This is a genomic window from Stenotrophomonas sp. Ker107b (genome assembly GCF_053847245.1).
In genome coordinates this window covers 1,535,675-1,763,662 of the sequence record NZ_JBSPHX010000001.1, presented here as the reverse complement: position 1 = coordinate 1,763,662, position 227,988 = coordinate 1,535,675, and the positions used below count along the sequence as shown (strand labels likewise).

197 protein-coding genes, 10 tRNA genes, 1 pseudogene and 1 riboswitch (1 of these 209 running past the window's edge) are annotated in these 227,988 nt (G+C 65.7%); of the genes and pseudogenes, 116 read left to right on the top strand and 92 right to left on the bottom strand.

Features of this window, described 5'->3' with window-relative positions; all coding sequences use genetic code 11:
• Positions 1 to 292, bottom strand: the beginning of a protein-coding gene (locus ACWV8V_RS08020; RefSeq protein ID WP_455899416.1) for an efflux RND transporter periplasmic adaptor subunit. Its footprint begins 986 nt before the window's first position; only the first 292 of its 1,278 coding nucleotides appear in the window; the start codon lies at positions 290 to 292; the stop codon falls past the left edge of the window.
• On the bottom strand, positions 292 to 951 hold the full coding sequence (locus ACWV8V_RS08015) for a TetR/AcrR family transcriptional regulator (protein ID WP_259261593.1): 660 nt from the start codon (positions 949 to 951) through the stop codon (positions 292 to 294). Before ACWV8V_RS08015 ends, ACWV8V_RS08020 begins: the two co-directional genes overlap by 1 nt.
• 344 nt (positions 952 to 1,295) lie before the next feature.
• On the opposite strand from ACWV8V_RS08015, the pseudogene ACWV8V_RS08010 reads away from it, so the two are divergent.
• From ACWV8V_RS08010 to ACWV8V_RS08000, 3 genes and pseudogenes are all read left to right on the top strand, one after another.
• Positions 1,296 to 6,191 (top strand): annotated as a pseudogene (locus tag ACWV8V_RS08010) (NAD-glutamate dehydrogenase); the annotation flags it as partial.
• A 277-nt stretch (positions 6,192 to 6,468) separates the two neighbouring features.
• A complete protein-coding gene (locus ACWV8V_RS08005) occupies positions 6,469 to 7,239 on the top strand; it encodes an NAD kinase (RefSeq protein WP_259261595.1) in 771 nt (256 codons plus the stop codon).
• Positions 7,240 to 7,318: 79 nt separating this feature from the next.
• Positions 7,319 to 8,266: a 5'-nucleotidase gene (locus tag ACWV8V_RS08000; RefSeq protein ID WP_088434636.1), complete on the top strand. Its 948-nt coding sequence runs from the start codon at positions 7,319 to 7,321 to the stop codon at positions 8,264 to 8,266.
• 38 nt (positions 8,267 to 8,304) lie between these two features.
• Here ACWV8V_RS08000 and ACWV8V_RS07995 read toward each other — a convergent pair whose 3' ends face one another.
• From ACWV8V_RS07995 to kynU, 5 genes are all read right to left on the bottom strand, one after another.
• Complete coding sequence (locus tag ACWV8V_RS07995; protein ID WP_455899415.1) at positions 8,305 to 8,886, bottom strand: DUF2939 domain-containing protein; 582 nt, start codon at positions 8,884 to 8,886, stop codon at positions 8,305 to 8,307.
• A 61-nt stretch (positions 8,887 to 8,947) separates the two neighbouring features.
• Positions 8,948 to 9,634, bottom strand: a complete 687-nt coding sequence (locus ACWV8V_RS07990; RefSeq protein ID WP_259261598.1) for a DUF2461 domain-containing protein — start codon at positions 9,632 to 9,634, stop codon at positions 8,948 to 8,950.
• The gene (gene sbcB / locus ACWV8V_RS07985; protein WP_346468013.1) at positions 9,631 to 11,070 is read right to left on the bottom strand and encodes an exodeoxyribonuclease I; all 1,440 of its coding nucleotides are present in this window, start codon (positions 11,068 to 11,070) and stop codon (positions 9,631 to 9,633) included. Before sbcB ends, ACWV8V_RS07990 begins: the two co-directional genes overlap by 4 nt.
• Positions 11,070 to 12,437, bottom strand: a complete 1,368-nt coding sequence (locus tag ACWV8V_RS07980) for an FAD-dependent oxidoreductase (protein ID WP_455899414.1) — start codon at positions 12,435 to 12,437, stop codon at positions 11,070 to 11,072. Before ACWV8V_RS07980 ends, sbcB begins: the two co-directional genes overlap by 1 nt.
• A gap of 34 nt (positions 12,438 to 12,471) precedes the next feature.
• On the bottom strand, positions 12,472 to 13,749 hold the full coding sequence (kynU, locus tag ACWV8V_RS07975) for a kynureninase (RefSeq protein ID WP_455899413.1): 1,278 nt from the start codon (positions 13,747 to 13,749) through the stop codon (positions 12,472 to 12,474).
• A 599-nt stretch (positions 13,750 to 14,348) separates the two neighbouring features.
• Between kynU and ACWV8V_RS07970 the strand changes: the two genes are divergently transcribed.
• Positions 14,349 to 14,570, top strand: a complete 222-nt coding sequence (locus ACWV8V_RS07970; RefSeq protein ID WP_455899412.1) for a hypothetical protein — start codon at positions 14,349 to 14,351, stop codon at positions 14,568 to 14,570.
• Between the two features lie 232 nt (positions 14,571 to 14,802).
• On the opposite strand, the gene ACWV8V_RS07965 is transcribed toward ACWV8V_RS07970, so the two are convergent.
• The 6 genes from ACWV8V_RS07965 to asnS form a co-directional block, all read right to left on the bottom strand.
• Positions 14,803 to 15,330, bottom strand: coding sequence for a 3-hydroxyanthranilate 3,4-dioxygenase (locus ACWV8V_RS07965; RefSeq protein WP_455899411.1), 528 nt, complete (start codon positions 15,328 to 15,330; stop codon positions 14,803 to 14,805).
• A gap of 24 nt (positions 15,331 to 15,354) precedes the next feature.
• On the bottom strand, positions 15,355 to 16,017 hold the full coding sequence (can, locus tag ACWV8V_RS07960; protein ID WP_123729657.1) for a carbonate dehydratase: 663 nt from the start codon (positions 16,015 to 16,017) through the stop codon (positions 15,355 to 15,357).
• A 74-nt stretch (positions 16,018 to 16,091) separates the two neighbouring features.
• Positions 16,092 to 16,730, bottom strand: a complete 639-nt coding sequence (locus tag ACWV8V_RS07955; protein ID WP_455899410.1) for an FMN-binding negative transcriptional regulator — start codon at positions 16,728 to 16,730, stop codon at positions 16,092 to 16,094.
• Positions 16,731 to 16,736: 6 nt separating this feature from the next.
• Positions 16,737 to 17,051 (bottom strand): hypothetical protein, encoded by a 315-nt coding sequence (locus tag ACWV8V_RS07950; RefSeq protein WP_046273331.1) that lies wholly within the window; start codon positions 17,049 to 17,051, stop codon positions 16,737 to 16,739.
• Complete coding sequence (locus tag ACWV8V_RS07945) at positions 17,048 to 17,353, bottom strand: hypothetical protein (RefSeq protein ID WP_259261606.1); 306 nt, start codon at positions 17,351 to 17,353, stop codon at positions 17,048 to 17,050. The genes ACWV8V_RS07950 and ACWV8V_RS07945 overlap by 4 nt, the downstream gene beginning before the upstream one ends.
• Before the next feature lie 23 nt (positions 17,354 to 17,376).
• Positions 17,377 to 18,771, bottom strand: a complete 1,395-nt coding sequence (gene asnS, locus ACWV8V_RS07940; RefSeq protein WP_455899409.1) for an asparagine--tRNA ligase — start codon at positions 18,769 to 18,771, stop codon at positions 17,377 to 17,379.
• 185 nt (positions 18,772 to 18,956) lie between these two features.
• On the opposite strand from asnS, the gene ACWV8V_RS07935 reads away from it, so the two are divergent.
• The 6 genes from ACWV8V_RS07935 to zipA all read left to right on the top strand — a co-directional run bounded on the left by ACWV8V_RS07935 (position 18,957) and on the right by zipA (position 25,921).
• On the top strand, positions 18,957 to 19,295 hold the full coding sequence (locus ACWV8V_RS07935) for a HesB/IscA family protein (protein WP_455899408.1): 339 nt from the start codon (positions 18,957 to 18,959) through the stop codon (positions 19,293 to 19,295).
• Between the two features lie 167 nt (positions 19,296 to 19,462).
• Complete coding sequence (gene rpsF / locus ACWV8V_RS07930) at positions 19,463 to 19,903, top strand: 30S ribosomal protein S6 (RefSeq protein ID WP_088434172.1); 441 nt, start codon at positions 19,463 to 19,465, stop codon at positions 19,901 to 19,903.
• 11 nt (positions 19,904 to 19,914) lie between these two features.
• Positions 19,915 to 20,145: a 30S ribosomal protein S18 gene (rpsR, locus tag ACWV8V_RS07925; RefSeq protein WP_002804494.1), complete on the top strand. Its 231-nt coding sequence runs from the start codon at positions 19,915 to 19,917 to the stop codon at positions 20,143 to 20,145.
• Positions 20,146 to 20,301: 156 nt separating this feature from the next.
• Positions 20,302 to 20,754, top strand: a complete 453-nt coding sequence (gene rplI / locus ACWV8V_RS07920; RefSeq protein WP_121037848.1) for a 50S ribosomal protein L9 — start codon at positions 20,302 to 20,304, stop codon at positions 20,752 to 20,754.
• A gap of 878 nt (positions 20,755 to 21,632) precedes the next feature.
• On the top strand, positions 21,633 to 25,136 hold the full coding sequence (gene smc / locus ACWV8V_RS07915) for a chromosome segregation protein SMC (RefSeq protein WP_455899407.1): 3,504 nt from the start codon (positions 21,633 to 21,635) through the stop codon (positions 25,134 to 25,136).
• Positions 25,137 to 25,183: 47 nt separating this feature from the next.
• The gene (gene zipA, locus ACWV8V_RS07910) at positions 25,184 to 25,921 is read left to right on the top strand and encodes a cell division protein ZipA (protein WP_265308310.1); all 738 of its coding nucleotides are present in this window, start codon (positions 25,184 to 25,186) and stop codon (positions 25,919 to 25,921) included.
• Positions 25,922 to 25,954: 33 nt separating this feature from the next.
• On the opposite strand, the gene ACWV8V_RS07905 is transcribed toward zipA, so the two are convergent.
• Complete coding sequence (locus ACWV8V_RS07905) at positions 25,955 to 27,076, bottom strand: pyridoxal phosphate-dependent aminotransferase (RefSeq protein WP_455899406.1); 1,122 nt, start codon at positions 27,074 to 27,076, stop codon at positions 25,955 to 25,957.
• Between the two features lie 127 nt (positions 27,077 to 27,203).
• Here ACWV8V_RS07905 and ligA point away from each other — a divergent pair, with 127 nt between their 5' ends.
• The 7 genes from ligA (at position 27,204) to ACWV8V_RS07870 (ending at position 38,587) form a co-directional block, all read left to right on the top strand.
• On the top strand, positions 27,204 to 29,666 hold the full coding sequence (gene ligA / locus ACWV8V_RS07900; RefSeq protein ID WP_455899405.1) for an NAD-dependent DNA ligase LigA: 2,463 nt from the start codon (positions 27,204 to 27,206) through the stop codon (positions 29,664 to 29,666).
• 14 nt (positions 29,667 to 29,680) lie between these two features.
• Positions 29,681 to 30,166, top strand: coding sequence for a GNAT family N-acetyltransferase (locus tag ACWV8V_RS07895; RefSeq protein WP_259261612.1), 486 nt, complete (start codon positions 29,681 to 29,683; stop codon positions 30,164 to 30,166).
• Entirely contained in the window at positions 30,163 to 31,107 is a 945-nt protein-coding gene (epmA, locus tag ACWV8V_RS07890) for an EF-P lysine aminoacylase EpmA (RefSeq protein ID WP_455899404.1), read from the top strand. The genes ACWV8V_RS07895 and epmA overlap by 4 nt, the downstream gene beginning before the upstream one ends.
• A 110-nt stretch (positions 31,108 to 31,217) precedes the next feature.
• A complete protein-coding gene (locus ACWV8V_RS07885; RefSeq protein ID WP_455899403.1) occupies positions 31,218 to 31,940 on the top strand; it encodes a DUF3011 domain-containing protein in 723 nt (240 codons plus the stop codon).
• Positions 31,941 to 31,983: 43 nt separating this feature from the next.
• Positions 31,984 to 33,045, top strand: coding sequence for an S-methyl-5-thioribose-1-phosphate isomerase (gene mtnA, locus ACWV8V_RS07880; RefSeq protein ID WP_259261615.1), 1,062 nt, complete (start codon positions 31,984 to 31,986; stop codon positions 33,043 to 33,045).
• A gap of 203 nt (positions 33,046 to 33,248) precedes the next feature.
• Entirely contained in the window at positions 33,249 to 35,948 is a 2,700-nt protein-coding gene (gyrA, locus tag ACWV8V_RS07875) for a DNA gyrase subunit A (protein ID WP_259261616.1), read from the top strand.
• Between the two features lie 146 nt (positions 35,949 to 36,094).
• A complete protein-coding gene (locus ACWV8V_RS07870; RefSeq protein WP_455899402.1) occupies positions 36,095 to 38,587 on the top strand; it encodes a membrane-bound PQQ-dependent dehydrogenase, glucose/quinate/shikimate family in 2,493 nt (830 codons plus the stop codon).
• A 15-nt stretch (positions 38,588 to 38,602) separates the two neighbouring features.
• Here the strand turns inward: ACWV8V_RS07870 and ACWV8V_RS07865 are convergent, their stop codons facing one another.
• Positions 38,603 to 38,995 (bottom strand): DUF3037 domain-containing protein, encoded by a 393-nt coding sequence (locus ACWV8V_RS07865; protein ID WP_259261618.1) that lies wholly within the window; start codon positions 38,993 to 38,995, stop codon positions 38,603 to 38,605.
• Entirely contained in the window at positions 38,973 to 39,749 is a 777-nt protein-coding gene (locus tag ACWV8V_RS07860) for a HipA family kinase (protein ID WP_259261619.1), read from the bottom strand. Before ACWV8V_RS07860 ends, ACWV8V_RS07865 begins: the two co-directional genes overlap by 23 nt.
• Before the next feature lie 210 nt (positions 39,750 to 39,959).
• Between ACWV8V_RS07860 and ACWV8V_RS07855 the strand changes: the two genes are divergently transcribed.
• From ACWV8V_RS07855 to ACWV8V_RS07835, 5 genes are all read left to right on the top strand, one after another.
• Complete coding sequence (locus ACWV8V_RS07855; RefSeq protein ID WP_455899401.1) at positions 39,960 to 42,431, top strand: prolyl oligopeptidase family serine peptidase; 2,472 nt, start codon at positions 39,960 to 39,962, stop codon at positions 42,429 to 42,431.
• 135 nt (positions 42,432 to 42,566) lie between these two features.
• Positions 42,567 to 43,013, top strand: a complete 447-nt coding sequence (locus ACWV8V_RS07850) for a hypothetical protein (protein WP_455899400.1) — start codon at positions 42,567 to 42,569, stop codon at positions 43,011 to 43,013.
• On the top strand, positions 42,932 to 45,406 hold the full coding sequence (locus ACWV8V_RS07845; protein WP_455899399.1) for a patatin-like phospholipase family protein: 2,475 nt from the start codon (positions 42,932 to 42,934) through the stop codon (positions 45,404 to 45,406). Before ACWV8V_RS07850 ends, ACWV8V_RS07845 begins: the two co-directional genes overlap by 82 nt.
• A 69-nt stretch (positions 45,407 to 45,475) precedes the next feature.
• On the top strand, positions 45,476 to 45,814 hold the full coding sequence (locus tag ACWV8V_RS07840) for a hypothetical protein (RefSeq protein WP_455899398.1): 339 nt from the start codon (positions 45,476 to 45,478) through the stop codon (positions 45,812 to 45,814).
• Positions 45,815 to 45,844: 30 nt separating this feature from the next.
• Positions 45,845 to 46,501: an HAD family hydrolase gene (locus tag ACWV8V_RS07835; protein ID WP_455899397.1), complete on the top strand. Its 657-nt coding sequence runs from the start codon at positions 45,845 to 45,847 to the stop codon at positions 46,499 to 46,501.
• Between the two features lie 31 nt (positions 46,502 to 46,532).
• Here ACWV8V_RS07835 and ACWV8V_RS07830 read toward each other — a convergent pair whose 3' ends face one another.
• Entirely contained in the window at positions 46,533 to 47,072 is a 540-nt protein-coding gene (locus ACWV8V_RS07830; protein WP_369350078.1) for an acyl-CoA thioesterase, read from the bottom strand.
• Positions 47,073 to 47,154: 82 nt separating this feature from the next.
• Here ACWV8V_RS07830 and ACWV8V_RS07825 point away from each other — a divergent pair, with 82 nt between their 5' ends.
• The 3 genes from ACWV8V_RS07825 to ACWV8V_RS07815 are packed head-to-tail and all read left to right on the top strand — an operon-like array spanning position 47,155 to position 48,936.
• On the top strand, positions 47,155 to 47,730 hold the full coding sequence (locus ACWV8V_RS07825) for a TetR/AcrR family transcriptional regulator (RefSeq protein ID WP_259261624.1): 576 nt from the start codon (positions 47,155 to 47,157) through the stop codon (positions 47,728 to 47,730).
• Positions 47,731 to 47,764: 34 nt separating this feature from the next.
• Complete coding sequence (locus tag ACWV8V_RS07820) at positions 47,765 to 48,550, top strand: SGNH/GDSL hydrolase family protein (RefSeq protein ID WP_455899396.1); 786 nt, start codon at positions 47,765 to 47,767, stop codon at positions 48,548 to 48,550.
• Between the two features lie 2 nt (positions 48,551 to 48,552).
• Complete coding sequence (locus ACWV8V_RS07815) at positions 48,553 to 48,936, top strand: hypothetical protein (protein WP_282262115.1); 384 nt, start codon at positions 48,553 to 48,555, stop codon at positions 48,934 to 48,936.
• Between the two features lie 22 nt (positions 48,937 to 48,958).
• Here the strand turns inward: ACWV8V_RS07815 and ACWV8V_RS07810 are convergent, their stop codons facing one another.
• The 6 genes from ACWV8V_RS07810 to hutI form a co-directional block, all read right to left on the bottom strand.
• Positions 48,959 to 51,091 carry a TonB-dependent receptor family protein gene (locus ACWV8V_RS07810; protein ID WP_455899395.1) on the bottom strand — a complete coding sequence of 711 codons (2,133 nt, stop codon included), beginning with the start codon at positions 51,089 to 51,091 and terminating at the stop codon, positions 48,959 to 48,961.
• A gap of 123 nt (positions 51,092 to 51,214) precedes the next feature.
• Positions 51,215 to 52,648 carry a serine hydrolase domain-containing protein gene (locus tag ACWV8V_RS07805; protein WP_455899394.1) on the bottom strand — a complete coding sequence of 478 codons (1,434 nt, stop codon included), beginning with the start codon at positions 52,646 to 52,648 and terminating at the stop codon, positions 51,215 to 51,217.
• Between the two features lie 116 nt (positions 52,649 to 52,764).
• Positions 52,765 to 54,432, bottom strand: coding sequence for a urocanate hydratase (gene hutU / locus ACWV8V_RS07800; protein ID WP_259261628.1), 1,668 nt, complete (start codon positions 54,430 to 54,432; stop codon positions 52,765 to 52,767).
• Positions 54,429 to 55,262, bottom strand: a complete 834-nt coding sequence (hutG, locus tag ACWV8V_RS07795; RefSeq protein WP_455899393.1) for an N-formylglutamate deformylase — start codon at positions 55,260 to 55,262, stop codon at positions 54,429 to 54,431. The genes hutU and hutG overlap by 4 nt, the downstream gene beginning before the upstream one ends.
• Positions 55,259 to 56,800 carry a histidine ammonia-lyase gene (gene hutH / locus ACWV8V_RS07790; RefSeq protein WP_282258395.1) on the bottom strand — a complete coding sequence of 514 codons (1,542 nt, stop codon included), beginning with the start codon at positions 56,798 to 56,800 and terminating at the stop codon, positions 55,259 to 55,261. Before hutH ends, hutG begins: the two co-directional genes overlap by 4 nt.
• Before the next feature lie 23 nt (positions 56,801 to 56,823).
• A complete protein-coding gene (gene hutI / locus ACWV8V_RS07785) occupies positions 56,824 to 58,023 on the bottom strand; it encodes an imidazolonepropionase (RefSeq protein ID WP_455899392.1) in 1,200 nt (399 codons plus the stop codon).
• Positions 58,024 to 58,086: 63 nt separating this feature from the next.
• On the opposite strand from hutI, the gene ACWV8V_RS07780 reads away from it, so the two are divergent.
• On the top strand, positions 58,087 to 59,463 hold the full coding sequence (locus ACWV8V_RS07780) for a formimidoylglutamate deiminase (RefSeq protein WP_455899391.1): 1,377 nt from the start codon (positions 58,087 to 58,089) through the stop codon (positions 59,461 to 59,463).
• A gap of 27 nt (positions 59,464 to 59,490) precedes the next feature.
• Positions 59,491 to 60,219 carry a histidine utilization repressor gene (gene hutC, locus ACWV8V_RS07775; RefSeq protein WP_455899390.1) on the top strand — a complete coding sequence of 243 codons (729 nt, stop codon included), beginning with the start codon at positions 59,491 to 59,493 and terminating at the stop codon, positions 60,217 to 60,219.
• Positions 60,220 to 60,222: 3 nt separating this feature from the next.
• On the opposite strand, the gene ACWV8V_RS07770 is transcribed toward hutC, so the two are convergent.
• The 3 genes from ACWV8V_RS07770 to ACWV8V_RS07760 form a co-directional block, all read right to left on the bottom strand.
• Complete coding sequence (locus ACWV8V_RS07770) at positions 60,223 to 61,257, bottom strand: restriction endonuclease (protein WP_455899389.1); 1,035 nt, start codon at positions 61,255 to 61,257, stop codon at positions 60,223 to 60,225.
• 267 nt (positions 61,258 to 61,524) lie between these two features.
• Positions 61,525 to 62,019 (bottom strand): phasin family protein, encoded by a 495-nt coding sequence (locus ACWV8V_RS07765; protein WP_123729623.1) that lies wholly within the window; start codon positions 62,017 to 62,019, stop codon positions 61,525 to 61,527.
• Between the two features lie 98 nt (positions 62,020 to 62,117).
• Positions 62,118 to 62,393, bottom strand: a complete 276-nt coding sequence (locus tag ACWV8V_RS07760) for a polyhydroxyalkanoic acid system family protein (RefSeq protein ID WP_259261635.1) — start codon at positions 62,391 to 62,393, stop codon at positions 62,118 to 62,120.
• Positions 62,394 to 62,514: 121 nt separating this feature from the next.
• Between ACWV8V_RS07760 and ACWV8V_RS07755 the strand changes: the two genes are divergently transcribed.
• From ACWV8V_RS07755 to ACWV8V_RS07735, 5 genes are all read left to right on the top strand, one after another.
• A complete protein-coding gene (locus ACWV8V_RS07755) occupies positions 62,515 to 63,315 on the top strand; it encodes an FHA domain-containing protein (protein ID WP_455899388.1) in 801 nt (266 codons plus the stop codon).
• Between the two features lie 136 nt (positions 63,316 to 63,451).
• Positions 63,452 to 64,537 (top strand): 3-phosphoserine/phosphohydroxythreonine transaminase, encoded by a 1,086-nt coding sequence (serC, locus tag ACWV8V_RS07750; protein WP_455899387.1) that lies wholly within the window; start codon positions 63,452 to 63,454, stop codon positions 64,535 to 64,537.
• Between the two features lie 51 nt (positions 64,538 to 64,588).
• Complete coding sequence (gene pheA / locus ACWV8V_RS07745; protein ID WP_455899386.1) at positions 64,589 to 65,785, top strand: prephenate dehydratase; 1,197 nt, start codon at positions 64,589 to 64,591, stop codon at positions 65,783 to 65,785.
• Positions 65,786 to 65,902: 117 nt separating this feature from the next.
• Positions 65,903 to 67,216 (top strand): 3-phosphoshikimate 1-carboxyvinyltransferase, encoded by a 1,314-nt coding sequence (aroA, locus tag ACWV8V_RS07740; protein ID WP_455899385.1) that lies wholly within the window; start codon positions 65,903 to 65,905, stop codon positions 67,214 to 67,216.
• Positions 67,217 to 67,360: 144 nt separating this feature from the next.
• A complete protein-coding gene (locus ACWV8V_RS07735) occupies positions 67,361 to 68,563 on the top strand; it encodes an ISL3 family transposase (protein ID WP_455899623.1) in 1,203 nt (400 codons plus the stop codon).
• Between the two features lie 74 nt (positions 68,564 to 68,637).
• Here ACWV8V_RS07735 and ACWV8V_RS07730 read toward each other — a convergent pair whose 3' ends face one another.
• Positions 68,638 to 69,216 carry an energy transducer TonB gene (locus ACWV8V_RS07730; protein WP_259261640.1) on the bottom strand — a complete coding sequence of 193 codons (579 nt, stop codon included), beginning with the start codon at positions 69,214 to 69,216 and terminating at the stop codon, positions 68,638 to 68,640.
• 148 nt (positions 69,217 to 69,364) lie between these two features.
• Entirely contained in the window at positions 69,365 to 70,000 is a 636-nt protein-coding gene (locus tag ACWV8V_RS07725) for an energy transducer TonB (protein WP_259261641.1), read from the bottom strand.
• Between the two features lie 112 nt (positions 70,001 to 70,112).
• Here ACWV8V_RS07725 and serS point away from each other — a divergent pair, with 112 nt between their 5' ends.
• Positions 70,113 to 71,393, top strand: a complete 1,281-nt coding sequence (serS, locus tag ACWV8V_RS07720) for a serine--tRNA ligase (RefSeq protein ID WP_455899384.1) — start codon at positions 70,113 to 70,115, stop codon at positions 71,391 to 71,393.
• 55 nt (positions 71,394 to 71,448) lie between these two features.
• Here the strand turns inward: serS and ACWV8V_RS07715 are convergent, their stop codons facing one another.
• On the bottom strand, positions 71,449 to 71,808 hold the full coding sequence (locus ACWV8V_RS07715) for an SH3 domain-containing protein (protein WP_455899383.1): 360 nt from the start codon (positions 71,806 to 71,808) through the stop codon (positions 71,449 to 71,451).
• Between the two features lie 322 nt (positions 71,809 to 72,130).
• On the opposite strand from ACWV8V_RS07715, the gene ACWV8V_RS07710 reads away from it, so the two are divergent.
• A complete protein-coding gene (locus ACWV8V_RS07710) occupies positions 72,131 to 72,793 on the top strand; it encodes an OB-fold putative lipoprotein (RefSeq protein ID WP_259261644.1) in 663 nt (220 codons plus the stop codon).
• Between the two features lie 93 nt (positions 72,794 to 72,886).
• Here ACWV8V_RS07710 and ACWV8V_RS07705 read toward each other — a convergent pair whose 3' ends face one another.
• On the bottom strand, positions 72,887 to 73,468 hold the full coding sequence (locus ACWV8V_RS07705; RefSeq protein WP_259261645.1) for an FMN-dependent NADH-azoreductase: 582 nt from the start codon (positions 73,466 to 73,468) through the stop codon (positions 72,887 to 72,889).
• Between the two features lie 126 nt (positions 73,469 to 73,594).
• On the opposite strand from ACWV8V_RS07705, the gene ACWV8V_RS07700 reads away from it, so the two are divergent.
• A complete protein-coding gene (locus tag ACWV8V_RS07700) occupies positions 73,595 to 74,587 on the top strand; it encodes a LysR substrate-binding domain-containing protein (RefSeq protein WP_019184298.1) in 993 nt (330 codons plus the stop codon).
• Between the two features lie 72 nt (positions 74,588 to 74,659).
• Positions 74,660 to 74,749 (top strand) — tRNA-Ser (locus ACWV8V_RS07695).
• A gap of 541 nt (positions 74,750 to 75,290) precedes the next feature.
• Here the strand turns inward: ACWV8V_RS07695 and ACWV8V_RS07690 are convergent.
• The 6 genes from ACWV8V_RS07690 to ACWV8V_RS07665 form a co-directional block, all read right to left on the bottom strand.
• Positions 75,291 to 76,404, bottom strand: a protein-coding gene (locus tag ACWV8V_RS07690) for an IS3 family transposase (RefSeq protein ID WP_455899382.1) whose coding sequence is annotated in 2 segments (ribosomal slippage) — positions 75,291 to 76,152 and positions 76,151 to 76,404 — 1,116 coding nt in all. Because the reading frame shifts where the segments join, the coding sequence is not laid out codon by codon here.
• Between the two features lie 111 nt (positions 76,405 to 76,515).
• Entirely contained in the window at positions 76,516 to 77,427 is a 912-nt protein-coding gene (locus ACWV8V_RS07685; RefSeq protein WP_455899381.1) for a DUF6216 family protein, read from the bottom strand.
• A gap of 205 nt (positions 77,428 to 77,632) precedes the next feature.
• A complete protein-coding gene (locus tag ACWV8V_RS07680; protein ID WP_455899380.1) occupies positions 77,633 to 78,370 on the bottom strand; it encodes a hypothetical protein in 738 nt (245 codons plus the stop codon).
• A gap of 103 nt (positions 78,371 to 78,473) precedes the next feature.
• A complete protein-coding gene (locus tag ACWV8V_RS07675) occupies positions 78,474 to 78,740 on the bottom strand; it encodes a hypothetical protein (RefSeq protein ID WP_455899379.1) in 267 nt (88 codons plus the stop codon).
• 609 nt (positions 78,741 to 79,349) lie between these two features.
• A complete protein-coding gene (locus ACWV8V_RS07670; RefSeq protein ID WP_455899378.1) occupies positions 79,350 to 79,829 on the bottom strand; it encodes a hypothetical protein in 480 nt (159 codons plus the stop codon).
• A 639-nt stretch (positions 79,830 to 80,468) separates the two neighbouring features.
• On the bottom strand, positions 80,469 to 81,557 hold the full coding sequence (locus ACWV8V_RS07665) for a hypothetical protein (RefSeq protein ID WP_455899377.1): 1,089 nt from the start codon (positions 81,555 to 81,557) through the stop codon (positions 80,469 to 80,471).
• Positions 81,558 to 82,431: 874 nt separating this feature from the next.
• On the opposite strand from ACWV8V_RS07665, the gene ACWV8V_RS07660 reads away from it, so the two are divergent.
• From ACWV8V_RS07660 to ACWV8V_RS07650, 3 genes are all read left to right on the top strand, one after another.
• Positions 82,432 to 83,211 (top strand): DUF6988 family protein, encoded by a 780-nt coding sequence (locus ACWV8V_RS07660; RefSeq protein ID WP_455899376.1) that lies wholly within the window; start codon positions 82,432 to 82,434, stop codon positions 83,209 to 83,211.
• Between the two features lie 271 nt (positions 83,212 to 83,482).
• The gene (locus ACWV8V_RS07655; protein ID WP_455899375.1) at positions 83,483 to 84,400 is read left to right on the top strand and encodes a hypothetical protein; all 918 of its coding nucleotides are present in this window, start codon (positions 83,483 to 83,485) and stop codon (positions 84,398 to 84,400) included.
• Positions 84,397 to 85,158: an AbiU2 domain-containing protein gene (locus ACWV8V_RS07650; RefSeq protein WP_455899374.1), complete on the top strand. Its 762-nt coding sequence runs from the start codon at positions 84,397 to 84,399 to the stop codon at positions 85,156 to 85,158. The genes ACWV8V_RS07655 and ACWV8V_RS07650 overlap by 4 nt, the downstream gene beginning before the upstream one ends.
• Positions 85,159 to 85,485: 327 nt before the next feature.
• Here the strand turns inward: ACWV8V_RS07650 and ACWV8V_RS07645 are convergent, their stop codons facing one another.
• Positions 85,486 to 86,451 carry an AraC family transcriptional regulator gene (locus ACWV8V_RS07645; protein WP_455899373.1) on the bottom strand — a complete coding sequence of 322 codons (966 nt, stop codon included), beginning with the start codon at positions 86,449 to 86,451 and terminating at the stop codon, positions 85,486 to 85,488.
• A 104-nt stretch (positions 86,452 to 86,555) separates the two neighbouring features.
• Here ACWV8V_RS07645 and ACWV8V_RS07640 point away from each other — a divergent pair, with 104 nt between their 5' ends.
• Together ACWV8V_RS07640 and ACWV8V_RS07635 are read left to right on the top strand one after the other, a co-directional pair.
• Positions 86,556 to 87,800 (top strand): MFS transporter, encoded by a 1,245-nt coding sequence (locus ACWV8V_RS07640; protein WP_455899372.1) that lies wholly within the window; start codon positions 86,556 to 86,558, stop codon positions 87,798 to 87,800.
• Positions 87,801 to 87,888: 88 nt separating this feature from the next.
• On the top strand, positions 87,889 to 88,572 hold the full coding sequence (locus ACWV8V_RS07635; RefSeq protein WP_259260065.1) for a thermonuclease family protein: 684 nt from the start codon (positions 87,889 to 87,891) through the stop codon (positions 88,570 to 88,572).
• A gap of 5 nt (positions 88,573 to 88,577) precedes the next feature.
• On the opposite strand, the gene ACWV8V_RS07630 is transcribed toward ACWV8V_RS07635, so the two are convergent.
• On the bottom strand, positions 88,578 to 88,934 hold the full coding sequence (locus ACWV8V_RS07630; RefSeq protein WP_259259666.1) for a hypothetical protein: 357 nt from the start codon (positions 88,932 to 88,934) through the stop codon (positions 88,578 to 88,580).
• Positions 88,935 to 89,346: 412 nt separating this feature from the next.
• Here ACWV8V_RS07630 and ACWV8V_RS07625 point away from each other — a divergent pair, with 412 nt between their 5' ends.
• Complete coding sequence (locus ACWV8V_RS07625) at positions 89,347 to 89,727, top strand: hypothetical protein (RefSeq protein WP_259259668.1); 381 nt, start codon at positions 89,347 to 89,349, stop codon at positions 89,725 to 89,727.
• A 116-nt stretch (positions 89,728 to 89,843) separates the two neighbouring features.
• On the opposite strand, the gene ACWV8V_RS07620 is transcribed toward ACWV8V_RS07625, so the two are convergent.
• Entirely contained in the window at positions 89,844 to 90,560 is a 717-nt protein-coding gene (locus ACWV8V_RS07620) for a helix-turn-helix domain-containing protein (RefSeq protein WP_455899622.1), read from the bottom strand.
• 142 nt (positions 90,561 to 90,702) lie between these two features.
• On the opposite strand from ACWV8V_RS07620, the gene ACWV8V_RS07615 reads away from it, so the two are divergent.
• From ACWV8V_RS07615 to ACWV8V_RS07545, 15 genes are all read left to right on the top strand, one after another.
• On the top strand, positions 90,703 to 91,659 hold the full coding sequence (locus ACWV8V_RS07615; protein WP_259259669.1) for a proline racemase family protein: 957 nt from the start codon (positions 90,703 to 90,705) through the stop codon (positions 91,657 to 91,659).
• On the top strand, positions 91,656 to 92,768 hold the full coding sequence (locus tag ACWV8V_RS07610) for an NAD(P)/FAD-dependent oxidoreductase (RefSeq protein WP_259259671.1): 1,113 nt from the start codon (positions 91,656 to 91,658) through the stop codon (positions 92,766 to 92,768). The genes ACWV8V_RS07615 and ACWV8V_RS07610 overlap by 4 nt, the downstream gene beginning before the upstream one ends.
• Positions 92,765 to 93,010 (top strand): (2Fe-2S)-binding protein, encoded by a 246-nt coding sequence (locus tag ACWV8V_RS07605; RefSeq protein WP_259259673.1) that lies wholly within the window; start codon positions 92,765 to 92,767, stop codon positions 93,008 to 93,010. The genes ACWV8V_RS07610 and ACWV8V_RS07605 overlap by 4 nt, the downstream gene beginning before the upstream one ends.
• A complete protein-coding gene (locus tag ACWV8V_RS07600) occupies positions 93,003 to 94,313 on the top strand; it encodes an FAD-dependent oxidoreductase (RefSeq protein ID WP_455899371.1) in 1,311 nt (436 codons plus the stop codon). Before ACWV8V_RS07605 ends, ACWV8V_RS07600 begins: the two co-directional genes overlap by 8 nt.
• A complete protein-coding gene (locus tag ACWV8V_RS07595) occupies positions 94,310 to 95,212 on the top strand; it encodes a dihydrodipicolinate synthase family protein (protein WP_259259676.1) in 903 nt (300 codons plus the stop codon). The genes ACWV8V_RS07600 and ACWV8V_RS07595 overlap by 4 nt, the downstream gene beginning before the upstream one ends.
• 1 nt (position 95,213) lies before the next feature.
• Complete coding sequence (locus ACWV8V_RS07590) at positions 95,214 to 96,806, top strand: aldehyde dehydrogenase family protein (protein ID WP_455899370.1); 1,593 nt, start codon at positions 95,214 to 95,216, stop codon at positions 96,804 to 96,806.
• Positions 96,803 to 98,005 carry a M24 family metallopeptidase gene (locus ACWV8V_RS07585; RefSeq protein ID WP_455899369.1) on the top strand — a complete coding sequence of 401 codons (1,203 nt, stop codon included), beginning with the start codon at positions 96,803 to 96,805 and terminating at the stop codon, positions 98,003 to 98,005. Before ACWV8V_RS07590 ends, ACWV8V_RS07585 begins: the two co-directional genes overlap by 4 nt.
• 36 nt (positions 98,006 to 98,041) lie before the next feature.
• Positions 98,042 to 99,886, top strand: coding sequence for a DUF885 domain-containing protein (locus ACWV8V_RS07580; protein ID WP_455899368.1), 1,845 nt, complete (start codon positions 98,042 to 98,044; stop codon positions 99,884 to 99,886).
• Positions 99,883 to 101,688 (top strand): DUF885 domain-containing protein, encoded by a 1,806-nt coding sequence (locus ACWV8V_RS07575; protein ID WP_455899367.1) that lies wholly within the window; start codon positions 99,883 to 99,885, stop codon positions 101,686 to 101,688. The genes ACWV8V_RS07580 and ACWV8V_RS07575 overlap by 4 nt, the downstream gene beginning before the upstream one ends.
• A gap of 82 nt (positions 101,689 to 101,770) precedes the next feature.
• Positions 101,771 to 103,342: an APC family permease gene (locus ACWV8V_RS07570; RefSeq protein WP_259259681.1), complete on the top strand. Its 1,572-nt coding sequence runs from the start codon at positions 101,771 to 101,773 to the stop codon at positions 103,340 to 103,342.
• Positions 103,332 to 105,647, top strand: a complete 2,316-nt coding sequence (locus ACWV8V_RS07565; protein WP_455899366.1) for a DPP IV N-terminal domain-containing protein — start codon at positions 103,332 to 103,334, stop codon at positions 105,645 to 105,647. Before ACWV8V_RS07570 ends, ACWV8V_RS07565 begins: the two co-directional genes overlap by 11 nt.
• A complete protein-coding gene (locus tag ACWV8V_RS07560) occupies positions 105,644 to 107,254 on the top strand; it encodes a DUF5597 domain-containing protein (RefSeq protein ID WP_455899365.1) in 1,611 nt (536 codons plus the stop codon). The genes ACWV8V_RS07565 and ACWV8V_RS07560 overlap by 4 nt, the downstream gene beginning before the upstream one ends.
• A gap of 138 nt (positions 107,255 to 107,392) precedes the next feature.
• Positions 107,393 to 109,750: a Tat pathway signal protein gene (locus ACWV8V_RS07555; protein WP_455899364.1), complete on the top strand. Its 2,358-nt coding sequence runs from the start codon at positions 107,393 to 107,395 to the stop codon at positions 109,748 to 109,750.
• 11 nt (positions 109,751 to 109,761) lie between these two features.
• On the top strand, positions 109,762 to 112,131 hold the full coding sequence (locus ACWV8V_RS07550; RefSeq protein WP_455899363.1) for a beta-L-arabinofuranosidase domain-containing protein: 2,370 nt from the start codon (positions 109,762 to 109,764) through the stop codon (positions 112,129 to 112,131).
• 245 nt (positions 112,132 to 112,376) lie between these two features.
• The gene (locus ACWV8V_RS07545; RefSeq protein WP_455899362.1) at positions 112,377 to 115,283 is read left to right on the top strand and encodes a TonB-dependent receptor domain-containing protein; all 2,907 of its coding nucleotides are present in this window, start codon (positions 112,377 to 112,379) and stop codon (positions 115,281 to 115,283) included.
• 68 nt (positions 115,284 to 115,351) lie between these two features.
• Here the strand turns inward: ACWV8V_RS07545 and ACWV8V_RS07540 are convergent, their stop codons facing one another.
• The 3 genes from ACWV8V_RS07540 to ACWV8V_RS07530 all read right to left on the bottom strand — a co-directional run bounded on the left by ACWV8V_RS07540 (position 115,352) and on the right by ACWV8V_RS07530 (position 117,056).
• The gene (locus tag ACWV8V_RS07540; RefSeq protein ID WP_019184192.1) at positions 115,352 to 115,522 is read right to left on the bottom strand and encodes a CsbD family protein; all 171 of its coding nucleotides are present in this window, start codon (positions 115,520 to 115,522) and stop codon (positions 115,352 to 115,354) included.
• A 238-nt stretch (positions 115,523 to 115,760) separates the two neighbouring features.
• Complete coding sequence (locus ACWV8V_RS07535) at positions 115,761 to 116,021, bottom strand: hypothetical protein (RefSeq protein WP_259259688.1); 261 nt, start codon at positions 116,019 to 116,021, stop codon at positions 115,761 to 115,763.
• Positions 116,022 to 116,096: 75 nt separating this feature from the next.
• Complete coding sequence (locus ACWV8V_RS07530; protein WP_455899361.1) at positions 116,097 to 117,056, bottom strand: cation diffusion facilitator family transporter; 960 nt, start codon at positions 117,054 to 117,056, stop codon at positions 116,097 to 116,099.
• A gap of 300 nt (positions 117,057 to 117,356) precedes the next feature.
• Between ACWV8V_RS07530 and ACWV8V_RS07525 the strand changes: the two genes are divergently transcribed.
• Positions 117,357 to 120,236 carry a PAS domain S-box protein gene (locus ACWV8V_RS07525; protein WP_455899360.1) on the top strand — a complete coding sequence of 960 codons (2,880 nt, stop codon included), beginning with the start codon at positions 117,357 to 117,359 and terminating at the stop codon, positions 120,234 to 120,236.
• Positions 120,237 to 120,251: 15 nt separating this feature from the next.
• Here ACWV8V_RS07525 and ACWV8V_RS07520 read toward each other — a convergent pair whose 3' ends face one another.
• The 10 genes from ACWV8V_RS07520 to ACWV8V_RS07475 form a co-directional block, all read right to left on the bottom strand.
• The gene (locus tag ACWV8V_RS07520; protein ID WP_184997138.1) at positions 120,252 to 120,632 is read right to left on the bottom strand and encodes a response regulator; all 381 of its coding nucleotides are present in this window, start codon (positions 120,630 to 120,632) and stop codon (positions 120,252 to 120,254) included.
• 98 nt (positions 120,633 to 120,730) lie between these two features.
• The gene (locus ACWV8V_RS07515; protein ID WP_455899359.1) at positions 120,731 to 123,121 is read right to left on the bottom strand and encodes a PAS domain-containing protein; all 2,391 of its coding nucleotides are present in this window, start codon (positions 123,119 to 123,121) and stop codon (positions 120,731 to 120,733) included.
• Between the two features lie 31 nt (positions 123,122 to 123,152).
• Entirely contained in the window at positions 123,153 to 123,626 is a 474-nt protein-coding gene (locus tag ACWV8V_RS07510; protein WP_259259693.1) for a response regulator, read from the bottom strand.
• Positions 123,623 to 125,860: an ATP-binding protein gene (locus ACWV8V_RS07505; protein WP_455899358.1), complete on the bottom strand. Its 2,238-nt coding sequence runs from the start codon at positions 125,858 to 125,860 to the stop codon at positions 123,623 to 123,625. Before ACWV8V_RS07505 ends, ACWV8V_RS07510 begins: the two co-directional genes overlap by 4 nt.
• A gap of 247 nt (positions 125,861 to 126,107) precedes the next feature.
• Complete coding sequence (locus tag ACWV8V_RS07500; protein WP_455899357.1) at positions 126,108 to 128,672, bottom strand: TonB-dependent receptor plug domain-containing protein; 2,565 nt, start codon at positions 128,670 to 128,672, stop codon at positions 126,108 to 126,110.
• Between the two features lie 144 nt (positions 128,673 to 128,816).
• Positions 128,817 to 129,353, bottom strand: coding sequence for a TlpA family protein disulfide reductase (locus ACWV8V_RS07495; RefSeq protein ID WP_455899356.1), 537 nt, complete (start codon positions 129,351 to 129,353; stop codon positions 128,817 to 128,819).
• A complete protein-coding gene (locus ACWV8V_RS07490; protein ID WP_455899355.1) occupies positions 129,350 to 130,351 on the bottom strand; it encodes a cytochrome-c peroxidase in 1,002 nt (333 codons plus the stop codon). The genes ACWV8V_RS07495 and ACWV8V_RS07490 overlap by 4 nt, the downstream gene beginning before the upstream one ends.
• Before the next feature lie 13 nt (positions 130,352 to 130,364).
• A complete protein-coding gene (locus ACWV8V_RS07485) occupies positions 130,365 to 130,814 on the bottom strand; it encodes a protein-disulfide reductase DsbD domain-containing protein (protein WP_455899354.1) in 450 nt (149 codons plus the stop codon).
• Complete coding sequence (locus tag ACWV8V_RS07480) at positions 130,811 to 131,392, bottom strand: YceI family protein (protein WP_455899353.1); 582 nt, start codon at positions 131,390 to 131,392, stop codon at positions 130,811 to 130,813. The genes ACWV8V_RS07485 and ACWV8V_RS07480 overlap by 4 nt, the downstream gene beginning before the upstream one ends.
• Before the next feature lie 111 nt (positions 131,393 to 131,503).
• Positions 131,504 to 132,844, bottom strand: coding sequence for a peroxiredoxin family protein (locus ACWV8V_RS07475; protein ID WP_259259702.1), 1,341 nt, complete (start codon positions 132,842 to 132,844; stop codon positions 131,504 to 131,506).
• Between the two features lie 405 nt (positions 132,845 to 133,249).
• Between ACWV8V_RS07475 and ACWV8V_RS07470 the strand changes: the two genes are divergently transcribed.
• The 8 genes from ACWV8V_RS07470 to ACWV8V_RS07435 all read left to right on the top strand — a co-directional run bounded on the left by ACWV8V_RS07470 (position 133,250) and on the right by ACWV8V_RS07435 (position 140,935).
• Positions 133,250 to 134,302: a hypothetical protein gene (locus tag ACWV8V_RS07470; RefSeq protein WP_259259703.1), complete on the top strand. Its 1,053-nt coding sequence runs from the start codon at positions 133,250 to 133,252 to the stop codon at positions 134,300 to 134,302.
• 352 nt (positions 134,303 to 134,654) lie between these two features.
• Complete coding sequence (locus ACWV8V_RS07465) at positions 134,655 to 135,515, top strand: STAS domain-containing protein (RefSeq protein WP_259259704.1); 861 nt, start codon at positions 134,655 to 134,657, stop codon at positions 135,513 to 135,515.
• Position 135,516: 1 nt separating this feature from the next.
• Complete coding sequence (locus ACWV8V_RS07460; protein ID WP_019184175.1) at positions 135,517 to 135,888, top strand: STAS domain-containing protein; 372 nt, start codon at positions 135,517 to 135,519, stop codon at positions 135,886 to 135,888.
• A complete protein-coding gene (locus ACWV8V_RS07455; RefSeq protein ID WP_121037420.1) occupies positions 135,885 to 136,286 on the top strand; it encodes an anti-sigma regulatory factor in 402 nt (133 codons plus the stop codon). Before ACWV8V_RS07460 ends, ACWV8V_RS07455 begins: the two co-directional genes overlap by 4 nt.
• Complete coding sequence (locus ACWV8V_RS07450) at positions 136,277 to 137,293, top strand: ATP-binding protein (protein WP_259259705.1); 1,017 nt, start codon at positions 136,277 to 136,279, stop codon at positions 137,291 to 137,293. The genes ACWV8V_RS07455 and ACWV8V_RS07450 overlap by 10 nt, the downstream gene beginning before the upstream one ends.
• Positions 137,290 to 138,150 (top strand): sensor histidine kinase, encoded by an 861-nt coding sequence (locus tag ACWV8V_RS07445; protein ID WP_259259706.1) that lies wholly within the window; start codon positions 137,290 to 137,292, stop codon positions 138,148 to 138,150. The genes ACWV8V_RS07450 and ACWV8V_RS07445 overlap by 4 nt, the downstream gene beginning before the upstream one ends.
• Positions 138,137 to 140,080, top strand: a complete 1,944-nt coding sequence (locus ACWV8V_RS07440) for a response regulator (RefSeq protein ID WP_455899352.1) — start codon at positions 138,137 to 138,139, stop codon at positions 140,078 to 140,080. The genes ACWV8V_RS07445 and ACWV8V_RS07440 overlap by 14 nt, the downstream gene beginning before the upstream one ends.
• A 57-nt stretch (positions 140,081 to 140,137) precedes the next feature.
• Positions 140,138 to 140,935 carry a CHAD domain-containing protein gene (locus ACWV8V_RS07435; RefSeq protein WP_455899351.1) on the top strand — a complete coding sequence of 266 codons (798 nt, stop codon included), beginning with the start codon at positions 140,138 to 140,140 and terminating at the stop codon, positions 140,933 to 140,935.
• A gap of 14 nt (positions 140,936 to 140,949) precedes the next feature.
• On the opposite strand, the gene ACWV8V_RS07430 is transcribed toward ACWV8V_RS07435, so the two are convergent.
• The 3 genes from ACWV8V_RS07430 to ACWV8V_RS07420 form a co-directional block, all read right to left on the bottom strand.
• Positions 140,950 to 143,673 carry a UvrD-helicase domain-containing protein gene (locus tag ACWV8V_RS07430; protein ID WP_455899350.1) on the bottom strand — a complete coding sequence of 908 codons (2,724 nt, stop codon included), beginning with the start codon at positions 143,671 to 143,673 and terminating at the stop codon, positions 140,950 to 140,952.
• 96 nt (positions 143,674 to 143,769) lie between these two features.
• Positions 143,770 to 144,984 (bottom strand): MFS transporter, encoded by a 1,215-nt coding sequence (locus tag ACWV8V_RS07425; RefSeq protein WP_259259710.1) that lies wholly within the window; start codon positions 144,982 to 144,984, stop codon positions 143,770 to 143,772.
• A 161-nt stretch (positions 144,985 to 145,145) separates the two neighbouring features.
• Positions 145,146 to 145,364: a hypothetical protein gene (locus tag ACWV8V_RS07420; protein WP_259259711.1), complete on the bottom strand. Its 219-nt coding sequence runs from the start codon at positions 145,362 to 145,364 to the stop codon at positions 145,146 to 145,148.
• Positions 145,365 to 145,542: 178 nt separating this feature from the next.
• Here ACWV8V_RS07420 and ACWV8V_RS07415 point away from each other — a divergent pair, with 178 nt between their 5' ends.
• Complete coding sequence (locus ACWV8V_RS07415; protein ID WP_455899349.1) at positions 145,543 to 146,538, top strand: GAF domain-containing protein; 996 nt, start codon at positions 145,543 to 145,545, stop codon at positions 146,536 to 146,538.
• Between the two features lie 39 nt (positions 146,539 to 146,577).
• On the opposite strand, the gene ACWV8V_RS07410 is transcribed toward ACWV8V_RS07415, so the two are convergent.
• The 4 genes from ACWV8V_RS07410 to ACWV8V_RS07395 form a co-directional block, all read right to left on the bottom strand.
• Entirely contained in the window at positions 146,578 to 146,817 is a 240-nt protein-coding gene (locus tag ACWV8V_RS07410; protein WP_259259713.1) for a DUF1653 domain-containing protein, read from the bottom strand.
• Between the two features lie 64 nt (positions 146,818 to 146,881).
• Positions 146,882 to 148,666: a putative bifunctional diguanylate cyclase/phosphodiesterase gene (locus ACWV8V_RS07405; protein ID WP_455899348.1), complete on the bottom strand. Its 1,785-nt coding sequence runs from the start codon at positions 148,664 to 148,666 to the stop codon at positions 146,882 to 146,884.
• A 110-nt stretch (positions 148,667 to 148,776) separates the two neighbouring features.
• Positions 148,777 to 149,142, bottom strand: coding sequence for a response regulator (locus ACWV8V_RS07400; RefSeq protein ID WP_123729566.1), 366 nt, complete (start codon positions 149,140 to 149,142; stop codon positions 148,777 to 148,779).
• Complete coding sequence (locus tag ACWV8V_RS07395) at positions 149,135 to 150,292, bottom strand: two-component system sensor histidine kinase NtrB (RefSeq protein ID WP_259259715.1); 1,158 nt, start codon at positions 150,290 to 150,292, stop codon at positions 149,135 to 149,137. Before ACWV8V_RS07395 ends, ACWV8V_RS07400 begins: the two co-directional genes overlap by 8 nt.
• Positions 150,293 to 150,446: 154 nt before the next feature.
• Here ACWV8V_RS07395 and ACWV8V_RS07390 point away from each other — a divergent pair, with 154 nt between their 5' ends.
• The 8 genes from ACWV8V_RS07390 (at position 150,447) to ACWV8V_RS07355 (ending at position 158,765) form a co-directional block, all read left to right on the top strand.
• On the top strand, positions 150,447 to 153,557 hold the full coding sequence (locus ACWV8V_RS07390) for a response regulator (RefSeq protein ID WP_455899347.1): 3,111 nt from the start codon (positions 150,447 to 150,449) through the stop codon (positions 153,555 to 153,557).
• Positions 153,530 to 154,378 carry a CheR family methyltransferase gene (locus ACWV8V_RS07385; protein ID WP_259259717.1) on the top strand — a complete coding sequence of 283 codons (849 nt, stop codon included), beginning with the start codon at positions 153,530 to 153,532 and terminating at the stop codon, positions 154,376 to 154,378. Before ACWV8V_RS07390 ends, ACWV8V_RS07385 begins: the two co-directional genes overlap by 28 nt.
• A complete protein-coding gene (locus ACWV8V_RS07380; protein WP_259259719.1) occupies positions 154,378 to 154,962 on the top strand; it encodes a chemotaxis protein CheB in 585 nt (194 codons plus the stop codon). Before ACWV8V_RS07385 ends, ACWV8V_RS07380 begins: the two co-directional genes overlap by 1 nt.
• Positions 154,959 to 156,077, top strand: a complete 1,119-nt coding sequence (locus ACWV8V_RS07375) for a hybrid sensor histidine kinase/response regulator (RefSeq protein ID WP_346466878.1) — start codon at positions 154,959 to 154,961, stop codon at positions 156,075 to 156,077. The genes ACWV8V_RS07380 and ACWV8V_RS07375 overlap by 4 nt, the downstream gene beginning before the upstream one ends.
• Positions 156,078 to 156,144: 67 nt before the next feature.
• Positions 156,145 to 156,603, top strand: coding sequence for a manganese-binding transcriptional regulator MntR (gene mntR / locus ACWV8V_RS07370; RefSeq protein WP_259259722.1), 459 nt, complete (start codon positions 156,145 to 156,147; stop codon positions 156,601 to 156,603).
• Positions 156,596 to 157,120 (top strand): tRNA adenosine(34) deaminase TadA, encoded by a 525-nt coding sequence (gene tadA, locus ACWV8V_RS07365; RefSeq protein ID WP_259259724.1) that lies wholly within the window; start codon positions 156,596 to 156,598, stop codon positions 157,118 to 157,120. The genes mntR and tadA overlap by 8 nt, the downstream gene beginning before the upstream one ends.
• 100 nt (positions 157,121 to 157,220) lie before the next feature.
• The gene (gene orn / locus ACWV8V_RS07360) at positions 157,221 to 157,790 is read left to right on the top strand and encodes an oligoribonuclease (RefSeq protein ID WP_259259725.1); all 570 of its coding nucleotides are present in this window, start codon (positions 157,221 to 157,223) and stop codon (positions 157,788 to 157,790) included.
• Positions 157,791 to 157,895: 105 nt separating this feature from the next.
• Positions 157,896 to 158,765 carry an EcsC family protein gene (locus tag ACWV8V_RS07355; RefSeq protein WP_123729765.1) on the top strand — a complete coding sequence of 290 codons (870 nt, stop codon included), beginning with the start codon at positions 157,896 to 157,898 and terminating at the stop codon, positions 158,763 to 158,765.
• 97 nt (positions 158,766 to 158,862) lie between these two features.
• On the opposite strand, the gene ppsA is transcribed toward ACWV8V_RS07355, so the two are convergent.
• Positions 158,863 to 161,241, bottom strand: a complete 2,379-nt coding sequence (ppsA, locus tag ACWV8V_RS07350) for a phosphoenolpyruvate synthase (RefSeq protein ID WP_455899346.1) — start codon at positions 161,239 to 161,241, stop codon at positions 158,863 to 158,865.
• Between the two features lie 143 nt (positions 161,242 to 161,384).
• Here ppsA and ppsR point away from each other — a divergent pair, with 143 nt between their 5' ends.
• From ppsR to ACWV8V_RS07335, 3 genes are all read left to right on the top strand, one after another.
• On the top strand, positions 161,385 to 162,206 hold the full coding sequence (gene ppsR, locus ACWV8V_RS07345; protein ID WP_019184148.1) for a posphoenolpyruvate synthetase regulatory kinase/phosphorylase PpsR: 822 nt from the start codon (positions 161,385 to 161,387) through the stop codon (positions 162,204 to 162,206).
• Between the two features lie 144 nt (positions 162,207 to 162,350).
• The gene (locus ACWV8V_RS07340) at positions 162,351 to 162,860 is read left to right on the top strand and encodes a DUF1249 domain-containing protein (RefSeq protein ID WP_455899345.1); all 510 of its coding nucleotides are present in this window, start codon (positions 162,351 to 162,353) and stop codon (positions 162,858 to 162,860) included.
• Positions 162,861 to 162,917: 57 nt separating this feature from the next.
• Complete coding sequence (locus tag ACWV8V_RS07335; RefSeq protein ID WP_088435401.1) at positions 162,918 to 163,406, top strand: NUDIX hydrolase; 489 nt, start codon at positions 162,918 to 162,920, stop codon at positions 163,404 to 163,406.
• 19 nt (positions 163,407 to 163,425) lie between these two features.
• Here ACWV8V_RS07335 and ACWV8V_RS07330 read toward each other — a convergent pair whose 3' ends face one another.
• A complete protein-coding gene (locus ACWV8V_RS07330) occupies positions 163,426 to 164,076 on the bottom strand; it encodes a class I SAM-dependent methyltransferase (protein WP_346466879.1) in 651 nt (216 codons plus the stop codon).
• Between the two features lie 377 nt (positions 164,077 to 164,453).
• Between ACWV8V_RS07330 and ACWV8V_RS07325 the strand changes: the two genes are divergently transcribed.
• The 10 genes from ACWV8V_RS07325 (at position 164,454) to ACWV8V_RS07280 (ending at position 175,757) form a co-directional block, all read left to right on the top strand.
• The gene (locus ACWV8V_RS07325; protein WP_070474651.1) at positions 164,454 to 165,068 is read left to right on the top strand and encodes a CDP-alcohol phosphatidyltransferase family protein; all 615 of its coding nucleotides are present in this window, start codon (positions 164,454 to 164,456) and stop codon (positions 165,066 to 165,068) included.
• A gap of 52 nt (positions 165,069 to 165,120) precedes the next feature.
• Positions 165,121 to 166,173 carry a class III poly(R)-hydroxyalkanoic acid synthase subunit PhaE gene (gene phaE / locus ACWV8V_RS07320; RefSeq protein ID WP_455899344.1) on the top strand — a complete coding sequence of 351 codons (1,053 nt, stop codon included), beginning with the start codon at positions 165,121 to 165,123 and terminating at the stop codon, positions 166,171 to 166,173.
• Positions 166,170 to 167,240, top strand: coding sequence for a class III poly(R)-hydroxyalkanoic acid synthase subunit PhaC (gene phaC, locus ACWV8V_RS07315; protein ID WP_121037331.1), 1,071 nt, complete (start codon positions 166,170 to 166,172; stop codon positions 167,238 to 167,240). The genes phaE and phaC overlap by 4 nt, the downstream gene beginning before the upstream one ends.
• On the top strand, positions 167,237 to 167,608 hold the full coding sequence (locus ACWV8V_RS07310) for a YfeK family protein (protein WP_121037328.1): 372 nt from the start codon (positions 167,237 to 167,239) through the stop codon (positions 167,606 to 167,608). The genes phaC and ACWV8V_RS07310 overlap by 4 nt, the downstream gene beginning before the upstream one ends.
• Before the next feature lie 47 nt (positions 167,609 to 167,655).
• Positions 167,656 to 167,859 (top strand): PspC domain-containing protein, encoded by a 204-nt coding sequence (locus ACWV8V_RS07305; RefSeq protein WP_455899343.1) that lies wholly within the window; start codon positions 167,656 to 167,658, stop codon positions 167,857 to 167,859.
• Positions 167,856 to 168,314 carry a hypothetical protein gene (locus ACWV8V_RS07300; RefSeq protein WP_259259733.1) on the top strand — a complete coding sequence of 153 codons (459 nt, stop codon included), beginning with the start codon at positions 167,856 to 167,858 and terminating at the stop codon, positions 168,312 to 168,314. The genes ACWV8V_RS07305 and ACWV8V_RS07300 overlap by 4 nt, the downstream gene beginning before the upstream one ends.
• A 159-nt stretch (positions 168,315 to 168,473) precedes the next feature.
• Positions 168,474 to 168,689: a hypothetical protein gene (locus ACWV8V_RS07295; RefSeq protein WP_259259734.1), complete on the top strand. Its 216-nt coding sequence runs from the start codon at positions 168,474 to 168,476 to the stop codon at positions 168,687 to 168,689.
• 207 nt (positions 168,690 to 168,896) lie between these two features.
• Entirely contained in the window at positions 168,897 to 171,272 is a 2,376-nt protein-coding gene (locus ACWV8V_RS07290) for a Tex family protein (RefSeq protein ID WP_455899342.1), read from the top strand.
• 150 nt (positions 171,273 to 171,422) lie between these two features.
• On the top strand, positions 171,423 to 173,639 hold the full coding sequence (locus ACWV8V_RS07285; protein WP_259259736.1) for a PAS domain S-box protein: 2,217 nt from the start codon (positions 171,423 to 171,425) through the stop codon (positions 173,637 to 173,639).
• 267 nt (positions 173,640 to 173,906) lie between these two features.
• Positions 173,907 to 175,757, top strand: coding sequence for a methyl-accepting chemotaxis protein (locus ACWV8V_RS07280; protein WP_455899341.1), 1,851 nt, complete (start codon positions 173,907 to 173,909; stop codon positions 175,755 to 175,757).
• A 118-nt stretch (positions 175,758 to 175,875) separates the two neighbouring features.
• On the opposite strand, the gene ACWV8V_RS07275 is transcribed toward ACWV8V_RS07280, so the two are convergent.
• From ACWV8V_RS07275 to ACWV8V_RS07265, 3 genes are all read right to left on the bottom strand, one after another.
• Positions 175,876 to 176,595: an RES family NAD+ phosphorylase gene (locus ACWV8V_RS07275; protein ID WP_259259738.1), complete on the bottom strand. Its 720-nt coding sequence runs from the start codon at positions 176,593 to 176,595 to the stop codon at positions 175,876 to 175,878.
• 258 nt (positions 176,596 to 176,853) lie between these two features.
• Complete coding sequence (locus tag ACWV8V_RS07270; protein WP_259259739.1) at positions 176,854 to 177,237, bottom strand: hypothetical protein; 384 nt, start codon at positions 177,235 to 177,237, stop codon at positions 176,854 to 176,856.
• Positions 177,238 to 177,575: 338 nt separating this feature from the next.
• Positions 177,576 to 177,662, bottom strand: a tRNA-Leu gene (locus tag ACWV8V_RS07265).
• 124 nt (positions 177,663 to 177,786) lie between these two features.
• Between ACWV8V_RS07265 and ACWV8V_RS07260 the strand changes: the two genes are divergently transcribed.
• Positions 177,787 to 178,167: a response regulator gene (locus ACWV8V_RS07260; protein ID WP_123729545.1), complete on the top strand. Its 381-nt coding sequence runs from the start codon at positions 177,787 to 177,789 to the stop codon at positions 178,165 to 178,167.
• Between the two features lie 7 nt (positions 178,168 to 178,174).
• Here the strand turns inward: ACWV8V_RS07260 and ACWV8V_RS07255 are convergent, their stop codons facing one another.
• Positions 178,175 to 179,131: an SOS response-associated peptidase family protein gene (locus tag ACWV8V_RS07255; protein WP_455899340.1), complete on the bottom strand. Its 957-nt coding sequence runs from the start codon at positions 179,129 to 179,131 to the stop codon at positions 178,175 to 178,177.
• 105 nt (positions 179,132 to 179,236) lie between these two features.
• Between ACWV8V_RS07255 and ACWV8V_RS07250 the strand changes: the two genes are divergently transcribed.
• Positions 179,237 to 179,653, top strand: coding sequence for a GNAT family N-acetyltransferase (locus ACWV8V_RS07250; protein WP_455899339.1), 417 nt, complete (start codon positions 179,237 to 179,239; stop codon positions 179,651 to 179,653).
• Between the two features lie 50 nt (positions 179,654 to 179,703).
• Here the strand turns inward: ACWV8V_RS07250 and ACWV8V_RS07245 are convergent.
• The 10 genes from ACWV8V_RS07245 to ACWV8V_RS07200 all read right to left on the bottom strand — a co-directional run bounded on the left by ACWV8V_RS07245 (position 179,704) and on the right by ACWV8V_RS07200 (position 183,725).
• Positions 179,704 to 179,779 (bottom strand) — tRNA-Glu (locus tag ACWV8V_RS07245).
• Between the two features lie 50 nt (positions 179,780 to 179,829).
• A tRNA-Ala gene (locus ACWV8V_RS07240) sits at positions 179,830 to 179,905 on the bottom strand.
• A gap of 105 nt (positions 179,906 to 180,010) precedes the next feature.
• Positions 180,011 to 180,086: transfer RNA gene (locus ACWV8V_RS07235), tRNA-Glu, on the bottom strand.
• Between the two features lie 49 nt (positions 180,087 to 180,135).
• A tRNA-Ala gene (locus tag ACWV8V_RS07230) sits at positions 180,136 to 180,211 on the bottom strand.
• A gap of 134 nt (positions 180,212 to 180,345) precedes the next feature.
• Positions 180,346 to 180,421, bottom strand: a tRNA-Glu gene (locus ACWV8V_RS07225).
• 51 nt (positions 180,422 to 180,472) lie between these two features.
• Positions 180,473 to 180,548 (bottom strand) — tRNA-Ala (locus ACWV8V_RS07220).
• A gap of 144 nt (positions 180,549 to 180,692) precedes the next feature.
• A tRNA-Glu gene (locus ACWV8V_RS07215) sits at positions 180,693 to 180,768 on the bottom strand.
• 53 nt (positions 180,769 to 180,821) lie between these two features.
• Positions 180,822 to 180,897 (bottom strand) — tRNA-Ala (locus ACWV8V_RS07210).
• 81 nt (positions 180,898 to 180,978) lie between these two features.
• Positions 180,979 to 183,330 (bottom strand): heavy metal translocating P-type ATPase, encoded by a 2,352-nt coding sequence (locus tag ACWV8V_RS07205; RefSeq protein WP_455899338.1) that lies wholly within the window; start codon positions 183,328 to 183,330, stop codon positions 180,979 to 180,981.
• Entirely contained in the window at positions 183,327 to 183,725 is a 399-nt protein-coding gene (locus tag ACWV8V_RS07200) for a heavy metal-responsive transcriptional regulator (protein WP_259259743.1), read from the bottom strand. Before ACWV8V_RS07200 ends, ACWV8V_RS07205 begins: the two co-directional genes overlap by 4 nt.
• Before the next feature lie 212 nt (positions 183,726 to 183,937).
• Between ACWV8V_RS07200 and ACWV8V_RS07195 the strand changes: the two genes are divergently transcribed.
• The 10 genes from ACWV8V_RS07195 to map all read left to right on the top strand — a co-directional run bounded on the left by ACWV8V_RS07195 (position 183,938) and on the right by map (position 194,829).
• The gene (locus tag ACWV8V_RS07195; RefSeq protein ID WP_455899337.1) at positions 183,938 to 185,002 is read left to right on the top strand and encodes a helix-turn-helix domain-containing protein; all 1,065 of its coding nucleotides are present in this window, start codon (positions 183,938 to 183,940) and stop codon (positions 185,000 to 185,002) included.
• A gap of 114 nt (positions 185,003 to 185,116) precedes the next feature.
• Positions 185,117 to 185,917, top strand: a complete 801-nt coding sequence (locus ACWV8V_RS07190) for a redoxin family protein (RefSeq protein WP_455899336.1) — start codon at positions 185,117 to 185,119, stop codon at positions 185,915 to 185,917.
• A 39-nt stretch (positions 185,918 to 185,956) separates the two neighbouring features.
• Positions 185,957 to 186,766, top strand: a complete 810-nt coding sequence (gene dsbG / locus ACWV8V_RS07185; RefSeq protein WP_455899335.1) for a thiol:disulfide interchange protein DsbG — start codon at positions 185,957 to 185,959, stop codon at positions 186,764 to 186,766.
• A gap of 378 nt (positions 186,767 to 187,144) precedes the next feature.
• Positions 187,145 to 188,587, top strand: a complete 1,443-nt coding sequence (locus tag ACWV8V_RS07180) for a DcaP family trimeric outer membrane transporter (RefSeq protein WP_455899334.1) — start codon at positions 187,145 to 187,147, stop codon at positions 188,585 to 188,587.
• 51 nt (positions 188,588 to 188,638) lie between these two features.
• Positions 188,639 to 189,988 carry an arginine/agmatine antiporter gene (adiC, locus tag ACWV8V_RS07175; protein WP_259259749.1) on the top strand — a complete coding sequence of 450 codons (1,350 nt, stop codon included), beginning with the start codon at positions 188,639 to 188,641 and terminating at the stop codon, positions 189,986 to 189,988.
• Between the two features lie 21 nt (positions 189,989 to 190,009).
• The gene (locus ACWV8V_RS07170; protein ID WP_259259750.1) at positions 190,010 to 192,298 is read left to right on the top strand and encodes an Orn/Lys/Arg family decarboxylase; all 2,289 of its coding nucleotides are present in this window, start codon (positions 190,010 to 190,012) and stop codon (positions 192,296 to 192,298) included.
• A 28-nt stretch (positions 192,299 to 192,326) separates the two neighbouring features.
• Positions 192,327 to 193,229 carry a cation diffusion facilitator family transporter gene (locus ACWV8V_RS07165; RefSeq protein WP_259259751.1) on the top strand — a complete coding sequence of 301 codons (903 nt, stop codon included), beginning with the start codon at positions 192,327 to 192,329 and terminating at the stop codon, positions 193,227 to 193,229.
• A 117-nt stretch (positions 193,230 to 193,346) separates the two neighbouring features.
• Positions 193,347 to 193,778 carry a RidA family protein gene (locus ACWV8V_RS07160; RefSeq protein ID WP_455899333.1) on the top strand — a complete coding sequence of 144 codons (432 nt, stop codon included), beginning with the start codon at positions 193,347 to 193,349 and terminating at the stop codon, positions 193,776 to 193,778.
• Positions 193,779 to 193,852: 74 nt separating this feature from the next.
• Positions 193,853 to 194,065 (top strand): ParD-like family protein, encoded by a 213-nt coding sequence (locus tag ACWV8V_RS07155; protein ID WP_088433419.1) that lies wholly within the window; start codon positions 193,853 to 193,855, stop codon positions 194,063 to 194,065.
• The gene (gene map, locus ACWV8V_RS07150) at positions 194,062 to 194,829 is read left to right on the top strand and encodes a type I methionyl aminopeptidase (protein ID WP_346466894.1); all 768 of its coding nucleotides are present in this window, start codon (positions 194,062 to 194,064) and stop codon (positions 194,827 to 194,829) included. The genes ACWV8V_RS07155 and map overlap by 4 nt, the downstream gene beginning before the upstream one ends.
• Before the next feature lie 52 nt (positions 194,830 to 194,881).
• Here the strand turns inward: map and ACWV8V_RS07145 are convergent, their stop codons facing one another.
• Together ACWV8V_RS07145 and ACWV8V_RS07140 are read right to left on the bottom strand one after the other, a co-directional pair.
• A complete protein-coding gene (locus ACWV8V_RS07145) occupies positions 194,882 to 195,112 on the bottom strand; it encodes a helix-turn-helix domain-containing protein (RefSeq protein WP_455899332.1) in 231 nt (76 codons plus the stop codon).
• On the bottom strand, positions 195,112 to 195,570 hold the full coding sequence (locus ACWV8V_RS07140; RefSeq protein ID WP_455899621.1) for a DUF2975 domain-containing protein: 459 nt from the start codon (positions 195,568 to 195,570) through the stop codon (positions 195,112 to 195,114). Before ACWV8V_RS07140 ends, ACWV8V_RS07145 begins: the two co-directional genes overlap by 1 nt.
• 275 nt (positions 195,571 to 195,845) lie before the next feature.
• Between ACWV8V_RS07140 and ACWV8V_RS07135 the strand changes: the two genes are divergently transcribed.
• From ACWV8V_RS07135 to pnuC, 4 genes are all read left to right on the top strand, one after another.
• Positions 195,846 to 198,044 carry a hypothetical protein gene (locus ACWV8V_RS07135; protein ID WP_455899331.1) on the top strand — a complete coding sequence of 733 codons (2,199 nt, stop codon included), beginning with the start codon at positions 195,846 to 195,848 and terminating at the stop codon, positions 198,042 to 198,044.
• A 100-nt stretch (positions 198,045 to 198,144) separates the two neighbouring features.
• Complete coding sequence (locus ACWV8V_RS07130; RefSeq protein WP_455899330.1) at positions 198,145 to 199,281, top strand: phosphotransferase enzyme family protein; 1,137 nt, start codon at positions 198,145 to 198,147, stop codon at positions 199,279 to 199,281.
• A 39-nt stretch (positions 199,282 to 199,320) separates the two neighbouring features.
• Positions 199,321 to 199,416, top strand: a riboswitch (TPP riboswitch).
• A gap of 67 nt (positions 199,417 to 199,483) precedes the next feature.
• Positions 199,484 to 201,649 (top strand): TonB-dependent siderophore receptor, encoded by a 2,166-nt coding sequence (locus tag ACWV8V_RS07125; RefSeq protein WP_455899329.1) that lies wholly within the window; start codon positions 199,484 to 199,486, stop codon positions 201,647 to 201,649.
• Complete coding sequence (gene pnuC / locus ACWV8V_RS07120) at positions 201,646 to 202,242, top strand: nicotinamide riboside transporter PnuC (RefSeq protein ID WP_455899328.1); 597 nt, start codon at positions 201,646 to 201,648, stop codon at positions 202,240 to 202,242. The genes ACWV8V_RS07125 and pnuC overlap by 4 nt, the downstream gene beginning before the upstream one ends.
• Positions 202,243 to 202,290: 48 nt before the next feature.
• Here pnuC and ACWV8V_RS07115 read toward each other — a convergent pair whose 3' ends face one another.
• The 5 genes from ACWV8V_RS07115 to ACWV8V_RS07095 all read right to left on the bottom strand — a co-directional run bounded on the left by ACWV8V_RS07115 (position 202,291) and on the right by ACWV8V_RS07095 (position 207,469).
• On the bottom strand, positions 202,291 to 204,342 hold the full coding sequence (locus tag ACWV8V_RS07115; protein WP_455899327.1) for a TonB-dependent receptor domain-containing protein: 2,052 nt from the start codon (positions 204,340 to 204,342) through the stop codon (positions 202,291 to 202,293).
• Positions 204,343 to 204,484: 142 nt separating this feature from the next.
• On the bottom strand, positions 204,485 to 204,718 hold the full coding sequence (locus ACWV8V_RS07110; RefSeq protein ID WP_259259760.1) for a hypothetical protein: 234 nt from the start codon (positions 204,716 to 204,718) through the stop codon (positions 204,485 to 204,487).
• Positions 204,715 to 205,644: a hypothetical protein gene (locus ACWV8V_RS07105; protein WP_455899326.1), complete on the bottom strand. Its 930-nt coding sequence runs from the start codon at positions 205,642 to 205,644 to the stop codon at positions 204,715 to 204,717. The genes ACWV8V_RS07110 and ACWV8V_RS07105 overlap by 4 nt, the downstream gene beginning before the upstream one ends.
• A gap of 91 nt (positions 205,645 to 205,735) precedes the next feature.
• Complete coding sequence (locus tag ACWV8V_RS07100; protein WP_455899325.1) at positions 205,736 to 206,152, bottom strand: hypothetical protein; 417 nt, start codon at positions 206,150 to 206,152, stop codon at positions 205,736 to 205,738.
• A gap of 75 nt (positions 206,153 to 206,227) precedes the next feature.
• Positions 206,228 to 207,469: an FG-GAP repeat domain-containing protein gene (locus tag ACWV8V_RS07095; protein ID WP_455899324.1), complete on the bottom strand. Its 1,242-nt coding sequence runs from the start codon at positions 207,467 to 207,469 to the stop codon at positions 206,228 to 206,230.
• Positions 207,470 to 207,688: 219 nt separating this feature from the next.
• Here ACWV8V_RS07095 and ACWV8V_RS07090 point away from each other — a divergent pair, with 219 nt between their 5' ends.
• The gene (locus ACWV8V_RS07090) at positions 207,689 to 208,066 is read left to right on the top strand and encodes a hypothetical protein (RefSeq protein WP_152151297.1); all 378 of its coding nucleotides are present in this window, start codon (positions 207,689 to 207,691) and stop codon (positions 208,064 to 208,066) included.
• A gap of 109 nt (positions 208,067 to 208,175) precedes the next feature.
• On the opposite strand, the gene ACWV8V_RS07085 is transcribed toward ACWV8V_RS07090, so the two are convergent.
• On the bottom strand, positions 208,176 to 208,916 hold the full coding sequence (locus ACWV8V_RS07085) for a hypothetical protein (protein ID WP_455899323.1): 741 nt from the start codon (positions 208,914 to 208,916) through the stop codon (positions 208,176 to 208,178).
• Between the two features lie 1,138 nt (positions 208,917 to 210,054).
• Here ACWV8V_RS07085 and ACWV8V_RS07080 point away from each other — a divergent pair.
• From ACWV8V_RS07080 to ACWV8V_RS07070, 3 genes are all read left to right on the top strand, one after another.
• On the top strand, positions 210,055 to 210,339 hold the full coding sequence (locus tag ACWV8V_RS07080; RefSeq protein WP_455899322.1) for a hypothetical protein: 285 nt from the start codon (positions 210,055 to 210,057) through the stop codon (positions 210,337 to 210,339).
• Positions 210,332 to 210,523, top strand: coding sequence for a hypothetical protein (locus tag ACWV8V_RS07075; protein WP_455899321.1), 192 nt, complete (start codon positions 210,332 to 210,334; stop codon positions 210,521 to 210,523). Before ACWV8V_RS07080 ends, ACWV8V_RS07075 begins: the two co-directional genes overlap by 8 nt.
• A gap of 616 nt (positions 210,524 to 211,139) precedes the next feature.
• Positions 211,140 to 212,912: a hypothetical protein gene (locus ACWV8V_RS07070; protein ID WP_455899320.1), complete on the top strand. Its 1,773-nt coding sequence runs from the start codon at positions 211,140 to 211,142 to the stop codon at positions 212,910 to 212,912.
• Between the two features lie 92 nt (positions 212,913 to 213,004).
• Here the strand turns inward: ACWV8V_RS07070 and ACWV8V_RS07065 are convergent, their stop codons facing one another.
• Positions 213,005 to 213,151: a hypothetical protein gene (locus ACWV8V_RS07065; RefSeq protein WP_455899319.1), complete on the bottom strand. Its 147-nt coding sequence runs from the start codon at positions 213,149 to 213,151 to the stop codon at positions 213,005 to 213,007.
• A 156-nt stretch (positions 213,152 to 213,307) separates the two neighbouring features.
• Between ACWV8V_RS07065 and ACWV8V_RS07060 the strand changes: the two genes are divergently transcribed.
• On the top strand, positions 213,308 to 214,630 hold the full coding sequence (locus tag ACWV8V_RS07060) for a hypothetical protein (RefSeq protein WP_455899318.1): 1,323 nt from the start codon (positions 213,308 to 213,310) through the stop codon (positions 214,628 to 214,630).
• A 29-nt stretch (positions 214,631 to 214,659) separates the two neighbouring features.
• Here ACWV8V_RS07060 and ACWV8V_RS07055 read toward each other — a convergent pair whose 3' ends face one another.
• Together ACWV8V_RS07055 and ACWV8V_RS07050 are read right to left on the bottom strand one after the other, a co-directional pair.
• Positions 214,660 to 215,049 (bottom strand): hypothetical protein, encoded by a 390-nt coding sequence (locus ACWV8V_RS07055; RefSeq protein ID WP_455899317.1) that lies wholly within the window; start codon positions 215,047 to 215,049, stop codon positions 214,660 to 214,662.
• An 89-nt stretch (positions 215,050 to 215,138) separates the two neighbouring features.
• Positions 215,139 to 215,537 (bottom strand): hypothetical protein, encoded by a 399-nt coding sequence (locus ACWV8V_RS07050; protein ID WP_259259788.1) that lies wholly within the window; start codon positions 215,535 to 215,537, stop codon positions 215,139 to 215,141.
• A 55-nt stretch (positions 215,538 to 215,592) separates the two neighbouring features.
• On the opposite strand from ACWV8V_RS07050, the gene ACWV8V_RS07045 reads away from it, so the two are divergent.
• Positions 215,593 to 216,012 carry a winged helix-turn-helix transcriptional regulator gene (locus ACWV8V_RS07045; RefSeq protein ID WP_310443567.1) on the top strand — a complete coding sequence of 140 codons (420 nt, stop codon included), beginning with the start codon at positions 215,593 to 215,595 and terminating at the stop codon, positions 216,010 to 216,012.
• A gap of 16 nt (positions 216,013 to 216,028) precedes the next feature.
• Here ACWV8V_RS07045 and ACWV8V_RS07040 read toward each other — a convergent pair whose 3' ends face one another.
• The 4 genes from ACWV8V_RS07040 to ACWV8V_RS07025 all read right to left on the bottom strand — a co-directional run bounded on the left by ACWV8V_RS07040 (position 216,029) and on the right by ACWV8V_RS07025 (position 219,929).
• The gene (locus ACWV8V_RS07040; RefSeq protein WP_455899316.1) at positions 216,029 to 217,030 is read right to left on the bottom strand and encodes an NADP-dependent oxidoreductase; all 1,002 of its coding nucleotides are present in this window, start codon (positions 217,028 to 217,030) and stop codon (positions 216,029 to 216,031) included.
• 63 nt (positions 217,031 to 217,093) lie between these two features.
• Positions 217,094 to 217,957, bottom strand: coding sequence for an alpha/beta fold hydrolase (locus ACWV8V_RS07035; RefSeq protein ID WP_455899315.1), 864 nt, complete (start codon positions 217,955 to 217,957; stop codon positions 217,094 to 217,096).
• 26 nt (positions 217,958 to 217,983) lie between these two features.
• Positions 217,984 to 218,772, bottom strand: a complete 789-nt coding sequence (locus tag ACWV8V_RS07030; protein WP_455899314.1) for an SDR family NAD(P)-dependent oxidoreductase — start codon at positions 218,770 to 218,772, stop codon at positions 217,984 to 217,986.
• 59 nt (positions 218,773 to 218,831) lie between these two features.
• Positions 218,832 to 219,929 carry an alkene reductase gene (locus ACWV8V_RS07025; RefSeq protein ID WP_455899313.1) on the bottom strand — a complete coding sequence of 366 codons (1,098 nt, stop codon included), beginning with the start codon at positions 219,927 to 219,929 and terminating at the stop codon, positions 218,832 to 218,834.
• Positions 219,930 to 220,107: 178 nt separating this feature from the next.
• On the opposite strand from ACWV8V_RS07025, the gene ACWV8V_RS07020 reads away from it, so the two are divergent.
• Positions 220,108 to 220,680: a TetR/AcrR family transcriptional regulator gene (locus ACWV8V_RS07020; RefSeq protein ID WP_259259793.1), complete on the top strand. Its 573-nt coding sequence runs from the start codon at positions 220,108 to 220,110 to the stop codon at positions 220,678 to 220,680.
• Positions 220,681 to 220,694: 14 nt separating this feature from the next.
• Here the strand turns inward: ACWV8V_RS07020 and ACWV8V_RS07015 are convergent, their stop codons facing one another.
• The gene (locus ACWV8V_RS07015; protein WP_455899312.1) at positions 220,695 to 221,291 is read right to left on the bottom strand and encodes a hypothetical protein; all 597 of its coding nucleotides are present in this window, start codon (positions 221,289 to 221,291) and stop codon (positions 220,695 to 220,697) included.
• Between the two features lie 202 nt (positions 221,292 to 221,493).
• On the opposite strand from ACWV8V_RS07015, the gene ACWV8V_RS07010 reads away from it, so the two are divergent.
• The 3 genes from ACWV8V_RS07010 to ACWV8V_RS07000 all read left to right on the top strand — a co-directional run bounded on the left by ACWV8V_RS07010 (position 221,494) and on the right by ACWV8V_RS07000 (position 224,974).
• On the top strand, positions 221,494 to 223,737 hold the full coding sequence (locus tag ACWV8V_RS07010) for a methyl-accepting chemotaxis protein (protein ID WP_455899311.1): 2,244 nt from the start codon (positions 221,494 to 221,496) through the stop codon (positions 223,735 to 223,737).
• A gap of 130 nt (positions 223,738 to 223,867) precedes the next feature.
• Complete coding sequence (locus ACWV8V_RS07005; protein ID WP_259259796.1) at positions 223,868 to 224,137, top strand: hypothetical protein; 270 nt, start codon at positions 223,868 to 223,870, stop codon at positions 224,135 to 224,137.
• A gap of 156 nt (positions 224,138 to 224,293) precedes the next feature.
• The gene (locus tag ACWV8V_RS07000; protein ID WP_259259797.1) at positions 224,294 to 224,974 is read left to right on the top strand and encodes a hypothetical protein; all 681 of its coding nucleotides are present in this window, start codon (positions 224,294 to 224,296) and stop codon (positions 224,972 to 224,974) included.
• A gap of 199 nt (positions 224,975 to 225,173) precedes the next feature.
• On the opposite strand, the gene ACWV8V_RS06995 is transcribed toward ACWV8V_RS07000, so the two are convergent.
• Entirely contained in the window at positions 225,174 to 226,049 is an 876-nt protein-coding gene (locus tag ACWV8V_RS06995; RefSeq protein ID WP_259259798.1) for a LysR family transcriptional regulator, read from the bottom strand.
• 103 nt (positions 226,050 to 226,152) lie between these two features.
• Between ACWV8V_RS06995 and ACWV8V_RS06990 the strand changes: the two genes are divergently transcribed.
• Together ACWV8V_RS06990 and ACWV8V_RS06985 are read left to right on the top strand one after the other, a co-directional pair.
• Positions 226,153 to 227,088 carry an NADP-dependent oxidoreductase gene (locus ACWV8V_RS06990; RefSeq protein WP_259259799.1) on the top strand — a complete coding sequence of 312 codons (936 nt, stop codon included), beginning with the start codon at positions 226,153 to 226,155 and terminating at the stop codon, positions 227,086 to 227,088.
• Positions 227,089 to 227,118: 30 nt separating this feature from the next.
• The gene (locus ACWV8V_RS06985; RefSeq protein WP_259259800.1) at positions 227,119 to 227,988 is read left to right on the top strand and encodes an NmrA/HSCARG family protein; all 870 of its coding nucleotides are present in this window, start codon (positions 227,119 to 227,121) and stop codon (positions 227,986 to 227,988) included.

Genomic DNA, 227,988 nt, shown 5'->3' with positions numbered 1-227,988 from the left:
CTGCACGTAGCGGTGCCGGGTCGATCAGGAACAGCACCTGGCCTTCCTTCACATCCGAGCCTTCCTGATAGACGCGCTTGAGCAGCACGCCCGGGACGCGGGCGCGCACATCGGCGCTGCGGAACGGCGACAGACGGCCGACCAGCTCACGCTGCAGCGGCAGGGTCTGCGGCTTGGCCTCGATCACGCCCACCTCCGGCGGCGGCGGGGCCTGCTGCTCTTCCTTTTTGCAGGCGGTCAACGCAAGGGCGACTGCGCACGTCAGGGCAAGGGTGCGGAGTGGGGCGATCATCAGGAGAAGCTCCGGTGTTGGTTTGAATACGAAGCCGTGGCCGCATCGGGCGCAGCGAATGCGCGCAGGAAGCTGTCGACGGAGAATTCTGCCCAGCGGCGGCGCACGGCGGCGTCATCGCGGTGGGGGATGTGGAAACGCTGTTTCTCGAAATCCAAGCCGGCGATCATGCTCAATAGCAGTTCAGCCATGAAGTGCGGGTCGTCATGCCTCAGCTGGCCTTCGGCGGATCGGGTTGCCAGCCATTCAGAAACATGAAGTGCCAACGCGCCTGCACCGTCCTGGTAGAGCGTGCGGGCTTCCTGCGGGAACTGACTGGACTCGGCGGCGATCAGGCGGCGGGCCTGGACCACATGCGGCTGGTTGAAGTGATCCAGATAGTCGTTGGCGAACCGCAGCAGACTGCCGCGCAGGTCGTCACCGTCGAGTGAGCGCAGCCCGGCGGTGGCGCGGCAGACGTGCCGCTGCATCACCCGCTTCAGCAGTTCCTGTTTATTGCCATAGCGGCTGTAGAGGGTCTGCTTGGAACATCCAGCGTGCTGTGCCACCGCGTCCATGCTCAGTTGCATGCCCTGGCTGGCCAGCAGCTCGCGCACGGCATCGAACACGCGGTGATCGCGCGCGTCCAGGGTGCTGGCGGCGGGGGATGGGGGAGTCACGGGGTGGACTATACCGTCCAGTTCAGAATTGTAGAAGCCTTGTCTTTCGGCGGTTTTTGATACCCAACGTCAAGTTGCAATCGAAGCGGCCGATGCTGCGCTGTGCAGAACTCCCGCGCGATCCTCCGTACCGCGTCGGACTGAAGCGTCCGATGTAAACGGGACCCAACCCGAAAGACCTTATTCCGTCCTGCAGCAAGGTATTTCTGTGCGGTAGGCCTACAATTTCATTTTCCCAACTGAGCATCACGCACCGCTCCGTCATGAAACCGCAAAAACCAGCAGCCAAGACCGTGAAAAACAAATCCAAACCAGCCGATACGCAGACTGTTTCGCCAGTGGGCTTCTCGCTGGAGCCGGTGTACACGGCCTTGCGCAAGCGCTACCCGTCGGCCGGGCAGGCCGAGGCAGTGGCTTTTGCCGCCGACTTCTACAAGCGCATGGAGGCGGACGAGTTCCCGCACCACAGCGCCGAGGAGTGGGCCGCACTGGCAGCGGACACGCTGGAATTCGCGCGTGTACGCAAGTCCGGCAAGGCCAACGTCCGCGTGTTCAACCCGACGCTGAAGAGCAACGGGTGGGAGTCGCCGCATACGGTGTTGCAGATCGTCAACGACGATATGCCGTTCCTGGTCGACACGGTGACGATGTCGCTGGCCGAGCATGGCGTGGGCGTGCATGTACTGGGTCACCCGGTGATCCGCTTCGCCCGTGACAAGGCCGGCAAGCTGACCGGTGTCAGCGACGGCACCGCCGAATCGGTGATGCTGCTGGAGATCGACCGCCAGCCGGCCGACGCCATGGCCGACGTCGAGAAGGCGATCATCAAGGCGCTGGACGAGGTGCGTGCCATCGTCCGCGATTGGGACGCGATGCGTGCCAAGGCGCAGAGCCTGGCCGACGACCTGGGCAGCCGCGAGCTGCCGGTGGATGCCGCTTCGCGCGCCGAAGCGCAGGAATTCCTGCGCTGGGCCGCCGACAACCACTTCACCTTCTTCGGCTACCGCGAGTACCGCGTGGAGAAGCAGGGCAAGGAAGACGTGCTGGCGCCGCTCAACGACACCGGCCTGGGCCTGATGCGCGGGCAGGACAAGTCCGCTGCACGTCCGGTCAAGACGCTCGCCGCGCAGGGCCTCAATGCCACCACCGGCTTGAAGGACGCGCTGATCCTGACCAAGACCAATGCCCGTTCGCGCGTGCATCGCTCCGGCTACATGGACTACATCGGCGTGCTTGAATTCGACGCCAAGGGCAAGATCATCGGTGAGCAGCGCTTCCTGGGCCTGTTCACCTCCAGCGCGTACAACCGCCGTCCGTGGGAAATCCCGCTGGTGCGCCAGCGCCACGAATACGTGATGAGCAAGTCCGGCCTGGCACCGAGCAGCCACAGCGGCAAGGCCCTGCGCCACATTCTGGAAACCCTGCCGCGCGAAGAGCTGTTCCAGTCCAGCGAGGAAGAACTGTTCCGCACCGCCATGGGCGTGCTGGGCCTGCAGGAGCGCGTGCGCAGCCGCCTGTTCCTGCGCCGCGACAAGTACAGCCGTTTCATCTCCGCGCTGGTGTACCTGCCGCGCGAGCGCTTCAACACCGATGTGCGCCTGCGCATCGAAGCCATGCTCAAGGACGCCCTGCAGGGCGAGTACGTGGACAGCTCGGTGGTGCTCGGTGAGTCGCCGCTGGCCCAGGTGCACCTGATCGTGCGCCCGAAGGCTGGCCAGACCCTGGAAGTGGATACCAGCGCACTGGAGCAGAAGCTTGCCCAGGTGCTGCGCAACTGGCAGGACGATCTGCGCGAAGCGCTGGTGGCCCGCCACGGTGAAACCGAAGGCCTGCGCATCGCCGCACGTATCGGCAAGGCACTGCCGGCCGGCTACATCGAAGACTCCAGCACCGAAATTGCCGCCAACGACGTCAGCCAGCTCGATGCGCTGACCGGCCCGGACGATCTGCGTCTGAGCCTGCAGGCCGTGCATCGCGACGAAGGTGATGGCCTGCGGTTGAAGCTGTATCGCCAGCTGGATGACATCCCGCTGTCCGATGCGCTGCCGATGATGGAAAACATGGGCCTGCGCGTGATCTCCGAGCGCCCGTACCGTCTGACGGTCGACAACGCGCCGGTGTACGTGCAGGACTTCGAAGTGGAATCGGTGGCGGGTGCGATCGACGCGCCGAGCGTCGATGCCGCCTTCGGTGAGACCTTTGCCCGCGTGTGGCACGGCGATGCCGAGAACGATGGCTTCAACCGCCTCGTGCTCGCGGCCGGTCTGCACTGGCGCCAGGTCGCGATGCTGCGTGGCTACTGCAAGTACCTGCTGCAGACCGGCGTGCCGTTCTCGCAGGCCTATGTGGAAGGCACCTTCACCCGTTACCCGCTGCTGGCCCGCCTGCTGGTGGAGCTGTTCGAAGCCCGCTTCGATCCGGCCACCGGCCACGAGAGCAAGGACGCGATCGCCGAGGGCCAGGCCCAGCTGCGCGCGCACCTGACCGTGCTCGCCGGCGGTGACGAAGCCACCCTCAAAGTGCTCAAGACCGTGGTCGATGCACGCAAGGGCGACCGCACCGTGCAGATGGATGCCGCGCGCGATGCGCTGCTCAAGCTGATGGACCGCGTCTCCAGCCTTGATGAAGACCGCATCCTGCGCAGCTTCATGGGCGTGATCGATGCGACCCTGCGCACCAGTTACTACCAGACCGATGCCGAGGGCCGTCCGGGCCACGTCATCAGCTTCAAGTTCGATTCGGCGCTGGTGCCGGACCTGCCCAAGCCGCGCCCGTACCGCGAAATCTTCGTGTACGGCCCGCGTGTGGAAGGTACCCACCTGCGCTTCGGGGCCGTGGCCCGTGGTGGCCTGCGCTGGTCGGACCGTCGCGAAGATTTCCGTACCGAGGTGCTGGGCCTGGTCAAGGCGCAGATGGTCAAGAACACCGTGATCGTGCCGGTCGGCGCGAAGGGCGGCTTCTTCGCCAAGATGCCGCCGGTCAACGGCGACCGTGATGCGGTGTTCGCCAACGGCGTGGCCTGCTACAAGCTGTTCATCCAGGGCCTGCTGGACATCACCGACAACATCGTCAACAACAAGATCGTGCCGCCGGTGGACGTGGTCCGCCACGACATGGACGACCCGTACCTGGTGGTGGCGGCCGACAAGGGCACCGCCACGTTCTCCGACATCGCCAACGGCTTGGCCGTGGCGCACGGCTTCTGGATGGGCGATGCGTTCGCCTCCGGTGGCTCGGTCGGTTACGACCACAAGGGAATGGGCATCACCGCACGCGGTGCGTGGGAGTCGGTCAAGCGCCACTTCCGTGCGCTGGGCCGTGACAGCCAGAGCCAGGATTTCACCGCAGTCGGCGTGGGCGACATGTCCGGCGACGTGTTCGGCAACGGCATGCTGTTGTCGCGCCACATCCGTCTGGTTGCGGCATTCGATCACCGCCACATCTTCCTGGACCCGAACCCGGATGCGGCCACGACCTTCGTCGAGCGCGAGCGTCTGTTCACCGTGCCGCGCTCCAGCTGGGCCGATTACGATGCCAAGCTGATCAGCAAGGGCGGCGGCATATTCCCGCGTACGCTGAAGTCGATCGAGATCACCCCGCAGGTGCGTGAGGCACTGGGCCTGGACGACGGCGTCAAGTCGATGACCCCGAACGACCTGATGAGCGCGATCCTGAAATCGCCGGTCGATCTGTTGTGGAACGGCGGCATCGGTACCTACGTCAAGGCGGCCAGCGAGCAGCACAGCGATGTCGGCGACCGCGCCAACAACGCGCTACGCGTCAATGGCGGCGAGCTGCGCTGCAAGGTGGTGGGCGAGGGTGGCAACCTGGGCATGACCCAGCTGGGCCGCATCGAAGCCGCCCAGGCCGGCGTACTGCTCAACACCGACTTCATCGACAACTCGGCCGGTGTGGACACCTCCGATCACGAAGTCAACATCAAGATCCTGCTCAACGATGTGGTGCGTGCCAAGAAGTTGACCGTCGAACAGCGCAACAAGCTGCTGGCCTCGATGACCGACGAAGTGGCCGCGCTGGTGCTGATGGACAACTACCGTCAGAACCAGGCGCTGAGCCTGATGGAACGCATGGCGGTCAAGCGCCTGGGCTCCAAGCAGCACTTCATCCGCACGCTGGAACAGCAGGGCCTGCTGGATCGCCAGATCGAGTACCTGCCCTCGGATGCGGAACTGTCCGCACGCAAGGCGCGTGGCCAGGGCCTGACCCGTCCGGAACTGTCGGTGCTGTTGTCCTACTCCAAGCTGGTGGCCTTCCAGCAGCTGCTCGAGTCGGACATTCCGGAAGATCCGTACCTGTCCAAGGAGCTGCAGCGCTACTTCCCGACGCCGCTGCAGAAGAAGTACGCCGATGCGATGGAGCGTCACCGCCTGAAGCGTGAAATCATCGCCACGGCCGTGACCAACCAGACCATCAACCGCATGGGTGCCACCTTCCTGATGCGCATGCAGGAAGACACCGGCCGCACCGTGGCCGAGGTCGCCAAGGCGTACACGATCAGCCGTGAAACGCTGGACGCGCGCGCGCTGTGGGCACAGATCGACGCCCTCGACGGCACGCTGCCGGAGTCGGTGCAGATCGATGCGCTGGAAGTGATCTGGAAGCTGCAGCGTTCGTTCGTGCGCTGGCTGCTCTCGCGCCCGGGCGCCATGCCGGGCATCACCGAAGCGGTCAACCGCTACCAGGCCGCGTTCAACGACATCCGCGATGCCTCCGGCGTGCTGCCGGATTCGCAGCGCCCGGCCTACGAGGCCAGCGTGCAGGAATGGAAGGACAAGGGCCTGCCGCCGGCGTTGTCGCAGCAGCTCTCGGAACTGCAGTTCCTGGAGCCGGCGTTCGATATCATCGAACTGGCCCGCACCCGCAAGCTCAAGCCGGTGGACGTCTCCAAGGTCCACTTCCGCCTGGGCGACGCCCTGCAGCTGCCGTGGCTGTTCGAGCAGATCGACGCGCTGGAGGTCAACGGCCGCTGGCACGCCGTGGCCCGTGGCGTGCTGCGCGACGAGCTGGCCGCCCACCATCGCAACCTGGCTGCCCAGGTCCTGTCGATGAAGGGCAGCAGCGCCGAAGCCAAGGTCGCCGCCTGGATGGGTCGTGACGACAGCAGCCTGCGCTTTACCTTGGCGATGCTGGCCGAGCTGGCCGAGCAGAAGACCCTGGACTACCCGACCGTCTCGGTCGCGGTGCAGCGTCTGGGTCAGTTGGCCTCGCATGGTGCGTGAGCGCATGGTGCGTCGGCGCATTGGCGCTGACGCCCCACGGTTTGCTTTGCAAACCGTGGGGCCCATGCAAACGATGCTTCCAGACCCCCGCGCCTTCGGCGCGCCCCCCTGACTCAGGGGGGCTCTGCTCCAGAGGGATAAGTGCGGGCTGATAACGGAATTGCATGAGAAACACACGGCTCCGCTTCGGCGGGGCCGTTTTCGTTTCCGGGCGTGCCGGCCCGCAGCCGGCACGAACGGTTATGCTCTTGCCGGCGTACCCCACCCGGATTCACCGATGAGCGACACCCCCCGTATCGCCTTTCTGGCCAGCTCCACCGAAGCGGCACAGCTCGCGCTGGCGCAGATGCGGGCCCGCTATGGTGACTACACGCCCGAGCAGGCCGAGGTGCTGTGCCCGCTGGGCGGAGATGGCTTCCTGCTGCAGACGCTGCATCGCTATGGTGCGCTGGACAAGCCGGTGTTCGGCATGAAGCTGGGGACGGTTGGTTTTCTGATGAACCAGTTCCGTGATGACGATCTGCCCGCGCGCCTGGCGGCCGCCGAGCCGGCCAACCTGCGGCCGCTGGAGATGCTGGCCCTGACCGAGTCCGGCACCACCACCGGGTCGCTGGCCTACAACGACGTCTCGCTGCTGCGCCAGACCCGCCAGGCCGCGCATATCGGCATCGACCTCAACGGCCAGGAGCGCGTGGCCGAGCTGATCGGCGATGGCGTGCTGGTCGCCACCCCGGCCGGCAGCACGGCGTACAACTATTCCGCGCATGGCCCGATCCTGCCGCTGGGCTCGCATACCATCGCGCTGACCCCATTGGCCCCGTATCGCCCGCGCCGCTGGCGGGGCGCGATCCTCAAGGCCGCCACGGAAGTGCGTTTCCGCGTGCTCGATCCGTACAAGCGCCCGGTCAGCGTCACCGCCGATTCGCACGAAACCCGCGATGTGGTGGAAGTGACCATCCGCGAATCGCGCGAACGCCGGGTCACCATGCTGTTCGACCCGGAACACAACCTGGAAGACCGCATCCTGAGCGAGCAGTTCATGTTCTGACGCTGCACGGCCGTGGTGGCCATGCACTGTGGGAGAATGGCTGGCCGGCCGCTGCGGCCGCATTGGATTGCTGATTGCCATGGGCGACAACACCCCCCGTTTGCTGACCGTTGCCGTGACGTCGCGGGCCCTGTTCGATCTGGAAGAGGGCCACGCGCTGTTCGAGGCTGAAGGCGTCGATGCTTACGCCGAGTACCAGCGCAAGCACGAAGATGATGTGCTGCGTCCCGGCGTGGCCTTCCCGGTGGTGCGCAAGCTGCTCGCGCTCAACCAGGGCCAGTCGCCGGAACAGCCGCGGGTGGAAGTGATCCTGCTGTCGCGCAACTCGGCCGATACCGGCCTGCGCATCTTCAATTCGATCCAGCACTACGACCTGGGCATCATCCGCGCGACCTTCACCGCGGGCGAGCCGACCTGGCCCTATGTGAAGCCGTTCGGCACCGATCTGTTCCTGTCGGCCAACCCGGAATCGGTGCGTCGTGCGCTGCTGCACGGGATCGCGGCGGCGACCATCCTGCCCAAGCCGCCGGGCGAGACGATTGCCGCAGCCGAGCAGGTCGACCTGGGCCGTCCGCTGGGTCAGCTCCGCATCGCCTTCGATGGTGATGCGGTGATCTTTGGCGATGAGAGCGAGCGCATCTCGCGCGAGCAGGGCGTGGAAGCGTTCGGCCGCCATGAGCGTGAGAACGCCCGCGAGCCACTCAGCGGCGGCCCGTTCCGCAATTTCCTGTCGGCCCTGCATACGCTGCAGGCGGTGTTCCCGTCAGGCGAAGATGCGCCGATCCGCACCGCTCTGGTGACGGCACGCTCAGCGCCCGCGCACGAGCGCGTGATCCGCACGCTGCGCGAGTGGGGGGTGCGCCTGGACGAGGCGCTGTTCCTTGGCGGCCGCCACAAGGGCCCGTTCCTGGAAGCCTTCGGCGCGGACATCTTCTTCGACGATTCCCAGCACAACATCGACAGCGCGCTGCAACACCAGAGCGTGGCCGCCGGGCATGTGCCGCATGGGGTCGCCAACGACGGTTGATGCAGCGCTGCGCCCATGTAACCACCAAGGGTGCGTTCCTACGGGATCGGCAGGACCGACGGCGCGGTGGTGTCAGGATTCAACGGTAGACGGATGTCGACCAGCCGCCAGCGCAGGCCCGAGCGCTGCAGGATGAACACCACCGGTGCGCCCTGCGGCGTGTAGGTGGTGGCGGTGAACCGCGACAGCGACTCGAAATGGTGGGTGGCGCCCTTCAGGGGGCGCGCCGGCCGTGGCGCCGCATAGGCGTCATTGCTGGGGCTGTCCAGATCGTTGCTGGCGCGCTTCCACAGGGTGTGGCCCTCCAGCAGCGCACCGATGCCGGTCGGGGTGACCAGCGCGTCCACGGCGGTCGCGCTGAGCCGGTCACCGGCCGAGAGCAGCAACGCGCCAAACAGGCTGGACTGCATGTCCGGACCCGCGCGGCGGACCACGTAATCGCTCAGCTGGGCGCGCAGATTGGCGCGCAGCATCGGGAAATCCACGTAACGATCAAGGTTGGCGGTATCGCGCTGCTCGATCGCGCGGCTGAGGCCATGCACGGTCAGGTAGGGACCGCTGAACACGATGCCGGCCAGCACCAGCAGCACGCTGACCAGCAACCAGAGCAGCTTCTTCATCGGGTGTGCCTTGTCGTCATGGTGCGCAGCTTGACGCAGCGGGCGTCAGTGCACGTGAAGTTCAGAACTCCAGGTCCAGCGCCGCGCACAGGTAATCCACGAAGGGAGCAAGCGTGACCAGGTCGGCCGCGATGGTCTGGCGCAGGCGCGGGCCGGTCATCGTGGCGTCGTCCAGCGAGCGCCAGAAGACCCAGTTGCGGTGCTTGAGATCGTCGATGAACTCGAACTCCGGCTCGAACCCGCGCGGGGCGCGGACCAGCTTCTCGCTTTCCTCGAAATCGAATTTCTTGCGCAGCAGCGGCGAATGCGCGGCGGCCTTCCAGCTGCCAGGGTTGTCGACGATGAAGTGCCGCACCTTGCGCTGCGTGGCCGGTTCGGGATGCCACAGCCCCGCACCGACGAAGCTCTCGCCCGGCTGCAGGTGGATATAGAACGACGGGGCCGGCACCTGCTTGCGGCGCTCATGGAACAGGCGCGCGCCCTGCCAGCTCTTGTAGGGCGACTTGTCGTTGGAGAAGCGCGCATCGCGGTAGATGCGGAACAGCGAGCCACCCACGGTGCGCGGATCGGCGCGGAAGTGCTCGCTGACTGCGGCCAGGTCCGGCTGCAGATCGGTGATCAGGCGCAGGAACGGCTGGCGGACATGCGCTTCGTACTTCGGCTTGTGCTCGTTGAACCAGGTCTTGTCGTTGTTGCGGGCCAGGCCTCGCAGGAACGTGAAGGTAGCCGGGCTGAAATAGGTGCTCATAGGCTGCTCTGCAGGTGGGTGCCCCAGTCGCGCAGCTGCTGCAGCAGGGCGAGCTTGCCGGCATCGTTGGCATGCTCTGCGGCCAGTGCATCCAGCTGCGCGGTGAACTGCGGCAGGGTCTGTTCGCCCAGCGATGCATCGCCGAGCAGGCGCTGGCGACGATAGTCGTTCCAGCGTGAGCGCTCGGTGGTGTCCAGGGTGTCCGGGTAGTTGCGGGCGCGGTACCGGAACAGCAGCTCGGGCATGCGCGGATCGCGCAGGCGCTCGGCGAAGCTGGCCAGTTCGGCCGGTCGGCTGGTGCGGATACGCGACATCAGGGATTTGTCGCCGTCGGCGAGGAAACCGTCGTACAACGAGGCGTCCACATCGCTCGGCGGCAGCGTACGCTCGCCCGAATACACCTGGCGGACCTTCTCGGCCAGGGCCGGGCCGATCTGGCGCAGGCGCTCGGCCTTGGCCTCGATCGCGGCCGGGTCGATACCCAGGCGCGCATGGTCGGCCGGACGCAGGTGGTTCCAGGCGACCAGCGCCGGGACCTTGTTGAGGTGCACTTCCTTGAGCGGCACGCGCTGCTCGCCCTCGGCCATGTCGGCCGCGCGGGTGTACAGGCGTGCGGCGATGGTTTCCGGTGGCAGATCGAGCAGCGGCTCGATATCGCCCTCCAGATCGAGCGCGATGATGCGGTTGTTGATGAAGGGATGGCGCGCCACTGGCAGCACCGGTGCGGCGCACATGCGCTGGGCCGGGTAGCGCATCGAGATGTGCAGCACCGGCTGCATCGCCTCCACATCCAGCAGGCCGCCCACGAAGCGCTTGTCGCGCAGCTTCAGCGCGTAGTCCCACAGCCGTGGCTGCGCCTGCTTGAACAGCTTCGCCAGACCGATTGTCGCGTACACGTCGGACAGCGCTTCATGCGCATCGCCCTGACGGACGTTATTGGCCGTGGCCAGATGCTCGAGCTTGAACGAAGTGGCGCCGTCTTCGCGCTGCGGCCAGACAATCCCGTCCGGGCGCAGCGCATGCAGCAGCCGCATCATGTCCAGTAGATCCCAGCGCGAATTGCCGTTGCGCCACTCGCGTTCGTAGGGATCGTAGAAGTTGCGAAACAGCCCGTGGCGGACGAATTCATCGTCGAAGCGCAGCGTGTTGTAACCCAGCGAGCAGGTGCCCGGCTGCGCCATCAGGTCGTTGATCCGCGCGAACGCCTCGGCCTCGGTGACGCCGGCGCTCAGCGCGTGCTGCGGGGTGATGCCGGTGATCAGGGTGGCGATCGGCGAGGGCAGCAGATCATCGGCCGGTTTGACGTAGAAGCTGACCGGTTCTTCGATGATGTTGAGATCGGCATCGGTGCGGATACCGGCGAACTGCGCGATGCGCGTGCGGCGCGGGTCCTGACCGAAGGTTTCCAGGTCATAGAACAGGAAGCTGTCGGCCATCAGTGCGCACCCTCCAGGACGGGCAGTTGTTCGTGGACCCGCCGCTCCAGTGCGGCCCAGTTGATATGCGCCAGGCTGTCGTGCCCGGCAGTAGCTTCCTCCAGCATGCGCCGCTGCAGCTCGGTGCGCGCCAGCGCAACGGCGTATGGGGTACGCAGGAAGGTGACCATCGTGTAATGCGGGACGAAGCGGGTCGGCCAGCGCGCCTGCAGCGCCTGTTCCAGTTCGCGCTGCAGCAGGAACTGCGGATCGGCCACGCGGTCGCGCATCTCCAGGTAGTTCTCCAGCGCCATCTGCTGGATCGCCTCGGCATTCGGCTTGCGGTCCGCTTCGAATGCAGCGAAGGCCTCGCCCAGCGACTCCTGCTCCAGCAGATGCGCGGCCAGGGCGATGCAATCCTCGAAGGCGCAGTTCATGCCTTGGCCGTGGAACGGCACCATCGCGTGCGCGGCATCGCCGATCAGCACCGCGCGGCCCTTCATGTGCCAGTGCTTGAGATGCAGCGTGCCGAGCAGGCCCGGCGGATGCTGCTCCCAGTCGCGGCGCAGGTTCGGGATAAGCGCCAGCGCATCGGGGAAGTCGCGCGCGAACAGCGCCTCGGCCTCGGCCCCGCTGTTGGTGGTGGCAAAGCTCGGATCGCCCTCGTTGGGCAGGAACAGCGTGACCGTGAACGTGCCTTCGTCGTTCGGCAACGCGATGCACATGTAGTGCCCGCGCGGCCAGATATGCAGTGCGTTGGCCTCGATCCGGAACCCACCATCATCGGTCGGCGGGATCTCCAGCTCCTTGTAGGAGTGATCCAGGAAGTCGATGCGCTCGTCCAGCGGCTGCTTGCGGTTCATCGCCGCGCGCAGCGCCGAACCGGCACCGTCGGCCCCGATCAGGGTATCGAAGCGGATATCGTGCGGCTGGTCGTCGCGGTCATCGATGAAGCGTGCGTAGCCGGCATCGAAGTCCACCGTATGCAGGCGCCGGTGGAAGTGCACGGTGGCACCGGCATCCTCGGCCAGCTGCAGCAACGTGGTGTTGAGATCCTTGCGATGGATCGACCAGATCACCTCGCTGTCGTCCCGCCCGTAGCGCTGCAGCTGCGGCTCGCCCTCGCGCGGGTGAATCATGCGCCCACGCATCATCACCGCCTTGGCCATGACCGCGTTTTCGACCCCTGCCTGGCGCAGCGCATGCCGGCCACGTTCGGCGAGCGCCAGATTGATCGAACGACCGGACTCGTAATCGCTCACGCGCGGATCGCCGCGGCGCTCATACAAGGTGATCTGCCAGCCCTGGCGGGACAGCAGGATGGCCAGCAATGAACCGGCCAGGCCAGCGCCGATGATGCTCAGCGAGCGGGAGGGGGTAGCGATCAAGGCGATGTCCGTGGGGGCGGGGAGGGCGGTCGGGTCAGAGACCGGCCCAGGCTTCCACTTCCTCGACGAAGTGGTGCAGGTCGAGGTAGCGGTTGTACAGCGGTGTCGGCGAGATGCGGATCACGTCGGGCTCGCGCCAGTCGCCGAGCACGCCCACGGTCTGCAGGTACTCGAACAGGCTGCGGCCGCGCTCGCGGCCACCGGCCACACGCAGCGAGAGCTGGCAGCCTCGGCGCTCCGGCTCCGAAGGCGTCAGCACCTCCAGCACACCGGACAGGCGCGCACGCACGAGCGCATCCAGCATGCCGGTCAGGCGCAGCGATTTGGTCCGCAGCGCATCGATGCCACCGGCCTTGTCGACGACATCGAGGGCAGCGCGCAGCGGGGCCAGACCCAGCACCGGCGGATTGCTGAGCTGCCAGCCTTCGGCACCGACCGCCGGCACGAACTGCGGCGCCATCTTGAAGCGGGTGGCTTCTTCATGGCCCCACCAGCCAGCGAAGCGCGGCAGCGTGGCATCTCGGTGATGGCGTTCGTGCACGAAGCAGCCGGCCACGGCGCCCGGGCCGGCGTTGAGGTACTTGTAATGGCACCACACGGCGAAATCCGGCGCGATGTCGTGCAGCTGCAGCGGCACATTACCCACCGAATGGGCCAGATCGAAACCGACGCGGGCGCCCTGCAGGCGCGCCATGCGGGTGATGGCGTCCAGATCGAACACCTGGCCACTGCGGTACTGCGCGCCGGGCCACAGCACCAGCGCCAGGCGCGGCCCGTGTTCGGTGATGGCGCGTTCGATGGCCTGCAGCGAGATCGTGCCGTTGGGCTCATCGGGCTGCACCTCGATCAGATCGGTATCGGGGTTGAAGCCATGGAAGCGGATCTGCGAGTCCACTGCATGCCGATCCGTCGGGAAGGCGCCGGCCTCCATGAGGATGACGGGGCGTTCGGCGGTGGGCCGGTAGAAGCTGACCATCATCAGGTGCAGGTTGACGCTGAGGGTGTTCATCGCCACGACTTCGCTGGGCAGGGCGCCGACCACGCGGGCGAGCTGTTCGCTGACCAGACGGTGGTAATGCAGCCACTGGGTGTCACCGGTGAAGTGGCCTTCGACGGCCAGCGAGGCCCATTTGTCCATGACTTCCTGGACGGCGGCACGTGCGCCGCGCGGCTGCAGACCCAGCGAGTTGCCGACGAAGTAGGTCTGGTCGCGGTGGTTGTGCTGGGGGAAGACGAATTCGTTGCGCAGGGCGCGCAGCGGGTCGGCGGCGTCCAGGGCAACGGCATGGGTGCGGCTGAGGAGTTCGGACATGGTGCAACCGGCGGTGTCAGTGAGCCGACAGTTTATCCGGGTGTTGGGGGTGTGGGCTGAATCTGGCTTGCGGTGCTGATTTGGCGTGGGCTGGCAGCTGGCGCTCTAGCTGGAGGCCGGAGCCAACGCCAACGCCAGCGCCAACGCCAACGCCAGCGCCAACGCCAACGCCAACGCCAAAGCCAATGCGTACGGAGTGACGTTCCAGTGTACGGGCCGGTGTGGGTGGGTCTGCTGGACCCGCCGCAAGTACGTCCGTGTAGGCTCGTAGTGCGGCATCCATGCCGCACACGGTCCTGCAGACCCACCCACACCGACCCGCTGACAATTGGTCGGTGCGTACGGGAAAAGGCGGGCGCCTGCGCCTTGGACTGTTCACTGGTGCAGTTTGAGCGCGGAGGCCGGGTGAGCCAACAGCGGTGGACGATGCATCCACTTGCCGACGCTTGGCACTGTCCGCCGTGATCGGACACAACGGTATTACTCGCTCACCCAATTTGCCGGTCTTCGCTCAACTTTCGGAGCTGGTCCAGACTTAATCGCAGTCGCAGTCGCAGTCGCAGTCGCAGTCGCAGTGGCAGTCGCAGTCGCAGTCGTTCATGCCTGCGCCGAGGTTGGCGGCGCTGGGACCAGCGCAGCTTGGTTCTGCTTGTGAGGCTGCGGCGCAGTATCAGCAGAAGCAGTCACGGCAGCAGAAGCAGCAGAAGCAGCAGAAGCAGCAGATGCAGCAGAAGCAGAAGCAGCAGAAGCAGAAGCAGAAGCAGAAGCAGAAGCAGAAGCAGAAGCAGAAGCAGAAGCAGAAGCAGCAGAGGTCGCGCTAGCTCCAGCGTTGCTCTTTTCCATGCGCACCGCGAAGTGTGGATGGGTCGGTGGGGGTGGGTTTCCGGGACCGTGTGCGGCATGGATGCCGCACTACGAGCCTACATGGACGTACTTGCGGCGGGTCCAGGAAACCCGCCCCCGCCGGCCCACTCCCAGTCCACTCAACGGCTGACTTTCAAGCTTCCAAGCTTCCAAGCTTCCAAGCTTCCAAGCTTCCAAGCTTCCAAGCCATCACCCCTCAACAGCGACCTTCGCAGGCAACGGATCCACGTGTCCGCACGCATCGCACGTGCGCAACTCCAGCGAAGAGTGATAGCAATCGAACACCTTCGGCAGATCCGTCTCGATGTTCTCCAGCGCGAAAAACTCCTCGTACAACTTGTGATTGCACCGCTCGCAGAACCACATCAACCCGTCGCGCTCATGCGCCAGCCGCTTGCGCTCCACCACCAGGCCCACACCGCCCGGCGGGCGGCGCGGCGAATGCGGCACACCGCCCGGCAACAGAAAGATCTCGCCCGCGCGGATCGGAATATCGCGCACCGCGCCATCCTCCTGCACCTTCAGCGTCATCTCCCCTTCAAGCTGATAGAACCACTCCGGGCCCTCGTCGTAATGGAAATCCGTGCGGCTGTTCGGGCCGCCGACCACCATCACGATGAAATCGCCGTTCTCGATCATCTTGTTGCCGACCGGCGGCTTCAGCAGATGCCGGTTTTCCTCGATCCAGCCGAGCAGATTGATGGGAGAGGCAAGCATGGGCGATGTCCGTAAAAGGAAGAATCAGTCGCGCCGACCGTGGCGCGGCACGTAGGACAGGGCCTTTTCGTAGGCAGCCTGCAGCTCTTCCGGTGCGCCCACATCGATGCCCATCTCGCGCACCCGGCCGTCCTTCAGGCTGTATACCCAGCCGTGCACCATCAGTTTCTGGCCGCGTGCCCACGCGTCCTGCACGATCGTCGAGCGGCAGGCGTTGACCACCTGCTCGATCACGTTCAGCTCGCACAGGCGCGCATGCTTCAGCGCCGGGTCCTCGATCGCCTCCATGATCGCCGAGTGCTTCTGCGCCACATCGCCGACATGGCGCAGCCAGTTGTCGGCCAGGCCCACGCGCGTGTTGTTCAAGCTGGCGTGCACACCGCCGCAGCCGTAATGGCCCACGATCAGGATGTGCTTGACCTTCAGCTGATCCACGGCGTACTGGATCACGCTCAGGCAGTTCAGATCGGTATGCACCACGACGTTGGCCACGTTGCGGTGCACGAAGACTTCGCCCGGTGCCATGCCGATGATCTGGTTGGCCGGCACGCGCGAATCGGAACAGCCGATCCACAGGTATTCCGGGTGCTGCTGCTTGGCCAGCTGGTGGAAGAACTCCGGGTCTTCTTTCTCGATCCGGTCCGCCCATTCGCGGTTGTTCTGCAGCAGCTTGTGGATGTCTTTCATCGTGCGGGGTCCCTGACGTCGGGTGGGGGCAAGGCGCGGCCAGGGTGGCCGCGTCGTCGCAGGAGCGGGGAAGGTCAGTCGGCGGCAGTGCCGCCCTCGCGGCGCCAACGCATCCACTGCGCCAGCTCGCGTGATGCCGGGGCGTCCAGTGCCGACAGCGCGTCGATCACGCTGGACTGGTTGGCCTCGGGGTGGTTCTGGCTGAGCTTGAGTTTGATCTGCACCTGCGCCGGGCGGAAGCGGAAACCGACGATGCCGGCGAGCATGCGATGTTGGCGCGGCTCGATCGGCAGCAGGTCCCAGTCACCACCGACCTGTGCTTCATAGTGCGCGCTCAGGCCGTCCAGCATCGCGATCAGCGCATCATCGTCGGTCACCGGCTCCAGCACGCCGCGCAGTTCCGCGGCGGCGTAGTTCCAGGTCGGCACACGCGCCTGCGCGTCCTTGTCCGGATACCAGCCTGGCGATACATACGCATGCGGGCCGTGCACCAGCATCAACGCGGGGCCTGCATGGCCCGCCTGCGGGTTGGGCTTGGCCCAGTGGCCTTCGATCAGGATGCCGTCGGCATCGCGCCGGTACAGCACCGGCATCCGCGTGGCCTGCGGCAGGCCGTCCGCGCCGGTCGTGGCGAGGGTGACGAACGCATCGCGCGCCAGCAGCCGGTCCAGCCAGATCAGGTCGGTCTCGACGAAGGCGGACGGGATGAACATCGTCGGTTACGCGCGGGCGCCCAGGCTCTGGATCATGCGGCCGTGCAGTGCGTCATCGCTGTCGGCCTGTGGCGGCTGCACTTCATGCAGCGAGAAGCCGCGCACCAGGGCGTCTTCTTCATCCAGACCGTCGTAGGCGACGAACTCGGCGTCGAACAGCTGCGAGCGTGCGGTGTCTTCGCTGTCATAGCTCAGCGTGTTGCCGTCGCTGTCCAGCACCTCGGCGGTGCCGGCCGGGCGCACGCGCAGGCGGGCCCAGATCAGCGTGTTGCCGAGGCTGGCCAGGAACCACTCGTCGTGGTGGGAAGTGTCGTCGTTCATGTGATTACCATCGAAAGCAGCCAGAGCAGGGCAGCCATGCCCAGTCCAGCAAGCAGCGTAAGCAGGGAAAGCCAGGCCGGCGCGGCCAGGCCGGTCAGCGAGCGGTCGGGGCTCTGGCGATAGTCGCGGCCGAGCAGCCAGCGCAGCGCATCCGGGCGCAGGAACGCGCCCGTGCCGAAACGATCCGCCAGCGCCGGGTGGCGGTCGCGGATGTGGACCAGGGTCAGCGGCCAGAAGATCACGAAGGCACTGAACCCGGCGATCGCCACGCCGACGAAACACAGCGCGAAGAACAGGGTCATGGTTCAGTGCCTCCGTAGGTCGATCAGAATTCGGCGCTGCCCGGTGCGCGCGGGTAGGGGATCGCATCGCGGATGTTGCTCAGCCCGCAGACGTAGACCACCAAGCGCTCGAAGCCCAGGCCGAAGCCGGCGTGCGGCACCGAACCGTAGCGGCGGAAATCGCGGTACCAGCCGTAGTGCGCCGGATCCAAGCCGAACTGCGCCATGCGCGCATCCAGCACATCCAGGCGCTCTTCACGCTGGCTGCCGCCGATGATCTCGCCGATGCCCGGGGCCAGCACGTCCATCGCCGCAACGGTCTTGCCGTCGTCGTTCAGGCGCATGTAGAACGCCTTGATGTGCTCGGGGTAGTTGGTCACCACCACCGGGCGGCCGATGTGTTCTTCGGTCAGCCAGCGCTCGTGCTCGGTCTGCAGGTCCAGGCCCCATTCGACCGGGAAGTCGAACTTCTTGCCCGAGTTCTGCAGCAGCTTCACCGCTTCGGTGTAGTCGATCTGCTCGAACGGGGCGTTGATGAAGCCTTCCAGCTTTGTGATCGCGTTCTTGTCCACGCGCTCGGCCAGGAAGGCCAGGTCATCGCCACGCTCATCGAGCACCGCGCGGAACAGGTACTTCAGGAACTGCTCGGCCAGGCGCGCGTCTTCGGCCAGATCGGCGAAGGCGATTTCCGGCTCGATCATCCAGAACTCGGCCAGATGGCGGGTGGTGTTGGAGTTCTCGGCACGGAAGGTCGGGCCGAAGGTGTAGACCTTGCTCAGCGCCAGGCAGTAGGCCTCGACGTTCAGCTGGCCGGACACGGTCAGGAAGGTCTCCTTGCCGAAGAAATCGCGGCTGAAATCCACCTCGCCCTTTTCATTGCGCGGCAGGTTGGCCATGTCCAGGGTCGAGACCCGGAACATCTGGCCGGCACCTTCGGCATCGGACGTGGTCACGATCGGGGTGCTGATCCAGTTGAAGCCGTTCTGATGGAAGAACCGGTGCACGGCCTGGGCCAGGCAGTTGCGGATGCGGGTGACCGCACCGAACAGGTTCGTGCGCGGGCGCAGGTGCGCCACTTCCCGCAGGAACTCCGGGCTCATCGGCTTGGGCTGGATCGGGTAGGTCAGCGGGTCTTCGACCAGGCCCACGATCTCGATGTCGCTGGCCTGGATCTCGAAGGACTGGCCCTTGCCCTGGGATTTGACCAGGGTGCCGCGGGCGATCACCGAGCAGCCCGGGGTCAGGCTCTTGATGTCGTCGAAGTTGGCCAAGGAGTCATTGGCCACCACCTGGATGGGGGCGAAGCAGGAGCCATCGGTGACATTGACGAAGGCAAGCGCCGCAGAGCCGCGCACCGTGCGGACCCATCCGCGTACTGTTGCCTCGCCGCCTTCCGGGATCTTCCCGGCAAGCGCATGTTCAACGCTGACCACCGTCATGACTTGAATCCTCTATTGATCGACTCGATCTCTGAACACGGAGTTTAACGGGTGCGGTGTTCGGCTTGCGAGGCATTTCTCGCGTCCCCCGGGGGCTGCGCGCCGCGTGAACCGCAGCTGCGGCCGCCGAGGCCGGGCCGCGCCATACCCTCTATAATGATCACGATCCGCTGGAGTTGCCTGTCATGGCCGTAAGCCTTACCCCTGTTGCCTTTGCCCGTGTGCAGAAGTTCGTCGCGCAGACCCCCGGTGCGCTGGGCCTGCGTTTCGGCGTGACCCGCACCGGCTGTTCCGGCTGGGGGCACATCACCGATCTGGCCCGCGATGAGCGCGAAGGCGACACCGTGTTCGAGCAGGACGGGGTCCGCATCTATGTGGATGCCACCAGTCTGGACCTGGTCGACGGCACCGAAATCGACTTCGGCAAGCACGGGCTGAGTGAAACCTTCACGTTCAGGAACCCGAACGCGACCGCCGAATGCGGCTGCGGCGAGAGCTTCACGACCGAGGCCGACAAGGCCTGATCGCCTGCGCGCCGGGCCTGCTCAGCCCGCCCGGCTTGCCTGGAACCCCTTCTGCTGCCACAATGCGCGGCTTCCTGCCTGATTCCGGGCAGGACCCTTGCCCCACCGCGTTCACCTGCGGGGGGCTGTCCGGCCCTCAAAGGGCCACATCCGAAAGGTAAAAACACATGAGTCGTCATTACGAAGTCGTGTTCCTGGTCCATCCGGACCAGAGCGAACAGGTCCCGGCCATGATCGAGCGCTACAAGGCGCTGGTCGAGAACGGCAACGGCACCATCCACCGTCTGGAAGATTGGGGCCGTCGTCAGCTGGCTTACCCGATCCAGAACTTGGTGAAGGCCCACTACGTCATGCTCAACATCGAGTGCGACCAGGCCGTGCTGAGCGAGCTGGTGGAAAGCTTCCGCTTCAACGACGCCGTGCTGCGCAACCTCGTCATCAAGCGTGACGAAGCTGACACCGAGCAGTCGCTGATCATGAAGAGCAAGGACGAGAAGGGTGACAAGCCCGAGCGTGGCGAGCGTCGTCGTCGTGATGACGAAGAAGGTGAAACCACCCCCGCCGCCGCTGACACCGATGCCGGCGATGACGCCGCTTCGGCCGCTTAAGGAGCACTGACATGTCCAAGTTCTTCCGTCGTCGCAAGTTCTGCAAGTTCACGGCCGAAGGTGTCAAGGAGATCGATTACAAGGATCTCAACACCCTGCGCCAGTACCTCACCGAGAACGGCAAGATCGTGCCGAGCCGCGTGACCGGTACCAAGTCGAAGTACCAGCGCCAGCTGGCAACGGCCGTCAAGCGCGCCCGTTTCCTGGCCCTGATTCCGTACACCGACAACCACGACGTCTGATGAAGGCGGGCGGCCTTCCGGTCGCCGCTTTCGCGGATCCGGCCGCCCGCGCTGTAAAGCGTCGGGCGGTTTTAAGGATTCGCCGTTCGGATATTCGGACAGCCATCCGCTGCGGGGCCTGAGCCTCGCTAACGAATACATATTTGGAGCTACACCATGAAGCTGATTCTTCTTCAGAAGGTCACCAACCTCGGCGGTCTGGGCGATCTGGTCGACGTGAAGCCGGGCTACGGCCGCAACTTCCTCGTCCCGACCGGCAAGGCCGTTCCGGCCACCGCGACCAACGTGGCTGAGTTCGAAGCCAAGCGCGCTGATTACGAAGCTAAGGCCCAGTCGATCCACGCTGACGCCGAAGCCCGCAAGGCGAAGCTGGAAGGCAAGAGCGTCACGATCGCTGCGAACGCGTCGACCGAAGGCAAGCTGTACGGTTCGGTTGGCCCGCGCGATATCGCCGAAGCCTTCACCGCTGTCGGCCTGCCGCTGGAAAAGAGCGAAGTGATCCTGGGCGAAGGCGCCTTCCGCAACGTGGGCGAGTACGAGGTGACTGTTCACCTGCACGCCGACGTGGAAACCACCGTCAAGGTGGTTGTGGAAGCCGAAAAGGCCTGATCCCTGCCGAAAGGCGGGAGTCACTGAAACGGGCGCCCGCGAGGGTGCCCGTTTTTGTTTGTGGCAACGGCAACGGCTGGGCGCCTTGATGACATCGGTGGGAGTGCGCCGGGTAGCCTGGGCCGGGACCCGCCGTAAACCCGTCCTTGGGGGCTCGAAATGCGCCATCCATGGCGCATTACGGTCCCGGCCCAGGCTACCCGGCACCCTCCAGCCAAGGGTCCGGTCGGGGCGGTTGGAAGAGCTGGCTTCCGCTGGCTGTGGCGGGCGGTACCCAAGTTGGCATGGTCCGGGTCCAGGCCCAGGTAGATCCACGCCATGCGCGGATGCTCTTGCTTTTCGTACCGCGTCAGCGGCGTATGGCGTGGCTTTACCCCGTGTCGACGCGCCGACGATGGCGAACAGGTCGTGTCATGTCAGATCGGGCCAAGGCAAGCCAAGTCAAGGCAAGCCACGGCCGCCATGCTTCGGCTCTTATCCCGCACACCAGCCATGTGTCTACGGGATGGCGTGGGTGGGGTGGCGGGACCGTAATGCGCCATGGATGGCGCATTTCGAGCCCCCATGGACGGGTTCACGGCGGGTCCCGCGACCCCGCCCACGCCTTCCCGCCACGCACCAACTCGAAATGCCGCTTCTGCATTGGCATTGGCATTGGCATTGGCTTTGGCTTTGGCTTTGGCTCCAGCTCCAGCTACGGCGACACCCAACACCAGCCCCCGCAGCCCGCTGAACACCCGCCCCGTTATACTCAGGCTATCGCGTCGCCCCCGGGGCCATTGAAACCCTGCAACATCAATGGCTTGAAGGGTAAATCCGCTCCGTAATCCACCATGGTGGGGGTCGCTTCAGACCTTCGCCCGGAAAACCATCACGCCATGCGTCTGTCCACGATCAAGCTGTCCGGATTCAAATCCTTCGTCGATCCGACCACGCTGCACCTGCCGACCAACATGACCGGCGTGGTGGGGCCCAATGGCTGTGGCAAATCCAACATCATCGACGCCGTGCGCTGGGTCATGGGCGAAAGCTCCGCCAGCCGCCTGCGCGGCGACTCGCTCACCGACGTCATCTTCTCCGGCTCCTCCGCCCGCAAGCCCGTCTCGCAGGCCACCGTCGAACTGATCTTCGACAATACCGACCACACCATCACCGGCGAGTACGCCTCGTTCAACGAGATCTCGGTCAAGCGCACCGTCAGCCGCGACGGCAGCAGCAACTACTACCTCAACGGCACCAAGTGCCGCCGCCGCGACATCACCGATCTGTTCCTCGGCACCGGCCTGGGGCCGCGCAGCTACTCGATCATCGAGCAGGGCATGATCAGCAAGATCATCGAGGCCCGGCCTGAAGATCTGCGCGTGTATCTGGAAGAGGCCGCCGGCATCTCCAAGTACAAGGAGCGCCGCAAGGAAACCGAAACCCGCATCCGGCATACCCGCGAAAACCTGGATCGCCTCGGCGACCTGCGCGAGGAAATCGGCAAGCAGCTCGAGCACCTCAAGCGCCAGGCGCGCCAGGCCGAGCAGTACCAGGCGCTGCAGGAAGAGCGCAAGGTCAAGGATGCCGAGTGGAAGGCGCTGGAGTACCGCGGCCTGGATGGGCGCTTGGGCGGCCTGCGCGAAGCGCTGTCGCGCGAGGAAACGCGCCTGCAGCAGTTGATCGCCGAACAGCGTGACGCCGAAGCCCGTATTGAAACCAGCCGCCTGCGCCGCGAAGAGGCCTCCGATGCGCTCAACACCGCGCAGGCCGAGGTGTACCAGGTCGGCAGCACGTTGGCCCGCCTGGAACAGCAGATCCAGCATCAGCGCGAAATGTCGCAGCGACTGAACAAGGCGCGCGACGAAGCCCAGCAGGCGCTGGCCGATCTGGGTCAGCACATCAGTGGCGATGAGGCCAAGCTGATGGTGCTGCGCGAGGCGGTCGATGACGCCGAGCCGCGCCTGGAGCAGCTGCAGGAAGAGAACGAAATCAAACAGGAAGCCCTGCGCGACGCCGAGGCCCGTCTGGCCGATTGGCAGCAGCGCTGGGAAGCCCATACCCGCAATACCTCGGAAGCCTCGCGCGCCGGTGAAGTTGAACGTACCCGCGTGGACTATCTGGACCGTCAGGTGCTGGAAGCCGACCGCCGCCGCGAGTCGCTGCAGGCCGAGCGCGCTGGGCTGGATCTGGACGCATTGGCCGAGGTGTTCGAGGAGCTGCACATCCAGCACGAGACCCAGAAGGCCTCGCTGGACACGCTCAACGAGCAGGTCGAAGAACGCAAGCATGTCGTGGCCGGGCTGCAGGATCGCCAGCGCAGCGGCCAGACCGAACTGGCCGAGATCCGCAAGCAGGCCCAGGCCGCACGCGGCCGTTTGTCCTCGCTGGAAACCCTGCAGCAGGCCGCGCTTGGCCAGGAGCAGGGCGCTGCGGTGGCATGGCTGAAGGCACGTGGGCTGGATTCCGGCGCGCGCGTCGGTGAGCGGCTGACCGTGGAGAGTGGCTGGGAAAACGCCGTGGAAAGCGCGCTCGGTCAGCTGATCGAAGGTGTGCTGGTCGATGCACCGGAATCGCTGGTGGATGCACTGGGCGAACTCGGGGAGGGCCGCATCGCGCTGGTCTCGGCCGAACAGGACGCGCTGACCGTCGCGCCGACCTCGTTGGCCGCGAAAGTGCAGGGCCCGACGGCGATCCGTCGCTTGCTGGCGCGCCTGCATGCCGCCGAGGATCTCGAGGCCGCGCGTGCACTGCAGGCCACACTGGGTGAGGGCGACTCGGTCATTACCCGCGGTGGCGAGCGCTTGGGCGAGGGCTGGGTGCGCGTGTCGCGCTCCGGCGCGGCCAAGCAGGGCGCACTGCTGCGTGAGCGCGAGATCGTCACCCTGCGCGAGCAGATCGACACGCTTCAGGACCGCGAAGCCGCACTGGAAGAGCAGCTGGCCGGGTTCCGTGACCAGTTGCTGGCCGGTGAGCAGCAGCGCGAAGACGCGCAGCGCCAGCTGTACCTGGCCCATCGCAGCGTCTCCGAACTCGGTGGGCAGCTGCAGAGCCAACAGGGCAAGGTGGAGGCCGCGCGCACCCGCATCGATCGCATCGAAGGCGAACTGGTGCAGCTGCTGGAAACGCTGGATGCCGGCCGTGAGCAGGTGCGCGAGGCACGCTCGCGCCTGGACGATGCGGTCACCAGCATGGGCGATCTTGAATTCGTCCGCGCCGCGCTGGAAGGCGAGCGCCGACAGTTCACCGATGCCCGTGATCAGGCCCGTGATCAGGCCCGCAACGTACGCGAAGCGGCGCACTCGCTGGCACTGACCCTGGAATCACAACGGGCACAGATCGCCTCGCTGAGCCAGGCGCTGGAGCGCATGAGCACGCAGCGCGGGCAGCTGGATACGCGCCTGGGCGAACTGCATTCGCAGCTCGATGAGGGCGATTCACCGGTCAAGACGCTGGAAGCCGAACATCAGAACGCGCTCGGCGAGCGCGTCCGCGCCGACCGGGTGCTGGGCGAGGCGCGCACGCTGCTGGATGGTATTGATGCCGAGCTGCGCAGTTTCGAACAGACCCGCCATCAGCGCGACGAACAGGCGCTTGCCCAGCGCGAGCGGATTTCCCAGCGCAAGCTCGACCAGCAGGCGCTGGTGCTCAGCGCCGACCAGCTGTCGGCCTCGGTGGAGAAGGCCGGGTTCGTGCTGCAGGACGTGATCAACGGCCTGCCCGAGGATGCGCGCATCACCGACTGGGAGCAGACGGTCCATCAGATCGACGGCCGCATGCGCCGCCTGGAGCCGGTGAACCTCGCCGCCATCCAGGAATACGGTGAGGCCTCGCAGCGTTCGGAGTATCTGGATGCGCAGAACACCGACCTCACCACCGCGCTGGAAACCCTGGAAGACGCGATCCGCAAGATCGACCGCGAGACCCGCGGCCGCTTCAAGGACACCTTCGACCGGGTCAATGCCGGCGTGCAGCAGCTGTATCCGCGTCTGTTCGGTGGTGGCCACGCGTATCTGGAATTGACAGGTGAAGACCTGCTCGACACCGGTGTTGCGATCATGGCGCGGCCGCCGGGCAAGCGGGTATCGAGCATCTCGCTGCTGTCCGGTGGCGAGAAGGCGATGACCGCGGTGGCGCTGGTGTTTGCGATCTTCCAGCTCAACCCGGCGCCGTTCTGCCTGCTGGACGAGGTGGACGCGCCGCTGGACGAGGCCAACGTCGGCCGCCTGGCCAACATGGTCAAGGAAATGAGCGAGAAGGTTCAGTTCCTGTTTGTGAGCCACAACAAGGCCACGATGGAGGCAGCGCACCAGCTTTCCGGCGTGACCATGCGCGAACCGGGCGTCAGCCGACTGGTCAGTGTCGACCTGGAGGAAGCCGCACGATTGGCGGGCGCGGCGTGACGTGCCATCCTTAAGTACCTGAATGATTTAGCCGGAGAACCTCCCGAATGTCCGACATGGCACTGCTCCGCATCGGCATCCTGGCCGCCGGCCTGCTGTTGATCGCTGCGATCTTCCTGTTTGGCCGTCCGAAAAAGAAAGTGCAGGGCCGCCGCGTCGAGGGTGCCGAAGGCACCAACGGCCAGCGCCGCGAGCCCGTACTGGGCGAGGGCGAGACCCCGGCCGACGGCGCCGCGCCCGTGGTGGGCGAAGACGGCGTGACCCAGCCCGAACTCGGCCTGCCCGAGGTGGATGCCGGTCCGGCCAGCGACCTTGGCAAGCGCACCACCCAGGATTTCGACAAGATCGTCTCGCTGTTCGTGGCCGCCCGTGCCGGTGAGCAGCTGCGTGGCGAAGACATCGTCGTCGCTGCGGAAAAGACCGGCCTGGTGTTCGGCCACATGAATGTCTTCCACCGTCTGGTCGAAGGCCATCCTGAGCGCGGCCCGATCTTCTCGATGGCCAGCATCATGAAGCCGGGCAGTTTCGACATGGCCAACATCCGCGAGATGGAAACGCCGGCGATCGCCTTCTTCTTGACCCTGCCGGCGCCGCTGACCGCGCTGGACGCCTGGGAAAAGATGTTGCCGACCGTGCAGCGCATGGGCGAACTGCTCGATGGCGTGGTGCTCGATGACAGCCGCAACGCACTGGGCCGCCAGCGCATCGCGCACATCCGCGATGAGCTGCGTGCCTACGACCGCCAGCACCAGGCCCCGCCGCTCACCAAAGCACCGCGTTGGTGATTACGTAGGGCCGACCAACGGTCGGCTCTACATTTACCGGTTGCGGCTGACCACCGCCTCGAACGCCTCACGGAACCGCGCCATCTCGGCCGCGGTGCCGACGGTCACCCGCACCCGCCGCGGCCAGATCGGCCAGCTGCGGCCGATGACCACGCCGCGCTCGGCCATCGCCGCGGAAAATGCTGCGCCGTCACGCTGCACATCGACCACGAAACAGTTCGCTTGGGAAGGCACGCAGGTAAAACCGCGCTTGCCCAGCCAGCCGATGGTCTCCTGCCGCACCACGGCATTCTCTGCGTTGCGCTGTGCAATCAATCCGGGATCGCGCAGGCTCGCCAGCCCGGCGGCCACCGCCGTAACCGGCAACGGGTTGTCGCCCAGGCTGGCCAGTTCCTTCAGCCGATCCGGATGCGCAGCCGCCACACCCAGGCGCAGTCCGGCCATGCCGTAGAGCTTGGAGAAGGTGCGCAGCACGATCACGTCATCGCGCTGCATCACCTGGGCGATCACCGAGCGTTGTTCGCTGTACTGCAGGTAGGCCTCATCGACCAGCACCCGGGTCTGCGCAGGCGTGTTGGCCAGCAGCCAGGCGATGTCGGCCGCCGGGGTGATCGAGCCGGTGGGATTGTTGGGGTTGCACAGGTACAACAGGCCGGCATTGACCGTCGCGGCGGCCGCCGCCATTGCACGTACGTCGTGTGCCCCGTCGGCGCGCAGCGGCACCTTGGCCACCGTGGCCCCACGCGCAGCGGCAAGATCGCCCAGCGCCTCGAAGGTGGGATCGGCGACCACCAGCCCCGCGCCAGGCGAGGTCCAGAGCACTGCCGCCCGGTTCAGTGGCTCGCTGGAGCCCGGATACAGCCGCACGTGATCCTTGCCGATGCCTTCCTGCAGGGCGAACAGGTCGCGCAGCTCGCCGGCCAGCGCAAACAGATACCGCCCGCTGCCGGCGACGATGTCGCGCGCCGCGGCCTGCGCGGCGGGCGATGGCCCATACGGGCATTCGTTGAAGTTCAGCAGCACCGGTCCCGCACTGGCGGGGAGCGCGCGCGACGGCGCAGCCGATGCAGGCAGTACGCCCAGGCCGGACAACGCCAGGCCGGTACCGGCCAGTTGCAGAAACGAGCGACGGGAAGCGGCAAGGGCAGGGGTCACGGCGCACCGGGCAAAGAGGGGTTCCGCGCAACCTAGCGCCACTGCGAAGTAGCGGCAAGCGTTCTTCACTGCGCGCAGGAGCGGGGGGAGGGGTAAAATTGAATGCCCCACCAGGATCGCCTTCCGCATGACCCCCAGCCCCGCCGCACGTGCCGACGTCCTGCGCCGCCAGATCGAGGATGCCGGCAAGGCATACCACGAGCGCGACGAGCAGTTGATTCCCGACGTCGAGTACGACCTGCTGGTGCGTGAGCTGGAGGCAATCGAACAGGCGCACCCGCAACTGGCCGCGGCCGACTCGCCCACCCGGCAGGTCGGTGGCAAGGCCTCTTCGCGCTTCGCCGAGGTCCGCCATGCGGTGCCGATGCTGTCGCTGGGCAACGCCTTCAGCGATGAGGAAGTCCAGGATTTCGTGCGCCGCATCGGCGAGCGCCTGCGCCGCAGTACGCTGCATTTTTCCGCCGAACCCAAACTCGACGGCCTGGCGATCAGCCTGCGCTACGAGAACGGCCGCTTCGTCCAGGGCGCAACCCGGGGTGATGGCGCCACCGGTGAGGATGTCAGTGCCAATCTGCGCCAGATCAGCGTGATCCCGCAGGCGCTCAACGGCGAAGGCTGGCCCGAGGTGTTGGAAGTACGCGGCGAGGTCTACATGGCCCGCGCTGATTTCGAGGCCTACAACGCCGATGCCCGGCTGCATGACGGGAAGGTGCTGGCCAATCCGCGCAACGCCGCGGCCGGCTCGCTGCGCCAGCTGGATCCGAAGATGAGCGCCAAGCGCAAGCTCAGTTTCTACGCCTATGGCATCGGCCAGGTCGACGGCGGTGAACTGCCGCCCACCCACTCGGCCACGCTGGCCCAGCTGCGTGCATGGGGCTTCCCGGTCAGCGACCTGTGCCAGGTGGTGGAAGGTGCGGACGGGCTGCTGGCCTATTACCGTGACATTGGCGAGCGCCGCGATGGCCTGGCCTTCGATATCGACGGGGTGGTCTACAAGCTCGACGACCGTGCCGGCCAGGAACAGATGGGTTTCGTCGCCCGAGCGCCGCGCTGGGCGATCGCACACAAGTTCCCGGCACAGGAGCAGACCACCACGGTGGAGGCGATCGAGATCCAGATCGGCCGCACCGGCGCGGCGACCCCGGTGGCGCGCCTGGCACCGGTGGCCGTGGCCGGCGTGATCGTGTCCAACGCGACGCTGCACAACGCCGATCAGATCGCGCGTCTGGATGTCCGTGTCGGCGATACGGTGATCGTGCGCCGCGCCGGCGATGTGATACCGGAAGTGGTCAGCGTCATCGCCGACCGTCGCCCCGGCGGTACCACGCCGTGGCAGATGCCCTCGCAGTGCCCGGTGTGCGGTTCGGAGATCGTCCGCGAAGAGGGTGAGGCGGCCTGGCGCTGCTCGGGTGAGCTGAGCTGCCCGGCGCAGCGCAAGGAAGCCATCGCGCACTTCGCCTCGCGCCGTGCGATGGATATCGACGGATTGGGCGGCAAGTACATCGAGACGCTGGTCGATGCCGGCATCGTGCGCGGCGTGTCGGATCTGTACCGTCTGCAGCGCGATCAACTGCTGCAGCTCAAGCTGGTGCTGGATGCCGAGTCGCCCGAGGCCTTAGCCAGCCAGATCGGGCTGCACCTGCCGCCGGAAGGCAGTGGCGATTACCTGCGTGGCATTCTCAGGCTGGATGGGACTGACGAGGCGTGGCGCGCGCAGGCGCTGGCGATGCCGGCCACGTTCGCCTGGAACACGAAGAAGATCGCGACCAAGTGGGCCGACAACCTGATCGCCGCCATCGACGCCAGCCGCACCACCACGCTGGAGCGCCTGTTGTTCGCGCTGGGCATCGAGCATGTCGGTGAGAGCACCGCCAAGGCCCTGGCGACCTGGTTCGGCGATCTCGAGCTGATCCGCCATCTGCCGTGGCCGCTGTTCAAGCGCGTGCCGGACATCGGCGGTGAAGTCGCGCGCTCGCTGGGCCACTTCTTCGAGCAGGCCGGCAACCAGGAGGCGATCGACGCCCTGTTGCAGGTTGGCCAGGTGCGCATCAGCGATGTGCATCCGCCGATCGCCAAGCTGCGCGAAGGACTGGATTTCGCGCAGTTGCTGGTGGAAGCCGAGATCCCGGGCATCACCCGCCTGCGCGCCGAAAAGCTGGTCGCCATGCTGCCGGACGCCGCCTCGGTGCTGGATGCCGAGCCGGTGCGTTTCGTGGCCGCCGGTCTGCCCAACGAGGTCGCGATGGGCCTTGCGGACTGGCTGGACAGCGAGGGCCACGGCCCGATGCTGCTCAAGGGCGAGGCGTACCGCCAGAAGCTGTTGGCACTGGCGCCGGAGCAGGCCGACCAGGTCGCAGGGCCCCTGGATGGCCAGACCGCCGTGCTGACCGGCACGCTGACGCAGATGAATCGCGACGAGGCCAAGGCGCGGCTGGAAGCGCTCGGTGCCAAGGTGGCTGGCAGTGTGTCCAAGAAGACCTCGTTCGTGGTGGCGGGTGCCGAGGCCGGGTCCAAGCTGACCAAGGCGCAGGAGCTGGGCGTGCCGGTCTGGGACGAAGACCAGCTGATCGCCTTCCTCGCGAAGCATTGAACAAGAGAGACCGCATGCAGACCGTTCCCCTCGATTTCCGCCTGGCCAACGTGGCCGACACCGAGTTGCTGATCGGGCTGATGCGTGATTTCTACGCGGAAGACAAACTCGATTTTGAAGACGTCCGTGTGCGCCATGCCTTGGCGGCACTGCTGCAAGATCCGCGCAATGGCGAAGTGCTGTTGTGGCTGGACGAGGCGGGCGCGGTGGTGGGCTACGGTGCGCTGGCGATGGGCTTCAGCCTGGAGCAGGGGGGTCACTTCGCGCTGCTGGACGAGCTCTACCTGGCCCATGCCGCGCGCGGCCGCGGGCGCGGCAAGCAGGCGCTGGCCATTCTGGAGCAGCGTGCCAATGCACGCGGCGTGGAGCGGATGCGGCTGGAGGTGAACCACCACAACGAACTGGCGCGCCGGTTGTACCTGGCCACCGGCTATGTGGATGACACCCGCGATCTGCTGACGCTGCCGTTGGCCCAGCGCCTGAAGGACGCGCGCGCATGATCGCCGCGCTGCGCCAGCGTGCCGCGCTCAACGCACTGATCCGCAGCTTCTTCGCCGCGCGCGATGTGCTGGAGGTGGAAACGCCGATCCTCTCCGCCGCCGGCAATACCGAGCCGAACATCGACAGCTTCCACACCCGCTTCAGTGGGCACGTGGATGCAGGCACGCCGCAACGCTGGCTGCGTACCTCGCCGGAGTTTCCCCTCAAACGGCTGCTCGCCGCCGGGGTGGGCGACTGTTACGAACTGGGCCGCGTGTTCCGCAATGGCGAGGCCGGTGGCCGCCACAACCCCGAGTTCACCATGCTGGAGTGGTATCGGGTCGGCTGGGATCACCACCGTTTGATCGGCGAGACCGCCGAGCTGGTGCGCGCCGCACTGCAGCTGGTCCAGCGCGAGGCCACGTTGGAGTTGATCGATTACCGCGGTCTCTACCAGCGGCACATCGGGCTGGACCCGTTCGAGGCCAGCCTGGAACAGCTGCAGGCGCCGCTGGCCGAGATCCGCATCGATGCCGAGGGGCTCACCCGCGACGACTGGCTCGATCTACTGATGACCCACTGCATCCAGCCGCACTTCCGTGACGACACGATGACGGTGGTGCACGACTGGCCCGCCACCCAGGCGGCACTGGCGCGGATCCGTCCGGGCACGCCGGCATTGGCCGAGCGCTTCGAGCTGTACCTGGGCAGTGTGGAGCTGGCCAACGGCTATCACGAGCTGAACGATGCGGCTGAACAACGCGCGCGCTTCGAGCGCGACCATGCGATACGCACCGCACGTGGCGACGTGCTGCCACCGCTGGATGAACCTCTGCTGGCGGCACTGCCGGCATTGCCCGACTGCGCGGGCGTCGCGGTCGGCGTGGACCGCCTGTTGATGGCGATGAACCGCACCGGCCGGATCGCCGATGTGCTGGCCTTCGATTTCGCCCGGGCGTGAGGCGCTGTTGACGCAATCGCGCCTTGCACGGGATGCATGATGATGCTCTGATCACACGGGATGTCCGAAGGTGGTCGTGTGATCGTTCAGGCGTGGCGGGGATCGTGTTGATGAAGCTGTTGGTAGGCGCGGGCATGCCCCTGTGGCCGGTATTGCTGTGGACTGCGCTGCTGCCTGACACGGCGCTGGCGCAGACGGGCGGTTATGCCGGCGAAGTGGTGCGCTGCGAGTCACGCGACATGGAATGGGTGCACTGCGACATCCCGACCGAACGCGGCGTCGATCTGATCCGCCAGCTGTCCGACAACAGCTGTGTGCGTGGCTCGGAGTGGGGCACCGATCGCTCCGGCGTCTGGGTCACCCTGGGCTGCCGCGCCGAGTTCCGCGCGCGGACTGCCGTCGCTGCCACCCGTGCCGATGGCGAACGCCGCACCCGCCGTGTGGTGCGCTGCGAATCCAATGGTCGCCCGCAGAGTTGCCCGGTCGTGCTGCAGGGTGCGCCGGTGCGTCTGCTTCGCCAGCTCACCTCGCTGCCGTGCCGCGAAGGTCACAGCTGGGGCTATCGCCGCAACGAGATCTGGGTGACCCGTGGCTGCCAGGGCGAGTTTGAAGTGGGGGCCGCCGATGGCAGTGGCTTCCTCAACGTACCGCGCCTCCTGGTCTGCGAATCCAAATCCCGTCAGCGCCGCTTCTGTGGTGCGGGAATCACCCACGGTGTCACGCTCAACAAGCAGCTGTCCGGCACGCCCTGCGAGCAGGGCAGCAGCTGGGGCTGGGACAGTCGCGGGGTCTGGGTGGACAAGGGCTGCCGGGCCGAGTTCGCGGTCAACTGAGCACGCGATTCCGCCCGCATCGGCGCGCCGCTACAATGGGCCGATGAACGCATCCACCGACATCGATTACGCCCGTTACGACCATATCCGCCCGATCCTGTGGACCGGCGAGAGCCTGCAGCTGCTCGACCAGCGCAAACTGCCGTTCATTGTCGAGCACGTGGAGTGCCGCGACAGCGACGCGGTCGCCGAGGCCATCCACGCGCTGACCGTGCGCGGCGCGCCGGCCATCGGCATTGCGGCCGCCTGGGGTGTGGTGCTGGCGGCCAACGAGGTGCAGGCCGATGATGGCGCCCAGGCGCTGCTGAAGCTGGAACCTGCGCTGCAGCGCCTCAATGCATCCCGCCCGACCGCCGTGAATCTGGCCTGGGCGCTGGCCCGGATGCGCCGCGCGCTGGCCCCGGCCGGTGCCGACTGGCAGCAGGTGCTGGCTGCCGAGGCGCAGGCGATCGCCGAGGAGGACCTGGCCGCCAACCGTCACATGGGCGCGCTGGGCGCTGGCTTGATCGAGGCTGGCAGCGGCGTGCTGACCCATTGCAACACCGGCTCGCTGGCCACCGCCGGCTTCGGTACCGCGCTGGGCGTGATCCGTGCCGGCATGGCCCAGCACCGCATCGCCCGCGTGTTCGCCGGCGAGACCCGGCCGTGGCTGCAGGGCGCGCGCCTGACGGTGTGGGAGCTGCAGCAGGATGGCATCGACGCCACCCTGATCGCCGATTCGGCCGCCTCGCACCTGATGAAGACCGGCGCGGTGCAGTGGGTGATCGTCGGCGCCGACCGCATCTGCGCCAACGGGGATACCGCCAACAAGATCGGCACCTACCAGCTGGCCATCGCCGCCCGCCATCACGGCGTGAAGTTCATGGTGGTGGCGCCGTCCTCCACGGTGGACATGGACACCGCCGACGGCGAGCAGATCGAGATCGAGCAGCGCGACCCGGGCGAGCTGTACGGGGTGGGCGGGACCCGCACCGTGGCCGAGGGCATCGCCGCTTGGAACCCGGTGTTCGACGTCACCCCGGGCAGCCTGATCGATGCCATCGTGACCGAGCGCGGGGTCATCCTGAACCCGACCGTCGCCAATATGCAGGCCGCGTTCGGGTAATGGCCCGGCGGGGCCGCCTGTGGTGCCGGCCGCTGGCCGGCAACGCCCCCGTAAGTTCCTGATTCTTGCTGGTAAAACCCCCGTAAAAGCGGGCGGAAAATGGCCCGCTGTGGTAGAATCCAACGGTTAATCGAGATTCCGGCGCAACCGCCCCGAAAGGGCGGTCGTGACGGACTGGACCGCTACCAGACAACGGAACCCGAATGGCAGAAACCGCCAAGGAAATCATCCAGGTCAACCTGGAAGACGAGATGCGCAAGAGTTACCTCGATTACGCGATGAGCGTGATCGTGGGGCGCGCACTCCCGGATGCGCGCGATGGCCTCAAGCCGGTGCATCGCCGCGTGCTGTTCGCGATGAGTGAACTCAACGCGCACGCCAACAAGCCTTACTTCAAGTCGGCGCGTATCGTCGGTGACGTCATCGGTAAGTACCATCCGCATGGCGATCAGTCGGTGTACGACACGCTGGTGCGTCTGGCGCAGCCGTTCTCGCTGCGTTACATGCTGGTCGATGGCCAGGGTAACTTCGGTTCGGTCGACGGCGACTCCGCCGCCGCGATGCGATACACCGAAGCCCGCATGTCCAAGCTCACCCATGAGCTGATGGCGGACATCGAGAAGGAAACGGTCGATTTCCAGCCCAACTACGACGAGAAGGAACTGGAGCCGACGGTCATGCCGACCCGGTTCCCGAACCTGCTGGTCAATGGTTCGGCCGGTATCGCGGTGGGTATGGCGACCAACATCCCGCCGCACAACCTGACCGAATCGATCAATGCCTGCATCGCGCTGATCGACAATCCCGAGATCGACGTCGACGGCCTGATGGAGTTCATCCCGGGCCCGGACTTCCCGACCGCGGGCATCATCAACGGCACCGCCGGCATCGTTGCCGGGTACCGGACCGGTCGTGGCCGTGTGCGCATCCGCGCCAAGGCCGAGGTCGAAGTGGCTGACAACGGCCGCGAATCGATCATCGTGACCGAGATCCCGTACCAGGTGAACAAGGCCCGGTTGATCGAGAAGATCGCCGAGCTGGTCAAGGAAAAGAAGCTCGAAGGCATCAGTGAACTGCGTGATGAGTCCGACAAGGACGGCATGCGCATCTTCATCGAGATCAAGCGTGGCGAGTCGGCGGAAGTGGTGTTGAACAACCTCTACCAGCAGACCCAGATGGAGTCGGTGTTCGGCATCAACATGGTGGCGCTGGTCGATGGTCGCCCGCAGTTGATGAACCTCAAGCAGATGCTCGAGGCCTTCGTGCGTCACCGCCGCGAAGTGGTCACCCGCCGCACCGTGTTCGAGCTGCGCAAGGCGCGTGCCCGTGCGCACGTGCTGGAAGGCTTGACCGTCGCGCTGGCCAACATCGACGAGATGATCGAACTGATCAAGACCTCGCCGAACCCCACCGAAGCGCGCGAACGCATGCTCGCCCGCCTGTGGGAGCCGGGCCTGGTCGGCTCGATGCTGGGTGCCGCCGGTGCCGAAGCGTCGCGTCCAGATGATCTGCCCAAGGGTGTGGGCCTGCTCGAGGGCGGCTACCAGCTGACCGAGATCCAGGCGACCCAGATCCTGGAAATGCGCCTGCACCGCCTGACCGGGCTGGAGCAGGACCGCCTGACCGACGAGTACAAGCAGCTGCTGGAAGTGATCGCCGGGTTGATCGAAATCCTGGAAGATCCGGACCGTCTGCTGCAGGTCATCCGCGAAGAGCTGATCAACGTGCGTACCGAGTTCGGTGACGAACGCCGCACCGAGATCCGCCACAGCGAAGAAGACCTGGACATCCTCGACCTGATCGCCCCGGAAGACGTGGTGGTCACCCTGTCGCACGCCGGTTATGCCAAGCGCCAGCCGGTCAGTGCCTACCGGGCCCAGCGCCGCGGTGGCCGTGGCCGCAGCGCCGCGTCGACCAAGGAAGAGGATTTCATCGAACAGCTGTGGCTGGTCAACACGCACGACACGCTGCTGACCTTCACCAGCGCAGGCAAGGTGTTCTGGCTGCCGGTGCATCAGCTGCCGGAAGCCGGTTCCAACGCCCGTGGCCGCCCGATCATCAACTGGATTCCGCTGGAAACCGGTGAGCGGGTGCAGGCCGTGCTGCCGGTGCGCGAGTATGCCGAAGGCCAGTTCGTGTTCTTCGCCACCCGCAACGGTACCGTCAAGAAGACCCCGCTCAGCGAGTTCGCCTTCCGTCTGGCGCGCGGCAAGATCGCGATCAACCTCGATGAGGGGGACGCGCTGGTCGGCGTTGGCCTGACCGACGGTGAGCGCGACATCCTGCTGTTCGCCTCCAATGGCAAGACCGTGCGCTTCGGTGAGGACAAGGTCCGCTCGATGGGCCGTACCGCTACCGGCGTGCGCGGCATCAAGATGCCCAAGGGCGAGGAAGTGGTCAGTCTGATCGTGGCCGAGAGTGCGGGCGGCGGTGAAGACGAGAACGAGGACGAGAGCCAGGTCGACGAGACCGTGATCGACAGCGGCGATGCCGTGATCGAGAACGGGGCTGACGACGACAACGCGCTGTACATCCTGACCGCGACCGAGAACGGCTACGGCAAGCGCACCCCGCTGCCGGATTACCCGCGCAAGGGCCGTGGCACGCAGGGCGTGATCGGCATCCAGACCACCGAGCGCAATGGCAAGCTGGTGCGTGCGGTGCTGATGGGGCCGCGCGACGAAGTGCTGCTGATTTCCGATGGTGGCACCCTGGTGCGCACCCGTGGTTCGGAGATCTCGCGCGTCGGCCGCAACACCCAAGGTGTGACCCTGATCCGTCTGTCCAAGGAAGAGAAGCTCCAGGCGGTGGAACGCATGGATGCCTCGCTGGACGAGGGTGTCGAAGAAGAAACACTGGCGGCCGTCGAAGCCAGCCCGGTGGTGGCACCGCCGGAGGCGTAAGCCCACCCAGCAGGAGTCACACGAAGAACGCCGGCGCACGCCGGCGTTTTTCGTTGCAAAGAACGCGCAACGTTCACGACCCCGGTGGGATAAGGGCCGCGGGGCCGGCCGCAACGTCGGCGATCTTCGCGCTTCAGGAGAGACCGATGTCCACCACGACGCAGACCCGCCGCCCCCGCCATTGGCCGGTGGCTGTGCTGGCCATTGTCATTCTGTTGCTGGGGGTTGTATTCACCGCAGGGGGCGCTTGGCTCGCCAGCCTTGGTGGCTCCTGGTACTACGTCCTGGCCGGTATCGGCCTGCTGATCTCGGGTGTACAGCTGTGGCGCGGCCGCTACAGCGGGGTGATCTGGTTCGCGCTGGTGTTCATCGGAACGCTGTTGTGGACGTGGTGGGAGTCGGGCAGCAACTACTGGCGCTGGGTGCCGCGTTTGGGGCTGATCGTGGCCATCGGCTTCGTGCTGTCGCTGCTGTTGCCCACGCTGGATCGTCCGGTCTCGCGCAAGGTCTCGCGCGGCATCGCCGGCGTGCTCGCGCTGGTGTTCGTCGCCGCCTTCACGCTGGCCTTCGTGCCGCACGGCGTCACCGCCGCCGAGGGCGCGTTCCCCGAGCCGGTCACCAGCACCGGGCTGGCGCCGACCGCCGATGCACCGCTGCAGCCGGCCGACCGGCCGGTGGATGACGACTGGGCGGCCTATGGCCGCAACAATGCCGCCACGCGTTTCTCGCCGCTGCAGCAGATAACCCCGGACAACGTGGCCACGCTGGAGCAGGCCTGGTTGTTCCGCACGGGCGACCTGCCGGACAAGCGCTGGGGCGCGGAAACCACGCCGCTGAAAGTCGGCGACAGCCTGTACCTGTGCACCGCCCGCAACCAGCTGGTCGCGCTCAATGCCGCTGACGGTACCGAGCGCTGGCGCTACGACCCCAAGGTCAAGGACACCTCCATTCCGTACACCGCGGCCTGCCGTGGCGTCTCCTACTACGAAGTGCCGGCTACCGCGCAGGACACCGCGATGAACGATGTCGCGGCCGATCTTGCCGTCCCCAGCGGCGTGCCGGTGCTGACCCAGGTGCCGCGTGGGGCCTGCGCCGCCCGCATCATCGAAGGCACCCTGGATGGCCGCCTGATCGCGGTCGATGCCGCCACCGGCAAGCCGTGCACGGGCTTTGGCAACAACGGCCAGGTCGACATCACCGTCGGCATGGGCGACAGCCCGGCCGGGTATGTCTCCATCACGTCGCCGCCGGCGATCGTGCAGGGCGTGATCGTGACCGGTCACCAGGTGCTGGATGGCCAGCGCCGCGACGCGCCGTCCGGCGTGATCCAGGCCTACGATGCCGTCACCGGCAAGCTGCGCTGGGCCTGGGATATGGTCCGCCCGGAACGCAACGGCGCACCGCCGCCGGGTGAGACCTATACCCGCGGCACCCCCAACATGTGGACCACCGCGACCGGCGACGACGAACTCGGCCTGGTCTATCTGCCGATGGGCAACTCGGCCGGCGATTACTGGAGTGGCTCGCGCACCGAGAACGAAAACACGTACGCGACCTCATTGGTCGCCATTGACGTCAATACGGGCAAGCCGGCCTGGCACTTCCAGGCGGTGCGCAAGGATGTCTGGGACTACGACATGGGCTCGCAGGCGACCCTGATCGACTACCCGACCGCCGCCGGCAAGGTGCCGGCCCTGCTGCTGCCGACCAAGCAGGGCGACATGTACATTCTCGACCGTCGCACCGGCAAACTGCTGACCCCGGCCGAGGAACGCAAGGTGCCCAGCGGTGGCGTCGAGCCGGAACAGCGTTCCCCGACCCAGCTGTTCTCGCTGTATCACACGCTGCGCAAGCCGGACCTCACCGAGCGCGACATGTGGGGGATGACCCCGATCGATCAGCTGGTCTGCCGTATCCAGTTCCGCAAGGCCAGTTACGAAGGTTTCTACACGCCGCCGACCGCGGACCGTCATTCCATCGAGTATCCCGGTTACAACGGCGGTTCGGACTGGGGCAGCGTCGCTGTTGATCCGCGCCGCGGCGTGATCGTGGCCAACTACAACGACATGCCCAACTACAACCGGCTGGTGCCGCGCGAAAAGGCGGACCAGCTGGGCTGGCTGCCGCGCGAGGACGTGACCGCCGACAAGGGCGGCGCGGAAGGTGCGGGCGATCCGCAGGTGGGCACGCCGTATGCCATCGACGTCAACGCGGGTTGGCGCCTGCCCTTCACCAAACTGCTGTGCAAGCAGCCGCCGTACGGCGGCATCCGCGCGGTCGACCTGCGCACCGGCAAAACGCTGTGGGATCGCCCGTTCGGCAGTGCGCGCGGTAATGGCCCGTTCGGCATCCGTTCCGGCCTGCCGATCGAAATCGGCACGCCGAACAACGGTGGCTCGGTGGTCACCGCCAGCGGACTGATCTTCATCGCCGCGGCGACCGATGATCTGCTGCGCGCGATCGATCTGAAAACCGGCAAGGAACTCTGGCATGCGAAGCTGCCAGCTGGTGGCCAGGCCAACCCGATGATCTATGCGTTTGGCGGGCGCCAGTACGTGGTCATCATGGCCGGCGGTCACCACTTCATGGAAACCCCGGCGGGCGATTACGTGATTGCCTACGCGCTGCCCAAAGGGTGAGGAGAGCCCCCGGCGCTACGCCGGGACCCGTACCATTTTCCGCATCAGATGCTCGACCACGCCTGTCGGCTCCGCCGTGCGCCCGACATGCGTGCTCGACATCTGCACCACCGAGCTGCGCTTGGCGGTGAGGAAATGGAAGCGGGCGCGCGCAGGCAATTGCGCGATCGGTCCGGCGTTCGCGTCGCCGCGGCAGATCGCCACGATGGCATCCAGCCACGGCTGCAGGCCGTCGATATCCAGTGACGGCGCGAACGCGCGTAACCGTTCCAGATCCAGCTCGATCGCCGCTTCCAGGTGCTTGGCACCCGGGCAGGACACGATCACCCCGACGTTGATGAACTCCTCGCGTTCGACGCGGGGCACCACGCGGATCACCGCATAGTCATACGTGTGCAGTGTGGGCACGGACGGCCTCCTGGACAAAGGCCGCGCGCACGCGAAGGCGGTGCTGCAGATAATCGATGTAGGCCTGGCGGTAGGCCGTCGGGCTGTCGAAGGCGGGTTCGTCCACCAGCCAGCTGTCCGGCACCAGGCCGACGATGCGCTCGATTTCCGCATCCGGCAGCATCACCGCCAGCCCGGCATCGACCTCGGCAATCTGCGTGGCGAACGGCAGCAGCACATGATCGCGGATCAGCACGAACGGCTTGGTGCAGGCCTCGCCGGCACTGGCCCAATCGTGATGGAAATACATCGCCGCACCATGGTCGATCAGGTACAGCTTGCGGTGCCACACCATCAGATTCGGATTGCGCGCGGTGCGGTCCACGTTGCTGGTGAACGCATCGAACCACACGATTTTCGAGGCGAGTTCCGCATCGGGCTGCATCGCGGCCGGGTCGTAGTTGATCGCGCCGGGCAGGTAATCGCTGCCCAGGTTCAGGCCTTCACTGGCGCGTATCAGGTCCTGGATTTCCGGATCCGGTTCGGTGCGGGCGAACTCGCGGTCCAGCTCGACGAACAGGATCTCTGGAATCGGCAGGCCGAGCGTGCGGGCGATTTCGCCGGCGATCAGTTCGGCGATCAGCGCCTTCGGTCCCTGGCCGGCACCGCGGAACTTGAGCACCACCATGCCATCGTCGTCGGTTTCGACCACGGCGGGCAGGGAGCCGCCTTCGCGCAGCGGGGTGACATAACGGAGGGCGTGCACGGTTCGCACAGCAGGGCACCTGGAAGCAGTTGAACGCCAAGGGTACCGCACCGTGCCAGCCGTCTCGACGGCCGCCAGCGGCAGGCTTTGCCGGATCAGGTGAAACGCCGCCGGCCATTTCTTCTGGCCCATCTTCGGGACGGACGGCAGTGCTAGATTCGAGACGTGCCGACCGACGACCCTGCCGTGCCGGCTCCCACCATATCCAAGGGGACACGCATGCTTGCTCGTACGTTCTGGTCCACGGCGTTCACCGTGACAGCCTTCGCCACGCTGGGCACGATGCCGGCCCATGCCAGTGGCTACGCCACACCACCGGAGCGCCTGCTCAAGGTGCTCAAGGCACCGCCGCCGCCGATACCCAGTGTCGACCCGACCGGCCAGCGCCTGCTGCTGACGACCACGCAGACCTATCCCTCGATCACCCGCGTTGCCCAGCCGTATCTGAAGCTGGCCGGTGTGCGCCTGGAGCCGAAGAACCGCAGCCGGCACGACACCCCGGGTGGTTACGGCATTCCACCGTGCGTCGGTGACTTCACCGTGGTGGAGACCCTCAGCGGCCGCTCTACCAAGGTGGCGTTGCCCAACGGGTGTGCCGGCATGGCGCAGTGGTCGGCCGACGGCCAGCGCTTCGCGTTCCAGAACGTGGCCGATGACAGCGTGCAGCTGTGGATCGGCGATGCGGTCACCGGTCAGGTCCGCCAGGTTCCCAACCTAGCGCTCAATCCGATCTTCGGCAGCACCGTGCAGTGGCTCGGTGGCAGCCAGCAACTGCTGGTCAAGCTGGTGCCTGCCAGGCAGGGACCCGCGCCGAGCGCCGAGGGTGCGATCGGCCCGGATATCCAGGAGTCGCTGGGGACGGCGGGCGAAAGCAGTACCTACGAAGCCCGCGATACGCTGACCAGTGCCTACGATGAAGCGCTGTTCGCCTATTACGGCCAATCGCAGCTGGCGGTGGTGGATACCGCGGCCAACACGGTGCGCACGGTCGGCACACCGGCGCTGCTGGACAGCGTCGGGGCCGCACCGGATGGCGTGCACGTGCTCACCAGGACGCTCAAAGCGCCGTTCTCGCACGCGGTGACCTACCAGCGTTTCGCCAATGACGTGGCGGTAGTGGATATCGCCAGCGGCCGCAGTACGCCGATCGCCAGCCTGCCGCTGGCCGACCGCGTGCCGGTGCATGGCGTGCCCGAGGGTCCGCGTGATTTCGATTGGCGCGCCACCGATCCGGCCACACTGGTGTATGCCGAAGCCTTGGACAAAGGCGATTGGAAAGTCACCGTCCCGCATCGCGATCGCGTGTTGATGCTCAAGGCCCCGTTCACCGCCAAGCCGACCGAGATCGCTCGCACCGCGCAGCGCTTCGAAGGCCTGGCCTGGACCGCGCAGCCGGACGTTGCCTTCCTCGATGAGAACGACGAGAACCGCCACTGGCGCCAGACCCGCATCGTCAACGTGGACAAGCCGAAGCAGGAAGGTCGCCTGCTGTGGGATCTCTCCAGTGATGAGCTGTACGAGGACCCGGGCAATTTCGTGTACCAGCGCCTGCCCACCGGTGCCTACGTGGTGCGCCAGGAAGGCAACACGGTCTTCCTGCGCGGGCAGGGCGCTTCGCCGCAGGGCGATCGTCCGTTCCTGGATGCGCTCAGCCTCCGCAGCCTGAAAACGGAGCGTCTTTTCCGCAGCGATGCCGATGCCTACGAGCAGTTCATCGGCTTCAGCGCCATCCCGGGCCACCTCCTCACCTGGCACCAGTCGGTGACCGATGCGCCGAATGCGTTCGTGCGCCTGCTGGGCGAGGACGTCGCCGATGCCAAGCCGGGCGAAGCACAGTTCATGTCCAGGCCGGCCGCACTGACCCACCTGGTCGACCCCACCCCGGAAGTGCGCCAGATCAAGAAGCGCCTGGTCACCTACAAGCGCGCCGACGGCGTGGACCTGTCGTTCACCCTGTACACGCCGCCGGGGTACAAGGAAGGCCAGCGCGTGCCGGCGATCCTGTACGCGTACCCGGCCGATTTTGCCAACGCGGCGCAGGCGGGGCAGGTGTCCGGTTCGCAGCAGACCTTCACCCGCCTGGCGCCGTACCGGCTGATGCTGCTGGCCGGTTACGCGATCATCGACAATGCCTCGTTCCCGATCGTCGGCGACCCGAAAACCGCCTACAACACGTATCTGGAACAGCTTGAGGCCGATGCGAAGGCGGCGGTGGACAAGGCCGTGGACCTGGGCGTGGTCGACCGCAACCGCATCGGCGTTACCGGGCACAGCCATGGGGGCCTGATGACCGCCAACCTGATCGCGCATACCGACCTGTTCAAGGCCGGGGTCGCCACCAGCGGCTCGTACAACAAGACCTTTACTCCGTTCGGGTTCCAGAACGAACGCCGCTCGGTCTGGCAGGCGCAGGACGTGTACCTGAAGGCCTCGCCGTTCTTCTATGCCGACAAGATCAAGCTGCCGCTGCTGCTGGTCCATGGCGAGGATGACGCCAACCCGGGCACCGAGCCGTTCCAGTCGCGCAAGCTGTTCCAGGCGATCCGCGGCAACGGGGGCACCACCCGCCTGGTGATGCTGCCGCACGAACCGCATTGGTACACCGCGCTGGAATCCAATGAGCAGCTGGTGTCGGAAATGCTGACCTGGTTCGACACCTATGTGAAGAATGCGCCGCCGGCCAAACGCTGAGGCGAGACATCGGTAGCGCCGCTCATCAGTGAGCCGCGATACGCATCAGACCCACGGCCGCCCTCAATGGGCGGCCGTTCTGCATTCCGGGCCGGTGATGGAATTACACTCGGGTCAGACCACAAGGACGCAGGCATGGATATCCAGTCTTGGGGACCGGCGGGCAGCGGTGTCGTCGGCGGCATCATCGCCACATGGCTCGTCGCGTACTCGGCGAGGGGATTGCAGACGCACTTCCGTGGCTGGTCCCGGGCCGCGTTGCGGCGCCGTCATCGCACCACGATCCGGGTCGCCAACGCCCTGTTCTTCGTGGGATTACTAGTGGGATTGGCCCTGTACCCGCTGGGCGGATTTGCCAGCAACGATCACCGGCCGGCATTCCTCGGCTTCGGGCTCGCCTCGCTGTTGCCCCTGCTGGCACTGGTCGTCATTCCGTTCCTGACCGGTCGAAGCATACGGGAAGCGTTCGTCGCCTTCGCGATCGGCCAAGGGGCGCCGGTATGGGCCACCTATCTGCCGCTGGCTGGCGGCCTGGTCTGTCTGGTCGTGGCACTGGTGGGCTTTCTTCCCATCGGCCGTTGAGATGGCGGACCGACGCGCGACGGGTGGACCTCGCCCGGCCCGGCAGGCAAAGTGCGCTTCAAGGGGATGCCGAGTACCGGGGAGCGAGGGATCGAATGCAGCAAACACCATTACAACCCACCGGTACCGCCACGCGGCGTCGGTACAGCCGCTGGCTGTTCGTCCTGGCAGTGCTGGCGTGCGCCCCGCTTATGGCGGTGGCGCAGACCGCTCCCGCGCCCGTTGATTCCGCAACGCAGGTTCCCGACCGCCCACGGACCTGTCTGGTCCTAGGCGGCGGCGGTGCCCGCGGCGCGGCCCATATCGGTGTGCTCAAGGTGCTCGAGCGCGAGCGCGTGCCGATCGACTGCATCGTCGGCACGTCGATGGGCGCGGTGGTCGGCGGCTTGTATGCCTCCGGCTACACGGCCGACGAGATCGAGGCGGTGCTGGACCGGATCGACTGGGCCGAGGTGCTGCGCGACAAACCGCCACGCGATGAGCGCAGCATGCGCCGCAAGGAAGATGACCTGCGCCTGCTGGGCGGCGTCGAAGTCGGCCTGAGCAACGGCAAGATCGCGTTCCCGCAGGGGCTGATCCAGGGGCAGAAGCTGGAGATGCTGCTGCGCCGCCTGCTGCTGCCAACCTGGCAGGTGCGCGACTTCGATCATCTGCCGATACCGTTCCGGGCCATCGCCACCGATATCGTCAGCGGCGAGAAGGTGGTGTTCGCACAGGGCGATCTGGCCTTGGCCATCCGCGCGAGCATGTCGGTGCCGGGTGTTTTCGCGCCGGTGCGCTATGAGGACCATCTGCTGGTCGATGGCGGGGTGGTCGACAACGTCCCGATCGATGAAGCGCGGCGGCTGGGCGCGCAGCGGCTGATCGTGTCGCGGGTCGGCTCGCCGCTGATGACCGAAGCGCAGCTGGATTCACCCTTGGCGATCAGTCACCAGATGGCCAGCGTGCTGATGCAGCGCGAAGTACTCGCGCAGTTGGCGACGCTCGGTTCGCAGGATCTGCTGATCACACCGCCGCTGGGCGAGATGGGCAGCCAGGACTTCAACCGCTCACCACAGGCGGTCGGCGTCGGTGAGCAGGCCGCCCAGGCTGAGGTCGCGGCGGTTCGTCGCTTCCAGGTGGACGATATTCGCTACGCCGCCTTCCAGCGCCAGCATCGCCCGCCAGCGTATGACGTGCCGATCGTGGCCTTCATCGATGTGCTACGCGATAAAACGCGTACCGCACGCTACATCGAGCAGCGCCTGCAGCCGGAGGTCGGTCAACCGCTGGCGCCGGATCGCGTGGAGCAGAAGGTCGCCACGGCGTACGGCGAAGGCCGCTACCAGCAGGTGCAGTGGCGGTTGGAGGAGCGCGACGGGCAGCAGGGTCTGGTGCTCGCACCGCAGGACAAGCGGTGGGGTCCGGATTTCCTGCATTTCGCGCTGCGCCTGTCCGATGATTTCGACGGCAGCAGCAACTACCAGCTCATCACGGAGCTGACCCGTACCGGCCTCAGCGAGCAGGGCGCGGAGCTGAAACTGCGCGTGGGGCTGGGCGAAGTGGAAGAGGCGTTCGCCGAGTACTACCGGCCGTTCGGCAGCAGTGGCCGGCATGCACTGTCGACCTATGCCAAGTACCGCGCCACCGATCTGGACCTGGCGCTGATGCGCGGCGGCGCACTCGCCGAGTTCCGTTACAGCCAGTGGCTGGGTGGACTGCGCTGGGCATATTCGCCACATCCGGACTGGGAAATCGCGCTGTTCGGCGAGCGCGGCCGTGAGCGCCTGCGCCTGGACGTCGGCAATCCCACCGAGCTGGGCAACTACCGCGCGGACATGGGCAGCGTCGGCTGGCAGCTGCGCCACGATTCGATCGACAGCTCGGCCTTCCCCAGTCGCGGCCAGCGCGTGTCACTGACGCGTCAGCACTATCTCGACGCGCTCGGCACCGACAATTCGGCGGCGGTCACGCGGGTGCAGTGGGATGGGGCATGGGCGTACGGCCACAACCGCTGGCTGGGCGGCCTGCGCGCCTCCTCCGCGCACGGCGGCGATGATCTGCTGGCCACTTACGGCTTCCTGGGTGGGTTGGGAAATCTGTCTGGCTATCCGGAAGAATCCATCTTCGCGCCGCAGACCGCGCTGGCCCGGGTGGTGTATTACCGTCGCGTCGCGCACGCCGATTCGCTGCTGACCATCCCGCTGTACGTCGGTGGCAGCGTGGAGTGGGGCGGATTCTGGCAGCGCCGCGAGGATGTCAGCCTGGATGGCATGCAGACCGCAGGCAGCCTCTTTATCGGTGCCGACACGTTCCTGGGGCCGGTGTTCCTTGGGTATGGGCGCGCGCAGGGTGGACACGACTCGTTCTATTTGACCTTCGGCTCATTGCTGCGGACGTTGGATGGGTTCTGAGGTGGCACGTGCGATCCGTGCCCGCAGACCTTCCCACGTTTTATCCTGTGCAGCCCATACCGTGATGTGATGCTGATGAAATCGATGTTCCTGGCGGTGTTGCTGTTGCTGTTCGCCGGCCACGCGCATGCCGCTGATGCACCGTCGCTCCCCGCGGCCTGGACGAAGATCGGCATCACTGTCGGCATGCCCTACGCGCAGGCGAAGGTCGCGCTCATCAAGGCCGGCTGGGTTGCATCTGCGGCCGACAACGCCGGCAACCCCGTCTTCGCCGCGCATCCCGAGGTGGATTGCGGGCAGGGCTGGGACGCGATCTGCTCGGCAGGATACGGCCGCGGGAACGAGACTTACGGTCTGGTGCTTGCACCTACCGACGATGGAAAACTGCTGGTGCAGGGCGTTTTCTGAAAGGAGCTGATACGGATGTCAGACCGCACTGTGGTGGTATTCGATTTCGACTTGACGTTGACCCGATGGGAGACGGCAAGCCGGTTCTTCAAAGGCCTGCTGCGACGCCAGCCGTGGCGGCTCGCGGTCGTAGCGCTCGTGCTGCCGGTGCTGGTCCCACTCTGGGTGGTACCGCAGACGCGACAGAGGCCGATCCGATTTGCAGTCTGGATGGCCACGTTCGGACGCAGCCGACAGGCACTTGCTGCCCTCGCGGTCGCGCATGCCGATGCGGTGTTCGGCGGACCGGAGCCGGTGTTCCTGGCGCAGGGCGTGGAACGACTGCGCCAACATCTCGCGCAGGGCGACGAGGTCGTCATCGCCACCGGCTGCTGGGAGCCGCTCGCACGTGCGCTGCTTGAGCGCGAAGGTCTGCAGCACGTGCCGCTGGTCGCTTCGACATTGCGGCCGTTCCTGGGCGGATGGATCAGCGAGCGCCATTGCCTGGGCGAGAACAAGATTCCGATGCTGACCGAACGTGGCTATCCGCCGCCGTGGCGCATCGCCTATACCGATCATCGCGCCGACCTGCCGCTGCTGCGCAACAGCGAACAGTGGTATCTGGTCAGCCCGGGGGAAACGTGCCTGCGCGTGATCGAGCAGGCGATGATGACGAAGGCGGAAATCCTGCCGTGGCGCGCAGTCTGACCGCTGGGATGCCCGGTCGGGCTGCGCCGCCTCAGTCCTCTTTCATCGCCAGTTCCGCGGCAAGCAGCGCCTGCGCCGCCTTGCTCAGCTCAGGCGAGGGCACCACCGGCGCACCGATGGCCTCCATCATCTGATCGGTGGAGACGAACCGGCGATGCCGGCGGTCGTAGATGCCGGTGATCAGCAGGGCCCGCGTGGCGACCTTTTCCTCGTCGCCGATCAGCACCCGCTGCTCCATGATGATGCGCGTGCCGACCCAGCCGGCCAGTCGCGTTTCCAGCACGAAGCGCTGGAACGGCCTGAGCTCGCGCCGGAACTGGATGCTGCCGCCACTGACGATCGGGGCCCACTTCGAGCGCCATGCCACCCGGCCCAGGCCCATGCGGAACACGAGATCGAGCCGGCCCAGGTCGAAGATCGTCCAATAGCGGCCGTTGGTCATGTGCAGGTTGCTGTCGATGTCGTTGGGCAGCACCCGGAAGTTCAAGCGCGACACCGCGAACGGCGCGCTCAGCTTCGGGCGGAAGGGCGAGGACAGCAGCAGGAACAGGAGGCGGAACCAGAGATTCATGGGCAGGGGCGCTCATCTATAACAGGTGTCATAATGGAAATACGCTAATCTATGACACTCGTCTTAGCAAGGAGTCCGGCTCATGAGTGCACGTCATTCCGATGCGCCGCAGCGCGTCGTGGCTGCGGCCGCGGAAATGCTGGCCACCTACGGACTCAATGCCTCCAGCGTCCGTGAGGTCGCCAAGCGCGCGCAGGCGCCGTTCGGCTCCACCTACCACCACTTTCCCGGCGGCAAGCAGCAGGTCCTGGCCGAAGCCACGACATTGGCGGGCACCAAGGTGGATGCGCTGCTCGATACCTGCCTGCAGGGAGCGGCCCACGAGGGGCTGCACCTGTTCCTGGCGGCGTGGCGCGAGCGCTTGATCCGTTCGGATTTCCACGTGGGCTGCCCGGTGCTCGCGGCGGCGGTCGAAGAGCCGATCGACGATGCCCCCGACGATGCACGGCGGGCCGCGGCCGAGGTATTCGCGCGCTGGGAAGCCCGGCTGACCGAAGCGCTGGCCCGCGGTGGCCGCTCGCCCGAGCAGGCCAATGGCATTGCCACCATGATCATCGCCAGCATCGAGGGCGCGGTGGCGATGAGCCGGGCCACGCGCGACATCGGCCCGTTCGATCGCGTCGCAGCGCAGCTTGTTTCCCTGGTCGCCGATCGCTGAGACTGTCGGCCTGCCGCAACCGGAGTGCCGCGCTTTGACCGCCTTGATCCGTTCCACCGTGTTTGCCGCGACGCTTGCCGCATGCGCCCTGCATCCGAGTGCGCACGCGCAGGAATCGCCTGCGACCAACCCGTTGTATCGGGTGCCTGCCGACCAGGCGACGCCCGCGCAGGTCACGGAGATGCAGCAGCGCCTGCTGGACTGGCCGCAACTGCAGCGCTACCGGGCCGAGAATGCGGCGTTGGCGCCGGTCGCGCCGGGGACCAAGCGCGTGGTGTTCTACGGTGACTCGATCACCGAAGGCTGGGGGCCAACCGGCAGTGAGCGTTTCTTCCCGGGCAAGCCCTACGTCAACCGCGGCATCTCCGGGCAGACCACGGCGCAGATGCTGCTGCGCTTCCAGCAGGATGTCATCGCCCTGAAGCCGGCGGTGGTGGTCATCCTCGCCGGCACCAACGACATCGCGGGCAACACCGGGCCGACCACGCAGGCGATGATCGAAGACAATCTGCACGCGATGGTGGAACTGGCGCAGGCGCACAACATCCGCATCGTGCTGGCGTCTGTCCTGCCGGTCAGCGACTACCCGTGGCAACCCGGCGTGCAGCCTGCGGGCAAGGTGACGGCGCTCAACCGGGCATTGCGTGCGTATGCGGAGCAGCAGCGGCTGGTCTATCTGGATTACCACACCGCCATGACCAACAAAGACGGCGGCCTCGACCCGCAACTGGCCGCCGATGGCGTGCATCCCACGCCGGCAGGTTATGCGCGGATGGTACCGTTGGCCGAAGCGGCGATCGCGCGGGCGCAGGCGCGTTGACGATGAACAATCCCTACTCGGTGGCGGTACGAGCCTCGCTCCCGCCTGCCTCGCGCGGCTACGGCCTGCTGGCGGTGGGCGTGCTGAGCAGTGGCTTGACCGCGATCGTGATGACCGCCATCGGGTTCTTTGTGGTGCCGCAGTTCCAGGAGGTGTTCACCAGCTTCGGCGTGGCGCTGCCGTGGCTCACGCGCGCGCTGATCCACGGGTATGGCTGGGCCTGGATCGCGCCGGTGCTGGTGCTGCTGCAGTGGTTTCGCGGCCCGGGCGGCCTGTATCGCCCCCATCTGGCGGCCGTGCTGGGCGTGCTGGCGATGCTGGGCGGTGCGCTGGTGACGGTGTTCGGGCTGTATCTGCCGATGTTCCAGATCGGCGCGGTGGTGTGAGGCACCGCGCCGTCCGCAGCGCTCAATCGAAGCGCCAACGCACCCCGGCGTACACACCACGCCCATCACCGGGCGTCGAGCGCGCGACATCCTTGCCCGCGTCGTCGTAGCCCGGCGTGACCGTGGCGGCGTAGTGGCGGTCGGTGAGATTGCGCAGCTCCGCCCAGGCCTGCCAGCGGCCGCCGGGGGCGTCGTAACCGATGCGGGTGCCGAAGATGACGTGACTATCGGCGGCCATGCTGTTGGCATAGTCGACGAACATTTTCGACGCGTACTCGGTGTTCAGCCCGGCGTAGAAGCCGGCCGGGTGGTCGTAGCGCAGTTCGGCCTGGTAGTAGTGGCGCGGCAGGCCGGGCAGGCGATTGCTGCCGAAGCGCGCATCATCGCGGTAGCGGAAGTCGCTGAAGGTGTAGGCCTGGCGCAATGACAGCCGCCCGCCGACGCCCTGCCACAGCGCACTGTCCAGGCCGGCTTCGATGCCGCGGTGCACGGTCGGGCTGGCGTTGGATTCGGCGATGAACAGGTTCGGCACCGGCTGCACTTCCACGGTGAGCAGTTCGTGGTTGAGCCGCGCGTAATAGCCGGTCAGCTCCCAGCGGCCCAGCACACTTTCGCCGCGTGCGCCGAGTTCCAGCGTGGTCGCGGTCTGGTTGTCCAGGTTCACCGGTGCGCGCTGGCGGTTGGTGGAGGCACCGTTGCCGGCGGCGAAGTACTGGTTCGAGCCCCAGATCATCGACCACGGATGCGCAGGTTCCACCGAGCGGCTCAGATTGCCGAACCACTGCGTCTGCGGCGTCTGCTGCCAGGTGAAACCCAGCCGCGGCGCGTAATCCCACTGGCGCTCGGACAGTTTCTCCGCAGTCGCCGGCCAGGTGACCTGCACATCGCGCCGGGTGTGGATCAACGCCATGCCGGTCTGCAGGCGCAGCGTGTCGCTCAGCGCCAGATCATTGCCGATGTGCAGCACGCTGTCGGTGCCGTAATGCTCAAAGTCGCGGGTGTGCGTGCCGGCGGCGTAGCCGTTGCTGGCAAAGCGCAGGGTCTCGCGCACGTTGGCATCCAGATCGTGGGTGACGCGCAGGCCGATCGTGGTCACGCTGTCATGCCCGAACAGCGCGTGCCGGCGGCGGTAGTCCAGCGTGCCGTTGAGGTTGGCGTACTCCAGCTGCTGGCGGTACAGGCTCTCATTCAAGTCCATCGGGTACTTGTGATACACGAGGCCAGCCTGCAGCGATGAATCTTCATCGATCGTGTAGGTAGTGGTGTTGCCGAACCAGGTGCTGCCCGGCTGCGGGCGGCGCGCATCGATGGCCACGTTGGCCGGATTGGCGGCGCGGGGGTCGTTGCGGATCTGCGCGCGGGTGAGGCGTCCCGGGGTTTCGTGATCGGTCTCGCGGTAGCGCAGGAAGAAGCGCGTCTCCAGTTGCGGCGTGAGCTGCCAGCCGATGTTGGCCACCGCACCCTTGCCTTGGCCGGCGGCGTGCTGCTGATAGCCGTCGTACTCAGTGTCGGTGTAGGCGATGAAATAATCGACCGCGTCCTGCACGCCACCCAGGCTGATCCCGCGCTTCTGGTAGCCGCGTGCGCCCGCTTCGTAGTGCAGCTCCAGCCCGGGCGTATCGCGGCCGCTGCGGGTGATGTAGTTGACCGCACCGCCCAAGGCCAGCGCGCCGCGCTCGAACCCGTTGGCGCCGCGCAGGACCTCGACGCGGCTCAGCCACAGCGGCTCCAGCAGCTCGTAAGGCGTGCCACCCGGGCCGGTCAGCGGCAGGCCATCCAGCGAGACCGACAGGCCGGAGGCATGCGCACCCGGCGCGCGGTTGAGGCCCGAACCCCGGATGGAGACCTTGACGCCTTCATTGCCGGCGCTCTGCGCGCTGATGCCGGGCTGATAGGCAAGCACATCGGCCGTGCTGGCGACGCGGCCCTGGCCGACCTCCGCCAGATCCACCACGTTGCCTGCACCGGGGACCCGGTCGAGCGCGCGGCGCGCGGCCTGGGTGGCATCGGCGGCGGTGACGTTCACTGCGTCCAGCGTGACGGCCTGGCCGGCGGGCGCGGCATTGACGGTATTGGTGGCGGCAAGGCTGGCCAGCAAGGCAGCGGCGAGCAGGGATGGGGCAGGGGCGATGGAGCGATTCGGGAGGGCAGTCATTCGTGCGCGGTATCAGTGCGGACAGCGCCCACGTCGCCGTGGCACCCTGTCAACTTCATGTGGGGCGCGCAAGTTAACAGGATGTTGCGAGTTCGTCACCCTTGTGGGGCGTATGGGGTGTAGCTACCGCGGCGCCGCCAGAGCTTTCGACTTGGCGTACAGCCGTTCGGCCTGCTTCAGGTCACCCAGCGCGGAGTAGGTCTCCGCTAAGCTGTCCCAGGCATTGGCCGAGCGCGGGAACAGCGTCGCGTTGAAGGCGAACAGCGGCAGCGCGGTGGCATGGCCCAGATTCTCGGCCACCGCGTAGCCCACGCGGTTGATGTCCTGCTCCAGCATCGGCTGATCACCGCGCCCGGTAGTGATGAGCCACTGGTTCAACGCGGTTGTGCGTGCGACCGTCTGGGGCTCCAGTGCGTAGGTGATCAGCCTTTCCGACAGGGCCTCGCCAGGGAACTGCATCGGGGCCACCACTGCCATGGTGCTGTCCAACAGCGTGCGCGACCACACATTCTTCGCACTGCCGTTGGTGAGGTAGATGAAGCTGTAAGTGTCCCCGGCCAGGCCGTCGGTGAAGGCTATCCGCGCCCGTACCCGCGTGCCACCGTCATGCCCCACGAAGCGGTAGTCGCCGCTTTCTTCGAATTCCCAACCCGTGGAGAAGCCGCTGCGTTGTCCGCTGCTCAGCAGCTGTGGCTGCCACAGCTGCTGCAGCGTGGCACGACCCACCAGCTCACCACGGGTCAGGGCCAGCAGGAAGCGGTCCAGATCACCGACGGTTGTATGCAGCGCGGCATGCCCGTAGGCATAGGAGGGCCAGGCGATGTCGTCTTCGCGCTGCAGGGCGCCCTGCTTGCCGATGTAGGCGATGGCGATCTCGTGGCGCGCATCCGTCGCCGGGCCGAGCGAGGTATGCGTCATCGACAGCGGTCGCAGCACGCGGTCTCGTACGATCTGCGCATAGGGCTGCTGGTATTGCGCTTCCAACAGCGCGGTGAGGACCAGATAGTTGGTCTGCGTGTACCGGTTGGCGGTACCCGGCGTGAACTGGAGCGGCGCCTCGGCAAGTTCCTTGAACACCTCTGCCGGTGTGGCCTGGAAGCGGCGGTTGCCCTGCGAGGTGATCACCTCACCATCCCGATACTGGAAGTACTCGGGAACGCCGGACGCATGGTTGAGGAACTGCCGCACGGTGATCGCCTGCCAGGCCTCGGGCAGATCGGGAAGATAGCGGCTGGCCGGTGCATCCAGCTCGACCCTGCCGGCCTCCACCCGTTGCATGACCAGAGTGCTGACCAGCAGTTTGGCCAGGGAGTAAGCATTGAACACCGTTTCGGCGGTCACCGCCCGATGCGTGGTGACGTCGGCCTCTCCGGCGACGGCCTGCGCGAGCAGCGCGCCGTTGTGCCGTATCAGCACCGACTGCCCGGCGATGCCATAGCGCTCTGCGTTTGTGTGGAGTTGCCGGGTGATCCGGGCGTCTAACTCCGCGGCGCGCACGGTGCCGGACGGCGTCGATACCGCGAGCAGCAGGACCGCGACAAAGGCGAAACGACGCATTGCGGGCATCCTCGTGGGTGAGCCCGCACAGTAGGAAGCGCTGGCACCCCAGTCAATGCGGCGGAAGTCACCCCCGGTCGTGAAAGGCCCCGACCGTCGGCCGGGGCCTACCCACATCAGCCCAGAATCCCGGGCAGATCCAGCCCCTTTTCCTTCGCGCAGTCCACCGCGATCGCATACCCCGCGTCGGCATGCCGCATCACGCCCGTGGCCGGGTCGTTCCACAGCACGCGCGCGATGCGCTTGGCCGCCGCGTCGGTGCCATCGCAGACGATGACCATGCCCGAATGCTGCGAGAAGCCCATGCCGACGCCGCCGCCATGGTGCAGCGAGACCCAGGTGGCGCCACTGGCGGTGTTGAGCAGGGCGTTGAGCAGCGGCCAGTCGGAGACGGCATCCGAGCCGTCCTGCATGGCCTCGGTTTCGCGGTTGGGCGAGGCGACGCTGCCCGAATCCAGGTGATCGCGGCCGATCACCACCGGCGCTTTCAGTTCGCCATTGGCGACCATCTCGTTGAAGGCCAGACCGAGTCGATCACGATCGCCCAGGCCGACCCAGCAGATGCGCGCGGGCAGGCCCTGGAACTTGATCTTCTCGGCGGCCATGTCCAGCCAGCGGTGCAGGTGCGGGTTGTCCGGGATCAGTTCCTTGACCTTGGCGTCGGTCTTGGCGATGTCCTCCGGATCGCCGCTCAGCGCGGCCCAGCGGAACGGGCCGATGCCGCGGCAGAACAGCGGGCGGATGTAGGCGGGTACGAAGCCGGGGAAGTCGAAGGCATCGGCCACGCCTTCTTCCAGTGCCATCTGGCGCAGGTTGTTGCCGTAATCCACGGTCGGTACGCCGAGGGAGTGGAAGCCGAGCATGGCGCGGATGTGGTTGGCCATCGATTCGCGCGCGGCGGTTTCCACTTCCTTCGGGGCGGAGACGCGCTTGGCGTCCCATTCTTCCACGGTCCAGCCCTGCGGCAGGTAACCGTTGACCGGGTCGTGCGCGGAGGTCTGGTCGGTCAGCAGGTCCGGCTTCACGCCGCGGATCAGCAGCTCGTCCAGCACGTCGGCGACGTTGCCGAGCAGGCCGACCGAGAGCGGCTTCTTGGCGGTGCAGGATTCCTCGATCAGGCGCAGCGCTTCGTCGAGGTCGTCGGTCCAGGTGTCCAGATACCCGGTGCGCAGGCGCATCTCGATGCTGCTCTTGCGGCATTCCACCGCCAGGCACGAGGCGCCGGCCATCACCGCGGCCAGCGGCTGCGCGCCACCCATGCCGCCCAGCCCACCGGTGAACAGCCACTTGCCGGCCAGGCTGCCGTTGTAGTGCTGGCGGCCCATCTCCACGAATGTCTCGTAAGTGCCCTGCACGATGCCCTGGGCGCCGATGTAGATCCAGCTGCCCGCGGTCATCTGGCCGTACATGGCCAGGCCCTTCTTGTCGAGCTCGTTGAAGTGGTCCCAGTTGGCCCAGCGCGGCACCAGGTTGGAGTTGGCAATCAGCACGCGCGGGGCATCCACGTGGGTGCGGAACACGCCCACGGGCTTGCCGGACTGCACCAGCAGGGTCTGGTCATCTTCGAGCCGCTGCAGGGTCTCGATGATCTTGTCGTAGCTTTCCCAGTCGCGCGCGGCGCGCCCGATGCCGCCATAGACCACCAGCTCCTGCGGGCGCTCGGCCACGTCCGGGTGCAGGTTGTTCATCAGCATGCGCAGCGGGGCTTCGGTCAGCCAGCTCTTGCAGGTCAGCGTGGTGCCGGTCGGGGCAAGGATGGTGCGGGTGGAATCGAGACGGGTCATGCAGCACTCCGGGACGTAGCGAAGTCGAGACAGGCATCTAGCACCTGCTGCAGCGTGGCGCGCAGCGGGGCGGCGTGATCGGGATCCAATGGCGTGGGCCAGCTGTGCTCATCCACGGCCTCGGGCTCGTGCAGGTAGCCGCGGCAGGCCAGCTCCATCTGCAGCGTGTGCACGCCGCCGGGGATGTCGCTGTAATGGCGGGTGATGTAGCCGCCCTTGAAGCGGCCGTTGCGCACATGGCTCATGCCGCTCATCGCACACAGGTTGTCGACCACATCGGTCAGGGCGTTGTCGCAGGTGGTATCGCCGTTGGTGCCGAGGTTGAACTGTGGCAGCTGGCCATCGAACAGGTGCGGGATGTGCGAGCGGATCGAGTGCGCGTCGTACACCACCACAGTGCCGTGCAGGGCACGCAGGCGCGCGATCTCCGCGGCGAGGGCGTCGTGGTAAGGCGCGAACCAGGTATCGCGGCGGCGCGCGATCTCCGCCTCGTCCGGGCCGTGGCCATCGCGGTACAGCGGCTGGTTGTCGAAGGTGGTCAGCGGGCACAGGCCGGTGGTGTTCTGGCCCGGGTACAGCGAGGTGCCGCTGGGGTCGCGGTTGACGTCGATGACCGAGCGCGACACCGCGGTGCGCACGGTGGTGGCGCCCATCTGCTGCGCGAAGCCGTACAGCTCATGCACCCACCAGTCGGCGTCGCGGCGGGCCAGCCACGGCGAGACGAACTGCGCGGCCAGTGCATCGGGCAGCTCGGTGCCGGTGTGCGGGAAGCTGACGATCAACGGCACATCGCCGCGGTGGATCTGCAGCCAATCCGGTTGGGAAGTCATGCCAGCGGCTCCAGTGGCGGCAGGATGTCATCCAGCCCGGCAGCCAGCACGCCACTGCGCACCAGGTCGGTCGCGGCCACCATGTCCGGGTGGAAGTAACGGTCGTCTTCCAGCGTCGGCACCTGCGCGCGCAGGCGCTGGCGTACCGCTTCCAGTGCATCGCTGGAGCGCAGTGGGGCATGGAAATCGCAGCCCTGTGCAGCGGCGAGCAGCTCGATGCCGATCACGTTGGCGGCGTTCTCGGCCATCGCCATCAGGCGGCGCGCACCGTGTGCGGCCATCGAGACGTGGTCTTCCTGGTTGGCCGAGGTCGGGATCGAGTCGACGCTGGCCGGATAGGCGCGCTGCTTGTTTTCCGAGACCAGCGCCGCGGCGGTGACCTGCGGAATCATGAAGCCGGAATTCAAGCCGGGCTTCGGGGTGAGGAAGGCGGGCAGGCCGGACAGGGCCGGGTCGACCAGCATCGCGGTGCGGCGCTCGCTGATCGAGCCGATCTCGCACACGGCCATCGCCAGCATGTCCGCCGCGAAAGCGACCGGCTCGGCGTGGAAGTTGCCACCGCTCAGCGCCTCGTTGGTATCGGTGAATACCAGCGGATTGTCGGAGACACCGTTGGCTTCGATCGCCAGCGTGGTGGCGGCCTGGCGCATCACGTCGAACGCGGCGCCCATGACCTGCGGCTGGCAGCGCAGGCAGTACGGATCCTGCACGCGCACGTCGTTGTCGCGGTGCGATTCGCGGATCGCCGAGCCCTGCATCAGGGTACGCAGCGCGGCGGCGGTGGCGATCTGTCCGCGCTGGCCGCGGATGCTGTGGATGCGCGGGTCGAACGGGGTGTCCGAACCCTTGGCCGCTTCCACCGAGAGCGCGCCGGTGACCAACGCCGCACGGAACACAGTGTCGATCGCGAACAGACCGGCCAGTGCATAGGCGGTGGAGTACTGGGTGCCGTTGAGCAGGGCCAGGCCTTCCTTCGCGCCCAGCACCAGCGGGGCCAGGCCGACCTTGGCCAGCGCCTCGGCCGCCGGCAGGCGCTCGCCCGCCACGAAGGCTTCGCCGACGCCGATCATCACGCTGGCCAGGTGCGAGAGCGGGGCCAGATCGCCGGAGGCGCCGACCGAGCCCTGGCACGGAATCACCGGAATGAAGTCGTGCTGCAGGAAGGCTTCCAGCAGGGCCAGGGTCTGCGGGCGGATGCCCGAGGCACCCTGCGCCAGGCTGGCCAGCTTCAGCGCCATCATCAGGCGCACCACGGGGGCCGGCATGGGCTCGCCGACGCCGGCCGCATGCGAGAGCACGATATTGCGCTGCAGGGTTTCCAGGTCGTCGCGCTCGATGCGCACGCTGGCCAACTTGCCGAAGCCGGTATTGATGCCATACACCGGCGCGCCCTTGGCGACGATGTCGGCCACGGTCTGCGCACTGCGCAGCACGGCCGCAGCCGAGGCCGGGTCCAGCCGCACCCGCGCGCCGTCATGGATCGCGCGCCATTGCGCCAGCGTGACGGCGCCGGGGTGCAGGGTCAGGGTAGTGCTCATGAAATCTCCAGACATCACTAGATTCAGACGGGTTGGCCGCGCATCACGCGGCCGTGCAGGGGGTTGAAACCCATGCGGTAGACGAGGTCGGCAGGCGCCTCGATGTCCCACAGGGCGAGGTCGCAGTCCAGGCCGACGGCGAGCCGGCCGATCCGGTCCTGCCGACCCAGTGCGCGTGCCGCTTCACGGGTGAAGCCGGCGATGCACTCCGCTACGGTCATGCGGAACAGGGTGGCGGCCATGTTCATCGCCAGCAGCGGGCTGGTCAGCGGCGACGTGCCGGGATTGGAATCGGTGGCCAGCGCCAGCGGTACGCCGGCCGCACGCAGGTCGGCGATCGGGGGCAGGGTGGTATCGCGGGTGAAATAGAACGCGCCCGGCAGCAGCACGGCCACGGTACCGGCGCTGCGCATGGCGGCGATGCCATCGGCGTCGAGATGTTCGATATGGTCGGCCGACAGTGCACCGTGACGTGCCGCCAGGGCGGCACCGTGCTGGTTGCTGAGCTGCTCGGCATGGATCTTGATCGCCAGCCCGTGTCGCTGCGCGGCGAGGAAGACCTGCTCGGCCTGTGCGGCGCTGAAGGCGATGTTCTCGCAGAACACGTCCACCGCCTCGGCCAGCCCGGCCGCCGCGACGGCCGGAATCATGACGTTGCAGACCTCGTCGATGTACTCCTGCGCCTGCCGGCCCGGCGGGATCGCATGCGCGCCGAGGAAGGTCGGCACGATCTCGACCGCGCGCTGACGGCCCAGTTCGCGCGCGACCGTCAGCTGCTTGGTCTCGTCGGCCAGGGTCAGCCCGTAACCGGATTTGATCTCGAGCGTGGTGATGCCTTCGGCCAGCATGGCATCCAGCCGCGGCAGGCTGGCGGCGAGCAGGTCGGCCTCGCTGGCGGCGCGGGTGGCACGCACGGTGGAGACGATGCCGCCGCCGGCGCGGGCGATGTCGGCATAGCTCACGCCCTGCAGGCGCTGTTCGAACTCCCCGGCACGGTTGCCGGCATAGACCAGGTGGGTGTGGCAGTCGATCAGACCGGGGCTGATCCAGCGCCCGGCGCAGTCGATACGCTGGGCGGGCTGCAGGTGATCGGCAGAACCGGCCGCACCGACATGCACGATGCGGCCATTGCTGGCGGCGATCACGCCATCCTCGATCACGCCCAGGCCCGGGCCGTCGACGGTGATCAGGTTGGCGTGGTACCAGAGGGTGTCACAGTGCATGGCAGCAACCACATCGGTGTATATGTCTATACAATATAGGCGCCTCTTCCGGGATGTCCAGTGATGCCAGCCACCCCCGCACCGATCCTTCGTTTCCACGCCGCTCATGCGCTGCTGCCGCACGGTTGGGCGCGCGATGTGCGCATCCTCAGCCAGGGCGGCACGCTCCTCGAGGTGACCGAAGGTGTGTCGGCCGAGCCGGGCGATACCGCGCTGGCGATCGCGCTGCCGGGCCTGGGCAACCTGCACAGCCACGCCTTCCAGCGCGGCATGGCCGGGCTCACCGAGATCGGCGGCAACAGCGGCGACAGCTTCTGGAGCTGGCGCGAGCTGATGTACCGCTTCCTGGCGCATCTGCAGCCCGAAGCCATGCAGGCGATCGCTGAGCAGGCCTATGTGGAGATGCTGGAATCCGGCTTCACCCGGGTCGGCGAGTTCCACTATCTGCACCACGGCCTGGATGGGGTGCCGTATGCCAATCGCGCCGAGATGGCCGAACGTATCGCGGCCGCTGCCCACTCCAGCGGGATCGGCCTGACCCTGCTGCCGGTGTTCTACGCGCATGCCGATTTCGGTGGCGCCGCGCCGAATCCGGCCCAGCGCCGTTTGATCCACGACGTCGACGGCTTTGCCGCGCTGCTGCAGGGCTGCACGCGCGCGCTGCAGGACCAGGACGATGCGGTACTTGGTTTCGCCCCGCACAGCCTGCGCGCGGTGACCGGCGAGGAACTGGCGGCGTTGCTGCCGCTCAACACCGGGCCCGTCCACATCCACATCGCCGAGCAGACCCGCGAGGTCGATGCCTGCGTCGCCTGGAGCGGCATGCGGCCGGTGCAGTGGCTGTACGAACACGCGCCGGTGGATGCGCGCTGGTGCCTGGTGCATGCCACCCACATCACCGAGGTGGAGATGCAGCAGATCGTCGCCAGCCGTGCGGTGGCCGGGCTGTGCCCGATCACCGAGGCGAACCTGGGCGATGGTCTGTTCCCGATGCAGGCCTTCGCGCGTGCCGGCGGCCGGTTCGGGGTCGGCTCGGACTCCAACGTGCTGATCGACGCCGCCGAAGAGCTGCGCCTGCTCGAGTACGGCCAGCGCCTGCAGCTGCGCGGGCGCAATGTGCTGGCCCCGGGCGATGGTCAATCCACCGGCCGATGGCTGTACGAACAGTCGTTGAGCGGTGCCGCGCAGGCCCTGGGCGTGACCACCGGACTGCAGGCAGGTGCACCGGCCGACATCGTCGAACTCGATCCGGACCACCCGGCGCTGATCGCCCGCGACGGCGATGCCTTGCTTGACAGCTGGGTGTTCGCCGCACGTAATGGCGCCGTGCGATCGGTGTGGCGTCAAGGGCGCCAGTTGGTCCGTGACGGTCGCCACCCGCAACGCGAGGCGGTGGCCGCACGCTTCGCCGCGGCACTTCGACCGTTGTTGAGGGTCTGATCCGACCCTCCCATGCAGGAATCCAGAGTGACGGGCAAGAAAGCAGCAACCCTCAATCAGCGCATTCGTGCTGATCTGGAAAGCCGCATCCTCAGTGGACAGTGGGAGCCTGGCTTCCGCATCCCCTACGAACACGAACTGATGGAGCAGTACGGCTGCTCGCGGATGACCGTGAACAAGGTGCTGACCGCGCTGGCCGAGAGCGGCATGATCGAGCGCCGCCGGCGTGCGGGCTCATTTGTCGCGCGCCAGCCGCCGCACCTGGAACAGGTGGCGCTGGAGATTCCCGACATCGCGATGGCGGTGCAGGCGCGTGGCCATGTCTACGGTTACCAGCTGCTGGAGCGCGCCTACCGGCTGCCGCGTGAGCACGTGGCCGAAGAAACCGCGTTGTCCGGGAGCGAGAAGCTGCTGGCGATCCGCTGCCTGCATCTGGCCGACGGCCGGCCGTTGGCGCTGGAGCACCGCCTGATCAGCCCGGTCGGTGTGTCGGAGGTGCTGGAGGTGGATTTCGAGACGACCGCGCCGGGCAGCTGGCTGCTGCAGAACGTCTCCTGGACGCGCGCTCAGCATCGGATCAGTGCCTGGGGCGCGGATGAGGCGGCAGCGACGCTGCTGCAGGTCAAACCCGGCACGGCGTGCCTGGTCATCGACCGTCTCACCTGGCGTGGCGAGCAGCCGATCACCTGCGTGCGGCAGATGTTCCTGGGCGATGCGTACGATCTGGTCGCCCGGTTCTCGCCGGGCGCGCGCTGAGCCTTACAGGGTGGTGCACTGCCGCCAGCGGACCGGCTCATCCACGCCGGGGCGTGGGTTGAGCTGGATGCGCACCGTGCGCAGCGCCGGGTAGCGGGTCACTTCCTCGCAGATGAGCGGCCAGATCGTGTCGATCTCGCCGGTGCGGTTGATCGCCAGCGTCTGGCGGGTCAGCCAGATGCCACTGGCCACGCCGGGGTGGGTGGCGACCTTGCGCGACAATTCCTGCTGATAGCGGTCCAGCGTGGCGTTGTCCGGGTTCGCTTCCATTGCAGGCAAGGCGGCGTCGGCAGCGCGATTTTCAGCGGTCCCAGGGGCTGCCGGGGCTGGCGTCGCAGCCGCAGTGGGCCGTGCGTCGGCCGTGGCCGGTGCTTGCGCTGCGGCAGATGTGGCGGCAGCGGGCTCGGCCACCGTGGTTTCGTCCTCGGCCCACTCCTTTTCCAGCCCGGCGGTCAGCGAGCCCAGCCCGACCATCAGGCCCAACGTCGCCGCGCCCAGTGCCGCGATCGAGATACGGCGGAGGGCCTCGCCACGGGCACCGGCCTCGACACGGGCTTCCATGTCGCCCGGCAGGTAGGGCTTCAGCAACGGCCACAGCAGCGGGCCATCGAGGACCTCGACGCTCTGTTTTTCAGCAGCGATGCGACCATCGCGCTCAACCTTGCCTTCGGTGATCAGGATGCCGCCACGGGCACCGGCCAGGCGCGCGGCGGCGCCCAGTTCGTTCACGGCCGCCGTGCCGATCCGGTAGGCGCGGCCATGCTTGCAGGAGAGCAGCCAGCGCTGCGGACCGTCGTGCATCAGGAAATCGCTGCGCGGCTCCCGGCTGTCTGCCGTCTCGTCCGGCACATCCTGCAGGCCGCGTCGCTCGTGCATCGCCCGCCGGACGATCAGGGAAAACTCGCGCCAGTGCATCCCTGCCAGGGCGTTCAGGCCGAGCTGGGTCTCCTTCTGCTTCCGTTTGATCAGCCAGAAGTAGGCCGTGGCCAGGAACCAGACAATGAGGGCCAACAGCAGGGCCAGAATCCAGGAGAGCATGCAGGGGGATATGAACAGGGAAGTGCGATAGACAGTTTATATGCGCCTTTGCACGTCTGCGGCGCGTCGTTTTCGCACTTGCCGTGTGTCCGGCGATCACGTCGGTGACGGCCGTCTCACTTTGCGGGGCCTTGCGGTAGCAGCGCCCACAAAAAACCCGCCAATCCAGAGCCGTGAGGGGAGGGAACAAACGGCGGTGGAAGCGATTGGCGGGTCGGTTTCGATTGTCAACAAAGTGGTGCTGCTTTGCAACAATCGATGGGGCGGTCAGGCGTCGGAGGTCGGCGACTGGTGAGTGCCCGGGGACGGCGCACCGGACGGCGAGGCATTGCGGGCCTCGGCACGGTTGACCCGGGTGTTGAGCGCGTCGATCCGGGCATTGAGCGCGGCGACGTCCTCGGCGGTCGGGATGTGCAGGCGCTTGAGTACGCCCTGGACCCGATCATCGAACGCCTTCTCGACCTTGTCCCAGGTGCCGCTGGCCTTTTCGCGGGCCTCGCCGAGGTGTTCCTCGACATTGTCGCGCCAGCGCGGCGTATCGCCGGTCTGTTCGCGGTTGCGGGCCTCGATGTTCTCGCCTTCCTTGACCAGGTTGTCGAACACACGGCTGCCTTCGGCTTGTGCGCGCCCGAAGGCGCCCAGGCCGGCCAGCCAGATCTGCTGGGCCGAATCGGTCAGCTTGCGCGAGAATCGCTCGGCCTGATCCTGCAGCGAAGGCTTCTCGCCGGGGATGCGATCGTCGAAATCGTTGGGTGCATTCATGGGGCGATCCCTTGGGTGGACACCCTTGGATCGTATGCATCGCCGGCTTCAAGCGATGTGATGGCCGGCGCCGTTGTGGCGCCGGGCCGGGCGTCGGTTCAGCCGAGCTTTTCCTTGAGCACGCGCTGGATCTCGCTTTCCACCATGCCCTTCATGGCCGAGAGCAGGAAGCCGAGCTTGGCGGTGACCTGCACCTGGCCAGGCTGCAGCGCGATCGCGCCATCCACACCGGAGCCGTTGAAGTTCAGCACGTCGCCGACCCAGTTCGATTGCAGGCCGAAACGTTCGGACAGTTTGGCGGCGACTTCTTCGATGGCTTTGCGCGCATTTTCGGCGGGCAGGGTGTGGGCGTGACGGATATCGATGGTGGACATGCGGGCTCCTGGCGGGCAACGGCGCGGATTTGGGCGTGCATTGTGCGCATCCTCAGGCACAACTCCAAGGTCTGCGTCACACTTCTTCTTCCCTGACATTCAACCTGCTAGGCTGCGCCGCGTGCAGAACCTGCTAGTTCACTTTACTCAACGCCAACATCCCGACCAGCCCCTGCGGCCCGGGGTGCAGCGCATCGTGCGTCATGCATCGGGCACCGTCCGGCTTGGCGATGACACGCCCGGCACCTTGTTGCTGGCCCAGTTCTGCCTGGACGACCGTGGCCTGTGGCTGCAAGTCGCCAACGGGATCCGTGGCATCCACGTCAACGGCCGGCCGGTGCGCCGGATGGCGCTGCTGCGCGCCGGCGACGCCGTTTACGCTGACGGCGTGGAGATGGTGGTGCAGGGCGATTGCGAGGCCGTCGTCCACGCGCCGCCGCGCAGCGATGAGGGCGGCGACGACCAGCGCCTGTTGCGCGGGGTCGGCGGCCAGCACCACGGGCGCAGCTTCACCCTGGATCGCCCGCGCGTGATCGGGCGGGGGCCGGAGGCGGACATCGTCATCGACGACCCTGCCTTCGCCGAACAGCACGCTCGTCTGGAGCAGCACGGGGAGCGCCTGCTGCTGCGCGACCTGGGCGCCGGCGAGTCGACGCGGGTCAATGGCGTCACCGTTCGCCATTGCTGGCTGCAGCCGGGCGACCAGCTGGTCTTCGATGCCCAGCATCGCTTCGTGCTCGAAGTCCCACACGACGGCCGCAAGCGCATCGTGATCGAAGAAGAGGACGACGGCTTCGACGCACGTCAGCGCCCGGAACCCGTGGCTGCGCCCAAGCGGGTGAGCCGCTGGCCGTGGCTGTTGGCCAGTGCGTTGCTGCTGGCCGCAGCGCTGAGCGGGCTGCTCTGGTTCGGGGCGCGGTAGTGCCGGCCGCTGGTCGGCAACCAGGCACGCCTCGGGTGGGCCATTAGATTCGTTTGCAACCAAATTCGCCTTGTCCTGCAAGGCCTAAAGGCTGGTGCGCTGCGGCATACTAGGGGTCTTGCCCCATAGGTGTGACATGACGCGCGCGTTCAATTTCAGTGCCGGCCCTGCAACGTTGCCGGAATCGGTCCTGCGCCAGGCGCAGGAAGAGATGTTGGAGTGGAACGGCGCGGGCGCCTCCATTGTCGAAATGAGCCACCGCGGCCCGGAGTTCATGGCCGTCGCCGCTCAGGCCGAGGCCGATCTGCGTCGCCTGATCGGCATCCCGGACGACTACGCGGTGCTGTTCCTGGCCGGTGGCGCGACCACCCAGCAGGCCCTGCTCGCACTCAACTTCGCCCAGCCCGGCCAGACCGTGGATTACGTGCTCACCGGGCACTGGGGCAAGACCGCGATCAAGCAGGTCAGCCCGTACGTCACGGTCAACGTCGCCGCGAGCAGCGAAGCCAATGGCTTCCATGACATCCCGGCGCGCGCCAGCTGGCAGCTCTCCGATGACGCGGCCTACGTGCACATCACCGCCAACGAAACCATCCACGGGGTGGAGTTCCGTGACACCCCGGACGTGGGCGCTGTGCCGCTGTTCGCCGATTTCAGCTCCTCGATCGCCAGCGAGCCGCTGGATGTCAGCAAGTACGGCTTGATCTATGCCGGCGCGCAGAAGAACCTCGGCCCGGTCGGCGTGTCGGTGGTGATCGTGCGCCGCGACCTGCTCGAGCGCAGCGGTCAACCGCGCGCGGACATCTTCGATTACCGCTCGCACGTCGCCCGCGATTCCATGCTCAACACCCCGCCGACCTGGAACTGGTACCTGGCCGGCCTGGTGTTCCAGTGGATGCTGGCCGAAGGCGGCGTGGAGGAATTCGCGCGCCGCAACGCGGTCAAGTCGGGCCTGATCTACGGGGCGATCGACCAGTCCGGCGGCTTCTACCGCAATGAGGTCGTGCCGGCCGCACGCTCGCGCATGAACATCCCCTTCTTCCTGCCCGACGACACGCTCAATGCGCGTTTCGTCAGTGAATCCAAAGCGGCCGGCCTGCTGGCGCTGAAGGGCCACAAGGCGGTCGGCGGCATCCGTGCCTCGCTGTACAACGCCCTGCCGGTGGAGGGCGCGCAGGCGCTGGCCGCCTTCATGCGCGATTTCCAGCAACGCAACGGCTGACGCATTCGTTTTTCCCGGGGCGCTCGCCGCCCCACTGCACTTGGAACACAGATGGCCACCAAACCCGCCAAGCCCAAGGCTGCCAAGCCGGCACCGACCCCGCCCAAGGCGGCTGCCCCCGCGAAGAAGGCCAAGGCCGCCAAGCGCGATGCCGCGCCGGCGGTTGCCGCGCCCGTGCTGTCGGATGTGCGCGCCAAGATCGACCATATCGACCGCAGCATCCAGGCGCTGATTGCCGAGCGCGCCAACTTCGCCCACCAGGTCGGCAAGGCCAAGGGCAAGCTCGCTGCCGCCGTGGATTACTACCGCCCCGAGCGCGAAGCGCAGGTGCTGCGCATGGTGGTGGACCGCAACGAGGGCCCGCTCAGCGATGAAGTGCTGGTCCACGTCTACCGCGAAATCATGTCCGCCTGCCTGGCCCAGCAGGAGCCGCTGAAGATCGGCTACCTCGGCCCTGAAGGCACCTTCAGCCAGCAGGCGGTACTCAAGCATTTCGGCCGCTCCGCGCTGGGCCTGCCACTGGCCAGCATCGAAGAAGTCTTCCAGGAAGTGGAAGCGGGCAACGCCGATTTCGGCGTGGTGCCGGTGGAGAACTCGGGGCAGGGCACCATCCAGATCACCCTGGACATGTTCCTGACCTCCAACCTGAAAATCTGCGGTGAAGTGGAACTGCGCGTGCAGCAGTACCTGATGTCGCGTAGCGGCCGGCTGGAGGATGTCGAGCGTGTCTACGGCCACCCGCAGTCGTTCATGCAGACCTCCTCGTGGCTGCGCGCCAACCTGCCCAAGGCCGAGAAGGTGCCGGTCTCCAGCAATGCCGAAGGCGCGCGCCGCGCCCGCAATGCCGATGATGCCGCCGCGATTGGTGGCGAGAGCGCCGGGCATGTGTACGGCCTTAAGAAGGTGGTGACCAAGCCGATCCAGAACGACGCGGACAACACCACGCGTTTCCTGGTCATCGGCCGCAACATCTTCCCGACCTCCGGCCATGACCGCACCTCGGTGCTGGTGTTCATCCACGACAAGCCCGGTGCGCTGTTCGACGTGCTCAGCCCGTTCGCGCGGCATGGCATCAGCATGAACCGGATCGAGTCGCGCCCCTCGCACAACGCCAAGTGGGAGTACGGCTTCTTCATCGATCTGGCCGGCCATGTCGACGACGAGGGGATGCAGGCGGCCCTGGCCGAACTGAAAGCCCACTCGGCGCAGATCAAGATCCTCGGCTCCTATCCGGTCGCCGTGCCCTGATCCGACCGGCGTAGCCGCCTCGCGCGCTGCGCCCGGCCCGGCGCCCCTAGGGGCGCTGCGGCCTCTCCCGTACACCGTTGCATCGCCGCCGCGGCGGCCCGCCCCCTAGGATTTCCGATGACCGCATCTCCGTACTGGATCGCCCACAAGGGCCAGCCCCTGCAGGGCAGCCTGACCATTCCCGGTGACAAGTCCGTCTCGCACCGCTCGGTGATGTTTGCCGCGCTGGCCGATGGCGTGTCGCGTATCGATGGCTTCCTGGAAGGCGAAGATACCCGCGCCACCGCGGCGATCTTTTCGCAGATGGGCGTGCGCATCGACACCCCGTCGCCCTCGCAGCGCATCGTGCACGGCGTCGGCGTGGATGGCCTGAAGGCACCGAGCACCCCGCTGGATTGCGGCAATGCCGGCACCGGCATGCGTCTGCTGGCTGGGCTGCTGGCTGCACAGCCCTTCGATTCGGTGATGGTCGGCGATGAATCGCTGTCGCGCCGTCCGATGCGCCGCGTGACCGGTCCGCTGGCCGAGATGGGCGCGAAGATCGATACCGAGGCTGACGGCACCCCGCCGCTGCGCGTGCATGGCGGCCAGGCGCTGCACGGCATCGCGTTCGCCTCGCCGGTGGCCAGCGCGCAGGTCAAATCCGCCGTGCTGCTGGCCGGTCTGTATGCCGATGGCGAAACGTCTGTCACCGAGCCGCACCCGACCCGCGATTACAGCGAACGCATGCTGCGCGCATTCGGCGTGGATATCGAGTTCTCCCCGGGCAAGGCACGCCTGCGTGGCGGCCAGCGGCTGCGCCCGACCGATATCGTGGTGCCGGCCGATTTCTCCTCGGCGGCGTTCTTCCTGGTGGCGGCGAGCGTGATCCCGGGTTCGGAACTGCGCCTGCGCGCGGTGGGCCTCAACCCGCGCCGTACCGGGCTGCTGGCCGCGCTGCGCCTGATGGGCGCGGACATCACCGAAGAAAACCATGCCGAGCAGGGTGGGGAAGCGGTGGCCGATCTGGTGGTGCGCTATGCACCGCTGCACGGTGCAGAGATTCCCGAAGCGCTGGTGCCGGACATGATCGATGAGTTCCCGGCCTTGTTCGTCGCGGCGGCCGCGGCGCAGGGCAACACGGTGGTGCGCGGTGCGGCCGAACTGCGGGTCAAGGAATCGGACCGTCTGGCTGCGATGGCAACCGGCCTGCGCACCCTGGGCGTGCAGGTGGATGAAACCGATGACGGCGCGACGATCCACGGCGGCGCCGTGCTTGGCAGCGGCACCATCGAGAGCCACGGCGATCACCGCATCGCGATGGCCTTCGCGATTGCCGGCCAGCTCAGCAGCGGCGAGGTGCGCGTCAATGACATTGCCAACGTAGCGACGTCCTTCCCGGACTTCGATGGCCTGGCGACCGGCGCCGGCTTCGGGCTTCGCGCTGGCTGAGGTAGCGCCGGGTTCGGTCCGGCTCCTTGCGGCACAAAAAAAAGGTTCTTCTCCCATCTGAGGGGAGAAGGCGCACGGCCGACCAGCTAGATTTGTAGTTGTCGAGAAAACAAACCGAGGCCGGCCGTGGCCAAGCTGGATTGTATGCCGTTGCTGGGAGGCTGGGCGGGGTATCGCCTGGATGGATGGCGCCGCGAGGCACGTGGCGGAGCCACGTGGCTGGTGCTTTCGCTGTTGCCTGATTCACGCCGCCGACGACGCTGCAGTGGCTGCGGCAAGTGGGTCGTGGCCATCCACGACCAGACGCTCCGGCGCATCCGTGACTTGCCGGTGTTCGACGAGCCGGTGGAGTTGGAAGTCCAGCGGCAGCGGCTGGCCTGTCCTCGCTGTGGGCCGAAACTGGAGCACTTGGATTGGCTGGAGCGGCATGCGCGGGTAACGCAACGGCTTGCGCAGAGCGTGGCACGCATGTGCGCCACCACCTCGATCCATGCCACCGCAAAGTGGCATGGTCTGGACTGGAAGACGGTCAAAGCGCTTGATTTCAGGCATCTGATGCAGACGCTGGGCCCAGTGGACCTATCGGGCGTACGCGTGATCGCGATGGACGAGTTTGCGATCCAGAAGGGGCATCGCTACGCCACCGTGGTCGTCGAGCCATCGCGCAAGCGCGTGCTCTGGGTCGGCCGAGGACGCAGCCGCGCTGACATCCGTCCCTTCTTTGAGCTACTCGGCAGGGTCGGTTGCGAACGCATCCAAGCCGTAGCAATGGACATGAATTCGGCCTTTGATGTGGAGGTCAAAGCCCAGTGCCCCAATGCTGAAGTGGTCTACGACCTCTTCCATGTCGTGGCCAAGTACGGGCGCGAAGTCATTGATCGGGTGCGGGTGGACGAGGCCAATCGCCTACGCACCGACAAGCCCGCGCGACGGGTGGTGAAGACCTCGCGCTGGCTCCTGCTGCGCAATCGGCAAAACGTCCCGGCCGAGCAGCGCGTCCAACTCGAGGAGCTGCTGGCCGCCAACAAAGCCCTGCTGACCACGTATCTGCTCAAAGACGACCTGAAGCAGCTGTGGCGCTACCGAAGCCAGAGCTGGGCGGAGAAGGCCTGGCGGTCATGGAAGCATCGCGCCCTGCGAAGCGGGCTGGAGCCGCTGCGCATCTTTGTCCGCCGTCTGCAGCCTTATCTCCCGGGCATCCTGGCCCACTGCCGATGGCCGCTCGGGACGAACCTGGTGGAAGGCATCAATAACAAGATCAAGGTCATCAAGCGCGTCGCCTACGGATACCGAGACGACGCGTATTTCTTCCTGAAGATCCGGGCGGCCTTCCCCGGAGTTGGGTGAAGAACCAAAAAAAATGCGGCACAAAAAAGGGAGGCCATTGGCCTCCCTTTTCGTTCCCGCGTCAGCGCATCACTTTAGCGCTCGGTACGGAAATCCACCGGCACGCGCACTACGCTGGCCACGGCGCGGCCATTGTTCATGGCCGGCTCGAACTTCCAGTCGCGCACGGTGGTCAGCACGGCGCGATCCAGATCGCGGTCACGCGTACCGGTACGCTGCACGATGCTGGCATCGGTCACCTGGCCACGCGTATCCACGTTGAGGCTGGCCACCACGCTGCCCTGCACGCCGCTACGCAGGGCAGTGCGCGGGTAGGCCGGCTTGGCGTTGCTTGCCAGCGGACGGGCCTCACGGTTGCGCACGGCCGGGGTTGCCTTGCGCTGCGCCGCGGCCGGGGCCGCCTGTTGCGCAGCCGGGGCGGGCGCGGTCGCCACGGGGGCAGTCTCGGTGGCCGGCAACATGCGCTGGCCCACTGGCGCGTCATTCGTATCGCCCGGGGTGGCATAGCGCAACCACACCAGCGCGGCGGCGAACATCGCCACGATCAACGCTACCCACAACCAGGGTGAGGAGCGGCGATGGCGGGGTTCATCGATCACGTCGCGCTGGTGCTGCGGCGAGTGGGGCATGTCCGGGGCATGGGTAACACTCATGGCTGACTCCTGGTGTCGATGTGACACCCGCAGTCTTGCCCGTGTGCGGTTGTGGATGTGTCAGCGCAACGTCAACGCGATGACTGCATTCCCATCGGGGTTCAGTTTGCTGAGCCGTTGCACAATCGCCGCACCCGGCGGCGATGAATCACTGCGGCGTGAAGTCGAACGGCACTTCCAGGCTGCCGGGCACTGGCACGCCATTGCTCTGCGCTGGCTGGAAACGCCAGCGACGCACCGCATCGGACGCCGCGCGGTCAAGATCGCGTGAACCGCTGCGCTGGATCAACGTCACGGCCGAGGGATAGCCGGTGGCATCCACATCCACGCGGACCACCACCGTGCCGCGGTCACCGCGGCGCAATGCCGCGGGCGGGTAGCTCGGCGGCGGCGACTGGTCGGCGATCGGCTGCGGGCGGTCGCTGGGCGCCATGGCCGTCGGCGCGGCAGGCGCGGCGGGTGCAGCCGGGGCGGCCGGCGGTGGCGGCGGGGCGGTTTCCACCAGCTGCGGCTTTTCCTCGTTGACCGGCGGGGCCTTGGCGTCGGGCATGTCGCTGGAGCCGGCGGCCGCGGCCAGCGGCTCGGGCAGCGGCACCACCTCGGCCACCTGGGCGGGGGTCTGCGCGGCCGGGTCGGCCTTGTAGAAGTCGTTGTTGCGGCTGCTCAGCCACACCACCAGGAACAGCAGCAGGCCCACGCCGAAGGCGATCGCGGCGATCACGAGGCTGCGGCGGGGCAGGTGGAAAGTGATGTTCTTGCCAGAAGTCGAGCGGGAAGCAGACATGGGGCATACCGTATGGATCACCGTGATTCTGCCACGCCCGGGATGAACCGGCGGCAGAAAAACGCATAACAGGCGATAATCCCCCTCCGAATCCGTAGACCCCTCTGCCGCCATGCTCGATCCAGCCCTGCTCCGCCAACAGCCCGCCGACCTTGCCGAACGCCTGCGCATCTCGCGCGGTTTCGAGCTGGATGTCTCCGGGCTGGAGTCGCTGGAAGCCGATCGCAAGCGCATCCAGGTACGCACGCAGGAGTTGCAGAGCCTGCGCAACAGCCGTTCCAAGGCCATCGGCCAGGCCAAGGCCAAGGGCGAAGATGTCTCGGCGATCATGGCCGAGGTGGCCGCGTTCGCCGATGAGCTGAAGGCCTCGGAAGTGGCCCTGGATGCGCTGCGCGAGAAGATTGAAGCGATCGCGCTGGGCATTCCGAACCTGCCCGCCGAGGATGTGCCGGCGGGCAAGGACGAGTCGGAGAATGTCGAGCAGAAGCGCTGGGGTACCCCGCGCGCGTTCGATTTCCCGGTGCTTGATCATGTAGAGCTGGGCGCCCGCAACCGTTGGCTGGATGGTGAGACCGCCGCCAAGCTGTCCGGCTCGCGCTTCACCGTGCTGCGTGGCCCGATTGCGCGCCTGCACCGTGCGCTGGCGCAGTTCATGCTCGATCTGCACACCGGCGAGCATGGCTATGAAGAAACCAATGTGCCGGCGCTGGTCAACGCCGAGTCGCTGCGCGGTACCAGCCAGCTGCCGAAGTTCGAGGACGATCTGTTCAAGACGGCCGTGGGCGAGTCCACGCGCTACCTGATTCCGACCTCGGAAGTGCCGCTGACTAACATCGTGCGCGATGACATCATCGATGCCGACCAGCTGCCGCTGCGCATGACCGCCCATTCGCTGTGCTTCCGTGCCGAAGCCGGCAGTGGCGGCCGCGACGTGCGCGGCATGATCCGCCAGCATCAGTTCGAGAAGGTGGAGCTGGTCGCCGCGTGCACCCCGGCGCAGAGCGATGAAGAGCACCAGCGCATGACCCGCTGTGCGGAAGTCGTGCTGGAGAAACTCGGCCTGCCGTACCGCAAGGTGCTGCTGTGCACCGGCGACATGGGCTTCTCCGCGGTCAAGACCTACGACCTGGAAGTGTGGCTGCCCTCGCAGGACACCTACCGTGAGATCTCCTCGTGCTCCAACTGCGGTGATTTCCAGGCGCGCCGCATGCAGGCCCGCTGGCGCAACCCGGAAACCAGCAAGCCCGAGCTGCTGCACACGCTCAACGGCTCCGGCGTGGCGGTTGGCCGCGCGATGATCGCGGTGATGGAGAACTACCAGAACGCCGACGGCAGCATCACCGTGCCGGATGCGCTGAAGCCCTACATGGGCGGTGTCGAGATCATCGGTTGATCCAACGCCGTGACGCTTGAAAAAAACCCGCCGGAAGGCGGGTTTTTTGTTGGCGCTACCGGGGCGTCATCGGCGTCAACACGCCCAACGGCACCCAACCAGACGTATCACCACCCACCACCTCGCACCACACCCAGCCATTGAGCACGCGCTCACCCCGCACGAGCTGGCCCACGTCGACATCCAGTTCGCGCGCGCAATACGCCTCGGCTGCCACGGCATCGCCCCGTGCGTTCCTGCCGATCACCTGCGCGGGCACCCAGCCAGCGTCCTGCCCGGGCGTCTGGCACAGATACCAGTTGTCCCACCCTTCGGGCCCTTGATAACGCTCGCCGACCTGCAGTGCGTCGCCGGGGTGCAGAGTGATCGGGTGCGGGAATTCGCTGCGGTGCATTGCCGTGACGCGATAGTCCATGCGTATCTGGCCGGTTTGGAGGGGCGCTCAGCTTACCGGCGGATGCGATGGAATGACTGTGCTGAATACGACATCGCGGGCGCTTCCCAGAGGGCAGCACGGCATGTGGGAAATGGGAGTGCCGTCCTGTCGGTACAGCTGTCGTGACGAACGTCGCCGGGGACGGCGATGACCATCAAACACCTCGCGCACAACGCTGCCCGGTCCAGCACGTAGAGCGAGGCACGCAGCCGCCGACAGGTGCGCTGTGACCGCCGTCCATCTACGGCCAGACAACGCCAACAGACTTGTCGTCAACGTCAATCTTTCACAGGACACCCCAATGAATGCAGCGGCCACACCCACCCCGCCATCCAACCCTGCCGGTGCCGCCGCGTGGCTGCTGCTGATCATGGCCTGGCTGTGCTTCTTGATCCCGTTCCCGGGGCTCGGCATGTTCGTTGGCTGGCCACTCAACCTGGTCGCTTTCATCCTCGCTATCGTCGCGATGTCCAAGGGCGGCGCGTGGAAGGGCATCGTTCCGCTGGTGCTGTCGCTGATCGCGTCGCCGCTGATTTACTTCGTGGGCGGGGTGGTGTTTGCCGGCACGGTCAGCTCGATGAGCAGGTCAGCCGTTGAGCCGCTCGCGGAGCCGTCGCCTGCCGACGAGCGGAGTGACGGCGATATCAATATCGCGCAGGCCGATGCCGTGGAAGTCGGCGCGCGCCAACTGTATCTGGACTACCAGGCCAACGAGGTCGCGGCCGATGTCCTTTATAAAGGCAAGCAGCTGCTGATCACCGGCGAAGTGGCGGCCATCCAGACGGATTTCATGGACAAACCGCAGGTGCAGCTCAAGGCCGGAAGCAACGAGCAGGTGACAATCTCCGGCCTGTCGCGGGACGAGGCAGGGGCGCTCCACAAAGGGGACGCCGTGATCGCCGCCTGCACAGGCAACGGGATGCTGCTGAACTCACCGGTCGCGCGGGACTGCGAGCTTCGTTGATCGCAGGTAAAAAATGATGGCCCCGAGAGGGGCCATCAGCACGCACGCACACCGTCACGACGAGGGGGAGGGGGCGGTGTGGCGCGCGACAGCTCAGGCTGCGGCGAGTGCTTCCGGCTGCGGCAGTGCGGCCAGTGCCTGCGCAATCGCATCGCTCCGGTGCTGCGGCGAGTAGGCGATGCCCTCGGCCCGCACGAACTCGACGTTGTCGATGCCGAAGAAGGCGAACACCTGGCGCAGGTACGGATCCTGGAAATCGGTCGGGGCGCCGGTATGCAGGCCGCCGCGGCTGCTGGCCACGATCACGCGCTTGCCGCCGGCCAGGCCCACCGGGCCATTTTCGGTGTACTTGAAGGTGCGGCCGGCCACCGCCAGGCGGTCGATCCACGCCTTGAGGGTGGAGGCGACGCTGAAGTTGTACATTGGGGAGCCGATGACCACCACGTCGGCGGCCAGGAACTGCGCCAGCACCTGTTCGGCGTCGGCCACTTCGGCCGGGTCGGACTGGGCCAGGGACGAGCTGCGCAGATGGGCCACGGGCTGGGCGTCGAGGTCGCGGTAGCTCACTTCCAGGCCCGGCACCTGGTCGCGCCACTGCTGGACCACGGCGGCGGAGAGCTGGCGGGAAACCGAGTTGTCGCCAAGCACGCTGGCATCGATGTGAAGAAGCTTCATGGCAATCACCTGTTATCTGGGGAGGGGCGGGGCAAGGCGCCGCCGACGGAGATCAGGTTAGGTTGTTGCCTGTTTGGAATAAAGGTGGTTGAATACCACGTATTGTTCTATATCTGGAACTTCGGTATGCAAGACCTCAACGACCTCTACTACTTCGCCATGGTGGTCGATCATGGTGGCTTCGCCGCTGCAGAACGCGCGCTCGGCATCCCCAAATCCCGCCTGAGCCGCCGTATCAGCCAGCTGGAAACCGACCTGGGCGTGCGCCTGCTGCAGCGCTCCACGCGCCGCTTCGCGGTGACCGACGTCGGCACCAGCGTGCATCGCCACGCGCAGACCATGCTCGCCGAGGCCCAGGCCGCGCGTGAGGTGGTGGATCGCCTCAGCGCCGAGCCACGGGGCCTCGTACGCGCCAGCGTGCCGGTCTCTCTGGCGCAGATGCAGCTGCCCAAGCTGCTGCCGATCTTCCTGGCGCAGTACCCCAAGGTGCGGCTGCAGCTGAACATCAGCAACCGCCGCGTGGACATCATCAACGAAGGCTACGACGTCGCCCTGCGCGTGCGCTCGCGCCTGGATGACGATGGCAGCCTGGTAATGCGCAGCTTCGGCCAGGTGCAGGAACTGCTGGTGGCCAGCCCCAAATACCTCGATCGCGCCGGCCGCCCGAAAGACCCGGACGAGCTGACCAATCACGTCACCCTGAGCATCAGCGAAGACGAAGCCCGTCAGCGCTGGGAACTGCACGGCCCTGAAGGTGCGGTCCGCCGCGTGGACCTGCAGCCGCGCGTGGCCGGCTTCGATTTCCCACTGCTGCAGAGCATGGTCAAGGACGGTTTCGGCATCACCATGCTGCCGGAAACCGTCTGTGCCGACGCCGTGCGCAATGGGGAGCTGGAGGTGGTGCTGCCGGACTGGTCGCTGCCGCAGGGCATCTGCCACGCCGTGTTCGCCTCCCGCCGTGGCCTGCTGCCGGCGGTGCGCGTGTTCATCGACTTCCTGGCCGAGCACCTGCCGCCGCAGCTGGAGGCTTCGCGCCTGGACTGCGGTGGGGCATGCGAGCGGGCCAAGGAGAAGATCAAGGCCAGTGCATTGGGTGCCTTGGCGGTGGATGCGGGGTGAGCCGCGCGGGCTTGGGTAAACCGGGCCTGTCATGCGAGAATGCGGCCCCGGCCAAGCGCCGGACCGCACACCGGAGAGATGGCCGAGCGGTTTAAGGCACCGGTCTTGAAAACCGGCGAAGGGTCATTCCTTCCGTGGGTTCGAATCCCACTCTCTCCGCCAGATACGCAAAGCGCCCCGGAAGGGGCGTTTTGCGTATCTGGCGGAGAGAAAAGGGTGCCGAGGCCACGCGGGTTCGACGGATTCGCCGGGAGCGAATCCGGACAGCCGAATGGCTGGCCCTGTAGCGCGCAGCGCGGAAGGGTTGGGTGCATGGATGCACCCAACAATCCCAGGCCACCGATCGCTATCAGCACAAAGCGATCCTTCAGGGGCGTTTTGCGTATCTGGCGGAGAGAAAAGGGTGCCGAGGCCACGCGGGTTCGACGGATTCGCCGGGAGCGAATCCGGACAGCCGAATGGCTGGCCCTGTAGCGCGCAGCGCGGAAGGGTTGGGTGCATGGATGCACCCAACAATCCCAGGCCACCGATCGCTATTAGCACGGAGCGCCCCGGAAGGGGCGTTTTGCGTATCTGGTGGAGAGAAGAGGGTGCCGACGCCACGCGGGTTCGACGGATTCGCCCGGAGCGAATCCGGACAGCCGAATGGCTGGCCCTGGAGCGCAAAGCGCGGAAGGGTTGGGTGCATGCGTAAGCTCCCCCGTCAAGCAGACATTTCTAAAGTAGAGCTTCTGGTGTGAGCGGTACGGTACTCGACGGGGCTCATGCCGCTGAGCCAGTCATGTGGACGAATCTCGTTGCAATCGATCATCCACCAATGCGCTGCCTCGCGTACGTCCTCAAGGCGTGCGAAGAGGTGCTGATCCAACAACTCCTCACGGAACGTGCGGTTGAAGCGTTCGATGAAGGCATTCTGGTTGGGCTTGCCAGGTTGGATGTATCGCAGCGCCACGCCGCTGAGTTTGGCCCACTGGGTAAATGCTTCGCCCAGGAACTCAGGGCCATTGTCCGACCGTAGAACCTGCGGTAATCCGTGATCACGTTTGAGCTGCTCGAAAACGCGCACCAAGCGACCAGAGTTGAGTGATGTATCCACCTCAATATGCAGCACCTCGCGGTTGAAGTCGTCGACCACATTGAACGTTCGGGGTCGTTTGCCACAGGCCAACGCGTCACTCATGAAGTCCATCGACCAGACGGTATCTGGATGCCTGGGAACATACAGCGGCACCCGCTCGCGCTTTGGCAGACGGCGCTTGGCCGCTCTTCTCAGGTTGAGCTTCATCGCCTTGTATACCCGATAGATCCGCTTCGGATTCCAGTCCGGTCGCTTCTTGCGTAGTTGATCGCTGCACTTCCAGAAACCTCGACTGGGCCGCTCCTCGACCAGCCTGGCCAATGCCGAGATCAACTCCACATCGCGCACGGTCCAGTCCAGTGGCGGCGCATACCAGGCCGCACGAGACAAACCCACGTAACCGCACGACCGGCTCAGGGGGCGCGCGTGCACCTCGGTGAGGAAACGCACTGCCTCACGCTTCTGACCCGGCCCTACAGTTTTTCGCGATCAGGTCATTCAGCGCCGCGTTGTCCAGCGCCATTTCCGCATACATGCGTTTGAGCTTGGCGTTCTCAGCTTCGAGGTCCTTGACTCGACGAAGCTCGGACGCCTCAAGCCCGCCGTACTTGCTCTTCCACTGGTAATACGTCGCCGTGCTGATGCCGGCCTGGCGACATAGATCCTTCACCGCAAGCCCGGCATCGCCCTGCTTGAGGATCGTGATGATCTGCGTCTCGGTGAATTTTGATGTGCGCATGCAACCTCCTGGCTGGTTAACGATGCCAGAAAGTTCTACTTATCGGGTGTCTGGCTGCCGGGGGAGCTTACGCACTGCCCGCACCGACCCCGTTCGTCTCCTTCGGGTTAACTACTCTTGCGTATGTGAGCCATGGGAAGGAGTCTGTTCTTTGCCGTAGCGTAGATAAAACAATTTCCCAATTCGCAGCACGAACTGGCGCTGTGAGGTGGAAGCAACTGGCAGTCGCGCAAGGCCGGTCCTGCGCTCTAGCTTTCGGATTGCAAATCGTTTGAGCAACGAGCGCCAGCACGCCAGCAGGAACATGAAGGTCACCAATGCGGCTGCACCGAATGCAGTGCGCTGCACGGGCAGCGACTCCGTGAGTTCTTTTCGCTCGACCGGCAAGGTCCAGATCGCGCAAAGCACCGACAAGTTGTAGCGTGCTTCATCGTCAACGAAGGGCTCAATCTCAATCGGCTGAGTAAGAGCGGCGCATTCTCGCTGCGAGAAAGTAAGGTCCTTGTCACGGAAGATGCCGTGAGCAGTGCCCTCATCACCTTTTGTGGCCACCCGCAGAAGCGTGTCGGTGTCCTTAATGCGGATCAAAACCTCGCTGCTAAAGGCTCCCAACAGAAGGCATGCTGTCGCCAAGTAGAAGATCATGAGCGCGATGCTGCTCATCGCGTCTCCCCACTTGCCAGGCGACTTGTGCGGTTTGACTGCAAGTGCCTCACGATCAAATGCGCTGCCCGCCGCGCCAATGAGGTGAAGCGGCACGTTGTGCGTTTGCGCGCCCTTGATCATTGACTCGACTTCGGCCGTGGTATCCAGATGGATGCCGTAGATCATGCCGAAGGAAACAACGGCGGAGCGGTCAGAAATACTGTCTCGAATGGCGCCGTGCTCCACATCGTCGCGGCTGATGAAAAGCCGCATCAATCGATTTCGAAGCGGGTGAAGCGTTCCCGATATGTAGCAGAGAAAGAGTGCGGCGCAGGGCAGCGCCAGCAATGTCACGGCCGCTTCAAGCAGCGTGAACATCTCTTTCCAAGTCGCAGTCGTTTCCATTGTGCGTCCATGCAGTAGCGGTAGCTCGTTAGCGACTGCTGACGCGAAATCTTGAGGTGCAAGACAGGACGACAAGGGTCTGCAGGTCGGATAGATCTGCCAGCCACTGCTTGGGTCGCCACAAGGGTTAGTGGTTCGCTCTCAGGGCAGTGCTGAGGCCCATCTGACGGAGGTGCGCTCACTTCCCAGTAACTGGTGTTTTCCCTGATCGGATCTCATACCCAGTGCTTTCGAGCGTGCGAACCAAGTCAAGGTTTTGGTCATAGATGGCAACCATCGCCTCGGATGAAGCGATGATCTTGCCGCTGACCTCTTTCTTTCCGTCTCGCCAGAGCTCAGCAGAAGGAAGCTTGGCGCCGTCCTCGTTTTTGATCGCTTCGCGCTCTTTCAAGGCTTGATGATGCCCGGCCCGTTCACCAAGCCACCCAGGGATGAGGGCGAGAAGTGTGCCGATCAAAGTCATCGTTAACGCCACATAGAGCACGGCGGCGGATCCCACCATCGCTTTGACCGGCTCGCGGACCCAGAATGCTCGTGCTGCAAACCAATCGTGAAACGCTGTGCGTTGAACGGTGGGCAGGTTTGCGACAAAGATGGCTATAGTCATGCCACAGAACGCGTAGAAGACAAGGAGCCAAGGGATATCAGAGATCAGTTGGCTGCCTTGGAGCACGATGGCGTAGTAGCCCCGAACAACCTTCCAATCCGCCGTCTGTGGGAACAGGCCCTCTTGCACGCCCCAGTCATTGAGGTAAGTGCTGTATGCCACATGGCCGCATCCATGAAGAACAAATCCAAGCAGCGTGGCTAATGCCACCAGGCCGCCGGCAATGGTGGCCAGCGTCATCAATGCGCTGGGGCCTGACTTCTCAGTGGGGACAGATAGCTGAGCGGCAGGTGTCGCGGTAGTGTTCATTGGCATCCTTCCATGGAATAGCGAGACAGCGGTAGAGAGGTTCACAACGCGTCGCCTGCCATTACACATGGAGCGCTGTCAGCACGCATCCTAATGCGAGTAACTACAGGTTGGTGTTGCGCTCAACATAGCCGATGTTAAGGGCACATCCAATGACTTCGATTGTGAGTTCTTCCAACGAGGCAATCTCGATGACGCGAGCGATTTCGCCGGGGTGTCGCGGACCAACATTCAAGACGAAGACTCCTGCTGCAAGGCCAGCCTCGATCCCATCGCGAGCGTCTTCAATGACCACACAGTCCTTGGCGTCGAGTTCGAGCCGCTTGGCGCTGAGCTGAGCAAAACGGATTGGGCTTGCCAGGATTGGCATCCTCAGCGAAGACCGCTGTCGTCGGCAGTTGGAGCTCTGTTGCGTTCATACGATTTCGCGCAAGCTTTTGGTCGGCCGAGGTTACCTAGGCGACTAGAGACGGCGGAAGCGAGCGCAGTAGCCAGGCAGCGCCAGGGGGGGGGCAGCGATGCCTTCGACGTGATCTTCCTCGTAGCGCTCCAAGATCTTGGCTTCTTAGAGAGCCGCGTCTGCGTCGCCTATGTAGTGTCTGACAAGTCGTTGGTCTGCATTCCGTGAGCCCTTGCTCTTGCCTCCTCGTAGTCCAACCCGTGTTTGGCAGAGAACAAGCCAAGCACGTGCTCGACAAGGGTCCTGGACTCAATGAGAGTTCTGTTCATGTCTAGGGCGAGGGCGTTGCAGTGCAGTGCTGGCATCGGTGGATCCAGGCGGGGGAAACAATAGGATAGGCACGGACGACACTCCGGGTGAGCGCTTGCCAGACGCGTTTAATCGTTGGTGGCGAGCAAGCGACGTGGCGATGGTCCTCGTAGGACCTATCCTGTGGGAGCTTTGGGCTGGTTGCACCGGGGCCACCAGTTCCGGCATGCCAATGGTTGGGCATCATTGGAAACGAAGGTTTAACGGGCGTCAGGAGCCGGCCTTAATGGAGAGGGGATGCAGGGGCGTCGTTGGGGAGGCGGTGCGTTTACGGCACGGGGAGTTTTTCAGAAAATCCCTACGGCACGTTGCGTGGTTCGCCGACAGGCGTAACGTCCTCAGAGTAGGAGCGTACGCAACCCGCCAATACTTCACCCCTGCGGGGGTGGTGGCCGTCTCGCCGACGTGGTCGAACGCTAGCACGAAATGGTCGCCGTCCAGCAGCGCCACATGGCCGACCCAGTCGGGGCGTGCCTTGAACGTTTTGCGCGGGGCCTTGTCTGAATCCCGTTCGCGCTCGGCGCGATTGTGTTTGGTCGCGACCACGGCCCGCAACCGCAACCCTTCGCGGTAGGCCACGCCCAGGTGCTCCTTGAGCAAGTTCTTGCCCGCGCCGGTCCACCGCGCGAGCGAATCATCGTAGAACCACCGTCCGTCGCGCTCGACGATTTTGTGTTGCCAGAGGCTCACCACCACCTCTCGCGGATCAGCGGTGACCGCGGAAACCGCCCAACGCACGATTGACCAGCTGGGCGCCGTAGCTCTGGAACTTCCGTTCGATACCCATGTGCTCCCCCTTATGTGACGCAAGTATCGCAATGTGCCGTAGCGTCTTCCAGCGGCGACGCCGGGCTCACAGACACCGAGCTGGGCCCAAAGACGCTGCCCCCACGTTCGGCAAAGACCACGTCCTGGACCGCGTTGATCGCGGGTGGTTCACCTGAAGGGGCATTGATTTCCTTCGTTTCACTTCCTGAATACCGGGCTCTTTTCCCGGTTCTTGTCTTTGGTCAAAGCGATCCCCTTGCGGGTTTTTCGTGCAGGTGTATCCCAAACGTATGACGTTCGCGATGCGTGCGTCTGACACAGACCAACGATGCGAAAGGGGGAAACATGTTTATTGGGGACTGACGAAGCGGCTTGGCGTTGGCGTGGGTGCTCACCTTGGCGAGCTTGTCTTCATGAGCCGGCCACCCTACGTGCAGATGGCCGTTCGCGTGCCACGGGAGCTGAAAGACTGGCTGGAGCAGGTGGCAGTCCGGGAGGGGCTACGCGCCAGCGAACTAACGCGCCTGTTGCTTCACGAAGGCTTGGCGCGCCGTGCGGCGATCAATGGGCAGGGGTCTTCACGATCCGGTGGTTGAGCAGCGGCCGAGCAAAGTTGGCCGGCGTGGACTTGTCCAACGGTTGGGCGCGCACCTGGAATTGCCCACTCTCGCACAAGCTCAACAACTCCACTTCGTCGTAGATTTCGCGCTGACCATCTTTGGTGTTGCCCATCTTGGCCACCCGGAACGCCACGTTTCCCGTGGCTCGGTCCCTCATCCGCACCGGGACGATCACCCTTCCGTCGTGGCGAACCAGATGGAAGGCTCGGGCAAAACGGTGGTCGTTGGACGCCTTGGATGGCGAAATCGGCACTGGCGGCGTGGACGGCTGGATCAGTGCCGGCGCCAGGCAAGGCGGGGTTGGCAGGTGCTGCGCTGGGGCCTTGTGGCCCAACGCTTGGAGCGCCAGCTGTTTCTTGCGGCCGGGTTCGGTGGCAGCGTCACCGTAGATCCATGCTTGAAAAGTGCCGTTGGCTGGGCTGGGGTGCGAGGCAAACACCCACGTCCGGCCCTGGGCGCGAAAGGCCACGGCGTTGAGGTCTTGGAAGTCGTTGAACTGTTGGCGTATGAGCGCCTTGACCCCCTTCATGTAGGCATCGGTGGTCCCCAACAAGACCACGCGCTCCACGCTGTCAGGCAACGGGTCCAGGTGGCGCGCCACGCATGTTTTCATGGCTTCCAAAGGCAACGACGAACGCATGGCCTTGGGCATGATGGTGCCACTGCTGACTAGCTTGCCGTTCTCCATCACCGACAACCCACAGCGCACCAAGGAGGCGGCGCCCACGTGGCGACTTTCGGCGGTCAGGGCGTCGTTGATCGTTTGCCCACCCAGATCGACCCCAAGCTCGTGCAACACGGCTGCGAGGCGAGGGCGCATAGCACCTGCGAAGGCGACCCCGTCGAAGCTCCCATGTTGGGCGGCGGCAAATTGAGTGGCCCCCTTGGAAAATCCCAGGACCAAGGTTTTAGGGGCGCTGGTTCCCCAGTAGCCGGGATTGGCACGGAGGTGCCAGTCCCCCTCCACGCGCACATCAAGCCCTGGTGCATGGCATGCGCGGCACGCCTGCCAGCCGTGGTGAGTTGTCATGGGGGCCCCTGCATGATCCTTGAAGGCCCATACAGTTAAAGCACGTGCGAAAGGTATGCAAGAGCTTTTTGTCGGCTAAATGTGGCGGAAAAATGGGATGGCATGGGATGGCGTGCCATCGTGCGTGGCAGCACGGTGTGGAGTAGCCTGACACCATCATACGAAGGTCAATGGCATGGATGATCCGGCTGAGTTGAACATGGAAGCGTGGCCGGCTGAGGTGCCCTTCGTGCCCTACGTGGGCCGCGGCTACTTGAAGGGAGTTGAAGGGCGCCGCGTCTTGCTACTGGGCGAGTCCCATTACCGAGAGGCTGGGTGGACCGACGACCCGGTCATTACTCGTCCTTTCACTCGCGAAACATTTGGGGACATGGAGACTTGCGAGAGAAAAGGCGGTGGCAAGTTCTTTGGATGAGCTGGATCGCCTCCTGACAGGCCAAAGTAGCCCAAGTCTCGTGGATGCCGCTCAAGCTTGGCGGCAGGTGGCATTTTGCAACTTGTCCCAGCGCTTTGCCGGCACGAGAGCTGGACACCGTCCGTCTGGAACCGACTTCAACCAAGGGGGGCGAGTGCTGGTAGAGGTGGTCCTACCCATTCTCCAGCCAGACGTGATACTCGTTCTTGGGCGCACTGCTTGGCGAAGATTCGATCACGGGAAGCCGTCGGACCAGCCAAGCTTCCATGCGAGCCATGCCAACTCCGAGGGCAGGAGGCGGCGCTATCTGGAGGAGCGCCACGTATGGTCTCTCGATTACGGCAACGGATGGGCGTGGATGACTTGGGTCTACCATCCATCCTGGAACGTGGATCGCTGGGAAGATCGTGCCGCAGCTCTGAGGCATCTTTTGAAATCCGGGAGTGAAAGGCAAAGGACATGACGCAGAATTCGTTGAAGGATGCGATCCGCGATGCACTGGACGCGCGCGCTGCCAAGCGCCATCCCACAGCTTTTGACATTGCACGGGAGGCCAGAGAGGCCAAAGCGAGCCTGGAATTGAACATGTCCTGCATGGCCCGTATCACCGTTCCTGCCGACAGCGAGCGCCACCGGGTGACCTTCCAGCTGTTGAGGGCGTCGATGGACTACGGCCGGGCGTTGCTGTTCCTCTTGGAGACCCATCCCATCGATCTTCCTGCGGTGGCCTTGGCGATGCACCGCTCCCAGATTGAGCAGTTCCTGCGGGCGGTGTTTGTCCAGTTTCTCGCAGACGACGAACAGCTGGAGGACTTTCTCCAGGAAGATCGCGGCCCCCGAAAGAAGAACGAGAAAGGAAAGTGGGTGGCTATTGCCCTCAAAGACCTGGCCGGCGACGTGGAGCAGGCCATGGCACGGATCGGGCACGACGACGAGCCTCAGAAGCTTGCTCGGACGGTGACCAACTCGTGGGACCCTCTTTGCGGACTGGTCCATGGCGGGAAGGCCATTCGGGTGATGTATCAAGACCCTAACGGGCAGATCGGCGCACATGTGCCAGCGGCCATTTTGTTTCAGACCACCGTCAACGCGGTGGCCACCACCAACTTGTGCGTCATTGCGGCACTGACCGCGGTTGGGGTTGGGGCCTTTGAGGAAAGCTCCGTTGTTGAGCAGTGTGCCAGCGGGATGTTGCACTACATGCAACGGAGGAAAGCTCGCATGGAAGAGCTGGGTTAGCCGCCGTAAAGGACCGGACACTCATTGTCGCGCTGCTCTGTACCCCGCCAACGATCGCTGGCGGGGAGAGTTGCAATCGGAGGTCTGCGAATCCTCGATTCAGGCATCACCTTGAAGGCACTGTGTGGGCCCGGAAACGCCCTGGAGCCTGTGGTCAGCATCATGCTGCCCAACGAGGACTGACGAAAGGGGAGGGGAGACCGGTCCTTGTCGTTTCGCAGTCCAAGCCCTACCGCTACCATGGGTCAACAACCAAGGAGCAGGTATGGGGATGGAAAAGTTTGACTGGTCAATGGTGGAGTTCGCGCGGACGAAGTGGAGGAGCGAGGTCATTCCGGATGCCCTGCCCATCCTCATCCGATGGGCCCAAGAGGGAGAGGCCCATTCGTATAGCGACTTGGCCCAAGAGCTCCATGACAACTACGGCCACGACATCAAACCCCGAAAAGATCTTTACGGGACTGTGGCTGGCGGTGTGGCCCAGGCGCTCCAGTGGTTGAGCGAGCAGTGGGGCAAACCGATTCCACCCCTGCACACAATCGTGGTTAACAAGGCCACGAGGCACCCAGGAGAGGGCGCCATAACGATTTCGCCGGCTTACTTCGCGGGGAAGAAGCTGGACACGGAAGACGATCGCAGGGTGTACCTTCGTGAGGCCATGGAAGACGTGTTCACGTATCCGGACTGGGACAGGGTCGCCCGTGCTCTTGGGGCCACGATGCTTGCCCCGGCGACCGGGCCGGTGGCAGAGGTTTCCTCCAATGCTCCCATTCCCTTGCCCAAGGTCCAACAGGGCGGTGGTACCGAGAGCGCCGAACACCGAGCGCTTAAACGCTGGGTGGCCAACCATCCGGAGGAGTTCATGAACTACGGCGATTTCACCGCGGGCACGAACGAGAAGCTCTTGAGTTCTGGCGATCGGTTGGACACTCAGTTCGACAACGGCAAGCATCGCCTGGCGGTGGAAGTGAAAACCAGCAAGTGCTCGGAGGACGAGCTCCAGCGAGGCGTCTACCAAGCGGTGAAGTACCGCGCCATTGTCCGGGCCGAGCAGAAGGCGATCCGCCACGTGCCCAACGGGGAGGCGGTGCTGGTTTGCACGCGCGCTCCGAACGCGGAAACCCGAGCGCTCATCAAGCGGCTGAATGTGCGGTTCCAGCAGATGCCGGCGGAGGCGGAGCAGGAATGAAATCCGATGAACTGGACCAACGCATTCGCCAAATCAATGGATTCGTTCGCGTGCTCACGCAGGAGTGCCACATCCTCGACGAACGCCGGCACATTCTGTCCCCACTCATTCAAGACCCCGAGATTCAGGCAGGGCTGAAAGCTAAGCTGGACAAGACGCCGGGTGCCAATGCCTGGAACCACTTGGCGCCGCTTCTTGGACAAGACCTAGTGCGCGATCAGTCACGGCTTTTTCTGGACAACCATTCGCGGTCCGGTAGCCTAGCCAACCTCTGGCGCAAGCTCCAAGCAGATCCCGCGATCAAGGAACACTACCGGGAGCGCTACGGGCGAATGTTCGATCACTTTCACCACGATCCGATTGGCGACCTGCCGCCCGAAAGCTCAGCTTTTTTCCAAGAGAGGTTCAGGCAGAGCGATCGGGACGAGAATTACTCGCGCTTCGATAGTGGCTGGGAAAAGGTCTTCAATGAAATGGTGATCCTTGCGGCTGATCCCGTGGCAGCGAAAATCAAGACACTGCGGGACAAGCACCACGCCCACCTGGAAATGCGCAAATTGGACGAGGAGCCCCGCGCCTTTGACATCAACACGCTTGGGTTGACCTTCAGTGAGGTCTTGGCTTTTGGCGATCGTTGCCAAGCCACCGTGGCCGAGCTGGGGCTGCTCTTGACCGGAACCTGTTGGGATCCACAGCAATACGCGTCGGTTCACGAAGCCCGAGGCAAGGCGATGTGGAAAAGCTTGGCTGGGATTTGATTTGAAAGCAAAGCAAGGGAAAGCCCAGAGGTGGCCGCAAGTGGCCAAGCCATCTGCCTTCTGAAAAGCACCATTGGTGCGAGGGCATTGCCTCCGGCCGGTTTTGGAAATCCGCAGCTTTGCCACTTTGAACTTGAAAGGATGCATGGATGCACCCACCAAGCCCAGGCCACCGATCAGCCCTCCGCATGAAGTGCTCCAAAAGGGGCGCGACGCACTACCGCTGATCGCGTTCGAACAAAGACGGCGCGCTTCGACGCGATCAGTCACCGATAACCGCCCATTCAAGATGCCCAGGCCGCTTGAGCGACGGCCCCCAAACTGCCCCTATGCCGAGGCCAACCGGCGCCCCCGCCGAGTCGCGCCAGGCGAGTGCCCCATGACACGCTTATACGCGCGACTGAAAGCAGCCTGCGACGCGTAGCCAAGGCGCTCTGCCACCACCTCGATGGATAGGCTTTGCTGAGTCAGCCATTGACTCGCCAATTGCATTCGCAGCTCAGTCACGTATCGCAGGGGCGCGGTTCCAATCACACTCTGGAACCGGTCTGCAAAGACAGATCGCGAGATGTTGGATTCTGCAGCCAGCGCTTCGACGGTCCAGTCACGCCCGGGGTCTCTGTGCAGGGCAAGCAACGACAGCGACAGACGAGGGTCGCGCATGGCCATGACCAGGCCGGATGCGCCGTCGCAACCGCGCTCGACCCAGTCACGCACGATCATGGCCGCGACGGCATCCGCCAGCCGGGCGAGTATGCCTGCATAGCCAATGCGTCCGGAGCACACCTCGCGCTTCATCGCGTCGACCATCGGCAAGAGTCCAGGAAACGCAGTGGCGTTGCCATCAGCCAACATCACCGCCGGCATCAACTTGCTCAATCCTTGCATGCCACCCAGATCAAACAGCATGCATCCGTGGAAAAGCACTGCGCTTGGCACGGCATGTGTGCTCGGGCATGTGTCTATCCCGCTCACCGCGTCGCCCAGTGGGGCGGCGTCTATCGTTTCCAGACACTGGACGGGATGGTCCTCGCCCGACAGCAGCGCGTGGCCTTCTCCGCGGGGAAGAAGCACGACATCCCCGGCGGAGAGAACGTGTTGGCTGCCGTCCGCGCCTCGAAGGATCGCACTGCCCACTGCCAGGTAATGGAAGTAGGCATGGCCTGGCTTCGGGAGGAATCCAAGTCCAAAGGTCGGCCCGGTCTGGATGCGTCGGTATTGAACGCCATGCAGTCGCATGCCGGTCAGCAGCTCGCTGATCAGGTCGGTGGACTGGGGTGGAGCGTGGCTCATTGAGACGGCTCGGGGTTTCGATCAAAAATACAGGTTGGACAATCATAGATCATCCTGACCTGGCTCCCTAGACTCTCGGCTGCACCAATGCACTGGGATCTGTGATGAGCAATAACGTAGTTGATGCCGCGAACACGCCTGATTCTGTGGCCAGGGAGAGCGGGGAGCCGTCTTCATCGGCATGGGTGGCGGTGTTTTCGCTGGCCATGGGGGTCTTTGGGCTGCTCACGGCGGAATATCTGCCTGCCAGCCTGTTGACGCCGATGGCGGCGGACCTGGGGGTGTCGGAGGCGCTGGCCGGTCAAGCAGTGACAGTCACCGCTGTCGTGGCATTGTTCGCCGGCCTGCTTGTGCCACGGCTGACCCGTTTGATGGACAGGCGCGTGGTGCTGTTGAGCTTCACGGGTCTGATGATCCTCTCCAACGCCTTGGTGGCGCTGTCTTCCAGCATGGGAGTGCTCCTGGTGATGCGTGTCCTTCTGGGCATCGCGCTGGGCGGGTTCTGGAGCATGGCAGCGGCCGTGGCCATGCGGTTGGTGCCGCCACAGCGCGTGCCTCGCGCGCTGTCCATCATCTTCAGTGGCATTGCGGTCGGCACGGTGGTGTCGGTTCCTTTGGGGAGCTACCTCGGCGGGTTGCTGGGCTGGCGCAGCGCTTTCTGGGCCGCGACGGCGGTAGGGGGACTCACGTTTGCGTTCCAGTGGTTCACGCTGCCCCGAATGGCGCCGCGCAAGGCGGCGCTCCCAGAGTCGGTGGTGGGCCTGTTGCGCCGGCCAGGCATTGCGGTCGGAATGCTGGGCTGCGTTCTGGCGCACACCGGTCAGTACTCGCTCTTTACTTACATCCGCCCAACGTTGGAGAGCTTGGGGCAGATGAGCGCTGATGGCCTCGCGCTGATTCTGCTCGGATTCGGTGTGGCGAACTTTGTCGGCACACTCCTGGCCGGCTGGCTCATGGAGCGCAGTCTGAAAGTCACGTTGGTGATCATGCCTGCCATGGTTGGCGTCGCCGCGCTTGGCATGGTGTTGTTGCCGGTGGGCGTTGGCGGGCTTTCGATCCTGGTCGCGCTCTGGGGACTGGCTTTCGGTGGCGTGCCTGTTGCCTGGTCGAGCTGGGTCGCGCGTGCGGTACCCGATCAGGCCGAGAGTGCCGGCGGGATGGTGGTTGCTGCGGTGCAGTCGTCCATCGCAGCGGGAGCCGCCTTGGGCGGCCTGGTGTTCGGGCTGGGGGGCATCGTGGCAGTCCTTACCGTTGCCGCGGCAGTGATGCTCCTGGCCAGCCTGCTCATTGCGTTGCGGGTCAGGGTGAGCTCGCCGACGTTGTCGGCAGGCCCGGCGTTTCATAGTTAGCCGACAGTCGACCACTTCCGCTAGAGTGTCGCACCCTGTTTGAACTGGCGCCCGCATACGAGCATGCGCTTAGAGGACGTTGTTGTTGATGATGTTGAAAGCTCTGGTGGTGTTGTTCTTGGTGTTGGCTTCGGTTCCTGGCATGGCAGCAGAGCTGGTCGGCCGCGCGACGGTCACGGACGGGGACACGCTCACCGTGGCGAAGCAGCGCATTCGCCTGTGGGGCATCGATGCGCCGGAGAGCGCCCAGCAATGCACCGCCAACGACGGACGTCCATGGCCCTGTGGCCGACGGTCCGCTGCTGCGCTGGACGGCTATGTGCTGGACAAGACCGTTCGTTGCCAGCCCAAGGACACGGACCGCTACGGCCGGGTGGTGGCGGAGTGCTTTGTCCAAGGGCAGTCGGTCAATCGGCGGATGGTGCGCGCGGGTTGGGCGGTCGCGTATCGCGAATATGCGACGGCATTCATCCCAGATGAAGCCGACGCGCGCCAGCACCAGCGGAACCTCTGGCAGGGGCCGTTCCAGATGCCAGCTGACTATCGTCGCAGCAAGCGTGAGCAGACGGCACGACAATCCCCGGTGGCCGCTCCGCCGGCGGCGGGAGGATGCCGCATCAAGGGCAACATCTCCCGCGAAGGCAGGAAGATCTACCACGTGCCAGGCCAGCGGGACTACGAACGCACGAGCATCGACCTGAGCCGCGGCGAGCGCATGTTCTGCAGCCCTGCGGATGCCATGCGCGCAGGGTGGCAGCCGGCGAAGCGCTGAGCGTCTCAACCCCTCCCATGCAGGCGGCGACGCAGCGCGCCCGCCGCTGCCGCGATGGCCATCGCAGGCAGCGCGAGGACCAGCGCGTATACCAGCCCGGCCAGCAACAACGGACCAACGCCCGACATCACGACCACCACCGGCACCTGCAGCGCCATGAGCAACAGTCCCCATAGCCACGCCTTCCGGGGGAAACAGGCGCCTAGCACTGCGGCAATGGCCAATGCGATGGGATAGACGACGGTCCAGAACGCAGGCGCGTCCCAAGGCTCGCCCCCGGGCGTCCGCCAGGCCACCAGCACCCAGAACACCACGCCGACCTTCAGCGTGACAGCAGTTGCTGCAATGGAATTTCCCGTCATCCGCATTGTTGGTCTCCCGCACGAAGATGCAGGATGCCACTGTTGCGTTGACGGTGTATGACTCGCACTGGCACGGGGATGCGCAGCAGCAGCCAGGCGCGTGTAGGTGCTGGAGCAGGAGCTTCGACGGCTCTGCAACGGGTGCCGACGCCACGCGGGTTTGACGGATTCGCCAGGAACGAATCGGGACAGGTAAATGTCCCATTGCTTTGTGTGGTTGTACGTATCCTCCGGCCGGGATAGAGTCGAAACCACGCGGATAATCCAGGGGAAGGAAATGGCGTCAGTAGCGCTTCGGGTGCGTGCAGAGAAACAGTCTGCGGAAGCGGCTGAAGAAACGTAAGGGAGTGCGGCCTGCATGGCCACACCATAGTCCCGCCATTCAATATTGTTGGATTTACTGGAAAAGGCTATGCATCGTCTGCTGACATTGATGCTGATGGTTTCAATGCCGGTGGCTGCTGCCGAGCCTGCAGGTTCCATGCCCGTTCGATTTCAGGGTGAATGGGCTGCAGGGCCTGCGTATTGCGGCAGCGAGATCGATGACACGGCGATTACCATTCGGGCCAAACGAATCATCTACTGGGAAAGCGATGGGCCGATCAAAGCTGTCGTGGTAAACGGAAAGAATGAGGTGGCGTTGATCGCCGAGCTATCGGGTGAGGGCGACACATGGCTTGCAACCGCACAGTTCAAGCTTAGTGATGACGGGAACAGGCTGACCTCCATTAGCGACTCAGGCCGCGAGATTGTTCGATACCGATGTCCGCAACGTGCTCGCGTTTCTGGCTGATGGACGTTCATGATGCTGCGTGAAAACGGCATGCAGCCAAATCATCCCAAGTTGATGGCGCAGATGCACCATCAAGTCGCTTGCATGCAATTCGCTTTCTCGCGTAACAGCACACCCTACAACTGGCCTTTGATCCCCCGATAATCCCGCGGCGACATCCCCACGGTCGCCTTGAACTGCCGTGCAAATGCGCTTTGATCCGCAAAACCGCACTGCTGCCCGATGCTGGCGATGCTCTCATCGCCATGCAGCAGGCGCATCGCCGCTTCGATCCGCAGTTTCGTGAGTAGTTGCTGCGGCGTCACCTGGAACACGCGCCGGAAGTGGCGCTCCAGCTGTGCAACGGACAGCTCGGCGAGATTGGCCAGCGACTGCACGCGCAGCTGTTCGTCGTAATGGTTCTGCATGTGTTCCAGCACCTTGTTCAATCGTTCGAACGCCGAGTGCTTGTTGTCGGGCTGGCCGAGATCGCGTGAGACACCGATGACACCGGACACCTCGTCGTTCTGGCACAACGGACATTTGAACGTCAGGCACCAGCCCGGCATGCGGTTGGGATACAGATGCACTTCCAGTTGGTTGTCGATGACTTCGCCGCACAGCACGCGACGGTCCTGAATGGTGTAGCTGCCACCGAGGGGAAGCGGGAACAGCTCAAGCGCGGTTCTGCCGATCACGTCGCTGCGCTGCTTGCGGCCGAGGCGTCGCACCAGGGTCAGGTTGCAGTGTGTGTAACGCCCCTCCTGGTCCTTGATGAAGAACACCACTTCAGGGAGTTCATCGAACAAAGACTGCATTTCTTTGCCGGAAAGGTTGACGTCCATCGAATCCACTGGCGGTCTGCTGGAGGGCATGTGGCTCCGATCCTAGCGCAAAGCGGGGCGCCTGCAAGCGGCGTCGATTGTGCAGATTTCCGCATTTGCCACCGCCATTCCACGCTAGTCGCGGTGGTGGCCGGATGGGAGCATCGTTGCCATGCATACCATCGACGTGATCGACTCCCACACCGCCGGCGAGCCTACCCGGGTCGTCCTTTCCGGCTTCCCCGACCTGGGCGAGGGCGACCTTGCGCAGTGCCGCGAGCGCTTCCGTACCGAGTTCGACCACTGGCGCAGTGCGATCGCCTGTGAGCCTCGTGGCTCGGACACGATGGTCGGCGCGCTGCTGCTGCCGCCGCGGGATCCGCGCGCCTGCGTCGGGGTGATCTTCTTCAACAATGTGGGCTATCTGGGCATGTGTGGCCACGGCACCATCGGGGTGGTCCGCACGTTGCTGGAGCTCGGGCGGATCGGACCGGGACAGCACCTGATCGAGACGCCGGTCGGTAACGTCGGTGTCGACCTGGACGCGGCCGGCAACATCGCCGTCGACAACGTGGAAAGCTACCGGCATGCCGCGGGGATCGAGGTGGAGGTGGCCGGCCATGGCCGTGTGCGCGGCGACATCGCCTGGGGCGGCAACTGGTTCTACATCACCGAGCAGTCTCCGTGCGCACTGGAGCTGTCGAACCAGCGCGAGCTCACTGCCTATACCGAGGCCATCCGCCAGGCGCTGGCGGCCGCGGGCATCACCGGTGCAGACGGTGGCGAGATTGACCATGTCGAGGTGAATGGCCTCGCACCGGATGGCAGCGGCCAGGCGCGCAATTTCGTGTTGTGCCCGGGCCTGGCCTATGACCGCTCGCCGTGTGGCACCGGTACCAGCGCCAAGCTGGCCTGTCTGGCGGCGGACGGCAAGCTGGCCGAGGGGGCGCGCTGGATCCAGCAGGGCATTCTGGGCAGCGCCTTCGAAGGCAGCTACCGGTTGAGTGGGCGTGGCATCGCACCGCGCATCAGCGGCACCGCGCACATCACTGCCCGGGCCCAGTTGTTGATCGATCCGGTCGACCCGTTCGCCTGGGGCATCGGTGCCGAGGCCAGCGCGCACGGATGAACACCTACGACCTGATCATCGTCGGCGCCGGCATTGTCGGTGCAGCGTGCGCGGAAGCCGCCGCGGCCGAAGGCCTGCGCGTGGCGGTGATCGAGCCGGGCCCGGTCGGTGGCGGCTCGACGGCGGCGGCGATGGGGCATCTGGTGGCGATGGATGACGATCCGGCGGAGTTGGCGCTGTCGGCTTACTCGCTGCGGCTGTGGGAACGCTATGCGCGCCTGAAAGAGGCCGAGTTCAGCCGCTGTGGCACCTTGTGGGTGGCACGTAACGTACGCGAGCTGGAGACGGTACCGGCCAAGATCGCCCGGTTGGCGCAGGCGGGCATCGATGCGGCACTGGTCGATGCCACGCAGCTGTACCAGTTCGAGCCGAACCTGGTGCCCGGCCTGGCCGGGGGCATGCGGGTCGCCAGCGAGGCGGTGGTGTATCCACCCCGCATGGCGCGTTATCTGGTCGACCAGGCCTGCCAACACGGTGCGCAGCTGTATGTCGGGCGCCGCGTGGTCGGGCTGCTCGATCACGGGGTGCGTCTGGATGATGGCGAAGCGCTGTCCGGTCCGGTGCTGGTGGCAAGCGGCGTGGATCTGCCACAGCTGTTGCCGGAGCTGCCGATGCGTCCACGCAAGGGTCAGCTGGTCATCACCGACCGCTACCCGGGCCTGGTCCATCACCAGCTGCTGGCCTTGGACTATGCGGATTCGGCACATGGCGATGCGGACACCAGCGTTGCCTTCAACGTGCAGCCGCGGCCCACCGGACAGATCCTGATCGGCTCCTCTCGCCAATTCAACGTGTCCGATCGTGACGTGTCGTTGCCGCTGTTGCGGCAGATGCTGGGACAGGCCTTTGCGTTCCTGCCGGTGCTGCGCGATCTGCAGGCGATCCGCATCTGGACCGGAGTGCGCCCGGCCACGCCGGATGGGCGGCCTTACGTGGGGCCGGTACTGGGGCGGCGCAGTGTATGGGTGGCAGCGGGCCATGAAGGCTTGGGTGTCACCACGGCACTGGGCACGGCGCGTTTGATCGTGGACAGCGTGCTGGGCCGCACGCCGGCGATCGACCCGGCCCCCTATCTGCCGGACCGCGCGATCACCGGAGTGGCCGCATGAGCTCGCGCGTGTGTCTGTCGGTCAACGCAACGCCCGTCCACGTGCCTGAAGGGGCAACGGTGGCGGTGGCGATCGCGCTCGCCGGTGGCGCCTTCCGGACGTCGCGCGGCGGGGAGCCGCGCGCGCCGTTGTGCGGCATGGGCGTGTGTTTTGAGTGCCGGGTGCGCATTGATGGGATTGCCCAGCTGCGCGCCTGCATGACCCCGGCGCGCGAAGGCATGCAGGTACGTACCGATGGCTGAGTCCGTGCGGCATTACGACGTGCTGGTGGTGGGCGCCGGTCCAGCCGGGCTGGCCGCTGCCCGTGCCGCGGCCGCGCATGGCGTGCGTGTGGGCATCGTGGATGCGCAGCCGCGCGCCGGTGGCCAGGTCTGGCGTCACGATGTGGCCCATGGTGCGCCGCCGATGGCGCGACGCGCGCTGGACATCCTCGGTGCCGGCCAGGTCGAGTGGCTCGCCCAGACCCAGGTGACGATGGCCCAATCGGGCTGGCTGCTGGCCGACAGCCCTGCCGGTGCCCGCGAACTGCACTACGGTAGCCTGGTGCTGGCCACCGGCGCGCGCGAGTTGCTGTTGCCATTCCCCGGCTGGACGCTGCCCGGTGTGACGGGTGCGGGGGGCGCGCAGGCGCTGGCCAAGCAGGGCTGGCCCCTGGCGGGCCGGCGCGTGGTGGTGGCCGGCAGTGGCCCCTTGCTGTTGGCCAGCGCGGCAACACTGCGTCGCCACGGTGCACGCGTGCTGGGGATTCATGAGCAGGCCTCGCGGCGCGCGTTGGCCGGCTTCGCACTGCGGCTGCCGCGCTGGCCGAGCAAGGCCTTGCAGGCCGCTGCGCTGCAGGTGCAGCTGGCCGGCATCGGCTACCACGCCGGGAGCGTGGTGGTGGGTGCGTATGGCGACACGCAGCTGCGCGAAATCGAGATCGAGGGTCCGCGCGGCCGCCACCATATCGCGTGCGATCAGCTCGCGGTCGGCTACGGTCTGGTGCCGAACACTGAACTGGCTGAGCTGCTCGGCTGCCGTCTGGAACGCAGCGGTGCGCACCCGCAGGTGGCGGTCGATGCGCTGCTGCGCAGCAGCGTGGCCAATGTCTTCGCGGCAGGTGAAGCGCTGGGCATCGGCGGGCGCGACAGCGCGCTGGTCGAAGGCGCCATCGCCGGCTGCATGGCGGCCGGGGGCACCGATGCCGCACAGGCGCTGCAGTCGCGGCGCCGCCAGGTGCGCGCGTTCGCCACCGAACTCCAGCGCACCTTTGCGCTGGATCCGCGCGTCCACGCCCTGGCGCAGGACGACACTCTGATCTGCCGTTGCGAAGACGTGCCACTGCGCGCGTTGCGTGGTTTCACCGACCCGCGCGACGCCAAGCTCGCCTCGCGCTGTGGCATGGGCGCCTGCCAAGGCCGTATCTGCGGCACCGCACTGGCCGAACTCGGCCTGGGCGATGCCGAACGTTCCACCGATGGCGGCCGCCGGCCGCCCTTGTTCCCGGTCCGCCTCGCGGCGCTGGCCGACTCCTTCACCGACGACTCGCAAGGGATACATCCATGAGCAATGCCTCTTTCTGGAAGGGCGTCCTGCCCGCCATCACCACCCCGTTCCATGCCGACGGCAGCGTCGATCACGCGTTCCTGGCCAAGCACGCGGTGCAGCTGGTCGATGCTGGTTCCACCGCCATCGTGCCGCTGGGCTCGCTGGGCGAAGCGGCGACGCTGAGCTTTGATGAGAAGGTGGCCATCGTCGCCACCCTGGTGAAGGCGGTCGGCGACCGCGTGCCGGTGGTGCCGGGCATCGCCGCGCTGTCCACCGAGGAAGCGGTCAAGCTGGCGCAGGCGGTCAAGGCCGCCGGTGCAGGTGGCCTGATGGTGCTGCCGGTATATGTGTACACGTCCGATTGGCACGAGGCTGCCGCGCATGCGCGCGCCGTGTTGGGTGCCACCGATCTGCCGTGCATCCTCTACAACAACCCGGTGGCCTACCGCACCGACATCCTGCCGGCCCAGATCGCGCAGCTGGCCGGTGAGTTCGCCAACCTGCAGGCCGTCAAGGAATCCTCGGGTGAGATCCGCCGCTTCGCGGCGATCAAGGAACTGCTGGGCGACCGCCTGGTGCTGCTGGTCGGCATGGACGATGCGATCGTGGAAGGCTTGGCGATGGGCGCCGAAGGCTGGATTGCGGGCCTGGTGAACGCCTATCCGGTGGAGTCGGTGCAGCTGTTCGAGCTGGCCCGTGATGGCGGGTACGCCGCTTCTGCGGAGCTGTACAACTGGTTCCTGCCGCTGCTGCGCCTGGATACCGTGCCCAAGTTCGTCCAGCTGATCAAACTGGTCCAGGCCAAGGTCGGGCTGGGCAGCGAAACCGTGCGCGCCCCGCGTCTGGTGGTCGAAGGCGCCGAACGTGCGGACGCACTGGCCATCATCGACCACGCCATTGCAACCAAGAAGGCCTGATATGACGCATGTCGAACCGCTTCTGCTGGCGGGACGCTGGCAACCGAGCCTGTCGCTGCAGGGAAGCTTCCGCGCGGCGGATCCCACCACCGGCGAGCACATCGGACCCGCATTCCCCGTCAGCGGTGCGGCCGACATCGAGACCGCGGTCGCGGCGGCCAGTGCGGTGGCGGCCGAGCTGGCCGCCGCACCCGTCTCGCGCGTCGCGGCCTTCCTGGAGGCTTACGCCGACGCGCTGGATGCCGATGCGGACACGCTGGTGGCACTGGCCCACGCCGAAACCGCGTTGCCGGCCCCCACGCGTCTGCGCGGCAACGAGCTGCCGCGCACCACCGGCCAGCTGCGCCAGGCCGCAGTGGCCGTGCGCAGCTTCAGCTGGACCCAGCCGGTGATCGACACCGCTGCGGGACTGCGCTCGCACCTTGCGCCCCTGTCCAAGCCGGTGCTGGTGTTCGGCCCCAACAATTTCCCGTTCGCGTTCAACGCGATCGCGGGCAGCGATTTCGCCTCGGCGATCGCAGCCCGCAATCCGGTGATCGCCAAAGCCCATCCGCTGCACCCGGCCACCAGCCAGCGCATGGCGCAGCTTGCCCACACCGCGTTGGTACAGGCCGGGCTGCCGGCGGCGGCGGTGCAACTGCTGTATCAGTTCGACAATCCGCTGGGCCTGGCGCTGGCCGGCGACGCGCGGCTGGGGGCGATCGGCTTCACCGGCAGCCGTGGCGGTGGCCTGGCGCTGAAAGCTGCCGCCGATGCAGCCGGTGTGCCGTTCTACGCTGAACTCTCCAGCGTCAATCCGGTCTTCATGCTGCCGGGCGTGCTGGCCGAACGCGGCGAGGCCCTCGCGCAGGAGTTCTTTGCATCCTGCACGCTGGGCAGTGGTCAGTTCTGCACCAACCCGGGCGTGGTGGTGGTGCCGCACGGTTCCGATGGCGATGCCTTCGTTGCCGCCGCCACGTCGCACTTCGCTGCGGCCGCGCCGATGGTGTTGTTCTCCCAGGGCGGCCTGGACCATCTGGCCCACGGGGTGGCGACGCTGCGCGGGGCCGGTGCGCAACTGCTGGCCGGCGGTGCGGCCGGCGAGGGCGGCTATCGGTATGTGCCGACGCTGCTGAGCGTGGATGCCGAGGCGTTCATCGCCCAGCCGCAGGTACTGCAGACCGAAGCCTTCGGTCCGGTCAGTCTGCTGGTGCGGGTCGCGGATACTGAGGCGATGGCGCAGGTCGCTGCGGCGTTCGAGGGCAACCTGACCGGCACGCTGTACCGCGCGGCCGATGGCAGCGACGACGCGGCGTGGCAGCGGATTGCTCCGGCGCTGCGCGCGCGGGTGGGCCGCCTGATCAATTCGAAGATGCCGACCGGCGTAGCGGTGAGCGCGGCGCAGAACCACGGTGGACCGTTCCCGAGCACCGGCCACCCCGGTTTCACCTCGGTGGGCATGCCGGGTGCGATCCACCGTTTCGCGGCGCTGCACAGCTACGACGCGGTACCCGATCCCTTGCTGCCGGTGGAACTGCGCGACCGCAATCCCGGCGGCGTGCAACGCAACATCGATGGCGTTGGCACCACGGCGGATGCGGGGAGCGCGGCATGAGCGGGCAGATCGGTGGGCTCAGCCTGGCCCAGGCACAGGCCCAGCTCAAGCCCTGGGAGGATCGTGCGCCGGCCATCGCTGCGGACGAGTATCAGGCGCGTATCGCGCATGCGCGGGCGCTGATGCAGGCGCAGGGCGTGGATGCGCTGCTGGTCGGCGCGGGCACGTCGCTGCGTTACTTCAGCGGCGTGCCGTGGGGCGCAACCGAGCGCCTGGTGGGCCTGCTGCTGACGCTCAGCGGGGAGCCGCTGCTGGTGTGCCCGGTATTCGAGGAAGGCTCGCTGGATGCCGTGCTGAAGCTCCCGGCCAGGAAGCGGCTGTGGGAGGAACACGACGATCCGTATGCACTGGTTGCCGCAGTGATGGCCGAGCGCGGTGCGCGCACGTTGGCGCTGGATCCGGGCATTGCCTTCGGCGTGCATACGGGCCTGGCCAGGCACCTGCCTGCGGCGGTGATCGGCGATGCCACCGCGATCATCGACGGTTGCCGCATGTGCAAGTCGCCGGCCGAGCTGGCGCTGATGCAGCAGGCCTGCGACATGACCCTGCAGGTGCATCGCCTTGCCGCCGGCATCGCTCGTGAAGGGATCGGTACGGACGAACTCGTGCGCTTCATCGACCAGGCACACCGTGCGCTGGGCGCCGACAACGGGTCCACGTTCTGCATCGTGCAGTTCGGCCATGCCACCGCATTTCCGCACGGCATCCCGGGTGTTCAGCATCTGGCCGAGGGCCAGCTGGTGCTGATCGATACCGGTTGCACGGTGCAGGGGTACCACTCCGACATCACGCGCACGTGGATCTTCGGCACCCCCGATGATGCGCAGCGCCGCATCTGGGCGCTGGAGCATGCAGCGCAGGCGGCTGCCTTCGCGGCGGTGCGTCCCGGGGTGACCTGCGCGTCGGTCGATGCTGCCGCCCGCGCAGTGCTGGAGGCGGCCGGGCTCGGCCCGGACTATCGCTTGCCGGGCCTGCCGCATCGTACCGGCCACGGCTGCGGCCTCGCCATCCATGAGGCGCCGTACCTGGTGCGCGGCAATGACACCGTTCTGCAGCCCGGCATGTGCTGCAGCAATGAACCGATGATCGTGGTGCCGGGTGCATTCGGTGTCCGGCTCGAGGACCACTTTTTCGTGACCGCGCAGGGCGCGCAGTGGTTCACCCCACCGTCGCCGGCCATCGATCGCCCGTTCGCCTGATGCCTCTTTCGTGATCGCTGCTACTGGAGTTGATGCATGGCCCTGTTCCGTCCTCTCGCCATCGGTCTGCTGGCTGCCGCGCTGGCCACTGCCTGCCAACCGTCCACCGCCCCGCCGGCGAACGTTGAAAAACCGGCCGGCGCCGATGCCATCGCCCCTTCGGCGAAGGCCTTCGATGCGCTGCTGGATGAGCAGTGGCAGTATCAGCTGGCGCACAGCCCGGAGTTCGCCAGCATCATCGGCGACAAGCGCTACAACGACCGCTGGACCGATTACAGCCTGAGCGCTGTTGCTGCAGATCGCGCGGCAACGGCCGGGCTGCTGGCGCGCTTCGATGCGGTCGATGCCACGGCACTGGATGAGCAGCGGCAGCTGAGCCTGCAGATGATGCAGCGGCAGCTGCGAGACAAGCTGACCACGATCGATCTGAAAACACATGAGATGCCGCTGGAGCCGGTCGGTGGCATCCAGCTGGGATTGGCCGGGATGGGCGATGCCTTCCCGTTCGAGAACGCCAAGGACTACCAGGACTACATCGCGCGGCTCAATGCCGTTCCGGCCCTGCTGGACCAGATCATCGAGGTCTCGCGGCAGGGTGCGAAGGATGGCCTGGTGCAGCCACGCTATCTGCTCGACAGGCTGCCCGCGCAGATCGCCAGCATCGCTGCACCAGCCGGTGCCGACAGTGCGTTCGCCTCGCCGTTGAAGAAACTGGACGCGGCCGTGGCCGACCCGGCGCAGCGCGAGGCCATCCGCACCCAGCTGATGGCTGCCATTGACGGGCAGGTGCGCCCGGCCTACACCCGTCTGGCGGCCTTCGTGAAGGACGAGTACGCGGCGAAAGGGCGGGAGCACGAAGGCCTCTGGTCGCTGCCTGACGGCGACAAGCGCTATCTGTTCGCCGTGCATACCCAGACCACCACGGACAAATCGCCCGAGGAGATCCATCAGATCGGTCTGGCGGAAGTCGCGCGGATCGAAGGCGAGATGACCCGGATTGCCATCGGGCAGGGCTACCCGGACCTGGCCAGCTTCCGCAAGGCGGTGGCCACCGACAAGCGCCACTTCGCCACCTCCGGCGACCAGATCCTGACGTTGTATCGCGGCTACATCGCCGACATGGAGCCGGAGCTTCCCAAATTGTTCGGCAACCTGCCCAAGACGCCGCTGGAGGTACAGGGAATGCCGGCCTTCCGTCGCGAAGCGCCCGGTGCCGAGTACTGGCAGAGCAATCCGCAGGGCACCAAGCCGGCGATCGTGATGGTCAACGCCAACGATGCGACCGAACGCACGCTGGTCAACATCGAAACCACGGCGTATCACGAGGGTGTACCGGGGCATCACCTGCAGATTTCGTTGTCGCAGACATTGCCGCTGCCGCCGTTCCGCCAGCAGGCCGGCTACAACGCCTTCATCGAAGGCTGGGCGTTGTATGCCGAACAGCTGGCCGGCGAGGTCGGCTTCTTCAAGGATCCCTACAGCCGGTACGGCCACCTGGCTGGCGAGCTGCTGCGTGCCAACCGCCTGGTGCTGGACACCGGCGTGCACTACAAGCGCTGGACCCGCCAGCAGATGGTGGACTTCTTCCACGCCCATCCCTCCGACGATGAGCCCAGCATCCAGGCCGAGACCGACCGCTACATCGTCTGGCCGGGGCAGGCACTGGGCTACAAGATCGGCCAGCTCGACATCCTCGCCCTGCGCGCCCGTGCAGAGCAGGCGCTGGGTGACCGGTTCGACATCCGCGCGTTCCACGACGCGGTGCTGGGCGGCGGCGCGATGCCGCTGGACCTGCTCGACGCCCGTATCGAGGCCTGGATCGCCCAGGCCCAGGCCGCACCGGTGCGCAGCGCCGACGCCACCGCCAAGGAGACCCGATGAACCTGCGTTCCCCTCTGTCGCTTGCCCTGCTGTTGGGCATCAGCGCGACCGGCCTGATGACCCCGTCTGCCGACGCCGCAGGCGCGGGTGCCACCGCTGGCACCGCGACCGCCAATGACGCTGCGGCACGCTTCAAGGCGCTGTACACGCGCGAATGGAGCTGGCGCGCGCAACAACAGGCCGGGGGCGATGACGAGAACGGTGGAGGGCGGCCGGCAGACCACCTGCCCAAGGTCGACCCGGCGACGCAGGACATGCGCACCGCGTACTGGCAGCAGGTATTGAAGGAACTGGATACGGTTCCGCAGGCGCAGCTGCCGGCGGTGGACCAGGAGAACTACCAGGTCTACCGGCAGCAGATCGAGGTGCTGCTGGACCAGCAGCGCTACCGTGCCTGGGAAATGCCGTTCAACAGCGATACCGCGTTCTGGACCAATCTGGGGTTCACCGCGCGCGGCACCTTCCATAGCGCCGATGACTATCGCCGCTATCTGGCACAGCTGGCCGACATCCCGCGCTACTTCAACGACCAGACCGCCAACATGCGCGCCGGCCTGGCGCGTGGCTTCAGTCAACCGCGGGTGACGCTCACCGGCCGTGACCAGTCGATCGCCGATGTGGCGCAGGCCACGGGCGAGGCGAATCTGTTCTACACCCCGTTCAAGCAGATGCCGGCCAGCATTCCGCCCGCGCAACAGGCCCAGCTACGGCAGCAGGCGCTGGCGGCGATCTCCGGCAGCGTGATCCCGGCGTACAACGCGCTGCTGCGCTTCATGCGCGAGGAGTATGTGCCCAAGGCTCGTACCACGCTGGCCGGCGAAGCGCTGCCGGATGGAAAAGCGTATTACCGCGCGCAGATCCGCGAATTCGTCACCCGCGACATGTCGCCTGCGCAGATCCACCAGATCGGCCTGGATGAAGTGGCGCGGCTGCGCGCGGAGATGCAGCAGGTGATGGACGAGGTGGGGTACAAGGGCAGCTTCGCCGATTTCCTGACCTTCCTGCGGACCGATCCGCAGTTCTATGCCAAAACGCCGCAGGAACTGCTGAACCACGCCGCCTGGATCGCCAAGACCATGGACGGCAATCTCGGTCGCTACTTCGGTCGTGTGCCGCGCCAGCGCTTCACCATCAAGCCGGTACCCGATGATCTGGCACCGTTCTACACCGGTGGGCGCGGCGGGCTGGATACCTATTGGCTCAATACCTACAACCTGCCGTCGCGGCCGCTGTACGTGCTGCCGGCACTGACCCTGCACGAATCCTCGCCCGGCCACTCGCTGCAGATGTCGCTGGCGGCCGAAGACACGGGCCTGCCCGACTTCCGTCGTTACACCTACATCTCCGCCTATGGAGAGGGCTGGGCACTGTACTGCGAATACCTTGGTCAGGAGATGGGCATGTACACCACGCCCTACGAGCGCTTCGGCTACCTGACCTACCAGATGTGGCGTGCAGCGCGGCTGGTGATCGACACCGGCGTGCACAGCCAGGGCTGGAGCCGCGAACAGGCGCTGGCCTACCTGCGCGACAACGCGGCGCTGAGCGAGCATGAAATCACCACCGAGGTCGACCGCTACATCGCCTGGCCGGGCCAGGCGTTGTCGTACTACCTCGGTGAGCTGGAGATCCTCACGCTGCGCCGGAAGGCCGAGGCCGCGCTGGGCGAGCGGTTCGACATCCGCCACTTCCATGATGCGGTGCTGTCGCTCGGGTCGGTGCCGCTGCCGGTGCTGGAGGCGCGCATCGACCGCTTCATCGCCGAGGGCGGCACGTCGCCATGGGCGGATGGCCCGCGCTGACGCACCGAACCTTCTTCGCCTGCACGTTGCGGCGCTGCTGCCGCAACGGTAACGGCCCGCAACGTTTCACCGGAGCACGCTCATGGCTTCAGCAGGAAAGTTCCACAAACGCCTCAGCCTGACCGATCTGACCTTCATCGGCCTGGGCTCGATCTTCGGCTCAGGCTGGTTGTTCGCCGCCAGTCATGTGTCTTCCATCGCCGGGCCGGCCGGCATCCTGTCGTGGATCATCGGCGGCATCGCGGTGTTCCTGCTCGGCCTGGTGTATTGCGAACTGGGCGCAGCGCTGCCCAGGGCCGGCGGCGTGGTGCGCTACCCGGAGTACTCGCATGGCACGCTGCTGGGCTGGCTGACCGGCTTCATCACGTTGATCGCGTTCTCCAGCCTGATCGCGATCGAGGTGGAAGCCTGCCGACAGTACGCCGCCGCGTGGTTTCCCTCGCTGAGCCAGCCCGGCAGCAGCCATCCCACGTTGCTGGGCTGGCTGTTGCAGTTCGGGCTGCTGGTGCTGTTCTTCCTGCTGAACTACTTCAGCGTCAAGACGTTCGCGCGGGCCAACAACATCATCAGCGTGTTCAAGTTCCTGGTGCCGCTGCTGGTGATCGTGCTGCTGCTTGCGCACTTCAATCCGGACAACCTGACCAGCCAGGGCTTTGCCCCCTCCGGCATGGCGGGCGTGGAGGCGGCGATCTCCGCCGGTGGCATCATCTTCGCCTACCTGGGGCTGACCCCGATCGTGTCGGTGGCCAGCGAGGTGCGTAATCCACAGCGCACGATCCCCATCGCGCTGATCCTCTCGGTGGCGCTGTCCACGGTGATCTATGTGCTGCTGCAGGTGTCCTTCCTCGGCGCGGTGCCCGGCGATGTGCTGGCCAACGGCTGGGCCGGAATGGACAAGGTGTTCTCGCTGCCCTATCGCGATATCGCGCTCGCCCTGGGCATGGGCTGGCTGGCGACGCTGGTGGTGGCCGACGCAGTGGTGTCGCCCAGCGGCACCGGCAACATCTACATGAATGCCACGCCGCGCGTGGTGTACGGGTGGGCACGCAGCAGCGGCTTCCTCTCCATCCTGACCCGGGTGGATGCAAAGTCGGGCATTCCGCGCCCGGCACTGTGGCTGAGCTTTGCGCTGTCGGTGTTCTGGACACTGCCGTTCCCCTCGTGGGAGACGCTGATCGGGGTGGTCTCGGCGGCGCTGGTGCTGAGCTACGCCATCGCGCCGGTCACGGTCGCGGCGCTGCGCCGTAGTGCGCCGGACCTGGAGCGCCCGTTCCGGGTGAAAGGGCTGGCAGTGTTGGGGCCGCTGTCGTTCGTGATCGCCGCCTTGATCGTCTACTGGTCGACCTGGACCACGGTCTCGTGGCTGCTTGGCCTGCAGGTCGTGATCTATGTCGGTTATGTCGTGTCGCAGCTGTTCAATCCGCAGCGGCGCGCACGCGTGGTGCGCCAGGTGCGCAGCTCGGCCTGGCTGATCGCGTTCTTCCTTCTGGTGATGGGCGTGTCGTGGCTGGGCACGTTCGGGGGCATCGGTGTGATCGCGCACCCGTGGGATACCGCCTGTGTGGCGGTGATTGCATTTTTCATCTATCACTGGGGCGCGCGCAGCGGTCTGAGCAGCGCGGAACTCAAACTGGAGCAAGACGATGGTGAGTAAGTGGCAGGCACGGATCGCTCTGGCCTGCATCGCGTGGGTGGCTGCTTCGGCCACTGCCGCGCCAGGCGTCGCCGACTACGAGCGATCACTGGGTCTGCGCGAGGCATGGAGCGGGCTGACCCGCGACGTGGCGTTCCCGGCGCAGTGGCGCAGCGACGGTCACTTCTATTACCGGCACACGGTGGAGGGGGGCTTTGCGTTCGTGCTTGGCACACCGGGCAGCGATGCACTGCAGCCGGCATTTGATGCCGCACGGCTGGCGCAGGGGCTCTCCCAGGCAAGCCGGCAGCCCCAGACCGCCCTGAAGCTGCCGTTCTCGCGGTTCGACTATGTGGCCGAAGGCAACGACCCGAACGGTGCGATCCGCTTCTACCAGGACAGCGACTACACGCCCTGGCGTTGCACGCTGCGTGACTACGTCTGTGCGCCAGTCGCCACACCCGGGCGGCCTCGCGGGTTTGGCGTGGTGCGCGACCTGCGCATCGCGGCCGACAACGCGCCGCGTCGCTCCCCGGATGGCAAGTGGGAGGCCTACGCCGAAGGCTTCGATGTGGTGCTGCGATCCATCGCCGATGGCGGTGTGAAGCGACTGACGCGTGATGGCCGCAGCGATGCGTTCTACGATCCGGAGACGCTGGCCTGGTCGCCGGATTCGCAGCATCTGGCGGTGTATCGGGTGAAGCCGGGGTTGGCCCGGCTGGTCAACCGGGTTGAAACGTCACCCCGCGGGCAGCTGCAGCCGCTGCTGCAGACGCAGCTGTATCCCAAGCCGGGCGATCCGGTCGACATCGAGCAGCCGGTGCTGTTCGACGTGGATGGCACCCGCAAGGACATCGATACCCCACTGCTGGCCAACCCCTACGAGCTCTCGCCGATCCAGTGGCGCAGCGACAGCAGCAGTTTCAGCCTGCAGTACGTGCAGCGCGGCTTCCAGGCGGTGCGCATGGTGGCCGTGGATGCGGCCAGCGGCCGCGCGCATGCGGCGGTGGAGGAAACGGCGAAGACCTTCGTGTATGCCGATCGCACCTACGCCCATGATGTGGGTGGGCTGGGCAAGGAAATTCTGTGGATCTCCGAACGCGATGGCTGGCGGCACCTGTATCGGGTGGACGGGACCAGCGGTAAGGTGCTCAAGCAGATCACCCGCGGTGCGTGGGTGGTGCGCGACGTGCTGCGCGTGGACGATGCACAGCGACGGATCTGGTTCACGGCCAGCGGCATGGATGAAGGCAGGGATCCCTACCAGCGGCATCTGTTCCGGGTGGATTTCGATGGCAAGGGCCTGACCCGCCTGACCGATGCGCCGGCCGACCACGACATCGCGATCTCCGATGATGGCCGGTTCTACATCGATGTGTACTCGCGCCCGGACATGGCCCCCATCGCCGAACTGCGCAGCATCGACGGCACGCGGCTGCGCGAACTTGCGCGTGGCGACATTTCGCGGCTGCTGGCCGCCGGCTGGAAGCCCCCGGAGAGCGTCGTGGCGAAGGGCCGCGACGGCAGGACCGGCATCTGGGGGATGGTGGTGCGGCCGCGGGACTACGACCCGGGCAAGCGCTACCCGGTGATCGAGAACATCTACGCCGGTCCGCACGATGCGTTCGTGCCGAAGACCTTCTGGCCGTTCGGGTATCACTCCGGCGGCGACAAGCAGATCGGCATGCAGGCGCTGGCCGATCTGGGCTTCATCGTCGTGCAGATCGACGGCATGGGTACCGCCCATCGCTCCAAGGCCTTCCATGACGTGGCCTGGAAAAACCTGGGCGATTCCGGCTTCCCGGACCGCATCGCCTGGCACAAGGCGATGGCCGCCCGCGATCCGTCGTACGACATCAGCCGCGGTGTCGGTATCTACGGGGCCTCCGCCGGCGGCCAGAGCACGCTGGGCGCGCTTGAGCTGCACCCGGAGCTGTACACCGTGGGCGTGGCGATGGCGGGCTGCTTCGACAACCGCATGGACAAGATCAGCTGGAATGAGCAGTGGATGGGCTGGCCGGTGGATGAGCATTACGCGCGCGCCTCCGGTGTGGTCAACGCAGCCGGACTTCGCGGCGACCTGCTGCTGGTCGTGGGCGAGCAGGACAGCAACGTCGATCCCGCCTCGACCGCACAGGTGGTGGACGCCCTGATCCAGGCAGGCAAGGACTTTGATCTGCTGAACGTGCCGGGGGGCGAGCATTCGGTCGGCCGCTCCACCGGTCCCATCGAGTACGTGACCCGTCGCCAGTTCGACTTCTTCGTCCGCCACCTGATGAAGGCGCCGACGCCGCACTGGAATTCGCGCGCGGCGCAACAGCAATGAGGATCGCCTTCCTGACCCGGCTGCCGCTGCGCCGCGTGGTTGCTGCGGCGATCATGACATTGGCCGGCCTGTCCACGACCGCCTGGGCAGCAGAGCAGATGCCGCGCTTCGTGACCGGGAACGGCCGCCACGCGCTGTTCGTGGATGGGGCACCCTATACCGTGCTGGCCGCGCAGCTGCACAATTCCAGTGCGTGGCCGGCGGTGCTGCCAGGTGCACTGGACCAGGTGGTGGCACTGAATGCCAACACGGTGGAGGCGCCGGTGTACTGGGAGCAGTTCGAGCCCATGCCGGGCCAGTACGACACCACCAACGTGGACGCGCTGATCGAGCAGGCCCGCAAGCGCAACCTGCGTGTGGCGCTGCTGTGGTTCGGCAGCTGGAAGAACGGGCAGATGCACTATGTGCCGGAGTGGATCAAGCGCGATGCCGGCACCTACCCACGTGTGCTGGATGAGCGCGGCCAGCCGGTGGATGTGCTGTCGCCGTACGCCGCCGCCAATGTGGAGGCCGACGCACGTGCATTCACGGCACTGATGCGGCACCTGCGCAAGGTTGATGGCCAACGCCATACGGTGATCCTGGTGCAGGTGGAGAACGAGCCCGGCACCGTGGGCGCGGTGCGCGACCATGGCGCGGCGGCCAATGCGGCCTTCGCGCAGCCGGTACCGGTGGCGATCACCACCCGGCTGGGCAAGCCCCCCGGCACGTGGCGGCAGGTGTTCGGGCCGGAGGCCGACGAAGCGTTCAATGCCTATGGCACCGCGCACTACATCGAACAGGTGGCCGCGGCCGGCAAACGCGCCTACGCCATGCCGATGTACGTCAATACCTGGCTGCGCTACAAGGGCAAGAAGTTCCCGGGCGTGGACTATCCCTCCGGCGGGGCAACGGTCAATGTCTTCGACCTGTGGCGTGCGGCCACCCCGTCGATCGATTTCATCGGCACCGACATCTACACCAGCGATTACAACGAATACACCAAGGTGATCGGCCAGTACGCCCGTCCGGACAACCCGGCATGGGTCTCCGAGACCGGCTTCGAGCCAGCCACCGCGCCGTATCTGTTCCATGTGCTGGGGCAGGGCGGTCTCGGGTTTTCGGTGTTTGGCATGGATGGCCTGGACTCGCCCGAAAAGCAGGCGGCGACCGCTGCGCATGCAGCCAATTTCGGACAGTTGGCACCGCTCCAGCGGATGCTCGCCAAGGCCGCGTTCGAGGGCCGCCTGCAGGCCGTGGCCGAACAGCCCGGCCAGCCCCGGCGCACCCTGCACTTCGGCGACTGGGACGTGCAGGTCTCCTACGGCGCACCGTACTGGGGGGATGCCGATCCCATCCTGCCCGGCAACCCCGACCACGGCGGCCGCCTGCTGGTGGTGCAGACGGCGGCTGACCAGTTCCTGCTGACCGGCTTTTCCGCCCGTGCGGAGTTCGTGCGCGTGGCGGACGATGCGCAGCACGGGCAACTGCTGCGGGTGGAGCAGGGGCGCTACGTGGACGGCCAGTGGCGGTTCGAGCGATTGCTCAACGGTGACCAGACCGACTACGGGCTCAATTTCGTGCGCGATTCGCCACCGGTGCTGCGGGTCACGGTCGGCACGTACTGACGTGTGACCGTGATCGCCACGCCGCGCTGGCGCAGGGCGGTCTATGCGGAAAACCGCATCGAAGGCAGGGGTGCGCGACAAGACGCCGGGACCTGCGCCGCGCAGCATGAAGGCTGGTCATCGCAAGGCACAGGCAACATGGATCGCAGACGTTTCCTGCGTCAGGGCATGGCGGCAACCGCTGCCGTCGGTTTTCTTCCTGCGTTGAGCAGCGGCGCTGCCGACGCGCGCGGTACGGTGTCGGCGCCCCTTGCCCGGCCCGTGCTGCAGCCCGCGACATCGGTCGATCTCACCGGCTTCACCGCGCTGGCCAGCTTCCAGCACCGTGGCGTGGCGTGGACCGCGCTTGAGGATCTGCGCACGCCACAGGGCGCGCTGGTCCTGGTCTGCGCGGACGGCCTGCTCGAGCTTGGCAAACGGACCGAGGACGTGTGGGGCAGCGACACGCCCCCCTACCTCGGCATTCCGCTGGCGAAACTGGCGATGGCCGAGGCCGACCTGCTGGCCGACGCGCTGCTGGGCGATGGCGACCCGAGCGAACAGGCGGTGCGTGACGTTGCACCGCCTCCGGCTTCCCGGCTGGACCCCAAGGATCACAACGGTCGCCTGCCGTGGACTACCTTCGTGGGCACGGTGCAGGCCAACGACACCATGCAGATCTACCCGGATGGGCGCAGCCGCACCTATCGCGCGGTGCAGTCTTTCCCGGCGCTTGCCGATGCAGACAACGTCGCGCACCGGGTCGAAGGCCTGCTCGGTGGCTGGATGCCGGCGGTGCACAAGGTGGTCCCTGCCGGGGAGGGGCGCTGGTACGACGTGCTGGTGTTCGCCGATGTGAACGCGCAGGACCGCTTCATCGTGCAGACCTGGCACCGCACGGTGCTGGTGGAGCAGGGCAAGGCGGTACGCACGGTGGTCGGCTACAGCTACCCCGATTTCCCGCCGCGTCGCACTGGCGCCAGCGTCGAAGATTTCTATCGCGGTGTGATCGACTTCGCCGCGAGCTGGCAGGCACAGCTGGCCCAGGCCAGTATCGCGCAGCTGCCCGATGCCAGCTGGTCGGACCTGGCACGGTTCGCGTTCGCGCGTGAGCTGGTGGTGCGCCCGGGCGGCGTGTATCCGAAGTACGGTGCGGTTGATCGGGATTACGTCGGCAACGAGTACGACGGCTTCCAGGACACGTTCACCAGCTCGCTGTACGCCAACCTGGAATGGGGACGGTTCGACCAGGCCAGGGCGGTGCTGGACAACTACCTGAGCGAGTACACCCAGGCCGATGGGCTGGTGAACATGCGCGGGCCGGAAATCGGCCAGTTCGGGCTGACCCTGTCCCTGCTGGCGCGCTATCTGCGCTACACCGGCGATGTCGCACTGCTGCGCAGCCACCAGGGCAAGATCGAGGCGACCGCTGCGCTGCTGGTGGAACTGCATGATGTCAGCCTGGCGTTGCCACGCAGCGACCGCGGGCACGGGCTGATCCATGGCTGGAGCGAGTCCGATGCCTGTCTGTATCCCGATCCCACGTTGTGGTGGAAACCGTACTTCGGCAACAGTGCGCTGACCATCCGTGGTTGGGAAGACATCGCCGCCGTATGGCCGACCATCGCGGGCGGCCAAGGGGCCAGCCGCCAGTGGCGCCAGCACGCCCGGCAATTGCGCACGCGGCTGCTGCAGAGCATCCGCGCCGATATCCGCCATGACCTTCGGCCCCCGTATCTCGGGCCGCTGCCGGGCACCACTGAAACCTTCCGCCAGGCGATGTCACAGGAGGACCCCAGCAAGAGCGAGCAGCTATGGTCGCATCGCGCCTACGCCGAGCTGCTGCAGGCCGATGTGTTGCCACCGGAGATTGCCCACCTGGTGATCGACTGCCTGCGCGGCCACGGTGGCACCACACTGGGCATCGTCTCCAATATCTGGAAACCGAGCCCGGAAGGGCGCGACATCCTCGGGTTCATCTCCTATGGGCACGCGCAGCAGCTGCTCCGCCTGGACCGGATCGAGGAGTACCTGTTGTTCCTGTATGCGCACCGTTACCAGGCGCATACCCGTGGCAGCTGGACGGCAGGCGAGGTGGCCGGCATCACCGGCGGGATGCCGCTGTTCTGCATGCCGGCGCAGATGACCGTGCCGCTGCTGCTGCGCTGGATGCTGGTGTTCGACCAGGACCAGGACCTGTATCTGGCCCGCGCGGTGCCGCGGGACTGGCTGGCGACCGGCAAGCCGATCGAACTGCAGGAGGCGCCGACCCCGTGGGGCAGGGCCGGACTGCGCCTGCGGGCCGATACCGGACAGCGCCGCATCGACGCCGAACTCACGCTGCCCGCCATGCGGCCCAATGCCATCTGGCTCACACTGCGCGCGCCGACCGGGACGCAGCTGCGTGAGGTGACGGTGGACGGACGACCGGCGAAGACGGCTGGGCCCCAGCACGACCGCGTGCAGATTCCGTTCGCTGCCGGTGCCACGGTCGTGGTGCAGGCCCACTACGACTGAGGACGCCGCCCATGCCCGCCTTCCATCCTGACACCACGATTGATCCGTCGCGTCGCCGCTTCCTGCAATGGAGCGCGCTGGCCGCCGCCGCCGGCATGCTGCGTTTTCCACTGGAGGTGGCAGCATCGGTCGCAGGCACGGTCACCGCGCTGCCCTTGCAGGCGGTCCGGCTCACGCCATCGATCTTCCTGGACTCACTGCTGGTCAACCGCCGCTATCTGTTTGAACTGGAACCGGATCGGCTGCTGCACAACTTCCTTCAGTACGCGGGGCTGCCGCCGAAAGGCGACGTGTATGGTGGCTGGGAAGGCGACACCATCGCCGGGCACACGCTGGGCCATTACCTCAGCGCGCTGTCCAAGCTGTATGCGCAGACCGGGGACGCCCAGGTCAAGCAACGCATCGAGTACATCGTGGCCGAGCTGGCGCGGGCCCAGGCGCAGGATCCGGACGGCTATGTCGGCGGGTTGACCCGCAAAACCGATGCGGGCGAGATCGTCGGCGGCAAGAGCGTGTTCGAACGTGTGCGCGCGGGCGCGGTGAATGGCAGCAAGTTCAACATCAACGGCAGCTGGTCGCCGCTGTACACCGTGCACAAGCTGTTCGCCGGGCTGCTGGACGCCGATGCGCTGGCCGACACCCCCCAGGCACTGCAGGTGCTGGAGCCGTTGGCGGCGTACCTCGCCGGCGTGTTCGACGCGCTCGACCACGCGCAGATGCAGTCGCTGCTGGCCACCGAATTCGGCGGGCTCAACGAATCCTACATCGAGCTTGGCGCGCGCACCGGCAATCCGCGCTGGATCGCGATCGGCAAGCGCCTTCGGCACGAAGGAATCGTCGATCCGGCCATCGCCGGCAAGGACGATCTTCCGCATCACCACGCCAATACCCAGGTGCCCAAGTTCATCGGCGAGGCACGTCAGTTCGAGGTCACCGGTGACGCAGACAGCGCTGCGGCGGCACGATTCTTCTGGGAGACGGTCACCGGCCACTACAGCTACGTGATCGGCGGCAATGCCGACCGCGAGTACTTCCAGCAGCCCGACACCATCGCCGCCTTCCTCACCGAACAGACCTGCGAACACTGCAACAGCTACAACATGCTCAAGCTGACCCGGCATCTGTACCAGTGGACGCCACAGGCGCGCTACTTTGATTACTACGAACGCACGCTGCTCAACCACACCATGGCGGCGCAGCATCCGCAGACGGGCATGTTCACCTACATGACGCCGATGATCACCGGTGCCGAGCGGGGTTTCTCCGACACGTTCGATTCCTTCTGGTGCTGTGTGGGCAGCGGCATGGAAGCGCACGCGCAGTTTGGTGACTCGATCTACTGGCACGACGGGCAGTCGCTGTACGTGAACCTCTACATTCCCTCGCAGCTGGACTGGAAGGAGGGCGGGTTGGCCCTTGAGCTGGACAGCGACGTTCCGCACACCGGCAACGTGCGCGTGCAGGTGACCCGCGCTGACGACAAAGCCCCCCGGCGTTTGATGCTGCGTATCCCGGCCTGGGCCGACGGGCACCATGCGCTGAAGCTCAATGGGCGCACAGTGTCGGCCACGCCGAAGGAGGGGTACATCGCCCTGGAACGGCGGTGGAAGGCGGGTGATGTGGTCGAATTGGCGCTGGACATGCCGCTGCGTCTGGAGCCCGCCGCAGGCGACCCGGACACGGTGGTGGTCATGCGCGGCCCACTGGCACTGGCCGCCGATCTGGGCCCGGCCGCAACGCCGTACGACGCGATGGATCCTGCCCTGGTGGCGGACGTGTCTCCGTTGTCCGGCTTTGTCGCGCTGCGCGAGCCCACCCGCTTTCTGGCCAGTACCACCCGCCCGCGGGCGCTGGAGTTTTCCCCGTTCTATGCCCAGCACGACCGGCGCAGTGCGCTGTACTTCAAGCGCATGGACCCGACCCAGTGGGCGGACGAAGCGCAGCGCCGGGATCGCGCCAAGGCCGAGCATGCTGAGCTTCAGGCCAGTGCGGTGGACATGATCCAGTTCGGCAACGAGGCCTCGGAGAAAGACCATCGACTGGCCAGCGACACCTCGTTCGCTGCGGCCTACCGGCGTCAGCAATGCCGCGATGTACGCGGCAAGGGATTCGTGGCGTTCGTGATGAAGGGCAGTACACAGCCCTTGGCCCTGCGGTTGCGCTTCTGGGGTAGCGACAAGGGCCATTTCAACATCCTTGTCAATGGGGCGCTGGCGGTCGAGGTGGCGGTGGAGCGCGGGCAGGTGATCGACTTCGTCGACCGTGATTACCCGCTGCCGCATGCACTGACCCGCACGGGCCAGCCGTTGACCTTCCGCGTCGAGCCCCAGCACGGCGACACCGCCGGACCGTTGTTCGGTGGGTGGCTGATGCCTGCGTGAGGTGCGCCATGCCTTATTCCGCATCCAGACGCGATAAATGCGACAAGACGCCAGGTCCAGCCACCCGGCACATTGTGACCGCGAGATGAAAACGTTGTAGGCACCCAAACACCGTCTGCCCATGTGCGCCCTGGCGTGGAACGCCAGCTCGCAAGCCCCATCGAACCGATTCACTGGCGCATGCCGGTGCGGGGGACTGTTGCCCCTCGATACCGCTGGCCTGCACATGACCGAGGAACTCCGCCATGACGCCCCATCCGTCCCCCGCACCGCATGCGTTGTCGTTGTCCCGATCCGCCTTGGCGGTCCGCCGCCCACTCGCGGCCGCGGTCGCTACCGTCGTGATGCTGGCGGCCGCTGTGCCGGTGCTTGCGCAGGACACGGCCGCCCCATCCGGCAGCGCACCTACGACCCTGGACAGCATCGTCGTCACCGGCTCGCGCCTGCGCCGCGTCGATACCGAAAGCGCCAATCCGGTGGTGACCGTCACCCAGCAGCAGATTGCGGCCACCGGCAAGGCAACGGTCGGCGATCTGCTGCAGGAACTGCCATCCATTGCAGGCAATTCGACCAATCCCAACACCAACAACGGCGGCGGCACCGGCGCCTCGACCATCTCGCTGCGCGGGCTGGGTGACAAGCGCACGCTCGTGCTGGTCAACGGCGTGCGCCTTGCCTACAACGACGTCAATGCGATCCCGGCCACCATGATCGAGCGCATCGAGGTGCTCAGCGATGGAGCATCGGCGGTGTATGGCTCAGACGCCATCGGTGGCGTGGTCAATTTCATCCTGCGCGACACCTTCGAGGGCGCACAGTTCACCGCGGATTTCGGCACCAGTGGTGAGCGTGACGGCAATCGCCGCAACTTCTCGCTTACCGGTGGCAAGGCCTGGGATCGCGGCAGCATCGTGGCTGGCGTGTCGTATCACAACCTGGACGCGGTTTCCGCGCTGAATCGGGACTATTCCAAGGATGCCCTGTACCTGAGCAGCGGCGTGGCAGTCAAACAGGGTTCGTCCGCGACACCGACCGGGTCGATCAACTTCAACGACGGCTCGGCCGCATCACGTGCGCTGGCGGCGAGCAACGGCTGTTCGCGGGTGACGTTGAACGGGGGCGTCTCCGGCGCGACGGACCCGGGCGACTTCCATTGCTACACCGCCGCCAACGACTCGTACAACTATCAGCCCTACAACCTGCTGCAGACGCCCCAGGAACGCACCAACGCCTTTGCGCTGGGCACGTTCCGGTTCACCGACAACGTTGAGGGCTACCTCAATACCTGGTTCAGCAAAACCGAATCGGCCTCGGTAATCGCCCCGATCCCGATCTTCGCCAATGGCGACAACTTCCTGGTCTCCGCACAGAGCTACTACAACCCGTTTGGCGTCAATTTCGGCACCGATCGCACCACCGGTACGTCCTACAACGACCTCAACACGCGGGTCACGGTGCTTGGCAATCGCCGTTACGAGTACAAGACCGATAATGTCCAGATCAGCCCCGGCCTTCGCGGTGGCTTTGGTGACAGCTCCTGGCGGTGGGACGTCAACCTGAACTACGGTCGGGTCAAGCAGACCTCGACCAACTACGGCTTCCTGGACTACGCCGCCTTCAACCAGGCGGTCGGTCCGTCGTTCCTGGACAGCGACGGCACCGTCAAGTGCGGCAGCGCCGGCAGCGTCATCGCCGGTTGCACGCCGCTCAACATCTTCAATGTCAACGACCCGTCCAGCCTGGGCACCCTGCAGTCGATGGTGGTCAACCCGGTGGCGACCAGTGTGTATACGGTCAAGCAGTTCGAAGCCAATGCCAACGGGGATCTGTTCCAGCTGCCGGCCGGCACGGTGGGATTGGCCGCCGGTGTGTCGTATCGCAAGGAAGCCAGCACCAGCAAGGCCGACGCGCTGTGGACGGGTGACGAGAACGGCTTGTGCGGCGTGATCGAATTCTGCGCCTCGCAGTTGAGCGGACGTTTCGACGTCAAAGAGGCGTATGCCGAAGCGTTGTTCCCGCTGCTGAAGGATCTGCCGGGCGTGCAATCGCTCAACCTCAGCCTGGGCACGCGGTTCTCCGATTACAGCTCGGTGGGCAGCAAGACCAACAGCAAGGTGTCCATCGAGTACCGTCCGATCCAGGACCTGTTGCTGCGCGGCACCGTCTCGCAGGTTTTCCGTGCACCGAACATCAATGAGCTGTACTCGGGCGTGGTGGGCGATGCGCCAACGGTCAATGATCCGTGCAATGGCTACACCGGTGGCAACGACGTGGCCTGCGCCAACGTGCCCACCAACGGCAGCTACCACCAGGCCGATGGCCAGATTTCGGGCAAGGCGTCCGGTGCCGAGGTCGCGGGCTACCAGCTCAAGCCGGAAACCGGCAAGTCGTATGACGTGGGCTTCGTTTACGATCCGCGCTGGCTGGAGGGGCTGTCGATCAGTGCCGACTGGTGGCGCATCGATCTGGAGGACACCATCACCGGCGTATCGGCGCAGACGGTGCTGAACCAGTGTTATGCCAACCCGGCGAGCGCGTTCTGCGCGCTGATCCACCGCAACGGCAACGGCACCATCAACTACGTGGCCGAACCCACCGTCAACCTGGGTACGCTGGCCACCCGCGGAGTGGACTTCAACACGACCTACCGGTTGCCGGTCACCCGCTGGGGCACCTTCTCGGCAGGGCTCAACGGCACTTACCTGGAGCGTTACGACGTGCTGCCTGACACCACCGACCCCAGCACGGTGACCATCCGCAATGGCGGCATGTACACCTATGCGTACGGCAACTTCCCGCGCTGGCGTGCGCTGGGAACGCTGAACTGGGCGCAGGGCGACTGGAGTGCTGCCTGGCGGGCACGTTACGTCGGCAAGACCCGGATCGGCAGCAGCGACCTGGACCAGGGCCTGTCGGCCGATACCGATGAGGCCGGTGTGGTCCGAAGGATCGGGTCGTTCGTGTATCACAACGTGCAGATGGGCTACACCGTCGCACAGTGGCACACCAGCTTCGAGCTCGGCGTCGACAACCTGACCAACAAGCAGGCGCCGCTTTACTACGCCAACAATGGCGGCAACGGCAATACAGACGTCGCCACCTACGATGTGCTCGGCCGGTTCTACTGGGCCCGCATGTCGGTCAAGTTCTAGGCAGCGGAGTTGATTTCCTTCCTGCTGCTCTCTGCCCTGAACGGGTCAGAGAGCCGCGGGATCAAACCTCAACGGCGAGCGTCGTCGCGCGCCTTGCCCACGTCGCTTTGAACTTCACCGACGCCCTTCTGGATCTTGCCTTCCACTTCCTTGGTCTTGTCGCCAGTGACTTTACCCACGACTTCCTTCACGGTGCCCTTGACCTGGTTCTTGGCGCCTTCAGTGCGATTCTTGTCCATGGTTGACTCCACATAGTTGGGAAGAGAGTGCCCGTGCTGGGCAACGCCACACTGCGGGAGTCGCGGTGTCGTGCCGGTGAAGTTCCAGTGCAGGCGATGTCATTCCTCGTCACTGGTCTGCCTTGCGTTCATCGCAGCAACCCCGGAAGTCCCTCAGGAAGCGACTGCGTGTCAGCACTGGCGTGTGCAAAACGGCGCATGGCGTTGGCTCATGGCCCCGGCTTTCGGGCCGCTTCGCTCAGAGCAGCGCGACGCTGGAGGTCTGCGGCACCATGTCGTTGCGGGCATCCAGCCGTGCGTGGCTGATCGCCTGGTGCGAGCCACACTGGTGGCAGCGGAACAGTGCGCCGCCAGGCAGGTGGATCAGACTGGCGTCTGCCGAGGAGGTGGTGCCGCAGGGGCCACACTCGACAGTCAGCGCGATGATGCGTTCGACCGCGCCTGTGTAGGAGTAGGCGGCTTCGAAGGCATGGACAACGAAGGGGCGTGCGTGGGGCATCGTTGTACCTGAGGCAGTGGGGTGGAGTGAGCATCCACCGGCGGGTGTGATGGCGTCGTGCTGGCGTTTTCCCGATCAGGGTACGGACTGCGGATCCCCCAACGCCGCCTTGCGTTCCTGGAACACCTCCGGCGTCTGCGGCTTCACGAACAGCGCCACCAGTTCGGGATACTCCGCTTTCACCGCCATTTCGATACGCGTGATGCACGCCTCGATCTGCGGCGTCGTCCGATCATCCTCGAACTCCGCGCTCAGCATCGCGACCACCTGGTCCGGGCCCATCTGCATCGTGGTCACGCCGTTTGCCCGGCGCAGGTCCGCATCGTGGGTGGCCACGACAAGGATGCGCTTGGCCACGCTGGGATGCGCAGGCTCACCTACCAGCAGGCCCTTGGTTTCGCGGGCCAGCAGGAAGGCGGTGACGGCCAGCACGCCGGCAATGCACAACGAGGCCACACCGTCCAGGATCGGCATCTCGAGCAACTGTGCGGCCAGCAGGCCGATCAGGGCAAAGCCCAGCCCGAGCAGGGCGGCGCTGTCTTCCAGCAACACCGTGAAGGTGGATGGATCCTTGCTGCGGCGGAAGGCCTCGAAGTAGCCCATCGCGCCTTTGGTCGCGCGGAACTCGCGCAGCGCGATCCACCAGGAGGCGCCCTCGAACACGAGCGAGACGCCGAGCACGATGTAGCTGATCAGGTGGTTGGTGGCCGGCTCCGGGTTACGGATGTGCTGGATGCCTTCGTAGGCCGAGACACCGGCACCGGCGGCGAACACCAGCAGCGCGACGATGAAGCTCCAGAAGTACAGCTCACGCCCATAGCCGAACGGGTGGGTGGTATCGGGTTTCTGCTCGGCCCGGCGCAGGCCATACAACAACAGCAGTTCGTTGATGGTGTCCACCAGCGAGTGAACGCCCTCGCTGAGCATCGCCGAGCTGCCCGAGATGCCGGCGGCGATGAATTTGGCGATGGCGATGGCCAGGTTGCCGGCGAGCGCGGCGTAGATGACGAGACGGGAGCCGGTAGGCTTGGCCATGAGGGAGGCGCAGGGGAGGGGAGAAGCGCATCATCCGCAACCTGTTGTCCGGGCGGCGTGCAGGCCATCGGCGGCCCGGAAAGACGCCAGGATTCCACCGGCCCTCACCTTGACGCAGAATTGCAGGCGGTGGCGTAAATTGCTTTCCCGTTCTGGTGGGCAACCCGTTGGCCGCCGCCTTCCCCCCGCGCTCTGCAATACCTTCAGTTCAAGGTCTGGTGCCCCGATGAAGTCTGTCTGTCCATCCTCTCCCGCGCCCGTGCGCGGTGCGCGTGCTCCGGTGCTGCTGTGGTGGTGCGCGTGAGTGGACCGCCGGGGCGCTTCCCCGGCAGTACCGGGGGGGTGGCCGAGCAGGTCCGGGCGTTGGATTGGCAGGCCACGCCGGTGGGCGCCATCGAGACCTGGCCCAGTGCGCTGCGCAATGCCATCAACCTGATCCTGGCCTCGCCCGAGAGCATGTATGTGGTCTGGGGCGATGATCTGACCTTCTTCTTCAACGATGCCTACAGCCCGATTCTGGGCCCCCGCCTGGAGGGTGCGCTGGGCGCCCCGCTGAAGCAGCTGTGGGCCGATGCGTGGGATGCGGTGCGGGGCCCGATCGAGGCGGCGTTCGCGGGGAACGCGTCGCGCTACGAAAACCTGCCCATTGCCATGAGCCGCCGCGGTGAGCCGGAAGAGACCTGGTGGACCTTCTCGTTCTCGCCCATCCATCTCGATGACGGCAGCGTTGGCGGGGCGTTCTGTGTCACCAACGAGGTGACCAACATCGTTGTGGCCCAGCAACGCTTGGCCCGTGAGAACGAACGGCTGATCGCGCTGTTCGACAAATCGCCGATGTTCATGGCATTCCTGAGCGGGCCTGAGCACCGCGTGGAGCTGGCCAATCCCGGTTACGAGCGGCTGGTCGGCAACCGTCATGTGTTGGGCAAGTCGATCCGTGACGCGCTGCCGGAGATCGTCGAGCAGGGCTTCCTGCCGCTGCTGGACGAGGTGTATCGCACCGGCAAGCCGTACATCGGCAACGAGGTGGTGTACGACGCCCCATACCCGTCCGACCCCTCATCGGCCAGGCGGATGCTGGATATCGTGTTCCAACCCGTGGCCGGGGAGGATGGCGCCACGGCGGGCGTGTTCGTGCAGGGCCTGGATGTCACCTCCCACATCGAGCTGCAGCGCTCGATGCGTCGGGTGGAGGCCCGCAACCGCCAGATCATCGACAGTGCCAAGGACTATGCGATCGTGGCCTCCGACCTGGAGGGCAGGGTGACCTTGTGGAACGCCGGTGCCGAGCACATTTTTGGCTGGACCGAGGCAGAGATGCTGGGCCAGAGCGTCGAGGTGATCTACACCGCCGAGGACATCCAGGCCGAACGGCTGCGACACAACCGCGCGGTCTCGATCGCATCCGGCGGCGTCAGTGGTGAACGCTGGTTGATGCGCAGGTCCGGCGAGCGCTTCTGGGCGAACGGCGCGATGACCGTGCTTCGCGGCGAAGACGGGGCGGTGCTGGGCTTCGTCAAGGTGCTGGGCGATCGCACCGAAGAGCAGCGGGCGAGCGCGGCGCTGGTGCATAGCGAGCGTCGCCTTGGCGCGCTGGTGAGTGCCTCCTCGCAGTCGTTGTATGCGGTGAGCGCGGACTGGCGCGAGATGCGGCAGATCCTGCCCACCGGTGCGGAGGCAGCCAACGATGGCCTCCCGGTCATCACCGATTGGCGCGAAAAGTACGTCCATCCCGACGATCTGCTGCTGCTGGAGCAGGCCATCGCGCGCGCGATGGAGCATCGTCAGCCGCTGGCGCTGGAACACCGCACGCTGCTGGCCGATGGCAGCGTGCGCTGGGTGCAGATGCGGGCAGTGCCGCTGCTGGACAGCACGGGGGTGATCACCGAGTGGTTCGGCACCGCGGCGGATGTGACCGAGCGGCGCCAGGCCGAAGACCAGCTGCGTGAGCTGACCCAGACCCTGGAAGAGCGCGTGCAGGCCCGCAGCGCTGAGCTGCAGGTGGCCGAGGAGCGCTTGCGGCAGAGCCAGAAGATGGAAGCGGTCGGCCAGTTGACCGGCGGTCTGGCGCATGACTTCAACAATCTGCTGACCGCCATCTCGGTGGGCCTGGAGCTGCTGGAGCTGCGTATCGATCAGCAGCGCTATGACGATGTCGGCCGCTATCTGGAGATGGCACAGTCCAGTGCTGCACGCGCCACCGCGCTCACCCAACGCCTGCTGGCCTTCTCGCGCCGGCAGACGCTGGCGCCGACGCCGGTGGTGGCCGATACGATGGTACGCGGGATGCTCGACATCATCTCGCGCACGCTGGGGCCGTCGATCGCGATCTCCACGCACTTGGACTCCGATCCTTGGGCCGTGCTGGTCGATGTGCCGCAGATGGAAAATGCGTTGCTCAATCTGTGCATCAATGCACGCGATGCAATGCCCGACGGTGGCCCGCTGATCATCAGTGCCGCGAATGTCACCTTGCAGGGGCAGGCCGCTGCGCTTCTGGATACGCCGCCAGGCGACTACATCCGCCTTGCGGTCAAGGACGCCGGCACCGGGATGGACGCGGCGGTCATCGAAAAGGTGTTCGAGCCGTTCTTCACCACCAAGCCGATCGGCCAGGGTACGGGGCTGGGGTTGTCGATGATCTATGGGTTCACCCGGCAATCCGGCGGGCAGGTGCGGATCGATTCGCAGCTCGGCCAGGGCACGACGGTGGAGCTGTATCTGCCGCGCTTCATCGGCGAAGCGGCGGGCACGCCGGCCGAAGACACGGTGCAGGACGTGCCGGTGGCATCGGCACCCAGCGTCGGCACGATTCTGGTGGTCGAAGACGAGGAGGCGATCCGTGCGCTGCTTACCGAGGTGCTGGGCGGGGCCGGCTACCGGGTCCTGCAGGCACCGGAGGGGGGGCAGGCGATCGATACCCTACGGTCGGAGGAGACCATCGATCTGCTGATCACCGATGTCGGGCTGACCGGTGGACTCAACGGTCGCCAGGTCGCCGACGCAGGACGTCAGGTCCGCCCGGGCTTGCCGGTGTTGTTCATCACCGGCTATGCCGCCTCTGCGGCGGTCGGTGCCGGTCAGCTGGAGGAGGGCATGGAAGTGCTCACCAAGCCCTTCACCACCACCGAGCTGGAGCGCAGGGCACGCGCACTGCTGTCTGCCAGCAGCAACCACTGAACGCGTTCCGGGCGGCTAGACGAGCGCCCGGACGGTACTGAGCAACTGCCGGAGCGTGAACGGCTTGCGTAGCAGCTTGATGCCGCAGGCCAGGAAGTCGGGGCGGGCACCTGCCTGTCCGGCGTAGCCGGTGACCAGCAGGATCGGCATGGCCGGGTGGAGCGTGGTGGCGAGCGTGGCCAGATCGCGGCCATCCATGCCGGGCAGCCCGACATCGGAGACCAGCAAGTCGAACGGTCCTTCGCGTTTCAGGCAGCCCAACGCTGTCTCGGCGTCAGCAACATCGAGGACATCGAAACCGTCCTCGCTGAGGATGTCCTTGGTCATCTCCCGGATGGGCGCATCGTCTTCGACCAGAAGCACGCGGCATCGCGGGTGGTCTGTCACAACGGTCATTGCGGTGGCTCGCCCTCATGGCATGCAGGTACCTGCGTAGCGCTCCACCTTAGCGCCCGCGCATGTTAGCCCGCCGTGCAACGCACGGGAGGCCCGCGTCATGGGGGCAGAGCGCTGCCGCCGCCGGCAGCGGGGCTGTCCTCGCGCAGGGCACCAAGAATCGAGCGTGCCAGATCGGTGCGCGTGAACGGCTTGGGCAGGATGGTGATGTTCCTGCCGACGCCGCCGCTGGCCTCGATGTCGCGCGGGTAGCCCGAGGTGAACAACACCCGCAGGTCCGGCTTCTGACCGAGCGCCTGCTTGGCCAGGGCCCAGCCGGACATGCCGGGCATCACGATGTCCGAGAACAACAGGTCCACGTGGGCCTCGTTGCGTTCCAGCAGGCGCAATGCGGAAGGTCCATCGTGGGCCTCCAGCACGCGGTAGCCGAGCTGACGCAGGGTTTCCACGGTGTAGGCGCGCACGTCGTCGTTGTCCTCGGCCACCAGCACGGTCGTTTCGGCCTGCGCCTCGTAGCCGTTCAACGCCTGCTCGTCACCAAGCCGGGCGGTGGGGAGTGCTGCGGCCGAGCGCGGGAACAGCAGGGTGATCGTGGTGCCGACGCCCGCGGTCGAATCCAGCAGGACATGCCCGCCGGACTGTTTGGCAAAGCCATAGACCATCGACAGTCCCAGCCCGGTGCCGCGGCCGACTTCCTTGGTGGTGAAGAACGGCTCGAACACGCGCGCCATGACGTCGGCGGACATGCCCTGGCCGGTGTCGCGGACCCGGACCATCACATATTGGCCTGCGGGCACATCAGGGTGTTGCGCCGTGTAATCGTCGTCCAGGTGGATGTTGTCGACCTCCAGGGTCAACCGGCCGCCCTCGGGCATGGCGTCGCGTGCATTCACCGCCAGGTTCAGCACCGAGGCTTCGAGCTGGCTCGGATCGATCTCCACGCACCACAGATCCGGGCCATGCAGCATGTCGATCTGCACCAGTTCGCCAAGTGACCGCTGCAGCATGTCCTGCATGCCGCGCAGCTGCTCGTTGAGGTCCACCGGCATGTTTTTCAGCGGCTGACGGCGCGAGAAGGCGAGCAGGCGCTGGGTCACGTTGGCGGCGCGCATCACACCCTTCATCGCGTTGTCCAGGGCGCGGGAGGAGTTGCCTGCGCCGTCGCCGAGACGATCGGTCAACATCTTGGCGTACTCGACGTTGCCGGCGATGACGGTCAGGATATTGTTGAAGTCATGTGCGATGCCGCCGGTCAGCTGGCCCACCGCCTCGATCTTCTGGCTTTGCCGGAGGGCTTCTTCGGCTTGCCGGCGGGCGGTGGTTTCCACCGCCTCGGACACCACCGCGGTGATCGCGCCCTGGTGATCGAACAACGGCCGGAACGAGAAGTCGAAGGCGCGCTTGCCGGTAGGCAGGCGCAGCTCCAGTTCATGCCGCGACGGCATGCCGGCCGCGGCCTCGACCACGGCGGCGCAGACCACCTCGGGCACGCCGGGCGTATCGGCAAACCAGGCAGACTCGCAGTAAAGAGCATCGCGCACGTCGTCCTTGTCGGCCAGGATGGCCGCCAGCGACGCGGAGTTGGTGTCGATGATGCGCCCGTCCAGGCTGAGCAGGTTCTGGTGCTGGAAGCTGGATTCGAACAGGGCCTGCAGGCGGCTTTCGCTGCGATGCAGCTCGGCCGTGCGTTCGTCCACCTGGCGTTCGAGCGATGCATTGTTCGCCTTCAACTGCGACTGCGCGGCCTTGAGCTCGCTGATGTCGCGTGCCATGGCGTAGTAGCCCACCACCGAACCATCGGGGGCCAGCTCGGGCACGCAGTCGATCTGGGCCTGGCGGGGCTCGCCGATACTGCGCAGTGACAGCATCTCAAAGCTCACCTTCTCGCCCTGCAGTACGCGGTCAAGATGGTGCTGGATGGCCTCGAAACCGGCCTCGCCGATGATCTCGCGGGTGTGTCGGCCGATCAGGCTGTCCGGTGTCTGGCCGTGCCATTCGACGTAGGCATTGTTGGCGAAGCGGAAACGGTGATCATGGCCGAAGTAGGCGATCAGGGCCGGCAACGCATCGGTGATCAGCTTCAACCGCTGGTGGCTGTCGTGCAGTTCCGCTTCGACCTGCAGCAGCCGGCGGCGCTCCTCCGATTCCTGGATGGCGCGGACCACCGCATCGGGCAGGCGCTGCAGGCGCGATTTGACCACGTAGTCGCGCGCACCGCGCTTCAGCGCTTTGACGGCAAGCTCTTCGCTGAGCGTGCCGGAGACAAATATGAAGGGGGTGTCGGGCGCCAGCTCGCTGGCCAGGGCCAGGGCGGCATCGCCATCGAAGCCCGGCAGCACGTGGTCGGCCAGAATCACATCGAAGCCACCGTCTGCCAGCGCCTGGACCAGGCCGTCATGGGACCAGGTCCGTTCGAACGTGAAGGGCACGCCTGCACGTCGCAGCTGCGCCGTGATCAGCTCGGCATCCAGCGCGCTGTCTTCGACCATCAGAATCCTGATGGCCTTTCCTGTGGCAGCTTCAGCCATCTTGTCTACTCTTCCCGCCGAACAATGTGCCGTGTGGTGGCGGCTGGTTGGTGATGCCCCAGAACATGCCCAGCCCCTGGATCGCCTCGAGGAACTCCTTGAAGTCCACCGGCTTGACCACGAAAGCGTTCACGCCCAGCTCGTAGCTTCGGACCAGATCCTGCTCCTCACGCGATGAGGTCAGCATCACCACCGGGGTGCTGCTCAGGGCGCGGTCGCTGCGGATTTCCTTGAGCACTTCCAGGCCATTGAGCTTGGGCAGTTTCAGATCGAGCAGAACCACCACGGGGCCGCCATGCATCGCGCCTTCGTAGGGACCCTGGCAGCGGAGATACTCCAGCGCTTCCACGCCGTCGCGCACATGGGTCACGTCGTTGAGCAGCTGGCAGCGCGCAAGCGCCGCCATGGTCAGCTCAGCGTCTTTCGGGTTGTCTTCTACGAGCAGAATCGGTCGCAGATCTCTCATAGGTGGTCTCCAGTAACAAAGGGAATGGTGAAAAAGAACGTGGCGCCGGCGCCTACCTGGCCGTCGGCCCAGGTGCGGCCGCCATGGCGGGTGATGATGCGGTGCACGTTGGCCAGGCCGATGCCGGTGCCTTCGTACTCATCGACGTGATGCAGCCGTTGGAACACGCCGAACAGCTTGTCCACATAGCGCATGTCGAAGCCGCAGCCATTGTCTTTCACGAAGAAAATGTCTTCCGTGTCGTTGCGGTCGTGCCCGATCTCGATGCGCGGGTCGGAGGTGTCGCGGGTGAACTTGATCGCATTGGACAGCAGGTTCTGCCACACCAGCCGCAGCATGCCGGGGTCGGCCTGCACCTTGGGCAGCGCACCGATCTGCCAATCGATGGCACGCCCGGTGTACTCCATGTCCAGCTTGTGGCGCACATCATCCACCAGGGCCGTCATGTCCATGGCAATCTGGCCCATGGTGGAGCGGCCCATCTGCGAGAAGCTGAGCAGGTCATCCACCAGCGTCCCTGCCGATTTTGCCGACTCCACGATGGTGTCGAGGAATCTCTTTTCTGAATCGTTCAATCGCTCGCCGGCCGAGGACCACAGCAGCTCGGAGTAACCGACGATGTGGCGGAACGGCGCCCGCAGGTCGTGGCTGACCGAATAGGAGAAGGCTTCAAGCTCCTTGTTGCTGCGGAGCAGCTGCTCATTGAGCGCGGCCATTTCCTCGGCCTTGCGCAGCACGATGTCCACGATGGCCGTGCGCAGCTCGAGCGAGGCGTCGCGATCTACGTCGTTCCACGGCAGGGACTGTCTGCGCACGGTCTGCTTCCAGCCCTCGAAGGAGGTCCGGGGCGACAACGGCTGATCGCTCTCTTCCTTGCGCGGATCACCGCCCCAGCGGACGGTCCGGACCACTTCGGGCCGGAACCAGATCACGAAGCTGTCGTGGATCTGCGAGATGGAGATGGCCAGCACGCCGCTGGCCACACCGGCGAAGGCCTCGGCCTCCTTCCAGTCCAGTGGCAGGGTGTCGGTGCAGAAAATGTCGCCGTCCATCTGCTGTGCGGTCAACCACTGCACCAGTTGCATGACCTGCTGCTGGCTGGGGCACTCACCATGCAATATGCACTCGCCACGGTGCACGATCGCAGCGCCGGTGGACTCGGTCAGGGCCAGCAGGTTGCGCTGGTCGCGGCCCAGTGCGGCCATGAAGTCGGTGTCACCGGCCATGCGGCCCATCAGCCGCACCTGGATGGCACGGCGCGCGATGCGCTCTTCGACCAGGACCGCGCGCTGTTTGACTGAAATCTGCAGCGACAGAATCTGGCCAATGAACTCGCAGGCCGTGCGGACGTGGTACGGCACGCGGCGCGCGAGCTGGTTGTGGCAGGAGATCAGGCCCCACAGTTCGCCTTCGGACACGACCGAGACCGACATCGACGCACCGGTGCCCATGTTGCGCATGTACTGCAGGTGCACCGGGGAGACACTGCGCAGCATGGCCGGACCCAGGTCGGTGGGCGGTGCATCGGCGATGGCGGGCACCCGTACGAGCGGCACCGGGGTGTACTGGTTGTCGGCAATCAGTCGGACCCGGTTCTGCCGGTACAGCTCGCGCGCCTGGGCGGGGATATCCGACTCGGGGAAGCGCAGGTCCAGGTAGGAGGGCAGGACCGTGTTGCGGTCCTCGGCCACCACGGCGCCGTTCCAGTCCGGGTCGAACTGGTAGATCATTGTGCGGTCGAAACCGGTCAGCTCGCGGATGTGTACGGCGGCGATCTCGCACAGCGCCTGCGTGGTCGGTGCCTGCTCGATGGCTGCCATGAAGCGGCGGATCGAGGGATAGAGGTCTTCCAGCGAGCCCGGCTCGCCCGGTACCGGTGCCTCCAGCTCCACGATGATGTCCCCGCCGATCCGGTGGGCGACGGTGTGGTGGTAGCCGCCACTGCCGACCCGATGGGCGCCGAGAAAATGCGACGTGCCCTGCTGCAGGCTCTGCAGGACCGGACCGCAGTGCGCGAGGGTACCGGCCAGGATCTGGTCCAGTGGCTGCCCAAGCGGGTCGCCGACTTCCTCGACAAGCGCCGGGTTGGCAACCGCGCGGGCGTTGACGGTCAAGGTGGCGGGATCGAGGACCAGGATCAATCCGTAGGGCTGGATCGCTCCGGGGGTGCGGATGGGTTCACGTGCACAGCTGGACAGGTCCAGGCTGCTTCCGCCGGCATTCCTCGATGACATCCACTGACTCCTGCTGCTGACGCTGCTGAAAACCGCTCGAATGGCGCCATTCCGCACGGCAGGTCCATGAGCACGGAACGCCGCAACGCGGTATGCCGCAGTGGCGATATTTTTGCACAGCCGCCTATGTGGATTTGTGAGGATGCGGATTTCTGAATGCATGGCAACGACCGCATCGGCAGGCGCGATGCGGTCGCTGGCGTGGCTACGTGCGTGCAGGGTCAGCGCGCTGGGGCGCTGCGGCGGCTCAGTCCCAGCGGTAGCGCACCGTGGCCGACCACAGGCCGCCGGAGCCATCGATCGGGCCGCCATTGGCGTAGCGGTAGTACTCGTTTGCCGCGAGCAGCGGCTCGGGCAGTTTCGTGACCCGGCGGTCGAACACGTTGTTGGCGTTCAAGGCGACGTCCCAGCCGCGCGCCAGTGTCGCCCCAAGCTCCAGATCGGTGATCCACAGCCCACCGATGTCATAGGCGATCTCGGCCTGCCCGGCATAGGGACCGCTGGCGGCCACCGTGGCGGGGGAACCGTAGCGTTGGATGTCGCCATAGCGGCTCTGGCGCAGGCCGACACGGTAGCGCCCCAGCGTCCAGTCCAGGCCCAGCACCTGCCGTGACTTCGGCGCTTTGTAGAGCAGATCGTTCTGCGAGCCGGTGCTGAACACCGGCACGTTGAAGGCGGCCAGCACGGGCGGCGTCGGTGCCAGGCCGGTGATCTTCGCGCGGGTATGGCTGCTGGCCAGCGTCCAGCGCAGGCTGCCGCCGCGGCCCAGGTCCCACCGGCCTTCCAGGGTGGCCTCCAGGCCCTCGGTGCGGGTGTCGGCGGCGTTGATGAAGTAGCGCACACCGTCCTGGGCGCCCAGGCCCACCGAGGTGACCAGCGCGCCAGAGCCGGGGTAGAGCCCCTCGCGGAAGGTGGTGGACAGCGCGATGCGGTCGTCCACATCGATGCGGTAGGCGTCCACGGTGAGCGACGCGCTTTCCCACGGCTCGGCCACGATGCCCAGGCTCAGGCTGCGCGAAGTTTCCGGGCGCAGCGGCTGCGCGCCCAGGGCGATGGCCTGGGGCGAGCCGGCCTGCAGGATATGGTCGGTGTAGAAGTTGCCGTTGGAGGTGTTGCGGTAGGCCTGCGCTGCGAGCGATGGCGCCTGGAAGCCGTTGCTGATCGTGCCGCGCAGGGCGAGCCTGGGGTGCAGTGCGAAGCGGGTGGAGAGGCGACCGGTGGTTTCGCTGCCGAAATCCGAATAGCGCTCATGGCGGCCAGCCAGATCGACGCGCCAGCGCGAGCCCAGATCTGCGGCGACCCCGACGTAGACCGCGCCGCTGTTGCGACTGACGTCCACTGCGTCCTCTGGGCGATAGCCCGGCAGTGCCTGCGATCCACCCAGGCCGATGCCCAACACCGTGCCCGCATACGGCCCGTCCAGCACCCGCTGCCCGCCATGGGTGTAGGACTGCACATCGCCGGCGCCGATACGGTAGCGCTCGTCGCGGTATTCCGCGCCCGCGCTGAACTCCAGCGGGGCGGCCAACCACCCCGTCTGCACTTGACGGCGCAGGTCCAGGTTGTGGGTCCACGCGCTGTAGCGCAGGTCGCCGATGTAGAAATCGGTCTGGCTGTCCAGCCCGTAGGTCGGGTTGATGCTGTTGTGGAGGTTGATGTCCATCGCATCGCGCCCGTAGCCGCTGCTGAGGTCCCAATCCCACTGGCCGAGTTGCCCGCGCAGCCCGAGCGTGAGCGCGCCATCGTTCTCGTCGATGTGCTCGGTGGGGGCGAAGCCGTCTGGATCGATGGCCCGCACCACTTCGTTGCGCAGCGGCTGGCGGAAGTTCTGCGGCGCCCACGCATCGCGCTGGGCAAGGGTGAACAGCCCGTAGGCGTCGACTGTCGCGGCCAGTGGAATGCTGGCATTGGCGGTGGCGGTCTTCGTGCGGAACGCGCGGATGCCGCGGTTGCGCCAGGCGTTGTTGTCGCGGGTGGCTTCGCGCGGATCCGGCGTGGCACCGGCGGGCAGCGTCGGATTGCTGGCCTGGTTGCCACCGGGCCGGATCGCCGTGCCGGCCGCGTTGCGCGGGAAGTAATACAGGAAGGTATCGCGTGCGGGGCTGGCGTAGTCGGTGGCGTGCTGATCATCCAGCTGTGCGGCCAGATGCAGATAGCCGCCATCGCCGATGCCGAAGCCGACATCGGCCTGCACCACCCGCGAACGGCCATCGCCGGCGAAGTAGGTGCCATCGCGATAAGAGACGTTGCCCCCGCGCGCGGCTTTGTTGGTCACGATGTTGATGACGCCGGCGATCGCGTCCGAGCCATAGATTGCCGAGGCGCCATCACGCAGCACTTCGATGCGTTCGATCGCGCCGGTGGGGATCAAGCCCAGATCGGCCGGCGCAGCGCCACCAAACCCACCGGCGCCCAGCAAGGCAGTGGCGTGGCGGCGCTTGCCGTCCACCAGCACCAGCACGTGGCTGGAATTGAGGCCGCGCAGCTGCCCGGCGCGCACCATGCTGTTCAGATCGCCAGTTTCCAGCGGCAGGTTGAAGCTCGGCACCGTGGTGTTGAGCACGTCCAGCAGGCTGGTCGCGTTGGCGGCGCGGATATCCTCGGCGGACAGTACATCGATCGGCGCCGCACTTTCACGCACGGTGCGACCCTGTGCACGGGTGCCGGTCACGGTGACCGTATCGAGCGTAGCGGTGCTGGTAGCGGTGATGGCACTGGCATTCGTCTCCGGCGCTGCGTGGGCGACAAGTGGCAGGGAGAGCGCGGAAACGATGGCGAGGGCCAACGGCAGGCGATGGTGCGTGGGCAGCATGGAGGATCCCCAGGGAGAAGAAAGGCCGATGCGCAGGGGCATGCGGCGGGCAGGCAACGGCGGTAGCGCCGGATCAGCAGGTGCGGTGACGCAGCGCACCCGGGCAACAGCGTTCCGCCGCGGCAGCGATGCGCCGGGCGTGGATCACGGCGCCCCCCTCGCGGCAGCGGCCCAGCGCTCGAGATCGGCCGGATGCAGCGGTCCGTTGTGGACCTGCAGGACCGTGCCACGCGCATCGATCAACACCGAGAAGGGCAGCGTGCCGATGCGGTTTCCGAAGGACGCCGCGCTGCCGGGCGGCCCGTCGCTCTCCACCAGTTGCGGGTAGGTGAGCTGGAGCTGGTCGCGCAGTGCCGTGGCGGCGTCGATGTCGTCCAGGGCGATGCCCACCACGTGCACGCCGTCAGGCAGCGGCGTCTGCGCCTGCGAGAAGTGCTGCAGGTCGGGCAGTTCCTTCAGGCACGGGCCGCACCAGCTGGCCCAGTAGTTGAGCAGGACCGGGCGGCCGCGCCATTGCGCCAGGGTCGCAGGGCGGCCTTCCAGGTCCGTCCACTGCAGGGCGGGTGCGGCCTGGGCGGCGGGTGGCGCGTTGGTCAGCGGTGCGGCGCGGGAGGCTGTCGGCAGCGCGGCCGACAGCGCGAGGGCCAGCACGATGGCCGATCGGAGGTGGGGCAGGGTCATGGCGGGGAGGCCGTCGAGGAGGTCGTGCGGGCCGCGAAGCGGTCGTCGGTGAGCGTGTGCAGGAACTGCTCGATGTCATCGATCTCCGCTTCGGTCAGGTGCAGCGGATCGCGCAGCTGCGCATCGCGCCCAATCGAATCGGGGATCACCTTGCCGGGATCGTCGTAGTAGACGATCACCTCGCGCAGGGTGTTGAACATCCCGTTGTGCATGTAGGGGGCGGTCAGCGCGACGTTGCGCAGGCCGGGCACCTTGAATTCGCCCTTCTGCGCGGGGTCGCCCGTGACGCCGCCGCGACCCTCGTCGTTGAATTCCCGGCCGTTGTAGATGCCGATGTTCTTGAAGCGGTCCGAGGTGAAATCCTCGCCGGCGTGGCAGCTCACGCACTGGGCCTTGGTGATGAACAGCAGGCGGCCGCGTTTGGCCGCGTCGCTGATCGCGTCTTCCTGGCCGAGTGCATAGCGGTCGTAGGGGCTGTCCACGGTGTTGAGCGTCTTCTGGTAAGCGCCGAGGGCCCGCCCCAGTGTGCGAGGGCTGGGCGGTGCGTTGTAGGTGGCCTGGAAGCGGGCCACCCAGGCCGGGTCCGCGGCCAATCGTGCGATCGCCTCGTCGATCGGCAGGTCCATTTCCAGTGGGTTGGCGATCGGTGCCAGCGCCTGTTCTTCCAGGGTTTCGCTGCGACCATCCCAGAAGAAGCGGGTGCGGCCGGCACTGTTCATCACGCTGGGAGTGTTGCGGGTGCCCACACGCCCCTCCACGCCCAGGCTGAGCGCGCGGTCGTCGGCAAATGCACGGGCAGGTTGGTGGCAACTGGCGCAGGACACCGTGCGGTCACGCGACAGGATGGGATCGAAAAACAGCTGGCGGCCGAGCTGGGCGCGCGGGTTGTCGCTCAGGTCGCCGTCATAGGTCGGCGCATCGGCGGAGAACACCGGCGCCAGTACCGCAACGCCGATCAGTGCGGACAGCAGGGCGAGGGAGCGGACAGGGCGGGGCATGGCAGTGCCGCGCTCAACGCGCGGCGATCTCCTGCTGGACCAGCTCGCACAGCCCACTCTCTTCGAAGCACACCTGGGCACGCAGGGTGCCGTTCACGGGTGTGCTGCCTGCGGCGATGGGCAGACGCAGCTGCCCACGTTCGCTGAAGTAGGTATAGCGATACTCGCCGGCGAAACTGCGGCCGTGCCCTTCGCGCGGCGCGACCGATCGCAGCGGTCCCTGCGCCTGCTCACCACCGGCCAGGATCACCCGCGCCGCCCGCGGGCCGATCTGCGGTTGCTCGAAATCCGAGGCATACAGAATCCAACCCGGTTCGATGCGGGCGTCGATCACCAGCTCACGGGTGCCGTCGGAGTGTGCTTCCACGCGCGGATCCAAGACGACCTTCGACGTATCGGCGGCGGCCGCGCCGAACGGGATGAGCAGCAGCGCGGCGACCCATGGGGCAAGGCTGGGACTCACTCCTTCGCCCCCTGGCCCTCGGTGGTGATGCGCAGCTGCACCTCGTCGGCGATGTTGGGCAGGAACCCGGTCAGGCCGAACTCGCTGCGGCGGATGACGGCCGTGGCGTTGAAGCCGATCGTGGGCACCTTGCGGCTGGGATGCTCACCCACCTTGTTGAGGGTGGCGTCGAGTACGACCGGGCGGGTCACCCCATGCAGCGTCAGATCACCGGTGATTTTCAGACGGCCGGTGCCTTGCGACACCACCGAGGTACTGCGGAAGCTGGCCTGCGGGTGCTTGGCGACATCGAACAGCTTGTCGCCCTTGACGATCTCGTCCAGTTTCGGGACGTGGGTGGCCAGCTCGGCCAGCGGCAGCTCCACCTGCACCTGCGACGCAGCGGGCTTGGCCGCATCGTAGATGAGCGTGCCGCTGCTGATCGCCGCGCGGCCGGTCGGGAAAGAGAAGCCGTTGTGGTTCCAGGTGAACAGCACATCGGTGTGGGTGGGGTCGAGCTGATAGGTCACCGGTGCGGCGGTCGCCACGGCGGGGGCGCTGGAAAGGGCAAGCAGGGCGAGTAGCAGGGGAGTACGCATGGCAAGGTCTCTAAGCAGTGGCGCGCAGTCGCCCGCGGCATCCAGAAGAGGCCCTGCGGGGTGTGCGGTGCAGGAGGGAAGCAGCGGCCAGGGGCCGGCCGCCGCAGGGGATTACGGAGCGACCGCCAAGGACGCTGCGGTGGCCGGTGTGGCGGCGCTGGCGGCATACGGATCCGGCTCGGCGATCAGCCCATCGAGCAGGCTGTTGAAGCGGGTCACATAGTCCTTGTGATACTCGCCGGTCACCGTGCCGGTATAGCCGGTGTAGATCTCGCGGACCTTGCCGTCGCGCCCGATGATGATGGTGGTCGGGAAGGCGGCCATGTAATTGAGCCCCTTCAGTTTCTCGGTAGCGACTTTCTTGTCGGCGATACCGCCGAACACAATGTCGTAGCGGATGTCGAAGTAATCCTTGAAGGTGGTCAGGGTCTTCTGGAAATAATCGAAGTTGTCTTCCTGCTCGAAGGCAACGGCCACCGCTTCCACCCCACGGTGATGGTTCTGCTTGAACCACGGCGCCAGGAAGTAGGTCTGGTCGGTGCAGTTGGGGCACCAGGTGCCGATCACTTCAACGATCACCACCTTGCCGCGATACTTGTCGTCCTGCAGCGAGACCTGCTTGCCCTGCAGATCAGGGAAGCTGAAATCAATGCGGTCCTGGCCATCCTTGAGGAAGGTGAGCTTGTACGGATCGGGCAGCTCCACCTTGTCGCTCTTCTCGGCCTCGAACTTGACCACGTTGTAGATGCCGCTGCCGAACGCGCCCTGGATGTTGCCGTCCTCATCGATCGTGCCGCGGATCAGCAACGGGCTCGGCCCGCTGAAGCCGGACAGGTAGAAGCGGTTGCCCTGCACGGTGCCTTCCAGCTCGCGGGTATCGCCAACCACGGTCATGAACACGCCGGAGAGGTGGTTGCCCTCCTGCTTGAGCAGGGCGACCTGATTGCGCTTGTCCTGGCGGGCGGCCTTGTCGATGGTCTGCACGGCCCATTTGCCACTGAGGTCTGCCGCCGGTGCCTCGTCCTGCCCGGGTTTGACGAAGCGCCACGCCGCGTCGTGTTCGGCGGTGAAGGCCAGGTTGCGCGCACCGTTGCGGCTGGGCACCAGGTCCTTGTACTGCCCCACGAGGTGCTTTCCATCGTCGGATACCTTGCCTTCCAGCACGGCATCGTAGGTATTCATCCGCACCGAGAACGTCCCGTCATCGCGCGGCGTCACCTTGAATCGGTCCGTGCGCGAGCCGTTGAGCAAAGTGAAGGTCGCGTCCTGTGCGCGCTTGCCCTTCACTTCGAAATTGAAGGGAATCGGGTCGCCGTCGATGGTGAACTCGCCCCGCCAGACGCCTTCGGCGGGGAACGGCGCCTTCGCTGCAGCAGGTGCAGGCGCGGCGAACGACAGGCTTGAGGCGAGGAACAGGGTCGCGACGATGCGACCGGATAATGCCAGTGTCATGAGAGTGCTTCCAGATAATCCCCTTGGTCGCGCCAAGTCGCCGGCGATGCAGCCCCCGTTCCACTGCATCCGCAGAATGGCCATCCCTGGCCGGTCATGAGCCATCCATGGCGTGACAGGATTATTGCCACGTGAATGTCGTAAAAGTTCATCGCCGCTTGGAACGCATGTTCATCAGCATATTCATCAGCGCGACGATGGCAGGCTGATAACCGTTTTGATATCAGCGCCGTGTGCGGCTTCGATGCACATCGTGAGCCATCCATCGCACGGGCGATCGTCGGTGTGGTCCCGACCCGCATCCACGCCGTCTTGCTTTCAGCGTCTCGCGTATTTCACGACGTCGAGCGCAGCCTGCCGTTGCGCGCTGCGTCCGCAGCGGATCCACAAGGAGTTCCACCCGCTATGAATACCCGAGGCGATTACGCCCACCCCGAGCCTGTCGCCGCTGCGACCGTGGCCGTGGTCACCCCACCGCCGGTGGTGGATCTTCCGCGCGACAGCGCGGTGTCATGGGGCGCGATTCTTGCCGGCGCGATCGCAGCCGCTGCGCTCTCGCTGATTCTTGTCATTCTCGGTGTGGGCCTGGGCCTTTCATCGGTGTCGCCGTGGTCGTTTGAAGGTGTGACTGCCGAAACCTTCGGGTGGTCCAGCATTGCCTGGCTGACCTTTACTGCCATCGCAGCGTCTGGCCTGGGCGGCTATCTGGCCGGTCGCCTGCGGACGAAGTGGAGCAACCTCCATGGCGATGAAACCTATTTCCGTGACACCGCGCATGGGTTCGTTTCCTGGGCGGTGGCCACGCTGCTCACTGCCGCACTGCTGACCTCGGCCATCGGCGGCATCCTCGGTGCCGGTGCCAAGGTGGCCGGCGCCACTGCCGGTGCCGCCGCCTCGACCGCAGGCGGTATTGCCGCTGCCGGTGCGGGTTCGGCTGCGATGGGCAGCGATCAGGGCGACGTGCAGTACTGGGTGGATTCGCTGTTCCGTGCCAACCCGACCGCTGCGCAGCCCGCGCCGCCGGTCGGCCCCGCTGGTCCGGCCGATGCGCCCGCACTCGCCCCGGCACCCGTTGCCAATGGTGCACCGCTGCCGCCGCGTCCGATGCCGGGTGCCGACCGTCGTCCGGACAGCCGTGAAGTGCGCACCGAGGTCAACCGCATCATCCTCAACAGCCTGAAGTCCGACACCATGGACCCGGCCGATACGCAGTATCTGGGCCAGCTGGTGGCGGCGCAGACCGGTATGAGCCAGGCCGAAGCCCAGGCCCGCGTGACCGATGTGCAGACCCGCCTGCGTGCGGCGCTGGACAACGCCAAGCAGCAGGCCAAGCAGGCGGCCGACGATGCCCGCAAGGCAACCGCCTACGCCGCGCTGTGGCTGTTCATCACGCTGCTGATCGGTGCCTTCATCGCCAGCCTGAGTGCGACCTGGGGCGGCCGTCGCCGCGACCTGTGAACCTGACCACCTGAGGGAGGAAACACCATGAAGTACATTCTGCTGTGGATGCTGGGCATCCCGATTCCGTTGTTGCTGCTGTTCGCGCTGCTGCGCTGACCCATCAACCATCAGGCCGCCTCCGGGCGGCCTGATGCGTTTGCAGGGGCGCGCGTTTCACCAGCCCTTCGAGGTGCGGCATCGCCGCTGCATGAACGGGTCAGCGACGTGCAGATCGTCTTCACATCATCAGCATCGCCCGTGATGCCCAATCTTCCTGAATTCATTTAAGCTTTGGCGATTATGACCCCCATTCATTCGAATGACGGGTCGATACCGCACCCGGTGTTCCCTCATCTTCCAGGACGTTCCCATGGCGGCTTTGCAGCAGCGCACGATCGATCTCATCCGCAGCCATCAGGAGACCTTGCTGGCGGCATGGGCCGGCAATCTGGCCGGGTCCGCCCAGGCACAGGATGGACGCCTTTCCGCCCGCGAGCTGGACACCCAGGTCCGCGAATTCTGGCGGCTGTTCCTGGAGGCACTGTCGGCAGCCGACGTCAGCTCCGTCGCGCGGGCCGAGTGGAAGGACATCCGGCGCTTCCTGGAGGAGTTGTCGCGCGAGCGCGTGCTGAAGGGCTTCAATTCCTCTGAGACCGCCAGCTTCATCTTCTCGCTGAAGCGACCGCTGTTCGAGGTGATCCAGCAGGGATACGCCAATGACCCGGCACAGCTCGGCGATCAGCTGTGGGCGATCTCCGAACTGATCGATCAGCTGGGCCTGCACACGGTCAGCGTCTTCCAGAAAACCCGCGAAGATGTGATCCAGCGGCAGCAGGAAGAGATGCTCGAGCTGTCCACGCCGGTGGTGAAGCTGTGGGACGGCGTGCTGGCGCTGCCGATGATCGGCACGCTGGATTCGCAGCGCACCCAGGTGGTGATGGAGTCGCTGCTGCAGCGCATCGTGGATACCGGTTCCGAAATCGCCATCATCGATATCACCGGCGTCCCGACCGTGGACACGCTCGTGGCCCAGCATCTGCTGAAGACGGTGACCGCCATCCGCCTGATGGGCGCCGACGCGATCATCAGCGGCGTACGCCCGCAGATCGCCCAGACCATCGTGCACCTGGGGCTGGACCTGCAGGGCATCGTGACCAAGGCCAATCTGGCCGACGCCCTGGCGCTGGCGCTCAAGCGCACCGGCCAGACCGTTACCCGGACCGCCCGCTGAGATGGAGCGCATCCCGATCCTGCAGATGGGCGATCTGCTGCTGGTGACCATCCAGGTGGACATGCATGATCAGCTCGCGCTGACCCTGCAGGACGACCTCACCGAGAAGATCCGCAGCACCTCCGCGCGCGGTGTGCTGATCGACATCTCCGCACTGGATATCGTCGATTCGTTCATCGGTCGCATGATCGCCACCATTTCGTCGCTCGCCCGGATCATGGATGCCACCACGGTGGTGGTCGGCATGCAGCCTGCAGTGGCGATCACGCTGGTCGAGCTGGGCTTGACGCTCAGTGGCGTGCGTACTGCACTGAATGTGGAGCGGGGCATGAAGCTGCTGCAGCGGACCGACGAAGACGAAGCAGCCTCATGAGTGCGTCCAGTGGTTCGCTGCCGATCCGCATAGAGCAGGATGTCGTGCTGGCCCGCCAGGCCGCACGCCAGATCTGCGTGGCGTGCAAGCTGCGTCTGATCGACCAGACCAAGCTGGTCACCGCGGCCAGCGAGCTGGCGCGCAATGCCGTCATCTACGGGGGCGGTGGGACCATGGATTGGGAAGTGGTCGAGAAGGGACTGCGCAAGGGCGTGCGGCTGGTCTTCGCCGACAATGGTCCCGGCATCCCGGATGTCGCGCAGGCGCTCACCGATGGCTGGTCGTCCGGCTCCGGCATGGGCCTGGGGTTGTCCGGTTCGCGCCGGTTGGTGGATGAGTTCGAACTGGAGAGTGCACCGGGGCAGGGCACCCGTATCACGATCACCAAATGGAGCTGAATTTCGGCGGCCAGGTGACGCGGATCGTGGTGGTCGAGGAATCCTCACAGGTCGGGCAGGCCAGGCGCGAAGCGCTGGCGCTCGCCGACCTGATCGGCCTGGATGAAATGGACGCGGGGCGTGCGGCATTGGTGGCCACCGAGATGGCCACCAACGTGCTCAAGCACGGGTGCAGCGGCCGCATGTACCTGTCCGCGGTCTGTGGCCGCGGCGGCAACGGGGTGGAGCTGTGTACGGTGGATGCCGGCCCAGGCTTTTCGTTGGCCGAATGTCTTCCGGACGGGTATTCAACGGGCGGTACCCAGGGCTTGGGACTGGGCGCGATCCAGCGCCAGGCCACCGTGCTGGATGCCTGGTCCGATGCCAAGGGCGCGGTTGTCGTGGCGCGCATCTACGCCAGCCGTGCGCCTGGCGATATCGACGTTCCCTACGGTGCCCTGCGGATTCCGATGCGCCACGAGCTGGCCTGTGGCGATGCCTGGCATCTGCGGGCCGATGCACAGACCGTGGCGGTCACCGTGATCGACGGGCTGGGGCATGGACTGCCCGCCGCCGACGCAGCGCAGGCCGGTGTGGCTGCCGTTGCACAGGCCTCTGTCGCCGGGGCGCCGGCCTCGATCGGCATCATGCACGCGGGCATGTCCGGCACCCGCGGCGGTGCGGCGGCGGTGGCCTGCGTGGACGTGGCGAGTGGCCAGGTGGAGTTCGCCGGGATCGGCAATATCGCCGCCAGCTTGTGCGAGCCCACCGGATCACGCGGGTTGGCTTCGCACCCGGGCATCGTCGGGGTGCAATACCGCAAGGCGCAACCATTCCATTTTCACGCGGCGGCAGGCACGCTGCTGGTCATGCACAGTGATGGACTGCAGGCGCGTTGGAGCCTGCGCGACTACCCCGGCCTGTTCCACCGCCACCCCGCGTTGATCGTGGCGGTGCTGCACCGTGATTTCGATCGTGGCCGGGATGACGCCGGCATTGTCGCCCTGCGTCTTGGAGACCTGCATTGAGCGCCTCACCCCATGACCAGGAGCTGCAGCGGCTGCGCCTGGAAGCCGATGCGCTGCGCGCTGAGTTGGATGAAACCAATCAGGGCGTGCTCGCCTTGTACGCTGAGCTGGACGAACAGGCCGAGCAGCTGCGCGAGGTGTCCGAGCTGAAGAGCCGGTTCCTGTCCTACATGAGCCATGAATTCCGCACGCCACTGGGCTCGATCCTGAGCATGACGCGGCTGTTGGAGGATGGCATGGATGGCCCGCTGACTGCGGAGCAGCGCCGGCAGGTGCGTTTCATCAGCGCCTCGACCAGTGAGCTGCGCGAGATGGTGGACGACCTGCTGGATCTGGCCAAGATCGAGGCAGGGCGCATCACCATTTCGCCGGCCTGGTTCGATCTGATGGACCTGTTTTCGGCGCTGCGGGGCATGTTCCGTCCGTTGGTGGAAGGCAACCAGGTGGACCTGCTGTTCGAGGATCCACCGGTGATGCCGATGCTGTACACCGATGACAAGAAGCTGGCACAGATCCTGCGCAATTTCATTTCCAATGCGCTGAAGTTCACGCCCAGCGGGCAGGTGGTGGTATCGACCCAGCGGGAGGGGGAGAACGCGGTGCGCTTCAGTGTCCGCGATACCGGCATCGGCATTCCGGCGGAGCTGCAGTCCACCCTGTTCGAGGATTTCGTGCAGGTCGATACCCCGCTGCAGAAGCGCCTGCGCGGCACCGGGCTGGGTCTGTCGCTGTGCAAACGCTTCGCCGAGCTGCTCGGTGGCCATGTCGGCGTCGAGAGCGAAATCGGCACAGGCTCGAACTTCTACGTGGTGCTGCCGCTGACCCTGGCCACGGAGGCCGTGAATGGCGATTCCTGATCGCATCCTCGTCGTGGATGACAATGTGGCGACCCGCTATGCGGTGCGCCGCGTGCTGGAGCACCACGGCTTTCATGTGGAGGAAGCCGGTACCGGCGGTGAGGGCCTGGCACGGCTGGCCGAGCATGATTTCGGCGCGCTGGTGCTGGATGTGAACCTGCCCGACATGAGCGGCTTCGATGTGGTGCGCCAGCTGCGCGAAGATGTCCGGCTGCAGTTGCTGCCGGTGGTGCATGTCTCGGCGGCGTCGATCGCCACCGGTGACATGATCACGGGCCTCAACGCGGGCGCGGATGCCTATCTGATCCATCCGGTCGATCCGGATGTGTTGTTGGCCACGCTGCGCAGCCTGTTGCGCGCCCGTCGTGCCGAGGAAGCCCTGCGCGATACCGAGGCGCGGTTCCGCGAGATTTTCCGTCACATCAATGCCCCGATCGCGGTATTGGATGCGTCGCTCAACGCACACGATGCCAACGATGCCTTTACCCGTCTGCTGGGTCAGCAGGCAGGGGCCGGCCAACTCGATCAGCTGCTGCAGGATCAGGTCGTCCCGCTCAGTGCATTGAAAGTGGCGTTGGCCGAAGGCGAGCGCTGGCAGGGTACCTTCAGCCTTCGGGTGGGCGGAGTCCTGCGCATGACCGAATGGCGGGTGACGCCGTACCAGGCCGCCGGGCAGGGCCTGGTGCTGATCGAAGACACCACCGAACACCATGCGCGCGCCAACGAGCAGCGCCAGGAACTGGAGAGCGCGACGTCCGAGCTCGCCTTCCAGATCGCCGAGCGCGAGCGCACCGAGATCGAGTTGATGCAGGCGCAGAAGATGGACGCGCTGGGCCAGCTCACCGGCGGCATCGCGCACGATTTCAACAATCTGCTGACCACGATCATCTCCGGGCTGGACATGATCGAGATCGCCGCCTCCAGCGGCAAATGGGACAAGGCCTCCCGCTACGTCGAGATCGCCACGGGCTCGGCACACCGTGCGGCCGCGCTGACCCAGCGCATGCTCGCCTTTGCCCGCAAGCAACCGCTCGATCCGCAGACCTTCGATGTGGTCGCGCGGGTACGCTCGCTGGAGGACATGCTGCAGCGGTCGATCGGTGAGAACATCGAACTCGAGCTGGAGCTGGGCGTTGAACCGCTGATCGCGGTCGCCGACCCGAACCAGTTCGAGAACGTGATCCTCAACCTGGTGATCAACGCCCGCGATGCACTGGCGGGTCAGGGGCTGATCCGCATCCGTGCCGGGCGCGCCGAGATCGAGCGCGACCATGAGCTGGCGCCTGGCCACTACATCACCGTGACCGTGCTCGACAACGGCGTCGGCATACCCACGGAGCTGTTGACCAAGGTGTTCGAGCCGTTCTTCACCACCAAGCCGCAGGGCGAAGGGACCGGGCTGGGGCTGTCGATGACCTACGGGTTCGCACGCCAATCCGGCGGCAGTGCACGTATTGCCAGCGAACGTGGCGAGGGGACCGAGATCGAGCTGCTGCTGCCCGAGGGCCAGCTCCAGCCTGCAGCCCACGACGCCTCGGCACCTTTACCGCTGACCCGGGGCAGCGCCGAGCGGATTCTGCTGGTCGACGATACCGATTCGGTACGCATGATGGTCCGGGAGATGCTGGTCGAGGCCGGTTACCAGGTCGTGGAAGCCATCAATGCACAGCAGGCCTTGTTGGAGCTGCATTCGGACCGTGAGCTGGACCTGTTGTTGTCCGATGTGGGTCTGCCGGGCATGAACGGCCGGGAACTTGCCGATGCGGCGCGGGTACTGCGCCCGCATTTGCCGGTGCTGTTCGTGACCGGTTATACGGAGAGTGCGGCCGTCCGCAATGAGTTCCTGGGGCAGGGCATGTCCCTGCTGCCCAAGCCGTTCAGCGTGAACGAGCTGCTCCGGGGCGTGCGGCAGATGTTCAACCCGGGCTGAGCGGGCCCCGCGCTGCGGCATGGGTACAATCGCCGGACGCCCCCAGGGGAGACTGCGATGACGCCATCCGAGATCGGTCCTGCCGCCCGCGCGCTGGCGCACGATGAGTGCCAGGCCATCGCCGACGCATTTGAGCGCACGCCGGAGGTGCACGAGGCGGTGCACCGGGCGCGCAAGACCATCCGGCGCCTTCGTGCCCTGCTGGCGTTGCTGGAAAGCAGCGCGCTCGTGACAGCCGCGGCAGACGCCGCACTGCGTCGGCTGGGAGATGGCCTCTCGGCGTTGCGCGACGCGCACGTGGTCGTGGAGACCTGCGCACGGCTGGCGTCAGCGCAGCCCGACCAACTCTGGGAGGCGGTGTGCATCCGCTTGACCGCACGGCGTGAGGCAGTCCTCGCCCGCGTGCTGGCGCGCGATCCTGCCTTTGCACGCCGCCAAGCGGCACTGCTGCGTATCGTGACCGATCTCCAGGCGCAGCCATGGGACTCCCTGAGAGGCGGTGACATCCGCAAAGGACTGGCACGCAGTGAACGGCGTACGCAGAAGGCGGAGAAGCGCGCGACACGCAGCCACGATGCCGACGACCTGCATCGCTGGCGCCGCAGAGTCCGTCGTCTGCGCATGCAACTGGAGGCGCTGCCGCAGTTGGCGCCGTCCCGCTCGGTGCCGATCAAGGGACCCGGACAAAGCAAGCACGCGCGTGCCCTGCATGCGCTGAGCGATCAGCTGGGCTGGCAGCAGGACCTGCGCATGGTCCGCAATCTGGTGCGGGTGATGCCCGGCGTGCCGGAGCGTCGTGCGCTGATCGAGCAGATCGATGCGGACATGCGGGACCGCCGCTTGATCCAGACGTAGGCGCCAGGATCGATCTACGCCATGCCGCCCATCTTCGGCGGCTTGTACTCACAGCGCGGATACCCCGAGCACGACTGGAACGCGCCATAGGGCCCGGTGCGCGTCACGATCACACCCACGCTGCAGGCCGGGCAGGCCTGCTCGTGAATCATATCGCCGGCCATCGAGGTCACGCGTACCGCGCCGTCGTTGACCAGTTCGGTCAGGAACGACGAGCGGCGCCCCTGCACCGTGAACATCGCCACCGAGCGGCGCGCACGCGTCAACGCGACGTAGAACAGGCGGCGTTCCTCGCCGAGTGGATATGCATCGCTCTCGGGCATCGCCAAGGTCAGCACCGGGTCGTCGGCACGCGTGTTGGGGAAGCGCCGATCCAGCAGGCCGGGCAGGATGACGTAATCCGCCTCGGTACCCTTGGAGCGGTGCGCGGTGAGGAAGCTGACCTCCATGTGCTGCCCATGGCGTGCGCGCCACGTGGCCGGCAGCAACGCACGGTCGGCGTTGTAGCGACCAAGCACGAACACCGTGACCTTGCCATCGCGCCCTGGCGGGACCTGGCCGGTCAGCAACTGCTGGTGCAACTGCGCCAGATACTGTTCGACCGCCCCGACCAGCCGGTCGCGCGAAGCCACCTGGAAGGCCTGCAGGACCGCCCCGTACGCGGGCGTGACCGAGTGGACCTGCTTGGGAATCTGCGCCGGATTGCGTGACACGAAGGCGCTGGAGACATCGCACAGTGCCTGCGGGCAGCGGAAGGTCTGCTCGAGCTTGAGCACCTGGCCCTGGCCGAACCACGCCACGAACCCGGTCATTACCGCCACGTCCGCGCCGGCGAACCGGTTGATGGACTGCCAGTCATCGCCGACCGCGAACAGATGCTTGCCCGGCGCCTGTACCAGCGCACGGCACAGCCGTGCACGGGCGCGCGAGGCATCCTGGAATTCGTCGGCCATCACCAGATCGAACGGGGCAACGTAGCGCCCCTGTTCCAGGTGTTCGGCGGCCTGGTTGAGCATGTCCTCGAAATCGATGCCGCCCTCGGCGACCAGCGCATCGTCCCAGCCGTCCAGGATCGGGATGATCAGTTCGAGGAAGAGGCGGTAACGGTGCTTGAAGTGATCGTCGGGCAGCCGGCGCAGCCGCTCGACCATGTCCTCCACGTGCAGGCCGTTGCTCTTGGCGTGGCTGATGAACGTCCGGACCAGGCCGATCAGCTCGGTGTCCGGCATCGGCGTTGCGCCGCCATCCGGCAGTTCGCGGTCGGGATTCGGATCGAGTTCGATGCCACGCTGCGACAAGGCCTCGCCCAGCCGCACGAACAGGTCGCCGGTCCGCAACTGGTGCGAAGTGGTCTGGATCCGCTCGATGCCATGGCCGGCGACCGGGGCGCCACCGTGATGCGCCGGCGCCCGCTCATGCCCCTCCATGGGGAGGTGATCGTGATACAGCGCGATGCCCGGATAGTGGAAATCCGGGCGGTACTGGCGGTACGCATCGGTCGCGGCATCGAATGTGTTGCGTCGTGCATAGGTGTACGCCACCCCGTTGTAGAACAGCCAGTCGGCGATCACGCAGTGCTCGATGCTGCACACGCGCTCGCCCTGCAAGGTACGCACGTACCCTTGGCCGTCCTTGTCCCACTCTTCGGCCTCCAGCGGCCCGCCGATCACGGGCAGATCACGGCCGAACACCAGCCGGAACAGGTCCCATTGCGTGCGGAAATGGAGGGAGCGGTCTTTCAGCGCGTCGATGATCTCGGCCAGCCGATGGAACCCCTGGGTGGCATCGACGGCCCAGTCGGGTACCTGCGGCATACGCCCGGTGGCCTGGGCGATGATGTGCCGGCCCAGCGCATGGAACGTGCGTGCTTCCACCCGCACCTGGCCCAGGCCGAGACGCTGGAAGGCGCGGTCGGCACGCGCCTGCAGTTCCGTGGCGGCGTCCTTGTTGAAGGCGAGCATGACGATGCGCTCGGGCGCGACCAGGCCGCGCTCGACGGCGTAGGCGGCCTTGGCGACCATCGTCGAGGTCTTGCCCGAACCCGCTGCGGCCACCACCTGGACGCGGTTGTCGAAGCAGATCACCGCACGGGCCTGCTCATCGGTGAGCGGACGGCTTTCGACACGGTCCAGCAGGGGCCGGCAGGCGACCAGCTCGCGCGCCTCATGTGCGTCATTGCGGCGCGCCCACAGGGCCGGCCAGTCGGCCAGCCAGAGCATCAGGGCTTCTTCGATGGCCGAGGGATCGCCGCCCAGCCCGCTGCGCAGGTCGGCGTCATCAAAGACCGCCCACAGTGCATCCTCATCGAGCGGCAGCGCGGGGCGCGCCTGCAGCAGGGCCTGCTGCTGGTCATGCGTGAGCCACAGCGACTCATCAGCGGCCAGATCGGTCGCGGCCTGCACCTGCGCAAGCCAGCGCTGGATCGCGGCGTGGGCCTGCTGGAACAGGGTGACCTGGTCGCGTTGACGCTGCGCGCCACGGCGTTGGCCCAGCGCCTCGGCCAGCAGACGGGCGGCGGCAGGGGACAGGCCCCCCAGCACCAAGGGGGCCTGTCCATCGCGATGCAGGGTGAGTCGTGCCCACGGCAGGCGCGGGTGCACCTGCAGCGCGGTGAGGGGCGCGTGGAACGGATGACCGTCGAGGGTCAGCATCAGCTGGTCGTCTTCCAGGCGCAGGCGCCAGTGCGGCGATCGCGTGAGGCGTTGACCCCAGTCGCTCGGGGCCCATTCGTACGTCATCGGTAAGCGCTGTTTGATCGGACACCCATGATAAGGAAATGAAAAAATCCCCGCCGGGGCGGGGATGTCGAGTCGGCCTGCGATGGACGCGTGCGCTTACTGCTGCAGCACCGGCTCGCTGCGGGAACGGCGGTCCACCAGCATCGCCACGCCCCACAACAGCAGGCCGCCCAGCGCGGTGGCCGCGCCAACGTAGCCGGTCACGGCCGGGCTGAAGCCGGCGCCGATGGCCATGCCGCCGAACCACGGGCCCAGCGCGTTGGCGGTATTGAACGCGGCATGGTTGGAGGCCGCCGCCAGGGTCTGCGCTTCCCCGGCCACATCCATCAGGCGGGTCTGCAGTACCGCGGCCAGGGCGCCCATGGTGCCCACCGCGATGATCATCGGGAACACGCTCCACACCGACTGCGCGGCCAAGGGGAACGCCAGCAGCACGATGATCGACCAGACCAGCACCACCGCCGCCGCGCGGAACTGGAAGCGGTCCACCAGCCAGCCACCCGCCACGTTGCCGATGATCGCGCCGATGCCGAAGATGCCTACCGCCAGCGGCATCCACGATTCGGCCAGGCCGGTGACCTGCACCAGGGTCGGGGCGAGGTAGGTGAAGACGCAGAACATGCCGGCAAAGCCCACCGAGCCGATCGCCAGCGCCAGCCACACCTGGGTGCGGTTGAACGCGCGCAGTTCGCGCATCGGCGAGGTGCGCACTTCATCCGGATCTGGCAGCAGGAAGCGCGCGATCATGGCCACTGTGGCAATCGCCAACACGCTGACGACGGCGAATGCAGTGCGCCAGCTGAGCTGCTGGCCGAGCCATGTGGTCAGCGGATTACCGACCAGAATGGCGACGGACAGGCCGAGCAAGACCTTCGATACCGCCGCGCCGCGCTGGGCCGGGGGACTGATCGCGGCGGCCACCAGCATCGCCACGCCGAAGTACGCGCCATGCGGCAGACCGGCGACGAACCGGGCCAGCAGCATCGTGCCGTAGTTGGGGGCCAGTGCACTGGCCAGATTGCCGATGGCGTAAAAGCCCATCAGCGCCAGCAGCAGGTTGCGACGGGCGAACCCTGCACCGGCGAAGGCCAGCACCGGGGCGCCGACCACCACGCCGACGGCGTAGGCGCTGATCAGGTGACCGACCTGGGTCTCACTGATGGACAGCCCGCGGCTGATCTCCAGCATCAACCCCATGCTGGCGAACTCGCTGGTGCCGATGGCAAAGCCGCCCAGCGACAAGGCCAGCAGGATCAGGGTGCGCTCGCGCGGCGAGAGCCGGGCGGCCAGGGGGACGGAAGAAGAGCTCATTCAGGGGGCGTCGAACGGGGGAGCGCGGCATTGTACTGCTGCAGCGCAACATTAATCAGGGCATCCGGTAGAACGCTGGATCCGGGCAACACCCCCGCACCTGCGGAAAGGGCAGCCGAGTAAGCCCGCAACGCCTGCCCTGATGGGCTATTGCCGAGTCTTCACGGATAACGCTCGGGCCTGAACGGCAGACCTTCCGGCATCTCCAACGGGGGGCTGACACCATGCGCGCGGCTGAGAATCTCATTGGTCCGCTTCTGTTCGGCCAGGATCTCCCGCAGCAGCCCCTTGATGCCGAAGATGGCGAAGGGAACGAAGATCCACAACAGCCCGAACAGCGCCCAGCCGAGGCCAATCAACAGCGAGAAACCATCCAACATGTGCATTCCTTTGTACGTGGCAGAGATGTCCGTGCGCGCATGATAGCTGCTGCACCTTTTGGGCGGCAGCGGCGCAGGCGCAGGCTTCGGTCAAGGCCAGTCTCGCTCATTCGTGCGACAATTTGCCTTCAAAGCCACCACCTGTCGATGGCTGCGCCATGTGGCCATAGGGGTTGTGATGTCTATCAGTACGGGCTTTCCAGCGCTCATCGGCTTTGATCTGCCCGGTCTGCAGGATGGGCCTGGCGCGTCACGCGTGATCGTCACCGCGCTTCTGGATGACACGCCCCCCAATGACTGGATGCGCATCCTGCACCGCCTGGCGTGGCCATCGCTGCGCCTGGATCACGGCGTCGAGCAGATCCGGCTGGTCGGGCAGGGCATCCATTTCGTCGGCGCCATCAAGGACCCGCGCGCGTTGTCCGCGTCGGTGCGCGGCCTCTTCAACGAGGTCAACGCGAAGGCGCTGGATCGCCGCTTGTCCGCGATGGAGAATCCGCTCGACGAAGACGGTCCCGGCACGGCGCCCTTGGCGGACCCTGCGATCTCGGCGGATCCGCGTCTGGACGATGTCGCGGCGCTGCTGGCGATGCCTGCCGTGCCGGGCATGCTGGAACTGGCCAGTGCGATGACCGGCATGCGTTTCGTCGCCGTGGCACGCGTCACGGCGGATCGATGGACTGCCTGCGCGGTGCATGACCATCTGGATTTTGGTCTGCGACCCGGCGAAGACCTGGTGCTGGAAACCACCATCTGCGATGAAATCCGCGAGCATCGCCATCTGGTGCAGTTCGATCAGGCCAGCACCCACCCGGTGTTTTCCAGCCACCCCACGCCGGCGCTGTATGGGTTCGAGAGTTACATCTCGGTGCCGATGTTCCGCCGCGATGGCGGCTTCCACGGCACCCTGTGCGCGCTCGATCCCAACCCCTCCAGGCTCGATGCCGCCACGGTGAAGGCATTCGAGATCCTGGCCGGCGTCATCGGCGCGCAGCTGGAGGTGCCGGAGGCGTCCGCCGAGGCGGGCCAGAAAGTGCCCAGCATGAGCGAGGCACTGTCGGTGCTGTCCGGTCAGGTCGACGCACTGGATGCGGCGATGCTGCCGGAGCAGTTCCGCACGGTGACCGCGCGGTTGCGTGAGCTGGTGGACGCGCGACGGGCGGTCTTGGGCTGATCGCACCGCTGGGCCAGCGATGCGCAGGTCTTACTGCCCTCAGCCGTCCACTTCGACCCGCGCAAAACGCGCACGCCATTGCCCGTCCACCTCCACCTGCGCGACGAACATCTCGAACGGGCGCACCCACAGCCCGATCTCCGCATCCAGTGGCCGGTACAACACCATCGGCATCAGGGTTTCGCTGTGGCGCACGACGCCGATCACCTCGTAGTTGCCGCCCTTGAAGTGGCGGTAGTGGCCGAGGGGCAGGGTGGGCAGCGGAGCGAGATCGGACATGGTCGGGCAGCGAGGCAGGCGGGCCGACCATTATCGCCTGAGGTGCCGAGGACGTCGCGCGGGGTCAGCCCGCGTCCGGCAGCGGCCCGGCCCGGCAGGCGCTGACCAGATGCAGCACCGCGTCGGGATGCATGGGGCGGGCGAGGTGATAGCCCTGTGCTTCGTCGCAGCCCCACAGCCGCAGCAGCGAGAGTTCGGCGTCGTTCTCCACGCCCTCGGCCACCGTGCGATACCCAAGCTGGCGGGCCAGCTTGATGATCGCTTCCACCTTCAGTCGCGCGGTGCGCGAGCGTGCCAGGCCGGTGACCAGGGTCTGGTCGATCTTGATGTGGCTGATCGGCACCTCGCTGAGGTAACCGAAGTTGCTGTACCCACTGCCGAAATCATCAATCGCGATGCGTACGCCAGCGGCGGCCATCTCCCGCAGCTGGGGGAGGGCCGCAGGATGGTGGTTCAGCCATTGGCCTTCCGTGATCTCGATTTCGATCAGGCCCGGTGCCAACCCATGCGCGTGCAGTCGTTCGGACAGCACGTTCCACACCCGTTGGTCGTCGAAGTCGCGCGGTGAAAGATTGAGCGACAGGCTGAAGCCGGGGACGCGCTTCTGCCACTGCGCCGCCTGGGCAAGCGCATGGTCGATCACCCAGCGGCTGATGGCGGGCATCAGCGCGGTGCGCTCGAGCACTGGAATGAACTCCCCGGGGCTGACCGGACCAAGCAGCGGATGGGTCCAGCGCAGCAGGGCCTCGGCCGATACCGGTAGTCTGGTGATCAGATCAAAGCGTGGCTGGTAGACCAGGCTGAACTGGTGCTGGGCCAGGCCGCGGCCGGCGTCGGAGGCCAACCGATAGCGGCGACGCAACGCATCGTCGCGCTCCTGCGAATACCAGCACAGGCAGTTGTCCGTCTGGATGGCGTGGTGCATGGCGACCAGGCATTTGCGCACCAGATCGCCGGTCTGCCCGGGGACCGGGAGAAAATCGCAGACGCCGGCATGGAACTGCGGCGACATCGGGATACTGCCGGCCATCAGTGGCCGACGCATGCGGATGCGGAGCCGATCGAGCAGCGCTTCGGTCTGTTCATGCGAGTGGTCGGCCAGCAGGAACGCAAAGCGGGTCACCCCGATGTGGTAGACCTGCGCCAGGTCACGCAGCACATCCTGCACGCGCAGGGCAGCCTGGCGCAGCAGGGTCTCCACCGGCTTCATGCCCAGCGCCTGGCCGGCATCATTGGCGCTCTGGAGATCGAACACATCCAGCACCACGCCAGTGAACGCACGCGTATCGGCATGGCGGGACAGGGCGTTGAGGTCGGCCTGGAACTGGTGCCGGTTGGGCAATCCGCTGATCTGCTCGCGGCGGCCCAACGACATTTTCAGTTCCATCTGCGCGACCACCACGCGCGACAAGGTCAGCAGTTGCAGCTGTTCTTCGGCAGAGAGCTGCCGCGGTGCGCGATCCATGATGCACAGGGTGCCGAGCGCGACGCCGGCCTTGGTGACCAGTGGCGCACCGGCATAGAAGCGCAGCTGCTCTGGCCCGGTCACCAGGGGATTATCGGCGAAGCGCGGGTCCTGGCGCAGATCGGGGACCTGCATGACGGTGTTGGATCCCAGCGCCCGCGCGCAGATCGAGGCATGCCGATCGGTGCGGCGTATTGCCAAGCCCACGCGGGAGATGATGTGCTGGTGATCGGCATCGAGGATGGACACCCATGCGATCGGGACGCCAAAGCTGAAGGCGGTCAACTCGGCGATGGGATCGAGCGCGGTACCCAACGCTGGATCCATCACGTTGAGCGCCTCGATCAACGCGATCCGATCTACATCATTGCTTCTGTCCAGCATCTACCGCGCCCTGTCACGACTACACCGCTACTATCCGGGGTGTCATGCCGAACCGGTGTGAAGCAGGTACAGCGGGGATGAAGCGTTCACGCTGGCGGCGTTGCGCCCGCTCAGGGCGAGACGGGAGACTGCAGCAGGGTGACCAGCTGGCGCAGGCGATACGGCTTGGGCAGGAATTCGACATGCTCCGGCAGCGGCGGCAGCTGCGAGCGCGCATAACCGGAGGCCAGGATGATGCGCGCATTGGGCAGCACATCGGCCACATGCTCGCTCAGTTCCACGCCACTCATGCCATTGGGCATGCTGATATCGCTGAACACCACGTCGAACCCACCCGGATCCTGCATCAGCCGCAGCGCGGCCGGGCCGTCGTCGGCGGTGTGGATTTCGATACCGAAGTCCTGCAGCGCCTGGCCGATCAGTTCACGCAGGTCCTGCTGGTCTTCGACCATCAATACGCGTAGGGGCTCAGACATGCTCGACTTCCTCAATGACAGGTAACAACAGGCGGACGGTGGTCCCGCGTCCGGGGGCGGTTTGTACGTCGACGAAGCCGTCGCACTGGGAAACGAAGCCGAACACCTGGCTCAGCCCCAGTCCGCTGCCTTTGCCGATTTCCTTGGTGGTGAAGAACGGCTCGCTGGCGCGCTCGGCGATGTCCGGGGGCATCCCGTTGCCCTCATCGGTCACCGCGATGGCGACATAGTGGCGGCGCATGGGCTGGGACAGATCCGGTGCCAGTCGCTGTTCGACCTCGGCCGTGATCGTGACCGTGCCGCCCTGGGGCATCGCTTCGCCACTATTGAGCACCAGATTCAACACGGCGCTGTGCAACTGTACGCCATCGGTGATGATCGGGGGCAGATCCGAGGTCAGATTCAGCTTTACCTCGATGCTCGCCGGGCAGGCGCGACGCAGCACCGGCAAGGCATCGAGCAGGAATTCCTGTACCACCACCGGCTCGCGCACCAGGGTCTGATCGGAGGAAAAGGCCAGCAGCTGGCGGGTCAGCAGCGAGCCACGGTCTGCGGCCGCCTGGGCCAGATCCACCAGTTCCTTGCTACGCCCGTCGGCACCGGGGCGCAGGGCGATCAGATCCAGTGCGTTGCCGATCGTGGTCAGCAGATTGTTGAATTCGTGGGCCAGGCCACGGGTCAGTCGACCGACATTGTCCAGTTGCCGCTGCTGAACGTGCGCGCGTTGCGCGTCCTGCAGCAGGCGCTGGGCCTGGTAGCGTTCGGTGACGTCCTGGGTGACTTTGACGAAGCCGAGCAGGCAGCCGTCCTCGCGGACCGGCTCGATCACCTCACCGGCGCGGAACCGCTCGCCGTTGCAGCGCACCCGCCAGCCTTCGCCGATGAAGCGGCCGTGGTCACGGGCATAGTCCAGGGCTTGCTGCGGCACGCCGAGCTGCTGGTCTTCGGGGGTATAGAACAGGCCGATATGCTGGCCGATCACCGCCTCGGCGGTGTAGCCCTTGACCCGCTCGCAGCCGCGGTTCCAGTTGCAGATGCGGCCCTGCGTATCGAGCAGATAGATCGCGTGGTCGCTCACGTTGTCGATCAACAGCTTCAGCTGCCGGCTTTCGTCGGCAAGCGGTGCAACGCTGGATACGGCCTGGACCACGACGGCTATCGACTCCCCCGATAAGGGTCCGAACCGTAGGGGGCGGGATGTGAAGAACGTGTCAAGAACGTGTGCCAAACACGCTGACTTCTGGCGCTTAACAGCCGTTTACCGCTTCGGGTACCATCAGCCCCCTTTTAAGCTGGAACACGGCATGAATTCTGCGCCCACCTCCCGTGACCGTTGGATCTGGCTTGCGTCGGCCGCCTTGATGGCCGCCACGCTGGGCACGGAGATGGTGGTGCCGCTGGGCTATGCGGTCTGGCTCACGTACTTCATGGCGGTGGGTATCACGCTGTTCCAGCGCCGGGTGGAAGTGCCTCTGCTGGTGGCGATCGGGTCCTGCATCCTGCTTGCGGTGGGGTACAACGTGGCGCCGTCCAGCAGCAACTCGGCGTTCTCCTTCGTCAACCGCAGCATCGGCGGCGTTGCTTTCCTGATGATGGCGCTGACCGTGATGAAGGCCATCGGTGCGCGCCGGGAAGCGGCCGATGCGCTGTGGCTGCAGGCCGGCGAAAACGTGGTGGGCACCAGTCTGCAGGGCGATCCTACCCCGCGTGAACTGGCCGACGCGGCCATGCGCGCGCTGTGCGCGCAGCTCAATGCCGATGTCGGCGCCATGTATCGCCTGCAGGGCGAGCGGCTGGTGCTGGTCGGTGGCGCCGCGCTGCCTTCGCAGCTGCCGGAGACCCTGCCGGCGCATGCCGGCCAATGGGGCGAGATCATCCGCGAGGGCCGCGCGCGTCGGCTGGAGGATAGTGACAGCCCGCTGGATATCGATACCCCGCTGGGCCGCACCACGGTGCACCAGCGCCTGCTGGGCCCGATCACGGCCGACGGCGTGGTGATAGGCGTGATTGAACTGGGCCGTGCCGGCGTCTCGCCTGCGCGTGGCCTGGAGATGGCCCTGCTGCTGCAGTGCGCCGAGCCGATCGGCATCGCGCTGCGCGCGGCGCTGCTCAATGCGCAGCTGGTGGAACTGCTGGAGGAAACCCAGCGCCAGAGCGAAGAGCTGCAGACCCAGCAGGAAGAGCTGCGCGTGGCCAACGAAGAGTTGGAGGAGCAGAGCCGCAGCCTGCTGCATTCCCAAGCCAACCTGGAGCAGCAGCAGGCCGAGCTCGAACAGACCAACGTGCAGCTCGAGGAGCGCACCCACGAGCTGGAGTCGCGTCAGCAGGCCCTGTTGCTGGCCCAGGCGCAACTGGTGCAGAACAGCGCCGAACTGGAGGCCAGCTCGCGCTACAAGTCCGAGTTCCTGGCCAACATGTCCCATGAGCTGCGCACGCCGCTCAACAGCTCGCTGATCCTGGCCAAGCTGCTGGCCGACAACAAAGAAAGCACGCTGACCGCCGAGCAGGTCAAATACGCCCAGGCGATCCATTCCTCCAACAACGACCTGCTGGCGCTGATCAACGACATTCTGGACCTGTCGCGGATCGAGGCCGGCCATGTCGAGCTGGTCGAAGAAAACCTCGCGGTGTCCAGCGTCCTGCAGCGCCTGAAGGAAACCTTCGAGCCGATGGCCGTGCAGAAGGGCTTGAGCCTGGAGATCAGCGCCACGCCGGACGCGCCGACCCAACTGCTGGCCGACAGCCAGCGCCTGCAGCAGATCCTCAAGAACCTGCTGGCCAATGCGGTCAAGTTCACCGAACACGGCAGCGTGTCGTTGACGGTGCGCAGTGCCGGGGCAGGGCGGATCCAGTTCGCGGTGTCCGATACCGGCATCGGCATTCCGGAAGAACAGACCGCGGTGATCTTCGAGGCCTTCCGCCAGGCCGATGGCAGCACCCGCCGCCGTTACGGGGGTACCGGGCTGGGGCTGTCGATCTCGCGCGATCTGGCGGCCCGCATGGGGGGCAGCATCACCGTCTCCAGCGAGCCGGGCCGGGGCAGCTGCTTCACGCTTGAACTGCCGCTGCTGGCCGGTGGCGGTACCGGCACCGCGCACAACGTCGTGCACGACGTACGCCCCGCCACCATGGCAGCACCGGCCGTGCCTGCCGCTGCTCCGCTGGGCCGTGCCCACGCCGACGCCACCCCTGCACCCGCGCCTGCGGCCAAGGTGATGGATGACCGGGGCCGCCGCAGCCGCGCGGGCCGGATGATCCTGGTGGTAGAGGACGATGCGACCTTCGCTGGCGCGCTGGTGTCGATGGCGCACGAGCTGGATTTCGACTGCGTGGTCGCCGGTACTGCCGAAGAGGCATTGGGCCTGGCTACCGAGCTGCGCCCGAACGGCATCCTGCTCGATATCGGTCTGCCGGATGTCTCCGGGCTCAGCGTGCTGGAGCGCCTCAAGCGCGACCCGGCGACGCGCCATATCCCGGTGCATGTGGTCTCGGGCCTGGAGCGGTCGCAGGTGGCGATGGAGCTGGGCGCGATCGGCTACGTGATCAAGCCGGCCACGCGCGAGCGCCTGGTCGGGGCGATCCAGCAGCTGGAAGCCACCAGCCAGCGCGATGTGCGCCGCCTGCTGATCGTCGAGGACGACAGCGAGCTGCGCTCCAACCTGCAGCTGCTGCTCGGCCGCGACCAGCTCGAAATCACGGCGGTGGGCACCATCACCGAAGCGATGGCCGAACTGGCCGGCTCCACCTTCGATTGCATGGTGACCGACCTGGCGCTGCCGGACGGCACCGGTTACGACCTGCTCGAGCGCATGGCCGGCAATGATGCGGTCGCCTTCCCGCCGGTGATCGTCTACACCGGCCGCGCGCTGACCCGTGATGAAGAACAGCGCCTGCGCCGCTATTCCAAGAGCATCATCATCAAGGGCGCCCGCTCGCCCGAACGCCTGCTCGACGAAGTGACCCTGTTCCTGCACAGCGTCGAGGCCTCGCTGCCGACCGACCAGCAGCGCCTGCTGCGCGAAGCACGCCGGCGCGATGCGGTGCTTGATGGTCGCATCGTGCTGCTGGCCGAGGACGATGTGCGCAACATCTTCGCGCTGTCCAGCGTGCTCGAGCCGCTGGGCGTCACCCTGGAAATCGCGCGCAATGGTCGCGAGGCGCTGGACAAGCTGCGCCCGGAGATCGACCTGGTGCTGATGGACATCATGATGCCGGAGATGGACGGGCTGACCGCCATGCGCGAAATCCGGGCGGACAACCGCTGGCGCGACCTGCCGATCATCGCGCTGACCGCCAAGGCGATGCCCGATGACCGCGAGCACTGCCTGCAGGCCGGTGCCAACGACTACATCGCCAAGCCGATCGACGTGGACAAGCTGGTCTCGCTGTGCCGCGTGTGGTGCTCGCGCCGATGAATGAAACGGAGTTGTTCGACCTGGAGCTGAAGCTGCTGCTGGAGGCGGTGTACCAGCGCTACCACTACGACTTCCGTGACTATGCGCTGGCGTCGCTGCGGCGGCGCATGCGCCATGCCATGTCGCGGTTCGACTGTCCGACCATGGGCGCGCTGCAGCACCGCCTGCTGCATGAGCCGGAGACGTTCGCCCAGGCGATGCAGTACTTCACCGTGCAGGTCTCGGAGATGTTCCGGGATCCGCCGTACTTCCGGGTCCTGCGCGAGCACGCCGTTCCGGTGCTGCGCACCTATCCCTCGATCAAGCTGTGGGTGGCCGGCTGCAGCACCGGCGAAGAAGTGTGGTCGCTGGCGATCCTGCTGCATGAAGAGGGTCTGCTGGACCGGGCCATCATCTATGCCACCGACATCAATCCCGAAGCGCTGCAGGCCGCCGAGTCCGGTGCCTTCGCGCTGGACCGGCTGGCGCAGTTCAGCCGCAATTACCTGGCGGCCGGCGGTACCGGCTCGTTGTCGGACTACTACAGCAGTGGCTATGGCAGCGTGGTGTTCGACCGCCGGCTGAAGCGCAACATCGTCTTCGCCGACCACAGCCTGGCGACCGACACCGTGTTCTCCGAAGTGCACCTGGTTTCCTGCCGCAACGTGCTGATCTATTTCCAGCGCCCGCTGCAGGACCGTGCCATCGGTCTGTTCCATGAGGCGTTGGTGCACCGCGGCTTTCTCGGCCTGGGCAGCAAGGAGTCGCTGCAGTTCGGCGAGCACGCGGCCGCCTTCGAGGCCTGCGCGCGCGACCAGCGCCTGTACCGGAAGCTGGCCTGATGCTCGGGGCGTCGCAGCGCAGCCGGTTCGATCTGGTGGTCATCGGTGCGTCCGCCGGCGGCGTCAGTGCGCTGCAGTCGCTGCTGTCCGCGTTCCCGGCGACGCTGGATCTGCCCGTGCTGGTCGTGCTGCATCTGCCGCGCGACCGGCCCAGCCGCATCGCCGACCTGCTCGACGCCGGCTGTCCGTTGCCCGTGCGCGAGGCCGAGGACAAGCAGCCACTGCAACCCGGGACGGTGACGTTCGCGCCACCGGACTACCATCTGCTGGTGGAGGACCGCGCTACGCTGGCGCTGTCCATCGATCCGCCCGTGCTGTTCTCGCGCCCGGCGATCGACCCCCTGTTCGAGAGCGCTGCCGACGTGTTTGGCGACGGCGTGCTGGCCATCCTGCTCACCGGTGCCAGCAGCGACGGCAGTGACGGGGTCGCCGCGGTCCGCCAGGCGGGCGGCGAAGCCTGGATCCAATGCCCTGAGGAGGCCTATTCCTCGATGATGCCCGCATCGGCCCTGGCACACGCCGGCGCCGACGCGGTGCTCCCGCTCACCTCCATCTGCACGCGTATGAAAGGTCTTACCCGATGAACCTGATCGAGCCCGCCGGGTCGACTGCCACCACCGATTGCGTGAAGCTGCTGATTGTCGATGACATTCCGCAGAACCTGGTCGCGATGGAAGCGCTGCTGCGCCGCCCGGGCCTGGAGATCCTGTGTGCCCCCTCCGGCGCTGAGGCACTGGAACTGCTGTTGGAGCATGAGGTCGCGCTGGCGCTGCTGGATGTTCACATGCCGGAGATCGACGGTTTTTCGCTCGCCGAGCTGATGCGCGGCTCGCAGCGCAGCCGCGACGTGCCGATCATCTTCCTGACCGCCTCACCGAACGACCCGGTGCGGGCCTTCAAGGGCTATGAAACCGGGGCGGTGGATTTCCTGCACAAGCCGATCGAGCCGCAGGTGATCATGAGCAAGGTCAACGTCTTCATTGAGCTGTACCAGCAGAAGCAGCTGCTCAAGGCGCGCAATGAGGCGCTGGAGCATGCGCTCAAGCTCAATGAAACGATGATGGCGGTGCTGACTCACGACCTGCGTACGCCGCTGGCCGCGATCCTGCTGTGTGCCGACAAGCTGTCGCTGGACCTGCCCGAGGACAGCCAGGTGCAACGCACCCTCGTGCATCTGGAGAACAGTGCCCAGCGCATGGTGCGGATGGTCGAGCAGCTGCTGGACTTCTCGAAGATCCGCACCGGCGGGCTGCGTCTGTACACCACCGATTGCGACCTCGCCGAGCTTGCCTCGCTGGTGGTCGCCGAGATTGGTCGGGCGCATCCCCAGGCGACCATCGAGCTGCAGGTGCAGGGCGATGCCCATCTGCAGGGGGACCCGGATCGCCTGGCACAGCTGCTGTCCAATCTCGTGAGCAACGCCGTGCTGCACGGCGGCGATGCGCCCGTGCTGGTGCGGCTGGAAGGGGAGCGTACCGGGCCGCTGCGCGTGCAGGTGCGCAACGCGGGCCAGATTCCGGAGGCCTTGCTGCCGCGGCTGTTCGAGCCGTTCAAGGCCAGCTTCCACGACAGCCGCGGGTTGGGGCTGGGGCTGTTCATCGCCAGCGAGTTCGCGCGTGCGCATGGCGGCACGCTGGTGGCGGTCAACGAGGACAGTACCGTGCTGTTCGAGACGGTGTTGCAGCGTCGGCCTCGCTGACGTTCGGCGTTAGGTAAACTGTTCCGGCGCCGCAGCCCTTCGCCACCGGCCCATTGCTGGAGCCACCATGCCGTCCTCGACCCGTAAAGCCGCCTCGCCCCTGATCGATGCCCAGGTGCATGTCGAGGGCTTCGTGCAGGTGCGTGAAGCGCGCCGGTCCGAGCTGGTCGAGGATTACGTGGAGCTGATCGCGGACCTGATCGCCGATGGCCGCGAAGCCCGCCAGGTGGATATCGCCACCCGGCTCGGGGTTGCGCAGCCCACCGTCGCCAAGGCGCTCAAGCGGCTGGTCAAGGAAGGGTGGGCGGTCCAGCGGCCGTATCGCGGCGTGTTCCTGACCCCGGCCGGCGAGCAGCTGGCGGTGGAGATGCGCGCCCGCCATCAGACCGTGGAACAGTTCCTGCTGGCACTGGGCGTGGACGCCGATTCGGCGCGACGCGACGCGGAAGGGATCGAGCACCACGTCAGCGAGGCCACCCTGGCCGCGTTCGAGGCCTTCGTGCGCAAGGCCAACGGCCATGGTTGAGCGCCTTGCCCCGCCGCCACCACTGGGCGTGCCCGTGCACGACCAGGATGAGCATTGGATGCGTCACGCGCTGGGCCTGGCCGAGCGTGCCGAGCTGGAATTCAATGAGATTCCGGTCGGCGCGGTGCTGGTCGGTGCCGATGGCACCGTGCTCGGCGAAGGCTGGAACCTCAACATCGCCGACCATGACCCCAGCGCGCATGCCGAGATCGTGGCGATGCGGCAGGCGGGCAGGGCGATCACCAACCACCGGCTGATCGGCAGCACGCTGTACGTCACCCTGGAACCGTGTGCGATGTGTGCCATGGCGATCGTGCATGCACGCGTGGCGCGGCTGGTGTATGCGGCCACCGACCCCAAGACCGGTGCCTGCGGCAGCGTGTTCGACCTGATCGGCGACCCCCGGCACAACCACCGTGTGGAGATCCACGGTGGCGTACTGGCCAAGGATGCCAGCACCCGGCTGACCAACTATTTCCGCGCCAAGCGCGGCAAGCCGCCGCTGCTGCTGGAGTAAGGGCGGCGCAGCGACAGGGTCGTGACGGGTTGGCGGTATCATGTGGGCCTTATCCATTCCCGGCCGCGGCGCAAGCGGTGGCCCAGCACAAGGCGAACACATGGCGGACAACGGCGCAGAAGGCGAGCGACTGATCTGGATCGATCTGGAAATGACCGGCCTGGACACGGACAACGATTCGATCATCGAGATCGCCACCGTGGTCACCGACGCGCAGTTGAATGTGCTCGCCGAAGGTCCGGAGTTCGCGATCCATCATCCGGTGGAGCGGCTGGAGGCGATGGACGAATGGAACCGCAACCAGCATCGTCGCTCGGGACTGTGGCAGCGCGTGGTCGAGAGCACCATCACGCTCGGGCAGGCGGAAGCGCAGACCATTGCCTTCCTGCAGCAGTGGATCAAAGCGGGCGCCTCGCCGATGTGCGGCAATTCGATCTGCCAGGACCGTCGCTTCCTGCACCGTGAAATGTCGCGTCTGGAAAAGTATTTCCATTACCGCAATCTGGACGTCTCCACGATCAAGGAGCTGGCCAAGCGCTGGGCGCCGGGCGTGGCCGCCGGCGTGGGCAAGACCGCCAGCCACACCGCGCTGAGCGACGTGCATGATTCCATCGAAGAACTGCGCCACTACCGCCAGTTCATGGGCGCGCTGTCGGGCCTGCCGGCCTGACCCGAACGCCGGGCGTCGCCCGGCAACGCAGCCTGTGCGCAGGCGTTCAGCCACCGGCAGGCGAGGCAACGAGCGGTATACATCGGCGGCGCTATCATCGCGGCCATGAACGCCATCACTTCGCCGCAACCGCCGCCGCTGTCGTCCTCGATCCTGCCCACCTCGCAGGACTGGCGCGACCTGCAGCGTGCGGTGGACCTGCTCGAATCGCCCACGCTGACCGCCAAGATGGCCAACCTGATCGGTTCGCCGCTGGAGTTCGCGGTCAAGCGCCTGCCGGATTCGGTGTCCCGCCGCATCCACGGCGCGGTCGAAGCGGCGCTGTTCAAATCCGCCCAGGCCGCGTTGTGGACGATGGACAACACGCCCGGTAAAGCCGCCTCGACACGCTGGCACAAGCTTGCCGCAGCCACCTCCGGTGCGGTCGGCGGCGCGTTCGGCTTCACCACGCTGTTCATCGAGCTGCCGGTGTCCACCACGATCATGATGCGTTCGGTGGCCGACGTGGCCCGCAGCGAGGGCTTCGACCTGCGCGAGATGAGCACCCGGCATGCCTGCCTGGAGGTGTTCGCGCTCGGCGGCAACTCCGGCAAGGACGATGCCAGCGAGACCGGCTACTACATCACGCGTGGCTTCACTGCCGAGGTGATGCGTCACCTGTCGGCCGAGTTGGCCGGCCGCGCGGTCGGCGGCAGCCCGGTGATGATCGGGCTGACCCCGAAGGAAGCCGGCAAGTGGTTGGCCAAGCTCGTGGAGAAGGTCGCCGCGCGTTTCGGTGTGGTGGTGACCGAGAAGTTCGCCGCGCAGGCGGTGCCGATCGTCGGGGCGGTGGCCGGCGCGACGCTCAATACCATGTTCACCGACTACTACCAGGACGTGGCGCGCGGTCATTTCATCGTGCGCCGGCTGGAGCGGACCTACGGGTACGAGACCGTGCGGGCGGCCTACTCGATGCTGGCGGCCGAGCGCACCTGATCGCCTCAACCGCTGAGGGCTGAAGGCGCTATCGACGTCACACAAAACAACACCCCGCTTGCGCGGGGTGTTGTTTTTCATCGCATTGCCGAAAGGATCACCCCTTGGCTTTGAGCTTGGCCAGACGCAGCCAGGTATCCACCACGGTATCCGGGTTCAACGAGACCGACTCGATCCCTTCCTGCATCAGCCATTCGGCCAGATCCGGGTGATCGGACGGCCCCTGGCCGCAGATGCCGACGTACTTGCCCTTGGCGCGCGCAGACTTGATCGCCATCGACAGCAGCTTCTTCACCGCCGGGTTCCGTTCGTCGAACAGGTGCGCGACGATCGAGGAATCGCGGTCCAGGCCCAGGGTCAGCTGGGTCAGGTCGTTGGAGCCGATCGAGAAGCCGTCGAAGATCTCCAGGAACTCATCGGCGAGCAGTGCGTTGGACGGCACTTCGCACATCATGATGATCTTCAGGCCGTTCTCGCCCTGCTTGAGGCCATTCTGTTCCAGCACCTCGACGACCTTGCGGCCTTCTTCCAGGGTGCGCACGAACGGGATCATGACCCACAGGTTGTCCAGGCCCATCTCGTTGCGCACGCGCAGCACGGCCTGGCATTCCAGGGCGAAGGCGGCCGAGAAGCTCGGATCGACGTAACGGCTGGCGCCGCGGAAGCCGATCATCGGGTTCTCTTCGTGCGGCTCGTAGTTGGTACCGCCGATCAGGTTGGCGTACTCGTTGGACTTGAAGTCCGACAGGCGCACGATCACCGGGTTCGGGGCGACCGAGGCGGTCAGCGTGGCGATGCCTTCGGCGAGACGACCGACGTAGAAGCTGACCGGATCAGCGTAACCGGCGATCTTCTCGTCGATCTTCTTCTTGGTCGCCGCGTCCTGGCGGTCGTACTCCAGCAGCGCGTTCGGGTGGATGCCGATGTGGCTGGCGATGATCATTTCCAGACGGGCCAGGCCGATGCCGGCGTTCGGCAGCTGGCCGAAATCGAAGGCACGTTCCGGGTTGGCCACGTTCATCATGATCTTCAGCGGCGCCGGCGGCATGTTGCCCAGGTCCGTGGTGGTGCGCTCGAACTCCAGGATCCCGTCGTAGATGAAGCCGGTGTCACCCTCGGCGCAGCTGACGGTCACTTCCTGGCCATCCTGGATCAGCTGGGTGGCGTTGCCCGAGCCGACCACGGCCGGCACGCCCAGCTCACGCGCGATGATCGCCGCGTGGCAGGTACGGCCGCCACGGTTGGTCACGATGGCCGAGGCGCGCTTCATCACCGGCTCCCAATCGGGATCGGTCATGTCGGCGATCAGCACGTCGCCGGGCTGCACGCGGGCCATGTCGTCCAGGGTGCGCACCACGCGGGCGGTACCGGCACCGATCTTGGCACCCACGGCGCGGCCTTCGGCCAGCACCTTGCCGTCCTTCTGGTTCAGCGCGAAGCGTTCGATCTGGGTGGCATGGCCACGCGACTTCACGGTCTCCGGACGCGCCTGCACGATGAACAGCTTGCCGCTGACGCCGTCCTTGGCCCACTCGATATCCATCGGGCGGCCGTAATGCTTTTCGATCACCAGCGCCTGCTTGGACAGTTCCTGCACGTCCTCGTCGCTGATCGAGAAGGTGTTGCGCAGCTCGGCCGGGGTGTCTTCGATGCGCACGCGCTCACCGGGGACATCCGAATACACCATGCGGATCGCCTTGCTGCCGAGCGAGCGGCGCAGGATCGCCGGCTTGCCCGCGCTCAAGGTGGGCTTGTAGACGTAGAACTCATCCGGGTTGACCGCACCCTGCACGACCATTTCGCCCAGGCCGAACGAGGAGGTGACGAACACCACGTCGCGGAAGCCGGACTCGGTGTCCAGGGTGAACAGCACGCCGGAGGACCCCACGCCCGAGCGCACCATCAGCTGCACGCCGGCGGACAGGAACACGTCCTCATGCTTGAAGCCGTGGTGGACGCGGTAGGCGATCGCGCGGTCGTTGTAGAGCGAGGCGAACACTTCCTTGACCTTGAGCACGACATCGTCGGCGCCGGTCACGTTGAGGAAGGTCTCCTGCTGGCCGGCGAAGGACGCATCGGGCAGATCTTCGGCGGTCGCCGAGGAACGCACCGCGACCGCGACATCGCCGCCGCCGTTTTCGCTGCACAGCGTGGCGTAGGCGGTGCGGATGTCCTGGTCCAGCGCCGGATGCAGCGGGGCATCGATCACCCAGCCGCGGATTTCCTTGCCGGCCACAGTCAGGGCACCGACATCTTCCACGTCCAGCGTGGCCAGCTTGTCGAAGATGCGCTTGGACAGATCGTTGTGGGCGATGAAGTCCTTGAAGGCTTCAGAGGTGGTTGCGTAACCGCCGGGGACAGACACCCCCAGACCGGCGAGATTGCCGATCATTTCGCCAAGCGACGAATTCTTGCCGCCTACGCGGGCCAGATCGGCCAGGCGCAGTTCGTGCAACCACAGGATGTTCTCGTTCAAGCGCGATGCTCCGTTTGGCCATCGCCCGAGGCGGGCTGGATGGCCACGTCCGTAGGAAGAAGCCGATATGATGCCGGGCAGACCGCTGTCGGCACAAGCTTGTATCGACGGCCTTTTTAAGCTTCGGAGGGGGTAAAAGCCGTATGTCGACGATCCGTCCGGTGTTCTACGTGTCCGATGGAACCGGTATCACCGCTGAAACCATTGGGCATAGCCTCCTGACCCAGTTCTCCGGGTTCAGCTTCATCACCGACCGGATGTCGTTCATCGATGATCCGGAAAAAGCGCGGGAAGCCTGTGAAAGGATCCGTGCAGCGGGTGAGCGCTACCAGGTTCGGCCGATCGTGGTCAGTTCCTGCGTGGACAGCGGGCTGAGCATCATCCTGGCCGAAAGCGGCGGGTTGATGCTGGACGTGTTCGCCCCCTTCATCGAGCCGCTGGAGCGCGAACTGGCGGTCAACCGGCATTCCCGGGTGGGCCAGGCCCACGGCATGGTCGACTTCGAGACCTACCACCGCCGCATCAACGCGATGAACTTCGCGCTGACCCACGACGACGGCATCGCCATCAATTACGACGATGCCGACGTGATCCTGGTGGCCGTGTCCCGGGCCGGCAAGACCCCGACCTGCATCTACCTGGCCCTGCATTACGGGGTCCGCGCGGCCAATTACCCGCTGACGGATGAGGATCTGGAGCAGGACCGCCTGCCGCCGCGGCTGCGCCCGTACCGCAAAAAGCTGTTCGGGCTGACGATCGACCCGGACCGCCTGCAGCAGATCCGCCAGGAGCGCCGCCCCAATTCGCGCTACGCCAACCTGGAGACCTGCCGCCGCGAGGTCGCCGCGGCCGAGACCATGTTCCGGATGGAGCGGATCCCGACGCTGAGCACCACCCACACCTCGATCGAGGAGATCTCGAGCAAGGTGCTGGGCACGCTGGGGCTGCAGCGCGAGATGTACTGATCCGGCGCGCCCCTTGAACAACAAGGGGGCTCTTCCTTCGTCCGGGGCCGGGACTACCCTGCGTCCGTGAACCGGTGGCGGGCCGCCCCTTTGGCCGGGCGGCTGCCGCCCCCACGTTGGGAGATCAACGTGTAGGATCGACCCATGGCCCAGGCATCGCCCCGTATCGAACGCATTCCCCGGCTCAGCCGTTTGAGCTGGCTGATGGGCTTGTACGCCGAGAACTACCAGCACCTCGTGCGCCTGTTCGCCCCCGCCGAGCTCGTCCCCGGCAGCTACCTCTCCTCGATCGGCGATGGGCTGGATGTACGCCTGGACGTGATCGAGTGTCACCGTTACACCGTCGAGCTGCGCCTGACCTATGACTTTGCCGACCCGGTCACCGGGCAGCCGGATCCCTCGGCGTATGTGCGCCTGTACCGTGACGCCCGCCAGGCCGAGACCACGCATTGCTACGTGGGCCGCCGCTGGCAGGATGTGGTGGGCATGTACCCGCCGCCGGCCGAGCTGATCAGCCACCGCATGCGCATGAACACCTTTCTCGGCAAATGGCTGGAGTACCTGGCCGAGCGCGGCCACGGCGTGGCCACGCTGCGCCGCGATGGCACGGTGACGGCGCCGGCCGACGCGCGCCGCACCAGCCTGGTGCCCTGAGCCGTCCCCGGGCGGATCACGCATAATCGGGGGTCTGTGTTCCCGAGCCTGTGCGAAATGCCTTATACCCCCATCGTGGCCACCCTGGGCTACGTGCTGTCCGCCGACGGCAAGCAAGTGCTGATGATCCACCGCAATGCCCGCCCGGGTGACCTGCACCTGGGCAAGTACAACGGCTTGGGCGGGAAGATGGAGCGCGATGAAGATGCCGCTGCCTGCATGCGCCGCGAGATCCGCGAAGAGGCCGGTATCGAGTGCGGGACCATGCGCCTGCGCGGCACGATCAGCTGGCCGGGCTTCGGCAAGAACGGTGAGGACTGGTTCGGCTTCGTGTTCGTCATCGATGACTTCACCGGCACACCGCTGACGTCCAACCCGGAGGGCACGCTGGAGTGGGTGGACGTGGACAAGATCGACAGCCTGCCGCTGTGGGAGGGCGATCGCAGCTTCCTGCCGCTGGTCTTCGACGACGAACCGCGCGCCTTCCACGGGGTGATGCCCTACCGCGACGGCGCCATGCAGTCGTGGAGTTACACCCGGCTGTAATACCGGCCGGCGGCCGGCCCTACCGGCGGGCGAGCAGCAGGTGGAAGTGCTTGGTCACTTCGCGCCCGTCGTTGCTGCGCCCGGTTTCGCGATGCGTGCGCCAGGCCTGCACCGTCAAGCCGGCGCTGCGCAGTGCCGACTCGACGTCGGCCAGTTCATGCAGATGGAACCCGTGCGCGGTGAACGGCAGGGTGCGCATGAAGGCGGCATCGCCGAAGGCCAGGCAGAGCCGGCCACCGGGGCGAAGCACGCGGGTCAGTTCGGCGAACGGGAATTTCAGTTCGTCCCAGAAATACAGGGTGTTCACTGCCAGCGCCGCATCGGTGCAGGCCGAGTCCAAGGGCAGGGCATGCGCATCGCCCAGACGGACGTCGGCGCGATCCTGCAGCGCGTGCGCGGCCAGCAGCGCGTTACCCGCGTCGACCATGGCCGCTGAGACATCGACACCCACGTAGCGGCTGCGCGGCGTGCGCAGCAGGTCCGGTGCGAAGGCCGCATTGCCCGGGCCGATCTCCAGCACCTGTTCGCCAGGGGTGATCGACAGCAGGGCGATGGCGGCGCGGTTGAGGTCACCGTTGCTGCGGTTCATGGCGTCGGCCACGGCAAGCGCATGCTCACCGTGCGGATGGCGCAACTGGGCGGCCAGATCATCGTGGGAAAGCACGCGCAAGACTCCTGTCGGTGGGCGGCAGGACCTGGCGGCGGCGGAGTCCACTGACCAGCTTAGCCGACCCGCGGCCGCTGTGGGGAGGGATGCAGACCGGGATCGGGCCGAGGCAATGAGGATCGGTGATCAACAAATGACCATCGTCGCGACTATTGAGATCGAGTTGTCCACAGGGGGTGTGGATGACTCGTGGGCAAGTTTGTGGATAAGCCGCGTCGGCCCCCGCCGGTACTCGCTGTCAAGATGGGTGGCCAAAAATTCACCGCAGGTCGTGCTGGCGTGAACGGCGCGGCAAGGCTGGAGTACGGTGGCGTAGGGAACGCTGTCCCGGCGCGGGCCGCTCGCGGTACTCTCTTGCCATTGCCGCCACCTGATCCTTCATGAAACGTCACTTCTCGATGTTGCGCGAGTTCCACCTGGCCGACTGGTTCACCCTGGCCAACGCGTTCTGCGGCACCGGCGCGGTCTTTGCCGCCATGCGCTACCTGCAGGATGGCGAGCGCAGCTATCTGCTGTTCGGCATGGCCCTGATCCCCTTGGCCTTCATCTTCGACGCGCTGGACGGGCGCATCGCCCGCTGGCGCAAGTCCAGTTCGACGCTGGGCCGTGAGCTGGATTCGCTGTCGGACATCATCTCCTTCGGCGTCGCCCCGGCGGCGCTGGCCTATGCCTGCGGCATGCAGGGCGGCTGGGACTGGCTGGTGCTGAGCTACTTCGTCTGCTGTGGCGTCAGTCGCCTGGCGCGCTACAACGTGACCGCCGAAGCGCTGGCCGGCGAGGGCGACAAAGTGCCGTACTTCGAGGGCACCCCGATCCCGACCAGCCTGGCGCTGGTGGTGGTGCTGGCCGTGGCGGCAAGCGTCGGCGCTACCGGCGCGGACCTGTGGCTGGGCCAATGGCAGCTGGGGCCGTGGCAGCTGCACCCACTGGTGCTGCTGTTCGCGCTGTCCGGCTCGCTGATGATCAGCAAGACCCTGCGCATCCCCAAGCCGTGAGGCACGGCAGCGCGGCATTGCTATCATCGTTCCCCGAGACGGGAGGACGGTCATGACCACGGCGGGCAGTGGCAGCGGCGCAGGCGATGTAGAAGCCCTGGCGCGGCAGTATTTCAGTGCGTGGGGCGATGCCCTTCGGCACGCTGCGGCACCGCCCGGCGCTACCGCCGGCCCCGAAGGCCAAGGCAACTGGCAGCAGGCGATCGACTGGTGGGCACAGATGATGCCCAACGCCGCCCACGGCCCGGCCGATGAAGCGGTGCACCGCTTCCGTGAACAGGCCGGTGGCTGGTACGGCACGATGCAGCAGGTCGCCGCGCAGTTCGCTGGCCGCGACACCACCAGCGCAGAAGTCGCGCAGGCGTGGCGCACGGCGGTGCTGGGGCAGGGCGACGGGCTGTTGCAGTGGATGCTGCAGGGCGCCCGCGGACATACCCAAGCCGAGGGGCCGGATCTGCTGCAGCTGTTGGAAACCCTGCAGCGTCAGCTCGGTCCGTGGCTGCAGAGCCCGGCGTTTGGTCCCGGCCGTGAGCACCAGGCCCGCTGGCAGGCGCTGCTGCGGGCCCAGCAGGACTACCAGGCGCACTCGCGCGACTACGTGGATCAGATCAAGCAGGCGCTGGACGATGCGTTCACCCTGTTCGAGCAGCGCCTGGCCGAGCACGAACAGCCGGGCAACCAGCTGACCAGCGCGCGGGCGATGTTCGATCTGTGGATCGATGCGGCCGAGGAGGCCTATGCGAAGGTCGCGCTGTCCGAGCCGTTCCAGGCGGTGTACGCCTCGCTGGGGAACGCCCAGATGCGGCTGCGCGCGGCCGCCCAGCAGGAGATCGAACGGCTGACCGAGAGCTTCGGGCTGCCGACACGCACAGAAATGGATGCAGCACATCGCCGGATCGCCGAGCTTGAGCGGCTGGTGCGACGCATGGCCGCCGGCGCGGGTGCGGCACCTGCCAGTGCGGCCAAGGTGCGCAGGCCCGCAGTGAAACCCGCCGCCGCGAGCAAGCGCACACCCCGCGCGGCCAAGCCGGCCAAGCCGGCCAAGGCCACCGCCAAACCCACCAAGGCCAGCAAGCCCACCAAGCCAAGGAAGCGCAGCGTATGAAAGGCCCCTTGGGCTTCAACGCCGAAGACCTCCTGCAGGAAACCCTGGCCATGCAGCGCAAGCTGATGGACGGGCTGAAGCTGCTGCCCTCGGTGGACGATGTCGATTACGGCGCGACCACCCGCGAGGAGGTCTGGCGCGACGGCAAGGTCACGCTGTACCGCTTCGTCGGCAGCGAGCCGCCGCTGCATGCCACACCACTGCTGATCGTCTATGCGCTGGTCAACCGGCCGTACATGGTCGACCTGCAGACCGACCGCTCGCTGGTGCAGAAACTGCTGGCGCTCGGGCACGACGTCTATGTGCTGGACTGGGGCTACCCGGACCGCTCCGAGCGCTATCAGACGCTGGAGGATTACCTGCTGCGCTTCGTCGATGGTGCGGTGGATCACCTGCAGGCGCACAACGGCGGCGAGCCGATCAACATGCTCGGCATCTGCCAGGGCGGCGTGTTCGCGCTGTGCTATGCGGCGCTGCGCCAGGCCAAGCTGGCCAACCTGATCACGATGGTCACCCCGGTCGATTTCCATACGCCGGACAACATGCTCTCGCACTGGGCGCGCCAGGTGGACGTGGACCTGCTGGTGGACACGCTGGGCAACATCCCGGCCGACCTGATGAATGCCAGCTACCTGATGCTCAAGCCGTTCCGCCTCAACGTGCAGAAATACGTGGGTTTGCTGGACATCCTGGACGACAAGGATGCGCTGGAGGATTTCCTGCGCATGGAGAAGTGGATCTTCGACTCGCCCGATCTCGCCGGCGAAGCCTTCCGTGACTTCATCAAGCAGTTCTACCAGGGCAATGGCCTGATGCACGACGGCGTGCGCATCGGCGAGGACACCGTCGACCTCCAGCAGGTCACGTTGCCGGTGTTGAACATCTATGCCGAGCAGGACCATCTGGTCCCGCCGGATGCGTCACGTGCGTTGCGCAGCCGGATCGGCAGCACGGATTACACCGAGAGCAGTTTCCGCGGTGGCCACATCGGTATCTATGTCTCCGGGCGGGCCCAGCGCGAGGTCCCCGGTACAATCAACGATTGGTTGAAGGAACGTTCCGCATGACCCATCGCACCCGAGCCCTGCTCGCACTGGCCCTCATCGCCCCCAGCGTGGCGCTGGCCGCCCCGACCGACACCGCGCGCCGCGAGATCGCCGGCCTGATCGGCGCGCTGGATGGCTCCAGTTGCCGCTTCCAGCGCAATGGCAGCTGGCACGATGCGCCCGAGGCGCGGGCCCATCTGCAGCGCAAGTACGACTACCTGCTCAAGAAGGACAAGGTCGACACGGCCGAGCAGTTCATCGAACGTGCCGCCAGCCAGAGCAGCATGAGCGGCAAGCCCTACCGGATCGCCTGCCCGGGCCAGCCCGAACAGACCGCAGCGGTGTGGTTCGGCGCGCGCCTGAAGGCCCTGCGCCAACGCACCCCGTAGACACGGTTCGCGCTAGAGTCGGCACCTACCGGCTCGAGACCCCGTGCATGAACACACCGACGCGCCCGCTGTCCCGTTCGCTCAACGACCGCATGATCGCCGGGGTGATGGGCGGTATCTCGCATCGCTACGGCTGGAACGTGACCCTGGTACGGGTGCTGTTCGTGCTGATCTCGATCGGCTCGGCGGCCTTCCCGGGCATCCTGGTCTACCTGATCCTGTGGCTGTTGATCCCCAACGAGGCCGATTGAGCCTCTCGCCGGGGCTGCTGCGCGCGCTGCAGGGGCTTGGCGCGCTGTGGACCTCACCCAACACCCTGATCGGCCTGGCCGCTGGCACCGCCGGGATGCTGGCCGGTGCGCGCCCGTCGTGGAACGGGCGTGACTGCGCGATCGTGTTCCGCGAATTTCCGTGGGGGCCGGGCGGGGCGATCACGCTGGGCAACGTCATCCTGCACACCGGGCCGGTGCTGGACGTGCCATGCCGCACCTATGCACACCAGGCCGGTCACGCAACCGAGCCGGTGATCGGGTTGCACGACCACGAGCGTGCGCACGTCTACCAGTATCTGGTGCTGGGGCCGTTGTACCTGCCGGTGTACCTGCTGTGCGGTGGGGTGAGCGCGCGCAATCCGTTCGAGCGGGCGGCCGATGTCTATGCGCTGCAGGGGCGGGGCTGGTGGCCATCGTGGCGTGCTGCGCGGTGACGTTATCTCCGCGTTAAATTCATGTAAGAAAAACGTCGACAACGCGACGTCATCTGCATGCAAAAAAACGTTATTAGTCTGCATGACGAATCAGTCAGGTTTGCCGGGGTAAGCTTGCAGCGCTGTATGAGCAACCGTTTTTCTGGAGGAATACATCACATGGCAATCGTTCTTTATGTCGGTGGTAGCAAGGATGGCGACAAGGGCCTGGTGCCCCATGGTTTCAGCAAGTCCCAGGCCGATACCGAGCTGGGTCCGGAGATCTACACCGAGCGGTTCATGGAACTGCAGGGTGTGGGCAAGGTGCGGGTGATGGCGTTGGAGTCGATGCACGACGAGATCGTCCACCAACGCGCGGCCGTGCATTACCGGTAAGCCAGTCACACCGCAGAGGTGCCCGGTTGTCGCGGGCGCCCGCGCCGGCATCCCAGCCCCACGCAGGATGCCGGCGTGAACGCAGGACCCCTCGTGTGGTCATCGCCACGGGGCGACAGGTTCGGCCCGGCCTGTCAACGGCTTTCCCCCGCCGCCGCGCATCGCCAGAATGGGTTCTTTCCGCAAAAGCGGCTCCGGCCGGAAGCAATGCCTGACATCAAGCTCGCGCAGCAGATCGCCCAGACCATCGCCGATGAGATCGGTGCCCAGACCGCCCAGGCCCTCGCCGCCATCGCCCTGTTGGACGAAGGCGCCAGCGTTCCGTTCATCGCCCGCTACCGCAAGGAAGTCACCGGCGGCCTGGACGATACCCAGCTGCGCAACCTCGAAACGCGCCTGACCTACCTGCGCGAGCTGGAAGACCGCCGCGCCGCGGTGCTGTCCAGCATCGACGAACAGGGCAAGCTCAGCGACGAGCTGCGCAACGAGATCCTCGGCGCGGACACCAAGTCGCGCTTGGAAGATCTGTACCTGCCGTACAAGCCCAAGCGCCGCACCCGTGCCCAGATCGCGCGCGAAGCCGGCCTGGAGCCGCTCGCCGATGGCCTGCTGGCCGATCCGGGCCTGGACCCGCAGGTGTTTGGCGCGACCTTCGTCGATAGCGACAAGGGCGTGGCCGACGTCAAGGCGGCCTTGGAAGGTGCGCGCGCGATCCTGATGGAGCGTTGGGGTGAAGATGCCGCGCTGGTCGGCGAGCTGCGCATCTGGCTGGGCGAGAACGGCGTGATCCGCGCACGTGTCGCCGAGGGCAAGGAAGAGCAGGGCGCCAAGTACCGCGATTACTTTGAACACGCCGAGTCGCTGGCGAAGATTCCGTCCCACCGCCTGCTGGCCCTGTTCCGCGCGCGCCGCGAGGAAATCCTGTTCCTGGAACTGGACCCGGGCAGCGATGCCGAGGCCGGCAATCTGTATGCCGAAGGCCGTGTCGCGCACAACGCAGGCATCCGCGATGCCGGCCGCCCCGGTGATCGCTGGCTGCTCGACGCCTGCCGCCTGACCTGGCGCGCTAAGCTGCACATGCACCTGCTGCTGGACCTGTTCAACCAGGCGCGCGAAAAGGCCGAGGCCGAAGCCATCTCGGTCTTCGGCGACAACCTCAAGGATCTGCTGCTGTCGGCACCGGCCGGCCCCAAGGCTGTGCTCGGCCTGGACCCGGGCATCCGCACCGGCTGCAAGATCGCGGTGGTCGATGCCACCGGCAAGCTGGTCGCCACCGACACCATCTACCCGCACGAACCGCGCCGCCAGTGGGACCAGTCGCTGCACACGATCAAGCAGCTGTGCGTGCAGCACAACGTGGAGCTGATCGCGATCGGCAACGGCACCGCCAGCCGCGAGACCGACAAGCTGGCCGGTGACGTGATCAAGGCGCTGGGCGACACCAAGCTGCAGAAGATCGTGGTCAGCGAAGCCGGCGCGTCCGTCTACTCGGCGTCGGAATTCGCGGCCAAGGAGTTCCCGAACCTGGACGTGTCGATCCGTGGTGCGGTGTCGATCGCGCGCCGCCTGCAGGATCCGCTGGCCGAGCTGGTCAAGATCGAGCCCAAGGCGATCGGTGTGGGCCAGTACCAGCACGACGTGGACCAGTACCGGCTGGCGCGTGCGCTGGATGCGCGCGTGGAAGACTGTGTCAACGCGGTCGGCGTGCACGTCAACACCGCCTCGGCGGCGCTGCTCTCGCGCGTGTCGGGGCTGTCGTCCGCCGTGGCCGAGAACATCGTGCGGCATCGCGATGACAACGGTCCGTTCAAGCGCCGCAAGGACCTGCTCAAGGTGCCGCGGCTGGGCGAGAAGACCTTCGAGCAGTGCGCCGGCTTCCTGCGCATCGCCGACGGCGACCAGCCGCTGGATGCCTCCTCGGTGCACCCGGAAGCCTACCCCGTGGTGGAGCGCATCGTGGCCGCCACCGCGCGCCCGATCAAGGCACTGATTGGCGACGGCAGCTTCCTGCGCGGGCTCAAGGCGGAGCAGTTCACCGACGCCACCTTCGGTGTTCCGACCGTGCGCGACATCCTCAAGGAACTGGAAAAACCCGGCCGCGATCCCCGCCCGGAGTTCAAGGCGGCCCGTTTCGCCGACGGGGTCGAGGAGCTGAAAGACCTCAAGGTCGGCATGATCCTGGAAGGCGTGGTCAGCAACGTGGCCGCGTTCGGTGCCTTCGTGGACATCGGTGTGCACCAGGATGGCCTGATCCACATCTCCGCGCTGTCCGATACCTACGTCAAGGATCCGCGTGACGTGGTCAAGGCCGGTGACATCGTCAAGGTGAAGGTGCTGGAGGTCGACGTGGCGCGCAAGCGCATCGCGCTGACCCGCCGTCTGGATGACACCCCGGCCCCGGCCAAGGCGCCCGGTGAGCGCGATGCGCGCCCGGCCGGTGGCGGCCGCCGTGACGGCGGGGCGGGCAATGGGCCGCGCGGTAGCGGCCGTGGCACCCCGTCCGGCCCGCGGCCGGGCAGTGCGGCGCCGCCGGCCAACAACGCGCTGGCCGATGCCTTCGCGCGGGCCAAACGCGGCGGTTGAGGCCGGCGCGGGAACGCCCAGAGGCCGCCTTCGGGCGGCCTTTGGCGTTTCAGGCGACCGGTTCGTGCCGGAGGCACTTCTGGTTTGACGCGGGTTTACGCAAACTCTGCGTTGAATGCCGGTATGGTGGATGGGCGGCGGGGAGGCCAGATGACCGACAAACAGGCAGCGCCGGGCGACCGGCCGGGCCACAGTGGTGACGTCGAGGCCGCCCTGCCGGCCATGGCCGAGCACGCCCGTCGCCTGGAGATGATCATCGAGGGCACCGCGGCTGGCACCTGGGACTGGAACATTCCCGACGGCCTGATGCGGGTGAACGAACGCTGGGCGCAGATCGTTGGCTATACGCGGGAGGAGCTGGCGCCGATCACGCCGGAGACCTTCTTCCGACTGGTCCATCCCGAGGATCTGGCGCAGTCCAATGCGCTGTTGGACGAGCATCTGCAAGGCCGCTCCGCGCATTACGAGAGTCTGTGCCGGATGCGCCACAAGCAGGGGCACTGGATCTGGGTGCAGGATCGCGGGCGCGTCTACGAGCGGGATGGGCAGGGCAGGCCGATCTGGATGGCCGGCGCCCATGCCGATGTCACCGATCTGCAGCAGGCCCGGCAGGACGCGGCGGACATGCGGCAGCGGCTGCAGGCGGTGGTCGATGCGTCCGACGAAGTAGCGGTGATCGCCACCGACATCGACGGCGTGATCACTCTGTTCAACACCGGCGCGCAGAAGCTGCTGGGCTACGCCGCCGAGGAGGTGATCGGCCGGGTCGACCTGGGCCGGTTCCACGATCCCGATGAAATGCGTGCCTATCTGCAGGCCGACGCACCGGCGGACGGGCAAGTACCGAGCATCTTCCAGGCACTCACCGCGCGCGCGACCCAGGGCACCTGGTCACGTCAGTGGACCTTCGTGCGCAAGGACGGGGAACGCCGCCAGGTGCGCTTGTCGATCAGCCCGCTCGACGGTGCGGGCGGCCGGATCGGTTACGTGGGCATGGCGGTGGATCTGACCCCGCTGCTGGAAGTGCGCGAGCAGGCCCATGTGGCGGCCAAGAAGTTCGCCGGCGCGTTCTCATCGGCGGCGCTGGGCATGGCCCTGGTCTCGCTGGAAGGTCGCTGGCTGGACGTCAACGATGCGCTGTGCGGGATTCTCGGCTACACCCGCGCCGAACTGCTGCAGATCGACTTCCAGACGCTCACCCACGCCGATGATCTGAACACCGATCTGGCCTTGCTTGGCGACCTGCTGGCCGGGCGTCGCGACCACTACCACATGGAAAAACGTTATCTGGGCAAGGCCGGCAACCTGGTCTGGGGCCGCCTCTCGGTCTCGCTGGTGCGCTCGGAGAGTGGGGAGCCGCTGCATTTCGTGTCCCAGATCCAGGACGTGACGGTGCAGCGCCAGAGTGGCCAGCAACTGCGCGAGTCCGAACAGCGCACCCGGGTCACCCTGGATGCGGTGGCCGACATGGTGCTGACCCTGGATCTGCACGGTGGCATCCAGTACGCGAACGCGGCGGCCACACGCGCGCTGGCCGGCGAGGGGGCCGAATCACTGGCCGGCGGTCAGCTGCAGGACGTCATGGAGCTGACCACCGAGTACGCGCCGCGCTCGCCGTTGGACCTGGCCGTGCTGCTGGACCCGGAGAGCAATGCCGTCGACCTCCATTCGGATCTGCTGCTCTCGGTGGGCGCCCACCTGTTGCCAGTGGACGTCACCCGGGCCTGGCTGCGTGGCGAGGACGGGCAGACCACTGGCGCGGTCTGGGTCATCCGCGATGTCACCCAGCAGCGCGCCCGGCAGCGGGAAGCGCGGCACCTGGCCGAAGTCGACCCGCTCACCGAGCTGAGCAACCGGCGCGGGTTCGAGGCTCACCTGCAGCAGGCCATCACCCGGGTCGCCCGGACGGGGCAGTCGGCGTCGCTGATGTACATCGACCTGGACCGGTTCAAGCCGGTCAACGATACCCATGGCCATCTCGCCGGCGATGCCGTGCTGTGGGCGGTGGCGAGTCTGCTGCGCCATGGGGTACGTGATTCGGACATCGTGGCGCGGCTGGGGGGCGATGAGTTCGCGGTGATCCTGGCCGGCTGTTCGCTCAAACGCGCGCGCCGGATCGCCAGCGACCTGCTGGAGTCGCTGCGCGGGCTGTCCATTCCCTGGGACCTGCAGCGGCTGAAGGTGGGCGCCAGCATCGGCATCGCCCGGATCGGTGGCAGCATGAGCGTGGATGATGCGGTGGCCGCCGCGGATGCGCAGTGCTACCGGGCCAAGGCGATGGGACGTGACAACGTGCAGGTGGAGACCCTGGTGGCGGGGGACGTGGAGGTGCTTGAGAGCCAGGACGGCTCGGAGGGCGGCGAGTGAGCCGGTGCAGGCTGAACCGCAGCGTGCCCTAAAGCTCCCGGAATCTCGGCCGTTATATGACTCGCAGTCATTGCCTGCACACTCACGTGGATATCTGGCTTTACACCTGTTTGAACGGTTCATTGCCGCCGCCTGTCGCGGTGTTTGAAGCGCACTGAAGTAACGTCAGCCCCACCGGCGATCTTCGTGAGTCCAGCCAACGGAATACCGCTACCGGGCCGCCGCCCGGGGTTGACCTATTCGCTAAACGGACACCGAGGTCTAACGATGCTTACTTCAGGCTTGCACACGCATGTGCCCGACCGTGCCTCCGAGACAGGTGCATGGTCCCCGCGACACGCTTTCGCCACATTGTTCGCTTCCCGCCGCAGCACGGAGGGCGCGGTCTCCGACGCCCGACAGCGCCAGTGCGAGCTGGAAGACCAGGTCAAGGCCCTGCATCGGGTCCAGGCCGTGATCGAGTTCGACCTGGACGGCACCATCCTGCAGGCCAACGAGAACTTCCTGCAGACGCTCGGCTACACGCTGGACGACATCCAAGGCAGGCACCACGCCATGTTCGTCGATCCGGAGTACGCCAAAAGCAGGGAATATCGGGACTTCTGGGTGAATCTGGGGCGTGGCGAATTCGATGCGGGACAGTACCGCCGCATCGGCAAAGGCGGCCGTGACATCTGGATCCAGGCGTCCTACAACCCGGTGTTCGACGCCGACGGGCGGCCCTACAAGGTGGTCAAGTTCGCCACCGACATCACCGCACAGAAATTCCAGGCCGCCGATTTTGCCGGCCAGTTGGCGGCGATCAACAAGTCCCAGGCGGTGATCGAGTTCGATCTCGACGGCCGCATCCTGGCGGCCAACGAAAACTTCCTCGCAGCCATGGGGTATACACTGGACGAGGTGCGCGGCCAGCACCATTCCATGTTCGCCGAGCCTGGGTACCGCGACAGTGCCGAGTACCGTGCGTTCTGGGCGAAACTCGGCCGTGGCGAGTACGACGCCGGCCAGTACAAACGATTGGGCAAGAGCGGGCGCGAGGTCTGGATCCAGGCCTCGTACAACCCGATCTACGATATGAACGGTCGTCCGTTCAAGGTCGTCAAATATGCCACCGACATCACCGCCCAGGTGCGTGACACCCAGGCATTGCAGGAGGCCGTGGCACAGACGCGTGAAGTGGTGGCCGCCGCCCAGAGCGGGGACCTGACCGGACATATCGCCACCCAGGACAAAACCGGCCCGATCGCCGAGCTTTGCGACGGCATCAATGCGCTGGTCGAAGCGATGGCCGGCATCATCGCCCAGATCAAGCTGGCCGCAGACACCATCGCGGTGGGCGCCAGCGAGATCGCCGAAGGCAACAGCGACCTCTCCGTGCGCACCGAGCAGCAGGCGGCCGCCCTGGAAGAAACGGCCGTTTCGATGAAGGGGCTGACGGCTACCGTGCGGCGGACGGCCGACAATGCCGTGCAGGCCAACCAGCTGGTGGGCGGGGCGGTGGAGGTGGCTGCGCAGGGGGGCCAGGTGGTGCACGAGGTGGTCTCGACCATGTCGCTGATCAACGAGTCCTCGCGCCGCATCGTCGACATCATCGGGGTGATCGACGGCATCGCCTTCCAGACCAATATCCTTGCGCTCAATGCGGCCGTCGAAGCGGCGCGTGCCGGCGAGCACGGTCGCGGCTTTGCCGTGGTGGCGTCGGAAATCCGCTCGCTGTCGCAGCGCTCGGCCGAGGCGGCCAAGGAGATCAAGCAGCTGATCGGGGATTCGGTCGAGAAGGTGGGCGCGGGCACGCGCCAGGTCGAAAGTGCCGGCCGCACCATGGACGAGATCGTGGTCAGCGTGAGGCGGGTGAGCGATCTGATGGCCGACATCAGTACGGCCGCGCGTGAGCAGAGCGACAGCATCGAGCAGATCAACCAGGTGGTCGAGCATATCGACGAGAGCACCCAGCAGAATGCCGCCCTGGTGGAGGAAGCCTCGGCCGCCGCGCGCAGCATGGAAGAGCAGTCCACCCAGTTGCTGCAGACGGTGGCGGCGTTCCGGGTGGGGGCTACGGGCGGGATGGCGCGAGCGGCGGCGGTTAATGCTGCACATCCGACGCTTCGGCTGGTCTGAGTTGATCTACGCAATAGCCGAAGGCCAGATCACTCGGATCTGGCCTTCGGGCGGCCCAGCGTCGGGCGGGGGGAGCTGAGTAGGCCACTTCTGGCACGCAGTGCGCGCTTATTGTCGCTCATGCGCATCGATCCTTCTCTCTCACGTACTCCCAGCCGCACAGTGTTGGCGCCGTTGATATATCCATCCGGCTATGAACGACGCTTGGCGGGAAGTCGTCCTGAAGCTCCACAAAGGAGCGATTACTGCAGATGTTGTCGGGAAAAACTGCCAGACAGGTCGATCCCGGTTGCTTGCTCGATCGAAACAAAACGCCCTCATAGCCGGCCCACTTGAGCATGAGGCCAAAGCGCTGACTCGGTGACGGTAAACCGAACTGGACGGGCCATGCTCGCCAGTTGACGTCCTGCAGGTTGGTCTGGAGACGGGACGGCGTACGAATGAGCAGGCTCTCGGGCTTGCCAAGTCGCAGGACTTTCGCGAGCCGGACCAGCTCATCTGGCACGGTGAATTTGGCAAGAATCTTCGCGACAGGTCTGAGGTTCTCGATATTTCGAACGTCGAACACCCTCTCGATCCTGCCATGGATGCGAACCGTGGTATCACTCTTTCGCAGGCTCATTTCCGCCGCGGTCAGTCCGGTTGCTTTCATCTTTTCAGACGAGGACTGGTAGCACTCGCGGAACGCAGTTTCATGCGAGTCACCGATGTACAGCGCCGGAAAGATCACTGCCGCACCGGACTCGTCGCAGTCGTTCCCGATATTGAATCGGCCGCCAATGGAGCGCACGCTCCCTGCGGCTGAAAGTGGATCGCTGGAGTATCGATACTGAACCATGCGAGCCCAACTATGGAATTCAAAGGCCGGTGCAGGCTTTGAATTCAGCGCATCTATCAGCTGGTCCCTCCGACGTAAGCGTTCACCTTCAAGGCCGTGATAAAGGGCGTCGTGAAGGTCATCAAGCTCTCGGGATCGCTTCTTCCATACCTCCAGATCAGATTCTGAGAATCTATCGAGGACATGAATCGTTGCAGGAAAGTCGTTCGGAACACCGTGCAGAGGGACAGGCTGTTTCGACCTCCGTGCCATGGACGCTCAGGCCTGATCCTCTTGAATTGCCGTAACAATAAAGCGGCGCAAACGATCGTGTCTACCAAGCCGGATCATGTCGCGTGGCGCGATGTCACCTAGCAGTGGATTCCTGGTACGAAACCAGAGAGCCGTCTTTGCTGCGTCGCCTTCGAAGATGTCCGCCACCATGTTGGCAACGGCACCGATCTCCTCCAGTCGTTCCCTGACAGCCTTCGGCGCGCCGTCGTCCCAGCGGACGGAGGCAACCGCAACAGATGCGATCTTCGAGACTGCATTGCGGTCGAGCTGCATGAACTCTGCAACCTTCTTGGGCTCAAATTCGGTGCCTTTCCCGAAATGCAACGAGTCCCTGAGCGGGACGCTACGGAAGAGCGGGGCGGTTTGCATGGCAAGCCAAGCGAGGGCGGGATTGGCGGAGTATTGCACACCTCGCGCAGCGATGCACCACGAGTAAAACAATAATTAACCACGTTTAGAACGGACTTAAAGCCTTATGCAACATGAGGTTAGCGCGCATCTTTGCCCGTGTGGAGATGGTTCAGGGGGGGGCGTGGCGCGTCCTGACGTCCGACCGTTTGCGGCGTCATTGCGCTTGGGTTCGCTGCTTGGGGCCAACCCGTCTCAAACGAAAAGACCCCGCCTAAGCGGGGTCTCATCTCCACTAATTGCGGAGCGCATCGTTTTTTGCGGAGTGCTTCTGACCATCCAGAAATCCCGCAAACCATTGGTGCCGAAGGTGGGACTCGAACCCACACGCTTTTAAGGGCGGCGGATTTTGAGTCCGCTGCGTCTACCGATTCCGCCACTTCGGCTGGCTGGCCGCGTAGTGTATACAAAATTCACACATGTGTGCAGACCTGAATGCTTAAGTTCCTGTCAGGGTTTCACCTACACAGGACGCTATACTCATCGCGCTGAACCATACAGGGAGTCGTCATGAGCGCGCTGCAGGATCTTCGGGTACTGGTGGTCGAGAACGACGAAATGAGCGCGGCCCTGCTGCAGATGCAGCTGGTCCAGTCCGGCGCCATCGTGGTGGGGCTGGCGGCCTCGGTGGGCGAGGCGCTGCGCCTGCTGGGCGAGACCCAGCCGCAGGTTGCCCTGCTGGACTATCGGCTGGCCAACAACGAAACCAGCGAGCCTGTCGCCCAGGCATTGGCTGCGCGCCAGATTCCCTTCGTGCTGGCGACCGGCATGGCCACCGCGCATCTGCCCGATGCCTTCCGTTCGGGCGTGATCCTGAGCAAGCCGTACCTGACTGCTGAATTGAACGCGGCCCTGGCGCGCGCGCAGGTCGGCGATTCCGTCGCCGGCTGAGCAGCACTCACGCGGCTTCGGCATGGGCGAGTGTCACCGGCTCGCGGTCGTCGAGGATCCGATACAGCGCTGCAAGGTCCTGCGGATCCGGGTTCAGCCAGGCGTCCAGATATTCCGGCCGGATCGGCACGATGCAGCGGTCATGGCCGGTGCGCGCCACGTCCGTCGGCGGCGCGTCGGTAATGGCGGCAAACGACAGCAGCCGGCCTTCCGGCCCTTCCCACTCCGACCACAGGCAGGCGATCAGCAGGTCGCGCGGCGGCTGCGGGCTGAATTCCAGGACAACATTCTCGGCTGTTTCGCCTGGCGACAGCAGCCGCTGTTCCAGGGCGTGCCGCGGCACGTGCTCGTAGAACGATTGCACCACCACCACGCCATGCTGATGGCCAAACGCGGATTTCCAATACGCCTCGAGGCTGTCGCGGCGCGCGTTGTAGGTGCCGGGATACAGCACGTCGTTGCGCGCGGGCTTGTCCGGCAGCCGGCATTGGTAGCGCATCGGTTTGATCACGCGTTGGCCCTGCTCGGACACGATCACCGGTGCGTATACGCCTGGGAAGATGCGGCTGTCGCGTGGTACCAGACCGGCGCGCTGCAGATCGGACAGGCGTGTCTGTGCGCGGTCGATGCGGTTGCCCGCGACGCGTACCTCGTTGCGTGCCTTTTGTGTAGGGCGCGCGGCCAGTTGCGCCTCGGCCGCCTTCAATCGCGCACCCTGCAGCCGCACTTCTTCGTCGAGCGCCTGCATTTCCTCGGCATGCCACTGCTGGATCCGCGCCACGATCTCCTGGCCTTGGGGCGTGCGCGCGCCAGCGAAGCCATCGTCCATCGCCTTGGGGGTTTTGGGCCGTTGTTTGCCGGCGTCGTGGGCATACAGCTGGGCGAACTCGTCCAGCGACAGCATGGCGCCGTACTCACGAACCAGCTTGGTGTAGTCGGCACGGATCTGGGCGGAATAGCACATGGCAGGGCAACAGGGCGGGCAGGGGGACAGGATAGGCCGATGGGTCGCACATCCTGCGAATCCATTCGGGCAAGCTGAGCGTCCATTCATTACTGGAGCCGCGTCATGTCGCTGCCCGCCGGTGTTCACTGCATTCCGTTGCCGCCCAGCGTGGAGGAGTATCGCGCGCTGCGCGTGCTCGCCGGGCTGAGCCCCAAGACGGCCGAGGCGGCGGCGCGGGGCCTGCCCAACACGATTTTTGGCGTGAGCATGCGCGAGGGTGACCGGCTGCTGGCCATGGGCCGGATCATCGGCGACGGCGGCTGTTTCCTGCAGGTGGTGGATATCGCGGTCGTGCCGGGCCGCCAAGGGCAGGGGCTGGGCAAGGCTGTGATGCAGCAGTTGGATGACTGGCTGCGGGGCCATGCCGTGGGTGCGTATGTGAGCCTGATCGCCGACGGCCAGGCGCACCGGCTGTACGCGCAGTTCGGCTTTGCCTTGACCGCGCCGCGTTCGGTGGGAATGGCCAAGGTCGTGGCATAGCGCCCATAAACAAACAGCCCCGACCGAAGTCAGGGCTGTTTGTTTGAAGCTGGCGTCCCCACGGGGATTCGAACCCCGGTCGCCACCGTGAAAGGGTGATGTCCTAGGCCTCTAGACGATGGGGACGCGTTAAACCGAATTTTTGGCTTCTATCGGACGGCCTGTGTCCGGAGAAGTGGTGGAGCCAGGCGGGATCGAACCGCCGACCTCCTGCATGCCATGCAGGCGCTCTCCCAGCTGAGCTATGGCCCCACAGTTGTGCTGCGAGCCGCCTATCATAGCGGTGGTTTCACCGGATGGGAAGGGGTTCGTAAAAACAAACAGACCCGACCGAAGTCAGGGCTGTTTGTTTGAAGCTGGCGTCCCCACGGGGATTCGAACCCCGGTCGCCACCGTGAAAGGGTGATGTCCTAGGCCTCTAGACGATGGGGACGCGTTAAACCGAATTTTGGCTTCTATCGGACGGCCTGTGTCCGGAGAAGTGGTGGAGCCAGGCGGGATCGAACCGCCGACCTCCTGCATGCCATGCAGGCGCTCTCCCAGCTGAGCTATGGCCCCACGTTGTACCGCGAGCCGCCTAGTATATCTGCCTGTTCACGTTTGTGGAAGCCTTTCCGGCATCCGCATCGCAACCGCAGTAGGCGGTGAACAAAAAGACCCGGCATGCCGGGCCTCGGTGTTCTTCTGATGAGTGGCGTCCCCACGGGGATTCGAACCCCGGTCGCCACCGTGAAAGGGTGATGTCCTAGGCCTCTAGACGATGGGGACGCATAAACTCATCAAATTGTTCAGCACACCCGGACGGCCTAAGGTCCGGAGTGGTGGAGCCAGGCGGGATCGAACCGCCGACCTCCTGCATGCCATGCAGGCGCTCTCCCAGCTGAGCTATGGCCCCACGATGCTGGAGGCGGAATTCTACGCGGCCGTGAAGCGTTCGCCAAGTCTTTTTTCTGAAATACCGAAGAAAGAATGCCGGACATTGATCGACGCGCCACAAACAAAAAGCCCCGACCGAAGTCAGGGCTTAGTGCGTTGCAATTGGCGTCCCCACGGGGATTCGAACCCCGGTCGCCACCGTGAAAGGGTGATGTCCTAGGCCTCTAGACGATGGGGACGCACGAAAACTTTAAATTTTGTCACTGCAATCTGATCGGCCTAATGATCGGATTGGTGGAGCCAGGCGGGATCGAACCGCCGACCTCCTGCATGCCATGCAGGCGCTCTCCCAGCTGAGCTATGGCCCCACGTCGTGAGGAGCGAAATCATAGCGATGACGTTTTGGATTGGCAAGGAAAAAGTGAAGAAAGTTCATCAGGCATGCGCGCTCATCGGCTGGGCAGTCGTTGATGGCGTAGACGCAATGCGTTGCTGATCACCGATACCGAACTCAAGCTCATCGCAACCGCGGCCAACATCGGCGACAACGCGATGCCGAGCGGATACAGCACGCCGGCCGCAACCGGAATGCCCAGCCCGTTGTAGAGGAGCGCAAAACCCAGGTTCTGGCGCATGTTGCGCACGCTCGCCGTCGATAGCTGACGTGCACGCAGGATGCCGCGCAGATCGCCCTTGACCAAGGTTACCTGCGCACTCGACATCGCCACGTCGGTGCCGTTGCCCATCGCGATTCCGACATCCGCACTCGCCAGTGCCGGCGCATCGTTGATGCCGTCGCCGGCCATGGCCACCTTGCGCCCCTGCGCCTGCAGCGAACGGATCAGCTCGGCCTTGTCGGCAGGGCGCATTTCGCCGTGCACTTCATCCAGGCTGAGTTCCGCTGCGACGGCCTTCGCCGTGGCGATTCCATCGCCGGTCGCCATCACGATGCGCAGGCCATCACGATGCAACTGCGCGATCGCTTCCGCGGTGGACGCCTTTATCGGATCGGCCACGGCGAGCAGACCACCGAGCCGACCGTCCACGGCGAGGTACATCACACTGGCGGCGGCTTCCCGTAGGTGCTGTGCAGCGTCTCGCAGCGCATCCAGCGCAATGCCGTGCTCATCCATCAGCGCCGTGTTGCCCAACAACACTGCCTTGCCCTCGACCACACCCTGTACGCCCATGCCGGTGAGGGAATCGAACTCGTCCACACTGGTCAGCGTGACACCGCGTGCACGCGCTTCGGCAACGATCGCCGCGGCCAGCGGGTGTTCGCTGCCTTGATCCAGGCTGGCTGCCCAGCGCAACACCTCATCGGCGCTGAACGGTGCAACCGGCTGCACCGCGCGGAATGCCGGCCGACCTTCGGTCAGCGTGCCGGTCTTGTCCACCACCAGCGTATCGATCTGGCGCAACGCTTCGATGGCCTCAGCGTCGCGGAACAGCACACCATGCTGCGCGGCGCGACCGGTGGCGACCATGATCGTCATCGGCGTCGCCAGCCCCAGTGCGCAGGGGCAGGCAATGATCAACACCGCCACGGCGCTCAGTACGGCGTGCGTCCAAGACGGTTCGGGTCCGAACAGACCCCAGCCGAAGAAGGTGAGCACCGCAACGGAAAGCACGGCGAGGACGAACCAGTACGCGACGGTGTCGGCCATGCGCTGCATCGGCGCACGCGAGCGCTGTGCCTGCGCCACCAACTGCACGATCTGCGCCAGCACGCTGTCATCGCCGAGCCGGTCGGCACGGATCACCAGGCTGCCGGTGCCGTTGAGGGTGGCGCCGATCACCGTGTCACCGATGGCCTTGCCGACCGGCACGGGCTCGCCGGTGAGCATCGATTCATCGATGGAAGAACGGCCTTCCAGCACCGTGCCATCCACCGGCACTTTCTCACCGGGCCGTACGCGCAGGCGATCGCCGGGTTGCAGGGCGGTGATGTCCACGTCCTCTTCGTGGCCATCGTCGCGCAGGACGCGGGCGGTTTTCGGCGCCAGCCCGAGCAGTGCCTTGATCGCGGCAGAGGTCTTGGCACGGGCCCGCAGCTCCATCAGCTGGCCCAGCAGGGTCAGCGAAATGATCACCGCGGCCGCCTCGAAATACACCCCCACATGCCCATGCTGCTGGAACGAGGGGGGGAACAGGCCCGGTGCGATCGTGGCGGCCACGCTGTAGCCGTAGGCGGCCAGTACACCGGTCCCGATCAGCGTCCACATGTTCGGGCTGCGGTTGCGGATCGACTGCGCCCAACGCTGCAGGAACGGCCAGCCGGCCCACAGCACCACCGGGGTGGCCAGGGCCAACTCGATCCACACCCGCAGGTCCGGCGACAAACCGTGCAGCAGCGGTGTCATCGCCAGCATGGCCAGCGTCATCGTGGCCACGCTGAGCGGCAGGCTCCACCAGAACCGTCGGCGGAAGTCGATGAGTTCCGGGTTTTCGCCCTCCTCGAGGCTGGGCATCATCGGCTCCAGCGCCATGCCGCAGATGGGGCAGGTGCCCGGGCCTTCCTGCACGATCTCCGGGTCCATCGGGCAGGTATACAGCGTGCCCGCCGGCACCGGCTCGGCCACATGCGAGGACGGTTCCAGGTAGCGCTGGGGATCGGCGCTGAACCTGCGCCGGCACCCGTCGCTGCAGAAGTGGTAGTCGCTGTGGTCATGCCGGGCGTGATGGGCGGTCGTGGCGGGATCCACATCCATGCCGCAGACCGGATCCTTCACGGTAGTGGCGCCGCTCGCTGCCCTGGCGCTGCAGCAACTCCCGCCACCCTGCGCGTGGGGCTTGCTCATGAGTGACTCTCCGTCAGTGCGGAGAGGATCGGGCACTGCTGCAGATCGCCGTGGCCCGGGCACGCATCCACCAACTGCTTGAGCGCGGCGTGCATCCGCTGGAGTTCGCGGATGCGTGTTTCGATGTCGGCGAGTTTGTCCACCGCACTGTCGCGGACCTGGGCCATGTCCTGGCCACGTTGATCGCTGAGGCTGAGCAGTTCGCCGATTTCCTCCAGGGTGAAGCCCAGTGCCTTGGCACGCCGGATGAACTGCAGGCGGGTGAGGTCGTTGGCGCTGAAGACGCGGTAGCCGCCCGCGCTGCGTTGCGCCGTGGGAAGCAGGTGCTGCCGCTCGTAATAGCGGACGGTATCGATAGGTACGCCGGCCTGGCGTGCGAGCTGTCCAATGTTCATGACCACCTCCTGGATGATGGGGGTGATTGTGAACCTTGGAGTCTGGTCCAGAGTCAAGCCTTACTGAAACCCCACTGGGAATTCACTCCGCATGAAATTTGCAACTAGTTGCATGGCTGTCTGTCCGGGAGGGTCGTAGCCTCAGGCGATCTCACGTACCGCCCAGGTGTGCCGGGCCCCATGCCCGGCCGCAACGTTTCAGGAGTTTGGCCATGGATGCACCCCGTAACACGCTCCAGCCCGATCGTCGGCTGGACACCCCGACCCTGATGGAAGTGGCGGTGGTTGAATTTCCCGGCAGCCTGCGTGCTGCCGCGCCGGTGTTGTCCGAGCTGGCCCAGCGCTGCAATCGCTCGGTCGCTGCTGGGCGGCGAAGCGGCGCGCGGATGCTGGTGACCCGCTGGACGATGTCCTCGCGTGGCATGCAGCGCGTCGCCGGTGCAGAGCTGTTCGGCGATGCGCTGCCGGCCATCGTGGTGATTCCTGGCAGTGAGTCCAGCTGGGCGGTGTCCGTGCCGGACGAGCGCCTGTTGGCTTGGCTGCGCGAGTGCCATGAGGAGTGCAGCCTGATGGCCGGGTGCGACGAAGGCGGCCTTCTACTCGCCGCTGCCGGCGTGCTGGCCGGCCGCTCAGTGAGCGTGCCCGATCCGTCGCGTTGCCCGGCATTGCGGACGATGGTGCCCAGCTGGCTGCCCAGCGAGCGCACCCTGGTCGACGACGGCGACCTGTTGACGGCCGCAGGGCAGGAGGCATGGAAGTACCTCAGCCTGCGGCTGCTGGCGCGGGTCTACGGACAGAGTGTGATGAACACGGTGATCCAGCAGCTGCAGCTGATGATTCCGCGCAGCGAGCTGGACGATCTGGAGCGCTTCAGCCCCAACTTCGCGCATGGCGACCGCTGCGTTCTCAAGGCGCAGCGCTGGCTGCACGGCATCGCGGCCCGCGGCGTGGGCCTGGATGACATCTGCGCGCAGGCCGGGCTCGAACCGCGCACGTTGCAGCGGCGTTTCCTGAAGGCCACCGGCATGCGCCCGATCGAGTACTGCCAGCGGTTGCGCATCGCCAAGGCGCAGTTGCTGCTGCAGAGCGGGGGTGTGGTCGACCAGGTGGCGTGGGCGGTAGGTTACTCCGATCAGAGCGCGTTCCGTCGTCTGTTCCTGCGCATCGTCGGGGTGACACCGGCGCGTTATCGCCGGCAGGTGGCGGCGCAGCACCGCGAGCGCGCCGCCAGTGGGCCATCCGGACGGCTGGTCGAGCCGATCCGCTCGGCTGCCTGAATCGTGCACGGTCGTCGTGCTTGATCCTCCAAGGCCTTGCGGTGACCATGCCCACGGGCCCGATGCAATGCAGCTGTCGCCCGGAAACAACCTCGGCGACGGTGGAGGCGACGAATGATCAGTAGTGCAGGCCCGGTACCGCTTGCGGTGGTGTGGGTGTTGGTGGCCACCGGCATCGCAATGCTGGTGGCCAGCGTCATGCGGGGGACGACAACCGAAGGCGCGCCGCGTCCTCGGTCGGTAGTGGTGGACATGCTGCTGCTGGGCCTGCTGGCGGGACGTGCCGGCTTTGTGATCCGGCATGCTGGCGACTATGCCGCCGATCCCTGGGCGATGCTGCGGATCGGCGATGGTGGATTCCTTTTGTGGCCGGCGCTGCTGGTGGGGTTGGGGTGGGGCGCATGGCGTCTGCGTCGCTGGCCCGCACTGCGCCGTCGCGTGGGTGCCGCTGCGCTGGCGGGTCTGCTGAGCTGGGCGGTGCTGTCGACCGGTACCGGGTGGCTTCAGCAATCACGGGTGACGTTGCCGGCGATCACGCTGAGCTCGCTGGAGGGACGCCCGACCGCGCTGAACGATACCCAGGGCAAGCCGGTGGTGATCAATCTCTGGGCCAGCTGGTGCGGCCCGTGCCGCCGCGAAATGCCGGTGCTCGCGCGCGCGCAGCAGCGCCACCCGGATATCGGATTCCTGTTCGTCAACCAAGGGGAAACGCGCGACGAGGTCGACGCGTTCATGGCGGCCGAGCAGCTGTCGCTGCACAACGTACTGCTTGATGAAGACGCGCTCACCGCCGAGCAGCTGCAGGTCCACGCCTATCCGACTACCCTGTTCTTCGATGGGCAGGGCCGGCTGCGGCACCTGCACCTGGGCGAGCTGACCGCCGCGGGCCTGCAATCCAAGCTCGACGACCTGTAACGGTCGCGGGTCGTTTGTTCCATGAATCCTGGAGTTTCCATGACGTTGAATTCCCCGCGCACGCTGGTCACCGCGTTGCTCATCGCACTGGCCGGTTGCAGCCAGGCGCAGACGCCGAAGGCAGCCGATGCGGCAACGGTGCCAGCCGGCGGTGATCGCCCAGCGGTCCTGAAAGGCATCGAGAAGCATGGCTTTGAAGTGATCGGCGAGTTCGATGCGCCGGGTGGTCTGCGCGGGTTCGCCGGCGTGGTCGGCGGGCAGCAGCCGGCGGCCGCATATGTAACCGCAGACGGCAAGCACGTCGTGGTCGGCAGCCTGTTCGATGCCAATGGCCAGGACGTGGGCGAGGCACCGCTGGAAAAACGGGTGGCCAAGCCGATGTCCGAGCGCGCCTGGAAGAAGCTCGACGAGAGTGCCTGGGTGCGCGATGGCCGCGCCGACGCCCCGCGCGTGGTCTACACCTTCAGCGATGCCAATTGCCCCTATTGTCATCGCTTCTGGGAAGCGGCGCGCCCGTGGGTGGATGCCGGCAAGGTGCAGTTGCGCCACGTCATGGTTGGCGTCATCCGCGAAGACAGCCCGGCCAAGGCCGCGGCCATTCTCACCGCGCCCAACCCCAGCGCAGCGCTGCTGGAGAACGAGGGGCTGTTTGACCGCGGTGGCATCAAGCCGGCGGCATCGTTGACCGCCGAGGTGGCCAACAAGCTTGATGCCAATCAGGTGCTGATGATCGAACTGGGCTTCCAGGGCACTCCGGGCATCCTGTTCAAGGATGCGCAGGGAATGGTGCAGCGCCGCTCGGGCATGCCGCAGGGCGATGACATGACGGTGGTACTCGGCCCGCGCTGATCTGCCGCTCCGAACGGTGTATCTCGCGCCGGGTCCTGCCCGGCGCGATGCGTCATGCCTGGCGCTGCGGCGTGGCGCGATCACATTGACCTGAATCAAGGCCGCGTTTGCGTGGATCGCTACGCTGGCTGCCATGCGCACTCTCCTGCATTGCCTGGCCCCTTCCGGAAGCACGCGCGTTCAGTCAGGAAACTGCCTGCAAACGTTCACGACGTTCTCACTGCGCCCTTGCTACTCAGGCCGTTGGCAGCGCTGCGCTGGCAGTGTTGCCCTCAGGGATGAGGGGATCCCGTGCGAGCGTGCCCATGGCCCGCGACGTCATCGACGCCGGCTGGCGAGGGTGCATACGGCTGTGTGCGGGTCATGGAGGATGGGCTGATGCGCTTTGCTGTGTTGACGATCGCATGCGTGGCAGCATTGGCAGCTGCACCGGTGCATGCGCAGGATTCGGCCGCCTCATTGCGGCAGGACATCCAGACGCTCCGGCAGACACTGGACCAGATGGAGCAGCGCCTGCAGGCGATCGAATCGGGGAAGCCTCCGCCCACCCAGGCACGGATCGCCGCCCCCGTGGTACCTGGCACGACCGATCTTCGCACGACCGATCTTCCCACTGCACCCCCGGCCCCGTTGACGGCACAGGTACCGGGCATGGGCCAGGCGATCCTCCCGCAACGCGATTCCGTTGCGGATCCGTCCACCGCCGCGTCCCGCCCGGACAGCGCTGCCGGTCCGACCGATCCCGAGCTGAAAGGCTTCTTCGCGATTCCCAACACCGACACCCTGATCCGTATCGGCGGCTACGCCAAGCTTGATGCGATCGCCGATGCGCGTGCGGCCGGCGACCAGGAACAGTTCATCACCTCGTCCATTCCGGTCGGCAGCGCGCACCGTGATGTCGACAATTTCACTCTGCATGCCAAGCAGACCCGCTTCAGCTTCGAAGCACGGCGCCCGACCACGCATGGCAACCTGCGCTTCTATCTGGAGAACGACTTCTTCGGCAGCAGTGACAGCTATCAGTTCCGCCTGCGCCATGCTTACGGGCAGCTCGGCAATACCTACGCCGGCTATGGCTATTCGACCTTCATGGATGCCGACAGCCTGCCCGACACCCTGGATTTCGCCGGGCCGGGTGGGGCGGGCTACCTGCTGGTGGCCGGCATCCACCACAGCTTCGCGATGGGCAAGGGCAACACGCTGACCGTGGCTGCCGAAGATCCGGATACCCAGTTGAGCAACCCTGCCGAGGGGATCATGCCGGTCGATCAACTGCCGGATGTCACCGTTACCGCCCGGATGGAGCGCGACTGGGGCCATCTGCAGTTGGGTGCGGTCGCACGCAGCCTGGGCTACGACGGTGATGCCGGTGATGGGCGTCGTGTTGCCGGTGGCCTGCAGCTCAGCGGTTCGGCTGCGCTGGGCGAACAGGACCTGCTGCTGTTCGGCATGCTCGGCGGCAAGGGCCTGGCACGCTACACGGCCGATCTCACCGGTTCGGGCATGGATGCGGTGGTGACCGCAGACGGGCGCCTGCAGGCCCTATCGCTGTACGGCGGCTTCGTCGGATATACGCACTATTGGTCTCCGCTGTGGCGATCGAACCTGATCTACGGCCAGCTCACCAGCGGGCGCAACGAGGCGTTGGCCGCCGATGCCTTCCGGCAGAGCCGCTATGGCGTCTTCAACCTGCTCTGGAGCCCGGCGCCGTCCTGGACGATGGGCATGGAACTGCTCTATGGGCAGTTGGAACAGCAAAGCGGAGAGCGCGGCGACACGGTGCGGCTGCAAGGCAGCCTGCAATACAACTTCATCAAGTAACTCCCTCCACCCGGCATGACCGGGTCCCTGCCTGGCAAAGGAGCAAGCGTCATGGCACAAGCAAAGAAAATCGGGGTCGTCGGCGCCACCTTCCTGGTGGCCGGCAACATGATGGGGTCGGGGGTGTTCCTGCTGCCCTCCAGCCTGGCCAAGATCGGCACCGCCTCGATCTGGGGCTGGCTGGTCACCACCGCCGGTGCGCTGCTGCTGGCCTTTGTCTTCGCCAAGCTCGGCAAACTGGCGCCCAAGGCCGGTGGACCGTATGCCCATGCGCGTGACTGGTTCGGGCCCTACATGGGCTTCCAGACCAACGCCGTCTACTGGTTTGCCAACTGGATCGGCAACGTTGCCATTCCGATCGCGGCGGTGGGCTACTTCAGCTACTTCTTCCCGATCCTGTCCGAACCACTCCCGCGCTGCATCGCGGTGCTGGCGCTGGTGTGGGCGCTGAGCTTCGCCAACGTCATCGGCCCGTCGTTCGTCAGCAAGCTGCAGACGGTGACCACCAGCTTCGCGCTGGTGCCGATCCTCGGCATCGCGATCTTCGGCTGGTTCTTCTTTGATCCGACCATTTTCAAGGGCGCCTACAACGTCTCCGGTGAATCCAATTTTGGCGCGATCTCCAGTGCAGCGGCGTTGACGCTGTGGGCCTTCATCGGCGTGGAATCGGCGTCGGTGACCGCCGGTGTGGTCGAGAACCCGGAGAAGAACGTGGCCCGCGCGACGCTGGCCGGCGTGTTCCTGGCCGCGATCGCCTACATCGCCAGCTCCTCTGTGATCATGGGCATGGTGCCCAATGGCGACCTGCAGGTGTCCGATGCGCCGTTCGCGCTGGCCGCGGCCAACGCGGTGGGCGGCTGGGGCGGGGCGCTGGTGAGTCTGTGCGCCTTCGTGGGGGCGGCCGGCTCGCTCGGCGGCTGGATCCTGCTGACCGCGCAGAGTGCCAAGGCGGCCTCGGATGACGGCCTGTTCCCCAGCATCTTCAGCAAGACCAACAAGAACGATGTGCCGGTCAAGGGCGTGCTGATCGTGGCGGTGCTGATGACCCTGGCAGTGCTGGTCACCTCTACCTCCAAGACCGCCTCGGCCCAGTTCGATGTGATCACCTCTGCGGCCGTGGTGCTGACCCTGCTGCCGTACATCTACTCCTGCGTGGCCTGCTATTTCGTGGTGGAACGTTCGCACACGCTGGTCCATACCGGCGCCTTCTGGCTGCTGACCAGTGTCACGGTTGTTTACTGCCTGTGGGCGATCTTCGGCTCGGCCGGCAACATCGTGCAGTACGCCTTCCTGTTCGTGTTGTTCATCACGGTGTTCTATCCGTTCTTCAGCGAGGAGCGTCGCCGCCAGCGCGGCCAGCTGCCCGCACTCGACGCCGCCGTCCGCACGACGCTTTCGTGATCTTCCCCCAGGAGAATCCCTGTGTACTTCAAGTCCCTTGATTACCCGATCATCGTCATCGATGACGACTACGAATCCCCGCGCATCGGCGGCATCCTGATCCGTGCGCTGGTGGACGAGTTGCGCAAGAACGACCAGCGCGTGCTGTGCGGGTTGACCCTGGCCGATGCCCAGGCCGGTGCGCGCACCTATGTGGCGGCCTCGGCAGTACTGATCTCCATCGATGGCACCGAGGAGAATCCGGAGCAGTTCCAGCGGCTGTTGGGCTTCCTGCGCGAGCAGACAGCCCGCCGCGCCAACCTGCCGGTCTTCCTGTATGGCGAACGGCGCACCATCGAGAAGGTGCCGAGCAAGCTGCTCAAGTTCGTGCACGGCTACATCTTCCTGTTCGAAGACACCAAGAGCTTCATCTCGCGTCAGGTGATGCGCGCGGCCGAAGACTACATGGCGAACCTGCTGCCACCGTTCTTCAAGGCCCTGATCCACCACACGGCCGAGTCCAACTACTCCTGGCACACGCCGGGGCATGCCGGCGGCGTAGCGTTCACCAAGTCGCCTGTCGGGCGTGCGTTCCACCAGTTCTACGGCGAGAACACGCTGCGCAGCGATCTGTCGATCTCGGTGCCGGAACTGGGCTCGCTGCTGGACCATACCGGTCCGATCAAGGAGGCCGAGAACGAGGCGGCGCGCAACTTCGGTGCCGACCATACTTTCTTCGTCACCAACGGTACTTCCACCGCGAACAAGATCGTCTGGCACGGCACCGTCGGTCGCGGCGATGTGGTGTTCGTCGACCGCAACTGCCACAAGTCGCTGTTGCACTCGCTGATCATGACCGGCGGCATCCCGGTGTACTTCACCCCGAGCCGCAACGCGCACGGCATCATCGGCCCGATCAGCCTGGATCAGTTCACCCCCGCGTCGCTGCAGCAGGCCATCGCCGCCAACCCGCTGGCCAGCAAGGCGTACAAGGCCGGGTCAAAGCCGCGCATCGCGGTGGTGACCAACTCGACCTACGACGGGCTCTGCTACAACGCCGAGAAGATCGCCGAGGAGATCGGCAGCGCGGTCGATTTCCTGCATTTCGACGAAGCCTGGTACGCCTACGCTGCCTTCCATCCGTTCTACGAGAATCATTACGGCATGGCCAAGGGCAAGCCGCGCGAGCAGGATGCGATCATCTTCACCACGCACTCCACGCACAAGCTGCTGGCTGCGTTCTCGCAGGCCTCGATGATCCACGTGCGCAATGCGGCCTCCCGTGAGCTGGATGCCGAGCGCTTCAATGAAGCCTTCATGATGCACACCACGACCAGCCCGCATTACGGGGTGATCGCGGCCTGCGATGTGGCCTCCAAGATGATGGAGGGCGCGGCAGGCGAATCGCTGGTGCAGGAGATGCATGACGAAGCGATCGCCTTCCGTCGCGCGATGCTGCACGTGCGCGAGGATCTGGGTCGCGACGATTGGTGGTTCAGCGTGTGGCAGCCGGACAAGCTGGAGCGCTCGCTGGCCAAGGGCGATGCACCGGCCCCGATGGTGGCCAAGCGCAGCGAGTGGTACCTGCAGCCGGACGCACACTGGCACGGCTTCGATGGGTTGGTCGACGACTATGTGCTGATCGACCCGATCAAAGTGACCCTGCTCACGCCCGGGCTGTCGATGGACGGCGAGATGGGCCAGCGTGGCATCCCGGCCGCGGTCCTGAGCAAGTTCCTGTGGACCCGCGGCATCACGGTGGAGAAGACCAACCTCTACTCGGTGCTGTTCCTGTTCTCGATGGGCATCACCAAGGGCAAGTGGAGCACCCTGGTCACCGAGCTGATGGCCTTCAAGGAGCTTTACGATTGCAACGCACCGTTGACCCGTGCATTGCCGCAGCTCGCCGCCGAGTTCCCGATCGCCTACGCCGGCTGGGGTCTGCGCGATCTGTGCGATGCGCTGCATGCCTTCAATGATGAGTTCGGCGTGGCCCAGGTGATGCGTGCGATGTACGTGGACCTGCCCGAGCCGGTGATGACCCCGGCCGAGGCCTACGACCACCTGGTGCGCGGCCAGATCGAGCGGGTCGATATCGAGCAGATCAGCGGTCGTATCGCCGGCACCATGCTGGTGCCGTACCCGCCGGGCATTCCGACCATCATGCCGGGCGAGCGCTTCGGGGCCAGCGACGAGCCGATCATCCAGTCGCTGCGCATCGCCCGCGAGCAGAACGCCCGATTCCCGGGCTTCGAGTCGGATGTGCACGGGCTTATCATCGATACCGACGGCGATGCGCCGAGCTACAAGGTGGAGGTGCTGAAGATCTGACGCCCGCGCGGAGGACCTTCGGCCAGCGATGGATACAGCACGCGAGCAGCGGGTCCTCACATTCTCCATCGGGGTGACGATGGCGGTCAGCGCCATCGGCTTCATCGGCGGCCTGTTGGTGGGGTCGCAGGCGATCCTGTTCGACGGCGTCTACAGCCTGGTGGACGTGGCGCTGACCCTGGTGGCGCTGTCGGTGCTGCGGCTGGTGGCGCGGGAAGAAAGCCCGCGCTTCCAGTATGGCTACTGGCACCTGGAGCCGATGGTGGAGGCGCTTGGTGGGGCGATCCTGTCGCTGGCCTGCATCTATGCGTTGGCCAACTCGGTGATCGGGCTGACCACCGGGGGGCATGAGGTCAAGGCTGGGCCTGCGCTGCTGTGGGCCGCCGTACTGTGCGTGAGCAATCTGGCCATGGCGGCGTTCGTGCGTACCCGTGCGATGCAGCTGCATTCGGCGCTGCTGTGGCTGGACGTGCGCGCCTGGCTGCTCAGCGGGCTGATGAGCCTGGCCGTGGTGCTGGCGTTCGCGATCGCCTTGCTGCTGCGCGGTGGCGAGCATGCCCACTGGATTCCCTACCTGGATCCACTGGTGCTGGCCGCGATCAGTGTCGCGGTGCTGCCGGTACCGCTGCGCAGCGCCTGGAAGGCCATGCGCGAAGTGCTGCAGGTGGCGCCGGATACGCTGGATGCGCGCGTGCAGGCGGTGATGAAGGACTTCGTCGCCGAGCACGGCTATCTGGATTTCACCAGCCACGTGGCCAAGATGGGCCGCATGCGGTTCGTGGAAATCCACATCCTGACCCGTCCGGAAACGGTGATCGGCACCATCGGCAACGTGGACGCGATGCGCGACGAGATCGCCGAGCGATTGGACGCGCGCGGCAGCGAGTTCTGGCTGACCATCGATTTCACAGCCGATCCGGCCTGGACCTGATTCGGCGCGAAAGCGGAGTGTCCATGACTGCATCGCAGCGTTGCAATGCCCTGCGTTGACCTCAACCGCAGTTGAGGCCGGAGACTGCGCACTCACTCCCCGACGAAGTCTCCCCCCATGTTGAGCGATGCCCCTGTTGCGCCTGCCGGCCTGTTTGGTTTCATCAATCCGTCCGGGCTGTACGACCCGACCGCGAACGGCTATTCGCACGTTGCCGTGGTGCGGCTGCCGGCCCGGGTGATCCACATCGCCGGGCAGGGCGGGGAAACCGCCGATGGCATGTTGTCGCCGCGCTTCGAGGCGCAGGTCGCCCAGGCGCTGGACAACCTCAGCCTCGCACTGGCGTCGGCCGGTGCCACCCTGGCCGATGTGGCGAAGCTGACCGTGCTGGTGGTGGATCACGATCAGGACCGGCTCGGCATTCTGTCGGATCAGATCGGCCGCCGCTGGCCGCTGGGCCGTGCGCCGACCTGCACGCTGATTCCGGTGCCGCGGCTGGCATTGGAAGGCATGCTGTTCGAGATCGAGGCGACGGCGTACACCGGCTGAGCGATCCGGGGCGGGCCTTTTCATGTGATATACGAAACATATATGATGTGTATATCACTCCAGAGGGCTCGCCCATGGGCATCGTCAACATCGACGACGAACTGCACGACAACCTGCGCCGCGCCAGCGGCGTCTCGGGCCGCTCGATCAATGCCCAGGCGGGGTTCTGGATCAAGATCGGCATGCTGTGCGAGATGAATCCGGGTATGAGCTACCAGGAGATCGTCAGCCGTGAACTGCGTGCCGCCGGGGTCGAACCGGGCGCGTTGCGGGTGGCCGAAGCATGATCAAGACCGCTGAAGAACAGGCGCTGATGCGCGCATCCGGACGCCTGCTGGCACAGGTGTTCGACGCGCTGGACGAGCGTTCGCTGGAGGGCATGAGCACGCTGCAGGTGAACGACTGGGTCGAGCGTTTCATCGTCGATCAGCTGCACGCGCGCCCGGCGAGCAAAGGCCAGTACGGCTTTGCCTACGTGCTCAATTCCTCCATCGACAACGTGGTCTGCCACGGCGTGCCCTCACCGGATGTGATCCTGCGCAGCGGCAGCATCGTCAATCTGGACATCACCCTGGAGAAGGACGGTTACATTGCCGACTCCAGCAAGACCTATCTGATCGGCGAGGTGGACTACGCGGCCAAGCGGCTGGTGCGTGTGACCCGCGAAGCGATGTGGAAGGGGATTGGCGTGGTGCGCCCGGGCGCGACGCTGGGCGACATCGGTTTTGCGATCCAGCAGCATGCCAAAGCGCATGGCTACAGCGTGGTGCGCGAATTCTGCGGTCATGGCATCGGCCAGGAGATGCACGAAGAGCCGCAGGTGCTGCATTACGGGCGCCGCGGCGACGGGCTGGAGCTGGAAGAGGGCATGACCTTCACCATTGAGCCGATGATCAACCAGGGCCGCGCGGCGATCGACATGAGCGACGACGGCTGGACCGTGACCACCCGCGACGGGAAGCTCTCGGCACAGGCCGAGCACACCGTGCTGGTCACTGCCGACGGGGTTGAGGTATTGACCTTGCGCGGGGGCGAGCGGCTGCCCGACTGAACCCGGCCGCCGGGCTTGGCTCGGCTGCCTCATTCGCTATGTGTGGCCGCACTCAGTCGAGCGGCGGCAGGTCGCCTGCCTTTGGGTCATGGCTGAGCAGGTCACCGGGCTGGCATTGCAGTTCCCGGCAGATGGCCTCAAGGGTGGAAAAGCGGATCGCTTTCGCCTTGCCGGTCTTCAGGATGGACAGGTTGGCCAAGGTGATGTCGATCCGCAGAGCGAGTTCGGACAAGGTCATGCCCCGCTTGATCAGCATCCGGTCCAGGGTGATGACGATCGCCATCAGACCACCCCGTCGAGGTCTTCGCGCATCGCCGCGCCCACCGCGAAGACCCGCGCCATGACGAACAGCATCAGCACCGCGATCAGCCCGGTGATCGACAGGCCACCGCCGATCTCCATCCACGCAAAATCCGGCCCCATCCAGGTGGCGTAGGCGCCGATCAGGATGGAGAGCAGCTCCATGACCAGCATCAACCATGCCATGCGGCGCAGACGCAGCGCATGACCATGGGCGAAGAAGTGGCCGCTGCTGACCGCACGGACGAAGCGCTCCAGGTGGCGCAGGAACACCAGCCCGATCCCCAGCAACAGGGCGATGGCCACCAGGCCCAGGCTGAAATGAAGAAACAGGTTGCTGCCATGCGCCACACTCGTTTCTATCGAGGTGTGCAGCCAGCTGCGGTCGAAATACACGACAGGCAGGGCACACGCTGCGGCGAGAATGCCCAGCCAGCAGATGGCGGTCACGCCGCGGATGGCCGCATGGGTTACGTTGATGATGCCGTCCGACCCGAACGGTCGGCCGTTGGTGCTTGCCACTGTGCCTCCTTGATGGGCGGACCACGATGCCCGCCATGTTTATTGATAAACAATAAGATTATGACTGTCCAGCACAGCATGCACTGCAGCGCGTGCACCGGGACGTCAGGCAATCTCGCACGTCCGCCTTCACGTTGCACCGCTGCCGGCTTGTCGATAGTGAACGCACCTATTCTGCTCGGCCGCCGACCCACATGCCCCTGATTCCCGAGCGCGTCCAGCGCTGGCCCCGACCGTGGCGCGTCGCGCTGCTCTCGCTGCTGGTGCTGTATGCGCTGTATTTGCTGGCGGGCAACGTATTCCTCAATACGCCGCTGTTCGATGCGGTCACCAACCGCAAACCTGAGAAATTCACGATGCAGACCGGGCCGGCGCTGACCCTGATGCCGGGGCAGGCGGTGGTGTGGAACATCCGGATGCGCGGGCAGGCCAATCGGACGCAGTATGTGTTCCGCGCTGACCGAGCGAGTGCCTGGATCGACCTGCCGGCGCTGTTGCGCAAGGAAGTGCGCATTCCACGCATCGATGCCACGGGAGTGGAGGCCGAGGTCGAGCGTGTGGAGAAGGCCATCCCGCCGCCGCCGCGGGGTGACCGCGGCTGGACCCTGCGCTTCGATGCGATCCACAGCGACACCATCCGCAGCGGGCGCTTCGGCAAGCTGCTGATCGTGGGCCAGGGGCACGGCAACGTCGGTTTCCTCAAGCAGCTCAAGGGCGGGCCGTCGGAGCTGTTTGATTCCACCGCCGGCTTCGATGATGCCCAGGTCAGTTTCGACGGCGTCAACGTGCTGGACGATGCCCATATCGCCGCGCGCTTCCATTTCCCGCGGCACTATCGTGACGACGCGCCGGGGCTGCAGAAACTCGGCATCACCTGGGCACAGCTTCAGATCGATGCCCGCAGCCAGGGCCTGCGCATCGATACCGGTGGCCCACACGTCAAGGTGGGTAGTGCGGTCTCCAATGCACGCCTCACGGCGGATGTAACCCTGGAAGAGGGCGCGCTGCGGCCGGGCAGCAGGCTGGTCTGGCGGCTTCCCCTGCACGCGGGCGTCAACGCCGATGACCGCGGGCTGCTGTCGCTGCAATTGGATGTGGCGCAGGACATGCGGGTCCAGGCGCGGTTGCCGCGTGACCCGGAAACGGGCAGTGAACTCAATGCCGATGTCCGCGTGACCGGCCGGAAGATCCCGTTCCAAGCGCCTGCCGAACTGCTGCCGCGTCTGTCCGGCAGAGTGCAGGGCGCCTGGCAGTTCCAGTCACTGAACTGGATCAGCGACCTGTTCGTGAAAAAGCCTTGGTTCCATCTCGATGGCGGCGGTCTGCTCAAGGCCGATGTCATCCTCGCCGACGGTCAACTGGCGCCGGGCAGCACGGTGGATATCCCGCAGGTGGCCGCTGTGGCCGAGGTTGCAGGGGTACGGATGCGCGGCGACGCCCATGCACAGGGGCGGATTGTCGAGGGGGAGCCGCCACAGGCAGAGCTGAAGGTTCAGATCCCGCGCTTCCAGGCTGCGCCCACCCATGCGCCGAAGGACGTGTTGTTCGATGGCCGCCAGCTGGCGCTGACCCTGCGCGGTGATGCGCGCCTCAAGGAATTGAGTGATGGCATGCGGGCGCAGCTGCGTTTCACCGATGCACGGGTCCCGGATCTGACCGCGTACAACCGCTATCTCGGCAACGACAACGTGCGTCTGCTCGGCGGTACCGGTCTGCTCAGCGGCGATGTGTCGCTGGATGCCTCCGGCCGTGTGGGCAAGGGCAGTGCCGATCTGCGCGGCACCGGGGCGCGGCTGAGCGTCGCCGGCATTGCCATGCGCGGCGATGCGCAGCTGCAGGCCCGGCTGCAACGTGCGGATTTCGACAGCCGCCAGTTCGATCTGAGCGGCACCACGGTGGACCTGCGCAACATCTACGTGGGCGACGAAAAAAGTGACGGACGCTGGTGGGGCAACGTAGCGATCCGCAGCGGGCATATTGATGCGGCCGCGCCGTTCCAAGTCGATGGCCTGGCGGATCTGCGCCTGCGCGATGCCGGGCCGTTGCTCGGTGTGTTCGCTCAGCGCAGCGAGTACCCGCGCTGGGTGCTCGGGATGCTGGATTCCGGTGAAGTGCAGGCCAGTGGGCAGTTGCGTTGGCGCAGCGGCCAACTGATCGTAGACGACCTGCAGGCCGAGAACGAACGCCTGTCCTTGCAGGCGCGGCTGGATCTTCGTCATGCGCAGCGTCGCGGTGATCTGTATATACGCTGGGGCGTGCTGGGGGCCGGCATCGAGCTGCAAGGCGAGCAGCGCAAATGGCACCTTGCCGGCGCCCGCGACTGGTATGCCGAGCAACCGCGACTGCTGCCGGCCAAGCCGGCCGCCGCGAAGCAGGGCAACAGCACGCCCTGAGGGAGTAGACGGCTCCCCTCGGTGGGCCCGGCTTGGTATCCTCGCCGCGCCCACTGTCTGGTGACAGCGTGCCTTTTCGCCGTCATCGACCCGTTATCCCATGAGCAACAGCACCCACCGCGTCCAAGGCCTCAACAACGATGAGGTGGCCGCCGATTGGCCCGCCATCACCGACCGCGAGATCACTTGGCTGCGTGAGCGGTTTTCGCAGCTGGGCGAAGCGAGCCAGGTGCTGTGGCACAGCCCGCGGCCGATGTCTGCCGCCGCGATTGTCCAGAGCGAACGGGGCAGGGTGTTCGTCAAGCGCCACCATGGCAGCGTCCGCAGCGCAGCCGGCCTGACCGAAGAGCACCGTCTGCTCCAGCACCTGGCTGCCCAGGGCGTGCCGGTGGTCGAGGTGCTGCATGACCGCGACGGTGCAACGGCGGTCGAACATGAGGGCTGGACCTACGAGCTGCATACCGTGGGCCGCGGCCAGGACATTTATCGCGACGCGCCGTCCTGGACGTTGCTGACCGATACCGCGCAGGCGCGCGAGGCGGGCCGGATGCTGGCGCGACTGCACCGCGCGTCAGCCAGCTATCACGCACCCCAGCGCAGCACCCACCTGCTGGTCGCGCGCGATGATCTGCTCCGCGTCGTCGATCCGGTTGCCGCTATTCACGCCGGGCTGGGTGATCGCCCTGGATTGGCGGCCTACCTTGCGCGACAGGACTGGCAGGCCGATCTGCAGCGGGCGGTGCTGCCCTGGCACGCCGGGCTGGCTGAGCGCCTGCAGGCCGAGCCTCGCCTGTGGGCGCACAACGACTGGCATGTGTCCAATCTGCTCTGGCGTCAGGACGGCGATACGTACGTCGTCGAGACCGTGCTCGATGTTGGCCTTGCCTCACCGACCAGTGCCTTGTTCGACCTGGCCACCGCCATTGAACGCAACGCGGTGGCCTGGCTGGCGCTGGAGCGCGGCGAGGCGGCCGTGCGCGTGGATATCGCGCTGGCCCTGCTGGCCGGCTACCGCGAGATCGTGCCGCTGTCTGCCGAGCGCGTGCACCTGCTGGCCGATCTGCTGCCTGTCGTCCAGCTCGACTTCGCACTGTCGGAAGTGGAGTATTTCGAGGCCGTGACCCACTCGCCGGCCAATGCCGACGTGGCCTACCACACCTTTCTGCTCGGGCATGCTGACTGGTTCAGCACCCCGGCAGGGCAGGGCCTGCTGAAGGCGCTGCACGCCGCCGCCTGAGGGCAGGCTCGCAAATCCGTACGGTTTGTAGTGAAATAGTCACAGAAGCGGGGGTGCCTGGCGAAACCAGGCTGAGAGAGTCCCTTGGAACCTGATCCGGTTTGCACCGGCGTAGGGAGCTTTGAGCAGCAGGCATACCGCCGTGATGGGTCGGTGCGCGTGCGTGCCTTCGCTTCGTCTCCCCCAGCTGATGACGAATCGAATGAACCGTTGCTTCCGCCCTACGCTGTTGTCCGCCGCCCTCTGCGCCGCGCTGCCTCTTCATGCCAACGATCTCGCGGACGCGCCCGAGCGCTCGCCGACCGAGCTCGCCGCCGTGCGCGTGCAGGCGCATCAGCCGGCAGCTACCACCACGCAGACCAGCAGTTTCGGCGCGGGTGACTGGAAGAGCACCCCGGCCTCGGTGAACGTCCTGGATCGCGATCTGCTGGACAGCCGCCAGGTGCGCACGTTGTCCGAACTGGCCAGCAACGATGCCTCGCTGGGCGACAGCTACGCGCCGGTCGGTTACTACCAGAACATCGCGATCCGCGGCTTCCCGCTGGATACCGGTACCGGCTACCGTTTCAACGGCCTGTCCATCACCGGCGAGCAGCGCCTGGCGCTGGAGAACATCCAGTCGGTGGAGATCCTCAAGGGCGAGGCCGGCCTCGCCGCGGGCGTGATGGCACCGGGTGGGATCATCAACTACGTGGGCAAGCGCCCGGCCGAGGTGCGCAATGTCACCCTCGGCACGGATTCGGAAGGCTCGCGCTACACCGCGGTGGATCTCGGCCACTGGCTGTCGCCGCGTTTTGGCGTGCGTTTCAATGCCGCCTGGGAAGACAGCGATTCCTACATCGACCACGCCGACGGCCGCCGCAACTTCTATTCGCTGGCCACCGACTGGCTGATCGGCGAACGCGGCAAGCTGGAGGTGGATGCCAACTACCAGACCAGCGCGCAGCGCTCGGCCTCGGGCTATCAGCTGCTGGGCGCCACCGAGCTGCCGCGCGGCGTGGACCGCAAGCACATGCTGGGCTACCAGGCCTGGCAGCGGCCGGTCGGCATCGACAGCACCAACCTGACCGCGCTGCATACCTACGATTTCAGCCCGAGCTGGCAGTCGCGGGTATCGGCCAGCTACAGCCGCTCGGTGATCGACGACAACGTCGCCTTCGCCTACGGCTGCTACTACGCCGCCGGCTGCGCCGATGGCAGCGTGCCGGGCAACTACTTCGCGCCGAACGGCGACTACGACATCTACGATTACCGCAGCCCGGATGACACCCGCCGCAACCTCGAATTCCGTGGCGAACTGCGCGGCAGGTTCGCCACCGGCGATGTCCGGCACGAGCTGAGCGTGGGTGCGGACCGTTTCGAGCGCACCGTGGACAAGCGCCGCAACGTCAACGAGTACGTGGGCACCGCCAACATCCACGATGCACAGGTGCCGCAGTTTGAACCGTCGCCGCTGATGCCGGGCCCCTCCGCACGGCGTCTGGACAGCGCGCAGACCGCGGTGTTCGCACTGGACCGCATGAGCTTCGGCGACTGGCAGTGGCTGGCCGGTGGCCGCTTTGTCCGCCTGGACGAGCGCGCCTATGACAAGCGTGGCAACCCCGAGCGCCACAGCCGCCTGTCGCGCTTCCTGCCGCAGACCGCGCTGGTCTGGAAGGCCACCGATGAGCTCAATGCCTATGTCAGCTACGTGCGGGGCATTTCGCTCGGCCAGGAAGCGCCGTTCTGGACCTCCAACGAAGGCACGTTCCTGCCCGCGGTGCTGTCGCGCCAGACCGAAGTGGGCGTCAAGTATGTGCGCAGCGATGCGCTGACGTTGGGTGCCGCTCTGTTCCGCACTTCGCAGCCGTTCCAGTACGCCAAGCCGGATGGCAGCGATGTGGGCTACAGCTTCGTCCAGGAAGGGCAGCAGACCCATACCGGGCTGGAGCTCACCGCGCAGGGCCAGCTCACCGAGCGCCTGTCGCTGACCGCCAGCGCCAGTGTGCTGCGCGCCCGCGCCCGCGATGCCGACACACCGGATTACGAAGGCCATCAGCTGATCAACGTGCCCAAGACGCGCGCGAGCGTGCATGCCGAATACCAGCTGCCGTTCGTGACCGGCCTGGGGCTGACCGGCGGCTGGCGTTACGCGGCCTCCAACGTGGCCACCGCCGATGGTCGCGTGAGCGCACCAGCCTACAGCGTGTTCGACGCCGGCCTGCGCTTCAAACATCAGCTGGGTGAGCATCCGGTGACCTGGAATCTCTCGGTGGACAACCTGTTCAACCGCTTCTACTGGCGTGACACCGGCAGCAGCTCGGGCGACTACTACCTGTTCCCGGGCGCACCGCGTCAGGCCCGGCTGTCGGTCACGTTCGCACTATGAACCCGGCAATCCTGGAATGGTCGGCCGCCATCGTCAGCATGCTTGGCGTGTGGCTGATGACGCGCCGGGTCACCATTGCCTGGCCGGTCGGGCTGATCTCGGTCACGCTGTACGCGCTGGTGTTCGCCGAGGCACGGCTGTACTCGGACACGCTGCTGCAGGTCGTCTTCGGTGGCTTCCTGGTCTACGGCTGGGTGCGCTGGCGTGGCCAGGTGGAGGACGATGGCCGGGTCGCGATCATGCCGCTGGCGCGGGCGGCCATGTGGCGTGACCTCGGCATCGGCGTCGCCTTCGGCATCGCGCTCGGCGCGGCGATGCATTTCCTCACCAATGCAGCGTTGCCGTGGCTGGATGCAATGCTGGCTGCGCTGAGCCTGGTCGCCCAGTGGTGGCAGGCGCGGCGTCACACGGCCGCATGGTGGCTGTGGATCCTGGTCGACGTTGTCTACGTCGGCATGTACATGGTCAAGTCACTGCACGTGACCGCCGTGCTGTATCTGGTGTTCGTCGGCCTGGCCGTGATGGGGTTGCGGGCATGGACGGTGGCGCGCAACGACGCGCTGCTTCACAACGTAGAAGGGCGGCGCGGTTAAGTCCGCGCCGCCCTTCGTTGCTTCAGGTCTGCACTCGACCCGGCGCGGTCAGAACCGCGCCGTGGCACCCACGAAGAAGGTGCGTGCACCCCCGTCGTAGTTGTTGCCTTCTTCGATGGTGGAGACATCGCCGAGGTTGAGCACGCCCGCGCGCACGGTCAGGTGCTCGTTGACGTCGTAGCCGGTGACCAGGTCCCAGGTGGTGTACGCCTTGGCGAACGTCGCACTGGTGGAGGACACCAGCTGCTCGCCGATGTGCTGCGCGCTCAGGTTGAGTGACCAGGCATCGGTCACCTGCCAGTCCAGCGAGGTATTGGCGGTCAGCTTGGGGACCACCAGCAGGCTGGCGCCGGTGGTGCGGTTCTTCGATTCCAGCATGCGCGTGGCGTTGGTGACCCAGTTCAGTCGCTCATGCAGGGGCACGGTGACGCTGGCTTCGACGCCGCGGGTGCGGGCCTTCTGGATGTTCTGCGCGACCGTCCACCAGAAACCGTTGACGAAGCTGGTCGTCTGGCCGGGGATATCACGCAGCGGGACCTGCTGGATCTTGTCATCGAAGTCGGTCAGGAAGTAGGTGGCCGAGGCCGACCAGCCGTTCTTGTCGTAGCCGACGCCCAGCTCGTAGTTGGTGCTGGTTTCCGGTTCCAGGTTCGGATTGCCGGCCATGTAGCAGCCGGTGGTGCCGTCGGCGCTGATCGAGCGGTTGGTCCAGCCTTCCACGGTCAACGCGGTGCAGCCGTTGCCACCGGACTGGGTCGCCGCGCCGGCGGTGCCCTGCTTCAGGGTGGGCGCGCGGAAGCCCTGCGAGACACCGCCGCGGACAGTCCAGTCATCGGACGGGTGCCAGACGCCGTAGACGCGCGGGCTCAGGTTGTCGTCGTAGTTGTCGGTGTTGTCCCAGCGCAGGCCCACGGTCAGGATGAAGCGCTCGTGCAGCGTGATGTGATCTTCGGCGAACAGCGCCCAGGAGTCGGCCTCACTGACTGGGCTGATCCGCCCGGTACCGGTCCAGGTGACCGGCACGGTGCCGATGGTGTCGCCGTTCTTCAGCTCTTCGCGCTTCCACTGGCCGCCCACGTTCAAGCTCTGCTCGAAGCCCCAATGGAAGCTGCGGGTGAACGCGGTATCGAACACCGTCTCCTTGGAGTGGTTGCCGACGGCGCTGCCCTTGTCTTCGTAATCGTTCTGCACCAGCGTCGTCTTGGACGTGGCGGCATCGCCGTAGCGACCATCGTGCATGACCACGTAGCCGGTCTGCACCAGCTTGGACAGACCCCACGCACCGACCGCGCCGGCACCGCTGTTGCGCTGCTCGCCACGCGAGGCTTCAAAGCCGACGGTGTGGTCATCGTTGACGCGCCAGTTCAGCAGGGCGTTGGCGTTCTCGGCCTTGTTGCCGGGCGTCTGGCGGCGGCCGGTATCCGATTCGCGGTTGGTGACATTGGCACCGACGCGCAGGCCCAGGTTCTCGGTCAGCGGACCACTGAACAGCGCGCCCATCTGGGTGGTATCGCCGCGGGTCGGGGAATCGGGCTTGCTGTAGTTGAAGGTGACCGAGCCGCCCCATTCGTCGGCGATCTTGCGGGTGATGATGTTGATCACCCCGCCCATCGCATCCGAGCCGTACAACGAGGACATCGGCCCGCGGACCACCTCGATGCGCTCGATCATGTCCGGCGAAAGCCAGTTCAGATCCTGCGGACCCAGGTCATCGCGGTAGTTCACGCCGGAGGAATTGCCCTGGCGGCGGCCGTCGATGAGGATCAGGGTGTACTGCTCGGGCAGGCCGCGCAGGCGGATCTTGGACTGCGCGCCAGACAGCGCGTAGCCGCCGGTCACGCCGGGCACGGTGCTCAGCAGTTGGCCGATGCTGCTGACCGGCTTGCGTTCGATCTCCTCGCGGGTGATCACGCTGATGCTGGCGGGGGCGTCCTTGATCCACTGCTGGGCGCCGGTGGCGGTGACGACGACCGTGTCCATCTGCCTGGCCGAGGCGGCATCTGCAGCGGCATCCGCATGGGCCTGGCTGGCCAAGGCAAGACCAATGGCCACCGTCAGGGTGGCAACGGAACGACGGGAACGGGGAGAGGGGGGCAACATCGACGCAGTACTCCTGGGAAAGAGGGGTCCGCTGGCGATGGCTTGGGGACGTCCGTGTGGGAATTTCAACAACTCTTAACAATCGTATCACGAACCATTCGCATTTGAAATGTAAGGATACGTTTGCTGCAGGTCCCCTTGGTCAGCGCCAGCTGGGGGGTTCCCCTTTCTTCCAGCAGATTAGTACAAGCGCCACCACGACCGTCCAGGTGCACACTTGGAACGCCACAGGTTCTTTGAAGGGCGAGAACACGAACGGACAGGCCACCAGCAGCGCGAACGCGATGGCGTAGACCACCCATCCCTGCCAGGCGCACGGAAGGCCCCATCCCCAGCCATGGGACCGCGCGACAAACCAGTAGTGCTTGTCTTTCATTCCACCAAGACCAATTGTCCGGCAACCACCGGCCGCAGTGCCAGCTTGTGGGTAATGCTGGTGATGGTCCGGCGCGGATCGGTCGGGTGCGGCCGCGAGGCGGTGCTGCTTCTGCCCTGGCGCCACAGCCCGAACATGACGATCTCCGCGCCCACCGGGAAGGACTTCAGCCACGCCGCATCGGTGTGCCCGACGCTGACTTCGTAGAAATCCCGGCGGTCGGTCACGCCGGTGTGCTGATACTTCGGGGCACAGTTGAGGAAGGTGACGCCATGGGGGTCACCGGGCTGGGGTGTGCGATGTGACCGCACCGTCCCGAGCAGCGCCAGCGGCAGCTCGCTGGATGCCGAGCCCAGCCGTTCCCATGCTGCGTCGTAGCGGTCCTGCCCGTAGAGGAAATTCGCCCAATCGACCCGCTTCTTGCCCAGGCGCAGGGTCAGCTGCGCGGTCAGCAGCGTGTCGTCCTCGCACATCGCCTGCAGCGTGAGCAGGTCGGTAAGGGTGCGCAGGTAACCGTCGAGCGGTGCATCTGCCGGGAGAAGGGTCGGTGCGGCGCTGCCCCGCTTCAGGGCCTGCTGGAGGATCAGCACACGCAGCTCATGCCGGCCATCGCCCAGCGCAGGCAGGAACTCGGGATCGGTTCCGCTGGCGAGCAGGGCCTGCAGATGTGACGGAGCGTTGTAGCGGCACCCTGGCAGATGCTCAGCCCCCTTGTTCAACGCGATGTACGCAGGAACCGAGGCGGGAAGGGCACCGTCGGCACCGCTCCTGTCGTGCGCCGGGACGAATCGCACCGGCACGTTGCAGCCATCGCAGAGCAACGTGGGCAGGGTCTGCTGCGCGTCATGCCGCTTCTGCAGGTCGGCCAGCCGGTGCAGGGTGCCGTGCGTTCCCACGGCCTTGCGCATCTTGATTCCGCGACTCATCTGCAACCACTGCTTCGTTCAATGGCGACCATCATAGTCGCTTCGATCCAGCGCCCTGCGTCGTGAGCCGCAGCCCGTGTCCAGCAGTGTCTCAGCCCGGGTAGGACGGGAAGCGCTGATCCGGGTGTGTCTTCTTCCATTCGGTATGGGCGACGGTGCCCTCCCAGGCGAGGAAGGCACCGGGGATGCGCCCGCGGCCGGACCAGGTGGCACCGCTGTGCGGGAGCCAGAAGCGCGGCGGCAGCTCTTCGCGGGGGACTTTCGCTGGCTTGGCGCGTGCAACGGCGCTGGCCGATCCCTCGCTGCCCACCGCTGCCCGGATCCTGCGCTGTTGTTCCGGGCTGAAATCGGCGTAGGAGGAGGTGAGCAGCAGCAGTGCGCGCTCGAACGCCTCCTTCGTGGCGGCCCGCAGCAGTGCGTTTTCATCCATTCCCGATCGCGCGACCGCCGCTGCGACGCTGGCGTTGATCTTTGATGCAGAGGGGGCGGTGGAGGACGTACGGGGCATGGGATTCCAGGGAAGCAGGGATGGACGGAGGGCACGATAGCAAATGCCAGCGTGAAGCCATCGGTTTGCGCAGGCCTACTCGTCGATCCTGCTGCCGGTCAGCAGCAGGCGGGCCTGCGACTGCCACCCGCCAATGAACAGATCGGGCTTGCCATCCCCATCCAGATCACCGCGCGCCATGCTCCAGCTGCGTCCCACGGTGGTGCTGGGGATCACCGCGGCAGTGACGTCGGTGAAGCTGCCCTTGCCATCGTTCTGCCAGGCGCGAACCTGCAGCGGTACGAAGCCTGGCACGTCGATCGCGCTGACCACCAGGTCCGGATGACCATCCTCGTTGAAATCCACCACCGTCCCGCCCCAGCTGGAGAAACGATGCGCGGGCAGACGTGCGGCGGTGTCATCCTTGAAACGGGCCTCGCCTTGATTGATCAGCAGGCGTGTCTGCGGATCCTTGTCCCAGGCCTGGTTGTTGCTGGTGAGGTTGAAGAAGACCAGGTCCAGCCGCCCATCGCCGTTCGCGTCGAACGCATGGACTTCCCGCGTCTCGGTGGGAATCTGCGCTCCCAGGCGATCGGTGGCATCGGTGAAGCGGCCGCTGCCATCGTTGATCAGCAGGCGGTTGATGGGATCCTGGCTGGCAATGGCCATGTCCAGATCGCCATCGCCATCCAGATCGGCCAAGGTAATGCCTTGTGCCTGCACGTTGATCGAGGGCAGGTGGGTGGTAGTGGCATCAACGAAGTAGCCCGGGCGTGCGCGGTCATTGAGCCAGAGGAACGGTTGCGCCACACCGGGTTTGCCCTCCGTCGTGTTGCCCACCACGATGTCGGGCAGGCCATCGCCGTTGACATCGCCGATGGCGACGCCGTTGGCCTGGCTCATCGCAGGAAGGCGCTCGCTGACCCGTACGAATCCCCCCTTTCCGTCACCCAGGAACAGGGTGTGCTGCTCGGTGTCTTCAGCGATGAACAGCACATCGATATGGCCGTCACCATCAACATCGGCCACGCGTACATGCTCGTTGTCGCCGGTGATCGCGCCGAACGCATCGGGCGCATGTGTGAGCTTGCCGGCGCCATCATTGAGATAGAGCCGGTTGGCGCCATTCTCCACCGCCACCGCGACATCCAGATCGCCATCGCCATCGGCATCCAGCAACGCCGCATCCAGTGCATGGAGGTCCGCGTCGGTGGGAACATGGGTGGCGGTGACGTCGGTAAAAACGGTGCGCGACGGTTGCGAAGGCGCAGCGCACGCCGTGACGGAGACGCCTGAAAGAGAGGCGGCGAGGACAATGGCGGGGATCGGTGAGTGCATGCGGCTCGGGCTCCGAAGCGGTCGTTGAGTGCGTCCGTTGCGAGGGACACGCGTGCCACTGTAGAGGCGCAGGCGTCGGCTTGGCGCGAGGGCATGGCCCCGCCAAGCTGTACTTTCGCCAAACTGAACAGGGGGCGGTTCATCCGCAGGTACGCAATGTTCCGGCAATCTTCGGCCACCAGATTCGATTCCACACCGATACGTTTGGAGGATCCAACGATGCTCACCTCAACCGCTTTCAGCTTCCGTGGTCTGGCCATGGCACTGGCTCTGACCGCTGGCGTCATCGCCGCGGGCGATGCCTCCGCGCTGTCGCGCAAGGACAAGAACACACTGGTGGGTGCCGTCGTGGGTGGCGTCGCGGGGCACGTGCTGTCCAACGGCGACCCGATGATGACCGCAGGCGGTGCAGTGGCCGGCGGCGCGATCGGCAATGTGACTACCAAGGATCGCCGCGACAACCGCGACTATCGCTATGACCGTGATCGCCGTTATGACCGCGACCATCGTTACGAGCGCACCAGCCGCCACGATCGTCGTCACGACCAGCGCCGTTGGGACCATGACCGCCGCAACCACAACCGTGGCTGGCGCTGATCGGGTAAGAACGGAATCCTGCCGCGGCCACCGACTCGGATGCATGCCCCCGTTCCGTATTAAAGCGCGCGATTATTCCACCGCAGTGATGCGGTGAGTGGCATGACCGTCATTCGCCGCGCGTTGCCTCAAAGCGGTAGGGATTGCCCTGATCGGCAAAGCGCAGCACATAGCGCGCAATGCGTGTCTTGCCGTCGGACAACACATAGTCCACCTGCAGGCCGGTCCGAGGGTGTTCCTGTTCAGCGCCGAGGTAGGTGTTGCTCGGATAGCTGAAGCCGTCATGGGGCGCTTCCCGTACGGCTGCACAGGTGGCAAACAGCGGCGGCAGGGTGTACAGCCGCTCACCATGCAACAACAGCACCGCTGTGTAGCGGACCGCTGTGCCACTGCTGGAGTAGTGCATATCCAGGCAAACCGACGTGCCGCGCTGCCAGGCCGTTACGGCGGTCAGGTTCTCCGGGTCGATCGGCGTCTCGCTGCGCCACGGTGGTGACGCCAGGTTCACGGCGCGGCTCAGGGGCCAGCGCCGCGTCCCCACCATCAACGTTTGGCCATCAAAGGCAACATCGAGGACGCCCTTGGGCGGCGTCATGGGCAGATCGCCGGGCGTGGTCCACAACGGTGGGTCGTACCGGCGCAGCGCCTGGTGCATGGAGGTCACCCAGATGCAGTGCCGGGGTGATTCCGTGCAAGGCATGGCCAGCGACGTTCCCGATTCCGGAAACATGGCACCGCCGAGTGACCGGTAGAAATCGCCAACGTTGGTAAAGAAAACAGGTTCGGCCTGGGCCGCCGCCGGCAGGCATACGCTGAGCAGGACAGCCAACGCACGGGGGAGGGGGGACATTGTGCATTCCATGCGGGTAATGGCATCCAGGTCTTGCACAGTGCAGGCGAACCCGCGGAAGTGAGCGGGCACAGGATGATCAACGAGGCATCGACGATCCGCAAGGCGGGGTGCCGGGGGAGCTTACGATCGCGGGGACCGGCTGGACGCTGGCTTGTTAGCTGCACCCAGCCTCCCTAAGATCCAGCTTCCGTGCCCAAGGACTTCACTCGCTACGCGAGTCGGCTTGATTCCGGAGTTGAATGCGCTTGGAGCAAAAATGCATCGAAAATGTGCAGTTGCCATTTTTCTCGTCGCCGCCGGCTCCGCAGCGGCGGCGACGTCGCCCCTCAGTCCGTCAGATTTCTTTGGCACTTGGCGGTGCGGCCCAACTGTCATGCAGGGACCAGGCTTCACTGTCACGGTTACTGATGAAACCACCAAGCTTCCGGACGGCACCTTCACTGGTCACTCCCGTAGCGTGATCTCCGCTCCAGGGAAGGCTCCTCTCACACTCCAAGATCGCAGTAGCGGCACGTGGGAGCTCGTGGGTGACGTCGTGAGGTCTCGGATCAACCATGTCGAGTTTCTCTCGGCATCAGATCCATCGATCACAAAGGATGCCGGGCAGAGGGCGCAAGACGAGCAGCTAGCCAAGAAGTCCGTCCATGAATCCCGCATCCTTGAGTTCAACGGCACGCACTCGCGCTCCATTCCAGTCAACTCCATGTACAGAGATGCGGCTGTCGAGTCCACCTGTGAGCGGATCTGAGAATTCATTTCGGATTGTCTGCTGGGAACGACCGCTCCTGGCCGAAAGCGGCCTCGATACTCATTTGTCGCGAATTTGGATGAGGGGCTAAGAGGTGGCACTTCGTGCCGCCGCTGCCGCCTTGGTGGAACAGATCAAGCGCGTACCGCCCTGAGCCATTGGAGCCAACTGCTGTTCAGTCAAGTCACGCCATCGAGCAGCGGGACTTTGCAGGGGGTGCGAGCTGAGGCGATCTCGTCAGCAGCAACCTCAATCAAGATCTTCCTCTTGGAAGTGCGGAACCTTTGCGAGTTGAGGCAGAGGCCGAGACTCGGGATTGACGTTGGGACTGTCATCCAGCGGACATGTAGCTGAGGCATAAAGCCTGGCTAAGCTCTTGTGCATGCAATGCACGACAGCTTCGACGCGCAGGGAAATCTCATGAGCACTGCAAGTGCTGCAAGCCAGGCTGGAAAGATCGGCGTTGCAACCCCTTCGCCAGGTAGTGATGCAAAGGAGCTGCTGAACGGGGATTCCCCGGACGCAACCATGCTTATTGCATCGGGAGCCGTAGGTGGCTTGTCGTCTTCCAGAGGGTCTCAGGCGTCCGACCGGCAGGGAGTGGACATCAGCGCTGGTTTGGTCGGCGAGCGGATAGAGCGCTGGCTCAACGAGAGGACGAAAGATGAGTAAGGGCGACATCATCAGGATCGAAATGCTATTGATGATCTGGCCTCTGTTTCCTGTCGTGATGTATTTGATCGCGGATGGGGTTGGAACCGCCTTTATCGTCTATATCTGTTGCGTTGCGGTGCCGCAGCCTTTCCTGCTCGTTCCCTACTTCATGGAAAAGCGGAGGCGGCGGCGCCGCTTCTGAACTCTCAGAGATTTTCACTTGTGGCCTCTGCCAGTTGAGTGGCAACCCGCAACCTGCAACCGCCGACCGCAAATGTTAGATGCACAAAGTCATGGGGGGATGAGCGATCTAAACATTTGACGCCCCACGTCCTGATCTGCGGCGATTCGAGTTGGAGGCGGCGTTCACTTCTCCAGGTCGAGTTCCCCATAGGCAGTTCGGCTCATCTCAATCCACAATGGCGCGCCTGGATGATGCAAGAGCTGGCGAGACCCCGAGCGGCCCAGCTTGTGAGTTCAGACAGCCGCCAAGCTCTTCGAGCCTTGATGAAGAGTCCGCTGTTGGCCGAGAGCGGACATTGTCGGTGCAGGGGATTGGGCATGTTTATCTTGGGTAGGGGTGGCGCAGCTTCCGAGGAGAAGGCTTGGCTCTATGAGGCGTCCTTACTCTTGTCTTTCAGTCCGGAGCTTGGCGGGCTTGGCGGCTGGACCCGCTGGCGCTAGGATCGAGCCACGCTGAAGCTGGTGAACAGGACTGGGGGCGCTGACGAAGATGCCAACTGAGAAGGACGGGGCCAGAAGTACCGACGCCGGTTAGAGAATTTGCTCAACAGCACAGTAATGACTTGGAGGTCTACATGGAAGAATCAGGCAAAGATTGGAGCTGGTCGCCGAGGGGGCTCTTGTTCTGGAGCGTGACGATTGCGATGGCAGTGGGCATCCTCTCACTGCTCTTCGTCAATTTTCCTGTTCGGTTGGGTCTCGGAGTTTCCGAGGAAGTCCGCGCAGCCTATTGGGGGGCCGCCATTGGTGCTGGCATAGGGTTAGCTGGTGCATTGGTGGCCATTGTCCTTGCGCGTCGCTCGCAGGAAACATCCCAAGAGGTCCTGAGCCTAGAGCAACGCTCAGAGCGAAGAGAATTGGATGCAATGGTAAGAGTGGAGGCTCTAAGTAGTGCAGAGACGCTGCGATTGCTTGGCGAAGCCGTCGTGACATTCATAGCTTCCTGGGCGCCCGTCGAAAAGGATGTCAAGCCTGAGATCGTGCGAAACTGGCTCCTGGGAGCGACATCACCGAATCAGAACTTAAACTTGGGACGGCTGACATCGGGCTTCGTACCAACGCCAACGGATGGCGAGCTCACCTTGAGTGCGACCGCAAGGCTGGTAGATGCTATCGATAATCTTCTTAAGTCTCCCGTTGCATTGTCGGCCGCAGGTCATTGGCGTGGCAAGAATGGCCTGGCTAGAACCAACCACTCGGTGCGTGACCAGCTGCTCCAGTCCCGAGCATATCTCGCAAACAATCTCCGAGCTTTTCCGAAGCATGAAATGCTTGCGATCTCGTCCTTGGTAAGTGATGTCCTCGCCGAAAAAACAAGGGAACTTCACTTCGATACGGGCGTGAGCGAAGCGGTTCTCGAACAACGGGTACAGATGTCAAGCCTCGCAGCTTTCGTTGGAACACTCATGGCGCGAGATCTTCACGAAGGCCACATCAACCCGGTTGGAGTTAAATCACTCTTCGACCTGCTCTCCCTCGTTCCAGATCGTGACTCGTTGACTTATTCGCTGACAGAGCATTTTGGCGATGGCGGCATCAGTTCAGCGAACGCAGGAACACTGAGGGAATCGATCAGTCGAGTGCTCGATGGAGGAGGAATAGCGGACTCTCTGCTCGAACAACATTCCGCCAGCATGGCGATCTGCGCCGAGGTTACTGCCAAATGCGCTCGGACAGGCGTCTCGTTAGTCGATATCCCAATCAATAAGGAGATACTCGAGCAAGTTCTCGCAGGAGCTATTAGGTTGTCGGCTCAAGCCGACAACAAGCTTGCTCTGGCAGATGTTCGACACGACAGAGACCTTGCCATAGAAGCCTTTGCGGATCGATATGAAGCTCGATCACTTATTGCGCGATTCAATGGTGTCGAGGATGTGAAAATTATTCGGCAGTCACTCTGGAATGATATTTGGATCCTTGCAAATAGAGGGGCACGTGATAGGCGACTCGCAGCACGCACCTTTCGCGCCATGTCCAATACAGCATGGCTGCTGTCTCAGCCACTTGCGCAGATTGACGGCATGAAGACAGCAAAGTGTTTGGTGGAGAAGGCGTCTTCCGAGAAGCTGGTGCTGACACAGGACCTGGGCAAGAGCTGGGAAGCCCTCTCTAGAGCTCCCGACGAGGATGCGCTGCTGGCGAGAATAGCTCAGCGCTTCTCACTGGTTCTAGAGGAATCTCCCTTAACTAAGAGGGCATTAGACGAGCTTGTCCTGGACATGGAATGCGAACAGATGGAAGGCTTAGAACGGCCCTTGGAGAACCTCCGGGCACTGCTCGTTGATGTCGCGGTTGCGTTACACCCGTCCCTGCAGCTGGAGCTTCAGGAGGTCCAATGGTGCCGCTAGACTGGCCCGGAAGCGAATGCTGCATCCTGACTAGGGTCCGGGCGCTTTACTAGGATTTCAGGTGGCCGCTTCTGGCCGGAAGCGGACCTTATCTAGTGGCCATACGACCACGTGTCGATGCGGTCTTCCTCGGCCTGACGGCTGGCCAGTGCGAACACCTCCACCGGTCCACTGATATCCAGTGATTGGGCATCCGCATAGGTCAGCATGCAGATCGTGCGAGTAGGGGCCTGCACCATGGCTGGCGGTCCTTCGGAAATGGCCGTGCGGCAACAACCATAATAGCGCCGCGAGGATTAGAATCGGCAGAAACCTGGCATTCAACTGCCCGAAGCAGACCTGTGTCGTGTCGCAGATCATGTCCGGCACCCCACCGTCAAGGAGACGCCCCTTCAATGACAAGGATGTCCATACGCACTCTCCGAGCAGCTGCGATTGCCGTTGCTGGCCAGATTCCGTTTGCGGCTTCGGCTGCGGTGCAGCCGCCGGGGTTGGAAGAAGCACTGCAACGCGTGGCGGCAGTCGCGCAGGCGCCCGCGTCGAAGCAGGCGGCAGAGGCACTGTGGGGAGTGCCGCTGGATGCCCCTGTGGTGCTGCATGACCGGGTTACCGGAACGAGTTGGCGTCGAAACGTCGCCACGGGCGATGTGGAGTCTGTCGTTCTGCGGAAGGATCAGCCGCCTGCGAATACATGCGTTGATATCGACGGGGCCTCCAACGTGCTGTTGATTCTGCCACTGCCTGCGGACAACGACGGACTCGCGACCCTGTTCTGGCATGAACAATGGCACTGCGTGCAGGCCATGTTGGGGCTTTCGGCTTCCGAAGGCGACACAGCGCATCTTGATGGTGAGCTTGGGCGTATCGCGTTGCGGTTGGAGATGCGTGCGTTGGCGAAGGCGCTGTCCGCGACCAATGATCGTGATGCTCGGCCGCATGTCGCCGCAGCGCTGCGATTCCGTGCACTTCGCTCTGCGGGCTCGGCGTCGGGCACCCGGGTGCTGGACGAAGAGGCGAGGGTTGAGCGTAATGAGGGCCTTGCCGAATACACAGGCCGTCGGGTTGCGGCTGCTGCCAATGGGGGGAACATGGTGACGGCGTTGGTCAAGTCTCTGGCTGCAGCAGATGCCTCACCGAGCTTTGTCCGATCGGCGGCGTACGTGACCGGGCCGGCGTACGGGATGTTGCTGGATCGGTGGTCGCCGCACTGGCGCAGCGGGCTGTCGTCCGCGTCTGACCTGCCGGCACTGCTGGCCGAACAGCTGGGCACGCCGCTCAGCGCAACCGGGGCGGAAGGTGCCGGTCGCCGTTATGGGGTGGACGAGGTACGTGCCCAAGAACACGAGCGCGCCAGGATCCGTGAGCAGCGCAGTGCCGGGTATCGAAAGCGGTACCTCGGTGGGGACGCGGTCCGGCTTCCACTGAGTAAACCGTCCGCGTCGTTCGATCCGCGCGCGCTCTTTCCGCTGGACGAGGTGGGTACGGTGTACACACCGCTCACGGTACGTGACCAGTGGGGCGAGCTCACGGCGGAATCGGGTGCGCTGATGTCAAAAGACTGGACACTTGTCACGCTGAGTGGCGGTGAGGTTACCGGTAGTGCCTCCAACTGGACAGGGCCGGGCTGGACCCTTGTTCTCAACGCGGGCTGGTGTCTCGAGAAGGAATCAGATGGCTGGCGTTTGACGAATGTGCAGGGCGGCGATGACTGCCGGTAAATAGGTTTGGGTCGGCACTTGACCACGGCTCAATGCAGTGCCAAGTGCCCATCCGTACTTGGCACCGTCACCCGCCAGGTCCTCGGCGGCATGCGACGTGTCTCCAGGCAAACGAAGACGGTGCCAGCGTCAAGCCGGAGCGACACGCTCGAGTAGCCGTGTGTGAGCGCGTCGGAGACCGCACACTTGATGTCCTGATCGATGAACACCAGCCCCAGTGCGAACACGGTGATCCTGCGCGAAATTTCGTCCGCATATCCAGATGGGCTGACGGCTGCTGCCGATACCCGGCGGACGTGCTGTCCGTTCACTTGATTCATAACGAAGGCAAACAGCGTAGCGGTCTGCGCGTCATCGGCGAGCACGCTCGCAAGGCGGATCAGCGTATCCGCCTCGGATACGCTGATGCTGGTGTGCACGCCGGCACGTGTGCCCTGGATATCGACCTGACATTGATCTGCCTCCAGCGTTGAAGCGGGGCGGGAGAAGGAAGCGCCGGGAGGACGCATCAGTTGATGGCGTACGCGGCAGGTGCATAGGGCGAGGGCATTTCACGCGCCACGTTCTGCGTTGTGAAGGAGACCGCCAGCAGTGCCAATCCCAGGACGGCCGGTATCGCGCCTTTAGGCTTTCCAACGCTCAGCTGCGCCAGGCCGGACAGCAGCAGGTGATAGAGGATGCCGGCGTAGGCAAGATCGCTCAGCGCGAGGTTGAAGCGCGAGAGAATAACCGTGGGTGCCAGTAGCTTGATCAGCACCATGAAGGGCACCAGAAAAGTGGCGGAGAAGCCAAGTTCTGCCTGCGCGCTACGAACGAACGACGCTTTGCCCAGATACAGCAGTGCTGAAGAAACATAGAGCAATGACAGCAGTGCTGTGCTGATCCAGTAGATATAGATTGTGATCAAGAAAATCTCCCTTGCGTCGAGGTGATGTCGGTGCGGGGAGAGAATGTCGATTAAGATGAAACACCACAAGCAGGATGAAATACTCGGGCTTAGTATGGAAAACAATACCAATGAGGGCGGCGGCATGAATATGCATGAGGAGATGCGCCGGGCTTTTTCCCTGCTCTCGGGAAAATGGAAGCTGGAAATCATGTGGCTGCTGAACCAGCGCATCCACCGGTTCGGCGAGTTGCGCAAGGCGATTCCCGGCATCACCCAGCACATGTTGACCGCTCAGCTTCGTGAGCTTGAAGACGATGGACTGGTCTCACGCACCGTCTTTGCCGAAGTGCCGCCTCGCGTGGAGTACGAGATGACGGCCAAGGCGCGGGCGCTCGGGCCGACCATGGAGGCACTCATGGCGTGGTGGCAGGAGCACGGAAGTGGGCTGCCCCATCGGTCCACAACGCGGGGTCGTACCGCAAAGCAGGGATGAGTAGATTGATTGCGACCTACCGCATCTCCACCACCACCTTGCCCTTGGCCCGGCCGGTCTCCACATGGGCCAGGGCGTCTTGGGTCTGCTGGAACGGGAAGACCCGGTCGATGACCGGGCGGATCGCACCAGCCTCCACCAGCGAGGTGATCTCGCCCAACTGCTGGCCGCTGGCCCGCATGAACACGAACGTGTAGGTCACGCCCTTCTGCTCGGCCTTGCTGCGGATGCCATGGCTGAGCAGGCGCATGACCTGCTTGAGCGGCCAAGCCAGCCCGCGCGCAGTGGCAAACGCGGGCGTGGGTGGCCCTGAGATGGAAATGAGATGCCCGCCCGGCTTGAGGATCTGCAGCGAGCGGGTCAGCTCATCCTTGCCGAGGCAGTTGAGCACCACATCGTAGTCACGCAGTTCCGTCGCGAAATCCTGCTGTTTGTAATCGATGACGACGTCTGCGCCGAGATCCTTCACCCACGCGACGTTGGCGGTACTGGTGGTGGTGGCCACGAAGGCGCCCAGATGTTTGGCCAGCTGGATCGCCACCGTTCCGACGCCGCCGGAGCCGGCCTGGATGAAAACCTTCTGCCCGGGTTTGAGCTCGGCGGTTTCGACCAGCGCCTGCCATGCGGTCAGCGCGACCAGGGGCAGCGAGGCGGCCTCCGCCATGGTGAGGTTGCCGGGTTTGAGCGCCACCGAGGCAGCATTGACCGCAATGAACTCGGCGAACGTGCCGATGCGATCATCGTCGGGACGGGCATACACCTCATCGCCGGGTTTGAAATGCTGTACCCCGGCGCCGACACTTACCACCGTGCCAGCCATATCGTTGCCAAGAATCAGCGGCAGGCGATAAGGCAGGATCAGCTTGAACTCCCCGGTGCGGATCTTGGTGTCCAGCGCATTGACGCTGGCCGCGTGCACGCGGATGAGAACATCGTCATCGCGCAGCGGAGGCTGCGGGGCGTCGCCGATGCGGCCGGTCTCCTTTTTGCCATAACGGTCGATGAGGAAGGCTTTCATGGGCGGTGTGTCTCTGGTTGAGGGATGCCGTCGGGCTGCGGGGCAGGGAATGTGGTGGGCGCATCAGTTATCGAGGAACGCTAGCGCGTCCCGTACAAACTCAGCGTGATACTGGAAAATCCCGCCATGACCGGCGTCGTCGTAGAGGACCAGCGTCGCATCGGGAATGCGGTGGGCCAGATCGCCACTGTTGGGCGTGGGGACCATGATGTCGCTGTCCCCATTCGCGATGAGCACCGGGATACGGATGTCGCCCAGGTCCTGGGGCGATTGCCTGCCCCACGCCGTGATCGCCTTCAGTTGCCGCAGGAACGCCCCGGGTGAGGCTGGCCTGTCGCGATCATTCGTGCGTTCCTTCAACCGTTGCAGGAACGCGGTGGCCGCCTGTCGGCTGCGGGCGCTGGCGGTGAAGAACAGGTAGTACTTGGGATCGCGCCGCGTCAGCAGGCCCTTGAGGATCAAGGGCCAGGACACGCGGCCCACCCGGTCGATACCGCGGCCACCCGCTGGCCCGGTACCGGTCAGGATGAGCCGACGCACCAGGTCAGGCGCATCCAGCACCACCTGCTGCGCAACGAAGCCGCCGAGCGAGAAGCCGAGCAGATCGATGCGGCCCAAGCCCATCGCGCGAATCAGCGCGATCGTGTCCTGCGCCATTTCCGCGACGGTTACCGGTGCTTTGCCACCTGATCCTCCAATGCCACGGTAGTCGATGGCGATGACGCGATGCCTGCTTGCCAGGCCATCCACGATGCGCGGGTCGAAGTTGTCCAGCACCGCGCCCCAGTGATTAAGCAGGAGCAGCGGTATGCCGTGCCGCGGCCCCAGTTCGCGGTATGCGAACGGGGTGCCATCGACCTCCAGCAAGCGGGTCGGTGCATTCTCGAACGAATGTCTGGAGTCGGGGGGCGTGCTGGAAAGCGTCATGGTCGCGTACCTGTGGGGTCAGGGCTTCACTCGGTGGGGCGATAGCGTTCCGCGGCCTGCGCCTGCCGGATGTCCGAGAGCAGGCCCTGACGCGATGCGTCCAGCGTGTCCCAGCGTTCGGCCACATGCAGTGGTGGAATGGTGACGGTCTCGCGGCGATCAAAGCCGACCAGCGCCGCATCAACCAGCTCGCCGACATCCATTACCTCCGACAGCGTGTTGATGTCGATACCGGCCCGCTCCCAGATCTCGGTGCGCGTCGCGGCGGGCAGCACGGCCTGCACATAGACGCCCTTGGGCGTCAGCTCCAGGCTCAGTCCCTGCGACAGGAACAGCACGAAGGCTTTGGTCGCACCGTAGACGGACATGCCGAACTCCGGCGCCAGGCCGACCACCGAGCCGATGTTGACGATCGCGCCTTCGCCGGCGCTGGCCAGCCGTGGTGCAACGGCAGCGGCAAGGCGGGTCAGGGCGATGGTGTTCAGCGTGATCAGTTGTTCGATGCTGTCGGCCGACTGCTCGGTGAAGCCCCCGGATTGGGCGATGCCGGCGTTGTTGATCAGGATGCCGATGCGCGCATCCTCGCGCAGGCGGGTTTCAACGGCGGCCAGGTCGGCGCGCTGGGTGAGGTCGGCCGGAAGTACGTCGATGGCAACGCCGGTGTCGTGGCGCAGGCGCGCGGCCAGTGCGTCCAGCCGCGCCGTGTCGCGCGCGACCAGTACCAGATCGTGGCCGCGGCGCGCGAAACGTTCGGCGTAAACGGTGCCGATGCCGCTGGAGGCGCCGGTGATGAGGACAGCAGGAAGCAGGCTCATGGTGTGTCTCTTGAGATGTAATGGGGGAACGGGGATGCAGCGCGGCGATGGCGACGGAGTTATTGCGCGAGCGTGTCGGTCAGGGCGGGGTAGTCGGTGTAGCCCTCCGCGCCGCCGCCATACAACGTGGCCGGGTTCAGGGCGTTCAAGGGCGCGCCGCTCTTCAGGCGCTCGACCAGATCCGGATTGCTGATGAAGGCACGGCCAAAGGCGAACAGGTCGGCCTTGCCACCGGCCAGATGCGCGTTGGCCAGCGCCAGGTCATAGCCGTTGTTGGCCAGGTAGGTGCCGGTGAAACGGCGGCGCAGGCCGTCGAAGTCGAACGGGGCGACATCGCGCGGGCCACCCGTCGCGCCTTCGACCACATGCAGGTAGACGACGCCCAGCGCGCTGAGCTGATCGACGATGTAGTCGTACTGCGGCTGCGGATCGCTGATGGTCGCGATGGCGTTGGCCGGCGAGACCGGCGAGAGGCGCACGCCGGTGCGATCGGCACCGATCTCGGCTGCCACGGCGGCTGTGACCTCCAGCAGGAGGCGCGCACGGTTTTCGATCGAACCGCCGTAGGCGTCGGTGCGCTGGTTGGCGCCGTCCTTGATGAACTGCTCAAGCAGGTAGCCGTTGGCGCCGTGGATTTCGACACCGTCGAAGCCGGCGGCGATCGCATTGGCGGCGGCCCGGCGGAAGTCGTGGACGATGGCCGGCAGTTCGTCGATCTCCAAGGCACGCGGCTCGGACACATCGACAAAGCCGTTGTGGACGAAGGTCTTGGTCTGCGCCCGGATGGCCGAGGCGGATACCGGCGCGGCGTTGCCGGGCTGCAGATCCACGTGCGAGATGCGGCCCACGTGCCACAGCTGCACGAAGATGCGTCCGCCGCGCGCGTGCACGGCGTCGGTGACCTTGCGCCAGCCATCGATCTGATCCTGCGTGTAGAGGCCGGGCGTGTCCTGGTAGCCCTGGGCCTGCGCCGAGACCTGGGTGGCCTCGGTGATGATCAGGCCGGCCGAGGCGCGCTGGGCGTAGTAGGTGGCGGCGAGCGGACTGGGCACCAGGTCGGCACCGGCGCGGTTGCGCGTCAGCGGGGCCATCACGATGCGGTTGGCCAGGGTCAACGGGCCAAGGGAGTAGGGCTGGAAGAGTGTCGAGGTCGTCATGGTGGGTGCGGGGTCGTGATCGTTGAGAGGTGGCGCGGGCGGGCCGGCAGTGGCGTCGCCCGGGAATGCGGCAATGATGATGACCGTAATCTTAGATGTCAATAGTTTGATGATGGTGGTCATCTATCCGTGGTAAGCTGCGCGCCTAAAGAGGCAGAGCGTCAAGAGACAACCCGTCATGAAAGTCACCAAGGCACAGGCGCAGGCCAACCGGGCGCACATCGTCGAGACCGCCTCCACGCTCTTCAGGGAGCGGGGCTACGACGGCGTGGGGGTGGCAGATCTCATGGCGGCCGCCGGCTTTACTCACGGTGGCTTTTACAAGCACTTCGGGTCCAAGGCCGACCTGATGGCCGAGGCTTCCGCCTGCGGTCTGGCGCAGTCTGCCGATGCCGCGGCAGGCATGGAGCTGGCAGATTTTCTGAGCTATTACATTTCGCGCGAGCACCGGGACAACCCGGGACAGGGCTGCACGATGGCCGCGCTGTGCGCCGACGCCGCGCGGCAGCCAGCATCGGTCAAGGCGGCCTTTGCCGCCGGTATTGATGCGCAGGTGGACCGTCCCGCTCTCGACGATGCTCAGCCAGGCGTGGACGTCAGCCCGGACGGACGTGCGCGCAGGATCGCCTTGATGGCCATGGCCGTAGGCGCGGTGGTGTTGTCCAGGTCCTGCCCGGACGATGCGCCGCTGGCCGATGAGATTCTCGACATTTGCCGCGCGGACGTCCTGGCGCGATTGGCGGCCCGATAATCAAGCCGACGCCATCAACGGCAGCGGTTGAGATCGCGGTTGACGAGGTCGACATTGCCCGGAGCGAGCTGCTGGATGCTGGACATCCAGGCGCCTGGCATTCCCTCTGATGGTTTCCCAAGGATGACCATCGTGCCGCCCGGCTGGCTGACGATGGTCGTCTGCTCCTGGTGCACCGGCACGCTGCGCCGATAGGCGGAGAGCGGCAGCTTCGCATAGCGGGCCTCAAGCAACGCCTGCAATGCCGCGTGCGTGTCCGGCCGGTAGGGGGCCATGAACATCAAGGCGACGGGTTTGCCAGAGTCCTTGAGTGTGGTCAGGCTGGCGGCGGTCATCGGCACGTTGCCGATCCGGCACACACCCTCGTGACTGAGGATCATCGACGAAACTGTCGCCGGGCTGCAGTGATCGTCCATGTTCTCCTGCAACTGGCGTGGCAGTGCGTTGAACGCGGCGATGCTCTTTCCGCCAGCGAGTTCGGCAGCCACGGGGCATTCGGGCAGGGTCGAGTCGACGGCGGTGCCCTTGTCGGCGGCGCCTTCGCTGGCCGCACAAGCGGTGGCAAGAGCACACATCAGTGCCGAGGCCAGTAGAGCGGGGGAGTGCTTCATCCGTGAATCCATCCGGTAGACGAGGTTTTGGGGCGGGCAGAAGAGTAACGCATAGGCCGAGGGGGCGGGTCTGTGGTGGCCGCCACATCGATCCGCCACGATCAGCACAGTGAATACGTATGTTGTTATCGATTAAAGATATTGACATTGCCGCCGAAACTGGAATGAAGGCCGGTCATCGGCGAATTCACAGAGCTCTGCAATGGACTACTTCCGCAACCTCAATGTCGGCGCAAAACTGGCCGCCGGCTTTGGTCTCATCCTTGTCCTTCTGATCGCATCGTCCTCGCTTGCGCTGTACCAGGCCGACAAGATCGGCCGGCAGGTTGATGTGATGGAACAGAACAGCAAGAAAGTGCAGCTGTTGTATGCCCTGCGTCGTGACAATTTCGAGAATGAGCGCAATGTTCGTGACCTGATCCTCAACGGTACCGACAACGGCGAGGCGATCCTCGCCGATATCGCCAGCACGCGTGCCGACTACGCCAAGAGCAGTGAGGCCCTCGATGCCATGCCGCACGATGCGTCGGGCACGGCGGCCAAGCAGGTGATCAAGGACGCACGCGCCGCGGCGCTGCCGATCCACAACCAGATCATCGAACTGGCCAAGGCCAACGAGGATGATGCCGCCAAAAGCCTGCTTTTCGGCGAGGCGCTGCCGTTGATGCAGGCACGGTCCACCAGCCTGCAGAACGCGGTGGAGCTGCAGGTGAAGCGCAATGCCGACGGGGCCGCCGCGATCGATACCGCCATCGCCACGTCGCGGACGCTGATGATCGTTTTCTCGCTGGTGGCGCTGCTCTGCGGCGGCTTGCTGGCCTGGCTGACCGCGCGCAGCCTGACCGGGCCGCTGCGCCGGGCCATGTCGGTCTCCAGTGCGATCGCCGACGGGCGCTTCGATACCCCGATCGGCAGGGCCGGCCGCGACGAAACCGGGCAGCTGCTGTCCAGCATGGACGCCATGGCCCATCGCCTGCGCGCATTCTCTGCGGCGCAGCAGGAGATGGCGCAGCGCCACGATAAGGGCGAGCTCGACTTCCGCATCGACGAGACCGCGTTCCCGGGCGATTTCGGGCGCATCGCCGCCGGCACCAATGCGGTGGTGGGCAGCAACATCGCGCTGACCCGGCGCCTGGTCGATGTGATGCAGCACTACGCGGTTGGCGATCTTCGCGATGACATGGAAGCGCTGCCCGGGGACAAGGCGCGCTTTACCGAGGCGATGGCGGTCACCAAGCGCAACCTGTCGGCCATCAATGCGCAGATCCGCATGCTGGGCTCGGCGGCGGCCGCGGGCGACTTCAGCGTGCGCGGCGACGAAGCCGCGTTCGAACATGAGTTCAAGGCGATGATCGAGCGCTTGAACCTGATGATGCATGTCAGCGACGAGAACCTGCGCAAGCTGTCCGCACTGCTGAAGGCGATCGCTGCCGGTGACCTCACCGCGCGCATGGACGGTGAGTTCCAAGGGGTGTTCGCGCAGATGCGTGACGATGCCAACAGCACCGTCGGCCAGCTGACCACGATCATCGGCAGCATCCAGGTTGCCGCGGGCAGCATCAACACCGCGGCCGTGGAGATCGCCAGCGGCAACAACGATCTCTCCCGGCGGACGGAACAGCAGGCCGCCAATCTGGAGGAGACCGCAGCGTCCATGGAGGAACTGACCTCAACCGTGCGCCAGAACGCCGAGCACGCACGTCAGGCCAATCAGCTGGCCATCAGCGCTGGCGGCGTCGCCTCCGACGGTGGCAAGGTGGTGCTGGATGTGGTGTCCACGATGCGCGAGATCTCAACCTCGTCCAAGCGGATCGGCGACATCATCACGGTCATCGATGGTATTTCGTTCCAGACCAACATCCTGGCGCTGAATGCCGCCGTGGAAGCGGCGCGTGCCGGTGAGCAGGGGCGTGGTTTTGCGGTGGTGGCCAGCGAGGTGCGCACCCTGGCACAGCGCTCGGCGGCGGCGGCCAAGGAAATCAAGGAGCTGATCGAAGACTCTGTGACCAAGGTGACCATCGGCGCGGGCCTGGTCGACAAGGCGGGCGTGACCATGGAGGAAATCGTGACATCGGTGCGGCGCGTGACCGACATCATGGGGGAAATCTCCGCGGCATCGCAGGAGCAGTCTGCCGGCATCGAGCAGGTCAGCCAGACGGTGGTGCAGCTGGACGAAACCACACAGCAGAATGCCGCGCTGGTGGAAGAAGCCACCGCCGCCGCACGCTCGATGGAAGAGCAGGCGACCACCCTTTCCGGTGCCGTCGCGCGCTTCAAGCTGTCTCACTCCAGTTATGCAGAAGCACCGCAGCCGGCGCGTGTGCCGACCGCCGCCAGCGTGACAGCCAAGGCCTCGGCGACCGCTCGTGGACCTGCACTGGCGCCGAAATCCGCGCTTCCGCGGGTGGCCATGGCCGACACCGGCGGCGACTGGCAGGAGTTCTGAGGCACCAGCAGGGGCGGCGCCGACCATCTTCACGCACCCTCTACGTCCTCCAACTGAAGCTGAAAGCCGGTCATGGCTCTGGCGAAAAGGCCGCTATAGTCCGATTTCCCCACACAAAGGAGGGACTGCAATGATTCTGACCAAGCAACATCTGAAAATGGCACGTACGCTCGGCGTGGCGCTTGTCGCCACCGTTGGCCTCAGCGCCTGCGCGACCTACAAAGACGAGTTTGCAACGATCAACTCCCGGCTCGATCAGCTCGACGTAAAGGTGCAGGGTGCTGCACAGAGCGCCGAGTCTGCCAACCAGTCCGCGCAGCAGGCCAACCAGCGTCTGGATCAGATCGAAGGCCGCGTCCAGCAGCTCGAAAGGGCACCCAAGCGCACGCCGCGCGGTTGATTGCGTTTGAACACGCTGTAAGAAACGTCTGAATAGGCGACCGGTGGACGTTGTCGTCCACCGGCTTGCTTCTGTAATGCAGACCTGATTTCGAGGACTATTCCCATCCGTACGCATTCCTATCCTGCATCCCGCGCCGTATGTGGCGCGCTGGCCATGGCGCTGGCGTTGGCCAGCATGGGTGTGGCCCGTGCAGACGATACCGTTGCACCCCCGGTCACCGCTGTGGATGAGCTCCCGGAAGGCCAGGACGTTTCCGCCACCGTGATTGAACTGGCCGGCTGGGTGGTCGCAAGCAAGGATGCCCAAGGCTATCCCTTCGCGATCATGGACAAGGCCGCGGCACAGGTTCTCATCTTCGACGGCGACGGTCGGCTCCGTGGCGCGGCCCCCGGGCTGTTCGGTTCGGCCGCCGGCGACCATACGGCCCCCGGCGTCGCCGGCCTTGCGCTTCGCGAGATTCCCGGGCGGGACCGCACGACGCCCGCCGGTCGCTTTGTGGGCGGTTATGGCCCATCGATCGATGCGGGGCGCGTGCTGTGGGTCGACTACGAGTCCGCCGTCTCCATTCACCCGACCGCGACCGGCGTCCCGGCGGAAAAGCGCGCAGAGCGCCTCGCGTCCCCTTCGCCGGACGACAACCGCGTCACGCACGGCTGCATCAACGTCTCGCCTGCGTTCTACGAGCAGATCGTCCGGTCCACGTTCGAGCGTGGTGGGGTGTTCTACATCCTGCCGGATAAAGAAACGATCGCGCAGACGTTCCCGGAGTTCGCGAAAAGCCGTGAGGCTACGCAGGGCGAGGATGGACGTCGGGAGCGGTCGGCCAGCAAGTGAGGCGGGGCTCGTTGCACAGCGTCGTCAACCCAGGGGCTGTCACGGTCCGCGCGTGAGGCGCCGACCGTGATCGTCAGCTCGGCAGCGAGATCGCTCGTTCGCCATGCACGCTCCGTCGAGCACGTGTACCTGATGGATCCGTATCTTACGCGTCAGGAATCGGGCCTGATCTCCAGCGCATCGTTCGCAGGCTGACACCTCATCCCTTCAGCACCAGCGACATACTCGGATATCTGGCGCACATGAACTCTACAAAGGCACGCACCTTTGGTGCTGCCAAGCGCCTGGAGGTGTGCAGTACCCAGAGCGCCGGCTCTGCACCGGAAATGATGCCCCACTGCACGAGATCGCCTCGGGCAAGATGACTCCAGGCAATGGACTGAGGCATCAGGGCGGCCCCTGCACCTGCAAGTGCAGCGTCGCGGATCATCAGGAACGAGGAGAATCTGAGCCGTGGGAGCGGCTCCAGAACCAGCCGCCCTTCGTCCAGGTCCCAATAGCCAGGTTGGAACGTTGAAGCGACGATTCCTGGCACCTGTCTCACCGCACCCGGTTCTGGCACGGTCATGCTGGGGGCAGCGACAACAACGAGGCGATCCTTGGCGAAACAGCGTCCTACCAGGTTGCTGTCTGGACTCGGATTGACTCGGATGACCACGTCGAACTGCTCTTCAACCAAGTCGACCAAGCGGTCCTCGGCCACGACCTCGATAGACACCTCCGGGTACGCCGCAGAAAAATCAGCGCCTATTCCTCCCATTGCCAATTGAGAGAACAGCACGGGCGCTGCGATGCGCAGGCGACCGCGCGGAACGGTCACGCCCTCACGCGTGGCGGTCATCGCCTCAGCGACCTCGCCCAAGGGCGCTTCAATGCGGCTGGCGAGCACTTGGCCCGCGGCAGTGAGCATCAACCCTCGCGAACTGCGTTCGACCAGCCTTACGCCCAGTTGTTCTTCCAGGTCTGAAATCCGCCGGGACAAGGTCGCTTTGGACTTGCCGCTCGCCCTGCTGGCTTTGCCGAGCCCTCCGCTTGCCGCGACCAGAAGGAAGTCATCCAGGTCATTCAGGCTCATGGTGTTTCACTTTCGGAACGGCGGGTCTACATATTGTCGTCTTCGTTCTGGCTTCGCAACGGTCTATCGTCCCGCCATCGAATCCATTTCGGGGTGATCCTCCATGACCATGACGCATCGGGCTGTACTGATCCAAGGCTACGGCGGCGCTGAAGCCGCGCAGGTGGGAGCGTTGCCAATGCCGGTTCCGGGACGGGGCCAAGTGCGGGTGCGGGTTCGCGCCGCCGGCATAAACGGTATCGACTGGAAGGTCCGCGAAGGGTATCTGCGTGAGGTTTTTCCGCTCCAGCTGCCCGCCGTTCTGGGCGCCGAGCTGGCGGGTGTTGTCGACGCTGTCGGCCCGGACGCGGGGCGCTTCAAGCTCGGTGACCGGGTCATGGGCGCGGTGGGCGGGCTGGGCGCATATGCCGAGTTCATCGTCGTCGACGAACGGTCGCTGGCCCCGACCCCTGACCGCCTGGACGACCTGCATGCCGCTGCGATGCCCGTTGCCGCCGTTGCGGCGTGGAAAAGCCTCCATCACGCGGGCGCCCTTCGCCCTGGCCAGCGGATCCTCATCCACGGTGCAGCAGGCGGGCTGGGCGGGTATGCCGTGCAGTACGCCAAGCAGGCCGGTACGGAAGTCTTCGCCACCGCCGCCACCGAGCACCTCGACTACGTCCGCAGCCTCGGTGCGGACCATGTCATCGACTACCAGGCACAGCGCTTCGAGGACATCGCGCGCGACATCGACCTGGTGCTCGACTATGTCGGCGGTACGGTCCTGGACCGCTCATGGCAGGTGCTTGCGCAGGATGGCGTCATCGTCGGCACCACCTCGGCGGACATCCTGGCGCGCACGCCGCCCGGCCGCCGCGGCCTCTGGTTCATGAACAGGCCGGACGTCGCTCTTCTGGAGAAGCTTGCCTTGGATGTCGCCAGTGGGGCGCTGACGTCGAAGGTGGGCGAAGTGATCGCTCTGACCGACATTCCTGCGGCCATCGAGCGGAACCGCACCACCTCGCGCGCCGGCAAAGTCGTCGCGGATCTTTCGCGCTAAGTCCCTTTCCATCCCTTGAAGGAGATTCACATGAGCATTCTCGTCACCGGCGCCACAGGCACCATCGGCTCTCTCATCACTCACGGCCTCGCCAGCGCAGGCGCCGACGTGACCGCTTTCGTTCGCACGCGCGGCAAGGTGTCATTCCCCGACGGTGTGACCGAGGTGGTCGGCGACCTGACCGACGTGCCGTCGATGCGCGCAGCCTTTTCGTCAGTACGCACGCTGTTTCTGTTGAACGCGGTTACCCCGGACGAGGTGACCCAGGCGCTGATCGCTCTGAACCTTGCCCGGGAGGCCGGCATCGAGCGCATCGTCTACCTGTCGGTCATCCATGCCGACAAGTTCACCAATGTGCCGCACTTCACTGGCAAGTACACGGTTGAACGCATGATCGAGAGCCTCGGCATTCCCGCCACCATTCTGCGTCCGGCCTATTTCATGCAGAACGAGTTCATGGTCCAGAAGGCGATCGAGGATTACGGCGTTTACCCGATGCCGATTGGTGGCGCCGGTGTCTCCATGATCGATGCGCGGGACATCGCCGAGATTGCCGTGGCAGAGCTGCTGCGACGCGACCGCGCGCCGTCTGCGCTGGCCACCGTCACCTTGGATCTGGTCGGCCCCCAGACACTGACGGGCACCTCGGTAGCGCAGGCATGGAGCGCCGCGTTGGGTCGGGACGTGGTCTATGCGGGCGATGACGTGGCAGCGTTCGAAGGGCAGATGGCTGCGTTCGGTCCTTCGTGGCTGGCCTATGACATGCGCCTGATGATGGCGGGTATCCAGACGTTCGGGATGCAGGCGGCCGAAGGCGCGATTGCGCGGCTGGAGTCCATCCTCGGCCATCCGCTGCGTACCTATGAGAACTTCGTTCGTGAGGCGACAACGAAGGCCTGA

Bases quoted from the DNA above. Each gene is read 5' to 3' on its own strand.
- serS (WP_455899384.1), top strand. From the start codon at position 70,113: ATGCTCGATCCAGCCCTGCTCCGCCAACAGCCCGCCGACCTTGCCGAA.
- ACWV8V_RS07135 (WP_455899331.1), top strand. From the start codon at position 195,846: ATGCCCCTGATTCCCGAGCGCGTCCAGCGCTGGCCCCGACCGTGGCGC.
- ACWV8V_RS07850 (WP_455899400.1), top strand. From the start codon at position 42,567: ATGGATATCCAGTCTTGGGGACCGGCGGGCAGCGGTGTCGTCGGCGGC.
- map (WP_346466894.1), top strand. From the start codon at position 194,062: ATGATCAAGACCGCTGAAGAACAGGCGCTGATGCGCGCATCCGGACGC.
- ACWV8V_RS07735 (WP_455899623.1), top strand. From the start codon at position 67,361: ATGCCGTTGCTGGGAGGCTGGGCGGGGTATCGCCTGGATGGATGGCGC.
- ACWV8V_RS07410 (WP_259259713.1), bottom strand. From the start codon at position 146,817: ATGTCCGATCTCGCTCCGCTGCCCACCCTGCCCCTCGGCCACTACCGC.
- ACWV8V_RS07490 (WP_455899355.1), bottom strand. From the start codon at position 130,351: ATGCCCCGCCCTGTCCGCTCCCTCGCCCTGCTGTCCGCACTGATCGGC.
- ACWV8V_RS07780 (WP_455899391.1), top strand. From the start codon at position 58,087: ATGCCAGCCACCCCCGCACCGATCCTTCGTTTCCACGCCGCTCATGCG.
- ACWV8V_RS07110 (WP_259259760.1), bottom strand. From the start codon at position 204,718: ATGAAAGACAAGCACTACTGGTTTGTCGCGCGGTCCCATGGCTGGGGA.
- ACWV8V_RS07045 (WP_310443567.1), top strand. From the start codon at position 215,593: ATGAAACACCACAAGCAGGATGAAATACTCGGGCTTAGTATGGAAAAC.
- ACWV8V_RS07575 (WP_455899367.1), top strand. From the start codon at position 99,883: ATGAACCTGCGTTCCCCTCTGTCGCTTGCCCTGCTGTTGGGCATCAGC.
- ACWV8V_RS07550 (WP_455899363.1), top strand. From the start codon at position 109,762: ATGCCCGCCTTCCATCCTGACACCACGATTGATCCGTCGCGTCGCCGC.
- ACWV8V_RS07815 (WP_282262115.1), top strand. From the start codon at position 48,553: ATGAACAATCCCTACTCGGTGGCGGTACGAGCCTCGCTCCCGCCTGCC.
- zipA (WP_265308310.1), top strand. From the start codon at position 25,184: ATGTCCGACATGGCACTGCTCCGCATCGGCATCCTGGCCGCCGGCCTG.
- ACWV8V_RS07680 (WP_455899380.1), bottom strand. From the start codon at position 78,370: ATGAACACTACCGCGACACCTGCCGCTCAGCTATCTGTCCCCACTGAG.
- ACWV8V_RS07630 (WP_259259666.1), bottom strand. From the start codon at position 88,934: ATGACGGGAAATTCCATTGCAGCAACTGCTGTCACGCTGAAGGTCGGC.
- ACWV8V_RS07335 (WP_088435401.1), top strand. From the start codon at position 162,918: ATGCCTTATACCCCCATCGTGGCCACCCTGGGCTACGTGCTGTCCGCC.
- hutU (WP_259261628.1), bottom strand. From the start codon at position 54,432: ATGACCCGTCTCGATTCCACCCGCACCATCCTTGCCCCGACCGGCACC.
- ACWV8V_RS07200 (WP_259259743.1), bottom strand. From the start codon at position 183,725: ATGAACATTGGACAGCTCGCACGCCAGGCCGGCGTACCTATCGATACC.
- ACWV8V_RS07275 (WP_259259738.1), bottom strand. From the start codon at position 176,595: ATGGTTCAGTATCGATACTCCAGCGATCCACTTTCAGCCGCAGGGAGC.
- ACWV8V_RS07325 (WP_070474651.1), top strand. From the start codon at position 164,454: ATGAAACGTCACTTCTCGATGTTGCGCGAGTTCCACCTGGCCGACTGG.
- ACWV8V_RS07965 (WP_455899411.1), bottom strand. From the start codon at position 15,330: ATGCTTGCCTCTCCCATCAATCTGCTCGGCTGGATCGAGGAAAACCGG.
- ACWV8V_RS07415 (WP_455899349.1), top strand. From the start codon at position 145,543: ATGTCTATCAGTACGGGCTTTCCAGCGCTCATCGGCTTTGATCTGCCC.
- ACWV8V_RS07455 (WP_121037420.1), top strand. From the start codon at position 135,885: ATGAGTGCGTCCAGTGGTTCGCTGCCGATCCGCATAGAGCAGGATGTC.
- ACWV8V_RS07190 (WP_455899336.1), top strand. From the start codon at position 185,117: ATGATCAGTAGTGCAGGCCCGGTACCGCTTGCGGTGGTGTGGGTGTTG.
- rplI (WP_121037848.1), top strand. From the start codon at position 20,302: ATGAAGCTGATTCTTCTTCAGAAGGTCACCAACCTCGGCGGTCTGGGC.
- ACWV8V_RS07590 (WP_455899370.1), top strand. From the start codon at position 95,214: ATGACGCATGTCGAACCGCTTCTGCTGGCGGGACGCTGGCAACCGAGC.
- ACWV8V_RS07825 (WP_259261624.1), top strand. From the start codon at position 47,155: ATGAGTGCACGTCATTCCGATGCGCCGCAGCGCGTCGTGGCTGCGGCC.
- ACWV8V_RS07565 (WP_455899366.1), top strand. From the start codon at position 103,332: ATGGTGAGTAAGTGGCAGGCACGGATCGCTCTGGCCTGCATCGCGTGG.
- ACWV8V_RS07830 (WP_369350078.1), bottom strand. From the start codon at position 47,072: ATGAATCTCTGGTTCCGCCTCCTGTTCCTGCTGCTGTCCTCGCCCTTC.
- hutI (WP_455899392.1), bottom strand. From the start codon at position 58,023: ATGCACTGTGACACCCTCTGGTACCACGCCAACCTGATCACCGTCGAC.
- ACWV8V_RS07570 (WP_259259681.1), top strand. From the start codon at position 101,771: ATGGCTTCAGCAGGAAAGTTCCACAAACGCCTCAGCCTGACCGATCTG.
- ACWV8V_RS07945 (WP_259261606.1), bottom strand. From the start codon at position 17,353: ATGACCCTGTTCTTCGCGCTGTGTTTCGTCGGCGTGGCGATCGCCGGG.
- ACWV8V_RS08000 (WP_088434636.1), top strand. From the start codon at position 7,319: ATGGGCGACAACACCCCCCGTTTGCTGACCGTTGCCGTGACGTCGCGG.
- hutH (WP_282258395.1), bottom strand. From the start codon at position 56,800: ATGAGCACTACCCTGACCCTGCACCCCGGCGCCGTCACGCTGGCGCAA.
- ACWV8V_RS07845 (WP_455899399.1), top strand. From the start codon at position 42,932: ATGGGCCACCTATCTGCCGCTGGCTGGCGGCCTGGTCTGTCTGGTCGT.
- ACWV8V_RS07400 (WP_123729566.1), bottom strand. From the start codon at position 149,142: ATGTCTGAGCCCCTACGCGTATTGATGGTCGAAGACCAGCAGGACCTG.
- ACWV8V_RS07515 (WP_455899359.1), bottom strand. From the start codon at position 123,121: ATGGTCGAAGACAGCGCGCTGGATGCCGAGCTGATCACGGCGCAGCTG.
- ACWV8V_RS07270 (WP_259259739.1), bottom strand. From the start codon at position 177,237: ATGCAAACCGCCCCGCTCTTCCGTAGCGTCCCGCTCAGGGACTCGTTG.
- ACWV8V_RS07295 (WP_259259734.1), top strand. From the start codon at position 168,474: ATGGCAATCGTTCTTTATGTCGGTGGTAGCAAGGATGGCGACAAGGGC.
- ACWV8V_RS07065 (WP_455899319.1), bottom strand. From the start codon at position 213,151: ATGGTGCAGGCCCCTACTCGCACGATCTGCATGCTGACCTATGCGGAT.
- ACWV8V_RS07115 (WP_455899327.1), bottom strand. From the start codon at position 204,342: ATGTTGCCCCCCTCTCCCCGTTCCCGTCGTTCCGTTGCCACCCTGACG.
- ACWV8V_RS07010 (WP_455899311.1), top strand. From the start codon at position 221,494: ATGGACTACTTCCGCAACCTCAATGTCGGCGCAAAACTGGCCGCCGGC.
- ACWV8V_RS07610 (WP_259259671.1), top strand. From the start codon at position 91,656: ATGAACACCTACGACCTGATCATCGTCGGCGCCGGCATTGTCGGTGCA.
- ACWV8V_RS07710 (WP_259261644.1), top strand. From the start codon at position 72,131: ATGAATGCAGCGGCCACACCCACCCCGCCATCCAACCCTGCCGGTGCC.
- ACWV8V_RS07255 (WP_455899340.1), bottom strand. From the start codon at position 179,131: ATGTGCTATTCCGCCCAGATCCGTGCCGACTACACCAAGCTGGTTCGT.
- ACWV8V_RS07805 (WP_455899394.1), bottom strand. From the start codon at position 52,648: ATGCGTCGTTTCGCCTTTGTCGCGGTCCTGCTGCTCGCGGTATCGACG.
- ACWV8V_RS07520 (WP_184997138.1), bottom strand. From the start codon at position 120,632: ATGACCGTTGTGACAGACCACCCGCGATGCCGCGTGCTTCTGGTCGAA.
- ppsR (WP_019184148.1), top strand. From the start codon at position 161,385: ATGTCGACGATCCGTCCGGTGTTCTACGTGTCCGATGGAACCGGTATC.
- ACWV8V_RS07560 (WP_455899365.1), top strand. From the start codon at position 105,644: ATGAGGATCGCCTTCCTGACCCGGCTGCCGCTGCGCCGCGTGGTTGCT.
- adiC (WP_259259749.1), top strand. From the start codon at position 188,639: ATGGCACAAGCAAAGAAAATCGGGGTCGTCGGCGCCACCTTCCTGGTG.
- ACWV8V_RS07250 (WP_455899339.1), top strand. From the start codon at position 179,237: ATGTCGCTGCCCGCCGGTGTTCACTGCATTCCGTTGCCGCCCAGCGTG.
- ACWV8V_RS07715 (WP_455899383.1), bottom strand. From the start codon at position 71,808: ATGGACTATCGCGTCACGGCAATGCACCGCAGCGAATTCCCGCACCCG.
- ACWV8V_RS07075 (WP_455899321.1), top strand. From the start codon at position 210,332: ATGAGTAAGGGCGACATCATCAGGATCGAAATGCTATTGATGATCTGG.
- ACWV8V_RS07420 (WP_259259711.1), bottom strand. From the start codon at position 145,364: ATGTTGGATGGTTTCTCGCTGTTGATTGGCCTCGGCTGGGCGCTGTTC.
- ACWV8V_RS07290 (WP_455899342.1), top strand. From the start codon at position 168,897: ATGCCTGACATCAAGCTCGCGCAGCAGATCGCCCAGACCATCGCCGAT.
- ACWV8V_RS07955 (WP_455899410.1), bottom strand. From the start codon at position 16,730: ATGTTCATCCCGTCCGCCTTCGTCGAGACCGACCTGATCTGGCTGGAC.
- ACWV8V_RS07305 (WP_455899343.1), top strand. From the start codon at position 167,656: ATGAACACACCGACGCGCCCGCTGTCCCGTTCGCTCAACGACCGCATG.
- ACWV8V_RS07000 (WP_259259797.1), top strand. From the start codon at position 224,294: ATGGCGCTGGCGTTGGCCAGCATGGGTGTGGCCCGTGCAGACGATACC.
- ACWV8V_RS07095 (WP_455899324.1), bottom strand. From the start codon at position 207,469: ATGCACTCACCGATCCCCGCCATTGTCCTCGCCGCCTCTCTTTCAGGC.
- ACWV8V_RS07005 (WP_259259796.1), top strand. From the start codon at position 223,868: ATGATTCTGACCAAGCAACATCTGAAAATGGCACGTACGCTCGGCGTG.
- ACWV8V_RS07510 (WP_259259693.1), bottom strand. From the start codon at position 123,626: ATGAGAGATCTGCGACCGATTCTGCTCGTAGAAGACAACCCGAAAGAC.
- ACWV8V_RS07105 (WP_455899326.1), bottom strand. From the start codon at position 205,644: ATGAGTCGCGGAATCAAGATGCGCAAGGCCGTGGGAACGCACGGCACC.
- kynU (WP_455899413.1), bottom strand. From the start codon at position 13,749: ATGTCCGAACTCCTCAGCCGCACCCATGCCGTTGCCCTGGACGCCGCC.
- can (WP_123729657.1), bottom strand. From the start codon at position 16,017: ATGAAAGACATCCACAAGCTGCTGCAGAACAACCGCGAATGGGCGGAC.
- ACWV8V_RS07645 (WP_455899373.1), bottom strand. From the start codon at position 86,451: ATGAGCCACGCTCCACCCCAGTCCACCGACCTGATCAGCGAGCTGCTG.
- ACWV8V_RS07605 (WP_259259673.1), top strand. From the start codon at position 92,765: ATGAGCTCGCGCGTGTGTCTGTCGGTCAACGCAACGCCCGTCCACGTG.
- orn (WP_259259725.1), top strand. From the start codon at position 157,221: ATGGCGGACAACGGCGCAGAAGGCGAGCGACTGATCTGGATCGATCTG.
- phaE (WP_455899344.1), top strand. From the start codon at position 165,121: ATGACCACGGCGGGCAGTGGCAGCGGCGCAGGCGATGTAGAAGCCCTG.
- rpsR (WP_002804494.1), top strand. From the start codon at position 19,915: ATGTCCAAGTTCTTCCGTCGTCGCAAGTTCTGCAAGTTCACGGCCGAA.
- ACWV8V_RS07685 (WP_455899381.1), bottom strand. From the start codon at position 77,427: ATGTTCACGCTGCTTGAAGCGGCCGTGACATTGCTGGCGCTGCCCTGC.
- ACWV8V_RS07035 (WP_455899315.1), bottom strand. From the start codon at position 217,957: ATGACGCTTTCCAGCACGCCCCCCGACTCCAGACATTCGTTCGAGAAT.
- ACWV8V_RS07840 (WP_455899398.1), top strand. From the start codon at position 45,476: ATGCTGATGAAATCGATGTTCCTGGCGGTGTTGCTGTTGCTGTTCGCC.
- ACWV8V_RS07060 (WP_455899318.1), top strand. From the start codon at position 213,308: ATGACAAGGATGTCCATACGCACTCTCCGAGCAGCTGCGATTGCCGTT.
- ACWV8V_RS07165 (WP_259259751.1), top strand. From the start codon at position 192,327: ATGGATACAGCACGCGAGCAGCGGGTCCTCACATTCTCCATCGGGGTG.
- mntR (WP_259259722.1), top strand. From the start codon at position 156,145: ATGCCGTCCTCGACCCGTAAAGCCGCCTCGCCCCTGATCGATGCCCAG.
- gyrA (WP_259261616.1), top strand. From the start codon at position 33,249: ATGGCAGAAACCGCCAAGGAAATCATCCAGGTCAACCTGGAAGACGAG.
- ACWV8V_RS07665 (WP_455899377.1), bottom strand. From the start codon at position 81,557: ATGACAACTCACCACGGCTGGCAGGCGTGCCGCGCATGCCATGCACCA.
- ACWV8V_RS07725 (WP_259261641.1), bottom strand. From the start codon at position 70,000: ATGTCTGCTTCCCGCTCGACTTCTGGCAAGAACATCACTTTCCACCTG.
- ACWV8V_RS07020 (WP_259259793.1), top strand. From the start codon at position 220,108: ATGAAAGTCACCAAGGCACAGGCGCAGGCCAACCGGGCGCACATCGTC.
- ACWV8V_RS07760 (WP_259261635.1), bottom strand. From the start codon at position 62,393: ATGTCCACCATCGATATCCGTCACGCCCACACCCTGCCCGCCGAAAAT.
- ACWV8V_RS07100 (WP_455899325.1), bottom strand. From the start codon at position 206,152: ATGCCCCGTACGTCCTCCACCGCCCCCTCTGCATCAAAGATCAACGCC.
- ACWV8V_RS07450 (WP_259259705.1), top strand. From the start codon at position 136,277: ATGGAGCTGAATTTCGGCGGCCAGGTGACGCGGATCGTGGTGGTCGAG.
- ACWV8V_RS07705 (WP_259261645.1), bottom strand. From the start codon at position 73,468: ATGAAGCTTCTTCACATCGATGCCAGCGTGCTTGGCGACAACTCGGTT.
- ACWV8V_RS07770 (WP_455899389.1), bottom strand. From the start codon at position 61,257: ATGCTCTCCTGGATTCTGGCCCTGCTGTTGGCCCTCATTGTCTGGTTC.
- ACWV8V_RS08005 (WP_259261595.1), top strand. From the start codon at position 6,469: ATGAGCGACACCCCCCGTATCGCCTTTCTGGCCAGCTCCACCGAAGCG.
- ACWV8V_RS07085 (WP_455899323.1), bottom strand. From the start codon at position 208,916: ATGTCCCCCCTCCCCCGTGCGTTGGCTGTCCTGCTCAGCGTATGCCTG.
- ACWV8V_RS07435 (WP_455899351.1), top strand. From the start codon at position 140,138: ATGACGCCATCCGAGATCGGTCCTGCCGCCCGCGCGCTGGCGCACGAT.
- smc (WP_455899407.1), top strand. From the start codon at position 21,633: ATGCGTCTGTCCACGATCAAGCTGTCCGGATTCAAATCCTTCGTCGAT.
- ACWV8V_RS07655 (WP_455899375.1), top strand. From the start codon at position 83,483: ATGGAAAAGTTTGACTGGTCAATGGTGGAGTTCGCGCGGACGAAGTGG.
- ACWV8V_RS07440 (WP_455899352.1), top strand. From the start codon at position 138,137: ATGGCGATTCCTGATCGCATCCTCGTCGTGGATGACAATGTGGCGACC.
- ACWV8V_RS07205 (WP_455899338.1), bottom strand. From the start codon at position 183,330: ATGAGCAAGCCCCACGCGCAGGGTGGCGGGAGTTGCTGCAGCGCCAGG.
- ACWV8V_RS07635 (WP_259260065.1), top strand. From the start codon at position 87,889: ATGATGTTGAAAGCTCTGGTGGTGTTGTTCTTGGTGTTGGCTTCGGTT.
- ACWV8V_RS07015 (WP_455899312.1), bottom strand. From the start codon at position 221,291: ATGAAGCACTCCCCCGCTCTACTGGCCTCGGCACTGATGTGTGCTCTT.
- ACWV8V_RS07615 (WP_259259669.1), top strand. From the start codon at position 90,703: ATGCATACCATCGACGTGATCGACTCCCACACCGCCGGCGAGCCTACC.
- pnuC (WP_455899328.1), top strand. From the start codon at position 201,646: ATGAACCCGGCAATCCTGGAATGGTCGGCCGCCATCGTCAGCATGCTT.
- ACWV8V_RS07130 (WP_455899330.1), top strand. From the start codon at position 198,145: ATGAGCAACAGCACCCACCGCGTCCAAGGCCTCAACAACGATGAGGTG.
- ACWV8V_RS07260 (WP_123729545.1), top strand. From the start codon at position 177,787: ATGAGCGCGCTGCAGGATCTTCGGGTACTGGTGGTCGAGAACGACGAA.
- ACWV8V_RS07950 (WP_046273331.1), bottom strand. From the start codon at position 17,051: ATGAACGACGACACTTCCCACCACGACGAGTGGTTCCTGGCCAGCCTC.
- ACWV8V_RS07025 (WP_455899313.1), bottom strand. From the start codon at position 219,929: ATGACGACCTCGACACTCTTCCAGCCCTACTCCCTTGGCCCGTTGACC.
- dsbG (WP_455899335.1), top strand. From the start codon at position 185,957: ATGACGTTGAATTCCCCGCGCACGCTGGTCACCGCGTTGCTCATCGCA.
- ACWV8V_RS07730 (WP_259261640.1), bottom strand. From the start codon at position 69,216: ATGAGTGTTACCCATGCCCCGGACATGCCCCACTCGCCGCAGCACCAG.
- ACWV8V_RS07040 (WP_455899316.1), bottom strand. From the start codon at position 217,030: ATGAAAGCCTTCCTCATCGACCGTTATGGCAAAAAGGAGACCGGCCGC.
- ACWV8V_RS07810 (WP_455899395.1), bottom strand. From the start codon at position 51,091: ATGACTGCCCTCCCGAATCGCTCCATCGCCCCTGCCCCATCCCTGCTC.
- ACWV8V_RS07855 (WP_455899401.1), top strand. From the start codon at position 39,960: ATGCTTGCTCGTACGTTCTGGTCCACGGCGTTCACCGTGACAGCCTTC.
- ACWV8V_RS07155 (WP_088433419.1), top strand. From the start codon at position 193,853: ATGGGCATCGTCAACATCGACGACGAACTGCACGACAACCTGCGCCGC.
- serC (WP_455899387.1), top strand. From the start codon at position 63,452: ATGACGCGCGCGTTCAATTTCAGTGCCGGCCCTGCAACGTTGCCGGAA.
- ACWV8V_RS07430 (WP_455899350.1), bottom strand. From the start codon at position 143,673: ATGACGTACGAATGGGCCCCGAGCGACTGGGGTCAACGCCTCACGCGA.
- ACWV8V_RS07700 (WP_019184298.1), top strand. From the start codon at position 73,595: ATGCAAGACCTCAACGACCTCTACTACTTCGCCATGGTGGTCGATCAT.
- ACWV8V_RS07475 (WP_259259702.1), bottom strand. From the start codon at position 132,844: ATGACACTGGCATTATCCGGTCGCATCGTCGCGACCCTGTTCCTCGCC.
- ACWV8V_RS07080 (WP_455899322.1), top strand. From the start codon at position 210,055: ATGCACGACAGCTTCGACGCGCAGGGAAATCTCATGAGCACTGCAAGT.
- ACWV8V_RS07990 (WP_259261598.1), bottom strand. From the start codon at position 9,634: ATGAGCACCTATTTCAGCCCGGCTACCTTCACGTTCCTGCGAGGCCTG.
- ACWV8V_RS07765 (WP_123729623.1), bottom strand. From the start codon at position 62,019: ATGAATGCACCCAACGATTTCGACGATCGCATCCCCGGCGAGAAGCCT.
- ligA (WP_455899405.1), top strand. From the start codon at position 27,204: ATGACCCCCAGCCCCGCCGCACGTGCCGACGTCCTGCGCCGCCAGATC.
- ACWV8V_RS06985 (WP_259259800.1), top strand. From the start codon at position 227,119: ATGAGCATTCTCGTCACCGGCGCCACAGGCACCATCGGCTCTCTCATC.
- ACWV8V_RS07470 (WP_259259703.1), top strand. From the start codon at position 133,250: ATGAATACCCGAGGCGATTACGCCCACCCCGAGCCTGTCGCCGCTGCG.
- ACWV8V_RS07600 (WP_455899371.1), top strand. From the start codon at position 93,003: ATGGCTGAGTCCGTGCGGCATTACGACGTGCTGGTGGTGGGCGCCGGT.
- ACWV8V_RS07675 (WP_455899379.1), bottom strand. From the start codon at position 78,740: ATGCCAATCCTGGCAAGCCCAATCCGTTTTGCTCAGCTCAGCGCCAAG.
- ACWV8V_RS07935 (WP_455899408.1), top strand. From the start codon at position 18,957: ATGGCCGTAAGCCTTACCCCTGTTGCCTTTGCCCGTGTGCAGAAGTTC.
- ACWV8V_RS06995 (WP_259259798.1), bottom strand. From the start codon at position 226,049: ATGAGCCTGAATGACCTGGATGACTTCCTTCTGGTCGCGGCAAGCGGA.
- ACWV8V_RS07500 (WP_455899357.1), bottom strand. From the start codon at position 128,672: ATGCTGCCCACGCACCATCGCCTGCCGTTGGCCCTCGCCATCGTTTCC.
- rpsF (WP_088434172.1), top strand. From the start codon at position 19,463: ATGAGTCGTCATTACGAAGTCGTGTTCCTGGTCCATCCGGACCAGAGC.
- phaC (WP_121037331.1), top strand. From the start codon at position 166,170: ATGAAAGGCCCCTTGGGCTTCAACGCCGAAGACCTCCTGCAGGAAACC.
- ACWV8V_RS07280 (WP_455899341.1), top strand. From the start codon at position 173,907: ATGCTTACTTCAGGCTTGCACACGCATGTGCCCGACCGTGCCTCCGAG.
- ACWV8V_RS07285 (WP_259259736.1), top strand. From the start codon at position 171,423: ATGACCGACAAACAGGCAGCGCCGGGCGACCGGCCGGGCCACAGTGGT.
- ACWV8V_RS07480 (WP_455899353.1), bottom strand. From the start codon at position 131,392: ATGCGTACTCCCCTGCTACTCGCCCTGCTTGCCCTTTCCAGCGCCCCC.
- ACWV8V_RS07585 (WP_455899369.1), top strand. From the start codon at position 96,803: ATGAGCGGGCAGATCGGTGGGCTCAGCCTGGCCCAGGCACAGGCCCAG.
- ACWV8V_RS07460 (WP_019184175.1), top strand. From the start codon at position 135,517: ATGGAGCGCATCCCGATCCTGCAGATGGGCGATCTGCTGCTGGTGACC.
- ACWV8V_RS07505 (WP_455899358.1), bottom strand. From the start codon at position 125,860: ATGTCATCGAGGAATGCCGGCGGAAGCAGCCTGGACCTGTCCAGCTGT.
- ACWV8V_RS07535 (WP_259259688.1), bottom strand. From the start codon at position 116,021: ATGCCCCACGCACGCCCCTTCGTTGTCCATGCCTTCGAAGCCGCCTAC.
- ACWV8V_RS07425 (WP_259259710.1), bottom strand. From the start codon at position 144,984: ATGAGCTCTTCTTCCGTCCCCCTGGCCGCCCGGCTCTCGCCGCGCGAG.
- sbcB (WP_346468013.1), bottom strand. From the start codon at position 11,070: ATGGCCGACAGCTTCCTGTTCTATGACCTGGAAACCTTCGGTCAGGAC.
- ACWV8V_RS07180 (WP_455899334.1), top strand. From the start codon at position 187,145: ATGCGCTTTGCTGTGTTGACGATCGCATGCGTGGCAGCATTGGCAGCT.
- ACWV8V_RS07885 (WP_455899403.1), top strand. From the start codon at position 31,218: ATGAAGCTGTTGGTAGGCGCGGGCATGCCCCTGTGGCCGGTATTGCTG.
- ACWV8V_RS07030 (WP_455899314.1), bottom strand. From the start codon at position 218,772: ATGAGCCTGCTTCCTGCTGTCCTCATCACCGGCGCCTCCAGCGGCATC.
- epmA (WP_455899404.1), top strand. From the start codon at position 30,163: ATGATCGCCGCGCTGCGCCAGCGTGCCGCGCTCAACGCACTGATCCGC.
- pheA (WP_455899386.1), top strand. From the start codon at position 64,589: ATGGCCACCAAACCCGCCAAGCCCAAGGCTGCCAAGCCGGCACCGACC.
- ACWV8V_RS07340 (WP_455899345.1), top strand. From the start codon at position 162,351: ATGGCCCAGGCATCGCCCCGTATCGAACGCATTCCCCGGCTCAGCCGT.
- ACWV8V_RS07595 (WP_259259676.1), top strand. From the start codon at position 94,310: ATGAGCAATGCCTCTTTCTGGAAGGGCGTCCTGCCCGCCATCACCACC.
- hutG (WP_455899393.1), bottom strand. From the start codon at position 55,262: ATGACTTCCCAACCGGATTGGCTGCAGATCCACCGCGGCGATGTGCCG.
- ACWV8V_RS07310 (WP_121037328.1), top strand. From the start codon at position 167,237: ATGACCCATCGCACCCGAGCCCTGCTCGCACTGGCCCTCATCGCCCCC.
- asnS (WP_455899409.1), bottom strand. From the start codon at position 18,771: ATGACGGTGGTCAGCGTTGAACATGCGCTTGCCGGGAAGATCCCGGAA.
- ACWV8V_RS07465 (WP_259259704.1), top strand. From the start codon at position 134,655: ATGGCGGCTTTGCAGCAGCGCACGATCGATCTCATCCGCAGCCATCAG.
- mtnA (WP_259261615.1), top strand. From the start codon at position 31,984: ATGAACGCATCCACCGACATCGATTACGCCCGTTACGACCATATCCGC.
- ACWV8V_RS07495 (WP_455899356.1), bottom strand. From the start codon at position 129,353: ATGACCCTGCCCCACCTCCGATCGGCCATCGTGCTGGCCCTCGCGCTG.
- ACWV8V_RS07640 (WP_455899372.1), top strand. From the start codon at position 86,556: ATGAGCAATAACGTAGTTGATGCCGCGAACACGCCTGATTCTGTGGCC.
- ACWV8V_RS07650 (WP_455899374.1), top strand. From the start codon at position 84,397: ATGAAATCCGATGAACTGGACCAACGCATTCGCCAAATCAATGGATTC.
- ACWV8V_RS07375 (WP_346466878.1), top strand. From the start codon at position 154,959: ATGAACCTGATCGAGCCCGCCGGGTCGACTGCCACCACCGATTGCGTG.
- ACWV8V_RS07070 (WP_455899320.1), top strand. From the start codon at position 211,140: ATGGAAGAATCAGGCAAAGATTGGAGCTGGTCGCCGAGGGGGCTCTTG.
- ACWV8V_RS07090 (WP_152151297.1), top strand. From the start codon at position 207,689: ATGCTCACCTCAACCGCTTTCAGCTTCCGTGGTCTGGCCATGGCACTG.
- tadA (WP_259259724.1), top strand. From the start codon at position 156,596: ATGGTTGAGCGCCTTGCCCCGCCGCCACCACTGGGCGTGCCCGTGCAC.
- ACWV8V_RS07555 (WP_455899364.1), top strand. From the start codon at position 107,393: ATGGATCGCAGACGTTTCCTGCGTCAGGGCATGGCGGCAACCGCTGCC.
- ACWV8V_RS07405 (WP_455899348.1), bottom strand. From the start codon at position 148,666: ATGCTGGACAGAAGCAATGATGTAGATCGGATCGCGTTGATCGAGGCG.
- ACWV8V_RS07995 (WP_455899415.1), bottom strand. From the start codon at position 8,886: ATGAAGAAGCTGCTCTGGTTGCTGGTCAGCGTGCTGCTGGTGCTGGCC.
- ACWV8V_RS06990 (WP_259259799.1), top strand. From the start codon at position 226,153: ATGACCATGACGCATCGGGCTGTACTGATCCAAGGCTACGGCGGCGCT.
- ACWV8V_RS07380 (WP_259259719.1), top strand. From the start codon at position 154,378: ATGCTCGGGGCGTCGCAGCGCAGCCGGTTCGATCTGGTGGTCATCGGT.
- aroA (WP_455899385.1), top strand. From the start codon at position 65,903: ATGACCGCATCTCCGTACTGGATCGCCCACAAGGGCCAGCCCCTGCAG.
- ACWV8V_RS07160 (WP_455899333.1), top strand. From the start codon at position 193,347: ATGTTGAGCGATGCCCCTGTTGCGCCTGCCGGCCTGTTTGGTTTCATC.
- ACWV8V_RS07970 (WP_455899412.1), top strand. From the start codon at position 14,349: ATGCCTGCGCCGAGGTTGGCGGCGCTGGGACCAGCGCAGCTTGGTTCT.
- ACWV8V_RS07870 (WP_455899402.1), top strand. From the start codon at position 36,095: ATGTCCACCACGACGCAGACCCGCCGCCCCCGCCATTGGCCGGTGGCT.
- ACWV8V_RS07545 (WP_455899362.1), top strand. From the start codon at position 112,377: ATGACGCCCCATCCGTCCCCCGCACCGCATGCGTTGTCGTTGTCCCGA.
- ACWV8V_RS07895 (WP_259261612.1), top strand. From the start codon at position 29,681: ATGCAGACCGTTCCCCTCGATTTCCGCCTGGCCAACGTGGCCGACACC.
- ACWV8V_RS07540 (WP_019184192.1), bottom strand. From the start codon at position 115,522: ATGGACAAGAATCGCACTGAAGGCGCCAAGAACCAGGTCAAGGGCACC.
- ACWV8V_RS07660 (WP_455899376.1), top strand. From the start codon at position 82,432: ATGACGCAGAATTCGTTGAAGGATGCGATCCGCGATGCACTGGACGCG.
- ACWV8V_RS07195 (WP_455899337.1), top strand. From the start codon at position 183,938: ATGGATGCACCCCGTAACACGCTCCAGCCCGATCGTCGGCTGGACACC.
- ACWV8V_RS07355 (WP_123729765.1), top strand. From the start codon at position 157,896: ATGAACGCCATCACTTCGCCGCAACCGCCGCCGCTGTCGTCCTCGATC.
- ACWV8V_RS07125 (WP_455899329.1), top strand. From the start codon at position 199,484: ATGAACCGTTGCTTCCGCCCTACGCTGTTGTCCGCCGCCCTCTGCGCC.
- ACWV8V_RS07625 (WP_259259668.1), top strand. From the start codon at position 89,347: ATGCATCGTCTGCTGACATTGATGCTGATGGTTTCAATGCCGGTGGCT.
- ACWV8V_RS07145 (WP_455899332.1), bottom strand. From the start codon at position 195,112: ATGGCGATCGTCATCACCCTGGACCGGATGCTGATCAAGCGGGGCATG.
- ACWV8V_RS07390 (WP_455899347.1), top strand. From the start codon at position 150,447: ATGAATTCTGCGCCCACCTCCCGTGACCGTTGGATCTGGCTTGCGTCG.
- ACWV8V_RS07530 (WP_455899361.1), bottom strand. From the start codon at position 117,056: ATGGCCAAGCCTACCGGCTCCCGTCTCGTCATCTACGCCGCGCTCGCC.
- ACWV8V_RS07580 (WP_455899368.1), top strand. From the start codon at position 98,042: ATGGCCCTGTTCCGTCCTCTCGCCATCGGTCTGCTGGCTGCCGCGCTG.